Here is a 230686-nt window from a genome sequence, read left to right as displayed (position 1 = left end):
GTGGGGTGTTGCCATCTTGCCAGGGCCTCGACGTGCCGGGTTTGTCCGGTACGTGCGTCGATCAATGGCTGAAAAAAGACAGACAATTGTTGCTGATCGATCGCATCCTGCAGCTGATTGCGTAACTCCACCCGGAAACGCGCTTCCTCATTCAGTTCATGGGAGAACCACTGATAGGTGTTGCGGCCGCTCTGCTTGGCCCTGTACATCGCCAGATCCGCCTGTTGCAACAGTTCCATCGGCTTTGCAATGTTGACGTCTGTGGTGGAAATGCCAACGCTGGCGGTCAGGTGAATAGTTTCACCGTCCAGGCGATAAGGCGCTGCGATTTCACGAATGATGTTCTCCACGACCAGTATGGCGTCATCGGTATGGGCAAGATCCGGCAAAAGCACAATGAATTCATCGCCGCTAAGTCGGGCGATGGTATCGCCGGCGCGTACGATCGACTGAAGGCGGTTACCCACTTCAATCAGTAGTTGGTCACCCAGCCGATGCCCGAGTGAATCGTTAATAAGCTTGAAACCATCGAGGTCGATGAAGAGCAGTGCAACAACCCGCCCGTATCGCTCAGATAACTGGCAGGCCTGGGTGAGCCTGTCCTCAAGCAGAGTGCGGTTTGGCAGCCCTGTCAGAACGTCGTGGCTGATGTTGAATGCCAGTTCATGCTCGGCGCTCTTGCGCTCGGAGATGTCATTCTGAACACCGATGAAGTGCGTGATCTCCCCACGCTCGTCCCGCATGGGAGAGATGTAGAGGTCATTCCAGAAAGGCGTGCCGTCCTTGCGGAAGTTTCTGAGCACAGCTGATACATCAACACCCTTTCTCAAACCGCGCCTGATATCAGCCAGACTTTGCTCGTTGCTGAGGTCGAAATCATCTCCCTGGAGAAAACGGCAGTTGCGGCCAACGATTTCATCGCTGCTGTATCCGGTGATCCTTTCGAAGGCTTTGTTGACATAGATGACGGGCAGGTCGCGTTTCTGTGCGTCGGCAATGACGATGCCATTGGAGCTGGATTCGATACTGCGTTTGAAAAGCTTGAGCTGGCGACTGTTCTCAATCTGCGAGGTTACCTCAGTCAGCATCAAAAGCTGTAACGGGCGGCGATTTAGGGTGATGTCGTTGTTGATAATTTCAACAATCAATGCAGTGTCGTCGCTGCGCCGATGCAATTCCAGCGTCCCGCCCTGACGTAAGATGATATCGTCCGCCGACAAATACGAGGAGGCGTTCCCCGGTGCCCTGAGCCGGTCAAGGGTGAGACCATTAATATTCTCGCTGGTGTACCCATAGAGGCTGCGTGCGGCCGCATTTATAGATACCAGTACCTGCGAATCCGGTTCCATCAGGCACATGGGTGCCGGGTTACTCTCGAAGAGTAACCGGTAATGAGCTTCACTGGTGGCCAGACTTTCCGTTGCCATCGCACGGTCGATGGCGTAGCGAATGCTGCGGATCAGGGTATGTCCGTCAACACTCCCCTTGACGAGATAATCTGCTGCCCCCAATTCCACGGCGCGGGCGTCCAGCTCTTCGTCTCCCTGCCCTGTCAGCAGAATAAAAGGTGTACCGATGCTTCGTTCCCTGGCTTCCTGGATCAGGTCGATCCCCGAGTCAGGGCCCAGCCTAAAGTCCACCAGGGCAACCGCGTAATCACCTGTCTCCAGTGCGGCAATGCCCTCTCTGGTGGAGTCCACCCAGTCCAGCCGGGTGCTCACCGGGCTGCTGTCCTGAAGAAGGTCGCGGGTAATCAGGTAGTCGTCTTCATCGTCCTCAATCAGCAGGATTCGCAGCAAGGGGGCATTCTCAATCATGGTGGTCCAGTCTTGTTGGCAGGGTTACAGTTGTCACCCAGTAGCTTGTCAGCGACGAAACAACGTCGAGCAGTCCGGAATAAGTTGGTGGCTTGACTATGTAGGAGTTGGCACCGGTCTGATAACAGAGTCGAATATCGTCCTCATCGCCAGATGTGGTCATGACAATTGTCGGTATTGTTCGCAGTCTCGGGTCTGACTTGATGTCCACAAGTGCCTCCCGGCCGTCTTTCAATGGCATATTGAGGTCCAGCAGTATCAGATCGGGATGAAAACAGTCACTATCAGAGTCGCCCGGCAGTTGCTCCTCGCCGTTCAGAACCCGAATCAGTTGTACGCCATCGTGAACGAAGCACAGCCGGCAGTCATGACATCGCTCTGCGAACGCCTCTGTCATCAGCAGCCGGTCGTCCGGGTCATCCTCCGCAACCAGAATTATTAGTGGTGACTTCAGATCATTCATTGTTGCTTCCTTTCATCTGATTTCTGGTTGGAAAGTGAATGCGGAAAGTCGTTCCATGATTAATTTCGCTGTCAACGGAGATCACGGCTTCGTGGCGGTCCAGTATTTTTTTCACGATTGCCAGGCCAATGCCGGACCCGGGGAAGGCCTGTTTGTGCAGCCGCTGGAACGGTTGAAAGAGCTTTTCAGTGTAGCGCCGGTCAAACCCGACTCCGTTATCACTGACAACCAGCGTCCAGTGATTATCTGTATTGTATTCAGGGTAGACCAATACCTGGGGACTTTGGTCGGGCTTGTGGAACTTGATCGCATTGCTCAGCAGGTTCTGGAATACCTGGCGGAGCTGGGTTGCGTCACCTTCGATAGTTGGGAGAGGGCTGATGTCGACCACTGCCTGTTCCCGGCCAATAACGGTTTCCATGTCCTGTAAGACCTCCGCCAGAATGCGGTTGGTGTCGCAAATGGTCAGCGGTTGTGCCCGTGTTGTAACTCGAGAGTAGGTCAACAGATCACGAATGAGGGACTGCATACGCCCTGCGGCTGATTGCATCCGCTGCAGATAATCTCGCTCCTGATCATCAAAGCTCCCCGGCCGCATTAGCAGCCGGTCAGAGAATGCCTGGATCTTGCGCAAAGGCTCCTGCAGGTCGTGGGAAGCCACAAACGCAAAGTCCTGGAGCTCGCGGTTACTGCGCTCAAGTTCCGCCATGGTCTGCTCCAGTTGATGTTGCGCCTGTTTGCGCTCGTTTATGCTGCGATAGTAGACGGCCAGGCCTTCATCCGATGGGTAGGCACTGACCTCCAGCCAGTTGCACAGGGGGGCGTAGTAGGCCTCAAAGGATACCGAGTTGCCGGTCTCCATGGCGTGTCGGTATTGCCGTTCGAACTCGCTGTTCTGCGCTGCCGGGAACATCTCCCAGAGAGTGTTGCCAAGAAGCGCATCACGGCCCTTCTTGAGCAACTCTTCCGACCGCTGGTTGACATAGGTGAACCGCCATTCACGATCGAGAGTAAAAAAGGCGTCTGTGATACTCTCGAAGATGATGGCCTGACGCTCCGAAAATCGCCGGATCTGCTCCATGGCCTGATGGGAAGCGGTGACATCCTGGAGGCCACCCTGTATCTCCACGATCCGGCTATCCTCGTTCCTCACCGCCTGTCCAATCGCTCGGACCCATCGTAATCGACCGAGCTGGGTGCGAATCTGAACTTCTTCATCGAATGGGATGCCAGCCTGCATACATATGTTCAGTGCGTTGGTTATGGTATCCCGGCCATACGGGGTGTAGAACCTGAGCGCCTCATCAAGGGCAGGCACTTCACCGATCGGAATCTCGAAAATATCGAACATGACATGGGACCAGCGAATTCGTTTCGTGCCCACGTCCACCACCCACCCGCCAATGCGGGCAGCTTTTTCAGCGATCTTCAGCAGTGTTTCACTTTCCCGGAGTTTTTCCTGGGTGTGACGCATTTCCGTGGTGTCGCGGGCAGCCACGTAAATCAGGTCGTCGGAGCTGAGGGTGGCGCTGAGCTCGAGCCAGTGTTCCGTGTTGTCTTTGTCAATCACTCTGATATGCAGGTCGCTGATAGTATGACCTGCAATCATTGAAGCCACCGCTTCTTCGACTCTGGCCCGGTCATCCTTGTGGATCAGTTGAATGTAGGAGGCGCCCAGCAGTTCTTCACGCTCATAAGCAAGTACGTCCACAAAGGCCTTGTTGAGTTCGAAAAAGTGGCTGTTCAGGTCGACAATGCAGAACATGTCTGGCGACAGTGAAAAGAACTGTTCCCGCTCACGCATCAGTGTTTCGGCTACCAGTTGATCCGTCATGTCGCGGCCCACACAAAATAGCGCCTGATCCTCTTCTGACCATTCGACCGTCCAGGACAGGGTGATGATATGGCCGTCCCGGTGACGAAGATGGTCGCTGAAATCACTACTGACACGGCGTTCTCCGGCAATCAGTTTGCGCAGTTCCTCTGCTGTTGCCTGCCGGTCTACCTCCGGAATCAGAATTTCATACGGTTCGCCGATAAGCTGGTCGGGTCGATAAGCAAGGATGTCCTCCGCAGCAGGATTGATAGACGTGAACCGACCGCTTGAATCAATCGAACACAGGATGTCACGGGAAAACTGCATGATGCGTTCATTGGTGTGTCTGAGCGAACGCTCCCGGGCCAGGTGGGCATTCACGGTGCTGTTGAGTTTTCGCAGGCTGTCTGCGCGGCGTTCGGATTCCCGCCAGAACAGGTGGCTGAGCAGCATCAGGAAACTGAGTATCAGGCCGGTGAACAACACCAGTGGAGGGAGGTACAGAGCGTTGGCCGTAAGGCCGCCTTCCCGGGTGTAAATGTCAACATGCCACTGGCTGTCGTGGTGGGCATCAATAGAATGTGTGGCCAAAGGAATCCGCGGCCCCTGCGAGGGCTCGGGTGAGAGGCCGAAAACCAGGTTATCGCCGTGGTAGACGCCCAGGCCTAGATCGCCATCGTAATGCTTAAGCAGACTGCCATAGGCATCTTCCAGATCGATGATTGCGATCACGAGCCAGGGCTCGTCAACAAGAGCACCTGCAGGTGAGGCAATCATGGCGTACATCCGGCCGGTTTCATCCGGCCGGGGTTGGCTTAGGTGCGGAACCCGGGTCTCGGTGACATGATCCAGCCAACGTGTGTATTCGGGGTCCTGCAGCACGTTGTCCAGCCAGTGTTGGTATTGCTCCGCCTGCGCATTGATACTGACGGGTTCCCGTCGCGGATTAAGGATGCCAATCAGCCGGATTTTACCGAAATCGTTCAGGTAGGTCTGAACCTCCTGTGTCCAGCTGGCCTCCTCGGGCAGACCTTTCAGAAATTGTTGCCGGTCGGCGAGCCGGCGTATCAACGCCAGATCGTCGCCGAATGCGGCAGTACTGGAAGCGCTCAACTGATCCGCCAGGGCCTCTGCGCTGGCCTCCAGGTTATTGCTATTCTGAACACGCATGGCGTGCCAGGTGATGGTAGTGACCGCAATGCCAAACACACCGACCAGTATCAGCGCTGGTGAAAAATCTGGTCGGTCACGGCGATGGATGGTGTGGAAAAATGGCAGAGTCAGACCCACCAAAATAGCAAGTGGACTAACAATAAGGGTTGATTCCGGAATACTGCCAAGTCCCAGCACCACAAATGGTATGTGCCAGTGGGATAACAGCGAAAGCAGCCCCATTGCCACGACAATCGGGCCGGCTGCCAGCCCCACATGATGGCCCTTGCGGAGGCAAAGTGCGCCAAGCAGGGTGAGCTCCGTGAGTATAGTAACCAGCAGGAGAGGCAGGCTGATGGCGAATGCCCGCAGTGATTCAACAGCCGGCATGTTGGGCAATACAACCTGACACAGGGCAAGGATCATGGTCAGCGAAGCTATTGCGGTGGCAGCCCGTGTCTTGCGGAACAGCAGTGCCAGCATCGATACCCCGAGCATGACAGACATCAGCCCGCCACCTGGCATCAGTGGAATGCGTCCGGAGGTATTACCGCTCAGAGAAAAATAATCCAGAAAGATGACCAGCCCGATGGCTATCAGGGCGATGGCCAAGGACAGCACCAGGCAGAATCTGATAATGACCGGGTTGCGCTGCTCGTTCATTCCGTTAACACCTGGGGCCCCAACAACCTGAGGATTTCATCGGCAGTGGTCAGTCCTTCGCGGAGTTTCTCCAGGGCATCGTCCAGCAGCACCCGCATACCCTGCTCTCGGGCAATGGTTTCAATCTGCATGGCACTGGCGCCCTCGGTAATAGCAATCCTCAATGGCTGGTTCATAGTGAGCACTTCGTGGATGGCCACCCGGCCTTTATATCCCTTATGGCACTTGTCGCAACCTTTGCCCCGGTAAAAGGTCAATTCGGGTGCCATGAACTGGGGCCCCAGCTGTCCCAGGATCTCCGTGGGTGCCTCCGTCTGCTCGCAGCAGTGGGGGCAGATGCGCCGCACCAGGCGCTGGGCAATGATGGCTTCCAGCGTTGAGGCCAGCACATAGGGCTTCAGATCCAGATCCAGCAATCGCGCCACGGTGGCTGCTGCCGAGCTGGTGTGCAGGGTGGAGTACACCAGGTGCCCCGTCATGGCGGCATGGAATGCCACATCGGCGGTTTCCTCGTCACGGATTTCGCCCAGCAGGATCACGTCCGGATCCTGGCGCAGAATGGCCCGGAGCACGCTGGCAAAGTTCAGGCCGATGCGGTCTTTCACAGGCACCTGGCCGGCCATATCCACGTGAAACTCAACGGGGTCTTCAATGGTCACATAATTGCGTTCCGGTGATGCATTGTGCTGCAGCAAGGCATACAGAGTGGTGGTTTTGCCGCTGCCAGTAGGGCCGGTGGCCAGAATAATGCCCTGGGGCTTGGCCACTACATGCATCAGGCGTCTGAGGTTGTATTCCGAAAGGCCCATGTCGTCCAGGGATTGTGCCGAGGACTGCCGTTCCAGCACCCGCATAACCACCTTCTCACCGTTGATGGTGGGCAGTGTGGAAATCCGCAGGTCGACGATTTTCATCGGCGTTTTGACGGTAATGCGGCCATCCTGGGGTTTGCGGCGCTCGGTAATGTCCAGCTCGGCCATCACCTTGATGCGGGAGACCACCGACATCAGCAGGTTGGACGGGATATGGATCTTGTCCTGAAGTACCCCGTCAATACGGTACCGAACAACCAGCGACTTGGTGCGGGGGTGAACGTGGATATCACTGGCGCCGAGACGCAGGGCTTCCAGAATGATGGCGTTGACCAGTCTGATGGCGGGCGGTTCTTCCGAACTGCCCAGCAGTTGTTCGAGAGACTCCTGGTCGCTTTCGTCATCCAGAACAATCTCGATGCCCTCGTAAGGATCATCCGTACCCACCTTGGTGGCAATCTCATCCAGCTCACTGGTTTCGCCGAATATCTCTGTCAGCTTGGCCTGCATGTGTGTGGTTTCACATAGCAACGGGTGGATGGTGTACCCGGTCATGAACCCCAGCTCGTCGATCAGGCTCACGTCCATAGGGTCCACCATGGCCAGCCGTAATCGCTGGCCTTGTACTCGCAGCGGCAGTACCAGCTGGCGGGTGCAGATTTTCTGGGGAACCAGTGACATCAAGGCTGTGTCCGGCTGGAATTCGCGCAGGTCGATTTCCTCGAACAGCATGTCGTCCCGCAGCATTTCGAAGACTTTGCGGAAATCCACCCACTCATGCTTGAGCAACTGACGGACCACGGGGGTTTTCCGGCTCTGCATTTCCCGATGGAGTTGCTGGATCTGCTGGGGGTTAAGCCAACCCTTCTTGTGGAGCAGAATGGCAAGCTGGCTGCGATTGGTGGCGGTCAGCTTGCTGATGGTCTCCAGATCTTTATGCTGCTTTTTGGTTTGTTGCTCCAGTGCCCGTGTGCGCTGAATGAGTTCGTACTGCTCCAAAGCCAGGGCAATGGTCAGGCGAATGTCGTCATCGTTCCAGGGTTTGAGGATGAAACGGTAAACGGCGCCTTCTCTGATCGAGCCCATAACGGCATCGGTATTGGCATGGCCGGTAAGCATGATGCGGATGGTCTGCGGCCAGCGTTCCCGCACCTCCTTCAAAAGCTCGCTGCCGTTCATGCCGGGCATCATGAAGTCTGTCATGATCAGCTCAACTGGCTGTTTTTCCATAATTCGCAGGGCTTCGGTGCCATCTTTGGCAAACAGCAGCTCGTAGTTCTCACGCTGGAAAACCCGGCGCAGGGAGGCCAGGATATTCGGTTCGTCGTCTACCAGCAGCAAGCGGTAGGGCGCTTTCTTTTCTTCCGTCACCGTCGGGGACGTGTCGTCGGAGGTCTGGTCGAAAAACAGAGACGCGTAGCGTTTAGCCATGATGAATCCTTAACCGACCGGCAGAAAAAGGGTGACACGGGTACCTGTGCCCTCCCGGCTGTCGATCTGAATGGTGCCCCGGTGAGCGCGAACGGTGTCCCGGGCAACGGTCAGGCCCAGGCCGGTACCCGCGCCTACCGGGCGGCTGGTGAAAAAGGCGTCGAAGACCTGTTCGCGAATGTTTTCTGCAATGCCGCAGCCGTTATCCTGAATCACCACCTGAATAACGTCGTTGTCCACACTGGTTTTCACCAGAATCCGCCCGGCACGGCTCTCAGCCCCAGGCTCCTGTCGCCTTTCCCTTACTGCCTGGGCTGCGTTGTCCAGTAAATTGTAGAAAGTTTGCGATAACCGCGATGGATGACCCGAAATCGTTGGCAATTCGACCGGCTTTTCAATGATCTCCAGATCGCTGCCGTACTCGGTCTGCAGCAGATGCACGGCGCTGGAGAGCAGTTCATTGACGTCGCACTGGGTATAATCCGCCTGATCTATGCTGGAGAAGGTTTTCAGGTCCGATACGATGCTGGCGATGCGGCGGGTGCCATCGGAAGACTCTCCGATCAGGTCGGCGAAGTCATCCAGTAACTCCCGGTTCTGCTCCGTTTGAGGAAGCTGTGCCCGAAGATCATTAACGTATTCACCGGCGACCTTGAGATTGCTGGAGATAAATCCGATCGGATTGTTGATTTCGTGTGCCACGCCAGCGGCCAGTTGCCCCACGGAGCGCAGCCGGGCGCTCTCGTACAGATCCATCTGGGCCTGCTTGATCACTGCCACCTGCTCTTCTACTTTCTCCTGCAGTTGGTCCGACAGAATCCGGTAACGGGCTTCGGAGGCCTTCAGCGCTTCATTCTGTTTCTGTAGTTCGGCGTAACTGGCCTCGGTGGTGTCATGGTGCAGGTTGGCAGCAAGCCGGTACTTGGCAACGAACATCATCAGAAACGACACCAGATCGGCTGCGGCGAGACGTTCCTGATCGGAGCTGCCACCGGACAGCCAGCCCACGGTCTCAAGGTTGAACTCCAGTGCCACCGAGGTGGGCTTTCTGTTGATGCCAATTTCGACCGGCGCCTGGCACAGGGCACTTAGTGTCCGGTTCAGACGCTGGAGCTGGTCACGGGTGAGCAGATCTTCGAGAGTGGGGTCGTCTTCAAAATTACGCACAGCTTTCCTCGCTGGCGGCACTAAGCTGCCGGATAAATGTGTCGCGATCAATGCCGTGTACAGACTGCAGGGCGAACTCACGGTCTACCTCTGTGTAGAGCCGATCAAGCAATACCCGGAAAGTTTCGATAACCCCTTTGCCATTAAGAGCAGAGGCCATCTGCAATGGCGCCCAGGGGGTGTTCGCCCAGCGCTGCTGAAGCTCGGTATCGCCGACAACGCCTGGCAGGTCACGTTTGTTGAACTGCACCGCCATGGGGAGTGTGTCGATATCCAGTCCGACTTTTTCCAGGTTTTCTTCCAGATTTCCGAACGCATTAGCATTGTTGTCCTGCTGGCTGGTCTGGGAGTCCGCCACAAAGACGACAGCGTCGGCACGGGACAAGACTGCCTTGCGGGTGCTGTCGTGCTGAACCTGACCCGGAACCGTGTACAGCTTCAACCGGAGATCGAGTCCGGAATCGCCCTTCAGTCCGATAGGAAGCATGTCGAAGAACAACGTTCGGTCATCACGGGTTTCCAGTACCATCAGCTCGCCCTTGCGTTGAGGGTTCAGCAAGGAATGCAGCTGCATCAGGTTGGTAGTCTTGCCGCTCAGGGCCGGACCATAGAACACCACCTTCAGTGCCAGTCTGTTATTTTCCGCGCTGTGGTCAGCCATCAAAACCTCTTTATTGGTCGCCGATCAGAACAGAGCCGTCGACATCCCGTTGCACGCGGGTGATGCCCGGGTTGTCCTTCTCCAGCCGCAGCAATTCCTGCTCACGAGCCCTGATCATCTGCCGCTGCGCGTGGACTTCATCCAGCAGGCGCTGGTTCTCGGATTTCAATTGGTAGATATCAATTGCGGATTGGATGGCAGCCACCACTTCGTAGTCGTCCCAGGGTTTGGACAGGTAACGGTAGACTTCCGCCTGGTTGATGGCCTTGATCATGGAGTTGCGGTCCCCGTAAGCACTCAATACCAGGCGCATGGCATTGGGCTGGCGCTGCTTGGCAAACTGCAGATAGGTCACACCATCGACAGTGGGCATCTGGTAATCGGATATGATGACCGCATAATTGTGCTCCATCAGCCCGCCCAGTGCCGCCTCTACATTATCGAAGGCATGAATTTCCCAGCCGTGGGGGCGCAGCAGTCGCTTGAGGGCATTGAGAATGTTGGGCTCGTCATCCACCAGCTGGATCTTGATCATGATGCTTTCTCCGTTTCATCTTCGTCCGGGCGGTGCACGTACACCGTATAGCGGGTTCCGTCCGGTTCGCCTTTCTCGAACGCCACCAGTTTGTCGATCAGCATGGATGTGAGTTCCTTGCCTTCGTTGAGCAACAGCATGCCAGAGGCGGCGTACAGGTTGCGGGCCAGAACCATGCCGGCCTTCAGCCGCAGGGTGTCAAGGGCGGCGATATCCGGATCTTCATGCTCTACATCGGGTGCCACTTCAATGCACACTTCCAGGAACAGGTCGGCAATTTCGGGGTCGTAAAGCCGGTCTTTGTAGCGCTTGATCAATTTCAGTGCGTTATCCCTGGAGACCCTGCGCTCAAGAATCAGGCCATACTGAAGTTCCATAAAATCCACTGCGAGCCTCAGGATGCGGGAACCCAGGGGAATGTCGCTGCCTTCAAGCCGTTCCGGTACACCGTAACCGTTCCACTTTTCCTGATGATGGCGGATGATCCGGGCGGTTTCCTTCAGTGGTTCCAGAGCCATCAACAGCTGTTCACTGTTCACCGGGTATTTCAGGTATTCCAGCCGCTGCTGTTTTGTTAGCAGGTCGGAAGGGGCCTTGAACAACTCATCGGGCCAGCTGAGCTTGCCCAGGTTGTAAAGGGCAGCCGCCATATACAGGTCCCGTGAGAGGTCTTCGTCAAGATGGTGGTATTCGGCATAGGCCCTAACCAGGGCAATCACCTTGGCATTGGGCTGGCGATCCGCAGGCAGCCGCTTGTTGATCAGTGTGGAGAACACTTCAGTGGCGGTGACGTAACTGCGTTTCAGCTCTTTATAGGCGACATCCAGCATGTCTGCGGTTTCTTTCAGTTCCTCGGTGCGGGCCTGAACCTTATCTTCCAGGCTGGCGTTGAGTGCCTGTAGCTCCTTGTTCTGTTTACGGGTCAGTTTCTCAAGAGCCAACCGGCGACGTTCCGAATACTGGAATGCCAGCGCCTGGCGAATCACCAGTTTCAGCTCTTCGTCGTCCCAGGGCTTGCTGATGTAGCGGTATATCTGGCCGTCATTGATGGCCTTGATGGTGGAGTTGATGTCGGTGTAACCGGTAAGCAGGATGCGAATACACCAGGGCCACTTTTTCTTGATCTCGGACAGCAGGGTTGGGCCGTCCATACCGGGCATACGGGCATCTGAAATGACCAGGTCGAATTTCTGGTCATTCAGCAATGCCAACGCTTCCTCTCCGGATGCGGCGGTGCGGATGTCGTAGGGCTCCTTGCGGAGTACCCGTTTCAGGCTGCGGAGGATATTTTCTTCGTCATCCACCAGTAGCAGGCTGGCGTTGGAGGGAAGAGACTCTGCCATGGTCAGCCCTGCTCGTTATCCGCTGAAGCCTCTGGCTGTTTCACTGGCAGCGATATGCGGAAACAGGTGCCCTTGCCGCTGGAAGCCTGCTCGGCCGTGATATTGCCGTTGTGCTTCTGAACGATGTTAAAAGACAGGGACAGTCCCAGGCCAGTGCCCTTGCCCACCGGTTTGGTGGTGAAAAAAGGCTCGAAAATCCGGTGCAGGTTTTCCTCGGCGATACCCTTGCCATTGTCCTCTACTTCAACGATCGCCCAATTGCAGTGGCAGCGGGTGCGGATAATGATCTCGCCAAAATCGTCGATGGCGTGGGCAGCGTTGACCAGCAGGTTCATGACCACCTGGTTGATCTGGGAACTAATGCACTCCACTTCTGGCAGGTCGCCAAACTCCCGGACCACAGTGGCTTTGTATTTCAACTCGTTGTTGACCACGTTGAGGGTGGTTTCAATGCCTCGATGCAGATCAGCCGGTTTGAATTCTTCGTCCTCAATGTAGGAGAAATCCTTCATCGCTGAAATGATGGTTTTTACCCGCTCAATTCCTTCCCGGGATTCCGCCAGAAGATCTTTAAGGTCATCTTTCAGAAAGCTGTAATCTATATTCTTTTTAATGGCACTCAGGTCGTCCAACGAAGCTCCACCGCCTACTGCATCCGTTAATCTGAACAGATCTTCCAGGTAGGTACCAAGGCTTTGCAGGTTGGAATAGACATAACCCACGGGGTTGTTGATCTCATGGGCCACCCCTGCGGCCAACTGGCCAATGGCAGCAAGCTTTTCTGACTGCAGCAACTGCCGGTTTGCCTGCTCCAGTCTGGCGTTTAGCCGCTCCTGCTCTGATGGTCTGGCGTTTATGTCCGACATAATGATAGTCCGTTTTGCGGATTGCTCCGGGATTCCGGAAAAGCCAGCTTGAAGTGACATGCAATACGTTTAATCGGGATATAGTTTTAATTTTTTATGCGCGGTTTGAGTATAGTGGTTTTGGTCGCCTTTCAACGTTACGTTTGGTATCCGAAGTATCCATGTTATCCGGTTATTTCTGGAAATATGTTTCTAAAAGTGAGCAAAAAATGGCATGTTTGTTAAATGTTGTTGAGCGCACGTTCACTGATCGGATTTTGAGCTATGATAGTTTGCTAATAAGACTTTGGTCGGAGTACATACACTAATCATGCTCTATCGTCTGAAAACTGACTTCAGGCTCTCCATTATTACCCTGCTGGGTATCAGCGCTATTCTGGGGATCAGCCCATTTGCGGTGATGCGGTTTGTACAGGGCAATATGGTGGCAGGCATCATTGACCTGACGATCATGCTCGCCATCACGGCGGGTATGATTTACGCCTGGGTGACGGGTGATACGGCCCGCACGGGATTTGCCATGGCGGTCGTTGCCTCTGGTGGTGCAGTTGCCGTTGGGGCTGTTGTCGGGGAGCCAGGGCTGTTCTGGCTGTTCCCTTGCCTGGTGACCAGCTTCTTCCTTACCGAGTCGCGGTACGCCATTTTCATAAACCTCGCTGCTGTGGTGGCACTGATCGTTCACGGTGTTGCCTTCAGTTCCACGGTGCAAATGTGGTCATTCGCAGCCACCGCGATTGTCGTCAGCTGTTGCGCTTTCGTCTTCGCTCATCGTAACGAAAACCAGCGTGAACGCCTGGAACACCTGGCGACCGTTGATCCCCTGACCGGCGTAAAGAATCGACGCTCGATGGACGAAGAGCTGGCGATGGCAGCCGCCAGCGCGGCCAGAACGGGGATTTCCTATGCACTGGTGCTGCTGGATATTGATCACTTCAAAAAGGTCAACGATGAGTACGGTCACAGCGTGGGGGATGAAGTGCTGACGGAAATGGTGGCATTGATTGAACGGAATGTTCGTAAATCCGACCAGTTGTTCCGTTTTGGCGGTGAGGAATTCGTGCTGCTGATGAGCGGTGTGGATCAGACCGGGCTCAGGGCGGTGATGCACAACCTGCAACACATTATGCACAAGTTTCTGAAACATCCGGGCGGGCAGGTTACGGCTTCGTTCGGTGTTGCCCTGTTGAACATTGGCGAAGATCCTGACACCTGGCTGGCGAGGGCGGATGCGGCACTTTACGAAGCCAAGGCCAGTGGGCGGGATCAGATTGTCTACGCAGAAGATGCAGTTGCCCTGGAGTCACCGGCAGAGACCGCCTGACGGTTTTACTGTTCCGGTTCCGGCGCGAACAGGAACAGACGTAACCCCAGTAAAATGCTGGCGGATGCCAGACCACCTGTCAGACCCACCCAGAAACCGGCGGCACCCATGCTGGGCAAAAGCCAGTCGGTAAAGGTCAACACCCAGCCCAACGGCAAACCAACCCCCCAGAACGAAAACAGCATGATGAACATGGGAATGCTGGTGTCCTTGTAGCCCCTCAGGGCACTGATGCAGGTTACCTGGATAACATCGGCGATCTGGAAGAAGGCGGCGTACACCAGCAGCGTGACAGTCACGGCCCGCACATCCGCATCACTGGTGTACAGCGCTGCAATGCCGTCGGCAAAGACAAACAGCAGGATGGCAAATGCCAGCGCCACAGCCGACGACAGAATCAGCGAACTGCGAGCAATGAGCCTGGCAGTGTCCGGTGCTCGGGCACCAACGAGAAAACTTACCCGCAAGGTCAGCGCCATACCGATGCTCAGTGGTAGCATGAACAACAGCGAGACCACATTCAGCGCAATCTGATGCCCTGCCACGATCACCGGCCCCAGGGGCGCCAGGAACAGGGCAATTACCGAGAACATGCTGGCTTCCACAAAGATGGTAAAGCCTATGGGAACGCCCAGGCGCAGAATATAGCGTATGCCCTCGGCGTTCGGCTTTGCCCAGTCTGCAAGCAGGTGAAACCGGCGGTAGACAGCGCTGCGGTTGAGGTAAGCCAGCAGGGCAATGGCGGCCACCGCATTGGATATTGACGTAGCCCAGCCACAGCCAATACCGCCCATGGCCGGGAGCCCGAGCTTGCCGTAGATGAGTATGTAGTTCAGTGGCAGGTTGATCAGGGTGCCCAGTACCGAAAATGCCATGATTACCCGGGTATGCCCCAGCCCGTCCGTCAGGCCGCGCAGTGCCATCATCAGCAGCATGGCAGGAATGCCCCAGGCAAACGCATCCAGGTAACCCTGGCTGATCCGGGCGGTATTGGCTTCCAGGTTCAGCGCACTGAGTACCGGATGAACGTTGGTCAGCAGCAGGATCATGATCACCGAGCCGCCCGCCGCAATGTACAGGCCCTGCCAGGTGGCCGGCATGATCTTTTCCAGAGTACGGGCGCCGTTATAGCCGGAAATGATTGGCTGCAGAGCGCCCAGAAGCCCCATGAAGAACAGAAAAACCGGCATCCACAGGCTGCTGCCGATACCCACCGCGGCCAGATCTTCGGCACTGGCGTGGCCGGCCATCACTGTGTCGATAACGCCGTTGGCCATCTGTGCCACCTGGGCGATCAGAATCGGGCCGCCCAGAATGGCCAGCGTGCGCCATTCTGTCAGCGTTCGCTGAACCAGTGGCTGGCGGACTTCTGGTAACGGCTGGTGGACTTCATCCATGGAATCGCGTGCCTGGTTTGAAAATGAAACGGAATTGATCAGGAACGCGCGATGGTACCCTATTCCCGGTTACAGGTGGCATAGGGTGTTTCCGTGGCCGGTGTACATGCCCAGGGAGTACGGAGTAAAGTGCCGCTCCTATCAACCTTAATATCAATCACAACCTCAGGTGCGGTGGCATGGGTCTTCTGATTTTTGTAACGATTCTGTGGGCGTTTTCCTTCAGCCTGATCGGCGAGTTTCTGGCCGGGCATGTAGACAGCGATTTTGCGGTATTGACCCGGGTAGTGCTTGCGGCCCTGGTGTTTCTGCCCCTGACCCGCTGGCGTGGTGTGCCCGGTGGGTTAAAGCTGGGTGTACTGGTGACCGGCATGCTGCAGTTCGGCATCACCTATTTATGCCTTTACCGTTCATTCAGCTACCTGACCGTGCCGGAAGTTCTGCTGTTTACAATCTTCACGCCCCTGTATGTCACCCTGATTGACGATGCACTTTACCGCCGGTTTTCTCCATTTGCCCTGGTGGCTGCAGCGGTTGCCACCCTTGGTGCGGGTATTATCCGCTACGACGGCCTCAGCCAGGGCTTTATCACCGGTTTCCTGTTGCTTCAGGTGGCCAATTTCACCTTTGCAGCGGGCCAGGTAGGTTACAAGCACACCATGATGCGGTTCCCCACCGATGTGCCGGCGTACCGAACCTTCGGCTACTTCTTCTTCGGCGCGTTGATCATCGCTTTGCCATCTTTCCTGATATTCGGCGACGCCAGCCGCCTGCCAACAACGTCCCTGCAGTGGGGCATTCTTGCCTGGCTGGGCCTCGCGGCTTCCGGCGCGGGACTTTTCCTCTGGAACCGGGGTGCATGCCACGTGGACGCCGGCACTCTGGCGATCATGAACAACGTGCTGGTGCCCGCCGGACTGCTGGTCAATCTGTTGATCTGGAACCGGGATGCGGATCTACTGCGGCTGGCTATTGGGGGCGGCGTTATTGCCTTGTCCCTGTGGCTGAACGCCCGCTTTCATCCGCGGGCGCGGCTGGCGGTTTAACTTCAGTTTTACTTAAGCTTGCCGATAGGGTCTAGGCTTACTGTTGCAATATTCGCCATACCGAAATCGGGGATGGCCAGGCCGGGACTTCAGAATTTATGCGTAAAAATCTCCCCGTTACCCAGCGTGAAGTAAAAATGCGCGAAGGTGGACGTCTTATTACCACCACTGATCCTCGCGGCGTGATCACCTACTGCAACGATGAGTTCGTTGATATCAGCGGTTTTTCAAGAGAAGAGCTGATCGGGCAGCCGCACAACGTGATACGTCATCCGGATATGCCCCCGGCGGTTTTCAAGGGCATGTGGGAATATCTCAAGGCGGGAAAGCCTTGGATGGGTGTGGTCAAGAACCGGGCCAAATCCGGAGACCATTACTGGGTAAGCGCTTACGTAACGCCCATTCTCGAAAACGGAAAGATGACCGGTTACGAATCCGTGCGGGTCGCCCCGACTCGTGAACAGGTGGCCCGGGCGGAAAAGCTTTACACCAGGTTGTCCACAGGAGCGAGCGCAGTCGGGTTTCAGAGCCGGCTGATCTCCGTGTTCAGTTCTGGGTGGCCATTTGTTTTCTCCCTGATTCTGAGTCTTGTAGCACTGACCACCCTTGGCAATACCTGGCTGGTCGCCGGCGTTATTGTGGTGGTCCATGCCTTGGCCGCTGGCCTGACGTTCAGATCGGTCACCGGCCGCCTGCAAAAGTTGCTGGACTTGCGCCCGGACGCCTTCCGTGACGCTGTTGTGGCCAGAACTTACAGCGACGAGACCGGTCTGTTTTCGCAACTGGCCATGCTGATTATGAGTGAGAAGGCGCGGATTCGTACCGCTCTTGCGCGTATTGATGACCAGGCGGAATTGCTCTACGAGCAGGCCAGGATCAGCCACGGCTATATCAATGATGGTGCTGACGCAATCGCCAAACAGCAGGCCGAGACGGATCAGACGGCGTCGGCGGTGAATGAGATGACGGCGTCTATTCAGGAGGTTACCGAGACCGTAAACGCGAACGCCCGGGTGGCAGACGAAACCAACCGACTGGCAGCGAGCGGCAGCAAGCGCAGCGGCGAGGCACTGACTGCAATTGAACAGCTGGTTACCCGGGTAAACGGGATCGGTACCGCGATTGAAAAACTCGGAGCTTCCACTGAAAGTATTGGCGAGGCAGCGAGCCTGATTTCAGACATTGCAGAACAGACCAACCTGCTGGCGCTGAATGCGGCTATTGAAGCCGCTCGTGCCGGCGAGCAGGGGCGTGGCTTTGCCGTGGTAGCGGACGAAGTAAGGTCTCTAGCCCGTCGCACCCGGGATTCCACGGTGCGTATTCAGCACGTTATTGACGACTTCCGAGACCAGGTTGCGGAAGCCGTTCAGGCAACCCGTGAGGGAGAGCAGGATGCTGGCAAAGGCCTGACCAAGGTGCGCGAGGCTGAAACGTCACTGCAGGAAATTGTGTCTTCGATACAGGACATTTCCGACAGCTTTATCAGCATGTCAGCGGCGTTCGAGGAACAGAGCCAGGTGTCTGAGGAGATCAACCATCAGATCGTCAATATTGCCGAGCTCGCGGATCACAGTAACCAGAGGGCCGAATCTGCCAAAGAAAGCAGCGACTATCTGAGTAACATGTCCCGGGGCCTGAAAGACCTGGTTTCCCGCTTCGTCAGTAAAAACGGCTAGTTAGTGACACCGGCGCCGGCTGCAGACGTGAGCCGATGCCACTGTCCACTGGCATCCTGTGCCTACTGCTGGCAAAATCCCGCCCCAATAGCTGAAGCACGTCTTCAGCATGCCTCTCGAACTCGATTCATCAGCGACAAGCACAGGATGAAACCATGACTGAGTCAAAATCCAATCCGGTCCATCGTGGCCTGTGGTCCTCCCGGATGGCCTTTATCCTGGCTGCGACCGGTTCGGCCGTCGGGCTGGGCAATATCTGGAAGTTCCCCTATGTAACCGGTGAGAACGGCGGTGGCGCCTTCGTACTGGTTTATCTGCTGTGTATTGCCATTGTGGGTATTCCCATCATGATGGCGGAAGTATTTATCGGCCGTAATGGCCGGCATAATCCCATAACCAGTTTCCGTCTGGTGGCCGAGCGCAACCTGGCTTCGCCAGCGTGGCGAATATCGGCCATTGTGGGTGTGCTGGCCGCATTTATTATTCTGTCCTTTTATTCGGTCATCGGCGGCTGGGCTGCCTCCTATGTCGGCCATGCCGCCATGGGTGATTTTACCGGCCAGAGCGCTGATGCAATTGGTGAGCTTTTTGGTGGTCTGCTGGCGAGCCCGATTACGCTGTTGATCTGGCATTCTATTTTTATGGCGCTTGTCATCTTTGTAGTGGCTCGTGGCCTCAAATCCGGCCTGGAGCGTGCCGTCACCATTCTGATGCCGGCGCTGTTCGTGCTGCTACTCGTCGCGGTTGGCTATGCCACCACCACCGGCCACTTTGGCGAGGCGGTGTCCTTTCTGTTTACCCCTGATTTCAGTGCTCTGACGGTGGACGGTGTGCTGGTTGCCCTTGGCCATGCGTTCTTCACCCTGAGTCTGGGTATGGCCATCATGATGGCCTATGGCTCCTATCTTGGCGATGACGTGTCGATCGGGCGCACCGCGGTCACGGTTTCCATCATGGACACGGTTGTTGCGCTGATGGCAGGCCTTGCGATTTTCCCGGTGGTGTTTGCCAATGGCCTGGAGGCGGGCGCCGGCCCCGGCCTGATCTTCCAGACACTGCCGCTGGCGTTTGGCCAGATGCCTATGGGCAGTGTGTTTGGCGCCCTGTTCTTTGTGCTGCTGCTGTTTGCCGCCTGGACGTCCGCCATTTCCCTACTCGAGCCGGTGGTGGAATGGCTGGAAGACAAGCTGATCTTTGGCCGCGCGGGAAGTACCGTTATAGTGGGGCTTGCCTGCTGGCTGTTGGGTATTGCGTCGATCCTGTCCCTGAATGAGTGGTCCGGCTTCGCGCCTCTGGGAATGTTCGAGCGCTTCGAAGGCAATACCATTTTCGACCTGCTCGACTTCTTCACCGCTAACGTCATGCTGCCTTTGTCTGGCTTGTTGACGGCGATATTTGTCGGCTGGTTTGTGGCTAAGGAGTCACTGCAGAGCAATCTGGCGCTGCAGGGTGGTAGCTTCACCCTGTGGTACAACCTGATTCGCTTTGTAACCCCGATCGCAGTGGCCGTGGTGTTTGTATACAACCTGTTGGCGTAACAGGCCTTTATTGAATTATGGCAGTGAAAAAACCCGGCCCGTGATGATTATCGGCCGGGTTTTTTGTATTTATTGCTCCGCCCCGGTTGCGGCCCGCAAGGCCTCCATATGGGGCTGGACCGCCTGTTTGTCCGCCTCTGGCGCGCTCGCGGCCTGTTCAAAGGCGGACATGGCACCGCCCATCATTTCCCGCATCTGCTGCTTCTGGGCCTCGCTCATGTTGGGGTTGTTGTCGATCTCCTCCATGGCCCTGGCCATCTCCTGGTTCACCTGTCCGGATTGCTGACCCATTTCAAGGGCGCTCCAGGCGTGGAAGATACGGTCTCCGATCTGCCCCCATTGTTCCGGGCTGGAGAAGCCGTGCTGCTGAACAACATCCTCCAGTTGGTTATACATATCGTGCCCCTTCATTTGCTCAACAGACGATGAGAATATCCGCGACATGTCCGGCATTTCTGCCGCTTCTTCCTCCGCGGACAGATCCTCGGTCAGATCTTCAAATTCGTCTTCCATGGTCTGAAGGTCTTCCAGGCTGCTGATGAACGAACGGACCGTCTGGTCAGTCAGGGTCTCGGCATGGACACTCAGAGGGGACAGGGCAAACAGATAAAAAACAGCCAGTACGACAGGATGTAAGCGGATCATGAGAACATCTCCTTATGGTTGGGAACTCCCTGACTCCATCAAATGGGAGTTCCCTTAAGGTAGTTCTCTCTTGCTCAGAAAAGCAAATCCGGCAGGTAGGTCGCAATCTCCGGGAACACCATAAGACAGCCGATACCCACGATCTGGATCAGCACAAAGGGTATAACCGATCGATAGATGTCGCTCATGGTTATCCCCGGCGGCACCACCCCTTTCAGGTAGAAGAGGTTGAAACCGAACGGTGGCGTCATATAGCCGATCTCCATATTGATCACGAACAGTATGCCGAACCAGATCGGGTCAAAGCCCATGGACGATACAATGGGCGTGAACACCGGCAGTGTGATCAGCATGATGCCAACCGGGTCCAGCACCATTCCCAACAGGAAGACAATCAGCATCATGAAGATGATGACTGCCCAGGGCCCACCGGGAATGGACTGGAGCATGCCTTCAATCATCGGCTGGGCGCCCATGCTCTGGTAAGCAGCACTGAAAGCGTGTGCCGCAAACAGGATCCACATGATCATGCCGGTGAGCTTGAACGTCCGCAACGAGGCGTCTTTGATCAACTCGATGTTCAGGGCGCGGTAGACCGCAGCCGAAATCAGCGCCCCCAGTACCCCCATAGCCGCTGCCTCGGTGGGCGTGGTGATGCCTCCAATGATCGAGCCCAGCACCATGAACACGACAAGGATTGGTAACAGCACGGAGCGCAGGGCAGCGAATTTTTCAGGCCAGGTACCTCGCTCTTCCTTGGGCAGGTCCGGTGCCAGATGCGGCTGAAGGTAGCAGCGGATCAGCACGTACGCAGAGGTAAGAACCATCAGCATGATCCCCGGCAGAATACCGGCGGCAAACATCTTGCCGACCGACACGCCGGTAATAAGGGCATAGAGAATCATCAGAATCGAGGGTGGTATGAGCACACCCCAGCCGCCGCCGGTATTGATGACGCCAAGCACCATTTTCTTGTCGTAGCCACGCTCCAGCATGGCCGGCAGGGCGATGGTGCCCATGGCGACAACGGCAGCGCCGCTGATACCGACCATTGCTGCAAAAATTGCACAGATAACAAGCGTGCCGATGGCCAGTCCGCCACGTACGCCGCCGAACCACAGGTGCATCATCCGATAGAGGTCCCGGGCAACCCCGGTTCGCTCCAGAATCATGGCCATGAACACGAACAGCGGGATGGCGACAAGCGTAAAGCTTCCCATGGTGCTCCAGATCTGCGAAGCCACCAGGTAGAAGGAATCAAAGCCCCATGTGAAGTAGAGAAACACCACGGAAACGCCGCCGAGGACGAACGCCAGTGGCAGGCCCAGTATCAGGAAAAACAGCAGGGAACCGAAGAAAAGCAGGGTCAGCGCTTCAATGCTCATGCCTTGTCCTCCGACTGTTCTTCCGGTTCAGGCTGGTAGTAACTGAGGTTGAACGCAATGGCAATGTCCTGCAGCAGTTTCACAACGCCCTGCAGGATCAACAACAGGGTGGCTAAGGGTATAAAAGCTTTCACCGGCCAGATGGGAGGGTTCCAGGCTGAATTCGATGTTTCCCGGCCGCTGTAGGATTCCCATGCCATGTCGAAGGCAAAGTAAAACAGCGCCAGAGTGAACATGAAAAACAGAATCGAGGTAAACAGGTCCAGAAAGGCCCGGTTACGGCGGCTGAACTTTGAGTAGACCAGGTCGACATTCACGTGGCCGTTATGTGACAACAGATAGCCACCGGCCATGAGCCCGTAAATCCCGAACAGCAACTGGGTCAACTCGCCCGTCCAGGACAGCGGCATCTCAAGCAGATATCGGAAAGCCACGCCTGTGATCAATAACAGGAACATGATCATGACCAGATAAGAGAAACACCGTCCGAGCAGGTCGTTGAGCCGGGTCACTCCAGTCATGAATGCGGTTAGAGCACGCATTTTGTCGCTCCGCCGTAAAGGGCTTGGTAAAGAAGAATTTGATCGGCAACGAAAAACCGGGCGGGAGCGCCCGGTTCTGTTATTGCCCGCTTACAGGCGGCCGAGTTGCGCCAGGTATTCCTTGACCATCTCGACGGCCTTGGCGGCGTTGTCGCTGGTCTTGGCTTCTTCATCCCAGAACTTCTGGGCCGCTTCCAGCATGTGGTCCTGAACATCCTGCGGAAGTGTGTTGATCTCAACACCTTCTTCTTTAACGGCCTTCTGCAGGGTTACTTTTTCCTTATGCTCGTACTCGTTGGTACGCACCCAGAACTGCTCCTTGAGAGCGTCTTTGACGGTGGCCTGCATCTCTTTAGGCAGCGCGTCGAGCGCTTTCTGGCTGACGATGATGACGTCGGTACCCGCTACGTTCAGAGCAGGCTTGACGTGGTACTTCGCCACTTCATACAGGGACATGCTGTAAGCGCCTTGAGCAGCACCCCAGTGGGCTCCGTCGACGATGCCGGAATCCAGCGCTGAATAGAGCTCGGCACCGGTAATGTAGGACGTGGCTGCACCGGCTTCATCCAGGAACTTTTCCAGTGCGCCGGAGGAGCGGATTTTCAGTTTCTTCAGGTCCGCAACGCTTTCGATCGGCTCCTTGACCACCATCTCGGTCTGGTAGACCTTGTCAGTGGCCCAGTAGACGTTGTGTTCAGCGGCTTCTTCCCTCAGCATCTCCTCAAAACCCATGTTCATATGGAAATAGGCAGCTTCGGCCGGAGTCTGGAACGCCAGGGGCAAGCCAGAGGCCACACCGGCCAGGCTGATTTTGTTCTGAGCGTAAGCTGGAGAAATGGTGCCCATCTCAAGAATGCCACGGCTCACGGCATTGAAAGTTTCCGTGGGTTTGAACAGGGCGCCAGACTCGTACAGCTCCAGTTTCAGGCGGCCATCGGTGCGCTCTTCCAGCACATCTTTCAGTCGGCCCAGGCTATCCTTGTAGGAAGAGCTGGCGCCTGGCCAGTGGGACTGTACCTTCCAGGTGATGGTTTCTTGTGCGACAGCCGGAGCGCTGGCGAAAGCTGCTGTCAGGCCCAGGGTCAGGGCCGAGGCATAAATCGTAAGGGTTTTTTGGGTAGTGGTTAGCATCTTCATTGCTGGACCTCGATCATTATTGTGTTAGTTGTTCTGCTCCATGTTTCGCTCTGCAGAATTACTGACTGCAGAATGAATCCTATGGTTGAATCTATCACACACTTTGCTTTTTGCAATAGCATAGTCGTTGATATTGCATTACCAAAGTTTAGACCATGGAGAGATTTTCCGTGGCAGTTGCTCAGAATCGGACAGGACGCTGGCTCAACGCCAGTACGGTTCACGAAGCTCTCGCTTGAGCACCTTGCCAATGCTTGAGCGGGGTAGCTCCGGGCGGAATTCAATTGCCGCCAGTCGTTGGGCTTTGCCCAATTGACCATTGGCCCAGTCCAGCAGCTCTGCTTCACCCGCGGTTTCGCCGGGTTCGAGAACCACCAGCCCCAGCGGTGTCTCTCCCCATTGTTCGCTGGGAATGCCGATGACTGCGACATCAGACACTGCGGGATGCGCCAGAAGTACCGTTTCCAGGTCCACCGCATAGATGTTAAAACCGCCGGAAATGATCATGTCCTTGCGGCGGTCGAGGATGTATACAAAACCGTCTTCGTCGACGCGGCCCATGTCACCACTGCGATAGAACGCCAGGCCTTCCGGGCTGGTCCAGAGCATCTCCCGGGTCTGGTCGTCGCGGTTGACGTAACCGCGCATCATGGAAATGGCGCGGCCCACGATTTCCCCGGTTTCTCCTCTTGGCAGTTCGTTGCCCTGTTCGTCGATGACCCGCACCTCGGCACCTTCGGTCGGCACCCCCACGGAATCCCATTTATCGGGGTTGGCGGCGCAGTCCAGGCAGGTGGAAATGCCGCCTTCGGTCAGGCCATAAACCTCACGGATGTTCCCCGGCCAGCGGGCCATGGCCTCGCGTATAACTTCGGCTCGCAGCGGGGCACTGGTACACAGCTTTAGCTGGAAAGACGAAAGATCGAAACGGTCGAATTCCGGGTCCGCCAGAATACGCTGGTACTGTACCGGCACCAGCATGGCATGGGTGACCCGGTGATGCTCGGCCAGCTCCAGAAAGCGCCGTGCGTCGAAGCGGGCCATCAGGATCAGTGTGCCGCCATTGAACAGGGTAGGCAGCACGGACACCAGCGTGGTGTTGGAATACAGCGGTGTTGAAACCAGGTTCACCGCGTTGCCATCAAGCCCGAAGCGGCTCATGCGCACCATCTGGCGCTGGCGGAAGCGGTAATCGTGGAGAATGCCCTTGGGGGCTCCGGTGGTGCCGGAGCTGTAGATGATGTTGAACGGGTGATCGAGGGTTACCTTTGACGGCCCCGCTTCGGAGCCTGAATCGCCAAGCCAGTGGGTCAGGCTGTTCTGTCCCTCTTCGTTGTCTGTGTCCAGTCCGATGCAGCGCGCCGGGGTGAGGTTGTCCAGCTTACCCGCCATGCCGTCCAGCAATGGCAGATGCTTCCGGGAAACAAACAAAAAGCTGGCTGCGCAATCGTTAATCATCAGCGCCAGGCTGTCATCACTGGCCATCCCCGATAACGGCACCATGCAGCCGCCGGCAACCAGAGTACCCAGATACAGCGCCACGGCTTCAATCCGGTTCTCTGACAGCATTGCCACAGTATCCCCTTCCTTCAATCCTTCCGCCCGCAGGCGGTTGGCAATGCGATTGGCGAGGCTCACCAGTTCGCGCCAACTGACACTGCCCTGATCGTCGACCAGCGCGGTCTGGTTGGGGCGTTCCGCAGCCAGGTGCTGAATGCGTTCTCCGATGGCTACCATGGTTTCTTCGGGATACACCGGTGCGTGCACGGGCATTTGCATCAAGCTTTCCATTTTTTGGCCTCTAGGTGTTATTGTGTTTTATCTAGTGAAATTTACTTTCGTTTATATTGACTCAAAACCGTAAGGCGTGACAAATTACCCGAAGTAAATTTTATGACGGCGCGAATAAACCACAACAAGGAGCATCGGCATGGGGCGTTTCGACAACCGGGTTGCCATAGTGACCGGAGCCGGCAGCGGCATTGGCAGGGCTACCGCCGTGCGCCTGGCTCGTGAGGGCGCTCGGGTGATGATGGTGGATCGCTCCGAAGCTGGGCTTCTGGACACCGAAAGCCTGCTGCCCGAGGGTGCACAGACCCTGCGGTGCATTGCTGATGTCGCCGATGAGCCCCAAGTGGAAGCGCTGGTAAATGAAGCGGTAGAGACCTTTGGCAGGATTGATGTGCTCTGCAACATCGCCGGCATCGCCAGTATCGGAAGTGGTCATCCGGACATTACCGGTAACGACCGGGAAGAATGGGAAAAGGTGCTGGCAGTAAACCTGATCGGCACCATGCTACTTATTAAACACGTGGCACCCCACATGCAGGCGCGAAAACTGGGCGCGATTGTGAACACCGCGTCCGTGGCGGGTATCCGTTCCGGTGCCGGTGGTAACGCTTACAGTGCCTCCAAGGCCGGCGTGATCAACCTTACCCAGACCGCTGCCTGCGATCTGGGAGCAGACAACGTACGCGTGAATGCAGTGTGCCCGGGGCTGGTGGAAACCGGCATGACTCAGGCGGTGTTTGACTACGCCCGCGCCCATGAGAAGGCCCACAAGCTGGGCTCCCGCTGCGAGTTACGACGTTATGGCGCACCGGAAGAAATAGCTGCCGCTATCCTGTTTCTGGCCAGTGATGACGCCAGTTACATTACCGGTCAGGCGCTGCCAGTGGATGGGGGCAATACCGCTTCGCTGAATCTGCCCGGGATGAAAGTGTAATGACTGATGATAGCCCGCATATCGGTGGTGGCGGAGACCTGCCCGGATTTCACAGCCTGCTGGGTTACCGCCAGGTATCCTGGGAAGAGAACGAAGCGGTGGTCGAGCTGGAGCTTGCCCCGCAACACCTGAACCTGGGCGGAGTGATCCATGGCGGGGTGTTGACGTCGCTGCTGGACATTGCGATGGCCGAGGCCGGCACCTACTGCCCCTATCCCGGCCGCATGCGCAAGGCTATTACACTGTCAATGGCCACGACCTTCACTGGCCAGTGTTCCGCCGGCACCATCCGGGTGACGGGTCGAAAACGGGCGGGAGGCAACCGCATTTTCAACAGTACCGGCGAAGTCCATGACGATCAGGGCAACCTGTTGGCCATTGCCGAAGGCACCTTTCGTATTCGCTCCGGCAGTGAGAAACCTGAAGGTGTACCCATATGACGATCAATCAACGAGGATCCGGACATGTTTGAGCTGTCTGACAACGCTAAAAAACTGCAGACGCAACTGCACGAATTCATGGATGCCTACATCTATCCCAATGAGCAAAAGCACCATGAACAGGTGGAGCATGCGGAGAACCGCTGGGCGCCGGTACCCATCCTTGAGGAGCTGAAGGTCAAGGCCAAAGCCGCCGGTCTGTGGAACCTGTTCCTGCCGGAAAGCGAATTTGGTGCCGGCCTGACCAACTACGAATACGCCCACCTGTGTGAAGTCATGGGTCGCTCGGCCATGGCGCCGGAAGTGTTCAACTGCTCTGCGCCGGACACCGGCAATATGGAAACCATTGCCCGCTACGGCAATAAAGAGCAGCAGGACAAGTGGCTGAAGCCGTTGCTGGCTGGCGAGATCCGCTCCTGTTTCTCCATGACCGAGCCGGACGTGGCTTCCTCCGATGCCACCAACATCGCCTGTGAAATCCGCCGTGAAGGCGACGAGTATGTGATCAATGGTCGCAAATGGTGGTCCTCCGGCGCCATGACTACCAGCGCCAGAATTGCCATTGTGATGGGCAAGACCGATCCGGATGCGGAGAAGCACAAGCAGCAATCGATGATTCTGGTGCCACTTGATACTCCGGGGGTGAAGATGATTCGCCCGCTGACGGTATTCGGTTATGACCATGCCCCCCACGGCCACGCCGAGATTCATTATGAGAACGTGCGGGTACCGGTGGGTAACCTTCTGTTGGGTGAGGGCCGTGGATTTGAAATTGCCCAGGGTCGCCTGGGGCCTGGCCGTATTCACCATTGTATGCGCACCATCGGTGTTGCTGAGCGCGCGCTGGAGCTGCTGTGCAAGCGGGCAAATGAACGCCAGGCTTTCGGTAAGAAATTGTCGGATTTTGACTCTATCCGCAAGGATATTGCCCGCAGCCGCATTGAGATTGAGCAGGCGCGGCTGTTGACGCTGAAGGCGGCACACATGATGGATACCGTCGGTAATAAGGTGGCCCGTCAGGAAATTGCGATGATCAAGGTGATTGCGCCGAGTATGGCGCTGAATGTGATTGATCGTGCCATTCAGGTGCATGGCGCTGCTGGCGTGTCTCAGGATACGTTCCTGGCGGAAGCCTGGGCCAAGGTGCGTACTTTGCGGCTGGCGGATGGGCCTGATGAGGTGCATCTGGATTCTGTGGCCAAGATTGAGCTTCGTCAGTATCGCTAAAACTATAACCTCTAAATTGGGGGAGAGCGGCCGGGGCGCGGTCCTTCCGGGACACGCCGTGAATACGTCCATGTAGGCTCGTAAAAAACATCCATGTTTTTTACGGTCCCGAAAGGACCCCGCCCCGGCCACTCCCGTGCTTCAGAGCATGAGGATCGAACAATGACTAACCCACTTTTCGATATGACCGGAAAAGTCGCCCTGATCACCGGTTCCACCAAAGGCATCGGCCGTTCCATCGCAGAAGAAATGGCCCGTCTCGGTGCCAAAGTGGTGATTTCCAGCCGCAAGGCCGACGCCTGTGAGCAAGTGGCGAATGAGCTCAAAGAGCAAGGCTACGAGGCCATCGCCATTCCCTGCCACGTTGGTAAGAAAGAGGACCTGCAGAACCTGGTGGACAAGACCAACGAGGCCTGGGGTTCCATCGACGTGCTGGTTTGCAACGCCGCCACCAACCCGGTATACGGCACCACCGCCGAGATGACCGACGATGCCTGGGACAAGATCATGGACACCAATGTCAAAGGCACGTTCTGGCTGACCAATATGGTGCTGCCGCAGATGGCGGAAAAAGGTGAAGGCGCTGTCGTGCTGCTGTCCAGCATCGCCGGTATTCGTGGTAACACCACGATCGGTACCTACGGTGTGTCCAAGGCAGCGGAAGCAGCGTTGGCTCGTAACCTGGCGGTGGAATGGGGGCCAAAGGGCATCCGTGTTAACAGCATTGCTCCCGGTTTGATCAAAACTGATTTTGCAAAAGCACTGTGGGAAGACCCGGTGCGCGTCAAACGCGCTGAAGACAAAACCCCACTGCGCAGAATCGGCGACCCGGTAGATATTGCCGGCTTGGCTGTCTTTTTGTCGACCAAGGCCAGCGCCTACGTAACCGGGCAGGTGATCGTCGCCGACGGCGGCGAAACCATCTGTTAGGAAAGCGGCGCCGAAAGTATGCCAAGGCAGGTGGGTGGGGGTGTCTTTGTGCAGGGAACAAAGGTGTCTGAGCGAAGCGAGTTCTTTTTCCCGGAAGAAAGACACCCCCACCCGCCGGCCGCTGCCCCCATTACCGGACTGCCACGCAATAGATGAAGGCAACAGTAAAGATGAGCATGAACCCTGAACTGGTAGACGTCCTGCCAGCACACAAATTTGACGAGCTCCGTCTTCTGGAATGGCTCCAGAAGGAGCTTCCGGACTTTGGTCACCGTATGGATGTCAAGCAGTTCCAGGGCGGTCAATCCAATCCCACTTTTCTGCTGGACACCGACAGCGGCCAATTCGTGCTGCGCAAAAAGCCACCCGGAAAGACTCTGCCCTCTGCCCATATGGTTGAGCGGGAATACAAGGTGATGCGGGCGCTGTTCGAGCACACTGAGGTGCCTGTGCCTCCCACCCGTGTCTTGTGTGAAGACAGTAGCGTCATCGGAACACCGTTCTATGTGATGGACTACCTTGAAGGCCGCATCGTTAGTCATCCGGCGCTAAGGGCGCTGGATCGCCAGGAGAGGATGCCAGCGCATTACTCGGCTATTGATACCCTGGCGGCACTGCACTCGGTGGATGTAAACGCCATTGGGCTGGGTGATTACGGTCGCCCGGAGGGCTATGTGGCGCGACAAGTATCGCGCTGGACCAAACAGTACCTGGCCTCGAAAACCGACGATCTGCCGGCCATGGACAAGCTGATGGAGTGGCTGCCGGAAAACCTGCCGTCCACCGACGAATGCGCCATCGCTCATGGCGACTACCGGTTTGGCAATCTGATGCTGGCCCCGGACAAGCCTGAGGTTATCGCCATTCTGGATTGGGAGTTGTCCACCCTCGGGCATCCGCTGGCGGATCTGGCCTATTACTGTCTGCCTTACCACTTGCCTTCGGACATGGAGGGAATGCGCGGGTTGCGGGGCGAAGACCTGGAAGCTTTAGGCATTCCGGACGAGCAGGAAACCATTGCCCGTTACTGCCAGCAGACTGGTCGCGACCACATCCCCGACTGGCACGTGTTCCTGGCGTTTTCGCTGTTCCGGCTGGCCTCGATCGTTCAGGGTGTGTACGCCCGCGCACTGCAGGGCAACGCCGCTAACGCCGATGCGTTGCAGGTTGGTAAACGGGCCAGTCTGTTGGCTGAAGCCGGCTGGCGGATTGCGAGTGAGGGTGACCGCTCATGAACGAACCTATTGTTCAGCGCATCCTGATCACCAATGACGACGGTATTAACGCGCCGGGCCTGAAGGTGCTCGAGCAGATTGCCCGCAACCTTGCAGAAGAAGTGTGGGTGGTGGCGCCGGAGCACGATCGCAGTGGTGCCGGCCAGAGTATCTCCATCCATGACCCGCTGCGGGTGTATGAGCAGGGAGACAGGCGCTATGCGGTCTCGGGCACGCCGGCGGATTGCGTGCTGTTTTCGCTGGCCCAGTGGTTCGGGGAAACGCCGCCGGACCTTGTGTTGTCCGGGGTGAACTGTGGTGCCAATATCAGCGACTCGGTGCAGTATTCCGGCACCGTGGGTGCGGTGCTCAGTGCTGAGCACATGGGCATACCGGCCATTGCGTTGAGCCAGGCTTTTCTCAGCCGCGAGGGAGTAGACTGGTCGCCGGTATCCGCTTTCGGTGAAGCGGTGATACGCAAGCTCTGGCAACCAGGGCAGAGCCGGGCGTGGAATGTGAATTTTCCGGCCTGCGATGCAGCCGAAATCACCCGGGCCCGTTGGTGCAGGCAATCCAACGGCTCGATCCAGCGCGCCCGCCTGCTGGCAGGTCAGGATGCCCGCAGCCTGCCGTACTGGTGGCTGGGCTTTGATCGCAGTTCCCGCCATATCGTTGCGCCGGGCGAGGACGTCAGCGTGCTGCGGGACAAGGCTGTTGCCATAACACCATTACGCCATCAGGAATCGCTGCCCGGCGGTACGGACGCTTTTGATCTGGCCGCGAACGCGGTTAACTGAACCGAATAAGGGGATTACAACAATGACATTTACACGCCATTACGCCGTTTGGCCAAGAGAACTGCCCAAAAGCATGGCGCTGCCGCAGACCAGCGTATTTACCAACCTGGAGATTTCGGCCCTGCGTTACCCGGACCGCACCGCCATCATTTTCTATGATGCACCGATGACCTACACCCGACTGTTGCAGGAAGTCGAGGCGATGGCCGGCTACCTGCAGGGTCAGGGCGTCAAGAAAGGCGACCGGGTGTTGCTGTACATGCAGAACTCGCCGCAATATGTGATTTCCTATTACGCCATTCTGCGTGCAGACGCCGTTGTGATTCCCATCAACCCGATGAACCGTGCAGCGGAGCTGGAGCACTATGTGGCCGACACCGGTGCGAGTGTTTGCCTGGCAGGTCAGGAACTGGTCGGCTTTATTGCTCCGTTGCTGGAAACCACCGACCTGGATCAGGTTGTGGTGGCCTCCTACAGCACTTACATCAAGGCAGATACCGATCTGGATCTGCCCGCGGAAGTGGCGGCCCCGGCCTGGTCAGAAAACATGCCTGGCGTGGTGACCTGGGAGCAGGCGCTGGCGGAGAACAGAACCCCCTCTGTCCACACCGCCGGACCGGACGACCTGGCGGTGATTCCCTACAGCTCCGGTACGACTGGCACGCCCAAAGGCTGCATGCACACCCACCGCAGTGTGATGGCTACCGCCGTGCACCGGGCGTTCTGGAACCTGAGCACCGCCAACACCGTGCAACTGGCCACTTTGCCGTTCTTCCACGTCACCGGCATGACCGGCTCCATGAACAGTCCGATTTACAGTGGCTCCACCACGGTGATCATGACCCGTTGGAATCGCACCACGGCGGCGCGGTTGATCGAACGTTACCAGGTCACTGGCTGGACCAACATTGTTACCATGGCGGTGGATTTCCTGTCGAATCCCGACATTGGCCAGTACGACCTGAGCAGCATGAACACAATTGGCGGGGGCGGGGCCGCAATGCCCGAATCCGTTGCTGCCAAGCTCAAGACCATGACCGGGCTGGACTACATCGAAGGCTATGGCCTGTCGGAAACCATGGCCGCCACCCATATCAACCCGCCCAATCACCCCAAGCCCCAATGCCTGGGTATTCCGGTGTTCGATGTGGACAGCCGCATCATTGATGTAGAAACCCTGGAAGAAAAAGGCCCGGGCGAAGTAGGGGAGATTGTTTCTCATGGCCCCCAGGTGACCCAGGGTTACTGGAACCGCCCGGCAGACACCGATGCGGCGTTCGTGGAGCTTGATGGCAAGAACTTCTTCCGCACCGGTGATCTTGCCTACTACGACGAAGAGGGTTACTTCTTCATGGTGGATCGCCTCAAGCGGATGATCAACGCCTCAGGCTTCAAGGTCTGGCCCTCGGAGGTGGAAGGGCTGATGTACCGGCACCCGGGGATTCACGAAGTGTGCATCATCTCCTCGCCGCACCCCAAGCGGGGGGAGACCGTGAAGGCGTGCATCGTACTCACGCCCGAAGCGGAAGGCACCACCACGGAAGCGGACATCGTCAGCTGGTGTAAGGAGCATATGGCCGTTTACAAAGTGCCTGAAATCGTTGAGTTTGTGGATGAATTACCAAAGTCGCCCACGGGCAAGCTGATGTGGCGGGTGCTGCAGGAAGAGGAGTGGGAATCCAAGGCCTGACAGGCCTTTCAAACCACGTACATGACCAGATTTTCTGACACGCACGCCGGCTTGTCTTCACCCTGAATCTCCAGTGTGGTGCGGTAAGTGGCCAGCGTGCGCTGGTCGTCCACCCTGGTCACATCCAACAGCTCCATCCTGCTGCGGATGTCCGACCCGGACTTCACCGCGGCAGGAAAGCGCAGCTTGTTCAGCCCGTAATTGATACTGGCGCTTTTGCCCCGCACATCAATAACCTGCTGGTTCAGCAACGGAATCAGCGACACAGTAAGAAACCCGTGAGCCACCGTGCTTTTCCAGGGTGATTCCCGCTGTGCCCGTTCCACATCCAGATGAATCCACTGATGATCACCGGTAGCGTCGGCAAATGCCTGAATCATTTCCTGGGTGACGGTTTTCCAGGGGCTATAGCCCATCACCGAACCGATATGTTTTTCGAGATCGCTCAATTCAACCGTAAACATGTCTGCGCCCAATAGTTGATGGTCTATAAGAACTTGAAGCAGAAGCCATGGAAGGAGGGGGCCTTACCGGGACCGTCAAAAACATGGATGTTTTTGTCGAGCGTACAGGGACGTATTCACAGCGTGTCCCGGTAAGGCCCCCTCCTTCCATGGCGCACCCGGCACAAGTGTCAGCGAGTCAGACCGCGTACCCAGGATTCTTGCTATCCAACAGCCGAACCAAAGCCGGCCAGGTCAATGCAGAAGCACTCCCCAGCGACTGCGACTGATCCGCTGTCGTCTGAATCGCCTGCTCCGAAGGCAGGTAGGTGGGCCCACAACTCTGGGCCTTCACCTGAATCTCACAGGCCTTCATCAGGAAATACAGATAGGTGAACGTCTCCGGCACATCCTTGCCCGCCGTCAACACCCCGTGATTGCGCAACAGCATCATCGACTTGTCGCCAAGATCGTTAATCAGCCGCTCCCGCTCATCCAGATTCAGGGCCACACCCTCATAATCGTGATAGCTCAGGTGATTCAGGCACAGCATGGCCGTTTGGCTCAGGGGCAGCAGGCCATCCCGATGCGCCGACACCGCCACCCCATCCGGCGCATGCAGGTGCATCACTGCGCCGGCGTCTTCCCGGCCCATGTGCACCGCACTGTGAATCGTGAAACCGGCCGGATTTACCCGGCTGAGGCCACCGCCGGCATCCACCACCTGACCTTCCTTGTCCACCTTCACCAGAGACGACGCCGTGATCTCATGGAACAGCAGACCATAAGGATTGATCAGGAAATGATGTTCCGGCCCCGGCACCCGTGCAGACAGATGAGTGAACACCAGGTCGTCCCAGCCGAACAGCGCCACCAGACGATAGGCGGCGGCAAGCTCGGTGCGGACCTTCCATTCGGCTTTTTTCAAATCCTGCCCGGTTGACTGATCACTTGTTGTTGTCATGTTCATGCCCAATACCTGTTAGCTTGCCTGCAGCAAGGACGCATAATGTTCCAGATGGAAATCGTCATCGCCCAGTTGGTGATTGATACCAATCAGCCGCTTGGCGTAGTGGGCAAAGTTGTATTCCCAGCTCATGCCAATGCCGCCATGCATCTGAATGCCACTTTCGGAGATGAATTGACCGGCCCGGCCAACCACATTCTTGGCAGCAGCCAGCACCCGGCGACGCTCATCACTCTGTTCGCTGTCGGCGACGCTCGCGGCCAGAATGGCCATGGACCGGGCCTGCTCCAGCTCCGACATCATGTCTACCATGCGATGCTGTAGAACCTGGAATTTGCCGATAGGCACGTCAAACTGTTTGCGCTGTTTGAGGTAGTCCAGTGTCAGGTCATTGGATACTTCCATGACGCCGACAGCTTCGGCGCACAGCGCGGCGATGGCCCGTCCGGTCTGGTATTCGATCACATCGGCGGCTTTGCCTTCCTCGCCCAGCAGCGCATCTGCGCCTACATGGACGTTATTCAGGGTAATGTCACAGCCCTTGGCGCCGTCGATGGTAGGGTAGGTGCGTCGTTCAACGCCCGCGGTGTCTGGAGTCAGGGCAAACAGGCTGATGCCGTCAGCATTGCTGGTGTCGCCTGAGGTACGTGCGGAAACCACAATCACGTCGGCGCAATGACCACCGATTACCACCGTCTTGCGACCATTCAGTAAATAGCCCTCGCCATTCTTCTCGGCACGGGTCTCCACGTTGTTCAGGTCGTAGAAGCTCTGGGGCTCCTGCAGGCCGACGGCCGCTTTCAGCTCGCCGCTGGCAATGCCTGCCAGCCATTGCTCTTTCTGATTATCGTTGCCAGCCTGGCCGATCAGCCCACCACCAAAAATCACCGACTGCAGGTAAGGTTCCAGGCAAAGGCCGCGGCCCAGTTCTGTCATCACTGACTGAACATCCACGCCACCGCCGCCGAAACCACCCAGCTCCTCGGAGAAAGGAACTGCGGTCAGGCCCAGCTCACTGAGCTGTCTCCAGAAGTCAGCACTGAAACCCAGCTCGGTTTCGCTGAACTCCAGGCGCTTTTCAAAACTGTATTCACCGCGCACCAGGCGGGCCACGGTGTCCTGCAGCATTTGCTGCTCTTCGTTGAGTTGGAAATCCATGGTTGCCTCCTTAGAGCCCGAGAATCATTTTCGACACGATGTTTTTCTGGATCTCGTTGGATCCGCCGAAAATCGACAGCTTGCGGTTGTTGAAGTAGTAAGCCGACAGTGGCGCGGCATCCGAGTCAGACAGGAACTCGCCTTCGTAATCCAGGTTCATTTCCTCTTCTACAAACGGCAGCGCGTAGGGGCCGATGGCGCGTCGGGCCAGATCGCTGATCGACTGACGGATCTCGGTGCCTTTCACTTTCAGCATCGAGCTTTCCGCGCCCGGCATGCCGCCACCCTCAACCGAGGCAATGATGCGCAAATTGCTGATCGCGGCTGCTGTAAGGTCAATCTCCACTTTCGCGATGCGCTGACTGAAGGTTGGATCTTCCAGAAGCGGCTTGCCATTCTTCAGTCGTCTGCTGGCCAGTCGCTTGAGGTGCGACAGCGCCGCCTTGGACAGGCCAATGCCGGCCAGGCCGGTGCGTTCGTAGGTCAGCAGATACTTGGCGTAGGTCCAGCCCTTGTCTTCTTCGCCGACAAGGTTTTCAACCGGAACCTTCACATCCTGGAAGAACACTTCGTTGACTTCGTGTTCGCCATCGAGGGTGATGATCGGGCGCACTGTAATCCCCGGGGTGTTCATGTCGATCAGCAGGAACGAAATACCTTCCTGTTTTTTGACCTCGGTGTTGGTGCGCACCAGGCAGAAAATCATGTTGGCGTGCTGGCCCAGGGTGGTCCAGGTTTTCTGGCCGTTGACGATGTAGTGATCGCCTTCGCGCACGGCGCGGGTCTTCACTGATGCCAGATCGGAGCCGGCGCCGGGTTCGGAATAGCCCTGGCACCACCAGTCCTCACCACTGAGGATGCGCGGCAGGTATTTCTGTTTCTGCTCTTCGTTACCGAACTTGATGATCACCGGTGCCACCATGTTTACCCCGAACGGGATGGAGCGGGGAACACCGTAGCGGCAGGACTCTTCGTCCCATATGTGCTTCTGCACCGGAGTCCACTTCACGCCGCCGTACTCTTCCGGCCAGTGAGTGGCGTACCAGCCTTTCTCGGCAAGGATTTTCTGCCAGCGTTGGTGGTCTTCCTTGCTTAGCTTTTTGAAGGACTTGACCTTGGTGGCGATGTCTTCAGGCAGCTTTTCATCAAGAAAGGTCCGGACTTCGTCCCGAAACGCCAGTTCGTCGGCGGTATAGTTCATGTCCATGGATAAAACCTCCCGGTCTGTCTCTTTTAACGTATATAACGGAGCACACAGCCGGCAGTGCCGGCTGTGTGGCAACGATGATCAGCCGGCGACGAAGGCAGGAATGCCGGTCTGGCCGCGCCCCAGAATCAGGGCGTGCACATCGTGCGTGCCCTCGTAGGTATTCACCGCTTCCAGGTTCATCACGTGGCGAATCACGTGGTACTCGTCGGAAATGCCGTTACCGCCGTGCATGTCGCGCGCCACCCGGGCAATGTCGAGGGACTTGCCGCAGTTATTGCGCTTCAACAGGGAAATGGCGTCCGGCGAGGCTTCACCCGCGTCCATCATGCGTCCTAGCTGCAGCACACTCTGCAGGCCCAGGGTGATCTCGGTCTGCATGTCCACCAGCTTCTTCTGGATAAGCTGGTTGGCGGCCAGGGGCTTGCCGAATTGCTTGCGCTCCAGGGTATAGTTGCGGGCGGCGTGCCAGCAGAACTCGGCGGCACCGAGTGAGCCCCAGCTGATACCGTAGCGAGCCTTGTTCAGGCAGCTGAACGGACCTTTCAGGCCTTCCACGTCGAGTTTGTTCTCATCGGGACAGAACACCTCGTCCATGAAGATGGAACCGGTTTCCGAGGCGCGCAGCGAGAACTTGCCCTCAATCTTGGGTGCGTCCAGGCCCTTGGCTCCACGCTCCAGCACAAAACCGGTGACGACACCGTCAAGCTTGGCCCAGATCACAAAGACATCGGCAATGGGTGAGTTGGTGATCCAGGTCTTGGAACCGCTGACCAGGTAACCGCCATCGACCTTCTTGGCCCGGGTTTCCATGCCGCTCGGGTCGGAGCCGTGGTTGGGCTCTGTCAGACCGAAGCAGCCCACCAGCTCGCCGGAGGCCAGCTTGGGCAACACCCGCTTTTTCAAAGCTTCCTGGCCAAATGAGTATATCGGATGCATGACCAGCGATGATTGCACTGAGAGGGCCGAGCGATAGGCGGAATCCACCCGTTCCACTTCGCGGGCGATCAGGCCGTAGCACACGTGGTTCAGGCCCGGGCCGCCATACTCCTCCGGCAGTGTGGCGCCGAGCATGCCCAACTCGCCCATGTCGGTGAAGATGGAGCGGTCGAATTTCTCGTGACGGTTCGCTTCGATGATGCCAGGCATCAGGCGTTGGTCACAGAAGGAGCGAATGCTGTCCCGAACCTGACGCTCGGTCTCATCCAGTTGTTTGTCGAAATGCAGCAGGTCATCCCAGGGTGCGGAAGCCATGATGGTTCTCCTCAGAAAATTAGTCGGTTGCTCGTTCGATCACAGCAGCAATGCCTTGGCCGACGCCAATGCACATGCTGATCAATGCGTATCGACCGCCACTGCGCTCAAGTTGGCGTGTGGCCGTCAGTGCGATCCGTGCGCCGGATGCCCCCAATGGGTGGCCAACAGCAATGGCGCCTCCGTTGGGGTTCAACCGGGAATCGGTCGGGTCTATGCCCAGTTTGGTGGTGCAGCCGAGAACCTGGGCGGCGAACGCCTCATTGATCTCGATCACGTCCATATCGTTGATGCCCAGACCAGCGCGGGCGAGGGCTTTTTCGCTGGCCGGCACCGGTCCGTAACCCATAACCCTGGGCGGAACACCGGCAATAGCAGCAGATACGATGCGGGCGCGGGGGCGGATGCCGGCGCGCTCACCTGCTTCACGGGAACCCACAATCAATGCTGCGGCGCCATCATTGATGCCGGAAGCGTTGCCGGCAGTGACCACGCCACTTTCAAACAGCGGGCGCAAGCTGGCCAGTGCTTCTACGGTGGACTGGGGGCGTGGGTGCTCATCATTGCTCACGCTCACCGGAGGCTTTTTCCGACCCTGGGGTACGTCTATCGCGAGAATTTCTTCATTATAGAAGCCATCTTTCAGGGCTGCGTCGTAACGGGCCTGGCTCTGGGCAGCAAACTGGTCCACAGCGTCGCGGCTCAGGTTTAGCTCGCGGGCGATGTTGTTGGCGGTTTCGGGCATGGTGTCCGCGCCGAAGGTCGCTTCAATGCGTGGATTGGGGAAGCGCGCGCCAATGGTGCTATCGAAGGCACGGAAGTCACGGCTGAATGGACTTTCGCTTTTCGCAATGACGAACGGTGCCCGGCTCATGCTTTCGGCGCCGCCTGCCACGAATAGCTCGCCCTCGCCACAACGGACTGCCCTTGCAGCGTCGACGATGGCGGCGAGGCCGGAGCCACAAAGGCGATTGACGGTCAGGCCAGCGGTCTCAACGGGAAGACCAGCGAGCAAGCCAGCGTGGCGGGCCAGGTTGCGGGCGTCTTCGCCGGCCTGATTGGTGCAGCCGGCAATCACGTCTTCGTAGAGTTCCGGGGCGAATGCGTTGCGCTCGACCAGGGCCTTGATGACGTTGGCCAGGAGGTCATCCGGGCGCACCTTCGCCAGTGCTCCGGCATGACGACCGAAGGGGGTTCTCAAGCCGTCGTATATAAACGCGCTCATGGCATCTCCCGTTTCATCAGCAGACAAGTTTTATTGTGGTCTTCCTTTTATCAATAAGAAAGGTTCCGGACTTGTCTTGTCATTAATGTTGATATAGTTTCGTATAGCGGAATTAAGTTTTGTATATTGACTCCTAAAGACTAATCTGGAGCTGTGCGAAATGCAACCGATACCATCTTCGAGGTCGTGAATCTTTTATGAGCCGTTTTCTGGTTCCTGTTGCTGTGTTGCTGGAGCTTGTGGCGCTGTGTTTGGCCAGCCCCCTCCTCAGTGCGTTTGCTGGCCTACTATTTGTGCTGTATTTCGTGCTCACGATGGGGCGTTTGCAGGCTTATTCCCGCTACCTGTTCCTGGTTTCCCTGCTGGTGATTGGCTATCTGGGTTTCGCCGGGCAACTGGATGCCGGCGACCTGATGCGGGCTGCTTCCAATGCCGCCTTTTACGCAGCGTTTCTGGGAAGCCTGGGGATGATGCAGTGCCTGGTTCGCCGGCTTGAGGTGTTGCAGCGCATACACGATGTATTGTTGGGCGGTCGCCCGGCCCTGTTGTATCCCAAATACGCGGTGGTCAGCTGCGGTATCGCGTCGGTGCTGAGCTTCGGCGTGATGAACCTGCTTTGCGGCACGCTGACGGATACCCTGCGCCAGCGGGGCATTACCGGTGCCTCCCGCCTGCGCTGGCTGCGCAGCGTGCTGATCAGTACCTTGCGGGGGTTCGCACTGGTACCGCTGGTGGCGCCGACCAGTGTGGCGGTCGCGATTATTACCCGGGAAGTGCCGACCCTGAGCTGGTCCGGCCTGCTACCCTATGGCATCGGCAGTGCGGTGCTGCTGGTTCTGGTCGGGTGGGTGCTGGAACACAGGCGCTTTCGGCTGGTCAGTAGCGAGCGTGAGCCACTGGATACCTGGCCTGCCGGAAGTGGTCGGTTATTGCTGCTGGTGGTGATTATCTTCACTTCCATGGGCCTGCTGGTGCAGACCACCGTGCTTAAAGTATCCGTCGCGGCCATGCTCACGGTACCGGTGGTGACCTTCCTTTATATGCTCTGGAGCGATCGTTCGCCGGCCATGTCGGTGCGAGAAGCGGCTGACAACATGGTGGGTATGAGCAATGAAATGTCCATCTTTGCCAGCTCCGCCGGCCTGGGTGTGGCCCTGGTGGCAGTAATCCCGGCAGACGTCCTGGCCGGCATGGCTTCCGGTGAAATGGGTGTATTGTTGCTGGCGGTCTGTGGCCTGCTGATGATGCCGATGCTTTCGGCGATCGGCATTATTCCGATTACCGTGCTGAGTGTGCAGGCCGGTTTGATGCCACAACTGGTGGCGGAAGGGGTGAATCCGCTGCCTATTGCCGTGGCCCTGGTAATCGGGTTCTCGCTGGCAATGATGCTGTCGCCGTTTGGTCCGGCGGTAATGTTGCTGTCGCGGTTCGGCCAGGTATCGCGTTGGGTGGTGGCGTTTGGTTGGAACGGGTTGTTTGTGCTGCTGTCCATTCCGTTATTATTGTTGATGCTGTGGGGCGTATTCGTGGTGGCGCCGGCCATGGGCTAACGAAGGTGGCCGGCGCTTGCGGAAGGTTTAGTAGCCGCGGCTGGTGTCTACGATACCGGTGATGGGCTCGCCATTGTGATGGGCGCGGATCTTCCCGGTGATCTGCTCCAGTGTGGCATCCCGCAGGGTGCGAGCGGAGATGTGCGGGGTAATGGTTATTTCCGGGCGCTGCCAGAACGGATGGTCCGCCGGCAGTGGTTCCTGGCGGAACACGTCCAGTGAGGCCCGCGCAACATGGCCATCGTCTATGGCCCTGAGCAGATCGTCCTCAACCAGGTGTTCGCCCCGGCCCACGTTGATCACCACCGCGCCAGGTATCAGCTGGCTGAGGTGGCGGTGGTCGAGGATGTCGCGGGTTTCATCGGTCAATGGCAGTGTGTTCACCAGCACGCGGGTTGAACCCAGAAATGCATCAAGGCTATCGGCGCCGGCAAAGGTGGTGACTTTGTCCAGGCTGTGGTCGCTACGGGCCCAGCCGTTGACCCGGTAATCGAGGTCCGCCAGTGTGCGGGCCACCCGCTTGCCAATATGGCCCAGCCCCATGACCCCGACCGGCCATTCACTGCGCTTGATCGGCCGGTGAATTTTCCAGACGCCTTCCCGTTGTTGCTCGCGGTAGGTTTCCATGCCGCGGCTGGCTTCCAGTAACTGGTGCAGCACGTATTCCGCCATCTGTGCAGACATGCCGGCGTCTTCCAGCCGCACCACGGGAAGGTTCGGAGGCAGGTTGGGTACCGCCAGCAGGCCATCTATACCGGCGCCAAGGTTGAACACTGCTTTCAGCCCGGTTTCGCGCTCGAACAGTTCCTCCGGCGGCTGCCAGACAATGGCGTAATCTGCGTCCACGGCGGGGCCATCTGCGTCCCATACGTGTACTTCGGCTTCCGGAAGCAGTGCCTGTATGGGGACCGTCCAGCGCTCCGGCTTGGGGTCTCCGGCAACAAAAAGAACTTTCATGGACGCTCCCGGGATCGTATGGTGGATAAAATTTCTCTATAATGTTTTGCTTTGCAGAATAATATACCGAAATTCATCCGTAAACCCGGGTTGGAGTGTCGGAAATGCAGTTGGAGGATGTCCGAGTATGAACACAGCAGAGACCACCACACCGGAACTACTGGCGGCGTCCAGTGACGGTGAGCCGGTAAAGCCGGAAAAAGATCGCAAGTTTGTAGAGGCGCTCTCCCGCGGTCTCGATGTACTTCGTGCCTTCAGCCAGGGCTCGGTGATTCTGGGTAACCAGGATATCTCGCGGCTGACCGGTCTGCCGAAACCGACCGTTTCACGCATGACCTACACCCTGACCAAGCTTGGTTACCTCAGCTACAACCCGCAGCTGGAGAAGTACCAGCTCAGTTCCGGCGTTCTGGCCCTGGGTTATGCTTATGTGTCCAATCTCAAGGTGCGTCAGTTGGCCAGGCCGTACATGGACGAGTTCGCACGCCAGACCAACATGTCCGTGGGCCTGACCTGCCGTGACCGCCTGCACATGATCTACGTGGAAAACCGGCTGCCGCCGGAAGCCTCCCTGCTGCGCATGGATATCGGCCTGAAGCTGCCCATGTCCACTACCTCTGCAGGCCGGGCTTATTACTGTGCCATTTCTGAAAAAGGCCGCAAGGTGATCGATGACGCCATGGAAGCCAAATACGGCGACGCCTGGCCGGAAAAGCAGGCGGGCCTTGAGCGTGCGATGGAAGACTACAAAAAGTACGGCTTCTGCCTGTCCCTCGGCGAGTGGGACCGCAACATCAATTCCGCCGGCGTGCCCATTCACCTGCAGGACGGCACCATTATGGCGCTGACCTGTGCGGCGCCCTCCTATCTTGTGCCCGCCGAAAAACTGCGTGCGTCCATCGCCCACCAGCTGGCAATGCTGGCCAGCGATATTGAGTCACTCGGCGTCTGATGTTTTCGGCTAAATAAGGAAGCATGGGTTCGGGCGGGGATCTCCCTCCGAAACCGTGCGGAGCCATGGATGGCGGAGCCGAGCGTACAGGGATGTATTCACAGCGTGTTTCGGAGGGAGATCCCCGCCCGGGCCTTCTGCCAGCTGATAGGCCAGAAAACCCCAGGATTCGTCCTGGGGTTTTTTATGCCTGCATTTTAATTCATGGTTGAAACCTGTCGTAAACTTGTATTAAATCGTACTGATGTTTCGCTTGTTAAAACTATATTCCATAGAAGGTTCGGAGGAATTATGTCTGAGGTCGTAACTTACAACCGGGAAGGCTCCATTGGCGTTATCACTGTGAACTACCCGCCGGTGAACGCCCTCAGCCATGCTGTCCGTTCCGGCCTGGTGGCTGCGCTGGAGCAGGGCCAGAAGGATGACGACGCCAGGGTGCTGTTGCTGGTGTGCGAAGGCCGCACCTTTATTGCCGGTGCCGATATTCGCGAATTCGGCAAGCCGATGCAGGAGCCGAGCCTGCCTTCGCTTACCAATCAGTATGAAAGCAGCGACAAGCCTGTTGTCGCGGCCATTCACGGCACTGCCCTGGGTGGCGGCCTGGAGACTGCCCTTGGCTGTCATTACCGGGTGGCGCTGAGCAGTGCCAGAGTCGGGCTGCCGGAAGTGAAACTGGGCCTGCTGCCCGGCGCTGGTGGTACCCAGCGTTTGCCGCGGCTGACCGGTGCCCAGAAGGCGCTGGAAATGATCACCTCCGGTGAATTTGTAAACGCCAAGGATGCGCTGGCTCTGGGGATTGTTGATTCGGTTGAAGACGGCGACGATATCAAGGCCGTTGGCCTGGCATATGCTCAAAAAGTTGCCGATGAGAGCAGGCCGGTCCGTCGTGTCCGCGACCTGACCGACAAGATCGAAGCAGACAAAGGTAGCGACGTGTTCGAACAGTTCCGTGCCGGCCTGCAAAAGAAAGCCCGCGGCCTGTTCTCGCCATTCAAATGCGTGGATGCGGTGGAAGCAGCCTTTAACCTGCCATTCGATGACGGCATGAAGCGCGAGCGTGAGTTGTTCATGGAGTGCATGGAATCCCCGCAGCGTGCCGGTCTGGTTCACGCCTTCTTTGCCGAGCGTGAAGTATCAAAAGTAAAAGGTTTGTCCAAGGACACGCCGGTCCGCGATATCAGAAAGGTGGGTGTCATCGGCGCCGGTACCATGGGCGGTGGCATCGCCATGAACTTCGCTAACGCTGGTATTCCCGTCATCATCGCGGAATTAAAACAGGAAGCACTGGACAAGGGTCTGGCGGTCATTCGCAAGAACTACGAGAACACCGCCAAGAAAGGCCGTATTACCCAGGCCCAGGTTGAAGAGCGCATGAGCCTGATCAGCGGCACCCTGACCTATGACGATTTCAGCGATGTTGATCTGGTGATTGAGGCGGTCTTCGAAAGCATGGACCTTAAAAAGAAGATCTTCAGCCAGCTGGATGAGTCCTGCAAGCCGGGCACTATTCTGGCTTCAAACACCTCCACCCTGAGCATCGATGAAATCGCCACATCCACCAAACGCCCTGAAGACGTGATTGGCCTGCACTTCTTCAGCCCGGCCAATGTCATGAAGCTGCTGGAGATTGTGCGGGGCGATAAGACCTCCGACGAAGTGAAAGCCACGGCGATGGCGCTGGCGAAGAAGATCAACAAGGTCGGCGTGATGGTGGGCAACTGCTACGGTTTCGTGGGCAACCGCATGCTGCACAAGCGCGGTGCCGAGGCCATGGCACTGGTCAATGAGGGCGCGAGCCCGCAACAGGTGGACAAGGTGCTGACCGATCTGGGCTTCCCGATGGGGCAGTTTGCCATGTCGGACCTTGCCGGTATTGATATTGGATACAGCATTCGCGAGGAGCGCCGCAAGGCCGGTGAGGATGTACCGGCGAGCTGGATGGACAAGCTGGCGGAACAAGGCCGCCTCGGGCAGAAGACTCAGGCGGGCGTGTACAAGTACGAGGAAGGTAACCGCAAGCCGATTCCTGACCCGGAAGTGGATCAGATCATTGCCGAGTTCCGTCAGGAGCAGGGTATTACGTCCCGTGACATCACCGATCAGGAGATTCTGGAGCGGTGCATGTATGTGATGATCAATGAGGGCGCGAAGATTCTGGAAGAGGGCGTCGCGGACCGTTCACTGGATATCGATATTACCTGGATCTACGGCTATGGCTTCCCGGCCTATCGTGGTGGCCCGATGTTCTGGGCCGATCAGATTGGTTTGGACAACATTCTTGGTACCGTTGAACAGTTCTACGATGACCTCGGTGGCGAGCAGTGGAAGCCGGCAGCCCTTTTGCAAAAACTGGTCAGTGAAGGTCGCAAGTTTTCGGATCTTTGATTTCGGGGGCTGGTCCCGGGGTAGGGTGCCTTTTCTTATGGGAAAAGAACTCGCTTTGCTCAGACACCTTTTCCCGGCAGAAAAGGTACCCCACCCCGTGACCGGCTCGACTCCAGGGTTTGGTCTCCTGGAACCGTAGGTCGGATTAGGCGAAGCCGTAATCCGACAATACCGTCGAAACGTTCCACTCTGTGTCGGATTACGCTTAGCTAATCCGACCTACCTGTTTACGAAGGACACTGTTATGTCTGATGCCGTTATTGTCTCAACCGCTCGCACCGGCCTCGGTAAATCCTACCGTGGCGCCCTGAACAACACCCACTCTGTGGACATTGCCGGCCATGTGATCCAGCACGCGGTGCAGCGTGCAGGTATCGATCCGGCGATTGTCGAGGATGTTATCCTCGGTGCCACGTTCCACGAAGGCGCCCAGGGCAAGAACATCGCGCGCCTTGCGGCTATCCGCGCCGGTTTGCCGGTGACGACCGCTGGCCTTTCGATCAACCGGTTCTGCAGTTCCGGCCTTCAGTCCATTGCCATCGCCGCCCAGCGGGTGGTGTCAGAGAAGGTACCGGCCATGGTGGCGGGAGGTGTCGAATCCATTTCCATGGTGCAGAATGACAAGCTCAACAGCTTCCACGCTACCAACGACTGGCTGATGAAGAACAAGCCCGAGCTATATCTGGCGATGATTGAAACCGCGGATATTGTTGCCCAGCGTTATGGTGTCAGCCGTGAGTCCCAGGATGAGTATGCGCTGGTCTCACAGCAGCGCACGGCAGCGGCCCAGGAGGCGGGCAGGTTCGATGATGAAATCGTGCCTTACGATGCCACCATGATGGTGAAGGACAAGGAAACCGGGGACATCAGCCATAAGGATGTCACCCTGACGAAGGATGAGTGCAACCGCCCCAATACCACCCTGGAAGGCCTGCAGGGTCTGAATCCGGTGCGTGGGGATAACCACTTTGTTACCGCCGGCAACGCGTCCCAGCTTTCGGACGGTGCGTCTGTGTGCACGGTGATGAACTCGACTTACGCCGAGAAGCACAACATCGAACCCATGGGTATCTTCCGTGGCTTCGCCGTCGCTGGCTGCGAGCCCGATGAGATGGGCATCGGCCCGGTCTTCGCCATCCCGCGCCTGCTGGAGCGCAACGGTCTGACGATGGATGATATCGACCTGTGGGAACTGAATGAGGCCTTTGCCTCGCAAGTGGTCTACTGCCGCGACCGCCTGGGTATTCCCATGGAAAAACTGAACGTCAACGGCGGCTCCATCTCCATCGGCCACCCCTATGGTGTTACCGGTTCCCGCCTGACGGGCCATGCCCTGATCGAAGGCAAGCGCCGTGGCGCCAAATACGTTGTCGTGACCATGTGCATCGGCGGTGGACAAGGCGCTGCTGGCCTGTTTGAAGTGGTGTAAGCCAGATATAACAGTGCAGTCAGGCCAGTCATGGGGTGGGGGAGCCTTTTCTGACGGGATAAAGGTGTCTGAGCGAAGCGAGTTCTTTTCCCATAAGAAAAGGCTCCCCCACCCCAGGACCAGACTCCAACCCCGCAGGCTACCGTGTTCATTCGTGGCTGATAATCATTGATACACGCCAAGGGTAACAAGGCCATGCAACAAAAAATCATCAACACCCAGGACCTGGCCTTCCAGCTGTTTGAACTCCACGAAGTCGAACAGACCCTGGACTACGACCGCTACTCCGAACACAACCGGGAAACCCTGCAAGCGGCTTTGGACCTGGCCCTGAAAGTAGCCGCTGAAGAGTTTGCCCCTCACGCCCGCCTGGTCGACGAGGAAGAACCCCGGTTCGAAAACGGCCAGGTAGTCATGCGCCCTGAGGTCAAAAAGGCCCTCGACGTACTGCGGGACACAGGTTTGATGGCCGCCGGCCAGGACTACGAGCGCGGCGGCATGCAACTGCCCGCCGCCGTCGCGCAGATGTGTGTGGGCATGCTCAAGGGCGCGAATGTTGGCACCCAGGGCTACGCCGGGCTGACCATTGCGGCTGCGAACCTGATCATGGCCCAGGGTAGCGAGCACCAGCAGCATAAGTATGCCGGGCCAATGATGGCCGGCCGGTTCTTCGGCACTATGTGCCTGACCGAGCCACATGCCGGTTCGTCCCTGGGGGATCTGCGCACCCGCGCGGAGCCGCAGGATGACGGCAGCTATCGCCTTTTCGGTAACAAGATCTACATATCCGGTGGCGACCACGAGCTGAGTGAGAACATCATTCACATGGTGCTTGCCCGTCTGCCGGACGCCCCGGTCGGGGTGAAAGGCATTTCCCTGTTTATTGTGCCCAAGGTGCTGGTCAATGAGGACGGCAGCCTGGGTGATCGCAATGACGTCGCGCTGGCCGGCCTGATCCACAAGATGGGCTATCGAGGCACCACCTCGACCATGCTCAACTTTGGTGAAAAAGACGGTGCTGTGGGTTACCTGGTGGGTGAGCCCAACAACGGCCTGGCAGCGATGTTCCACATGATGAACGAAGCCCGCATCGGCGTTGGTCTGGGCTCGGTCATGCTGGGTTATACTGGTTACCTCCACGCACTGGGATACGCCCGCGAGCGCAAACAGGGGCGTCCCGTTGGCGAGAAGGACCCCGACACGCCGCAGGTACCGCTGATCCGCCACGCCGACATCCGCCGCATGCTGCTGACCCAGAAAGCCTACGTGGAAGGTGGCCTGGCGCTGTGTCTGCAGGGTGCGATGCTGGTGGACGAGAAAAAGCACGGAGCCACCGAAGAGCAACGCCAACTGGCCGCTGGCCTGCTGGATCTGCTGACGCCGATCATCAAATCCTGGCCGTCCCAGTTCTGCCTGGAAGCCAATAGCCTGGCGATCCAGGTGCACGGCGGATACGGCTATACACGGGAATACCCGGTGGAACAGTTCTACCGCGATAACCGGCTCAATCCCATCCATGAAGGCACCCACGGCATCCAGGGCATTGACCTGCTGGGCCGCAAGGTTTCCATGGCCGGCGGCCGGTTCTACCAGGAACTGAGGGACCGTATTGCCGCCACCATTGGCGAAGCCCGGGACATCGAACGTCTGGCAAGCAGCGCTGACCAGCTGGACCGGGCAGTGGAAGCCCTATCCATGTCGACGGAAGCCATCAACGCAGAGAAAGCCGGCGGCAACGTGGAAAAAGCCCTGGCCAACGCCTCGCTCTATCTGGAGGCATTCGGCCACACCGTGGTTGGCTGGCTCTGGTTGAGACAGGCTATCAAGGCCATTGCAGGGTTGAACGGTGAAAGTGAGCAGACAGCGGAATTTTACGAGGGTAAGGTGAAGGCCTGTGAGTATTTCGCCCGATACGAACTGCCGAAAGTGGTCAGCCTGGCGGAATTACTGGCGGCCGTGGATACCACCGCGCTGGGTATGCAGGATTCGGAATTTTAAGGAGCCAACAACAATGGACAGAAAAGCCAAAGCCGTCGTCTGTCGCGAATGGGGCCAACCCGTTCAGGTGGAAACCATTACCGTGGAAGGCCCGAAGCGGGACGAAATCACCATCAAGGTCGCTGCCTGCGGCGTCTGCCATAGCGATCAGTCCGCTACCACCGGCAAAATACCCTACCCCGCACCACTGGTGCTGGGCCACGAAGCCGCTGGTGTGGTCATCGAAGTGGGCGAAGGCGTTACCGCTTTTCAGGAAGGCGACCACGTGGTCAGCTCCTTCATCTCCATGTGTGGCAAATGTCGCCAGTGCGTTCGCGGCCGCCCGGTGCTCTGCGAAAATGCCCGCAAAGCCATGTTCACCCTGCCGGACGGAACCTTACGCACCAAAGGCGCGGATGGCGAAGACCTCAACGTCTTCGGCGCCTGCGGCGTGATGGCGGAATACGCCACCATGCACGTGGACAACTGTGTCAAGGTGGACGACACCATACCCATGCAGAACGCTGCACTGGTCGGCTGCGCCGTTATGACCGGAGTTGGCGCCGTGTTCAACACCGCGAAGGTCGAGCCCGGCTCCCGCACGGCTGTCTTTGGCATTGGCGGCGTAGGCCTGAACGCCATTCAGGGTTGTGTGACCGCCGGCGCGGAAATGATTGTTGCGGTGGATAACAACGAGACAAAACTGCGGATGGCCCGGGACTTCGGTGCCACCCATACCGTCAACATAAACGATGTGGAAGATGGCGCCAAAGCGGTGAAGAAACTCACCGGTGGCGTGGACTACGCCTTTGAGTGCGTTGGTGCCGGCGCCGTGGTGGAGCAGGCCTACAAGTGCCTCGGACGCGGTGGCACGGCCGTGGTGGTGGGTGTTTCCGACCCGAAAGACAAAACCTCAATCACCACCCTGACCCTGCCCGCCGATGAACGGGTCCTGAAGGGTAGCTGGCTGGGTTCTGCCCGCCCGCAGTACGATTTCCCCCGTATTCTGGGGCTGTACAAGGCTGGCAAACTCAAGCTCGATGAGCTGGTAACCTGCACCTATCCCATTGAAGACGCAGCCCAGGCATTCGATGATATGTTGGCTGGCAAGAACGCCCGTGGCGTGATTGTGTTCGACTGATCCAGGAGAGAACCATGAAAGATCTCAGCAAGAATTACATCAACGGCCAGTGGCAGGACTGGGCCGGAGAGACCATCGACGTTCATGAGGCCGCCACTGGCGACGTCATTGCCCGGGTTCCCGCTTCCGGTCGTGGAGAAATGGAACAGGCCATCGCCGCTGCGAGTGCTGCCTTTGAAAGCTGGTCGGAAAGCACCCTGGAGAAACGTCTCCACGTGCTGGAACAGCTCCATGCGGGCTTGAAGGAGCGAGCGCCTGAAATTGCGGAAACCGTATGCCGGGAAGTGGGCATGCCCATCAAGCTGGCGACCGGCATCCAGGCCGGGCTGCCTGCCACCATTACCAAGAGCTACCTGAAACTGCTGCCGGAATTCCCGTTCAGCGAACAGGTGGGCAACTCCGAGGTGCAATACACGCCGGTCGGTGTGGTGGGCTGCATAACCCCCTGGAATTACCCGCTACACCAGGTGATTCTGAAAGTGGTTCCCGCCCTTGCTGCTGGCTGTACCGTGGTGCTCAAGCCGTCTGAAATCGCGCCCCAGAGTGCGTATATCCTGGCGGATATACTGGACAAGACCGACCTACCCAAAGGTGTTTTCAACCTGGTTTGCGGTGAAGGTCAGACCGTGGGCGACACGCTGATCAAACACCCGGGCGTTAACATGGTGTCTTTTACCGGCTCCACCCGCACCGGCAGTCTCATAGCCCACGCAGCAGCCGACGACTTCAAGCGCTTTGCCCTGGAAATGGGGGGTAAGTCCGCCTCAGTCATCCTCGCGGATGCGGACTTGGCAAAAGCGGTGAAGGGCACCGTCAACAACTGCCTGCTGAACTCAGGCCAGACCTGCACCGCGCTCACCCGCATGCTGGTCCCCGCAGAAAAACACGACGAGGCTTGTGAACTGGCGGCTGCAGCAGTGGCAAAAATGACCCCGGGCAACCCGCTGGAAGAAACCACCCGGCTTGGCCCACTGGCTTCGGCTCAGCAGCGGGACAAGGTCATTGATTACATCAAACTCGGCATCGAAGAAGGCGCCACCCTGGTGGCCGGCGGTCCGGAGTCACCGGAAGGCTGCGCCCATGGCTACTTCGTCAAAGCCACCGTATTCGGCAACGTGAAACCCGACAGCCGTATCGCCCAGGAAGAAATCTTCGGCCCGGTTCTGTGTGTGATTCCCTATGAAGACGAAACCGAGGCGATCGAGATTGCCAACGGCACGGCCTATGGCCTGTCTGGCGCCGTTTGGTCCGGCGATGATGCCCATGCGAAGAAAGTGGCTAGCAAGCTGCGCACCGGGCAGGTGTTCGTCAATGGTGGGGATTTCAACCCGTTGGCACCATTCGGCGGATTCGGGCATTCCGGTATCGGTCGCGAGTTCGGCAAGTGGGGGCTGAAGGAGTTTTTGGAGGTACGTTCTCTGCAGCTGTAATCCGAGAGCAACACTCTGAAGTCCGATCGGTCACGGGGTGGGGGTACCTTTTCTGCCGGGAAAAAGATGTCTGAGCGCAGCGAGTTATTTTTCCCAGAAGAAAAGGTACCCCCGCCGCGGGACCAGCCCCAGAGTCTAGGCTTTCCCGCCAAGCAGAATCCGCACTGCCGTACAGGCATCCTCCAGCTCCTCATCCCGGGGCTCTCTCCCACCAATAATATCGGCATAAAGGCAGGACTCTGCGAGGCGCACCATAAAATACGAAAGGCTTTCCAGATTCATAGGCGGGTGGATGAAGCCTGCAGCCACCTGTTCCTCCAGTACTCTGGTATTAGCCTTTACGGTGCGACTGTGCAGGGTGGACTGCGAGGACATCAATATCTTCAGGGCATATTCCGGATCGTCGTGGATAAAACGACGAAGGGGTTCTGAATGCAACAACACCGAATTGATATAGCGAAACACACCCACAACATAATCCACGCCCTGGCCAGGAGTCTGGTTGATCGCGTCCTGGCGCAGGGAATCGTAGAGCGACCACAAGGCCTCACCCATAAGCAGGTCTTTGCTGCCAACCCAACGGAACAGGGTGGCACGGCCGATGTTGAGTTCTTCAGACAACGAGGCCAGGTGAATGCGCTCACCGTTCAGCCAGAGCTGGCGGGTACGCTGGATAACGTCTGCTGGTGTCGCTCTGGTTGTTACTACGTCTGTTGTCATTTAACCCATCCGTGACAGATTTGTGAACTATCCACTATACACTGGTATCAATACACTGTGATTTTGCGAATTGCCAAGAGCCAGTAACCCATGACAAGAAACGTATTGATTGTTGAGGACAATCCGGGCATTGGCGAGCTGGTGCGTATGCACGTGGCCGACCTGGGAATGAACCCGATACTGTGTGACCGGGGTGATACCGGGCTTGAGCGTTTTCGTGAAGGGGATATCGACCTGGTGGTGCTGGACCTGATGTTACCCGGAATGGATGGCCTCGCGGTATGTCGTGAGATTCGCTCCGGCCCGGGGTATGTGCCGGTGCTGATGCTGACGGCAAAAAGCACCGAGCTGGACCGGGTGCTGGGGCTGGAAATGGGCGCGGACGATTACCTCACCAAACCCTTCAGCGTGGCGGAACTGGCGGCAAGGGTGAAAGCGCTGTTTCGTCGTGTGGATGCCATGGCCGCGGCGCCAGCCGGCGCTGCTGATAGCGCAGAGCTGCGAACCGACGGCTTGAGAATCGACCCGGATCGCCGTCGGGTCTTTGTGCGGGAGCAGGAAGTGGAACTGACCGCCCGGGAGTTCGAGCTGCTCTGGCACTTTGCCAGCCATCCCGGCCGGGTGTTCAGCCGCGTTCAGCTGTTGGATAAAGTCTGGGGGTACAACCACGAGGGCTATGAGCACACCGTCAATACTCACATCAATCGCCTGCGCGGCAAGATCGAAACTGACCCGGCCCGGCCGGAGTTCATCGAGACTGTCTGGGGGGTAGGCTATCGTTTCCGGGAATGAGCCATGGTGAAAACACTCTACACCCGGCTGGCGGTTGGCCTGTTCCTGCTGCTACTGGCCGTGGGCCTGCTGTATACCTTTATCAGCCTCTACTCGCTGCGGGAGTACAACGCCTCGGTCAATCAGGAGCTGCACCGGGATCTGGCGAAAAACCTGGTGGCAGACCGGAACCTGGTCAGCGAGGGCCAGCTTGACCGCAGCGCCCTGAAAGAGCTCTTTGCGCTTTATATGACCATCAACCCCAGCATCGAAATCTATCTGCTGGACCTGGACGGCACCATCCTTTCCTATTCGGCCGATCCGGCGAAGATCAAGCGCAAGCAGGTCTCCCTTGAGCCCATACAGCGGCTGATGGACGACATGAGCCGCTATCCGGTGCTGGGCGATGACCCGCGCAGTCATGACCGGCAGAAAGTGTTCTCAGTAACTCCCGTGCCATCAGCGGATAATCCCGAGGGCTATCTTTACGTGGTGCTGCGAGGTGAAGAATACGACGCCGCGGAAACCATGGCGCGGGGCGGCCAGTTGCTGGAACTGAGTGCCTGGGCGCTGCTGGTCAGTCTGGCGGTGGTCATGATTGCGGGGCTGGCGATATTCCGGCTGCTGACCCGCCGGCTGACCTTGCTGACCCGGCTGGTGGAGGACTTCGAGCACAGCGACATGAGCCGCCAGCCCGAGAGCACCTGGCGGGACAGACGACCGGTGGGGCGCGATGAAATCGATTACCTGGGCGCTACCTTTGATGACATGGCCAGCCGGATTGCCTCCCAGATTGAGCAACTGACGGAAAAAGATGCGCAGCGTCGCCAATTGGTGGCCCAGGTATCCCACGACCTGCGTACGCCGCTGGCCTCCATGCAGGGATACATTGAAAGCCTGAAATTGCGGCGCGACCGACTCAGTCCGGAAGAGCAGGACCGCTTTCTCGACATTGCACTGAAGGAAGGGCGACGCCTGAACCGCCTGGTGGACGAGCTTTTCGAGCTGGCGGCGCTGGAGGCCCGGGAAAAGCAGCCAGTGCCGGAGCCCTTCCCACTGGCGGAACTGGTGCACGATGTGGTCCAGAAACACGGGCAAGAGGCCGGCAACAAGCAGCTTGAGCTGAAGGTCAATGGCGACCCGGACCAACCCCTGGCCTACGCGGACCTGGCCATGACCGAGCGGGTTCTGGATAACCTGATCGGCAATGCCATTGCCTATAGTCCCGCCGGGGGGCGTATCGAAGTAGCGACCAGACAAGCCGACGGTCTGCCGGAAGTGTGCGTTCGGGACAGTGGCCCGGGCATTCCGGAGCAGGACCTGCCCCACATCTTTGATCCATTTTATCGCGGGGAGTCTTCCGGTGGGTCTGGCGGCCACGCCGGTCTCGGGTTGGCGATTGCCCGCCGGATCATGACGCTTCAGGGCGGCGATATCCGTGTTGAGAACCCGGCTTCCGGGGGCGCGTGCTTCTGCATCCGGCTTCCGGTCAGATAATCATCCGGAGCTTTCTGCATCCACAATGATCTCACCGGCGTTATACAAACGTAATAAACAGGAGAAGATGCTGTGACGAATCCACTGCAAACTGGTCACAGTATTCAAAAGGCAAGAGGTTAAGGTTATGAAACGGTATCTGTTACTGATGTCCTTGGCGGCAGCCATTGCATTGACCGGCGTTCAGGTTGGTGCCTCCGATGGAAAGGATTCGAAATATGCGCCGGACGACCCTGATCTGGCGGTGGCTACCTTCGCCGGTGGTTGTTTCTGGTGTGTTGAAGAGGCTTACGAGGAAAAAGTTCCGGGTGTTGTCGAGGCAGTGTCCGGATACAGCGGTGGTGATGAGACAGACCCGACCTATCAACAGGTAGCCGGCGGGCGCACTGGCCACACGGAGGCTGTTCAGGTCTATTACGATCCGGATGAAATCACCTATGAGGGCCTGCTGCAGGCACTGTGGCGCACTGCCAATCCGACCGATGTGAATGGACAGTACGTGGACCGGGGCAAACAGTACCGCCCGGCCATTTTCTATCATAACGAAGAACAGAAACGCGCCGCTGAAGCTTCAGTGAAAGCGCTGGAGGAGTCAGGCCGCTATGACAACCCGGTGAAGATTGAGATCGTGCCCTTTGAGGCTTTCTACGACGCCGAGGAATACCATCAGGATTACTACAGTAAGAATCCGGTGCGATACAAGATCTACACCTTCAACTCCGGCCGTTACCAGTTTATCGAGAAGGTCTGGGGCGACGACCAGGAAGTGGATTATGCCCAGTACCGTCCGGAAAAAAATGATAGCGAAAGCGGCAGCGCTTCTGTGCATTCCGGTAGTGAGGCCGGCATGAATCTCGGTCAGGTTGAGGCATTCAACCCAAAGACCTTTGAAAAGCCGGATGACGAAACGCTGAAGGCGCGGCTGACCAAAGAGCAGTATTACGTTACCCAGGAGGACGGCACCGAGCCCGCCTACAAGAACGAGTATTTCGATGAAAAACGGCCGGGCATCTACGTGGATATCGTGTCCGGTGAGCCGCTGTTTTCATCCAGGGACAAGTACAAATCCAACACCGGTTGGCCAAGCTTTACCAAGCCAATCAGTTCGGACATGGTGGTGGAGAAAGAAGACAACTCCTTCTTCATGAAGCGAATCGAGATCCGTAGCCGGTATGCAGACTCCCACCTCGGACACGTTTTTAACGACGGTCCGGCCCCGACCGGCCTGCGCTACTGCATGAATTCCGCGGCTATGAAGTTCATCCCGCTGGAGGACATGGAAGCACAGGGATATGGCGCCCTGATCAGCGAAGTGGAAGAAACTGGCCGAACCGCTTCCAATTAGACAGGCTGTTCGCCGGTCATAGCCAGAGATCCCCGATCGGGGTCTCTGGTGAAAAGTGGTGCTGAACCTGCGCCATCAGCAATTCCGCACTGGCCAACGCGTCTACGAGAGCATTGTGAGGCGGATAATGCGGCAGGCCATATCTAAGCCGGCTGTCTGCCAGGCGTATCGAAATGGCCTGCTGGCCTCTGAACCTCTGCCACCAGTTGGGTTGCCTGCGAGGATGCAGGTGAGACTCAATGGCCATGGTGTCGATGACCGGAAAGCGTATTTCCTGGCCGATGCGCCACTTCAGGGCGACATTCAGGAAGGGGCGCTCGATATTCCGGTAGTGAACGACCGGAATGCGACCGGCGAGGCATCCGAGAAACTCACCAAGGATATCGTCCAGATCCGGAGCCTTGTCGATATCCGTGTGGGTTATGCCGTGAATCGTAATGGATGTCTGATGCAACGGCAGCTGCGGCTTGACCAGCCAGTGCCGGGAACCTCCCAATTGCACCCGGTCTATGGTGAAGGGCACCACGCCGATACTGACAATGGAGTGCTTGTTGGCGTCCAGCCCGGTGGTTTCGAAATCCACGCCCACAAATGGGACGTCTTTCAACGGCGTTTCGGGGGCGACGCAGCCGGCTTCATAGAACGCCTTCAGCTGTTCATCCTCAGCCTGCTTTGCAAGCTCCCGGAACCGTTCTGGCCACGGCAGGTTTGCGACAGGAGTGTCGGTGGTCATGGATTCGTGATCATCAGACATTCCGTGCCACCTGCGCGTGATAGCGGAACTTGAGGAACTTCTGGGCCTGGGTGACCACCTGGAAGGCGTCTTTCAGGTGGCTGCGTTCAAAGGGTGACAGGTCTTCTGGCCGCACGTTGTTGTCCGGCTCGCGGCCGGCTTCGATAGCGAGGGCCTGATGGCGAATCCGCACTATGGCGATGAATTCAAAAGCATCCCGCAGGTTGTCCACTCCGTCCTCCGGAATCAGTTTGGTATCCCCGATTGCTTTGAGGCGGTTGAAGGTATTCTGCGCCTTTGAGGCACAGGCCAGGGAATGCACACGGATCAGGTCCGAGACCGGCGCGGTACCGCGACGTTTCAGGTTAAAGGTTTTGGCCTGCTTGCCACTTTCCTCCATTACAAAGGTGCGGAAAAACCCAAGTGGTGGTGTACGATTGAGAGCGTTGCGTGCCAGCATCGCCAGGAACCGCTGGCTGTTGCTCGCTCTCTCGGCAATGAAGCCTTTCAGCTCTTCGGTGTACTCGGTACGGCCAAAAATGCCGTCCAGGTCGAAGAAAATATTACTGTTCAGCAGGGCTTCTGCCTTGGGGTTTTCAATCCAGTCCGCGAAGTACTCCTTCCATACTCGCAGGGGCTGGCGCCATTTCTGGTTTGTCGCCATGATATCCCCGGTGCAGTAGGTGTAACCACACTCCGCCAGGCCGTCACTGACAAACTTCGCCAGGGCGAGGAAGTACTCGTCGTGCTTCGCAGGGTCAAAGCTGTCGTCCAGCACCATGGCGTTATCCTGGTCGGTCACCACCAGTTGTTCGTCCCGGGCCATGGAGCCGAGCGCCATAAAGCAATAGGGTACCGGTGGTGGCCCGAGCTTTTCCTCTCCCAGTTCCAGCAGCCGCTGGCTGAAGCTGCGGCCGATACCGGCCATGGCGCTGCCGATCATATGCGAATTGGCGTCTTCCCGGACCATGCGAACAAATGTGTTGGGCACTTCCTTGCTGAGGCGCTTCAGGCCTTTTACGTCCTGCTGATGGTATATGTTGCTGACCAGGTAGAGGCTGCTCTGAGACTCGTGCTTGACGATATCCGACAGTGCAATAACGCCGCGGATTTTGTCGCCGTCCATCACCGGCAAGTGGTGCACATTGTTGTGAAGCATGGTCAGCATGGCTTCAAAAATGAAGGAGTTGGAGCTGGTGGTGATCAGACCATCCGTCATGATGTCGCTGATGGGTGTTTCCGACGGCAAGGCCTCACTGAGGGCTCGGGTGCGCAGGTCACGGTCGGTAATAATGCCGGAAAGCTTGGGACTGTCGCCGCTTTCGTCCATGAGAAGCAAGGCTGAGACGCCCTGTTCCGTCATGATGCGGGCAGCCTCCTGCAGGCGAACGGTGTTCGGGGCCGTGACCGGCCCACGTGAAATCAGCCGTGTCACCCGGGCGGTCATGGGCTGGTTGGACTTCTCCCGCCGGGATAGTGCTGAGCGAAGGCGGGAGCGGTCTTCGACTTCCACGAAATCGGTGAAGCTGTCGTCGTTTTCCCACAGATACCGGAATATCTCGTCGGGGATCAGGTAGACCAGTGAATCTTCAATGGCCTTGACCGGAAATCGAACCGTTTTGCTCATCAGCAGGCCATACTGGCCAAAAATCTCGCCTTCGCCGAGCCGGTTGTAGAGCTCGCCCGTGCGGCGATACATTTCAACCGCGCCACTGCGAATGTAATGCAGGTACGCGTTGCGCTCGCCAAGTTTGAGGATGTCTGTGCCTGCGCGGAAATAGGCAACCTCAATGCCAGAGACGATTCGGTCGAGAGTTTCTTCCGGCATGTCATCGAACGGAGGGTGCTGGGCCAGGTGGTTGCGTATTTCGATCAGCTCTGCCTGCATTACTCGCTTCCTTTTCGAACCGCTTCGGCGTGGAGAATTCAGTAGGTAATATAGCAGTGGCGCAGTTTTACAGCCATGATGGGAGGTAAAACATCAGCTCGCCGCCCCAGACACCGTTTTTTCCGTGGCGGGCACCGTCAGCATCAGCAGGAAGCCCACCACCAGGAACACCAGAATGGTGCTCATCCCCCAGCGCTGGCTGTCTGTTATTGCCGTAACCCAGCCTACCAGCAATGGGCCCGCAAATGCCGTAGCCTTGCCGGAAAAGGCGAACAGGCCGAACATCTGCGTTTGCAGATGTAGCGGTGCAACGCGGGCCAGGTGGGAGCGACTGGCGGATTGCAGCGGCCCCACGAAGATACCCAGAATCATGCCCCATACCCAGAAAGCGGTGGCACCGTCCACCACCAGGATAGCCAGGGCACTGCAGCCCAGTCCCACCAGTGACAGCAAAATGGTGTTGCGTCCGCCCAGGGCATCATCAATCCAGGCAAACCCCACGGCACCCAGCCCTGCGGTTACGTTCAGTGCGATGGCGAATTGCAGAACTTCCGTGGTGTTCATATTGAAGGTGCCGGCGGCGTATACACCCCCGAACGTGAAAATAGTGGCCAGGCCATCGGTATAGAGCATGCGGGCAATCAGAAAGCGCACGATGTCCTTGTACTGGCGCACATGGGCAATGGACTCCTTCAATTGTCTGAATCCGGCGCGGGTAGCAGCAGCCATGCCCAGGCCGGTTGAGGGCCGGTCCGGAATAAAGAAGAACGCCGGCAGAGCGAACACCAGGTACCAGACGGCAACCAGAACGAAGGTGGCGCGCACATGCTCGGCCTCGTCACGGTTCAGATTGAATGGGTTGATGTCGGTTTCGATAAAACCGTACAGAGCCACCACCAGGCTCAGCACTCCGCCCGCATAACCTAGCCCCCAGGCCCAGCCGGACCAGCGGCCGGTGCGTTCCTGGCTGGCCAGGTCCGGCAACATGGAGTTATAGAAAATGAACGCGAATTCGGCACCGAGCGTGCCGAGGCCCACCCACAGGGCAGCTTTCCAGAACTGGTCCTGATCCGGCGTTATGGTCCAGAGCATGGCACAAGACGCCACACACAACAGGGTGAACGTTATAAACCAGGGCTTTCGACGGCCCGACTGGTCCGCGATGGCTCCCAGAATGGGTGCCAGGATGGCGATAATTACCCCCGAAATGCCCACGATATTACCCCAGGCCTCGGTACCGGCTACTTCATTCTGCATCACCGACACGCTGAAGTACTGGGCAAAAACAAAGGTCAGGATGATGGTAAAGAAGGCGCTGTTGGCCCAGTCATAAAATGCCCAGGACCATAGTGCCCGTTTGTTTTCGGGCGCACTCTGGGGTTGGGTGAGGGGTATTTGTAATGCCATTTTCGGCTGAACTCCTGTTCCTTGCGAGGGACATCCGTGCCGTGATTGTCGCCGTTAAACCGGTAAATGCCCAGCCCCGCCGGGTTAAACCGCTTTCAGGTTGGCCGCCTCGTGGTTCAGCAGCCAGGCCTTGCGTTCCAGGCCGCCAGCATAGCCGGTGAGGGTGCCATTGGCGCCGATCACCCGGTGGCAGGGAATCAGGATGGCGACCGGGTTCAGGGCATTCGCCCGGGCCACGGCACGGACGGCCTTGGGGTTGCCCAGGGCCTCTGCCAGTGCCCCGTAGGAGCGATGCTCTCCTGCCGGAATCCCAATCAGTCCCTGCCAGACCCGTTGCTGAAAATCAGTGCCGGTCAGCCGGATATGGCTTCGGGGCAGGGGTTGGAGAACACCATCGAAATAGGCTTCCAGCCATTCGGCAATGGCCCTGGGTGCGGAGCCAGGCTGCTCAGACCACTGGATGTGGCGATACCGCCGGTGCTGCAGGGTGCGCATGCGCTCCTCGTTGTCGTCGAAATCAAGATGAACCAGTTGGTTATCCATCGTGGCCAGGCTCAAAGGGCCAATGGGGCTGGGAAATCGGCTGACATGGATCCGTGGTGTCATGATGATGTCTCCTGCAGGGTAGGTTGGGCTGCCAGACTTGCCCACAGGTACTGGGCGGCATAGGCCCGCCACGGGCGCCAGCATTCGGCGTGGTGGGCCAGAGCCTTGGCATTATCCGGTGCGCCGATGAGGGCCGCGGCCTTGAGTATGCCCAGATCCGTGGCCGGAAAAGCGTCCGGGTCGCCCAGGCCACGAAGCGCCAGGTAGTTGAGTGTCCAGGGGCCGATGCCGCGCAGTTTGGCCAGTTGATCCAGCAAGGTACTGCCATCCAGTTCGGTGAAACCGGGTTCGGCAAACCGGGCAACAACACGTGCCAGGGTCTCGGTGCGGCTGCGGGTCAGCCCGATGTGGTCAAGGGGTTGGCCTGCAATCTCCGCCGGTGTCGGGAAGCGATGGGTGATTCCCGTACCAGCGACCAGTTGTTCAGGAAGAGGAGCGCCGTAGCCAGTAACCACGCGCCCGGCAAGTGTCCGGGCGGCGGCAACGGATATCTGCTGGCCCAGAATGGCCCGCACAGCAAATTCAAACCGGTCCCAGCAGCCGGGCACTCTCAGCCCGGGAAACCGTTCGATTACGGGCCGCAGGAGGGGATCCCGGGACAGGTGATCGGTAATGCCTGGCAGGTCGGCATCCAGATCGAACAGGCGGCGTACCCGCGCACTGATATCAAGAATGACGTGCCTGACCGGCCCACGCAGGATGACCTGCATTCCGGGCTTGTCAGCGAGTGGGCGACAGATCACCAGCCCCGGATGGCCCTGCAAGTGTATGGCGCGGGCATAGTACCGATCACCCACTGCCTCCAGCCCGGGAATGGCGCGGGCGTGGAAGAAAGCCAGCAGCGCGTCGCCGTCGAACGGTGGCCGTGCCTGAAGAAACAGTACCAGGTCGTCCCGAGCTGGCTGGAAAGGGTCCTGCGGTAGACGATTGGCTTTGGCTGCCGCCGGCTGCCTGACTCCCCGGCGGAAGGCTGTGGGTGCATCGCCATAGGCTGTTTTCAGGCTGTGATTGAAGCGGCGCAGACTGCCAAAGCCGGCGATAGCGGCAATTTCGGTCATGCTCAGATTGCTGTCTACAATCAGTTGCCGTGCCCGCAACAGGCGACGGGCCTGGGCATGCTGCTGGGGTGTCGCACCGGTATGGCGCTTGTAGAGCCGGCGCAGGTAGCGATCGGTAATACCCAGGCGCTCTGCCAGCTCCGCCACTGAACCCTTGTCCAGAGCACCCTCTTCCACCAAGCGTACCGCCCGGGCCAGGGTGGTGTGCACGCCGGCCGCTGCCGGGCTGCCTGGCGCGGCCTCCGGCCGGCACCGCAGGCAGGGGCGAAAACCGTTGGCCATGGCTGCCTCTGCTGAAGGGTAAAAGTGCACGTTGCCGCGCTTGGGTGTCACCGCAGGGCAGATGGGGCGGCAGAAGATTCCGGTGGTCACCACGGCGGTGTAGAAGCGGCCGTCGAATCGGGCATCCCGGGTTTTCAGTGCCTGGTAGCAAAGGTCATCAGTTAAGGTGTTCATGCAAGTCAGTGTATCAGCATGGTGGGGCAAAACTCGCCGAATTCGGAACTGATGCTGCGCCGCTCAGATCGCAGCCAAAAGGCCTGCCATTCCCGACCCTACACACCGCCTCGCGGCATATGTCTGCGTGCTCTACACTTTGAATAGCCGGGCCCGGGTCGGGCCTTCCAAATCCGTGGTAACAGAGTATCAATTATGCCGCGATTTGATGATGATGGGGCGCAAAGCAGTTTTCCCGATCTGTTTCCGAAGCTGGCCTCAGGCGTGCCAGGGGTGTTGTTTATCTATCAGCAAAGTGCTGATGGACTGCGCTATCGTTACCCTTTTGTGAGTGACCGGGTCCGGACTCTGTTCGGGCTTGAGCCAGAGGATTTGCATCGGGATGGACAGGTGGTGTCCTCGGTAATACACCCCGAGGACATCGGTGGTGTTGCCGCCAGTATCACTGAATCCGCCAGAAAGCTCACACCCTGGCAGCATCAGGCCAGAATGCGCCTTGTTAATGGCGACTATCACTGGTTCGAGTCAGACTCGGTTCCGGAGCTTCAGGCCGATGGCAGTGTGCTCTGGTATGGCCAGTTCAACGATATCCAGCCCTTCAAGGATCTGGAATTCTCTCTGCGGGAGAGCGAGGCTGAATTTTCCTTCCAGGCAGGATTCCAGAAACTGATTGCCAGGTTGTCATCGGACTTTATCACCTGTGGTTTCGGGAACATTGATCAGAGCATTAACAGGGTTCTGGAAGCCATCGGCCAGTTTTTCGGGGTGGATCGTGCCTACCTGTACCGCATTTCCGATCAGCGTACGGAAATGACCAATACCCACGAATGGTCTCGCGATGGTGTGGAGCCGCTGATAGACACTCAACAGCAGGTGCCAATTGATACCTTTACCTGGTGGCATCAGCAAATTGATCAGATGGTCGAAACGAATCGCCTGGTCTTCGTTGAGAATGTAGCAGAGCTTCCGGAGGAGGCCGGGCCGGAAAAGGCCCTACTGACCAAACAGGGCGTTTGTTCCATGTTCTGTGTGCCCGTGCGCACACGGGGTATGGTGTCAGGTTTCTTCGGGGTGGATTCCCTGAGTCCCCGGGAATGGCGGACCGACCAGGCTGATCTGTTGATTATCGTCTCCGGTTTGCTGTCTGGTGTCCTGGAAAGACACCGGCTTGAAGAAGAGCTACTGAATCAGTCGATCAGAGACCCGCTGACAGGGCTTCATAACCGTCGTTATCTGTATCCCCGCCTGGATGAAATGATTGCCCTGTGGAACCGGGAACAGCAGCCATTCGCACTGGCGCTGTTCGACATCGACCACTTCAAGGTGGTCAACGATACCCTTGGCCACCTGGCAGGCGACTATGTGTTGCGAGAGTTTACCGGCATTCTGCTTGAGCATACCCGTGCCATGGATGTTGTGGCACGCTTCGGTGGCGAGGAGTTTGTGGTAGCGTTTTCTGCAACGGATAGTGATGCTGCGGGGGCGCTGGTAAACCGGATTATCAAGAAGGTCAGGCATTACGACTTTGTCGTTGATGGACAGAAAATTCCACTGACCGTTAGCGCTGGTGTTGCAGCTGTCGGAGGCGATGACGCTGCTGATCCGACGCCGGAAATGCTGATTGGCTCGGCGGATAACCGGCTCTATCTTGCCAAAGAAGCCGGCCGCGATTGTTTCGCAAATGCATCAGGCCCATCGCGGCTATAACTAAAGTTCATTTCCCTTGATATTTCATTTTAGTATATGCTTAGAACTAAATTTGAATCACCGGGAGATGAGTAACATGGCCAATCCACTCGTCCAGCACTTTTTTGACGAACCCACCAATACATTCAGTTACGTGGTCAGTGACCCTGACAGCAATGCCTGCGCGATCATCGATTCCGTACTGGATTTTGACTATGCGGCAGGCAAGACGGATGTCCGCTCTGCTGATGAGATCATTAACTACGTCCGAAACCAGAATCTGGAGGTAGCGTGGATCATTGAGACCCACGTTCACGCGGACCACCTTTCGGCAGCGCCTTACCTCCACACGAAGCTTGGTGGAAGAACCGGCATTGGTGCCCACATCATTGAAGTACAGGAGATTTTCGGCAAGGCGTTCAATGCGGGTACCGAATTTGCCCGGGATGGCAGCCAGTTTGATGCCCTGTTTGAAGAGGATGACCGCTTCCAGGTTGGTCATCTCGAGGGGCGTGTCCTGCACACGCCGGGTCACACACCTGCTTGCCTCACTTACGTGATCGGGGATGCGGCCTTTGTGGGAGACACTCTGTTCATGCCGGATTACGGCACTGCACGTTGTGATTTTCCAGGCGGAGATGCGCGGGTGCTTTACCAGTCTATCCAGAAGGTGCTGGCATTGCCGCCGGAGACCCGTATTTTCCTTTGCCACGACTACAAGGCGCCGGACAGGGAAGAATACCAGCACATGACCACCGTAGCGGAACAGCGCCGTCAGAATATTCATGTACATGAGGGTGTTTCCGAGGAAGAGTTCGTGAAAATGCGGACCGAACGTGATGCAACGCTGGACATGCCCCGGCTGATTCTGCCGTCGGTGCAGGTCAACATGCGGGCCGGGCATATGCCCCCTGCCGAGGATAATGGGCAGGTTTACCTTAAAGTACCGGTTAACCTGTTCTGACGTTCCCGATGAATCTGAAACGCTACCTGCCCATCCTCCAGTGGGCGCCACAATACGGCCGTGCTCAGGCCACCAGTGATCTGGTGGCCGCGGTTATTGTGACGGTCATGCTCATTCCGCAGTCACTGGCCTATGCTCTGCTGGCAGGCCTGCCGGCCCAGGTCGGATTGTACGCCAGTATCCTGCCGTTGATGATCTATGCGGTGTTCGGCACCAGTCGCACCCTTTCGGTAGGGCCTGTGGCCGTTGCTTCCCTGATGACCGCAGCCGCCCTTGCGCCACTGGCTGAAGCCGGCACCCCGGAATACGTTGCCGGTGCGGTTCTGCTGGCGGTTATGTCGGGCCTGATGCTGACGCTGATGGGGGTTCTCAGGCTTGGCTTCCTGGCCAATTTTCTCAGCCATCCGGTGATTTCCGGCTTCATCACCGCCTCCGGTATTGTCATTGCCGCCAGTCAGCTCAAGCATATTTTCGGCATTCAGGCGTCCGGTCATAATCTGTTGTCGATTGGCCAGTCACTGATAATGTCAGCAGGAGATATCAACCTGGCGACCCTGGCGGTTGGCGCCGGCGCGCTGTTGTTCCTGGTCCTTGCCCGCAAGCGCCTGAAACCCGCGCTTATGGCCATGGGCCTGGCGCCACGAACGGCCGATATCCTGACCAAAACCGCGCCCATTCTGGCGGTGCTGGTCACCACCCTCGCGGCCTGGTTGTTCCAGCTCGATTCCCAGGGTGTGCGCCTGGTAGGAGATGTGCCCCGGGGATTGCCCGATTTCACCATGCCCAGCCTGGACATGGGGTTGTGGCAGCAACTGGCGGTCAGTGCCTTGTTGATCAGCGTAGTCGGTTTCGTGGAATCGGTGTCCGTGGGTCAGACCCTGGCTGCCAAACGGCGTCAGAGGATCGATCCGGATCAGGAGCTGATTGGCCTGGGTACCGCCAACCTGGGGGCCGGATTTTCCGGTGGTATGCCGGTAACCGGTGGTTTTTCCCGGTCTGTGGTCAATTTCGATGCCGGTGCCGAAACTCCGGCAGCGGGCGCCTATGCTGCGATGGGCATTGCCCTTGCCACCCTGTTCCTGACGCCCGCCATTGCGTATTTGCCCCAGGCGACCCTGGCGGCAACCATTATTGTTGCGGTTGCCACCCTGATTGACCTTCCGGCCCTCGGCCGCACCTGGCGGTATTCCCGGACGGATTTCGGCGCCATGCTCGCCACCATCGTGTTAACGCTGGTACACAGTGTTGAGGCCGGCATTATCGCGGGCGTGGCTTTGTCGATCGGCCTGTTCCTGTACCGGACGAGCCGCCCACACAGCGCGGTGATCGGCCGTGTGCCGGGCACCGAGCATTTCCGTAATGTGCTGCGCCATGATGTGGAGCTTTGCCCGAAAGTGACCTTTCTGCGGGTGGATGAAAGCCTGTATTTCGCCAACGCCCGTTTTCTCGAAGAAACCGTGATGGACCTGGTAACCCAGCAACCGGAGCTGCAGGATCTGGTGTTGGTATGCCCGGCGGTCAATCTGGTGGATGCCTCGGCCCTCGAAAGCCTGGAGGCGATCAGTGAGCGGTTGACGGATGCAGGCGTCCGCCTGCATCTTTCGGACGTAAAAGGACCTGTAATGGACCGCCTCAAGGACACAGAGTTGCTGGCGAATCTTGAAGGCCAGGTCTTTTTGAGTGCTTACGAGGCCTGGCAGGCACTGACCAGGCCCTGCAAAAAGACGGCGCAACGTCCGCAATCGGAGCATCCACAGTATGGGAATGACCGAGAACCTGCTCTCTGCCAGCCAGCTAATCATCACCGGACTGATATTCCTGGCGATACTGGCTAACGCTGCGCGGGGCATCAACTGGGCGGAATTTCGCCGCGACCAGACCTTGCAACATACGTTTTTTGGGGCGGCAGTGGCTTTGGGGTTTGTCTGGCAACTCCGGGCGGGTATTTCTCCAGGGCTTTCCATTCACGTGTTCGGTATCACCCTCATCACCCTGATGATGGGATGGCGGCTGGCGGTATTGTCGGGATTGCTTGCGCTGGTAATCACCGTGATTACGGGCCGGGAACCGCTGATCGCTTTCGCCGCCAATGGCTTGGTCACGGTGATGGTGCCAGCCCTCGTCAGTTATGGAATTATGCTTTGGGAGCGAAAGCGGAATTTCCGTAACTTCTTCGCCTATATCTTCTTTTGCGGTTTTTTTGGTGCCGGTATTTCTGTTGCGGTGGCAGGGATGGTGATGTGCCTGATGCTTTGGTCGGCTGGCGTTTATACCTTTGGTGAGCTGGTCCACGAATACCTGCGGTACCTTCCGTTATTCATGATTCCCGAGGGTTTTGTAAACGGCGCCTTCGTTACCGGGCTTATGGTGTTCCATCCCGAACGGCTGACAACGCTGGATCAGAGGCGTTACCTATAGATGTGAGCTGGCGCATTTTTTGGTGTGCGTCTGTTAACGCCACCGAGAATGTTTCTGCAGTTTCCGTTGCAGGGTCCGGCGGTGCATGTTCAGCGCCCTGGCGGTAGCTGACACGTTACCGTCGTTATCGTTCAGTATCCGCTGAATATGCTCCCACTCCATTTCTTCCACCGACGGTGGCTCGTTGCGAAGATTCGGTGGCGTATCGAGGGACTCGAAACCGGCCAGCAGCTGATTGACTGTCACTGGTTTGCACAAATAGTTTACTGCACCCCGACGCATGGCCTCTACCGCTGTGGCGATGCTGCCGTAACCTGTCAGTACCAGAACTTCCAGTTTCGGGCTCAATCTCAACAGTTCTGGCAACAGCTGCAGGCCGCTTTCGCCGGCGAGGTTGAGATCCAGAACACATCGGTCGATGTTGTCAGTCTCCAGCACGTCTATGGCTTCCTGGTGGCTTTGTGCAAGCCGTGACTCAATGCCATGACGATTGAGAGAGCGCTGGAGCACCTGCAGGAAGGCATTGTCGTCATCAATTAGCAGCCAGACCCGGTGTTCGCTCACGATCCGAACTCCCCTTGTCGGTGTTTATCGGCTGCCACCGGCAGGTCAATAATCATGGTTGTGCCTCCAGATCCTGCCCGTGCCCTCAGGTTGCCCCCGAGGCGCTGGATGGTGGCGTTAGACAGGAACAGGCCAACCCCGAGACCATTCTCTGAACTCACAACCTGTTCGCCGAGGGCGCCTTCCAGTTCAGACTCCAGGCCATCGCCATGGTCCTCGATAATCAATTCCAGCCTGCTTTCATTTTCCTCCCGGGCACTGATACCGACCCAGGTCGGGCTGGCCGTGACCGCGTTGGCGAGCAGGTTTAAAACCGCCTGATCAAGCGTGGCATCCACTGCCACCGGGCAGTGGGGAACCGGCTGGTACCATTCAATCGCTGCACCTGGCCAGAGCAAAGTAGCGGACTCCCGCAGGCGCAGCATCCAGTCACTCGCCGTCAGGGTTTCAAGCTGGGCGGCTTTCGCCTGCATAGCCGCTGCAGACAGTTGTTGCAGGTGATTGCTGCAGAGCCCGAGTTGTTGTTCCATCAATGCAAGGTCATCTGAAAACGGAACGTCGCCGGGCGCGGAGGATTTCATCTCCTCCACCAGCAGGGTCATGGTGTTGAGCGGTGTTCCCAGGCGGTGGGCGACTGCGGCGGCAGACAGCCCCAGAGCTATAATCTGTTCGTCCCGCAGGCGGATTTCCCGTATCTGAGCCAGTTGGGACTGTTGCTGGCGCAGGCGCCGGGAAAGCGCACCGACAACGAGGAGCAGAATTATGGCGGTCGCGGCAAAGGTTACCCACATACCGACCAGGTGCAGCTGGGCCAGGTTGGCGCTGTGGTGGTCGTGGGTGACCGGGGTATGCCAGATGACCAGTGAGGTATAGATTGCGATACCGGCGATGGTAACTGCGATGCTCTGAGCCAAGGGTACCAGAATGATGGCAACGGCAATGGGTAGCAGCAATAGCGAAATAAGGGGATTGGTATAACCGCCGGTCAGAAAAAGCCAGGCGCCGATCAGCAGCAGATCGACAGTCAGAACCAGGCTGACTGTCGCCGTGGAGCGGGGTGGCCGCCGGGTAAACCAGAGCCAGGCCAGAATTGCCACAACAGCATAAACCAGGCAAACAATCAGGGCCTCCGCACGGTGTGCCAGAGTGACCATGGATTCTGCGACAGCGATGGTAACCAGCTGGATCGCAACAAGCGTCAGCCGCATGCCCAACAAATAACGGGCAGTTTGTTGAAAACCGGTCTGTGAGTGGGTTAGCCATTCCATGGGCGGGATTCTATCAGCAGACACCGGGGCCCGGTGGGAAAATGTGCGAATGATTGCCGGGGGTCAATCAGTGAAGTAACAGATCAGTTGCTGGCGGACGATATCGCCTCGCAAATGAAGTGGCCGGTCCGTGAGGTCATGAACCCGGATCGCACTGCCAGGGGATGGTATTTGCGCCGCTGAGGCAGATGTTTTCTCCAGATGTTCCGGAAAATACTGGCAGTGACTGGTTTGCGGAAACAGGGCGGCATAGGCAACGCCGGTTTCCACCAGATCCTGGAAAAAATGCGATCCGTAAGACAGGTCCGGAATCATCTGACCGGCACTTTCTGACACTTCCACCAGCGCGGCTATGCCGGCAATGTCTGAAAAACGGGCGGGAACGCCCAGCTCCGGGCTGCTGGTGCCCCACCGGCCCGGGCCGATCAGCAACGTCGGAGTATTGGAGGATCGAACCTGTTCACCAACCAGCCGGGCGACCTCGTAGCGCTGATTGGAATTAAGCCTGGCGTAGATCGGCCCGTCCACACGGATCACCCGTTGGATAGTCAGGTTGATGTTGCCGCCCATAAAGTGCCCTTTGGTACGGAACAGAATCCTTTCTTCCGGTAGTGAGTCCGGGATGTTCACCGGCCCTGTTTCCCCGACAGTTGCCAGCGGCCGACACTGCACCAGATTGAAGGATGGATCGCCATGGTCATCCAGGTGCAGGGTGAACTCCACATCCACCGGGTGTCGATAGCCCGCTTCCAGAGCCTGCAGCATGGAAGAAAGCCTTGAAATAAAGGCACCCTGTTGCACCAAGGGCCGAAAAGTCAGGCGCCAGACCGGGCCTTCCAGCCCGATCTGTTCAGCGCTCATGGTCGCCGCCCGGTCCACTTCCGCCAGGTGGGCCATGGGCAGGCCGGTGGTGTTTTCCAGTAACTGGCTGAGCGGGCGGGTGCTCAGGGTTCCGTCGTGCAGGTCCAGCAGATCCACCAGGTGCTGTGAGAACTGATAGGATTCGTCCTGGTTTCGAAAAGGCTGCCGCATGGGCTGGTCCAGGGCCATTACGCAGGCGTGATCCCCTTCGATCCGATCCACCGCCCGGGTACCAAGCCCCATGACCAGCCTGACCATTCCGGCTTTCGGGTCCATGGTGTTGTCCCACGCGAAGGTATTGCGGGAGACCCCCACGCCTGCTGCATCCGGCAGGTAGTAACGACCATGAAAACGGCCGTTGACCCTCTGGATCAGCAATGCCATGGGCTCCTCCCGCTGGTCCAGCCCGCGCTGTTGGCGGTAACGCAGGGCATCGTCACTCATGGAGGAGGCATAGACCTGGCGAATAGCATTCTCCAGTGCTGCCAGCCGTTGCTCCGGCGAGCCCTGGTTGACCAGGAATACGCTGTCGTACTTGCCGGCAAAGGCATTTCCGAAACCGTCTTCCTGCAGGCTTGATGAGCGTACCAGTATCGGATACTGGCCGTAGTGATCCAGCAACCGCTCCAGCTCGGTCCGGACTTCGTGGGGGAAGCCGCCGGCGATTATGCCTTCTCGCAATGCCGGAGCTTCCGTCAGATATCCGTCTTCGGACCGCTGGCGCATGATCGATGGCCACAGCCTGTTATGTACCAGGAATGCGTAGTAAGCGTCGGTGCCAAGATAGCTGGAATCGTGGGGCTCCAGATATTGTTGCCACAACTCCGGGCATTCTTTGAGCAGGATGTTCCGGGCAATCAGCATGCCGGTGGCTTTGCCACCGATATAGCCGCTACCGACCATCCGGCTGCGGATGCCCAGCAGATCTTCCAGTGACAGGTAGCGCCGTGCCAGTTCCAGTATCTGCGGATCCCGGCTGATCAGTACCTGCAGCACCTGCTCCTGTAAATCGGTGATGCAGCCCTCATCCTGTTCAGACAGCGCCCGGCTGGCCTCCTGAAACAGCCGGTCCCAGTAATCCAGTAGCGGCTGGCGGTGCAGGTGTTCAAGCTCGAGATCTGCCTGTAGCCGGGTAGCGTCACTGCTGTCGGTAATGGGCCGGAACTGCCCGTCCTGCTCCCGGTGGGGCAGGAACATGGTGGGAGACTGCCGGCGCCAGGCCTTGGTCGGGTGAATCTGCACGTTGTCGCCATGGCGTTGCACGTCGATCATCACCTGGGTGGTCTCGCGGATGCGATCCAGGGTCATGCGGGAATGTCGGTCGGGGTGCAGGGCAAACCAGGCCACGGTGTCCAGTTCGAACAGGAACGGGCACACCACCCGGAAGAAGTTGCCCACCATGGCATCGGTGGCCCAGGCATTGAGCAGCTCACTGAGGCTGTCGCAGACGTAAAACGCACCGCGGCCGTGCTGTTCTATAAGGTGCCAGACCCGGCTGGTAAAGCTCTCGAAGCCGCCCAGTGCGTCGATCCTGATGGTGCGAACGGCAGGATGTTCTTCGATGATGGGCGGGTGTTCGCCAAAGCGGAGATAAATGATTTGCCGGCCGGTGTCGGCGGCGGCATCCAGAAAGGGGAGTACGAACCGACGGTAGTCATTCAGATCCGAGACCCGCCAGACCACGTTGTCACCGATTCGCAGACTGTCCAGAACCTCGTCCAGCCCGGTCAGGCCGGTGGATATCCGGTCATCAGGCTGGAGAAGTTCTTTATCAGTCATGGCTGGATCAGATCACGCCCATGGCGTCCATCGCCCTGGCAACGCGGAGGAAACCGGTGACGTTGGCACCCAGCACATAGTTGCCTTCCGAGCCAAACTCGGCAGCCGTTTCGTAACAATTCTTGTGGATATCAATCATGATTTCCTCAAGGCGTTTCTGGGTGTAGTCGAAGGTCCAGGAATCCCGGCTGGCGTTCTGCTGCATCTCCAGTGCGGACGTGGCAACCCCGCCGGCGTTGGCGGCTTTGCCCGGGCCATAGGCTATGCCGGCTTCCTGGAACAGAACAATGCCTTCCGGTGTCGTCGGCATGTTGGCACCCTCGGCGACGGCGATACAGCCGTTTTCAACCAGGGTTCTGGCGTCTTTGCCATTGAGCTCGTTCTGAGTGGCGCAGGGTAGAGCAACGTCGCAAGGCACGCTCCAGATATTGCCGCCTTCCACATACCTGGCGTCTTGATGGAACTCAGTGTAGGCGCTGATTCGGCGGCGCTCCACTTCCTTGATGCGCCGGAGGGTCGGAAGGTCAATGCCCTTCTCGTGAACAACCATACCCTGGGAGTCGGAACAGGCAATGACCTTTGCTCCCAGTTCGTGGGCTTTTTCAATGGCGTAGATCGCCACGTTGCCGGAACCGGACACCACTATTGTTTTACCTTCCAGAGAGTCGCCACGGGCTTTCAACATTTCGTGGGTAAAGAACACGGTGCCGTAACCGGTCGCTTCGGTACGGGCACGGCTGCCGCCCCAGTCCAGACCTTTACCGGTGAATACACCCAATTCATAGCGGTTAGTGATGCGCTTGTACTGGCCGAACAGGTAGCCGATCTCACGGCCACCCACGCCGATGTCGCCGGCCGGCACATCGGTGTATTCGCCCAGGTGGCGATACAGTTCGGTCATCAGGCTCTGGCAGAAACGCATCACTTCGTTGTCGGATTTGCCTTTCGGGTCAAAGTCACTGCCGCCTTTACCACCGCCGATCGGCAGGCCGGTCAGGGCGTTCTTGAAGATCTGCTCGAAGCCGAGGAACTTGATGATGCCGAGATACACCGACGGATGAAAACGCATGCCGCCCTTGTAGGGCCCCAGGGCACTGTTGAACTCGACACGGAAGGCGCGGTTGATGTGAATCTCGCCCCTGTCGTCCTGCCAGGGCACCCGGAAAATGATCTGGCGCTCGGGTTCGCAGATGCGCTGGATGATTTTCTTGTCGGCAAACTCCGGGTACTTCACCAGAACGGGGCCGAGGGTTTCCAGAACCTCGTGGACTGCCTGGTGGAATTCGCTCTCGCCGGGATTACGATGCAGTACATCCTGGAAGATAGGCTCCAGTTTTTCGTCGAGTTTTGCTGTCATGGGAATGCTTCTCGGAATACGCGTATTGAAGACTGGTTAAAAATACAGTCGGCCAAAAAAGGCCATAGATTGCACCATAGCGGGGCACTTATTGGCAAGTTCGAAAAGAAATATCCTTACCGTATTTTTTGGAGTACTTCGGGGAGTACCCCGAAAGGGGTGCGGCATTGTGTCTCAAGCCATGGAGAGGTTGGCGGCATACACTTCTGCCTGTTCAACAGATCTCGGTAACGACTCGTGCATCCAACAAGGACCACTTTCAGATGGTAATCAGACACCTGGCTCGTTGTATCGGCCTGAGCATGGCCAGCTGTGCCGTTATCCCGTTCGTTCAGGCTGAGCCAGAGCCGGCCGATCCTTTGCTGATAAGGGTAACTGAGGGCCGCTCTCCGGAAATCGCCCGGTTGAATGGGGCTGCAGTGAAACCCGAGCCGGTGGGGCGCCTGTCCGCCAATCCCTCGGTTTCGCTTTCCCGCATGGGTGGTCGGGGACTGGATCCTGTTGTCCGGGGGCAGGGCCAGGAACGGGTAGATGTACTTCTGGATGGAATCCGTGTGGAAGGCGCCTGCCCCAACCGCATGGACCCACCCACCAGCCGCCTGAGTGCAGCGCTGGCGCCCCTGCTGGAGGTGCGCACCAGCAATCAGACGCTGCGTTGGGGGCCGATAACCGGCGGTCAGGTCATTGCGACTACCGCGGCCCCGGCGTTCAATAACGCTGCAACAACCGGACACCTGACGTTGGGAGGCGCCGACAATGGCAATGGCAAACTGGTTAATGGCGGTGCAGCGGTCGGGAGCGAGAGCGGATGGCTGCGTCTGGCTGGTGGCTATGATGAGGCCGACGACTACGAGGACGGCGACGGCAATGAGGTCCGCAGTGCCTACAAGAATGCCGAGGCACGCATGGACACAGCCTGGAGAGCGGACAACGGCTTCTATATCAAGGGACTGGTGAGTCGCCAGGAAGAACGGGATGTGAAGTATGCGGGTTCCGGCATGGACGCGCCGAAAACCGATACGGATATTCTGCGCTTTGAACTTGGCGCACCGGTGGCCAACGGCGACTGGAGCCTGCTGGCCTGGCAGGCCGATGTGGACCACATCATGGATAACTTCAGCCTCCGTGATGCCAATATGAAAATGCTTACCGCGTCCGAGACCCAAACCCGGGGCCTCCGGTTTACCCTGGATCAAAGCCCGGATGCCAGAACCGACTGGGCCATCGGCGCGGATGTTGAAACCAACAACTGGCACGCGGAGCGATTCGGTGGTGCTGATCTCGACATGCTCACTTCTGTGCTCTGGCCCGATGTGGACCGGGACCGGTTCGGTGTTTTTGGTGAACGATTCTACCGGGTAACGCCAACCCTTCAGCTGGGGGGCGGTTTGCGCTATGACCGGGTGGAAATGACCCCGGCAGCGGCGGACCGGGGGTTCGGCAGTGGCATGATGGCCATGTCTGCATCCGATGCCTATCAGGCAATCTATGGCACCTCCAATACCGAAGTGACCGATGATAATTTCAGCGGGTTTGCCAGCAGCGACTGGCGATTCTCATCCGTTCAGTCGATGGCGGTTACTGCGAGCCACAGTGTGCGAAGCCCGGGCGTGACCGAGCGTTACATTGCCAGCTGGAACAATATGGATTCGTCGAAGCGCTGGGTTGGTAATCCTGCCCTTGATACCGAGAAGCACCACAAGCTGGAACTGGCGTTGCCGGGCCGCAGTAACGGCTGGCACTGGCGGCCGGCGGTCTGGGTTGATCAGGTAGATGATTTTGTCCTTCGTACCCGCAATGAGGACCAGGTGAGCGTCTACCGCAATATCGATGCCCGCTTGCTGGGTCTGGAGGCTCAGTTGGGGTGGAGCAATGGTACCTGGAGTACCAACAGCAGCCTGGCCTCGGTTCGCGGTGAAAACCGGGACGACAACAAGGCCCTGCCGCAGATTCCCCCGGTGCAGTTCGTCCAGACCCTGGGCTGGCAATACCAGGGCCATGCGGTTGAGGCAGAGTGGGTGCTGGCCCGCAGGCAGGATCGCATTGACCAGGAATCCGGCCAGGACCCGGGCACCTCACCGGGCTACGGTGTTTTCAATCTCACGGGTAGCCACCCGCTGGCGGATTATCTGAGTGTAAGCTGGGCCGTGGATAACCTGTTTGACAATACCTGGGCGCCGCATGTGAGCAGGGCCAATACTGATCCGTTCAACCCGGAAGCCGTAAGAGTTAATGAGCCTGGCAGGACCCTGCGTGCCGCACTGACAGCCAGGTGGTAAAAATGGCGGTTGCCCGCATCTCATAGCTGGCGGGTGACTTTGTGCCCCGAGTGGAATCAACTATTTCACCCGGGGCTTTTTTGTCCGAGCTCAATGTTAGACGCCTGCCTGCCTGTTAAACTTGTATTATTTCATAGAATAACCATATAACTTATTGTGAGGTTGGCATGTTTTCCCCGCGTCGCCTTTTCGTCACTCTATTGATGTTGTCTCCTGTAATGGCAGCGGCGCAACTTGCCTTCGAAACAGTGGAGCGCCGGTTGTTTCAGGAAACCATCCATCTGGATGGCGTGATTGAAGCAGTTCAGCAGAGTACCGTGTCGGCCCAGACCAGTGGTACTGTCAGGAGCCTGCCCTATGATGTGGACGACTCGGTTGCCGCTGGCGACCTGATCGTGCAGCTGGAGGACAGTGAGCAACGCTCCCGCCTTCGTCAGGCCGAGGCCGGATTGGAAGAGGCTGAAGCATCGCTTTCCGATGCGCAGCAGCAGTTCGGGCGGGTGGAGTCGGTTTACGAACGCGGACTGGTATCCCGCCAGGAGTTTGATCAGGCACGGAATAACCTGGCTGCTGCCCGGGCAAGGGTGGAACGGGCCAGCGGCGCGGTTGCCGAGGCCGAAGAACAGCTGTCCTACACCCGTGTCGTGGCACCCTACGGTGGTATTCTTACTGAGCGTCATGTTGAGGTGGGTGAGTCGGTCAACCCCGGCCAGCCCCTGCTCAGCGGGCTATCCCTGGAACAGCTCCGGGTGGTGGTGGATCTGCCACAGAAGTACGCAGAACTGGCCCGCACCGAGCGCCAGGCCCGGGTTACCCTTGCCGATGGCCGGGTGCTGGAAACCGGTGAGATGACCTTTTATCCCTACGCCAATCCTAAAACCCACACGTTCCGGCTGCGCATGCGGCTGAACGAACCCAACGGCTCCCTGTTCCCCGGCATGCTGGTGAAGGTCGGTGTGCCCGTTGCCCGTCGCGAGGCTCTCTGGGTACCAGCCAGCAGCCTGATTCAGCGCAGCGAACTGAGAGCGGTATTCGTACTGGATGATGAGGATCGGCCCCGGCTCCGCCAGGTACGTGCGGGTGTGCAGGAGGATAGCCAACTGGAAATTCTGTCGGGGCTGAGTGAGGGCGAACGGGTGGTGGCCAACCCCTCCGAACTGGTAGGCAGTGATCGACTGAACCTGGTCAGCGATTCGGTAGAGGAGGCGAATCAGTGAGCCGGGAACTGCCGCCTGTAGGTCCTTCCGGAGCCATTGCCCGGGTTTTCCAGAACAATCATCTTACACCGTTACTCGCCATTCTTGCGATTATCCTCGGTGTTATGGCGGTGGTCGTCACCCCGAAGGAGGAAGAGCCCCAGATTGACGTCACCATGGCGGATATCATGGTGGCCTTCCCCGGCGCCAGTACCCGTGAAGTGGAGAGCGCGATCGCCACGCCCGCCGAGCAGGTGATGAGCGAGATCCAGGGCGTGGAGCATGTCTATTCGGTGTCACGACAGGGCCAGGCAGTGATCACTGTCCAGTTCGAAGTAGGCATTCCGCGCCAGGAGGCACTGGTCCGGCTTTATAACCAGGTTTACTCGAATCAGGACTGGCTGCCAGCCAACCTGGGCGCGACCCAGCCGGTGGTCAAACCCAAGGGCATTGACGATGTTCCGGTCATGACCCTGACTCTTTTTGATCCGGTCAATGGCCACACTGGCGAGGAACTTACCCGCCTCGCCCATATGCTGGAAGTAGCGCTGAAGCGGGTGCCGGGCACCCGGGATGTTTATACCACGGGCGGTATCCCTGACCGGGTGGATATCCGTTTCGATCCTGCCCTGCTGGCGGGCTTCAACCTCACCATTGACGACATTCGCAATGCCCTGTCCGCTGCCAACACCAGCAGCCAGGAAGCCCGGGTAACCCGGGATAATCTTTCCATTCCGGTGCAGGCAGGAACCCTGCTGGAATCGGTCGGTGACGTCCGCCGGCTGGTGGTGGGCATGCACAATGGTGCCGCGGTTTATCTGGAAGATGTGGCGGATATCAGCCGGGGAGGTACCGTGGCTGACCAGAGCGTGATGACCGGTTTCGGGCCGGCCTACGCGGACCGGAAAGCGGACCGTCCCGGAGAAGTATACCCGGCTGTCACTCTCGCTATTGCCAAAAAACCTGGCGAAAACGCCGTCAATATCACCAAAGCCATCGAGGAACGGATTGACCAACTGCGCAATCGCGCCTTGCCGGCGGATGTGGAAGTGCTGGTCACCCGGGACTACGGCGATACCGCTTCCCAGAAAGCTCGCAAACTCATCACCGACCTGATTTCCGCCACACTGTGTGTGGTGTTGCTGGTGCTGGCGGCCATGGGCTGGCGACAGGCCCTGATTGTAGGCCTGGCTGTTCTGATTACTTTGTTGCTGACGCTGGTATTTTCCTGGGCCTGGGGCTTCACCCTGAACCGGGTCTCCCTGTTTGCGCTGATTTTCTCCATCGGGATACTGGTGGACGACGGCATCGTGATCACCGAGAACATCAACCGCCGGATCCGGAACTCCCGGCACGCGGTAAAGGACATTATTCCCGTTGCCGTCGATGAGGTGGGTACCCCCACCATCATGGCCAGCCTGACCATCATGGCGGCGCTGATTCCGATGGCATTTGTCAGCGGCCTGATGGGCCCCTACATGAGCCCCATTCCGATTAACGCCTCGGCGGGCATGGTGCTGTCCCAGATCGTTGCATTCGTGGTAGCACCCTGGCTTGCCTTCCGACTACTGAAACACAAGAAAGGTGAAATGGCGGCGGAAGCGGATGAGGCTTCCAGTTCTGCAGACGGCGTCAGCCCTGTGTCGCTGCGAATTTTCCGTACCGTGTTGGGTCCGTTCCTGGGCGACCATCCCTGGCGGCGTCGTTTTTTGGGCCTGGGTGTGGTGGGCCTGACGCTTGCCGCCGCCTCACTGCCAGTTTTCCTTGCCGTTATCCTGAAAATGCTGCCGTTCGATAACAAGTCCGAACTTCAGGTCGTGGTGGATATGCCTGAACGTACCCCGATGGAACAGACCCAGCGGGTGCTGATGGAGATGGGAAGCCATCTGGAGACGATAGAGGAAGTGGCCAACTGGCAGACCTACGCCGGCACTGCGGCCCCCATCAATTTTAACGGCCTGGTGCGCCAGTATTACCTGCGTGGCGAGCCTTATCATGGCGATATTCAGGTGAACCTGAGCCATGAGGAAAACCGGGATCGCCAGTCCCATGATATCGCCCAGTCCTTGCGCGGGCCGCTGACCGAGATCGGCGACAGGTACGGTGCCAGCGTGAAAATCGTGGAGGTGCCGCCGGGGCCGCCGGTGTTGTCTCCGGTGGTCGCCGAGATCTACGCGGTGGATGAAGAGCGCCGGGCAGAGCTGGCTCGCACAGTGGCAAAGGGAATGGCTGACGTCGACGGGCTGGTGGATATCGACACTACTCTCGAGGCGCCAACCCGGCAATGGGAAGTGGTGGTGGACCGTGACCGCGCAGCAAGGCTCGGAGTCTCTCAGGCGCAGGTGGTTGGTGCCCTCGGGACCGCCCTGGGTGGAAGCAGCGTCAGCTTCCTCCACGATGACCACGCCAAATACCCGGTGCCGATCCGGGTGATTCTGGATGAGGGAGCCAAAGCCCAGCCTTCAGTATTGCTTTCCATCCAGGTGCGCAGTCGCAGCGGAAATCTGGTTCCGCTGGCCAGTATTGCCGATGTCCGCGAGGCCGACTGGATGGGGGCGATCTATCACAAGGATCTGCTGCCGGTGACCTATGTAACAGCCGATATGGCCGGGAACATTGATTCTCCGTTGTATGGCATGTTCGATATGGTCGAGCGTCTCAAACAGCAGGAAGGTGCCCCGGAGCAGTATTTTATTGATCAGCCTACGCTGCCTGAAAAAGGCACCCTGAAATGGGACGGCGAATGGCAGATTACCTATGAAACCTTCCGGGATATGGGGGCCGCCTACAGCGTGGGCGTGTTCATGATCTTCGTACTGCTGGTGGCACAGTTTCGCTCCTACATTCTGCCGCTGGTGATCATGGCGCCCATACCGCTGACGCTGATTGGGATCATGCCCGGCCATGCGTTGTTGGGGCGTGAGTTCACGGCAACCAGCATGATCGGCATGATTGCCCTGGCCGGTATCATCGTGCGCAATTCGATTCTGCTGGTGGTCTTTATCCGCCAGCTGCTTGATGAGGGTGTGGAACTGGGCGAAGCCGTGGTTCTGGCCGGTGCGGTGCGGATCAAGCCTATTGCCCTGACCGCTATTTCAGCGATGGTGGGTGCTTACTTTATTCTTAACGATCCGATATTCAATGGACTGGCAATCTCACTGGTGTTTGGATTGGCCATGTCCACTTTGCTGACCGTGGTTGTTGTGCCCTTGCTTTACTACACCCTGGCGCGCTGCCGGTGGGTCTGATCAGGTCTGGGCTGGTACCACTGATTCAGCAATAGCGTGGATTATCTGGTTGCGGCCGGCATCCTTGGCTGCATAAAGCCGGGTGTCTGCTGCTCGAACCAGCTCACGCAGGGTGTCGCCATCTGGCCCCAGTTCGGCAATCCCGCCACTGAGAGTCAGGCGGATCACGTTGGCATTGATGGTAAGCGGTTCAGATGCGACGGCGATACGGATCTTCTCGGCCACTTCCAGGGCCTGCGCGCTGTTGGTGTTGCTGAGCAGAATGCCGAATTCCTCGCCTCCGAGGCGCGCAGCCAGGTCGGTAGCACGCAGGCAGTTCCGGAAAATGCGGGCGACGTGTTGCAGCGCCAGGTCGCCGGTTTCGTGGCCATGGTCGTCGTTGACGTCCTTGAAGTGGTCCAGGTCGAGAACCAGAACCGACATCGGCGAGCCGTATCGCCTGGACCGGTGCTTTTCGCGCTCGAAAATATCGCTGAGTCGGGCACGGTTGGCCAACCCGGTAAGCGGGTCGGTCTGGGCAATCTTCATGAGTTCGCGCTCGGACGTTTCACGGGTGACTTCGTATACATGGGAAAACACCAGAATGCACAGGGAGATCACGGCGATATTGGTGATTGGCAGAGCCTGCATCATGTCCGGCTGGTGCTGATGCCGAAGGAGGAAGATGACTGCTGCGATCCCCATATAGATAACCGAAATCGCCAGCCCGAGTCGTCGCCCCATTAACAGGTGAGAGATAATCGGTATCAGCAGGACCCAGGCATGCACTGCGGAGGTGGCCCGTGGTGCGGCCATTGCGAACACCATGGCGGTGAAAAATGGAATCAGGTAGGCGATGATCCAGCGTTCCAGGTGACGCGTGTGACGGATCGCCCGGTAAACGATGATGGAATAGACGCCCATCGCAATTTCGACAAAGGCAAGCGGATAACTGCCTTTGAGAAGATTCATCGACGAAAACAATGTGGCGCCAATAACACAGATCACCAACAGTGCCTTCAGGACCGCCTTGCGGTAGGGGCGCGCCAGTTCTTTCAGGGGGTCTTTGTAGCTTTCCATGCGCGGCATCTGTGGCGGTCGGGCGCGGGCTGAACCCGGACCCTGAGATGTGTAGATAATATAAGCACAAGCAAGAAGCGTGAATTAGATCAGATTTCCAACAGGAAGTGGTATTGATTAAGACTAAAGTCTTATGCTTTCTGACAATAACCCGACATGCGCTATATTGGCGCACCGCATAGTGACTGGCCGGAGAACCATGATAAAACGAATCACTCCCCTACTGATACTTGCCATCGGTGTTGCCGGTTTTCTTCTGCTCAAAGCCACCCGGCCCGAGCCGGAAACGGTCAGCGCACGGGAACGCAGCTGGCTGGTCGAGGTGATGACGGTGGCACCGGGTACCCATACGCCGGTATTGCCCCTTTATGGCGAGCTTGTGGCACCGGAGCAGACCAACGTAGCCGCGCCGCTGGCAGGGCGGATTGGAAGCCGGCCGGTGCGGGAGGGGCAGCGAGTGAAAGCGGGGGAGCTGCTGGTCGCCCTGGACAGCGCGGACGTTTCGCCACTGGTCGATCAGGCCGAGGCGGATGTAAAAGACCTTGAGGCCCAGCTGTCGTCGGAACGGGTGCGCCATGCCAATGATCGCGAGGCGCTCGAGGGTGAGAAGGCTATCCTGGAAAACGCCAGACGGCAGTTTGAAAGAACACAGTCTCTGGTGAACCGTAATCTGTCTTCGCGGGAAGCACTGGATGCCGCCTCTGATACGCTGGCACGTGCCCGACTGACGGTCAGCGCCCGGCAGCGGGCGGTCGATGAGCACCCCTCCCGGGTGCAGAGCCTGGAAGCCAGGCTCGACCGGGCTCGGGCAGGCCTGGCTTCCGTGCGCAGGGACGCCGAGAGAGCCACGGTCAAAGCTCCCTTCGATGGCATTGTGACGGATATCCAGGTGGCGGAGGGAGACCGTGTATCCCAGAATGCCCGGTTGCTTTCCGTTTACCCGGACCGTGGGCTGGAGTTGAGAGCCCGGGTTCCGAATGTTTTCCGGCAGGAGCTGTTGGATGCTTTGGATTCGGGTGCTGAGTTGCGAGCGGCAAGCGCAGATGGCCAGCAGCGTTTTACTCTGTCCCGCTTTGCCGGTACCAGTGATCCTTCGGGTACCGAAGCGATCCTGACGCTCAACGGCGATGCCGGTGGCCTGCGCCCGGGTGGGTTACTTCCGGTTACGCTCGAGAGACCGCCAAGACAGGATGCCATTGCTGTTCCCTACAGTGCTCTCTACGGCAGCGATAGTGTTTACCGGATGACCGATGACGGGCGTATGCAGCGCGTAACGGTGAAGCGTCTGGGAGAGGCCAGAGGGTCGAACGGTGAGCGCTATGTGCTGGTGTCGGCTGAAGGGCTTGAGGCCGGCGACTCCCTGATTACCACCCACCTCCCCAATGCCATGACCGGATTGAAGGTGGAACTTGCCGGCGCCGCGCAGGAAGCGGTCGAATGAGGCGTCGCCGCGGTGTCATCGGGTTCTTTGTACACCACCGGGTGGCGGCCAATCTGGTCATGCTGGTGATGCTGCTCGGGGGCACCCTGGCGCTGACCCGGATGAACATCCAGTTCTTTCCCAACTTTGCCCTGGATATTGTCAGCGTGCGAGTGGTGTGGAGTGGCGCCTCTGCTGAAGATGTGGAACAGGGTATCACCAATCCCCTGGAACAGCGTCTTCGCAGCGTTCAGGGGCTGAAGAAGATGACGTCGACCTCCGCCCAGGGAGTGTCGTCCATCACTCTGGAATTCACTGAGAACACCAACTCAATCCAGGCCCTGGATGACGTGCGTCAGCAGGTGGACGAATTCACCAACCTGCCTGCGGAAGCGGAAGAGCCCCAGGTAACCCGCTTTGAGCGATACGAACCCGTGGGCCGGTTGCTGGTATATGGTGATATGGACCGGTCGGAGCTGCGTCAGCTGGCCTACCGGTATGAAGATGAACTGCTGTCTCGGGGCATTGATCGGGTTTCCATTCGTGGTTTGCCGGAGCAACAGATCAGCATTGATGTGCCGGTGGAACGCCTGGAGGCGCTGGGCCTGTCTCTTGACCAGATCGCTGAGCGTGTAGGGTCGGTGTCCCGTGATTTACCGGCAGGGATGATGGGGCAGCAGGACGCCACCCGGGAGCTTCGCTCGGTGGAGCAGCGTCGCAGTCCCCAGGCCTTTGAAACCATACCGGTGCTCAGTGGTGAACGTATTCAGCTGCGCCTGGGCGACATTGCCATCATCCGCCAGGAGGCGCGGGAAAGTCAGGTGACGCTGACGAGGGATGGTCACCCGGCGGTGGAGCTCCAGCTGCAGCGGGCAGAAGACGGTAACTCCCTGAAAGCGGCCGGTGTGCTTGAAGGCTGGCTGGCGGATACCCGACCGGTGCTGCCCCCGTCCGTTGAACTGGAGGTTTACGACGAAACCTGGCAATTGCTGGATGACCGCATATCCCTGTTAATCAAGAATGGCATGGGCGGCCTGGTGCTGGTTATTATCCTGCTGTACCTGTTCCTGCCGGGCCGAGTCGCCCTGTGGGTGGCCATTGGCATACCGACTGCCTTTCTCGCGGCGCTGGCGGTGCTTTGGGGAATCGGTGGCTCTATCAACATGATTTCCCTGTTCGCGCTGATTATGGCACTGGGGGTGATCGTGGACGATGCCATAGTGGTGGGGGAGGATGCTGATGCCCATGCCCGCATGGGGGAGGAGTCCATCTATGCCTCCGAGGGCGCGGCCAAACGGATGGTGTGGCCGGTTCTGGCGTCATCCCTGACCACGGTGGCAGCGTTCATGCCGCTGCTGGTGGTGGGCGGTGTGATCGGCAATATCCTTGGTGATATTCCTCTGGTAATGATCTGCGTGTTGATCGCCTCGTTGCTGGAATGTTTCATCGTGTTGCCGGCTCACTTGCGTCATGCCTTCATTCCCGGCAAACGCAAGCAGAGGGAAGCCGGCCCGGTGGAGCGCCTGCGTAAACGGTTTGAGTCAGGCTTTGATCGTTTCCGTGAAGGGCCCTTCCGGAAGGTGTCCCGCTACACGCTGCAGCATCGTGGCCTTACCCTGTCTTCAGCCCTGGCGGTGGCGCTGCTCACCGTGGGGTTACTCGTTGGCGGTCGGCTGGGGTTCAACTTCTTTCCCACACCGGAGCCCTCGGTGCTCTATGCCAACGCCAGTTTTGTGGCCGGAACCAACCGGGAAACTGTGGACGACTTTGTCGCTGAAATGCAACGGAAACTGAACGAAACCGAGGCGGCGCTGGGTGGTGATCTGATCCTGCACGCTGTTGCCAATCACGGTACCAGCCAGGGCGCCGAGGGCACCACACGCTCTGGCGATGAGCTGGGCTCGATCATGGTGGAGTTGGTGCCATCGGACCGCCGTCCGGTTCGCAACCCGGAATTCATCACTACCTGGCGGGACAGCCTGAACCGCCCCGCCGGTCTGGATAACCTCACTATCTCCGAGCGTCAGTCCGGCCCGCCGGGCAAAGATGTGAACGTGCGGCTGACGGGAGAGAACGCCATTGACCTCAAGAAGGCTGCAGAAACCCTCAATGAGTCATTACGTACCCTGCCTGGCGTGCTGGATACCGAAGACGACATGCCCTGGGGGCGCGAGCAGCTTATCTATCAGGTCAGCGCCCATGGTGAGGCGTTGGGGCTGAGCACCGATGATCTGGGGCGCCAGTTGCGGGCCGCGTTTGACGGCCGTATTGCCCAGATTTATCAGGATGGGCGCGATGAAGTGGAAGTGCGGGTGCAACTGCCCCGTGACCAGCGTGAAAGCATGGCAACCCTGTCGCAGCTGACGGTGCGGATACCCGACGGACGCTTTGTGCCGTTGGCCCAGGTCATGAACCTGGACCATCGTCAGGGCTTTCAGGCTTTGCGGCATGCCGAGGGGGAGCTGTCGGTAGAAGTCACTGCTTCCCTGAACACCCGCATCAGTACCGCTGACCAGATCATTGCCAGCCTGGAAGAGAACGTACTGCCGTCGCTGGCCAGCCAATACAACCTGCGATACAGCTTTGAGGGCCGGGCAGCCGACCAGCGTGAAACCATGGAGGATATGCAAACCGGGCTGATCATCGGTCTGGGGCTGATGTATGTGGTTCTGGCCTGGGTGTTCGCATCCTGGAGTATGCCATTGATTGTGATGGCCATTATTCCTTTTGCTCTGGTTGGGGCACTGATCGGCCACTGGTTGATGGGGCTGCAGCTCACCATTCTTTCGCTGTTCGGCCTGTTCGGTCTTTCCGGCATAGTGGTCAATAACGCGATCATTCTCGTAGCTTTCTATAACCAGCAGCGGGAGAAGGGCCTGGGTATTACTGATGCCCTCAACGAGGCGGCGGTGCAGCGGGTGCGCGCGGTGCTGCTCACTTCCCTGACCACCATTGGCGGTCTGCTGCCGCTGTTGTTTGAAACCTCACTGCAGGCACAGTTCCTGATCCCCATGGCTACCTCTATTGCCTTTGGCCTCGGGCTGTCGACCCTGCTGGTGCTGGCGGTGATCCCGGCGTTACTGTCTTACCTTGAGCAGTTCCGCGAGTGGCGGGCTTACCGCCGGGGTGAAGAGCCTGAACCCACGATTCAGCGGAGCGTGTGATGTCGAGCCCGGTACTGGCCGTTGACGGATTGAGCAAAAAATTTATCAGCGCCGGGCAACGGGTGCCGGTGCTCAGTGGTCTGACGCTGGGTGTTCATTCGGGGGAGTCCCTGGCGATTGTGGGGCGCTCGGGATCTGGCAAGAGTACGCTGCTGAATCTGCTTTGCGGCCTGCAAAAGCCGGACGAGGGAGCCATCACCGTAGTTGGAGAATCGTTCGACAGCTCCGGCAACAGCGACTCCGATGCACGTTGGGCAGAGCTGAGGCGACGCTCCATCGGTGTGGTGTTCCAGGATGCTAACCTGATGCCGGCCCTGTCGTTGTTGGAGAATGTTCGCCTGCGGGCTCACCTGGCCGGCCTCACGGCGGGTGGTGAGCGTGATTGGCTGGAGCGCTTGGGGTTAGGCGCTGAAGCTGACCGTTATCCGGACCAGGTTTCCGGCGGCCAGGCCCAGCGCGCTGCCCTGGCCATGGTATTCGCCATGGCACCGGCTCTGATACTGGCGGATGAGCCGACCGGCAGTCTTGACCGCCACACCGCCGATGAGGTGGCCGAGTGCCTGTTCACGATGCAACGGGACACCGGATGTGCCCTGATTCTTGCTACCCACGACACCGCATTGGCCACCCGTTGCGACCGGTTGCTCGATCTGAGCGCTGTTAAACCGAGTGGGGCTGGGTAACCCATGATGCTGGTACGGGCCTTCGTCAGTCATTACCGCCGGCATCCGATTCAGCTCGCGGCGCTGGCGATGATGATTGTGCTGGCCACCATGCTGTGGACGGGCGTCACCGTATTGACCGATCAGGCCCGCAACAGTCTGTTCCAGAGTGAGGAGGCGGTGGCAGCCCGGGTCCACGTGGTGCGCTCCGATGGTGAGCCAATCGGTGTTAATGACTTTGTCGCGCTACGATTGGCTGGCGCGTGTATCGCGCCCTGGCTAGAGATACAGCGCCCGCCCCCGGAAGGTCGGGTGATCGGTATCGATCTGCTGGCTATGGGCTGCTTTGGCGATGCAGCGCCCGGGGGTGAGGCGGGCACGCTGGACGGTGCGCCTTTTGTTGATATCAGCGAAGCGGTGAGGCTTTCCGGTGAAGAATATGACAGCCGGCTTTACTTACTTGCCGCGAGTGAAAACCCGGCGTTGCCTGACGGCTACGCCCTGCGTGAATTTTCACTGGGCCCCGCCACGGGTGAGCTGGCGGACAGCTTTCTGCTCAATCTGGATGCCCTGAGCCTGCTGGTACTGCTGATCACCGGGCTGCTGGTTCGTAGCGTGCATCGTTTGGGCATTGCCCAGCGCCAGCACAGCTTTGACCTGCTGCATCGATTCGGGGTGCCCCGTCGGCGGGTACGTCAATTGTTGGCGCTGGAGTTGGTGGTGCTGACCGGTGTTTGCGTGCTGCCCGGGCTATGGTTGGGAGCTCAGCTTGCCGGAATGCTGGGCGGCGGGTTCGGGCAGGCTCTCGACAGTCTGTTTGATGTAACCCTCTACGCGGGCTCTACAGAATCCCTGCCCTGGCAGGCTGCCGGCATTATGGTCCTGCTGGTGCTTGCGGTTTGCCTGGTGGACTGGGTCGTGCCGCAGACCTGGCAGGATGCCGCCGTGTCTGGCCGTGGGCAATTGGTTGCTGTCGCGGTTCTGCTTGTGGGGCTGGCGAGCGTTGCGCTGGCCCAGGGCCTCGCCGGGGTTTTTCTGGGTACGGCGCTGGTGTTTGCCGGCACCGGCTGGCTTACGCCCGGATTGCTGGCAATATTGGCTCAAAGGCGGGCTGATGGAGCTGAAGTGTATGGAACCGGCCCGCTGATTCGCTGGCGGCTTCGGGAACTGGCGGTGATGTTCCGGCACCTGGCGCTTCCCGTGGTGGCACTGCAGTTTGCCATGGCCACGGTGCTGGCGGTGCAGGCTCTGGTGACAACCTTTGAAAACACCTTTGAAGACTGGCTGGCCCAGCGGCTGGAGGCGGAGTTTTACGTCCAGGTGCCTCCGGGTGCGGATGCGAGTCTTGCGGCGAAACGGTTGAGCGAGCTTGAAGGCATTGGGCCGTGGCATCGGGTTATCCGAGGTAAAGCGCGGATCACAGCAGGTGATTCCGGCAAAGCTATGGGCGCGGAGGGTGAAAGTGTTTCTGCGGATCTGTTCGCGCTGACGCCCATCGGTGATCTGGTGTCCGACTGGACCCTGCTGGCCAGTGTCGATCAGCCCTGGCAGAACCTCGAACGCGGTGGGGTAATGATCAACGAGCAACTGGCACGCCGCCATCGGATCGAAGTGGGTGATCCCCTCAGGATCCTCCTGGCTGGCACTGAAGCCAGCACCAGCGTGGTGGCCATCTACGCGGATTATGGACGCCCGGCAGGAGAGGTATTGATGTCCGGGGCTGAACTACCAGAAAACTTCAGCGCCCGTTTTGAAAGCTTTTCGGTGAACCCCGGTGAGCTGGCTATGGCAGATATCAGCGAACAGCTGGGGAGTATCTGGAACACGCCTGAAGTAACAGTCAGGGATAACGCCAGTATTCGTGCGCTGGCCTCGCAGGTGTTCAGCCAGACCTTCCTGCTCACCCGTGCCATCAGTATATTGACCCTGGTATTGGCGGCGGTCGCCCTGCTGATCATGGGTTGGGTGTTTTTCACCACCCGGGTCTGGTACTTCCGGCTACTTGGCATCTGGGGGTTGCCAGCCAGCGCCATCCGCAGCCAACTCCGGCGCCTGTCGGTCACTCTGACTCTGACAGTCACCATCGCTGCCCTGCCACTGGGTATCTGGTTGACCTGGGTGTTGGTCAGCCGCATTAACCCGCTGGCTTTTGGCTGGTCACTCCCGATGGACCTGTATCCGTTTTTCTGGCTGGAGCTTGGCGCAATTGCAGTACTGACTGGCCTGGTGATTGCTCAGTTGATGCGCCGGCAGCTGGTTCACCGCGTGAGTGATAAGCAGGTGGAAGCATGAGGCTGTTTTCCCGATTTGTGGCGTTATTGATCGCTGCTGCTGTCGCAGCATGTTCGGATTCTTCAACAGAGACCGGCTTCGCCGGCCTGGCCCAGCAGGTTGGCGAGGTGGAGGAGTCCGGATTTCAGCAGCCGCAGCCAGGGGATACTCTGGTGTTCCCCGACGATTGGGGCCCTCACCCACAGCACCGTATTGAATGGTGGTACCTCACCGCCAACCTTGAAACCAGTGATAATCAGCCATTGGGCCTGCAATGGACCCAGTTCCGCCAGGCACTGAAACCCCGGGCTGTTGAAAGTGAACCCCCGCATCCGCAGACGTGGCCTCTTGAGGCCGCCTGGATGGCCCACGGGGCGGTATCTTATGGCGGCGAGCACTGGTTCGAGGAAAAACTGGCCAGGGGTGATGTCGGCCATGCCGGCGCAACGGTGGAGCCATTCCGGGTATGGCTGGATGACTGGCGGCTGGAGGCGACGGCAGGATCGGATGTGTGGCGCCTCCAGGTCAAAGGAGATGGCTGGAGCTATGACCTGCGGCTGATCAATACCGGCGACGTGGTCGCTCACGGCAACGATGGTTTCAGCGCCAAGTCTGCCAGTGGTGAAGGCTCCATGTATTTCAGCCTGGTGGATTTACAGATTAAGGGAACGGTGACGCTCGGCGATGAAACCCTGAAGGTTTCCGGAGTGGGCTGGTTTGACCGGGAATGGAGCAGCCAGTTTCTCAAGGCCGGCCAGCAGGGCTGGGACTGGTTTGCACTGCATCTGGAGAATGACGAAAAGCTGATGGTGTTTCGCCTGCGTGAAAACGAGGGTGCCTTTGTATCTGGCAGTTTGGTGGGTGCAGAAGGCGAGGTCGAGCCACTGAGTGGTGATGAAATGACTCTGACACCTGCGCAATGGAACGAGTCGGCTCAGGGTAGGGTTCCGGTCACATGGCGCCTGAAGATTCCGGAACAGGGGTTGAATCTGACGATTGCGGCGCCATCGGGCGACTACTGGAACGCTGGGCTGTATCCATACTGGGAAAGCCCGGTGTCCGTGACAGGTTCACACAATGGCGTGGGGTACATGGAGCTGACCGGCTACAGGGATTAAGGGGCGTGGACAGTATCAGCGAATGACCGGCGGCTGCAGCCCGGTAACAAGTTCCTGGATGCCCTGGTGCCATTGCTGGCGGAGCTGATGAAAATAATCGTTGTGCTCGTCCACACGGTCGATGAAGCAGGGTTTCAGTTCATCGTTGCGGTAGATGGCCACGTCCAGGGGCATACCCACCGACAGGTTGCTTTTCATGGTGGAATCGAAGGAGATCAGCGCGCACTGATAGGCCCGGTCCAGAGGGGAGTTGTAGTTCACCACCCGGTCGAGGATCGGCTTGCCATACTTGGATTCGCCAATCTGGAAATAGGGGGTTTCCCTGGTGGCTTCGATGAAGTTGCCTTCCGGGTAGATGTTGAACAGCCGTGCATCTTCACCCCGGATCTGACCGCCCAGGATCAACGAGCAGCTGAAATCCACGTGGTTGACCTTACCCTCCGGGTTATCACGTTGTATGACCTCGCGGATGGTTTTGCCCACGATCTCCGCCGTCTCGAACATGGAGACCGTGGAAAAAACGTTGGGCATTTCGGAACCAGCCCGTTTTTCCAGCAGGCTGATCACACTCTGGCTGGTCGCCAGGTTGCCGGCAGCCAGGACCACCAGTTCCCGTTCTCCCGGCTGTTCAAACACATGCATCTTGCGGAAGGTGGAAATCTGGTCGAAACCCGCGTTGGTGCGGGAATCGGATGCGAATACCAGGCCATCAGCCAGGCGCATCGCCACACAGTAGGTCATGGGGACTACCCTCGGGTTATAGGAATCCGCCCAGTGTAATCCTTTCTGCGAAGAAAGCATGAATTGGCGTGTGTGTTTTCAAAGCTTTTTGTTACTGGCTTTCACCCGCCATGGTTACCCAGGCCCGCGTGCGAAGGGATTCCATGCCACCGCCACTGCGAATACCACGAACCGGAGCCGCATCCCGGTAATCCAGTCCGGTTGCCAGCTTGATATGGCTCTCCGCTACATTGAGCAGATTGACCACATCAAAGGTGTGCCAGTTTCTGCCCAGCCAGGCTTCCGCCCAGGCATGGGTGGCCAGGTGGTGTTCGCTGAAGGTGTGGATGTAGCCGCTGACGTAGCGCACCGGCACGCCGATATGGCGGCAGCAGGAGATGAACACATGGGTGTGGTCCTGGCAAACTCCGGCTTTCTGCTGGAAGGCCTCCGCCGCGGTGTGGGTGACCGTGGTAACGCCGGGCATGAACTCGATATGCTCGAGGATGCGGTTCATCATCCGCACCAGGCTGCGCTTGTTGGGTGAGAACTGGCTGGCGAAGGCCTTGATGGCTTTATCGGCCTCCGTCAGCGGGGTATGGCGCAGAAATACCTCCGGTGGGAAGGGTGAGTCGTCTTTGGTCAGGGGTTTTCCGGTCAGGTCCACCACGCCCTCGGCGGTCAGGGTGATTTCAGTGACAGCCTTGTCCATGGTCATGACGGTCACCAGGTTGCCGAAACCGTCGGTCATCTGGCTGGTTTCGCCGGGGGTGGTGAGGTGCCATTCCTGAATCTTCTGCTGTGGCGTGTTGCGGGGTGTCAGCCGCAGGTACTGGATGCCGCTGTGCATGGGCGTATCGTAGGTATAAGTCGTGTCATGGCGGATGTTCAGTTTCATCATTACCACCCCATGTAGTCTTTCTGGATCTGACCGGTGATGCGCTCGATACGCTCCAGGAAATCGGTCAGATACTCGTTCAGCCCGCGTTCTTCAATGTACTCGCGGTCGCCAAAGCGGATGTTGGCGTAAAGGCTGGAGGCCAGGCGCCGTGCGCGTCGGGCCTCACCGCTCTCAATCTGCTCAAGCAGGTCGGCGATTTCCTGCAGGCAGGCATGGAGTGATCGGGGTACATCCCGCTTGAGGATCAGCAGCTCCGCCACATTCATTGGCTCGATGTTATGTCCGTAGGTGTTCTGGTAAGCCTCGAAGGCAGCCAGTGAATGCAATAGCGCCGTCCACTCAAAGAACGACTGAGTCGGATGGCCTTCCAGGGATTTGGTGGCCATGTGATGGCGAATATCCAGCACCCGTGCGGTGGTATCGGCCCGTTCAATAAAGGTGCCCAGGCGCAGAAAGTTGAAAGCATCATTGCGTAGCAGAGTGCCGTAGGCAGCCCCCCGGAACACGTGGGAGCGTTCGCGGGTCCAGTCGAACACGCGGCTGGCGTTGGACTCGGTGACGCCTTTGTGACGCAGCTCCTTGAGCTCCATCCACGCCAGGTTGATGCTTTCCCACACGTCGGCCGAGAGGTTGCCCCGCACATGCAGTGCGTTATCCCGGGCGCTGCCAATAACACTGAACACGCTGGCAGGGTGGCGGTCGTCCAGAACCAGAAAGTCGATCAGGTTCTGCGGGGTAATCTCCTCATAGAGTTCGTGATACACCTCTTGCGTGCCGGTGACCAGCAAGGGTACCGAAAGCTGCTCTTCCCGGTCTTCGGGAACGTCGATCAGCGCCATGGTCAGGCTGACATCCAGCAGGCGGGCCTGGGTTTCGGCGCGTTCCAGATAACGTGCCATCCAGAACAGACTTGATGCGGCGCGGCTCAGCATTGGTCGTCCTCCAGTACCCAGGTGTCTTTAGTGCCACCGCCCTGGGAGGAGTTCACCACCAGGGACCCCTCTTTGAGCGCCACCCTGGTGAGTCCTCCCGGGACCATCTGCACTTTTTTGCCGGAGAGCACGAACGGTCGCAGGTCCAGATGCCGCGGAGCCACACCCTCATTCACAAAGGTGGGGCAGGTGGAAAGGCTCAGCGTGGGCTGGGCAATGTAATTATCCGGCCTGGCCTTGAGCAGCGAGCGGAAGTGGCTGAGCTCTTTTTTGCTCGCCTTGGGGCCGATGAGCATACCGTAGCCGCCGGCACCCTGGGTTTCCTTGACCACCAGCTCGGGCAGGTTGTCCAGAATATAACTGAGGTCCTTGGGCTTTCTTCCCTGCCACGTAGGCACGTTCTTCAGGATGGGCTCTTCGCCCAGATAGAAGCGAATCATCTCCGGCACGAAGGGGTAAATGGCTTTGTCGTCGGCAACGCCGGTGCCCATGGCGTTGGCGAGCACCACATTGCCGGTGCGGTAAGCCGCATACAACCCCGGAACGCCGAGCATGGAGTCGGGGTTGCCGGCCAGTGGGTCGAGGAAGTCGTCGTCTACCCGACGGTAGATTACATCCACCTGCTGGGGGCCGACGGTGGTTTTCATGTAGACCTTGTTCTGGCGCACAAAAAGGTCGGCGCCCTCCACCAGTTCAATGCCCATTTGCCGGGCCAGGAAAGCGTGCTCGAAGTAGGCGCTATTGAAGCGGCCGGGGGTAAGCACCGTCACCGTGGGGTTTGGTTTCAGGGAGGCGGCGCGCAGGGTTTCACCCAGCAGAGCGGGATAATGTTCCACCGGCGCAACCGGGGCCTGGGCAAACAGCTCCGGGAACAGACGCATCATCATGCGCCGGTTTTCCAGCATGTAGGAGACGCCGCTGGGGCAGCGGAGGTTGTCCTCCAGCACGTAGAAGTCGCCATCGTTGTGGCGGATCAGGTCGATGCCCGCAATGTGGGAATACAGGTTGCGGGGCAGTTTGAGGTTTTGCATGCCGGGCTGGTACTGGGGGTTGGCAAACACCTGCTCGGCACTGATAACCCCAGCGCGGATGATGTCAAAATCGTGGTAGATGTCGAACAGGAACCGGTTCAGGGCATGGACCCGCTGGCGCAGCCCGGCCTGCAAATGATGCCAGTCGCTGGCGGAGATCACCCTTGGAATCAGATCAAAGGGGATCAGGCGGTCAGCGCCCTGGTCCTCGCCATACACATTGAAAGTGATACCCAGGCGCTGGAAAAGCACGTCCGCTTCGCGACGCTTCTCGGCGAGTACGTCCTCATCGGACTTGATCAGCCAGTTTTCCAGCATCCGGCAGCTGGGCCGTACCCGGTTATTTTCGTCGAACAGCTCGTCGTAAATACCCTCGGGCGGGGTTTGAATCAGCATAACCATGACCCTCTCCTGAACATGCCTCCCGCCGGATGCGGAAGGTCTATATCCAGCCGTTCCAATGTCAGAAGGAACAGCAAAAGGCAGGCCACCCTGGCAATGGAAGTCGTTTTTTGGTCAGGGCGGGCTATTTAAGAAAAGGCCAGGAGGGGAGATGTGTCAATACAAACTGGTGTCAGCCGACGGTAAGTCTGCACCAAACTGGCACTGTTTCCTGGTAGCAAAGCAAAACTGTCAGTGAGCCAGGCTCAGAGGGTGCCCCAAAAGTGGGCGATATAATGGGGCATCAATACCGATAGTGCATACTCGTGGTGCGTTATCGAGGGGATTACATCGTTGTGATTTCTGTTTCTTGTATACGCTCTTTCCATGCGGCATACCGCAACAGGTCGGTCTCCACCAGCGCCAGACAGGCTGCGACCACACCGGCGTCGTCCAGGAAGCCAATGCCCAGAAGCAAGTCCGGAATCAAGTCCAGGGGGTTGAGCACGTAGATAAGGGCACCAGCAATAGCCGCTATGCTTTTCCACGGCACTTCCCGGTAGTTTCCCTGCCAGTAGTCCCGCAGCATGGAAAACATAAGCCGGATATCAGTACTGAATCGGCGCAGTTTACCGCTTTTTCTGACCTTGTCCTCTATGGACTTCTGACGGCTGAGCAGGTCGGCCACATCATCTCGGCGTACTCTGTCGGCTTCGGTATTCAACTGTTCGTTTGCACTGCGTTCGCTGAAAGTAGCCATTGGACGTTTCCTGTAGTGAAAAGCCTTTCCCGACCCATGATCCATCAAGGTAGCGACGAAGCCAAGGGGTTTGCGGGGTGCTTTCGGATCGTGGTTATACTGTGTGTATGGCCGAGTTCGTAAAAAACAATTCCACCGCATTTCCCGATGCCCTGTTATCTGAGGCCAGGGGGCTTGAGGTATTGGCAGATACCCTCAAGGCAGCCGGTGTCAGTGGGTTACGGGTGCCAGAAGTGAAATCTGTCTCGGAACGGGAGCTGGTTATCCCCAGGATCAACCCCGGCCCGGCAAGTGAGGCGGCCATGACAACGCTGGGCGAAGGCCTGGCCCGGATGCATGCCGTTCACCACCCACACTACGGATTTGACCGCGACAATATGATCGGCCTGTCACCACAGAAAAATCGCCTGACGGACGACTGGGGCGACTTTTTCCTCAAAGACCGCCTGGGAGTCCAGGTTGAGATGATCCGTAACCCCCAGGTCAAGAGCGAGTTTGAGAGTGTGCTGGGGCAAAACGGCGCTGCATTGACGCAATTCCTGAACGAGCATTGCCAGCACCCCAGCCTGCTTCATGGCGATCTCTGGTCCGGCAATGTACTGTTCGACAAAGCCGGCCCATGGCTGATTGACCCTGCTGTCTACTTTGGCGACCGGGAAGCTGACATCGCCATGACAGAGCTGTTCGGAGGTTTCTCAACGGCCTTCTACCGTGCTTACGATCGCGTTTATCCGAGAACGGGGAGTTACGACACCAAACGGGCGATCTATAACCTTTATCACACCCTTAACCACTACAACCTGTTCGGGACATCGTATCTTGACGCCTGCAGGCGCAATCTGGGAGTAATCGGGCGATTGTGACTTATTGGCGCTTATACTGGGTAGGGCAATAACCTCTCGTGACGCCTGCCGGGCGCAGTGCACGATGCTTGGTTTTTCGCCCGCTGACACGCTTTCGCCAGAGCCGGAAGCTGCCGCGTTTTAACTCCCGTCGCATTATTTTTATAACGTCTTTTTCCTGCAATCCATACAGGCTTTCGATAGCTTCAAACGGCGTGCGGTCCTCCCAGGCCATTTCGATGATGCGGGAACGTTCTGATTCCGTGAAATTCACCACCACGCCTTGTCCCACATTTCCGGATTCGCCCAGTTGTCGGGATTGTTCCAGGCGCGTTTGTGGTTGTAGCTGTCGATGTTGTAGGTGTACAGGGTCAATGGCTGGGTTTCGTCTTCCAGCTCGGCCTGGCGGCGAAAACCCAGCCCGATGAAATCGGTGAACGCCCAGTTCGGATTGTCAGCGACCACGACTGCAATCTGATGGGTGCCATAATTCCGGAGTTGGCCAAGAAGAATCTCTCCCTGATCGTGGTCCAGGTGCTCCAATGTTTCCGTGATCAGAGCCAGGTCCTGTGTGCGGGGTAATGGGAAGGCGTCGTTCGGGGCCCTGGTATCCAGCGTTGTCATGGCGGACTCGCTATGGTGCTGACACCAGTGATCACCCACCTCACCAGCGACTTTGCCACAAACCACCAGGGTGGCGGGTTGGCAGGTGTCGATAATGCGGGCCAGGGCCTGATGGGCTGTGGTCATGGCAGAGCGTGTCCTTTTGAGATTGAGCGGTCAGTATCCCACTGGCCAGTCGGCGGCATCAACCAGGTGCAGGCCAACTGGCTGGGCGGCGTCTCCCCGCCAGTGCTTCACGAATTCCCCATCCGGATCGAACTGTTGCGCCTGTTTTGTCAGATTGAAGTGTCTTGGCCCCTTGGCGTCTGCGCCAACCCCGGCGAGGTACTGCCAGTTACCGTAATTGCTGGCGACATCGTAGTCGACCAGTTGCTCTTCAAACCAGGCCGCACCGTAGCGCCAGTCAAGTTCCAGTTCATTCACCAGACAACTGGCGACAATCTGGCGGCTGCGGTTGCTGATGTAGCCGGTTTCCCGCAGCTGATTCATGGCAGCATTCACCAGGGGATATTCCGTACTGCCCGCGCACCAGGCCTTGAAGCGGTGAGGGTAGAAGGAAGAAGAGCGCTTTTTGTGCTGTACCCCATCACGGCGAAACAGGTCAGAGTTATGCTTCAGGGCGTACCAGTAGAAGTATTCCCGCCACAGCAGCTCGAACCACAGCCAGTAAGTAGACTCGTTTTTAACATGCCTGCTTTCATAGTCGGTGATGCTGTCGGCTACTTCGCGGGCTGACAGTGAGCCATTGGCCAGCCAGGGGGACAAACGGGAAGACGCCTCGGAATCATCCAGCGCGTTGCGGGTTTCCTTGTAGGAATCGATGTGGTGATTCACAAACAGGTAGTCGTTCAGTCGCTCCAGGGCCGCTGACTCGCCACCACTGAACCAGACCGGCTGGCGGGGCTCGGGAATGGCCGGGCATTCCCCGCGATTGTCTTCGGGATAGCCGGGCGCAGGAGGCAGTGCCGTCAGTGTGCGAATGCGTAGCAATTCTGAATGACGTTCGCCGTTTTTCTCAATTTGCTTGCGAAACCCGGAAAAGGTATCCGGCAGGCTATCCAGCTCCATCGGAAGCGAGCCCTCAGTAAACAGGCTAAGCGTTTCGAATTGCTGGAAGACCGTCTGTGGCAACTTCTCCTTGATTGTTCGCCATTGCGTGGCCTCGCGGGTGCCGGGCAGGCGGGAGCGTACTACCCGACCAACCTGGTGATCATGCACCAGTGCCGGTATTACCTCTTCAGGATCGCCGAAAGCGATATGCAACCGTTGCCCCAAGGCCCTGAGGCTGCGTTCCAGCGACATCAGACTTTGCCACAGAAATCGCCACCGGTGTTCACCCATGGTTTTGCATTGGAACGGGCCCGGCGCAAACCAGCGCGGGTTCACCACGTACACACAAAGCAGAATGTCTGACTTCGACGCGGCCAGCAGTGCGGCGTTGTCATGCAGGCGCAGATCCCGCGTGAACCAGTAAAGGGTTTTCATATCGGCAACTTCTTTCAGGGATTTTGCAGGGAATTTTGTCTGATGCCCTGGCCAAGGTATACGCGCGTTACGGGGAAAAGATTGTTGGAGAGAAAATTCGTTCCGGTGTGTGCGTGTCCGCAAGCACCGGAACCTTCCATCTGTGATATTTACAGTTCCTGAGCAGTGGGCCGCAGGATGATTTCGTTGATGTCGACATCGGCCGGTTGCTCGATGGCGTAGACAATAGCCCGGGCCACAGCGTCGGAATCAATGGCAACCTGGTAGAGCTCGTCCGCTGCCTTTTTGGCGTCCGGATCGGTGATGGTGCTGGTGAGCTCGGTCGCCACCGCACCCGGCGAGATGTTGGTGCTGCGGATCTCGTCACCGGCTTCCATGCGCAGCCCTTCAGACAGCGCCTTGACGGCGTATTTGGTGGCACAGTAGACAGCAGCGCCGGGGAACAGTTTATGCCCGGCAACGGACGACAGGTTGATAACATGACCGCTGTGTTGTTCCCGCATGGTAGGCAACACAGCGGCGATGCCGTACATCACGCCTTTGATGTTGACGTCTACCATCTGATCCCATTCATCGACTTTCAGGGCGTCCAGGGGCGCGAGGGGCATCAGACCAGCGTTGTTGACCAGCACATCGATCCTGCCGAAAGCTTCTTTTGCCTTCGCCGCCAGGGATTCGACCTGAGTTCGGTCAGTTACGTCGGTGACCTGCCAGGTTACCTCGGCACCTTTGGCTTTCAGATCTTCCGTCAAGGCTTTCAGCCGGTCTTCCCGACGTGCGGCGAGTACCAGCCGGGCACCGCGATCGGCCAGGCGACGGGCTGTGGCTTCACCGAGACCACTACTGGCGCCGGTAATTATCACGACTTTGCTGTTGATCGGGTCGTTGGTGTTGCTCATTGGGCATTCTCCTTCAAGGTTAACTGAATGTAATTAGACCAGTCTACTAGCCTATAATCGAAAAAAATTTCAGCGGATGGTCAGGCACTGCATGAAAAAGACCCGCACGAATCGCTCCATGGGTTCTGTGGACTTGAGGACTTTCGAGCGCAGGATGGCACCTTCCCAGCCGGACAACAGAAAGCTGGCGGCGTCTGTAGGGTCGATATCGGGGTTGATGTCTCCGGTTTTCTGGGCGTCCCGCAGGCACTGTTCGAAACGTTTTTCCCAACTGGCAAAGACTGTGTCCAACCGCTGCCGGAAAGCCTCGTTCTGCCCCGCCAGTTCCTGCCCGAGATTGCCAATCAGGCAGCCGCGGGTGTACTCGCAGCTGGTCATGGTTTCGAAACCGGTGTCGAAGTAAGCGCGCAGGCGGTCAACGCAGCTGCGGCTGGTGTCGTTGAGGATCCGTTCCAGCTTGGTGTCGTATTCGTCGGCAAAGGTATCGATGACAGCCAGGCCGAATTCGTGCTTACTGCTAAAGTAATGGTAGAACGACCCCTTGGGCACGCCAGCGGCTGTCAGCACGGCATTGATGCCGGTTGCGCCGAAGCCCTTCTGGCCGATCAGATCGGCGCCGGTGTGAATAATGTGAGTGCGGGTGTCGTATGTGCTCATGTTTGGTATATTAGACCGGTCGTCTAGAATCCGTCAAATCACCGGAGTCCGCAATTGCCGAGATTCCCAACCGTTTCAGAGGAGCCTGCCAGTGATTAAATCCCGTGCCGCCGTGGCGTTTGCCCCCAATAAACCGCTGGAAATCGTGGAAGTGGATGTTGCCCCACCACAGAAAGGGGAAGTGCTTGTGCGCATCGTCGCCACTGGCGTTTGTCATACCGATGCCTATACCCTTTCCGGCGCCGATTCCGAAGGTAATTTCCCCGCCATACTTGGCCATGAGGGCGGTGGCATTGTTGAAGCGGTTGGTGAGGGTGTCACCTCTGTGGCAGTGGGCGACCACGTTATCCCCCTCTACACCGCCGAATGTGGCAAGTGCAAATTCTGCACTTCCGGTAAGACCAATCTGTGTGGTTCCGTTCGTGAAACCCAGGGTAAGGGTGTGATGCCGGACGGCACCTCCCGTTTCTCCTACAAGGGCGAGCCCATCTACCACTATATGGGTTGCTCCACTTTCTCTGAGTATACCGTGCTGCCGGAAGTCTCCCTCGCGAAAATTCCCAAGGAGGCGCCGCTGGAGAAAGTCTGTCTGCTCGGTTGCGGCGTCACCACCGGCATCGGTGCCGTGCTGAACACGGCCAAGGTGGAAGAGGGCGCAACGGTGGCCATCTTCGGCCTCGGTGGTATCGGCCTGGCTGCTATCATCGGCGCCACCATGGCCAAAGCCAGCCGCATTATCGCCATCGACATTAACCCCGGTAAATTCGACATCGCCAAACAACTCGGCGCTACCGACGTCGTCAATCCCAAGGACTACGACAAGCCGATCCAGGAAGTCATTGTGGAAATGACCGACGGCGGTGTGGACTACTCTTTCGAATGCATCGGCAATGTGGACGTGATGCGTTCAGCCCTGGAATGCTGTCACAAGGGCTGGGGTGAATCCATCATCATCGGCGTGGCCGGTGCCGGCGAAGAAATCCGCACCCGCCCGTTCCAACTGGTGACGGGTCGGGTCTGGAAAGGGTCAGCGTTCGGCGGCGTGAAAGGCCGTACCGAACTGCCCGGTTACGTGGAAAAGGCCGAAAAAGGGGATATTCCCCTGGATGTGTTCATTACTCACAACATGCCGCTTGAGGACATCAACGAGGCGTTTGAGTTGATGCATGAGGGTAAGAGTATTCGGTCGGTTATTCATTTCTGAAGTTGAGCAGGGCCCCGCGTCAGTGTCGCGGGGCTCAGGAGTAGTCGATGGTTTCAGATAATTCATTCCGCTTCCGTTTCCGCGTCCGCTACGGCGAATGCGACGCCCAGAGTGTGGTGTTCAATGCCCGCTATGCGGATTACGTGGATATCGCCGTCAACGAGTACATCCGCACTCTGTTCGGGGACTACCAGAATTTGCTGGACCAGGATCTCGACATTCAGGTGGTCAGCCTCATGATCAATTACCGCGCACCGGCGCGGTTTGATGATGTGCTGGAAGCCAGGATTAAGGCAGGGCGGATAGGCAATACGTCGTTCACGGTGCACCTGGAGTTCTATCACCACGGCGAAGAGGCGCAGGTTGCCGAAGCGGATATAACCTACGTGTTAATTCAGCCTTCACAGATGGCAAAAACGCCTGTCCCGGATGCCATCCGGGAAAAGCTTGAGGTGGGAGCAACCGGCGTGCTGATCAGCCACGCCGGGGAATAGCGGCAATATTCAGGGAAGCAGTTCAGCGTTCCTGAAGCGCTTGCACAACGGCCTTGGCCGTGCCTTCAGAAGAAGCCGGGTTCTGGCCAGTGATCAGTTTGCCGTCCACCACAATGTGCGGGCCCCAGTCGTCACCCTTGGTATAGGTGGCGGTGTTTTCCTTCAGCATGTCTTCCAGAAGGAAGGGCACAATACCGCTGAGCCCTACGGCTTCTTCTTCACTGTTGCTGAAGCCGGTGACTTTGCGACCACCCACGATGTTTTGTCCCGGTTTGATTTCCACATTCTTGAACACGGCCGGGGCATGACAGACGGCACCGATGACCTTGTCCTGCTCGAAAGCGGTCTTGATCAGCGCCATGCTTTTCTCATTGTTGACCAAGTCCCACAACGGGCCGTGGCCGCCAGGATAGAAAATGGCGTCGTACTCGTTCATGTCCACATCCGCCAATTTCTTGGTGCTGGCCAGGGATTCCTTGGCGTGGGCATCCTGCTGGAATCGGCGCGTGGTTTCAGTCAGGGCATCGTCTGTTTCGCTGTTGGGGTCAACCGGTGGTTGGCCACCTTTCGGCGAGGCAATGGTGATGTCGGCGCCGGCATCGCTGAACACGTAATACGGTGCGGTGAACTCTTCCAGCCAGAAACCGGTTTTGTGGCCAGTGTCTCCCATCTGATCGTGCGAGGTGAGAACCATCAGTACTTTCATCAAGGTTGTCCTTTCTGATTCGGAAAATGAATTCAGTTCTACTGCCCTATACAAACTGTGTTGCGGCGACAGCGTGGTAAATCAACCGTGGACTTCAAGTTATATCCGAAGATGGCAAACAGATGCTGTGGGTATCGTCTACTGTCTATCGTCTATACTTTACGTGATTATGGACAAAAGACTGAACCGAAGTTCCGGGTTCCTGTCTTCATAATAACTTCATCGAAGGGTTTGTACGTTGCGTCACCTTGTTTCTTGCTTCATGGCCATCATAGTTCTGGCCTCTCCGCTGGTGTCAGCTGAAAATGGGGGGCATTCCGTAACTGTTGGGATTAATCATGCCCCACCCTATCGAGTGGTGGGCGATGAAGGCGTCACAGGCCTCTACGTCGACATTTTCAACGAAATCGCCGAAAGGGTTGGCTGGGACGTGCGCTACGTTGAAGCGCCGTTTCGCCGGATTTTGCTGGTGATGGAAGAAGGCGTGGTGGATGTCATGCTCGGCCCTCTTAAAACTGACGAGCGAGAGCGGATGATGGCCTTCGTGGCGCCAGTTTTTCCACCGGAACGAAAACTGTTTTTCTATTATCGTGATGAATACCGGATCAACGAATACGACGACCTGTACGGAAAGAAGATTGGCGTGCTCGACGGTGCCAGCTATTTCGAAACATTCGATAGCGATGAAAAACTCACAAAAGAGCCCATTGCACGTTATGAAAACCTGATGCGAATGCTGGAGCTTGGTCGGGTGGATGTGGTGGTTGCCCCCGAGCTGGTCGGGCGTCATACCGTCAGGCAGCTCGATATCGATGTCTCTGTATCGCCCTACCAGGTGCCTGGTGAACATTCATACATCGCCATTTCCCGGACCTCGCCCGTGTTTTCCCGGCAAGAGGAGATAAACCAGGTGTTTGATGAGATCCGGCAGGATGGTACTTACGACAAGCTTGTTATGGGCTATCGGGATCACGCCAGCAAATGACGCCGGACCGGAGTGATTTGTGGTTCCTGCCCTTGGGCGGAACTGGAGAGATCGGCATGAACCTCAACCTGTATGGTCACGACGGCCACTGGTTGATGGTGGATTGTGGTGTCACTTTTCCGAAACCAGGCCGGATTGCCGCCGATGGCACCGTTCACCATCGTGGTGAACCGCCGGTGCAGATGGCAGACCCTGCCTTTATCGCGGATCGCCGCGACCAGTTGGCCGGCCTGTTAATCACCCACGCTCATGAAGACCACATTGGCGCGGTTCCCTACCTGTGGCCGTTGTTGCAATGCCCCATTTACACCAGCCGCTTCACCGCCGAAATTCTGCGCCGCAAGCTGGCGGAGTTCGACCTGCTTCACCGAGTGCCGATTCACGTTGTCGATGTCGGCGACCGCAGGGCGATCGGGCCATTTGAAGTGCAATGGCTCGCACTGACTCACTCTATTCCTGACCCCAACGCCCTGATGATCCGCACTGCCGCCGGCCGGATTTTCCACAGCGGAGACTGGAAGCTGGATGACCATCCCCTGGTTGGTCACGGCTATTCCAGAACCACTTTTACAGACCTGGCGAATGAAGGGGTGGACGCCATGGTGTGTGATTCCACCAATGCCACCGTTTCCGGCCACTCCACGTCGGAGGCGGTGCTGTACGACGGGCTGCTGAACGTCATCAAACCTGCCGCCGGACGTGTTGTCGTCACCTGTTTTGGCAGTAACATCGCGCGGCTGCATACCCTGGCCATGATTGCTCGGGCAACGGGGCGCTACATGGGCCTGATCGGGCGTTCACTCATCAATATGAGTGGAGCCGCCAAGGCATCGGGGCTGTGGGACACTGCCGACACATTGATCAATGCCTCCCACTTTGGCTATCTGCCACGGGAAGAGGTTCTGGCGGTTGCCACCGGTAGTCAGGGCGAGCCACGCACTGCCCTGCGCAGGTTGGCAGCCGGTAACCATCCCGACTTCGAGCTTGAGGCCGGTGATACGGTCATCTTCAGCGCGCGAGCCATTCCCGGTAATGAAGAGGCTATTGACGCACTTATCGGCAGGCTCAAAGCTCTGGGTGTGTCAGTGATCACTGCGGAAGACGCAGATTTACCCATTCATGCGTCAGGTCATCCCGCCCGGGAAGAGCTAGACTTAATGTATCAATGGGTAAAGCCTGCTATTGCCATTCCGGTTCATGGCGAGGCCCTGCATATGGAGACCCACGCGGGTATTGCCAAGGCAAACGGAGTACCCCGGGCCATGGTTGGCCGAAACGGCGATTTGTTCATGATCCGGCCTGTGCCGGGGATTCGCCGCCAGATTACCGAAACCGGGCGCCTGGGCTGGGAAGGGCAGGTGCTCGTCAGGGTTGAGTAAACCGATGTTGAAAACGTTCTACAATCTTTGTGCTCTGGTTTTGACACTTTTTTTTGTGGTTCCCGCCGGTGCGTCTCCGAAGCCTCCTTGCAAGATCCTCACAGCGAGTGGTAACCCGGAATACCCGCCTCTGCTGTGGCGGGATTCGCCGGATGACGGCCGACTTACCGGAGCCATACCGGCACTGTTGCAGGAAATCGTGGAACCAATGGGGCTGGAGATTATCGTGAGGGACCTTGGCTCCTGGGCGCGGGTTCAGCACGTAGCAAGTCGGGGTGAAATCGACATGGTCGCAGGTGCGTTCTACACCTCCGAACGTATTGATTACATGGATTACCTGCTCCCTCCGATCACTCACCTCCCAACTGTTGTCTGGGTGCCCAAAGGTGGCGAATTTGTCTACCGCCACTGGCCGGATCTACTGGGAAAGCGTGGCAGCACCCTGATCAATAACAGCTTCGGGCAGAATTTTGACCGTTACGCAGATCAAAATCTGCGCATCGAAGGCGTGCGGTCCATTGAACAATCCTTCCAGATGGCATTGGCTGACCGTGTCGATTACGTTCTTTATGAGTTGCTGCAAGGTCAGGTGAAGCTGGAAAAACTGGGAATTGCAGAGGATTTTGTGGCGCTGGAGACGCCGGTCAGCCGGGAGGGGTTGTTTTTTACTTTCTCGAAGAAGTCAGCGTGCAATACGTTCGAATTGAGAGAGCGTATTGCGGCACGTGTGTCGAGCCTCGTGGATTCAGGCCGCGTCGACCAGTTGATAGCTGAATTTACCAGGGTCTATACCGGAAAAAACTGAGGTACCAGTGGTCGTGTGAACCCACCTTGGCGCTCCGTCGTATTTGTCTACAGTCATGGATAGAAGAACAGCAAAGCCGCAGCTATATGATTGAGCAGGACAGGAGTCCGTAAAAATGGTCGGAAACGTGCGACAGTTGGAGAGTCTATTCAGCACTTTTTCGCTGGAGCTGGCCAGTGCAAGCGTCGAACAGCTTGAAGATACCATTCAGACCTTTATCGCCCAGGTAGGAAGCGAGCTCGAGGCGGATCGCTGTTATCTGCTTTTGATCGATGAAGCTACACAAACTCTGTCCACCTCCCACGAATATTGCGCCCCTGACATCAGCCCCCAGAGTGATGCCATTCAGGATGTGCCAATGGCACGTTTCTCCTGGCTGGCGGAACAGCTCGCGTCTGAATCGGTGGTGGCAATACCCGATGTGGAAAAACTCACCCCGGCCGCTGCAGAAGAGCAGCGTGAATTCCGGAGGCAAGGTATAGGCAGCCTCGTATTGGTGGGGCTGAGGCTGGATGGAGACATCGCGGGTGCCTTGGGCTTCGATTATGTCGGCCGGTCGGTGTCGCTGGAAAATTCGGAAAAACAGGCCCTTGAGAAACTTGCTGCGATACTGGGTGCCTCTGTTCATCGACGGCTCCTGTCCGCCAGAAATCAGCGCTTTGAAAGCAGCTTGTATCGCTATTCCGAACAGTTCCCCGGGGTTGTCTTCCAGTTTCGTGCCTACCCATCCGGCAGAATGACCCTTCCTTTTATCAGTGGAAGGGTCGAAGACATGTTCGGTCTGACCCATGCCACGGTAAAGCCTGACGCCACTCCTTTACTTGACCGCATTGTGCCTGAGGATCGAAAAGCTGTTTTCGCAGGCATTGAGAAATCAGCGCAGACGTTAACGCCTTTTGAAATCCAGTTCCGAGCAGAGAAAGTTAACGGGGAGATCGCATGGATCGAGGCACGTTCGGTGCCGGCAATGTTGGCGGATCAGAGCGTCGTCTGGCATGGATACTTCTTCGATATAACCCAGAAGAAAACAGCAGAATCCGAGATAGAGCAGCTCGCTTTCTATGACCCACTCACCAAGCTGCCTAACCGCCGCTTGCTGCGAGATCGCCTGGCCCAGGCTCTCGCCGGCAGCACCAGAGATCATCATCATGGCGCGCTGGTTTTCATCGACCTGGATCATTTCAAGAATATCAATGACTCGGCAGGGCACGTTGTCGGAGATGAACTGCTGATACAGGTTGGTCACCGGTTACAGCAGTCCGTTCGTGAGTGGGATACGGTTGCCCGGATTGGCGGCGATGAATTTGTTCTCATTCTGAAGGGTTTTTCCGCCGGTTCAGCCAGCGCTGCGACCAAGGTTGAAAAAGTCTGCGAAAAAGTTCGCGATGCCCTGAACGAGCCATACAGCCTTCAGGGTGTCGAATACAACGGCTCACCCAGCATTGGTGTCACCCTGTTCTATGATCATGACGCCTCCCTGGAAGATTTGCTGAGCCAGGCCGATATGGCGATGTTCAGGGCCAAGGAAGATGGTCGTAACTGCATTCGCTTCTTCGACAGTAAAATGCAGAGTGACGTGTCTGAGCGCCTGGCAATGGAATCGGATTTGCGCGCAGCGGTACGAAGGGAACAGTTTTCTGTTCATTACCAGCTGCAGGTCGACGAGAGTGGCAGCCCGATAGGTGCGGAAGCCCTGTTGCGCTGGCAATGCCCCGGTCGCGGAATGGTCTCACCCGCCGAGTTCATTCCCCTGGCGGAAGAGAGTGGGCTGATTGAACAGGTGGGCTATTGGGTTCTGGAGGAAGTTCTCTCGCAGGTTGCCGATTGGCAGCGCAGGGGCGATCGGTTGTCGAAGCTTCCGGTTGCGGTAAACGTGAGTGCAAAGCAGTTTCGGCTGCCGTCATTCTGCACAACGGTGATGGCTTTACTGAGAAAGACCCGCGCCTCGCCCCGAAATCTGAAAATTGAGATTACCGAGAGTGCGCTCGCTTATGATCTGGAGATGGTTGAGGAAACGCTCCGTACACTGAGAAGCATGGGAATCCGCGTCTCTCTGGATGACTTTGGTACAGGGTATTCGTCGCTGGGATACCTGAAGAGACTTTCGCTGGATGAGCTCAAGATTGATCAGGGCTTTGTCAGGGACATCCTTGATGACCCCAATGATGCTGCAATCGCAGAGACCATCCTTGCCCTGGCTTCTGCGCTTCGGTTATCGGCAGTGGCAGAAGGCGTAGAAACCAGAGGGCAGTTGGAGCGGCTGATTCAAATGGGCTGTAAGCGTTTCCAGGGGTATTTTTTTAGCAGGCCTCTGCCTTCTGCCGAGTTTGAAAGGTTGGTTGAACAGCCTGATGATGGCCGTTCAAAGATGACGCGTTAATCCCGGCCGTCATGGCGAATCCGTTTTCTGGCATCCGCGAAAAGCCGTTCCCAGTGCGGGCTCTCTGAAAACCAGCATTGCCAGCAGGCAGCTACCGAGCACCGATACCACAATGGCCGGACCAGCCGGTATGTCATAGCTCGCTGACAGCCAGAGCCCGATGCCATGGCCGGTAAAACAGACCGCGGACGCCATCACCAGACCATATCCCCTCAGGCAGCAAAGCATGAGTGGTGCCGCAATCAGGGTCGCGAACACCACATAGACCCCCGCCGTTTCCACGGTCATGGTGACTGCCACCGCAAACAGCGGCAGGAACAGCCGTGCACGAAAATGTTCGGAGCCGGTGTTACGCCACAGCAAAACGGCCAGGGTGATCACAGCCATTGGAATCAGCGAAAAACTGGTGACCCAGAGCAGGTCGCCGTTGAGGGTTTTTGCCAGCTGCTGGGCACCGTGGGGGTCCTGGCTGACCACCAGGGTAGCCAGGCTGGCCCCCAGCACATACAGGGTTCCGATCATCGCTTCGCGATAGTCGGGCACCAGCTTCAGGATCAGGTGCACCATTGCCACCGCCAACAGGGCAAACAAAAGCCCGCTGGCCGGTATGCCGGCAATGGTGTGGTTCGGCATCAGGGACAGGCCAGTCAGGGAGCCAAGTGCCGCCCACTGGGCAATAGCAAGGTCTGCAAACACCACGCCCCGCTCAAGAACCCGGTGGCCCAGCGGAACCAGACACAGGGCCATCAAGAGGCTCGCCGCCAGTGGGGTCAAAAGCCAGAACCAGCTAGCCATGATCGGCGCTCTCCGGGGCCGCCTTGTCATTGTATTGCTGGAGGCGCTCGATAATATGGCTGATCAGTTCGGCAAGGCTGTTGGTTTTCGGCTCCTCCGTCACGGTGCCGGGTAAAACTTCAACCGGTAGCCCGGCCTTTTCCGATAGCCACTGCGCCGGGCGATCATTCTGGTAGCTTGCAATCAGCACCACTTTAACCTCGTCAAGCGCCGGATCGGACAGTACTTTGCCCAGATGAGCTGCGCTGGGTGGCAAACCCGGCTTGGGTTCCAGATCGATGGCTGCCTCCACCCCAAGCCAGCGCAGAAGGTAACCAAATGTGGAGTGCTGAACCACAATCGGCATACCCTCCAGGCTGGTTGCGGCCTCGCGCCATCGTGCGGTGTTGAGTTTCCAGCCCACGTGCCATTGCCGCTGGCGCAGACGGATCGCGTTCTCACGGTCGGGTGCGAGCTCGGTGAGTCGATCCGCGAGCGCTTCCACGATATCGGGCAGCCTGTCAGGGTCGAGGTGGATATGGGGGTCACCCTCCGGGTGCACATCGCCCATACTGCGATCCACGTGGTCGTGGGGTTGATGCAGCTCGACCTGCTCGGCAGCGAAGAATAACCCCGGCTTACCCGGCTGGACGCCGCGGTTGGATGCGCGGCTGATCAGCGCAGGTAGCCAACCTGATTCCAGCGAAGCACCGGTGCAGACGGCAATATCCGCACGACCCATGGCTGCAATCAGGCTGGGCCGTGCCTCGATGTAATGCGGATCCTGCCAGGCGGTGGTTGCGGTTCGAATCTCCGCATCCGGCACCAGAATCCTGGTCAGGTCTGCCCATTCCGGCTCGCAGGCGAAGACATTGAGAGCTGCCTGGGCGGGCATCATGGCCAGCCCGAGCATCACGCCGGTAACGAGTTGTTTAAAAACCATGGGCACCGTGCGCTCCGAAACTCATGACGTACTGCAGCATTACGGTGTTGTCGGCTTTCTCGAATCCGTGGGCTTCCTGATGGGTATACTGCAGACGCACCGTCGAGAAGTGGGAGTGAGACCAGGCCAGCATGACATCCGTTTCTTTCAGTTCCTGGTCGTGGAAGTGGTCGCCATGGGCTTCCCTGAGTTCGACCTGGCCATAGCGGGCACCGGCCGACCATTGTGGCGCGAACTGGTAAACCGCGGACGCATACCAGCCTTCGTGAACGTCATCCGATGTCGCATGCTCATTCAGGTCGTCGACATAAAGGTATTCGCCGCTGAGGGTCAGCTGTTGCTGGCGGTTGTTGCCACCCGGCGCCCATTTCCACACCAGATCCGCCATGTAGAGATTCTCGCCGGTGTACTGGGCGCCGTGGGAATGGCCGCCATGATCATGGTCGTCGCCGTGATCGCCGTGATCGCCGTGATCGCCGTGGTCGCCGTGGTCACCATGGCCGCCATGGACCTGACGGTTATTCAGGTACGACAGGCCGGCCTGCCAGCTTTGCGAAGGGGTGAGGTCGCCGCCGAGTCGGGTATTGACGGTGTACACGCCGATGTCTTCCTCGCCTTCGGACAGCTGGTTACCATCAAACGCTTCGGCGCCGATCTGCCAGTAGAAGGGTGTGGGCAAAAGCAGGTTCACACGCAACCCATCGTCGAAATAATGGCTGCCCAGCAATGCCCGGTATGCGGCGGGCCGCTCCACAAAGTCATCCTCATGGAGGTGACGGCTGTTCAGGTAGCCTACCTGAGAAAGAAAGCGGCCACCGCGAACGCTGAGGTTGTAGGGCATACCAGTGGTCTGCAGGAAGGCTTCTTCCAGGCCCAGTTCGGTTTCGCCTTCGTGATCCTCCAGTACGGCTGTCAGTCGGCCTTCGAATAGGTCGTCAATAGGAGAGGAGAGAGACAGCTCGGTATGGCCGAGCCCAAAGCCCTCGTCACGGTGTGACAGGGCGGTGTGGTTCTGCTTGTAATAGCCATCCAGCACCACGCTGACATCCGGGTTCATTTCGTTGGCCTGAATTGCGGTAAACGGGAGAATGGCCAGCGCGAGAGCGCCGGCTTGAGTGTTCAGGAGTTTCATAGTGTTCCTCTGACTTCAGGAAAAATTGTGACAAACCCTGAATCAGGATTCGTCATCTTCGTGGTCGTGATCATCGTCGTGATCATGTTCATGGTCGTCGTGAGAATGATCACTGTCCGGCAGGCCCAGCCAGACCAGTCCGGAAGCGGAGAAGCCCAGGTCCATGGTGCGGACAACCTCGCCATCGTGAGTATCGATTTCGGTGATGGTTTGGTTGTTGGGATTCAACACGAACAGGCGGTCATCGGCAGCCGATTGGGCGATGGCTGGTGAGGCGCTGTCTTCTCCGAGTGGGTCGGTCACGTCTATCGTCGTAGCCAGGGTCCAGGCGTTTTCAGGCTGGAAAAGCCGGAGCTTGCCGTCGTCTCCCATTACATAGAAGACTTCGCCGTGAGCATCGAAGCCCTGAGCGATAGGACCCACGCCGTCATCAAGAACCAATTCACTGTAGTTGTCCGTGGCGGCTTCGGCATCAATTACAAAGACCTGATCGCCCGCGATCCCTACGAGCTCCTCGACATCCGGGTGACCGGCCAGGGTGCCTATCCGGCTGTCATCGGCCAGCGAATCGGGGTTGCCGAGTTTGATGACGGGATAGTTGGCATCATGAAGATCGATGGCCAGTACACCATCGCTGCATCCGAAGGCGACAACATGGGCATTGGCAGCGGCGCCATGTAGGCGAGGGCAGGTTTCGTCATAACGATCTTCGAAGCTGAATCCACCGTCTGTAAAGCCGTATCTCTCTATCTGGGAAGGTAGAGTCGTGTCGGTTACTGACGACGGGCGATAGGTAACAAACAGCTTGCCGTCGGCCAGCTTGGCGACGCCGTGCATATTGTTATCGAGATCCAGAGACGCTTCGGCGTCTCCGTTGCCGAGAGATTCGTCGGTAAAAACGGTGACCTTGGAGCTGGCAGAAGCAGACCCATCAAAAAAAACGATGCCCCGGTCATTACCCAATGAGTAATGGGTCGGGCGGTTGTCGTTCAACGACAGGTTGAGCATGGTCGGCGTTTCTGCGTAGTCATGCATGTGGTCGCCGTGGTCTTCGGTGTAAAGGCCGCTGTCAAAAAAGGAAACCAGGTCGTCGGCCCGCTGAATGGCTACGGCGTAGCGGCGGTCGGGGCTGCTGTACAACCTTGGCGCTTCGCCGTCTACCGCAAACGAAGCCAGCGTCTCGCCATTGTCATCGATTTCCAGGATCTTGATGGCACCGGCATCGGTGTCGAACAGGGCCAGGCGTCCAGAGGTATCGATATCGGTATGCTCATGGGCTTCGTCGTCATCTGAACTGCTACCGCCACATCCGGCAATCAGAGCGGCGGAAAGTGCAACAGCCAGGGGAGCGCGATGGGCGTGAACCCAGATCCTTCTGGTGTGTGAGTTGTTTTTGGTGATCATTCTGAAACTCCTTGTTGTAAAACGTTATAACGTTACTTTTTTGGATAAAATCAAAGCCAATCCAGCGCCAGGACCAGGCGAGGATGGTTGCCGGGTGAGGGCGATCTGTGGACAAGGCCTCTGCCTTCGTTGCCCTCCCAGGCCTCACCTTTAAGCAGCCCCACTGCACCTGTCGCCAGGCGTCCCACGCTGCCGGGGTCAACCAACTGATCCGGCAGCGGGCCCGGCGTGTCGGGTCGGGTTACCGACCCTTCCGGTAACCATTCGGTACCGACTCCCCGGTACGTACATAGCAAACGCACCGGTACCCGGTCGACGTGAAAGCGTGGGCACATGGTGCCCTTGAGGACATGGAGCCGAAGGCCGACGGTTTCGGGCTCGAACAGGCATCGGTACATCTCGATAAGCTCATTGGCGTCATCTATCCATGCCTCCGCGCCTTTGATCGTCATGGCCCAATTCGGAAGGGCCGTTTCCGCGCTATCGCCCTTCGAGAGACTGACGAAACGTTCCAGTCGCCCCTCCCAGGCCGTCAGTTCTTCCACAAATGGCGCAATCCGTGGGTGTAAAGCCCGGTTCCAGACAGCGAGGTTGACTTCATCCCGAAAGATTTCGGTCAGGCATTCTGGCTGATCGCCCGTGATGGCAATTGGCTTTTCCAGCGCTGATGGTTGCAGGGTCATGGCGTCGTCCTGGTGCAGGGAGATATGAGTGATTAACCCGTTGTCATCGATTTCAAGGCAAATGTTATGTTATAACATCCTAAATGTGAACCCCCGCCGTTGCATTATTCCGTGCACAGTTCAGCGAAAGGCTTGTGAAAGGGAGTAGCAGCCGGAATTCGCAGGCCATTGGAGTCGGGCAGGAGGGATTGCAGGCGCCTGACCGAAAGACGCAAAACGGCCAGGACCTGCAGAGTTGGTTGCCTTCCTGGCGGCTGGCGCACAACCTGATTTGATGCGGCAGCGAGAGAGACTCCATGGGTCCACCAACCGTGGAAAGAGTAGCATCTCGGTCCACAAATACAAATGATTCCTATTAAAATTTATAACCACGGCCCAGATTGGTCAGTGATCATCGGAAATCTCAACTGCCGTCAGACATCTGCCAGGTGGCTGTTCCGCATCGGGAGGCTGAGTTTTCGTGCCTTTGCTGACGATTAGAAGAAGTCGCCTCTTTGTGAGCCATGCGGCGCTGGTTGGCGCTGGTATGTTGTTTCAAATCCAGCCATGCCTGAAAAATGCTGCTGGTATTGCCGGCCAGTTGGATCGCTGTTCTGCTCATCACGCCGTCTCCTAGTTGCTTCTGTGCCACTGTTCTTTTGAGATTAGCAGCAAAAAACGCGAATGAAAATAATTCGTATTAATAAAACTCACATTGCGTTTGGAAATGATAATCGTTAACGTTTGTTCCCAGTGACTATTTGGCAATCGAGTTCACCAGCGAGCATTTCATGGGTAGTTCACAAACCAGCATCATCACTCTGTATCGGGAGCACCACGGTTGGTTGCACCACTGGCTGTGTGGAAAACTCGAGTGCTCTCACAGTGCGGCCGACCTGGCACAGGATACCTTTGTAAGGCTATTGCGGCGTAAACGGGGGATGTCGGTCTCGGAAGTTGAGCAGCCTCGGGCCTATCTGCGGGTGATTGCAAATGGACTGGTGATCGATTATTACCGCCGTCGGTCGCTGGAGCGGGCCTACCTGGAGGCGCTGGCGCAAATGCCGGAACCCGAGTCTGTGTCGCCTGAGGAACGGGAAGCTCTACTGGAAACCCTGGATCGCATTGACGCTATGCTGGACCGCTTGCCAGAGCGCATACGACAGGCTTTTCTGATGTCGCAACTGGAGGGCGTTTCCTACTCCGATATCGCCTTGCTCCTGAGGGTTTCTGTACGGACGGTGAAGCGGGATATGAAACACGCCTTCACCCGGTGTCTGGCATTAATGGTGGAGGAGTGAATCGGGTTATGAAACATGCTGCTGAGCGCGTTCTGGAGGAAGCGGCGGACTGGCTCGTCAAGTCGGATGAAAACGCACTGGATGAAGACTCCGAGCGGGAGCTGACTGCCTGGCGACGCCAAAGCCCGGACAACGAGCGAGCCTGGCAGGCTGCCTGCCGGCTCAGGTCAATGTTGGGTGCTGTGCCCTCTGAAATGGGAGCTTCTACCCTGGGCCGCCGACGAATGGACCGTCGCACGTTGCTAAAATCGCTTGCAGCCCTTGCCGTTTTGCCGGCCACTGGCTGGCTTGGTTATGCCAAACTGCCCTGGGAGATCTGGCAGGCTGACATGCGCACGGCCAAAGGCGAGCAAAGAATTGTAACCCTGCCCGACAGTGGTGAACTGGTCGTCAACACTGACACCGCCGTGGACGTCGCCTACAGCGAGAATGCCCGCGCCCTCAAACTGCATCGTGGCGAGATCCGGGTCACCACCGCGCCGGACCCCGCCGCCTCACCCAGGCCATTTACGGTGACAACGGAACAGGGTCGGATTCGGGCAATGGGTACGCAGTTTATCGTTCGCACCAATGCGCCGGGCTATCCCGGGACCAGGCCTCACACAGAAGTTACCGTCACCCGTCACGCCGTAGCGATTGCCCCAAATGAAGAGCGGGAAGAGACGGTTGTTCGAGCAGATTTCAGAGCCGCTTTCTCGGAGCAGCGTGTGCATCCGCCAGAATCGGCATCCAATCAATCACAAGCCTGGGTAAAAGGGCAACTGATTGCGGACAACCAGCGCCTGGATCAGTTTCTGATGGAACTGGCGCGCTATCGCCCCGGGGTTCTGCGAGTGGACCCGGCGGTGGCCAACCTGCGTATTTCCGGAGTCTTCCAATTGAATAACACCGATCAGGTACTGGAGATTCTCGCCAACACGCTGCCCGTGAGGGTCAGCCGCGTAACAGGCTACTGGGTGACGGTGGTTCCGGTCTGAATACCCCGCCAAGCTTGCTGGTTTTGCATAATATTTTCCGAATTCTGTCCCTCTTTTCCTGGTTACACGGCATACCTCCTAGAAACCTTAATGATTTTTGTTTGCCAAGCAGTGGAGATTTAAACGATGCCGTCGTTCCCTACTACACGGGTCAGGTTGGCTGACCAATGCCCCAATCCGTTTCGCCTGAAGCCTTTGACGTTTGCTTTGCGGGCCAGTCTGTTCGGGGTGGGGCTGGCACTGGCCTGGACACCGATGAACCTGGCGCAGGCGCAGGTTGAGGAACAGAAAAGCTACACCATCCCTGCGGGCCCATTGGCGCAATCGTTGAACCAGTTTGCCAGTGAAGCGGGAATAACCCTGTCGTTTGATCCCGCCATGGTTGAAGGCAAGCGCGCCCTGGCTCTTCTAGGCCGTTATGGGGTGGATCAGGGGCTTGAGAAGCTGCTTGCAGGAACGGGACTGAGCGCGCGGTTTGCTGACGCTAACACGGTCATTCTTCACAACGGCGAGAACAAAGGAGCGTTGACAACTCTGCCGGAATTAACGATCAGCGGTGACAGCGTGCCCGGCTCCGCCGGTGCCGCCTATCGTTCGGAGGCCGCATCAGTTGGCGTGCTGGGAAATAAAAGTCTGCAGAATACCCCCTATAGCGTTGATGTCTACTCCCGGGAATTGATGGACAATCTTCAGGCCCGATCCCTTTCCGACGTGACCAAGCTGGATGCATCTGTGACTTCATCTGCCGGTGATCTGGTTGCGGAAAACAACACTTTGGCTATCAGGGGCCTTTCTCCGGATTTTGATACAGGTCAAAAACTGGACGGTATGAATTTTCGCAGCAGGGCAAAGGATCTGCCGCTGGAACACGTTGAGACTGTGGAAATTCTCAAGGGCGCTGGTGGTTTCCTGTATGGATTTGGTGCTCCGGGTGGCATCATTAATTACACCCTGAAGCGCCCCACGGAGGCGCCAACCCGTACTCTTAACCTTCAGCTAATGGACAGTGGTCTGGCTTTGATTCATGGCGATCTAGGCGGCCGATTCGGCACTGAAGACCAGTTTGGCTATCGAATAAACGCCGTACACGAATCCGGCGATACCTATATCAATGATGGAGAATCTCGAAGAAATTCGGCGTCCGTAGCGCTGGACTGGCGCATTACTCCAGATCTTTTCTGGCAGGTTGATGCGCTCAAAGCCAACCATAATCGCGTAGGCGGCCATTATTCAGTGACGCCTAACGCCGACGGCCAGAGCGGTAACTTTACCCCTGCCGAGCCCCTTGATCCCATCGGTGGTGACGAGCGCCTGGCACCGGAATGGGCCAGCTACGAATCCATTCAGGAAACCTGGGGTACCACACTGAACTGGCAGTGGTCCCAGACGTGGGGTATGCAGATCGCCCATCGCCAATCCGATAACTATCGACTGTTCCATATGCCCGGCATTGTTGCCAACGTTGACGGCGATTACACGGCGACTTTGTATAGCTATAACAACCTGTTCGAAAGTGAGCAGACCCAGTTGATGGTTTCAGGTGAGGCAAACACAGGATTCGTTCGCCACGAACTGGTAGCAGGTGCTTCTTACAACGAGACCGTAGCGTCCAACAGTGGGCCGTTGAATCTGTTTGTAGATCTGGGGTCGGGTAATCTGTCAGACCCTGAGGAGTTTATGGAGCCTCGCCAACGTCTGCCCAAGAGCGCTGCTAAAAAGCAGGAGTATTCGCGAGTCAAACGCCAGGAACTGTTTCTCTCAGATACCTTGAGGGTGGGTCAAAGCTGGGACTTCATTGCAGGCTTGCGCCACGGAAATCTGAAAGACGAGTTCGGCGATTATGACGAGTCCGAAATCACGCCAAGCCTAGCCGTTATTCACCGCCCCGCTGAATGGTTGTCTGTCTATGCTAGTTACATTGAGGCGTTTGAGCAGGGCAATGTTGCGCCGGAAAGAGCCGCAAATGCGGGGGAAGTGTTTGACCCTCTTGTTAGTGAACAACTGGAGCTGGGGGTCAAGATTGGCAGAGATGACTGGTCAGCAAACGCGGCGGTCTTCCGGTTGCAGCGCGGTTTGACTTATACCAATTCTGACAACATTTTCACCCAGAATGGCGAAGCTCGTTACGAGGGGTTAGAACTGTCGACCAAAGCTCGCATTGGTTCGCAATGGCTGCTGTCGGCGAGTGCGTTGTGGCTGGATGCCCGCAATGAGAAAACCGGTGACCCCAGCCTTGATGGTGAACGAGTCCAGGGCGTTGCCCGCGAGCAGGTCAAGTTATACGGAGAGTATCGGGTTGCGGGTATCCCATTAACGCTCAGTGCTGGCGCGCAGTATGTGGGTGAGCGCCCCGTGGACCCCCAGGGCAGGTGGAACGTTGATCCAGTAACGCTTTTCGATGCTGGCGCACGGTATGACGTGCAGGCCGGAGGAACACCCGTGACCTTGCGGCTGAACGTTGAGAATCTCACTGATGAAGCCTTCTGGTATTCGCAATCTGGCCGCTCGTCCCTGGAGCAGGGCAGCCCGCGTACGATTAAGCTGGGCGCACAGATTGATTTTTGAGAGGCACTGAACCATGGGCCTGCACGGATGGCGCCTGGTCTCGCTGATCGGCGCCGCGTTGATTGGCGGCTACGCCCTGGCTGCGGCGGCGGGTATTTTTCTCGGGGGCGTGCTTCCTGATTCCAGGGGAGGCGCCGCTCTGACGGGTACCATGGCCAGCTTTGTCTTTTATGTAGGCGCGATCCTATGGGTATTTATCCTGCGTCGGCCTTTGCTCGCCTGGCTGGGTCTTCTCCTGGCCAGCGCCTTATTAGCCATGTCTGGATTAATGCTTCGGGAGTGGCATCCGTGATCCGATCCAGCTCGCAAAGCGCGGGGCCTAATGATGGCCCGAAAGGAGGTTTCCGCCAGGCGATGGCGTGGCTTCATACCTGGGCCGGGCTGACCCTGGGGTGGGTCCTGTTTTTGATGTTTGTCACTGGCACTGCCGGCTACTTTGACACCGAGATTGACCGCTGGATGCAGCCAGAGCTACCACCTCCCCAGACTAGACTGGAAGCTGCAGATACTGCGCAAACGTTGTTGGCCCGGCTGAGGAAAGAAGCCCCCCAGGCCGAGCGTTGGTTTTTAAGCCTCCCGACTGATCGTAATCAGCTGTATCCGGAAGTTTTCTGGCAGGGAGCGTCTGTCGACGCCGGCGCAAGCGCTACCAGCGGCAGCCTGAAACTGAACGGCGAAAACGGCAGAGACTTTCAGGCGCGGGACACCGGTGGCGGGCAGCTTCTTTATCAGATGCACTGGCGGCTGCATTACCTGAGCCGAAACCAGGCAGACGTTATCGTAGGGTTTGCGACGCTGTTTATGCTGGTTGGGTTGGTCAGCGGGATTATCATTCACAAGAAGATCTTCAAGGACTTCTTTACCTTCCGGCCAAAGAAAGGCCAACGTTCCTGGCTGGACGCCCATAATGTTCTGAGTGTGCTGGGCTTGCCGTTTCACCTGATGATTACTTATTCAGGCCTTATCTTTATGGCATTCGCTTACATGCCACTGGTTGTGGTGGCGCACTACGGTGCTGATGCTGAAGATCGCAGTCAGTTCATAGCTGAGGTTTTCGACCCGCCCGGCATGGTTGATCCGGCCAATAAGCCAGGGGAGTTGGTATCGCTCACCACGCCAATTGCATCGACGGAAGCTCGCTGGGGCGAAGGCCGGATTCGTAGTATGGATATCCGTCACCCGGGAGATCGCAATGCCCGTATCATTTTTCGCGAAAACATCGATCGGTCTGTGAGCAACAGCGCCAGGCAATTGGTATTTGACGGAATTACTGGCGAGCTGCTGCATTCAGTCGCACCAGCGCTGTCCTCTTCAAAGAATATCCGAAGCGTGTTCATCGGTTTGCATGAGGGGTTGTTTGCCGGGCCATTGTTGCGCTGGTTGTATTTTTTCTCCGGGTTGCTGGGCACTGGCATGGTTGCGACCGGACTGGTGCTGTGGGCAGCAAAACGGCGAGAGCGATCAGAACGAAAGGGCAATACGGTAAATGCAGGGTTACGCCTTGTAGAGAAACTGAACGTTGGAACCATCGTGGGTCTTCCCGTCGGGATTGCCGCATATTTCTGGGCAAACCGTCTGTTGCCCGTTGATTTCGAGGCCCGTGCCGCCTGGGAGGTTCACGTTCTTTTTATTACCTGGGGCCTGACGCTCCTATACGGTGCTTTGCGTCCGATCAGAAAGGCCTGGCTTGAGCTGATGTTATGTGCGTCGGTGGCTTTTGCCTTACTTCCGCTATTGAATGCGTTGACAGCTGACCAACACTTGGGGAGGACGCTGATTCAGGGCGATTGGGCACTGGCGGGTTTTGATCTCACGATGTTTTCCATTGGGGGTACATGGGCGATGGTCACGCGACATCTGATGCGGAAATGGTCGCGCGAACCGGCTGATGAAACAGCGCTGCATTGGTCAGAATTATCCGATCCGGCAGAATCCGCTAAATGATCCTCTTACTGTCTACCGTCCTTACTTTCGCTGGGTTGTTTGCCTTGTCACTGTCCATGGACCGGCATCACCGGAAGGTGTTCCACCGCCCCATATCTGCTCGGGCACGTGTCCTGTGGAGGTGTGGAGGCTGGCTAGGTCTGGGCGCTGCACTGGTTGCCAGCATTGCTCTCTCAGGTTGGGCTGTCGGCGTGTTGTTCTGGTTGGGTCTTGTAAGCCTGGCCGGACTTGCTGTGATTCTGATATTGGCGTTTCGGTGAGCTAATTGGCACACGAAACCCGGATTAATCTCACGCTGCGTTTGAGAAACGCGGTAGGGTTGGCCACCCGGTCGCGCAGGTATTGACTTAAGAGGTTGGGTCTTTAGCAGTTCACGGGCGCCGTTACGTTTATTGTCCCCTATGGTCGTTCGCTACCTATCTGTATAAACTCGGGAATTCTAGGCTCGCGGCTGTCCGTGGGCTCCCCAAACCAGGAGGTAGCAGTCAATGGCAATCTGGACCCGAAGTATTCCCACCCTTGAGCAAATGGCCGAAGGGAGCAAAAATACCGCTGTCGCCACTATGGGCATTGAATTTGTGGAAATTGGTGACGACTACCTGATCGGCCGTATTCCTGTGGATGAACGCACAGTGCAGCCTTTCGGTATTCTGCATGGTGGCTCGTCAGTGGTGCTGGCGGAAACGCTGGGCAGCATGGCCGCCAACTACTGCCTGCGCAAGGAAAACCAGATAGCAGTGGGGCTGGACATCAATGCCAACCATATTCGCTCAGCCAGCAAAGGCTGGGTTTATGGTACTGCGCGTCCCGTCCATATTGGCGGTACAACACAGGTGTGGGAGATAAGGCTGGAAAACGAGGAAGGTAAACTGACCTGTATCTCAAGGCTTACCATGGCCGTCATTGACCGGGGCTGATATCTCGGGGGCCTTGTGGTTGAGAATGCCCTGCTCGATAAACTCCTTCATCACAATGCCGTAACTCTCATCCGGCACTTCCCGGGCAATCTTGTAGGGTTGCCCGGCGCTGTCCAGCGTACCTTTCAGGAGGTCCACTTCGCGGAAGGTGGCAAGCGCGTGCTTGTTGGCATCCCGCACCAGCAGTACGCGAGGTTTAAGTTTGCTGGTGGGGTGGCTGGCCACCACGATGCCTACTTCGTCATTGGCCATTTCCACGATGGAGCCGGGCGGGTAAACGCCGATCATGCGGATAAATTCCACTGCCAGCTCCGCATCGAACTGCGCGCCCTTGTTGCGGTGGATGATCTGCAGCGCCTCCATTGACGCCCGGCCTTTATCGTAAACCCGGGAACTGGTGATGGCATCGTAGGTGTCCACCAGTCCCACAATTTTGGCGAACAGCGGAATCTGATGTCCTGCCAGGCCTCGCGGATAGCCTTTGCCATCCATTCGCTCGTGATGGGAGTAAGCAACGTCGACCGCCGAATGGGCGAGACGGGGCAGGGCGGCCAAAACATCGCGACCGAACGTGGTGTGGTTTTTCATCACCGCGAATTCTTCAGGGGTTAGAGCGCCGGGTTTGTTCAGTATTTCGTCGTCGATGCGCATCTTGCCTACATCATGTAGCAGTCCACACAGGGCGACTGTTCGAATCTCTCCTTCCAGCAGTCCCAGATGCTTTGCAAATGCTGCCGATAGAATAGACACGTTGATGCAGTGTTCAGCAGTGTATTCGTCTTTGTTCTTGATCTTGGTAAGCAGCAGCAGGGCGTTGTCATTCCGCAGCACACTGTCTACGCAACTACCCACTACCTGGTGAATCTGGTTCATCTCCAGGGTGCGTCCAAGCCGCAGGCTGGACATGATGTTCTTTGCTGTGGCCTTGGCCTCGGTATAACTCATCCGCGCCGTGGTCATTTCACGGCTGGCGTCGACCTTGTTGATGTAGGTGACTTTGCGTTTGGGAATGGAAGATTGGTGTCTCGATGGGCCAGAAGAAACCGGTTTGTCGACGGTTTTCCGTTTGCTTACAGAGGATCTTTCCAAGGGTTCCGGCGAGACGTTAACCCGGCCCTCGACGAACACCGTATGACACTGTTGCTGAACGGCGAGAACGTCGTCTTCAGTCTGAAGGATAAAACCCTGAAGCAGGAAGTCGGTATCTTTCCACGGGCGGTCCAGACGAACCACATGCATCCCGATTTGCAGCTGGGATACAGGAACTTCTGTTTCTATAATGTCCTGACGGGCCGTGGGCATACTGCATACTCTGTTGAATCGACAATGGCACGCTGACTGGTTTGCACTCTGGCCATACCCTGATCACCACGACCAAAGTATGAGTGAATGTGACTTCATTGTATCGTGTGCTATCTAAAATATTGTCAAATGCTGTAACCAAAAGTGGCATATTGATATCTTTGAGCCTAGCACACACTCGCTAACATTCAGATTGAAGGTCTGATTTCCAGCGAATCGGGAACAGCGCCATGAACAGTGCACGAATCGGCGTACCGTTGTGGTGGCTGGCTATGGCCGCCGCATTGACTCCGCTGGTAACCATCCACATTACTTTCGCGGTGTCGGTACTGGAAGGCCACATCTCCTGGTGCGTGCCCTACTGGGACAGTTGCACCAGCATAAGTCGCACCGGCCGCTACGGCACTGCCTACTTCATTTTCAAAGGCACCATGCTACCGGCGGCGATTCTGGGCATGTTGTTCTGGTTCCTCAACGGCCGCTGGCTGTTGCAGTTGGGGGCTACCAGTCGAGGGCGCCCCTGGATTCCCTGGCTGGGCTTTGTTGCCTGCGCATCGCTGGCGGCCTACACCCTGGCGCTGGGCCATGAGGGGGACGGTTTCAACCTGACCCGCCGCATTGGTGTGGTGTTCTACTTTTCCCTGACTTACATCGCGCAGCTATTGATAAGTTCCGCGCTCAAAGGGCATCCGCGCTGGCACAGGAATGGAAAACATCTTTTATGGCTGTGCGAACTGGCCCTCGCGGTGGGTATTCTTTCCGTTATTCTCACGGCTGTGGTGCCGGAGATATACAGCGAGATGGATGATGCCTTTGAATGGATACTGGCGCTGTTGATCAACGTGCATGCCATCTGGGTCGCGGTACTGTGGAAACAGAGCCGCTTTCGTGCGCGTTTGTGGGCAGAGTGAGCGCTGGATTACAGCGACATCAGTCCACGCACCAGCGCTGCCATACCGGCGATGGCGGCAATTCCCAGAATCACCGGCCTCAGACCTTCGAATGGCATGCGATTGACCAGCTTGCCGGAGAGCCAGAAGCCAATCAGCACGCCCGGAAAAGTCACCGCAAAGAGTTGCAGCTCTCTCAGCCCCAGATAGTCCGATGCAACCAGGGCCGCGATACTGAAGAAACTTGCCACCAGAAAGAATGCTGACATATTGGCCCGCACCAGTGGCCCCTTCTGGTTCTGGTAGATCAGTGCAATCGGTGGTCCGCCTACGGCAGTGATGGTGCCCATGTAGGTTGAGGCGGCTCCTGCCAGAATGCTGTTGCGGGCGTTCAGTGCTGGCCGCAGGCCAGCTACGCTGAGCATTACCCCGATCAGGATCAGAATGCCGAATACAAGCTCGAAGCCTTTGGGTGAGATCAGCAGCAGCGTTATGCCCGCTAAAAACATACCCACAACACCGCCGCCAATGGCAAAGCGTACCTCGCGAATCTGCAATGCCCCCCGGTTCCTCAGTAACATAAAAACGGTTAACACCACGGCGTTGAGAACCAGTGGAGCGGGCACCAGCATCGGGCTGATCAGAAACAGTAGCGGTGCTGCCAATGTGCCTATGCCATAGCCTGCGATGCCCTGCAAACAGGAACCGGCCAGCAGGGCCAGATTGGCGAGGATTATCTGTAGCAGGGGAAGATCGGTCACAAGCAGGTTACTCGAACGACGGTAACTCCGGCTTGGCTATGGGTTTGCCCGCTTCCTGCCAGGCATCAAAACCACCCGCGATAGACTGTACGTGCATGTAACCCATCTCCTTGAGTGACCGGGCGCTCAGAGCGGCGCGGCCTGAGGTCTTGCAGTAGCAAACGATATTCAGATCGCGGTTCTCGAATGCCGGATCGTTGGTAAATTTGAACTCCAGAAGCCCCCGGGAAATGTTCACCGCCCCCGGAATATGGCCTGACCGGTATTCGTCGGCGTCGCGCACATCAAGCAGTAAATCGGCTTTCTTGATGGCATCATCCGCCTGCTCCAGTGGCACTTCGCGAATATCCTGTTTGGCTTCGGCAACTAGATCATGGGCAGTTTTCATGGTGGCTCCTCAACATAATGAACAATTACACAGAGAGTAAGGCATTGATTGGGCAGGCGTCATCAGTGGTGTGTTAAATTGTCGCATCAGACAATGAGGAAGCTATGAAAACTGCTACACCAGAAGCGACCAAAGGAGTCTTATTCGGCCTGTCAGCCTATACCATCTGGGGCTGTTTTCCGTTGTATTTCGCTCTGTTCGCTGGAGTGCCTTCTTACGAAGTGCTGATTCATCGGGTTATCTGGTCCTGCGTTTTTCTGGCTATCGTGGTGACTCTTCTTAAACGCTGGCAGCCTGTAAGAATGGCGCTGGTTCGCCCTGGAAAGCTTGGCTTTGTCTTCGGTTGTGCGGTATTCATTGCCATTAACTGGGGCGTCTATATCTATGCCGTAGAAACCCGCCACGTGCTTCAGGCCAGCCTGGGTTATTTCCTGACCCCTCTGGTAAACGTCGCTTTGGGCATGTTGGTGCTTAAAGAGACTATCTCCCGGATGCAGGTTGTGGCGGTCGCATTGGCCACCATTGCGATTCTGTATCAGCTGTTCCTGCTGGGCCTGGTGCCCTGGATAACACTGGTGCTGGCTTTCAGTTTCGGCACTTACGGCCTGCTGCGGAAACAGGTAGAACTGGATGGCCTGTCCGGCCTTTTCGTGGAAACCCTTCTGCTACTGCCGGTAGGATTGCTCGCTCTTGCCTGGCTGGGCTCCACCGGCCACGCCCATTTCAGCGACAGCAACAGCATCACGTTACTACTGGTCTCCAGCGGTATTGTCACGGCTATTCCGCTGCTGCTCTTTGCCGGCGCTGCCCGCCGGTTGCGACTGGCTACCGTGGGCTTTCTGATGTACATCAATCCCACTCTCCAGTTCTTTATCGCGCTGTATGTATTTGACGAGCCTATGAGCGGTGAAAAGCTGTTGAGCTTTGCGATGATCTGGGTGGCACTGGGGCTTTATTCCTGGTCGGCCTGGGCCGGCCGGCCCCGCCTGGCTTAAAACTAAACCTCACAGGTACCGCAAGCATATTTCTTGTCGTAACGCTTGTCAGCCCAGTTCTCGTAGATTCGAGATGCCACGGGATAAACGGCAGGCCACAGCAGTGGCTTGAAGAGAAACCCGAAGCGGGTGTGGGACCAGGCGCGCACGTTGGCGGGCAGGCCGACTACCCAGTCACCTTCTCCAGTGAGCAGGTGCAGCCGGCGCAGAAGTGCTTCACGATCCGGCAGCATGCCTTTGCGATTCTGTTGAACATGGATGTCGGCAAAAACCAGGTCGCCCCGCTGAAGTTTTCTGAGGGTAGCGATTTCCTTTGCGCACAAAGGACATTGGCCGTCATAGAACAGGGTGTCCATCAATGTCTCCAAGGTTTAGGATGTCATCTCGTACGCCGGATTTATCCGACTCAAGGCGTCCTATCAGGCTGTTCAACCCCGCAACGGATTCCAGCATATCGGGTTCAGTGGCAATGCTGTCGCGGAAACCTGTCAGCAGACTGATCTGCACGTGCAGGTCCTGAAAATCACCGAATCGTTGCTGACGGTATTTCAGCTGTCTGAGCATTTCACGGAATACAGGTTTGTCCAGCTCGGCCAGGTAACGTATGCGTTTCAGCAGTTTTCTCAGGCGATGATAGTCTTCGTCTGGCGCCTGACTGCCTAACTGACGCGTCTGCTTGCTGTACTGGGTCATACGCTTGCTCAGTGCTTTCTGGATGTCTTTCGTCGTCAGCCTCCGGGTTATTTTTTCAAAGTGGCGAGAGGTGATGAGCCGATGCCAGCCATCCATATCTTTTCGATATTTCTTGCTGGCTATTCGCCTGGCGAGTGCCTGGTGCTCAATGTCTGCCTGGTTGGCAAAATAGCTTCTCGCGCCAGAGCAGGTCAGTGCTGCGTGTGTGCCCCCATCAAGCTGCCACTGCTCCAGGTCTGCAAGAAAAACGTGAAGGTCGCGCAGTTGGCTGGTGGCCTGGGCATGTTTTTTTAACGGCTTTATCTGCTTGCGCAGTTCAGTGTCACCGCGGATCTCGCTGACGGATTCCGCGATAGCGCGGCTGCGCCGGATGGCAATGCGATACTGGTGCAGGAACTCGTCGTCAAAGCCCTGAACCACCCCGGTTTCAAGATCCCGCATGCGCTGATACTGGTGCTGGAGTGCTTCGGGGATATATCGGGCCAAAGGAGCGTCTGCGTCGCCGGGGACCTTTTTGCGTTTGCGGTTGAAATGCCCGTAGCTGACATCTTTGGGTGTCAGGAATTGCTCCAGCTGACCCTTTCCCGGTGCGAGCTTGTGCCAGTGCTTTATGGGCAACGAGATTTGCATGAAAGCGCAGGTCGGAAAGCTTTCTGGTGCCTGTTTCAAAAGATAGTCTGCCAGTTCTTGCAAGGCAGGGTTGTGGCCAATCAGGGTGATGCTGTCCTCGTCCCGCCTCTGGCGCAACCAGTCGATCAGCACCTTGTAGTTGAAGGTATAGAGCTCGGGCTCGGTATGAGTGTTCTGGCGCAGATCGTCCGGTATCAGGCCGGCCAGGGTTTGCTGCGCGCGGGTCGCATTACTGCAGAATATCGGGCCATCCAGAACACCTGCAGCCCGCAAAGCTCCGCTTATGGGGCCAAGCTGTTTCTGGCCGCGGCTGTTCAGAGGGCGCTGGTGGTCACGAAGGCTGTCGTCGGTCCAGCTGGATTTGGCGTGTCGGATCAGATACAGGTATTTCATCTGCGTCTCTGGGCCGGCGTTTCAGGGGCTTGTTTTGTCATTCGGTAGTCACGTCCTGAATCTTTAGTCTAAACCCGGTTCAAGCACTGTAATTTTCAGCCGATAACCCCTTCACCAATAAACATCAGGGCGTTAAGGAGTTACGGCTAGGGGCTACACGGATCCAGTCTGCCTGTTTACGTGCGTTTTACAAACTGGAACACACCCTGGCGCGCCATTGTGGATAATTGCGCCGAGTATCCAACATCTTACGGAGTAATAACCAATGACCTTTCTGAGCCGGCTACGCATTCGCTCCCGTCTTTTGCTGGGCGTTCTTATACCAGTAGTTGTTACGGCGGCCACGCTCGCCTGGATTACAGTGGGCCAGATCAAAAGCGGTGGTGAGGCTGAGCTTGAACGCCTGGAAGCAAGCTTGCTGGAGGCGCGTAAAGAAGGGTTGAAAAACCTGGTGGATACGGCCCGTTCCGTGGTTCTTGAAGCCAAGAATAACCCGGAATTCTCGGCCGCCGAAGCCCGTGAAGAGGCCAGGAATCGACTGCGTTCCATCAGCTTTGAGGGTGGCAACTATGTTTTTGCCTATGCCCGTGATCTGGAGAATCTGGCTTATGCACCGGATCCCTCGCGAGAGGGGCCCACGACCAATCCGGACGTTCAGAAGCTGGTGCGCTCGCTGTTTGACGCGGCCGAAGAAGGAGGCTTTTTCGGATACGACTGGCCAAATCCCGAATCCGGAAACGTTGAGCCCAAAGTGTCCTATTCCACCATCATTCCTGACTGGGACTGGATGATTGGTGCCGGCGTTTATGTCACCGATGTTGAACGAGTGGTCGCTGCAGCCCGGGCAGATATTGAAGAAGAGATTGCACAGACACTGGTCTTTTTTGTTCTGGTTTCTGCAGTTGTGGTGATTATTGCGCTGATTATCGGCGTTTTTGTCGGGCGCACGGTTACCAACCCTCTGAACAAAGTCATTGCCATGATGAAAGACATTGCCGAGGGTGAGGGTGACCTCCGCCATCGCCTGCCGGATGAGGGTAACGACGAACTGGCGGAACTGGGCCGTCGATTCAATGCCTTCGTAGTGAAAATTCAGGACACCATTCGGGAAGTCGGGGCCACGACCGATCAGGTCGCCTCTGCGGCTGAAGAGCTCAGCCGTGTCGCCACTGAAACCCGTGCATCGGTGCAGGAACAAGGCTCGGAGACAGACCAGATTGCGTCGGCAATCAACGAAATGGCGGCTACTATTCAGCAGATCTCCGGCAATGCCAACGAAGTGGAAAGCGCGGCTTCCGATGCTGACAAGCTGGCACGGGATGGTGGCGAAACGATTGCCAATGCGCAGTCCTCGGTCAATCAGCTGTCGGAAGAAATCGACGCAAGTTCCACCCGTATCAGTAATCTGGCCGAGAAAACCGATGAAATCACCCAGGTGCTGGACGTGATTCACGCGGTCACGGACCAGACTAATCTACTGGCCCTGAACGCCGCCATCGAAGCTGCTCGTGCCGGCGAGCATGGCCGAGGTTTCTCGGTTGTAGCAGACGAAGTGCGTCAACTGGCCAAGCGCAGTGCGGAATCGGCAGACCAGATTCGCGGTATGATTGATGGTTTTGTGACTGAGTCCCGCGCGGCCGTAGAACGGATGGACGCCTCCCGCACACGCTCCACCGAAACGGTTGAGCGTATCAACCATGCCACTGATGCCCTGCGCACGATTGAAAAGTCAGTAGGCCACATTCACGATCAGGTCACCCAGATTGCCACCGCCGCAGAGCAGCAAAGCCAGGTGGCCGAGGAAATTAACCAGAACGTGGTGCGTATTGTTGATGCGGCACAGCGCAGCGACACCGGTGTCACACAGACCAACGAAGCCAGCCATGAACTGGCGCGGCTGGGTGAGAGCCTGCGGGACCTGGTAGGGCAGTTCAAGGTATAGGCCTCACATTGTTGCTGACAGGCTGCGTTTGGCGCCAGCCCGTCAGCAGGCTATGATGAAGTCGATCTGATCGACCACAACAAAAACGGAAGATGAACTAGCCATGACACTAAAAAAACCATTCAGAACTGCGTTTGCCCTGGTACTTGCCCTTGCGAGTTCCTCGCTGGCTGCTCAGGAAACCTACACTATCCGCCTGGCGGAAACCTGGGGACCCAACTCCCCGATCCTGGGTGAAACACCCCGCAACATGGCAGCCATGGCAGAGAAAATGTCCGATGGCCGGCTGCAATTCCGCATTGATTCCTCCAACAAGCACAAGGCACCTTTCGGTATCTTCGACATGGTGAAAGCGGGCCAGTACGACATGGGTCACACCGCGTCCTATTACTACAAAGGCTCAATTCCCAACGCCATGTACTTCACCACCGTGCCTTTCGGGATGATCGCGCCCGAGCAGTACGCCTGGTTCTACTACGGCGATGGCATGGAATTGATGCAAAAGGTTTACCGTCCCCACGGCCTTCTCTCGTTCCCCGGAGGCAATACCGGTAACCAGATGGGTGGCTGGTTCCGCGAGGAAATTGAAAGCGTGGAAGATCTGGACGGACTGAAAATGCGCACCCCCGGTTTTGCTGGTGAAGTCATGTCCGAGCTAGGTGTAGCGGTTACCAATATTCCGCCCGGTGAACTTTACAGTGCGCTGGAGCGGGGCACCATTGACGCTCTGGAATGGGTAGGGCCGGCACTTGACTTCAATATGGGCTTCCACCAGATTGCAAAATACTACTACTCGGGCTGGCAGGAGCCGGGTGCGGAAGTACAGTTCCTGATCAACCAGAAAACCTGGGACAAGCTGCCGGCCGATCTGCAGGAAATTCTGCGTGTTTCCATGCGCACCGCCGCCTATGACATGTATATGCAAAGCACCCATGAAAGCGGTATCGCCTGGGACCGCATGAAGGAAGACTATCCGGATGTAACCCACAAGACATTCCCGCCGGAAGTCATTGAAGCCCTGCGTGAGGCAACGGAAAAGTTGCTGGCCGAGGAAGCCGAGAAAGACGAACTGGCGAACGAAATCATCACCTCCCAGCGTGATTACCTGAAGCAGGTTCGCCAGTGGACCAACATCTCCGACAAGGCGTATTTGAACAGCGTTTCGGGTGAATGAAAGAGACCCTGCTATCATTGAAGAACGTCTCCAAGGCGTTCGACGGCAAAACCGTGTTGGATTCGCTGGACCTGAATATTCTGGACGGCGAGTTCATCACATTGCTGGGCCCATCCGGCTGCGGTAAAACCACGCTTCTGCGGCTGGTGGCGGGTTTCGAGCAGCCGGACACCGGGTCGGTGACCCTGTCCGGTCACGATATTACCCACGCGGTTCCCGAGCACCGCCCGCTGAATACTGTGTTCCAGAACTATGCGCTGTTTCCCCACATGTCGGTTTACGACAACGTGGCCTATGGCCTGAAAATGGAGAGGCGGCCCAAGGACGAGATTCGCCAGCGGGTGGACGACGTACTGGCGATGGTACAGTTGCAGAACTTTGCCCGTCGTAAGCCCCACCAGTTGTCCGGCGGCCAGCAGCAGCGTGTGGCCATTGCCCGTGCCGTGGTCAAGCGGCCACAACTCCTGTTATTGGACGAACCCCTTTCTGCACTTGACTACAAGCTGCGCCGCACCATGCAGGTAGAGCTGAAACGTCTGCAGCGGGAATTGGGTATCACCTTTGTGTTTGTCACTCACGACCAGGAAGAGGCCCTGTCGATGTCGGACCGGGTGGTGGTGCTCAAAGATGGCGCTGTTCAGCAACTGGGGACGCCCCGGGAAATCTATGAGCGGCCCGCCAACCTCTTCACGGCGCGCTTCGTGGGCGAGACCAATCTGTTTCCCGGTTACCTTGCCTCGGTTGGAGATGAGGCCATCACGGTGGACATTCTGGGCCTTCGGAGAACCCTTCAGAAACCGGCTTTTGATGTACGCAAAGGTGAGCAGGTCAGTGTGTTGCTGCGCCCGGAGGATATTCGCGTACTGGCACCGGAGGATGAGCAGGGTCTGGCCGGCAAGATTGTTGAGCGAAACTACAAGGGCAGCACGCTGGATTCGGTAATTCACCTTGAGGATGGCACCGAGGTGCTGGCCAGTGAATTCTTCGATGAAGACGATCCCACCTTTGATTACAAACTCGGCGAACTAGTGCGGGTCAGTTGGGTGGATGGTTGGGAGTGGTTGCTGCCAGTGGAACTGGAGCCAGTTAATGAAGAGGCGGAAGGGCTGGCCACGGATGCATAGAGTGTTTCAGCAGCCCTTCAAAACCGCTGTGCTGTTGCTGGTCTGGGGCTGGCTGCTGCTTCTGGTATTGACGCCAAACCTGTTGGTGGTGGGTGCCAGTGTGATGACCCGGGACCCGGGCAGCTTCCTCTCGCTGCCACTGACCCTGGACAGCTACCGGCAACTGTTTGACCCCCTGTATCTGGACGTCTTCCTGAATTCCCTCTATATGGCGGGGGTAACCACTTTTTTCTGTCTACTGATTGGCTATCCTTTTGCCTGGGCGTTATCCGGGCTGGGCAAGCAACGCCAGACTCTGCTGATTTTCCTGCTGATCGTGCCGTTCTGGACCAACTCCCTGGTGCGCACCTATGCTCTCAAACTGCTATTAGCCACAAACGGGCTGACCAATAACACGCTGATGGGCCTCGGGCTCATTAATGAGCCCCTGAAAATGCTCTACACCGAAGGCGCTGTGATTATCGGGCTGGTGTATCTCTTGCTGCCGTTCATGATCCTGCCGCTGTACTCCGTATTTGATGATCTTAAGCGGGAATTACTGATGGCATCCCATGATCTGGGAGCCGGTAAACTTTCGACATTCCTGCACGTCACCGTGCCATTGACCCTGCCCGGCGTGCTGGCGGGCGTGATGCTGGTTCTGCTGCCGGCCATGGGGCTTTTTTTCGTGGCCGATATCCTGGGTGGCTCCCGCAACCTGTTGGTGGGCAATGTCATCAAGAACCAGTTCCTGGATGCCCGGAACTGGCCTTTCGGTGCCGCTGCCAGCGTTCTGCTCACTTTGGCCATGGCGGTATTGCTGTTTGCCCACAGGCTTAGCCAGCGACGGCTGGGTGAGGAGGCGCAAACGTGAGCCGCTGGCTGCCGAAAACTTATCTGACTCTGGTTTACATCCTGTTGTACCTGCCGATCCTGGTGCTGGTGGTCTTCTCCTTCAACAGTTCCCGTACCGGCTATCGGTGGGGTGGGCTGAGCCTGGAATGGTATCAGTCACTGTTCAATAACCATGCCATGGTGCAGGCCATGTGGAATTCACTCTGGCTTGCGCTGGTGGCGGCAACGGTTTCTACCATTATCGGGGCACTGACGGCTCTGGCTCTCCACCGATACCGGTTCAGGGGCAAGCGAATGCTGAGGGGCATGCTGTTTGTGGTGATGATGTCGCCGGAAATCGTATTGGCGATTTCCCTGCTGGCGCTGTTTCTGCTGGTGGGGATTCAGCTCGGGTTCATATCCCTGCTTCTGGCCCATGTGACCTTTTGCCTGCCATTCGTGGTGATAACGGTGATGGCCAGGCTGAGCGGGTTTGATGAAAGCCTGCCTGAAGCCGCGCGGGATCTGGGAGCCAATGATTTCACCATGACCCGGACAGTGCTTATCCCGGTCATCATGCCGGCTCTTCTGGCAGGGTGGCTGCTGGGCTTTACCCTGTCACTGGATGATGTGGTGGTGAGCACATTCGTAAGCGGCCCCAGCTATGAAATCCTGCCGTTGCGCATCTACTCGATGGTGCGTGTGGGCCTGAAACCCGAAGTGAATGCCCTGGGCACTCTTTTACTGGTGTTTTCCCTGACGATGTTGATGCTGTCCCAATGGATACTGACAAGGAGCAAACGATGAAAAAACTGGCGCTGGCTGGCCTGGTGGCTGCAACCCTGACCGGATGCAGTTCTCAGGAAGAACCCCAAGTACTGAACCTGTACAACTGGTCCGAATACATGCCCCAGGAAGTCCTCGACCGCTTCGAGGAAGAAACCGGCATCCAGGTGGTCTACACCACCTACGACAGTAACGAGGCCATGTACGCGCGGCTGAAACTGCTGGACGAAAGCGGGGATTACGACCTGGCGCTGCCCTCGACCTATTACGTGAGCAAGATGCGCCAGGAGGGACTGCTGGAGAAAATCGATCATAGCCAGATCGAAGGTTTTGAAAAGCTGGATCCGGAACTGATCAATCTGGATATTGATCCGGATAACGAATACAGCATTCCCTACCTCTGGGGCACGACTGGCCTGGCCTATGATGCCAGCGACGTTGACGGTGACGAGGTAACAGCCTGGGAGGATCTCTGGGACGAGGAATACCAAGGTCGCGTTATGCTGACCAACGACATGCGCGAAGTGTTCCATATCGGCCTCAGGGTGCTGGGTTACTCCGGTAACACCACTGACCCGGATGAGATCGAGGAGGCCTATGAAAAGCTGACGGAGCTGATGCCTTCGGTGCGCACTTTCAACTCGGACGCACCGCGTATGCCTTACCTGGAAGGTGAAACCGACATCGGCATGATCTGGAATGGTGAAGCGGTGATGGGCAAGGAAGACATGGCGTCTCTGGAATACGTTTACCCGGAAGAGGGCATCATTGTCTGGCTGGACAGCTTTGTGATTCCCAAGAATGCCGGCAATCCGGACGCCGCCCACCAGTTCATCAGCTTCGTGATGCAACCGGAAATCTCGGCGCTGATCAGCGAGGAAATCGGCTATGCCACGCCCAATCTTGCCGCCCGCGAATTGTTGAGTGACGAAGTGGCCAACGACCGCACCAGCTACCCGGCGCCGGCAGATCTCACCAACGCCGAATTCCAGGAAGACGTGGGTGACGACGCCATGCAGGTGTACACCAAATACTGGGAAATGCTGAAGTCGGGCCAGTAAACCAGAAAACCGGAACAGGGGAGAAATTCTCCTGCTCCGGTTTTGGCTTGTTGCCGGTGAGATCAGGGATTAACTGGAATCAGGCGCTCATTGACGTCCACAGGAACGTTGTAAGCGTTGGCTGCATCAGGATGAAATACCTTCAGGTATTCTGAAAACGCGTCCTGTTCTCCTCCCGTGTTAGAGAAGTCCGTCAAGCCCGGGTCATTTTCGGCCAGATCCGGATCTGCCAACTCAACGTACCGCGGGTCTGTAAGTCCGTTAAATGGCCAGCCGCTGCCACAGTTTGCGCTGCCATCGGTAACTTCAGCGCAGGATGCCAGGAAGTCCAGGGCGATAACGCGGAAGGACCGGCTGGGTTCGCCGACCAGGGTTCCGTTTTCCACCACCAGGTCCCAGCGGTCGGCTTCGTCTGCTGCATCCGGGTCAACCAGTACCTCCAGTTTCAGTACCCTCTTACCGTCTGTACCCAGACCCAGGTTCTCGTCTCCATCGGAGCGGGCGTTAGCCTCTGGATCAAACTCAACCCTCAGGCCACCAGTGTGGGTGAAGTTTCCCTTGATCATCTCCTCAACCAGGTCATGTAACTCCGCTGCGGTCATGTTGACCAGAGCCAGGCCGTTATTGAAGGCGAAGGCCGTCTGTATATCCAACTGGGAAATGCCGCCCTGGGGTTTGCCAAACTCGTTGGATTCAGGCGGTAACAGCTGGACATCATCCGCGGACGTGGAGCCGGCAGGGCTGACGATCTGACCGATTGGCGCACGAATGCCACCGCCGTTTTTCACCGAGATGACGGGCGGGTTATCAGTGCCTACCATCACCTGGCCGTACCAGAGATTGGCATCCGCAGACAGGTTGCCCAGATTGGTTTCCCGGCTGCGTACAAATTCCCGGCGACCATCAAGGAAGACCTCGGTGATACCGAAGGCTGAACCGTCAAGTTCGCCAAGAATTTCGCGGATCACATCAGCGACTTCTACAACACCAGCGATGGGCGCTGTCATCAGAGGGTCGACAACGGCATCAATGGCGGCATAAGCGCCGCTGGTAGCCGGGTCGATGCTGTCAGTGATCACCCGGCCCTGATCGTCAAAATCGACGAGCAAACGTCCGAGATACTTGTAATCGGCGTCGGTGTTGACCAGAAGCACTGGCTCATCTGCCGGGCTGGTGAATATCTCCGGATAGTCTCCCTGTGCGCTGTCGCCGTCCCTGAGTGTGTCGTTGGCATCGGCAAGCAGGGTATTGGAGCCTCCGCCCACGATGATGTCCACACCTTCTAACCTTGTAGCCAGGCCCCTCTCGATATCCAGTACCTGCATGTGGGAAAGCAGTACGATCTTGTTGATACCGTCATCAAGCAACGCGTCTATTTCCGGTTGCAGGCTGGCTGCCAGCGTCTCCAATCCGGCATCGTCTCTGGTGTAGTCGGAAGGCAAAACTTCAAGCGTGCCGGTGGAAGTAATCTGCGGCAGGGTCGGAGTCACGGCTCCGACGAAACCGATGCGTTCACCATCAACGGTGATGACTGCAGATGGGGCGATCCTTCCGGGTATGTCGCTCGCTTCCTGTCCGCCGTCTTCAACCAGGCTGGCTGTGTCCGGGTCTGCAGTGAAGTCGACATTGGCCGAGATATACGGGTAGAGTGCTCCCGGGTAGTTCCCGTCCGCGCTGATGATTCCCGCAAATCCGGACGGCCCGGTATCAAGGTCATGGTTGCCAACTGCCGAGACCTGAATACCCATACGGTTCTGTATCTGGGTCTCGCCGCGGCCTTCGCCGGCAGCTCCAACAACGGCATCCATGCGAGTATCCTGGCTGGCCTGAAAAATAGGCCCGGGGATATAGTTGTCACCCGAGCTGGCAACAACAGTGTTATCCGGCATCTCAGAGCGGAAATGGTCGACCAGGGCAGAAAACTCGTCCACGTTGAACATGGCGGCAGTGCCGCCGCCATCCACATCGGCAAGATGGAGCAATTGCAGGGTGAACCGGTCGTCCTGTTCCGTTTCAGGGGAATCGTTGTCGGAGCTGTTGCAGCCCGCCAACAACAGCGTGCCGGAGATTCCGGCAGTGATCAGAATTGAGCGCATGGTAGATCCTCTGTTTTGCATTATTCGTGCATATAGAATCTCCCACAACGCATGACGGCCTGTTTACGCTTTGTTGACGTTTAAATGACCGGTGCCACGAAGTCTGGTGCAATACCTGACGCTGCAATACATTCGCTGATATTCATTCCCTGCAGCGAGCCCTCTGCGGTAATCAGCAGCGTTTTCATGCCCGCATTCTGGCCGCCAAGGATGTCGGTATGTAAGGTGTCTCCCACCATCAGGATGCGTTCCGGTGGCACTGCGCTGAAACGGTCCAATACCGCGCTAAAGGCAGGTGCGTAGGGCTTGCCGTAAAACGTGGGTGCGATGCTGCAAAGCTCTGCGGCTTTGTGGGCAAAGAAGCCGGGCTCAAGGGTCAGGCAATCGCCACGCGGGGCAACCAGGTCCGGATTGGCAATTTCCAGTGGGCGGGGGCGTCGCAGCAGGCTGCTTTCGAGGGCCGCCTGCATGGGTTCGTTCCAGTCTTCGCTGCTGAGCATGATGAGCCCGTCGCAGCTGTCCAGTGCATTGATGAGTTTGGGGGTGACGGGTGGTCTTATCGGAACCCAGTCGACAGGGAGTGTAGCCGGGTCGGATTTATCCGGCGCGATCACACCCCACCGGCCTTTCCGAGGCCAGTGCGCCAGGGATTGCTCCAGCAGCCAGCGGCTTGATATCAACTGCTCCTGTTCGATTACGTAACCCATGCCCCGGTATTTCTCCACCAGTCGCGGGTGGGTGGCGGTTGCTGCATTGGAAAGAATCTGCACCTCCTTGCCGAGAGATTGCAGTTCACGAAACCGCGCAATGGCCCCGGTAAATGCCCTTGGCCCGGCATTGAGAACGCCAAAGGCGTCGAACACGAACACATCGAAAGAGCTGATCAGCGGGGCCAGATTGTCCAGCCATTGCGAGCCTGGTTGTTGTTGCGCGGGCAAACCAGCGGGCAGCCTTTCCCCCAGTCTCAGCTGTTCGTAATGCCTGAACGCCCAGTCGGGTGTGGGCGTGATGCCGTTGAACGAAGTTGGGTGCGTGTCGATCATCCAGCTAGAGTACCGCCTGTCGTACTCTCGCGGAAACCCATTCCGAGGCGACGACGGTGATCAGTATCACCACAAAGATCATGGTGACCTGGTTCCATGCCAGGGTGCTCAGGGAAGCCTGTAGCTGAAGCCCAAGCCCGCCAGCACCAACCAGACCCAGAATAGTGGATTCGCGGATATTGATGTCCCAGCGGAACACGCTGATACCCCAGAATGCCGGCAGGATCTGTGGCACCACGGCGTAGTCAATAATCTGTGCGCCGGATGCACCGGTGGCGCGAACCGCCTCCACCTGCCTGACGTCGATCTCCTCTATGGCTTCATACAACAGCTTCGCCACAAAGCCGATCGAGCGCAGCCCGATGGCGACAATACCGGACAACAGTCCCGGGCCGATAATGGCCACCAGCAACAACGCCCAGATCAGCGAGTTGATGGAACGGGAAGTGACAATGATCAGCAGGGCTACCGGCCGGACGAAGCGGCGGCTGGGTGTGGTGTTGCTGGCGGCCAGAAAAGCCACCGGAATGGCGATAACAACGCCTATTATGGTGCCCAGCGTGGCAATGTTAAGGGTGTCCCAGAGCGGGCCCCAGAGCTCGTTCACATAGCCCCAGGCAGGTGGGAACATGCGATCGCCAATATCGGCAGCCTGGTCAGGAGCGTCCGCGACGAAAGCCCAGATGGTGTCGCGGTTCATCAGTTCCCAGCAGAACACCGTCAGGGCTACCAGCCAGAACCAGCCGGCCCAGCGCAGCAGCTGTTGTTTGCCGGAGCGAAACTGCCAGGTCGGACCGGTTTGAGTCTGCGCCTGCGTCACTGGACCCACCTGCGGATATGGGAGGATGAATACTCAACCACCAGTACAATGGCGATGATGATAATAAGGATGGCGCCGGCTGAGTCGTATTCATAGCGGTCGATGGCGGTATTGAGCGTGGCTCCTATGCCGCCGGCGCCCACGATGCCAATCACCGCGGATTCGCGGAAATTAATGTCCATGCGATACAGGGACAACCCCACCAGTCTTGGCATCACCTGGGGTTGGACCGCGTAGTTGACGACTTGCCACCAGCTTGCCCCGGTTGCCCGGATGGCTTCTATCTGATTGTGGTCACAGGCTTCGATGTCTTCTGCCAGCAATTTCGAGAGAAAACCGATGGAGGCGAAAGCCAGGGTCAGAAAACCGGCAAAGGGCCCGAATCCGAACATGGCCACCAGCAGGATGGCGATGATGACCTCCTGGAACGACCGTGACAGGGTAATAATGCTGCGGCAGAAGAGATAGACCGGTGCGGGCGCCAGGTTTCTGGCGGCACCAATGCCGATAGGCACGGAGACAAGTACGCCGGCCACGGTAGAGGTGACTGTCATGGTCAGGCTTTCAATCAATCCTGCACGGATGTCTGTCCAGCGGGTGGTGAAATCCGGTAGCAGGAAGCCCTCGATAAAACGCCAGCCGCGTTCCAGGCCCTCGTAGACCCGTGTCCAGTTGACATCGACCGTTTGCAGCGCAAGTACCAGGTAGACAAGTACACCCAGGTAGAACACTCGCCGCCAGAACGGGTTTTTCAGCACAACCGGGGGGCGCTTCCAGGTGGTGGGCATGGTGTTGGACAAACCTAGACCCCCTCCGCCACATCAATGGCGGGCGATCGTTTTTCAGTATCGGTGCCCGACTGGTCCTGCCGTACCTGGGCCCAGTCTTCCTGGCCGTAGATTCTGGTCAGAACGTCGTCTGTCAGGCCTTCCGGCTTGCCGTCGAACACTACTTCGCCTGCCCGCAGGCCGATGATGCGGTCTGAAAACTGCTGGGCCAGCATTACGTCGTGAATGTTGATGATAGCCGGCAGGTTACGTTCCCGACATACGGTCTGGATAAGTCGCATAATCTGGCGCGAAGTCTTCGGGTCGAGGGAAGCGGTGGGTTCATCCACCAGCAACAGTTCCGGGTTCTGCTCCAGCGCCCTGGCAATGCCGACACGCTGCCGCTGGCCGCCAGACAGTGCATCCGCACGCTTGTTATGGTGCTCTCCGAGCCCGACCTTCTCCAGCAGTGAAAAGGCCAGAGCGATGTCATCACCGTTGAAGCGGCGGAGAAATGAGCGCCAGACGGGCACATAGCCCAGTCGGCCCGACAGCACGTTCTCCATCACCGTGAGCCGCTCCACCAGGGCGTATTCCTGGAAGATCATGCCAATCCGCCTGCGGGCCTTGCGCAAAGCCCGGCCCCGCAGCGAGGTAAGCTCGGTGTTAGCGAGAGAAATGCTGCCTCCGGAAGGCTCAACCAGACGATTGATACAACGGATCAACGTTGACTTGCCGGCGCCGGAGGGCCCTATCAGCCCCACTACCTGGCCCGCCGGCACCGTAAAGCTGATGTCGGTCAGGGCCCGGTCGCCGGTGTGATAGGTTTTCGAGAGCTGTTTCAGTTCAAGCACAGTGAGTTGCCATGGTCAGGTTAACGACAGTTGTATTCCACGCCATTGGCATCGTCGATCTTGCGGATAACCTCCCAGTGTTCCTTGAAAGTGATGGGAATGAACTGGGCCTCGCCAGATTTGGAGAACTCCTCTTCCAGCGCAGAGCCTTCCCAGTCAAACGAGAAGAAGGCTTCCTGTATCTGCTCCTGCAGTTCCGGCTTCAGATCGTGGGCGATGCCATAGCCGGTGGTTGGGAAAGTCTGCGACTTGTAGACGCTGGTAATCTGGTCTTCGCTCACCACGTCCCGGCGCAGCATCCGGTCGAGGACTGAGTTGGCGATGGCGGCGGCCTGGTAGTCCCTGTTGGCGACACCCAGAATGGAGTTGTCGTGTTTGCCGGAAAACTTAGGCTCAAAGTCCACTTCCGGGACCATGTCGTAGTCCGCTTTGAGAATGGCCGAAGGCGCCTTGAAGCCCGAGTTGGATGTCTGGGACGTAAAAGCCAGTTCGCCACCGCGGATATCCTCCACTTCTTCAACACCGGAGCCCGGGTAGGTGATGATTTCCATTTCATAACCGAAAGAGCCGTCGGCGGCTGCCATCATGGTGAACGGACGAAAACCGGCGCAGGCCACGGCAAGGGGATTGGAGCCCGTGTTGAAGCCGGCAATGTGCAGGCGGCCTGCACGCATGGCTTCGATCTGGGCTGCGTTGGACTGCACAGGGAAGAACTGTACTTTTTTGCCAGTCACCTCGGAGAGGTGATCCAGAAAGCCTGACCAGACTTCCCGGTACACGGCGGGGTCTTCAACCGGCGTGTAAGCAAATACCAGGGTGGATGGGTCTTGCTGGTTTTCGGCCTCAGAGGGGATATCGGCAACAAGGTCGCCGTCAGTGTCCTGGTATCGGGAATCCAGTTTGAAAGCGCCATGGGCGACTATAGGCAGCATTGCAGATGCAAAGGCGACAGCGGTCATTGTTCGGTTCATGGGGCAGTTCCTTGTGTCCGGTTGGTGACGTGAATATGACACTACGGAAACTGTGTGATGGTTTTGTGACAAATCGGAAGTGCAAAGGTGAAGTGGCTCGTCAGGCAGATGAAAGAAACACTTGTGTTTATTAGCGGCTCCGGCGAGCTTACCTCTATGAGTGTTGTATAATGTTGAGACTGTACTCTAAAGCGACAGGCGAATTTACTGTATGCAGATGCTGTACCTCCCAAGAGTCACAAGCCTGATTTTCCTGTTCGCCTTGAGCTTTTTTGCTCCGCAGGCTGCCGTTGCTGCCGTTGACCTGGATGAGGGCTGGGAGTATCGCTGGGGGGATTCTCCGTTTACGGACGACGGAGTACCGCAATGGACTCAGACCGATGAGCCGGGCCAATGGCAAAGTATTGGTTTTCCCTCGAATCCTCCCGGGCGTGACGGGCGCGAGCATGCCTGGTATCGCGTGACACTGCCGGACACCGAGTGGCAGGAGCCAGTGCTGTACATCTTCAGTGTGGATTTGATTGTCCAGGTCTGGCTGGACGGCGAACAGATCTATCAGTACGGAACCTTTGATGATCAGGGCAGGGGGCGCTTCGAGGGCTGGCCCTGGCACGCGATTCCCCTGCCTGAGGGTTTTGGCGGCAAAAAGGCTTATTTCCGGGTATTTTCCGATTACACGGATATCGGTCTGTGGGGTGAAGTCTCCATTATGAACCGGCCCGACCTTACCCTCTTTATCCTGAAAAATTCCCTGGAAGCACTGGTGATCGCAGGTTTCTCGGCCCTGATTGCTCTGCTTGCGATGATTTTTGCCCTGCTGCAGGCGGAAAAGAAAAGCTTCGGCAGTATTGCGCTGTTCTCCCTTGCCTCGGCAATTTTACTGCTCTCAGAGAGTCAGGCCAGTCAGTTGCTCTGGAATGCGCCACTGTTGTGGGACTACCTGGCTGCCGGCTCCTATTATCTGTTGCCAGTGGCGATGGGGCTCCTGCTGGAACAGTGGTTCAGTGATAACCGGCCCTGGCTGATCAACCTGGTCTGGAAGTTTCATCTGGTCTACGCCGTGGCGGCTCTCGGGCTGGCACTGGCGGGTGCAGTGGATCTGTCAGCGACATTCCCTGTGTTCGATGCCCTGTTGCTGGCCTCTCTTGCAGCAATCACGGTTGTGGTGGCAAGACGCTTCCGCCACCTGAAAATCGAGCAGCAGGTGATACTCGGCGCTTACGGCATATTCTGCAGCCTACTGGTGTTGGATATGGCGGTTGCCCATGGATTCCTTCCCTGGTGGCGGGTACCCGTCAGTTGGGGCACGCTGATTTTTTCCCTCGCGGTGGTGATGATCTCGCTATGGCATTATGGCCGCACACAACAGGCACTGTATCGGCTGAACCTGTCCCTCGAGCAACAGGTTGCCGAACGCACTGAAAAGGCGGAAGCGCTGGCCCGCCGGGAGCAGGCCAGGGTACGCATGCTGACCTTCGAGAATGAGAAAACCCGCGTGCTAAATGACATTATTGCCGAGTTGCAGGATTGCATCAGCCTGAATCAGACATTCCATATACTGGCGCGCCGACTTCCTGACCTCTGTAGCCCTCTGAGAGGCATGCTTTACCAACGAGTGGAACAGGGTAGAGCCTTCGAGTTGCTGACTCGCTGGGGATACGCCGGAGAGCCGGAGTCGCTTCCCCGTATCGAGACTCCGGACGGTCCGCCATCCCACAGCCAGGTGCCGACTCCTTACGATGTGGATTCAGGCCTCTCCCAGTCTGAGTGGCAGGATGGCGTGGAGGATTCGTTGTGTTTGTGGATCAATCTGCAGTCGGCAACCGAGGGACCGGTGACCATGGCTCTGCTGTTTGTCGAAGTCCCGGAGGAATTTACGGCAGACGGCACGGATTACGGATCAGCCCGACTGTTTCAGGCACTCAGCCAGGGTGTCCAGAAGATAGGGATAGTGCTGTCCAGTATCAGCTTGCGGGAAGAATTGCAGAAATATTCCTACGAAGATGCGCTGACCGGGCTCAAAAACCGACGTTATTTCGATCAGTTGTTCGAGCATGAATCCGCTGTTGCCGTGCGTAGTGAACAACCCCTTTCGCTGTTGATGGTGGACATTGACCATTTCAAACAGTTTAACGACACCCACGGCCATGAAGCCGGTGATGCTGCCCTCAAGGCGGTGGCGAATATACTGGCGCGGCACTTCCGGGACAGCGATGTGGTTTGCCGCTTCGGAGGAGAAGAGTTTGTTATCACTATGGCGGGCTCCAGCGCCATGGCCGCCTGTGACAAGGCCCGGGAACTTGCCAGAGCTGTTCGTACGGTGTCGGTGAAGCACGGAGACAATGACCTGGGTCACGTCACCATATCGGTGGGTGTATCCAGTTGGCCTGAGTACAGCGATTCCCCGGACAGCCTGCTGGGCCTTGCCGACCGGGCATTATACCGGGCCAAGGAGGCAGGCCGGGATCGGGTGGAAATCTTGTAGCCAGCAGCAATTCGCTAGTGCCAGATATTGCTGTCAATTTTTTCGTGCAGTTCCGGGTACTCCTTCGACTTGAAGTGCGGCACCTCGCCCTGTTTACGTTGCGCCAGATAGTCTTTGGTCAGCTTCACCACCGTGCCGGAAAGCATCACAATGGCAATCAGATTAATTGTAGCCATCAGGCCCATGGACGCGTCAGCCGCGTTGAAGACGGTTATCACGGCTTCGTAGCTGCCCCAGATCACCATCCCGAGAACCGCGGAGCGAAGCACCGTAATAGCAATATTGTTATCACCACCCAGATGAATCAGGGCGTTTTCCGCGTAGGTGTAGTTGGCAACAATGGAGGTGAAGGCAAAGAACAGGATTGCGATGGCAATGAAGTAGGCGCCGGAAATCCCGATATGGCTTTGCATGGCATCCTGGGTCAGCTGGGTGCCGGTGACGCCGGAACCGGGCTCCATCACCCCGGATAGAAGGATCATGACCGCTGTGGCGGTACAGATGATAATGGTGTCAATAAATACCCCGAATGCCTGAACCAGGCCCTGGGAAGAGGGGTGATGGGGCGCGGGTGTCGCGGTCGCCGCGATATTGGGGGCAGAGCCCATGCCCGCTTCGTTGGAGAAAAGGCCGCGTTTGATACCGTTCAGCATGGCGGCGGTAATGGAGCCCGCCGCGCCACCGGCGGCTTCTTCCAGACCGAACGCGCTCTTCACAATGGTAATCAGCACGCCCGGCACTTCGGTGATATTGATGGCCATGATCACCAGTGCTATCAGCACATAGATGCCCGCCATCAACGGTACTACCAGTTCCGCAAAGCGCACGATGGAGCGCAGGCCGCCAAAGATAACAACGCCCGCCAGTACCGCAATCAGGATACCGACCCAGAGCTTGGGGATACCAAACGCACCTTCCATGGCATCGGCAATGGAATTGGCCTGTACCGCATTGAATACCAGTCCAAAGGAGAGAATCAGACACACCGCAAAGATGCTGCCCGCCCAGGGAGCCTTGAGGCCTTTGGTGATATAAACCGCCGGGCCGCCACGGTATTGCCCTTTGCCGTCACGCACCTTGTAGAGCTGCGCCAATGTGCTCTCCGCGTAGCCGGTTGCCATACCCACCAGCGCCACCATCCACATCCAGAAAATGGCACCGGCGCCACCAAGGTAGAGCGCAACTGCAACACCGGCCAGGTTACCCGTACCTACTCGGGATGCGAGACTGGTACACAGGGCCTGGAAGGGCGAGATACCATGGACATCGCTTTCCCGCGAGCCACGGATGGCACGGATCATCTCACCGAAATTCAGGAATTGCAGGAAGCCCAGGCGTACGGTGAAGAAAATACCAACACCCAACAGGCCATAAACCAGTACGTAACCCCAGAGAATCGAGTTAAGAAAATCCACGATAGCGGTCATTGTTCTTCCTTAAACGGCTGCTCTTACAAGAAACGGTTGCTCTTAAACGACCAGCACCGGACATTTCGCCTTGGACGCGACGCGGTGCGACACGCTGCCAAGTAGCATGCCATCCTTGTCACTGTGAGTACCCCTGGTGCCGACCACAATCAGATCCACATCTTTATCCTGGGCAAACTTGACGATAACACTGGAGGGGCGTCCGGCCTTGACGAATCCCCGGACCTTAACAGCGCCCTTTTCTTTTGCCTTTTCCTTGGCGTGGTTGACTATATCCTTGGCGTACTCTGACAACACCTTGTCGGGGATATCCATGGCTTCAGGGCGCCCGATCGATAGCGAAGCTTCGAACAGGCTGTGGTGTTTGTAGACGCATAGCAGATAGATCTCGGTATCCATGAGTTTCTGCAGTTCAATGGCCTTGTCCATGGCCTTGAAGGATGACTTGGAACCGTCAACAGCCACCAGGATTCTTTTGAACATATTCTTCTCCCTGAAATTGGTCTCTTCAGCCCTTAGCGAAATGCCAGGTCACGCAGGAACAGCGCAATTTGCGGGAAGGCGATAATCAGGCCCGCTGCTGCCACCAGCATAAAGACAAATGGTGGCGTACCGCGGATCACTTCCCAGTATGGGCGTTTGAATATGGCTATGGCGGTGAATATGTCACAACCGAAGGGTGGCGTAGCAGAACCTATGGCCACCTGAAGCGTGATCAGAACCCCGACAAGCACCGGGTCCAGGCCAGTGGCTTCAATGGCCGGTGCAAAGATTGGTGTCAGCACCAGGATCACCACGATCGGGTCGACGAACATGCAGGCCACAAAGAAGGCGATACAGATCGCAATCAGAACGCCGACCGGTCCGGCTTCATTGACGCCAACCGCTTCCAGTATTGTTTGCGGGATCTGTGCAAAGGAGATGATCCAGGAGAAGCCGTTGCCCACGGCAACCAGTATGAAAACCACGGCCGTTATCAAGCCAGTGGATTTGGCGATCCGATAGATGTCCGGCAACTTCAGCGAGCGGAAAACCGCGAATTCCAGCAAGAAGGCATAAAGCACACAGACAGCGGCTGCCTCTGTGGGGCTGAATATGCCGCCATAAATACCGCCCACAATAATAACCGGGAAGAACAGCGGCCATAGCGCTTCACGAACAGCAACTCCCCGCTCTCTCCAGCCGGCTCTTTCCTCGGTGGGGACCTTGTTGATATATGCATAGATCAGGCAATAAATGGAAAACATGATCAGAATCATGACGCCGGGGCCGATGCCGGCAATGAACAGTTCGGCAATGGAGGTTCCGGAAATAACACCGTAAATGATGAAGCCGATACTGGGAGGAATCAGAAAAGCGATATCGCTGGAATTGATTATCAGAGCCAGTGAAAACGAGTCGGAATAACCCGCCTTGAGCAGTTTTGGCCGCAGCGGTGAGCCAACAGCCACAACGGTGGCCTGGGTCGAGCCGGAAACCGCACCGAAGAGCGTACATGAAGTGGCTGTACTGATTGCCAGCCCGCCCTTTATGTGTCCGATAAACGCCATCACCATGTGGATCAGGCGGTCGGCTGACTGGCCGCGGGTCATTATATCCGCCGCCAGAATGAACATGGGTACGGCAATCAGCGATGCGGGGCGGATGCCGCCCATCATCTGCTGAATGAAGGTACCCATCTGGCCGAAGCCATCAAACATCATTACAAAGCCGACTACCGCACCGGCAATCAGCGGAACCATCATCGGGAAGCCCAGCAGTAGCAGCCCGATCATGATCACCATCATTATAGTCGCCATGAGTTTCTATCCTTCGTCAGAGCAGCTGCAGGGGTCAGACTTCCGATTCACTATCTGCGTAACCATCAATCACACCGGTGGACAGGTAAACATCCTTGCTGGTGAGGTTTTTGATGGCGGTGAGGAAGTACTGGATGCCAGTAATCGCAAAGCCCACTGGGGCCCAGATGTAAATCCACCAGATTTCAAAACCCAGCGCCGGCAGAATTCGTCCGCGGCTTTGCATGGTTTCTACGAATCCATAAGAGTGATAACAGAGGAAGAACATCACCACTGATGTAAACAGGGCTATGAAAATCATCAGTACCTTGCGCCCTTTCGGGGGGATAGCATCGTAAACCGCAGACATCCGGATATGACGGCCATGGCGGGCCGCATAGCCAATACCTGCAAAGGTAATCAGGATAATAAGAATCCGGTTGATCTCACCGGAGAAAAACATGCCTTCACCGAAGACAAAGCGCGCAATAACGTTGGCGCATGTATTAACGGCCATGAGGATCACGCCAACCGCGAGCATTACGGCTTCGGTCTTGGCAATGAGTTCGTCAATGGTTCCCAGAAACCCGGGCAGGCCGGACTCATAGGTGCCGGTATCGTCTTCTAGATCCGGGGAGTTCTCGGACATGGGTTCCGCTCCAGAACAAATCGCTCCCGGCCGGTAGGAGTCCCCGGCGGGGCGGGGTTAATACAGCTTCCCGCCGGGCATTGCCGGCGGGAACGGTTCCTTCAGGTTCAGTTGTTCTGAACCGCCTTGAGATCTTCCTTGAACTGGTTCAGCAGCTCTTCGCCGCCTTCGCCAGTCATTTCGATGAATTTATCTTCGACTTGCGGTGCACGGGCCTTGAAGGCCTCGATCTGCTCGTCGTTCAGGCGGGTAACGGTTACTTCGTCGCTGGCTTCCTGAATTTTAGCAAGCGCTTCGTCAGCGAGGCCGTCGATGTGATCGATGATTTCTTCGAAGGCATGGTCTGCAGCATCCTGCACAAGCTTCTTGTCTTCGTCAGACAGGCCATCGTAGAAGTTCTTGTTCGCCATCATTGCGGTAGTGAACCAGCCATGGCTGGTGAAGACCAGGTTAGGTGATACCTCGTAAAGACCGCCAGACTCGATCCAGAAAATCGGGTTTTCCTGGCCCTGGATCATGTTGGTCTGCAGTGCACCGTAAACCTCACCCCAGGGCAGAGGCGTAGGCGTTGCACCGAATGCCGCATAGGTCTCTGACAACAGCGGGTTGGTCATTACGCGGATTTTTTTGTTGTCGAAGTCTTCCGGCTTGGTTACGGGTTCGTCTACCGTCACAACCATTTCGCCTTCCGGATACATCTTCAGCAACTCAAGGCCGTTCTGGGCATAAAGCTCGGGAAAGTCCTCGTTGATCGCCTTACTTTCACGGAAGAACTTGATCACCGTGTCCATGTCGGTTGGCATCAGGTAAGGAATGAAGAAAATCTGTGCTTCCGGGATCAACGAGCCGGTAAAGCCCGGAGACTGGTTGACGAAGTTGAGAATGCCAGCCTGGGTCTGTTCCATGATGTCGTCGGATTCGCCAAGCTCACCAAAACGGTACACCTGAACGGTGTGGTCGGAATTGTCTTCAATGTATTCCTTGAAGTCATAGGCAAATACGTCCTGGACATCACCTTCATATTCTTCGTGCGCATAGCGCCAATTAGCGGCGTTTACCGAATTTGCCGCTGTCATTGCGGCAAAGGCAAACGCAGAAAATCCTGCGAGTTTCTTGAACTTGCTTATGTTGCTCATCGCGTGTTCTCCGCTTATTTTTCTGCTGAAATGAACTGTTACATTTATTTAGACTGGCAAAACAATGCTGTTTTCGCAAGAAATTGGCTGAATAGATTTTTCAAACGCCGGCTATCTGGCGCTATGTTTGGTAAATATTCGCAATTGAAGAAGTCTTGGGTGAAGTGCGCGCCGGAATGGGGCGTTTTTTGGATTGAGGCTACGCCAGAAGTATAGACGCCTCGGCGTAGCCTATATGCAGCGCGATCAGTCTAGCCCTTGGGTACCCAGGTGTTGCACCAACCTTTGGCATTGACCAGCACGTCACTGAATTCGGGGTGGCGGCATTTGCCCCAGCCGTCGGATTCTTCACCCGCCCAGAATGCACAGCCGTCGCATTGGCGGCCTTCCTGATATTTGCTGTGATCCGAATCGGCCCCATTGTTGACGTAGTCCAGGGCGTGACCATCTTCGGCCTTGGGCATGTCGGCCCGCACATTGGGCGAATGAGTAGCGAACCGTGCCAGCGGGATAGCCGCTACACCCAGGGCTGCAGTGCGCAGGAACACGCGGCGGCTTTCATTGATTTTGCTCATGGTGATTTCCTCTCTCTCATTTCATTTTGTGTTTTACTGTTTCTTCGGTGTTTTTTTGCTTTCACCGTATAAAGTTGTTCGGGGTGTGGGCAAGATCGGATGACTTTGAGCTGATCTGCGTCAATCCCACGTGGCCTGAACTGAATTCGTAAGCAGTTGTGGTAGGCTTCCTGTGTCAACCGGACAACCACACAGAGCAGGTATGCCAGCAACACCAATCATTGAACCCGGCTTTCATGCCATCCACGCGAACCACCTGGAAGACCTGCGCCGGGCAGTGGTCTGGATCTGTCAGAACAGTCCCCTTCCTCCCCTGGAAAGCGAAACTTTCCTGGTGCAGAGCAACGGCATTGCCCAGTGGCTGAAGCTTGCACTGGCGGAAGATCCGTCCAATGCCAGGAACGGTAATGACAACGGCGGCATGGGTATCGCAGCAGGAATGGATTTCCTGTTTCCTGCGCGTTTTATCTGGCAGGCCTATCGTGCGGTGTTGCCCTCTGCGGAGGTGCCGGAACAGTCCGCTTTCGACAAATCCCGCCTGGTCTGGCGCCTGTTCCGGTTACTGCCGGATCTGATTGCGGAAGACGAGGTATTTGCTCCGCTGCAGAGGTTTATGGCGGGGTCCGATACGGAAACCCGCCGGTATCAGTTGGCTGGCAAGATTGCCGATTTGTTCGACCAGTACCAGGTATTCCGTGCTGACTGGTTGGCGGACTGGGAAGCCGGGCATGATCGCCTGCAAATGGCCCGGGGCGAATACAAGGAACTGGGTGAAGATTTGCGTTGGCAGCCTGTGCTGTGGCGCAGATTGGTGGAGGATGTCGGTGAGCTTGCCGGCACCAGCCGCTCCCGCATCCACACCCGTTTCATGGATGAGGGACAAAATCTGACAGCGGTGGACAGGCCATCTGACCTGCCACGGCGCATTGTGGTTTTTGGTGTTTCCTCGCTGCCGAAGCAGGCACTGGAGGCGCTCTCGATCCTCAGCCGGGTCAGCCAGGTGGTGCTCTGTGTCCATAACCCCAGTGAATACTACTGGGCCGACATTATCAGTGATCGCGATCTGCTCAATGCTGACCGCAAACGGGGCCTGGCTCACCCGAAACTGACAACACTGACCAACCCGGACGATCTGCACCAGCACGCCAATCCACTCCTGGCGGCGTGGGGCAAGCAGGGGCGGGACTACATCCGCCTGCTGGATGAATTCGACAACCCCGAGGGTTATCAGGGCCGTATTGCCACCCCGGACGGCCGGATCGATATATTCACGCCTCACGGAGTGTCGGAACAGGCGGCAATACTGCACCAGATCCAGAACGACATTCGCACTCTTGCATCGCAACAGGAAATGCTCGAACAGGGGCGCGCACTGGATCCGTTCCGCGACGATTCGGTGGTATTCCACAATGCTCACAGTCCTCAGCGGGAAGTGGAAATTCTCCACGACCAGCTGCTGGCAGCGTTCAACAGCAACCCGGAGCTGCGCCCCCGGGACGTGATCGTCATGGTGCCGGATGTGGATACCTATGCGCCCCACATCCAGGCTGTATTCGGCCGTTACTCCGCGTTATCCCGCCGCTATATTCCGTTTACCATTTCCGACCAGGGCCAGCGCCACCGCCAACCGGTGTTGATTGCGCTGGATACCCTGATGGCGCTGCCGGAAAGCCGGTTTGGCGTCAGCGAGATCATCAGCTTGCTGGAAGTGCCGGCGGTCCGAAACCGGTTCGGTATTGCCGAAGGCGATCTGCCTCTGGTGCGCCAATGGGTGGAAGGCGCCAATATTCGCTGGGGTTTGCACGGCGATCACCGCAGCAGCCTCGACCTGCCAGGCGGGCTGGAGCGTAACACCTGGCAGGCGGGCCTGCGGCGGATGTTGCTGGGCTATGGTACTGGCCGCGACGAACCCTGGCAGGGCGTCGAGCCCTACGAGGAAATTGGCGGCTTGCAGGCCAGTGTGGCGGGCAACCTCTGCCGTTTTATCGACCGGCTGGAAGTGCTCTGGCACGAACTCAGGGCCACCGCGACACCGTCAGGGTGGCTGGACCTCCTGCAATCGATACTGGAGCGTTTCTTTGATGACCTTTCCGACGATGAACTGCTGTTGGTAAATCGCCTGCGCCGGCAGGCCGAGCAGTGGTTGCAGGACTGTGACAGCGCCGGAATGGAGCAGGTGGAGCTGCCCCTGAACATTGTTCGCGAAATCCTGCTGGAGGGACTGGAAGAGGGTGGGCTCAATCAGCGTTTCCTGGCGGGAAAGGTCAATTTCGCCACCCTGATGCCGATGCGGGCCATCCCCTTCCGTCGGGTCTGCCTGCTGGGCATGAACGATGGTGACTACCCGCGCTCTCGGCCACCGGTGGATTTTGACCTGATGGCGCTGGATTACCGCCCCGGGGACCGTTCCCGCCGGGAAGACGACCGCTACCTGTTTCTTGAGGCCTTGCTGTCGGCGCGGGAGCAGCTTTATATCAGTTGGGTGGGGCGCAGCATCCGTGATGACTCAGAGCGGCCGCCATCGGTGCTGGTAAGCCAGTTACGGGATCATCTGGATGCGGTGTGGCAGGTGTCGGAATCAGATCAGTCGGCGTCGGCCGCGCTTACTACTGAACACCCATTGCAACCGTTCAGCCGGGAGTATTTTCCGCTTGCGAATCGCGGAGTAGGGCAGGACGGCTCCCCAAAAGCCAACGACGTGGTGTCGGCCCGGCGCCTGTTTACTTACGACAGTGAATGGCTCAGCGCCCACCAATCCCTGCAAGTCGAGGCTGAACATGCCCCGCTGCCGTACCTGCCGCCGGCAGATCCGCTCACTCTTGCGGATATTGGCGCTTTCCTCAAACGGCCAGTGGAAAGCTTTTTCCAGCGTCGCCTGCAGGTGCGGTTTACCGATGTGGAAAGTCTGGATACCGATAATGAAGCGTTTGCCATGGATGGTTTACACCACTGGCGACTGGAGGATGAGCTGATTCGCCAGGCGGTGATGAAAGCCGATACCGAAGAGGAGTTGCAGCAACGCATCGAAACCTCTCTGGCCAGTATGGCCCGCCGGGGCGAATTGGGTATGGGGCTGACTGAATTTGCTCTGACCCGGCAACTGGAAAACCGCATGCCGGACCTGCACAAGCGTTACCGGGAGGCCCTGGCGCTCTGGCCTGAGGCCATTGAGGAAGTGATTGGGTTTGAGTACCAGCACCAGCGAGGCGAAGATTCCGTGGCTGTCAGCGACCGCCTTGGCAATCTGCGCACCCGTGCGGATGGAGAGATATGCAGGGTAGTGATTGCCAGTAGTAACCTTCTGGAAGGAGCCGGGGGCTATCGCCAGCTGCGATTCCCGGCTCTGCTTGACCATTGGGTGGCGCATCTGGCGGGCAACCTGCGCTTTGAAGCTTTCCATACCCTGGTTATCGCCAAGGAGGAACAGCGGGTGGTCAACCTGCTGCCCATGGGCAGTACCGCCGCCGGCGAATGCCTGGCCACGGTGCTGGACATCTGGATACAGGGCCAGACTCAACCGTTGCCGATCGAGTCCGGCGCTGCCTTCGCCTATCTTCGGGGTCTGTATCCCTCCCGGGGTGAGGGCAGCGAAGACAAGGCGTTACTCAAAGCAGAGGAGGCGTTCAACAAGGCCCTGGCCCGGGACAGCGGCTACCTGCGCAGGGTTTACCCGGAATTCGGGCAGCTGCTTGCCGGCGAACAATTCCCGCAGCTGGTACGGTCGTTATATGAACCGCTCTGGCACGCCGAGCAGGCGGGCCGGTCGAAGCCTGGCGGCGCTAAAAGGGAAACCGCGTAATGACCGAAAATGTTCGCACACTGGATCCTTTAACACTGCCACTGCGCGGCAGTCAGCTGATTGAGGCCAGCGCCGGCACCGGAAAAACCTTTACTCTGGCCCTGCTGTATGTGCGTCTGGTAATCGGACACCGCGCCGCCGAGGAACCGCTTGGAGAAGGCATACTGCCACCCAACCTGCTGGTGGTGACTTTTACCGAAGCCGCCACCAAGGAACTCCGGGACCGTATCCGCTCCCGCCTGACCGAAGCCGCAGCCCTGTTTGCCATGCCGTCGGATACCGTTGATGCCAACGCTGATGCAAAAGACCCACTGGTCAACCTGCGTAATGCCTGCCCTCCGGAAGACTGGCCGGTCTGTCGCCGCAAACTGTTGTTGGCGGCCGAATGGATGGATGAAGCCGCCGTCTCCACCATTCATGGCTGGTGTAATCGAATGCTCAGTGAACACGCCTTCGACAGCGGCAGCCTGTTCCGCCAGACCCTGGAAACCAGCCAGACGGATCTGCTGGACAATGTGGTCCGGGACTACTGGCGCACATACGTGTACCCGTTACCGCCGGAATTGATGAACGAGGTGCTGGATAACTGGAAAACCCCCGAGAGCCTGCGCCAGTCCGTTCGCAATCTTCTGCCCCATGTTGATGCCCTGCCGGTGCCCAGCCGCAAACCGGTGGCCGCGGCGGAAAACGCAAAAAGCCGCCGCGAGTCGAGGCTTCAGGAACTCAAGGCCCCCTGGCTGGCCTGGTGTGATGAGCTGGATGAATTGCTGGCGGAAACCGCCAAACGGAAGCCCAAGCCTTTGCACGGAACCACGAAAAACTCCATTAAGAAGGCCGTGGACTACCTGAGAGAATGGGCCACCACAGACGCCATTGAACCCCATGAATTTCTCTCCAGCAAGCGTACCAAGGGTTTCGATACCCTGGAAGCAGACGCCTTTGCAGAAAAGTGGACTGGCGATGACGATCCGCCCCACCACCCCGCCATGGATGCGATTGCCGAGCTCAAACCGGCGCTGAAAGCCATGCCGGTGGCAAAGCCGGACATCCTCAACCACGCTGCCTGCTGGATTGCCCGGCGAATGGACAGTGAAAAACAGCGTCTTGCGAGCATGGGTTTTGACGACCTGCTGACCCGGTTGGATGATGCTCTGGGCGGCCCCCAGGGCGATAGACTGGCCGAGACCATCCGCCGCCAGTTCCCGGTGGCGATGATCGATGAGTTCCAGGACACCGACCCGGTCCAGTACCGGATCTTTGACCGCGTCTACCGGGTAGCTGGCAACCACCAGGATACCAGCCTGCTGATGATCGGCGACCCCAAGCAGGCCATCTACGGTTTCCGGGGTGCCGACATCTATACCTACCTGGACGCGCGCCTTGCGGTCAGCAGCCGCACCTACACGCTGGCTACCAACTTCCGTTCCGCCGTTACCATGGTGGATGGGGTCAACCGGGTGTTCGCCCATGCCGATCAGGAGCTGTCCGAAGGAGCCTTCCTGTTCCGGGCCGGTAGTCACAACCCGCTGCCATTCAATCCGGTGAATGCCAAGGGTACGGACCGTCAGTGGTGCGTGCAGGGTCAGCCGCAGCCGCCACTGACCTTCTGGACCCTGGCGGACGACCGTCCTGTCGCCAAGGAAGCCGGTCGAGAGGCCATGGCGGACGTCTGCTCAGCGGAGATTGCCCGCCTGCTGAATCTCGGTCAGGCCGGTGAGGCCGGTTTTGCCGCCGAGGGTCAGCCCCTCGAGCAGCTGCGGCCGGAGCACTTTGCCATACTGGTGAACAAGCGTGATGAGGCGGATGCCGTCAGGCGAGCCCTGAGTGCCCGGGGTATCCGCAGCGTGTATCTGTCGGACCGTAACTCCGTGTTGCAGTCGGCGCAGGCGATGCAGCTGCTGCAGTGGCTTCAGGCCTGTGCCGAGCCCGGTCAGCTTTCGCTGATTCGCGCCGCACTGGCCACACCCACCATGGGCCTGGCCTACCAGGACCTGGACCGGCTGCTCAGCGACGAAAATGCCCTGGATCGGCAAATCAACCGTTTCCAGGGCTACCGGGAACTCTGGCAACAACAGGGCGTGCTGCCAATGTTACGTCGCCTGCTCATGGACTACGACGTGCCCGCAAAACTTCTGGCGGGGCCGGATGGTGAGCGTGGCCTGACCGATATCCTGCACATTGCCGAACTGCTGCAGCAGGACAGCCAGCAACTGGATGGCGAACACGCCCTGATTCATCATTTTACCGAGATGCTGCGGGAATCCGACGACGAGGACGAACACCGGACCATGCGCCTGGAAAGCGACGCCGGATTGGTCAAGGTAGTTACCGTGCACAAGTCCAAAGGCCTGGAGTACCCGTTGGTGTTCCTGCCGTTTGCCACCGAGGTTCGCGAGGAAAAACCGAACCAGGCCTTTATCAAGTACCACGATGACGAGGGCAAACTGCAGATTTCCCTGGAGCCGGACGACGACACGCTCGCCCGGGCTGATCATGAACGGTTGGGTGAGGACATCCGCAAATTCTATGTGGCGTTGACCCGTTCCCGCCATGCAACCTGGGTAGGCGCGGCCGGCATCAAGGGCTGGCGCCAGAGTGGCCTGGGGTACCTGGTCGGCCTTGACGCCAGTGAGGACGATACGGATCTGATGCCTTTCCTGCAGGCCATGGCCGCTGGTGAGCCTGCAATAGCGGTGGCGCCAGTTCCCGAGCCAGGGGAAGATGTTTACGTTGGCGAGATGGAACCGGAGCTTGGCATGGCGCTGGAACCGGTGCGTGAGGCGAAGGAAAACTGGTGGATTGCCAGTTACTCGGCCATCACCTATGGCGCCCGTAGTGGCTTCAATGACGGCTTCGCCCCCGCCAGTGAAGACGCGGAACAGGAAAACTTGCGGGAGGAAGAGGAGGATTCGGGCACCGATACCGCCACCGGCGCAGCCTCCAGAGCGCCGCAACCCTTCAATCAGCACAGCTTTCCCAAGGGCGCCGGACCCGGCACCTTCCTCCACGATCTTCTGGAGTGGTGTGCCACCCGGGGGTTCCGTACGGTGGCCGAAGCGCCAGACGAGCTCTATGAACTGGTGGAACGCCGTTGCAAACTGCGCAACTGGAGCGACTGGGCGGACACCCTGAAAACCTTCATCCACACACTGGTCACCGTGAACATGCCCCTGCCAGATAACGGTGGAACCTGCTCACTCGCCGGCCTTGAAACCTTTCGCGCGGAGCTGGAGTTCTGGTTCGAAAGCCATCAGGTAAACACCCGGGCCATGGACACACTGGTTCGCCGACAAACCCTGAACGGTGAAGACCGGCCTGAAGCCCATGAAACCACCTTTAACGGCATGCTCAAGGGTTTTATCGATCTGGTGTTCGAGCACAACGGCCGCTACTACGTCCTGGACTACAAGTCGAATTACCTCGGTGAAGATGATCAGGCCTATACGACCGGCACCATGAGAGCAAAAATCCTGGAAAACCGGTACGACCTGCAGTACGTCATCTATCTGCTGGCGTTACACCGTCTGCTGAAGTCGCGACTGCCAGACTATGATTATGACACCCATGTTGGCGGTGCGGTCTACCTGTTTCTGCGCGGGTGTGACTCGCCGGGGGCTGGCGTCTTTACCGAGCGACCGGGACGGGCACTGATCGAAGAACTGGACCAGCTGTTCAGTGGCCAGCGGGAGAATGCAGCATGATCGGGGAGAGCGGAACCATGCAGGACCTGTTCGACACTGTTCCGGAGGAGCCGGCGTCATTACCCGGAAACGCCCAGCAAGCGCTGGCCCTTCTGGACGACTGGGTAGAACGGAGCTGGATTCGCGCCCTGGATCATGCCTTTGCAGCCTTTGTCTGCAACATGGTCGGTGACAATGGCGAGAAGCCGTCAACCATGCTGGCGTTGCTGGCTGCCATGGTTTCCCATCAGGTGGGGCGGGGGCACGTCTGCCTCGATATCAGGCAGCTTTGTATCGATACCGAACCCACGCTGGTGCTGCCACCGGAAGGGGGGGGTGCACTCCCGGCTGACAGTCCGCGACCGTCAGACCTGTTTGCCGGAATCGGCCCGGACGAAATTCTCGCCAATCTCATGCAAAGCTGCGCGGTCAGTGACGGCGAGCAGGCGACCCCGCTGGTTCTGGACGGGTCGAGGCTGTATTTGCGGCGGTTCTGGCGCTACGAACAGGCCATTGCCGCCGGTATCCGGGCCCGCCTTGAAAGTCCTGCAGAGCGGGTGGATTCGGGGCTGCTGACACGAACGCTGGATGTCCTGTTCGGGGCGACTGCGAAACCGGATAGTCAGCCTGACTATCAGAAAGCAGCCTGCGCTCTGGCGGCAAGGAACCGTTTCAGCGTGATCACCGGTGGTCCCGGTACTGGCAAAACCACTACGGTTGTAAACCTGCTCGCGGCCCTGCAGTCGGTGGCCTGCGAATCAGTCGGAAGCAATGAAACCAATGCATATTTGCGTATCCGTCTTTCAGCCCCCACCGGGAAAGCCGCCGCAAGACTGAGCGAGTCGATTGGTGGTGCGGTTGACCGCCTGCCTCTGGCAAAGCTGCCTGGCAGCCCGAACAAATCCGCCATTCCAACGCAGGTGACCACCCTGCACCGGTTGCTGGGCAGCCGACCCGGTTCGCGGAGCTTCCGGCACAATGAAGACAACCCACTACCACTGGATATCCTGGTGATCGACGAAGCCTCCATGGTGGATGTCGACCTGATGGCCTCGGTTTTTGCGGCGATGCCCGACCGGGCACGTCTGATCATGCTGGGGGATAAAGATCAGTTGGCTTCAGTGGACGCCGGCGCCGTGCTGGGTGAGCTATGCCAGCGTGCCGAGGGAGCCCATTACCTGCCGGAGACAGCCCAATGGCTGGAGTCAGTGACGGGTTGCCCATTGCCAGCGCACCTGACCGATACCGAGGGCCTGCCGCTGGACCAGGCGGTTGCCATGCTTCGCAAGAGCTATCGTTTCGACGAACACAGCGGTATCGGTGTTTTGGCATCGGCCACTAACGCCGGTCGCTTGGATAAACCGCTCATTCGCCAATGCCGTGAGCAGGCGTTTGAAGACGTGGCCTGGCTCACACCGGACAGTCACTCGGCGCGCCCCGGCATCAACGAGCCAGGGGTCGCGCTACTGGCGGATCATGCCCTTACCGGCACCCCGGAAGGTTTCTGCAACAACGGGCAGGGGCGTCTGGTCAACGAAGAGCCTGTCGCTCCGCCGGTAGGTTATGGCCACTACCTGGGTATCATCCGGGACCAGAAGCCTTCCGCCGGCGGTGAAAGGGAGGCCCGTGATCAATGGGATACCTGGGCAATCGAGGTACTCAACGCCTTCAACCATTTCAAGATTTTGTGCGCCCTGCGACAGGGGCCATTCGGGGTGGAAGGGCTTAACCGGGAAATCTCCGAGCGCCTGCGCTGGGCCGGACTGATTGATCGTACGGAGGGCTGGTATGCTGGTCGCCCGGTACTGATCACCGGAAACGACTATAATCTGGGCCTGATGAACGGTGATATCGGCGTTACCCTGAGCGTGCCCTGGGAACGTGATGAAGCGGGCGAGCCGGTCGATACCCTGCGGGTGGCGTTTCCGTCAAACGATGGCAGTGACACCATCCGGTGGATCTCCCCCAGCCGGTTGCAGTCACTGGAGACCGTCTACGCCATGACCGTGCACAAATCCCAGGGCTCGGAATTCACCCATGCCTGCCTGGTGCTTCCGGACCGGCTGACCCCGGTGCTGACCCGGGAACTGGTTTATACCGGCATCACCCGGGCCCGTCACTGGCTGAGCCTGGTGGTGAGCCAGGAGGGTGTGCTGAGAGAGGCAGTGGGCCGCGGCGTGGTCAGAGCATCGGGGCTGGCCAGATTGTTGTCTTGAGTTCTCGGCCATGACTTATTCCCAGCGGAGGAATCGAATGAAAGGGACAATACGGATACCGCAGTGTGTGGTAGCTCTGTTCGCTGTGCTGTTGCTGGCGGGTTGCGCAGGCTCTCCGGCTACGGATAGCTCGCGCCGCGATGTTGTGGCGATGCCGCTGACGAACACTTACTGGCAGCTGGTGAGCGTAGCCGGCCAACCTGTGCCGGAAACCGACCGTGAGCAGAAGGCTCATGTCCTGTTCCTGGACGATGGCCGGGTGAGTGGTTTCAGTGGCTGCAATCAGTACATGGGTAACTATCGCGTCGAGGGCGAAAATCTGCTATTCGATTCAATGAGCAGCACCCGTATGGCTTGCCCTGACAGCCAGACGGAAGGCCAGCTGTTCGCCGCACTGGCCAAGACGGTGGGCGTCAACCTGGAAGGCATCGAGCTCCGGCTTCTGGGCGAGGCCGGCGAAGAGCTGGCGGTGTTCGAGGCCTCGCGGATGAAATAGGGGCGTGCCTGTCAGTTTGTGGGCAGGCAGCGGGTCATGAAATCCCTGAACTCACTCACCAGCCGTTCCAGGCTGTTTTCCAGTCGGTGCCCGTCCGGCAGCATCAGCAATGGCAGCTTCTGTTCCCGCGCCAGTTCGATTACCGGCATGGGCAGCACCACATCATCGTCCCAGCCGTGAATGATCTGGGTCTTTCGGGCCTGAATCCGCGGGCTGGACTGTGGATAGGCAGACATCGCCAGTGCCGGCGCCAGCAGGAAACACCCCAATACCGGGGTTTCCGCACTGGTACGGGCGCACACCCAGCCCCCCATACTGGAGCCGGCCAGTATGGTGCGTTCCGGGCTGGCGCCTGTCTCTGCCATGGCCTCCTTCATCTGCTGCAGGCGTTCCATGGGCACTTTCGTGCTGCGATGGTCCAGGGCGATGGCGGTCACACCGGGAAATCTTTCCGCTTCCGCTTTCAGGGCCTGAACCTTGGTGCCGCCGGGGCCGCTTTCCAGACCGTGTGACAGGAATACGTGAATGTCGGATGTCGCCATGATCACCTCCGATGAGCGGGTTCAGAGTCGGGTTGCAGAAAGAATATCCAGCGCGTGCCGGCGTTTTTCCGGGTCGTACAGGTCCACGGTGAACATCAGTTCGTCCACCTCCACGGTTTGCAGTAATCGCTCCAATTGCTGGCGGATGCTTGCTTCACTGCCCAGAAGCTGCAGCGACAGGAAGTCCTTCACGCCGGCGCGCTCGCCGCTGTTCCACAGGCCTTCCATGGATTCCACCGGTGGCCGCATCCACAGTGGCTGGCCACGGAACAGTGACAGAATGCGCTGATAACTGGTGGTGGCCAGGAACCGTGCCTCTTCATCGGTATCCGCAGGGACAGCAGGCACGGCCAGTATCACGTAAGGTTTGTCCAGCTGTTCGGAGGGCTGGAAATTGTCCCGGTATACCTGGATGGCTTCGCGGTAGAGGCGGGGCGCGAAGTGGCCGGCAAAGGCGTAGGGCAGACCCCGCATGGCAGCGAGCTGGGCACTGTAAAGGCTGGAACCCAGCAGCCAGATGGGCACATTGGTTCCGGCGCCGGGAATCGCCTTTACCTGCTGGCCGGGTTGCAGCGGACCGAGCAGCGTCTGCAGGCGGGCCACATCTTCGGGAAACTGCTCCGCCCCCAGGCCGTCCCTGCGCAAGGCGCGGCTGGTAATCGGGTCGGTACCCGGAGCCCGGCCAAGGCCAAGGTCGATTCGACCGGGGTAGAGACTCTCCAGTGTGCCGAACTGCTCTGCAATCACCAGCGGCGGGTGGTTGGGTAGCATGATGCCGCCGGAGCCCACACGCAGGGTTGTCGTGGCACCGGCAATATGGCCGACCAGAACCGCCGTCGCGGAACTGCTGATGCCTTCCATGTTGTGGTGTTCAGCCAGCCAGAAGCGCTGGAAACCGAGGTTTTCCGCATGCCTGGCATAGGCAACGCTGTTGGCAAGAGTCTGGCCCACGGAATCACCTTCGCGGACCGAGGCCAGCTCCAGTAGGGAAAAAGAAGGGAATTGGGCGCTGGAATACTGCGACATTGAATGCTCCGGTTTTGAACTATCCCGCAGCATAACAAAAACCGGCGTACGTGCCGCTATAGGGAGTGCCCGGTATTGCAGTCCGCCATCCACCATCGCGGAAACAACTGTTGGATGTCAGGCTTCAGAAAGCGGTCGTCGATCAGCCAGATTACGCCACGGTCCTCTGGTGTGCGGATCACCCTGCCAGCGGCCTGGGCCACTTTCTGTAGGCCGGGGATCAAATAGGTGTAGGCCTGGCCTGCGCCGAATCGCTGTTCCAGTCGCTGGCGCAGGATCTCATGCCAGGCGTCGAAAGGTGGCAGGCCGAGGGTGGCTACGAAGGCGCCGATCAGACGGTCGCCGGGCAGGTCGATGCCTTCGCTGAACACGCCACCGAGCACGGCAAAGGCAACGCCGGAATTGCCTTCCTGAAAGTCTTCCAGAAAGGCTGTGCGTGCCTCGCCGGACATGCCTGGTTGCTGGCTGCGCAGTGGAATATCCGGAGCCAGACTGGCCAGGGTATCCCGCACGCGGTTGAGGTAGGCAAAACTGCTGAAAAAAGCCAGGTAGTTGCCGGGCCGTTCGCGGTACTGCCGTGCGATGATTTCGGCAATGGGAGCCAGGGAGCGCTCGCGGTCCGCCTGGCGGGTGCTGATCTGTGGGGTGAAGTGCACGCTTAGCTGTTCAGCCGAAAATGGACCAGGCAGCGACTGGAAACAGGTGTCTTCGGGCATGCCCAGCAGGTCTCGGTAGTAGATGCCAGGTGAGAGCGTGGCTGAAAACAGCAGCGTGCTGTCAGCGGCGTTGAAGCGCGGGCCGAGAAAATCCGCCGGAATCAGGTTGCGGATGGCCAGCTGCGCCTTGCCGCGGCCAGGCCTGACCAGTTCGCACAGGGAATGGTCGCCAAACACGTCCGCCAGCTTGGTAAAAGCCAGGCTCTCGAACATCAGTTCCTGCAGGGCCAGATCTGGCGGGTAGTCGGCCAGGTAATCGGTAATGGCAGAGACCAGGCGGTTCAGAGCACCGGTCAGTGAACCGGGCAGGTTGTCCAGAATGACCGGTTCGCGGCTGATATCGGGGGCATGGTCGCGGATCAGCGATTGCCAGGCCCGGGATACTCCGTCGAGTCTGGATTTCAACGCTTTAGGTGCCGACTTTCGAACCCTCAGAAGACGGGCCTGGCTTAACTCGACCGAGTACATGCCCCGAGCCCGGTCCACCAGGTTGTGGGCTTCGTCGATCAGCAGGCTGGCTTTCCAGTCGTTCTGCCGGATCAGGGCATGGAGCAGGGCGGACTGGTCAAACATCCGGTTCACATCAGCCACCACCACGTCGCTCCAGCGAGCCATTTCCTGGGCCAGGAAATAGGGGCAGATGCCATGCCGGCCGGCGATACTGGCAAGCACCGGTTGTGTCAGCGCGCCGGTGGTGTTTGCAGCGTCTGCCCGGGCCTCCGGCAGGCGGTCGAAAAAGCCCCTGGCCAACGGGCATGCATCCCCGTGGCAGGCTTTGTCCGGGTGTTCGCAGGCATGGTCCTTCGCTACCAGTTCCAGGGTTCGCAGTGGCAGGGCGCCGGGTTGCTTCTCCCGTAACAGGTGAACGGCGTCCACTGCCAGTTGCCGGGCGGTGTTGCGACTGGTCAGGTAGAACAGCCGGTCCTGTCCGGCCGCAGGCATGGCCATGAGGGCCGGGAACAGAGTGCCCAGTGTTTTGCCCAGGCCAGTGGGCGCTTCCAGCAGCAGTGTTCGGTTGCGAATGGTGTTTTTATAAACGGTCTCTGCCAGAGCGCGTTGCCGGGGGCGGAATTCAGGGAAGGGAAACGTTAGCCGCGACAGGGCCTGGTCCCTGTCTTGCCGGTGTGTGGCCTCCTGTTTCGCCCAGCCACTGTATATCGCACAGAGCTGCTCAAGTTCGTGCCAGAGTTCGTCAGCGCTGGCGGTTTCGGTGATGGCAGTCTCCTTGTCCTTGCCGACATCGTAGTAGATCAGCGCCAGGTCGAGCGTGTTCAGTTTCTCCTGACGACACAACAGCGCCCCGTATACCCGCAACTGCGCCCTGTGGAGGTTGCGCTGGGCTTCCCGCACCTGTGACAGGTCGCCCCTGTGGGTCTTGATTTCTTCCAGCCTGCCGGCGACCGGGTCGTAACCATCGGCTCTGCCACTGACCATTAGCTTGCCGCACTGGCCGGCCAGGGCAATTTCGCTCTGATACCTTGGCCCGCGTCGGGCCTGCACAGCACCGTGGCCGGCGATGCCTTCTTCCGACGTCGGCGCCGGCGTGTAGCGTAAATCCAGGTCACCTTTGCGGGCGGCAAACTCGCAGAGGGTTCGCACCGCAACCTTGAGTTCACTCATTCGGCAGCTCCGCCCCAACGCACGTAGCAGACGGATACCGGGATGCCGTGGCTGACACAGAACTCCAGCCAACGGGTCTGATGGTCCTGCAGGCGATCGCCGGGGCCTTTTATTTCGATCATTTCATAGCGTCGGTCCGGATCCGGATGATCAGGTTGAAAGCGGATCAGGTCGGGGAAACCGCTTCGGTGTTCCCGCAGATTGTCCAGCAGGCGCAGGAATATCAACTCAAGGTGACGCGCGGGAATGGATTCCAGCGCCAGATCCAGGAGATCGTCGGAAAGCACGGGCCAGATCACGAACGGAGAGGCAATGCCCCGTTTCCGACGCCAGTTATTGCGAATCCGCGCTTTGTAGTCGTCGGTGGCCAGGGCGCTCAGGCAGTCGCCAAACAGTGTTTGCCTGCGTTCCACGAAATCCTCCCGGTACAGGTCCACCGGACCGGTGTGGAATGGATGGAAGAATGCACCGGGCACCGGGGCAAACAGGGCAGGCCAGCACAGCAGTCCAAACAGACCGTTGATCAGGGTGTTTTCCACATAGGCAACCGGGGCTTCAGGTTCCGTGAGGTGTTGCAGGGCCGCCCATTCCACCGAGTTACCCTGCGGATTGTCCACCTCAATGGTAAAAGCGGTGAGCGCCGGGCGTGCGGATGGCTGAGGCGGGGCTTCTCCCAGTTTTTTCGCCAGTCGTGACAGGATGCGCTCCAGCCCTCTTTCTTCCGTACCGGTTCTGGTTTTGGCGCCGGCGGTAATGGCCAGCGACCAGGCTTCGCGGTGCCGCTTCAGCCGTTCCAGTAGTCGTAGTTGCCGCAGGCGCGCTTCGCGGTGGCCGCTGCGTTGGTAGGCGGCCAAGGCAAGCTCTGTATTGCCGCCGCGCTCCGCCCGTTTGCCCAGCTCGAACAACAGGCGGCCGCGCCGACTCTCAAGCCAGGGGTTCTCGTTGGCCGGGGGAATGTCCTGCCATACTGCTTCCGGCGGCTCATTTTCCTCGAGGCGTTCACGGCAGCGGTGCATGATGAGATAGCGGTCAACGTCGTCGCGCTCGTCAAAGGCACGGGATGCAGCGTTAAGCGGTACCTGTTCGTATTGCTGGTGCCCCAGCTCCACCAGCACGAAATCGGACCAGCTTTGTCGGAGGTTGCCGAAGAACATTAACCTCAGGCGATCAAAAAGCGCCATATGCTTCAGGCGGATCACTTGCGTGGGGATGTCCGGCAGCCACTGCTTCACGGGAGCGGGTTCGGGATAAAGCGGAATCAGGGTGTCTTTCAACAGCCCCTTGGCTGCCGTGCCGGGCAAACCGGCAGCAGAAATCTGTTCAGCCAGGGCAGGGCGAAGTTCGGCGAGGGTAAAAAGGCGAAAGAGTTCGGCCAGGGGCACGTCCGGACTGTCTTCAATCCAGCCGCTACGCGAGAGCTTTTTCGCTACCTCAGCCGCCGGTAAGACCAGCTCCGGATAGTTGAGTTTTTCCATCCGGAACAGGTCGCCAGAGCGCATCACCAGCCGGGCCAGCAGGGCCCGCTCCGGCTGATGCAATGCCAGCAGGCTGTCAATGTGCCCGGTTTCCTCGGTGGTCAGCAGATCGCTGTGGTGCTGACGAACCCAGCGCACTACCGTCTCGAAGTTTTCGAGATAGTACAGCGGATTGTCCAGGTCGGCAGTGCCGGGAACGGAGGAATGTCTGGTTGATGCGGGCGTCATAGAAACTGTTTTGCTGGCCAGAGCGTAAGCATAGAATGATCACTGATGATGCCCTATGGAGAATCCGATATGCGAGTCCTTATTGCTCTCATTGCGCTGATTGCCCCGATTTCGATGCTGGCCCCGGCGTCGGCGGTGGCCGCGGAGTGTCCGGCCTTCCTCAACCATGACCTGCGCAAGCTGCACTCTTCGGATTCCGTCAATCTGTGCGATGTGGCTTCCGGAAAGCCCATGCTGGTTGTGAACACCGCCAGCCGCTGTGGTTACACCGGGCAGTTTGAGGGCCTGGAGGCCCTGCACCGGGAGTACAGTGACAAGGGCCTGGTGGTGGTTGGCTTTGCCAGCGATGATTTTCGTCAGGAGGCAGCAACCGAGGAGGAGGCGGCCAACGTTTGCTTCAAGAACTTTGGCGTAACCTTCACCATGATCGCCCCGACAGCGGTGACTGGAAACGACGCCAACCCTGTGTTTAAGGCGATCAACAGCCAGAGCAGTCAGCCAAACTGGAACTTTCACAAGTATGTGTTGAATGCCCGGGGTGAAGTTGTCGAGGCTTTTCCCAGCCGTGTAAAACCGGATGCATCCGAGCTCCGCAGTGCGGTTGAGCGGGTGGTTGCTGACCGCTGAAACCGCGGACTCAAAGGTCCACAACAATTGGCGGATTCAGCGGTTTGAAACTTCCGTTGCAGGTGCTGGCGTTGACGAAGAGGCGGTCATCCAGGCTTTGCTTGCCATGGCTCTCGTGAATATGTCCGAATACGTGCATCTTTAACTGTAAACGTTCCAGTTCGTGGGTCAGGTCGTCGCAGCCGACGGACAGGGAGTGGGTATCCGTGATCACCTGGTCGAGAATGCCTGCCGGTGGCCCGTGAGTCACCAGAACGTCAGTATCGGCGGGGATTTGTGCCCAGCGCTCGGCAATCGCCGGGCCGCGCGCAAGGTTGAAGGCCCAGTCGAAGAACACTGGTGTCCAGGGGCTGCCCCAGAACCTCAGGCCCTCGATCTCGGTTCCACTATCCCGCAGGTAAATGGCATTCCTGATCAGTGCCTCGGCGTCTGCCGGCTCATCCTGCAGGCACCAGTCGTGGTTGCCGGCAATCAGGATCTTATAGCGGTGCGGCTGTTCGGAAAACCAGTTGTCCAGGTCTTCCAGCTCTTCGAGGGTGCCCACCCCCAGGCAGTCACCGGCGTGGATCAGGATGTCGCCATCCGGCACCGTTATCTGGCGGTGCATGCTGTGAGTATCCGATATACAGACCAGTCTCATGATGTCTCACTGGGTTTGTTGAAAGCTCCGTGACGTCCGGCGCCACCGGCAAACCGGCCGGCACCCTCAATCGCTTCTTCGAAGACCACAGGATAGCCTCCGGCGCCTTCCGCAGCCAATGCCTCGGCCAATTCCCTGTCCCACTGATGAATGGCGGAATTGATCTCGGTGTAAACGGACGGGCGGGTCACAAGGGCCTCCTGGTGGTTATTATTATCGGGCCGTGTCAGGGAATCTCCGGTGTCAGCTGTTGGAATTCTGCCCGGTTGCGGCCTTTGTTTTTGGCATTGTATAGCGCGGAGTCCGCTTCGTTCATCATGTCGGCAAAGGTTTTATGTCGGTCCGCTTTCTCAACGCCGCCAATACTGGCGGAGAGTGACACCGGTAAACCCTGCATTTCCTCGCCATTGGTGACGATGGCGTCGAGTAGCCGGCGGGTTATCAGGCGAATATCATCCTCGGCGGTAATGTTCAGAATGATCGCAAACTCCTCGCCACCGATCCGACCGACAATGTCGTCATCCCGCAATTCCTGTTTCAGAATCCGGGCGACAAGGCATAAAGCGGCGTCACCCGTGGCATGTCCCCATCGGTCATTGATTTGCTTGAAGTAATCCAGGTCCATCATCAGAACCGCCAGCGGCACTTGTTTCTGTTCTGCTTTTTTAAAGGCTTGGATGCCGTCCCGGAACAGTGAACGCCGGTTGTAGAGTCCTGTGAGGCCATCCCGTTCCGCCATGATTCGCAGTCGCTGTTCAGATTGGGTAAATGCCAGTAGCGGTAAGGCGAGTACGGTAGCGGTGGCCAGCAGAATGTGGTTGATAAGGATTATTCGTAGAACGAAACCGGTTTCGTGCTGGTTTATGCCGATCCAACCTGCGCAGATAACCAGGGCCTGGATCATCATCAGCACACCATGGGCGGTGAACAGCACCTGCAGAATCCTGCGGGGCAGGGAAGGCGTGCTGTCCAGCCTCGACAGGTGATAAACCGCAAAACTGAATATGGCTGCGGAATACAGGGCTGTCAGAAAGCGGGCATTCAGGGGGGTGTCATGGAATGTGAACAGCAGGATCAGGCAATAACCGACTGCGGACGCCCGCAGGGCGTAACGGAATCGTCGGGAGTTTCCTGGCGCCTGGCCCGAAAAACGTTGGAGGCCTGCCAGAACCAGCAATGGCGACAGGCCAAGGAAGCCATGTGCCAGGAAAACAGTGATCCACTGAGAATCGAGAAACGCTCTTGCTCCAGCTAACAGGCTACCCGCAGCGAATGCCCCGCAGGCCAGCGCCCAAAGCCGGAAACAATCCTGGCGGGAACGCAACCGGAAAATCGCCCACAACAATGCACCGATCATGAGATTGATCGCGACAGACAATAGCAGCAGTGTCGGCAGGTGTACTTCGAATTCCATGGTCTTCCGTGAAGATAGGCTTTCTCGCCAATATTCTAGCGCTTGTACCGGTTACACTCAGTGAACATTCTGTATCAATTCTTCAGTGGTGCATGAGTAGGTATTAGCTTCGGGTTTGAATCAGTTTTTCAACCGTAAGTTGTTTTCGTTAAAAGAATATCATGAGTCATTAATGGCGATGCGTGTGTCGGTAGTCGGTGGGAGACTGACCCATGACTTTTTTGAACAGCCGAGAGAAATAATAATTGTCGTCGTAGCCCAGCATGTTGCTGATCCGGGTAAACGAGTTGTCGGTAGTGTCCAGCAACTGACATGCCTGCTCCACTTTCAGGTGCAGAAAATGCTGAATGGGCGATACCCCGGTCAGGGCCCGGTAGCGGGTGGCAAAATGGGCGGGGGAGAGGCCAGTCAGGTCTGCCAGTTGGGCAAGGGAAATGCGCTCGTCCAGATGTTCCCGCATGAAGCTGTGGATGATGTCCAGGTCCGGTTGCTGAGCTTCACCGGCTTCGACCACGCTCAGTGGGACCGCCGCCAGTAACTGCCGCAATCGGTTGGCCACGTGCACCAGGCCAGGGGTACGGAATCCGGTCTGCCGTACCGAGAGCAGGCCGTTGAAATCCACCAGCAATCTGGGCTGCCGCCCGATGTGCTGAATGCGGATGTCATCGGTAAACCCCATGTGCTCGCGGAAGTTTTCCGCCAGTGGGCCGGCATAGTGCACCCAATGGATTGTCCATGGGTTCTCCGGCGAGGCGGTGTACCGGTGGGCAGCCCCGGCGGGGATCAGCGCCAGGTCGCCGGCCCGGACCACGCAGGGTTCGTCTTCGACACTGAGGTAGGCTTCTCCCTCGGTGCAGTGGATCAAAAGATCGTCATTATGGTGTTCCCGGTGCATATGGTGGCCTGCGGCGCGGCGGTAGTGGCCAAAAGCCAGCGGGTAGAGGTCTCGGGTCAGGGGGTGCCGCGACAGGCTTCGTATTACCGGGTCAGGGATCACGTAACGGATGCTGTCAGGTGGTACCGGCCACTGGGAAGTTCTGGTCATAATCGATAGCTGCATTGTTCATGTAACGAAAGATAATCCATCATGGTCGAAACTTAGTCAATCATGATGCGGCAGATGGCTGTGCTAGGCTTGATGACAACCTGAGGGCATCGACCCCAATACCTAAAACAATGACAGGGAACATTGCTATGAAAAACGTACCCCTTTATATCGCTGGTGAATTCGTAGAAAGCCAGACTGACCAGTGGATTGATGTTACCGATCCAGCCACCAACGAAGTGATTGCGCGGGCCCCGTGCACCACGGACGCTGAAATGCGTCGCGCCATCGACAATGCCGGTGAGGTGTTCAAGGCCTGGAAGGAAACCCCGGTTTCCGAGCGTGCCAGGGTTATGATGCGCTACCAGGCTCTGCTGAAAGAACACCATGACGAAATTGCCGAGATCCTTTCCAGTGAAACCGGCAAGACCTTTGAAGATGCCAAGGGCGATGTCTGGCGCGGTATCGAGGTTGTGGAGCATGCAGCGAACATCCCGTCCCTGATGATGGGTGAAACCGTTGAGAACGTGGCTCGTGAAGTCGATACCTATTCCTACACCCAGCCCCTGGGCGTCTGTGCCGGTATCACCCCGTTCAACTTTCCGGCCATGATCCCGCTGTGGATGTTCCCCATGGCCATCGCCTGCGGTAACACCTTTATCCTAAAGCCGTCCGAGCAGGATCCGCTGACTCCGATGAAACTGGCCGAGTTGTTCGAGCAGGCCGGTGCACCCAAGGGTGTGTTGCAGGTTGTCCACGGTGCCAAGGAACAGGTGGACGTGCTGCTGACCGATCCCGCCATCAAGGCAGTGTCTTTTGTCGGTTCCGTGCCGGTAGGCCGCTACATCTACGAAACCGGCACCCGCAACATGAAGCGTGTACAGAGCTTTGCCGGTGCCAAGAACCACATGGTCGTGCTGCCCGACGCAGACAAGGATCAGGTGGTCAGGGCACTGGTAGGTGCGTCTGTGGGCGCCGCCGGACAGCGTTGCATGGCTATTTCCGTGGCGGTTTTCGTGGGCGAGGCCCAGAAGTGGATTCCGGAAGTGAAGGAAGCACTGGCCACGGCCAAGCCGGGCGCCTGGAACGACAAGTCGGCCAGCTTTGGCCCGATCATCAGCCAGAAAGCGAAGGAGCGGGTAGAATCGCTGATCACCCGCGGTGAAGAGGAAGGTGCCAACCTGCTACTGGACGGACGCAACTGCACTGTTGACGGTCTGCCGAATGGCAACTGGGTTGGCCCCACACTGTTCTCTGGCGTCAAGACGGACATGGATATCTACAAGGAAGAAATCTTTGGCCCGGTGCTTGCCTGCATGGAAGTGGATACGCTGGCTGACGCTATCGCCCTGGTGAACGACAGCCCCTACGGTAACGGCACGTCCATCTTTACCAACTCCGGTGGGGCAGCTCGCCGCTACCAGCATGAAATTGACGTGGGACAGGTAGGTATTAACGTACCCATTCCGGTACCCCTGCCATTCTTCTCCTTCACCGGCTGGAAGGGCTCCTTCTACGGTGACCAGCATGCCTACGGCAAGCAAGCGGTGAAGTTCTATACCGAAACCAAGACCATCACTGCGCGATGGTTCAGCAGCGATGCGGTTGCGGAAACCAACTTCTCCATCCGCATGCGGTAAGGAGAACCCATGAACTTTGATCTGACGGAAGATCAACTGGCCTTCCGCGAGGCCGCCAGGGCGTTCGCGGAAAAGGCCATGGCGCCCCACGCTGCGAAATGGGACGCCGAGCATGTGTTTCCGGTGGAAGTGATCCGCGAAGCTGGTGACATGGGCTTTTGCGGAATCTATACCCCGGAGGCCCAGGGTGGTATGGGGTTGTCGCGGCTGGATACCAGCGTGATCGTGGAGGAGCTGGCGGCTGCCTGCCCTTCCACAGCCGCCTACATCACCATCCATAACATGGCAACCTGGATGGTGGCGAAATTCGGCAATGCCGACATCCAGCAACAGATTGCCCCGAAGATGGCCAGTGGCGAATGGCTGGGTTCCTACTGCCTTACCGAACCGGGTGCTGGCTCTGATGCCGGCAGCCTGCGAACCAAGGCGTCCCGTGACGGCGACAGCTATCTGCTCAACGGCAGCAAGGTGTTTATCTCCGGCGCGGGCGCCACGCAGATGCTGGTGGTCATGGCTCGTACCGGTGAGCCGGACAGTGGAGCTAAAGGCATCAGTGCCTTTGTGGTGCCGGCTGACAGCGATGGCATCCACTATGGCAAGGCCGAAGAAAAGATGGGCTGGAACAGCCAGCCCACCCGCCAGATCACCTTCGAAAATGTCCGTGTGCCGGCCAATAACCGTCTGGGTGAAGAGGGCGAGGGCTTCAAGATTGCCATGAAAGGCCTCGACGGTGGCCGCCTGAATATCGCCACCTGTTCTATCGGCGGTGCCCAGGCTGCACTGCTCAGGGCTCGCAATTACATGCATGAGCGCGAGCAGTTCGGTCAGTCTCTGGGCAGCTTTCAGGCCCTGCAGTTCAAGCTTGCGGATATGGCCACCAAACTGGTGGCTGCCCGGCAGATGGTTCGCCTGGCCGCCTACCGAGTGGATCAGGGTGATGGCGAAGCCACGCTCCAATGTGCCATGGCCAAGCGCTTTGCCACCGATGCCTGCTTTGACGTTTGCAACGAGGCGCTGCAACTCCACGGTGGTTACGGCTATATCCGCGAATACCCGCTGGAACGCTATGTGCGTGATCTTCGGGTACACCAGATTTTGGAAGGCACCAACGAAATCATGCGGCTCATCGTGGCCCGCAGGCTTCTGGAGCCGGGTGTCGCCGAAGCTATTCAATAACAAGGAAAAACCCCATGAGTGATCTGATTCAGCTGGAAAAGCGCGGTCATACCGCAATCATCACCATCAATAATCCACCGGCGAATACCTGGACGCTGGCATCCCTGAAGGCGCTGGAGGAAACCATCGAGGCGCTGAACGAGGACCGCAATATCTTTGCGTTGGTGGTAACCGGCCAGGGCGAGAAGTTTTTCTCAGCCGGTGCCGACCTTAAAAGTTTTGCCGACGGCGATATCGCCAACGCCGAATTAATGGGGAAGGCCTTCGGCCGGGCATTCAGTGCCCTGAGCCGCTTCCGTGGTGTGTCCATCGCTGCTGTAAACGGTTATGCCATGGGCGGTGGCCTGGAATGCGCCATGGCCTGCGATATTCGCATCGCTGAGGAGCACGCTCAGATGGCACTGCCGGAGGCAACCGTAGGGCTTTTGCCCTGCGCCGGCGGAACCCAGAACCTGCCCTGGCTGGTGGGTGAAGGCTGGGCCAAGCGCATAATTCTCTGTGGCGAGCGCATCAAGGCGGACAAGGCGCTGAGCATAGGGCTGGTGGAAGAGGTGGTGCCTGCGGGCGCGGCCCTGGACAAAGCCCTGGAGCTGGCGGAGATGGCCGGCAAACAGAGCCCGTCTTCCGTTGCCCGTTGCAAAACCCTGGTGATGAGCGCCCGCGATGGCCGCAGCCACGATGACGGCTGGCGGATGGAACGGGAACTGTTTGTCGACCTGTTCAGAACAGAAGATCAGCGTGAAGGGGTGAATGCGTTTCTTGAGAAGCGTACGCCTGAATGGAAGAACCGATAAAACGGGCCGGATGACTGAGTTAATGGTATGAGCAACCAAGCAGTGATTTTTGAAGAACTGGAAGCCGCTGGCGGTAAGCGCATCGGTGTTGTACGGCTGAATACGCCTCGTTCCATGAATGCCCTGTCGCTGGAAATGATCCACCTTATAAAGCCCAGACTCGACCAGTGGGCAGCAGATGACGCTATTGGTGCAGTGTGGTTGGAAGGCGAGGGTGATAAGGCCCTGTGCGCAGGTGGTGACATTGTGGCGTTGTATCGGGATATGACCGAACCCCGCTCCGACAGCCGTACTGCAAGTGAAGGAGATGCCTTCTTCACCGACGAGTACGAGCTGGATTACCAGATACACACCTACCCCAAGCCATTCGTTGTCTGGGGTAACGGTCTTGTGATGGGTGGCGGCCTGGGTCTCATGTCAGGTGGTTCTCACCGGGTGGTAACAGAGCATACCCGCGTGGCAATGCCGGAGGTGAGCATAGGCCTGTATCCGGATGTGGGCGCGGGCTGGTTCCTGAACAAAATGCCGGGGCGCACCGGACTGTTCCTCGGGTTGACCGGCGCACGCATGAACGCTGCGGATGCCATTTTCACCGGGCTGGCAGACCGGTTCATTCGGCACGATATGCGTAATGAAGTGAAGCAGGCCTTGCGGCAGTCCGGTTTTGGTGACGAAGCCCATGCTGCCGTGAGCAAAGTATTGCGGCGGTTCGAGGCAGGCTCTCGTGAGGCAATGCCCCAGGCCGTGGTGCGTGAGCATTTTGACGTGATACAGGCCCTCACCGACGGCGACTCGCTGATGGACGTGGTGGATAACCTGGGGCAGTACGCCGGTGAAGACCCCTGGCTGATGAAAGCCGTCAAAACCGTTGCGGCGGCTTCACCGGTGGCGCTGACGGTGCATTGGCGACACTTTCACGACACCCTGCACGACAGCCTGTCCCAGGTTTTGGACAAGGAGCTGCAACTATCAAAACGCAGCCTGAGAATGGGCGAATTTGCTGAAGGTGTCCGGGCTCTGCTTATCGATAAGGATCTGAAGCCACGCTGGCATTTCCCGACCCTGGACAGCGTCGACCCGGAATGGATCGAGCGGTTCTTTATACAAACCTGATCAAAAAAACGGAGAACAATAATATGGCGACTATCACGTTTATCGGTCTTGGCAACATGGGTGGCCCCATGGCCACCAATCTCATCAAGGCAGGCCACAATCTGACAGTGTTTGACCTGTCTTCCGAGGCCGTCAAGGCGCTTACCAACGAAGGCGCAAAATCCGCGGCGACGATTCAGGAATCCGTCGAAGGTGCGGAGGTGGTGATTTCCATGTTGCCTGCGGGCCCGCATGTGGAGTCGGTTTACCTGGGTGATAATGGTCTGCTGAAAATCCTGCCATCCAGCACTCTGGTAATCGATTCCTCGACTATTGCTCCGGAAACAGCCAAAGGGGTAGCGGAAGCCGCCGTCGCAGCCGGCATTTCCTTTATGGATGCGCCGGTCTCCGGCGGTGTAGGTGGCGCCAAAGCCGGCACATTGACCTTCATCTGTGGTGGCGAAGCGGACGCTTTCGAGCGTGCCAAACCCATTCTCGATGGCATGGCCAAGAACATTTTCCATGCCGGTCCCCATGGCGCCGGGCAGATTGCCAAAATCTGCAACAACATGCTGCTGGCCATCCTGATGAGTGGCACCAGCGAGGCTCTGGCCCTGGGCGTAAAAAACGGTCTGGACCCTGCCGTACTTTCGGAAATCATGAAGCAGAGCTCTGGCGGCAACTGGGCACTGAATGTCTACAACCCCTGGCCGGGGGTGATGGATGGTGTGCCGGCATCACGCAACTATGAGGGTGGCTTCCTGGTCGACCTGATGAACAAGGATCTGGGGCTGGCCTTCGACAATGCTGTCAAGAATCACGCGCCCATTCCCATGGGGTCACTGGCTCGCAACCTGTTCGAGCTGCATGCCAGCGAGGGCAACGGCGGGTTGGACTTCTCCAGTATCCAGAAATTCTATTACCGCGGGCAAAGCTGAGCAGGCGGCGCCTTCCGGGCTCTTTGGCGGGGTTTTCCACCATGCCGATGGCTTCTGAAGGCGTTTATTTTTAGCTTAAAGTTTACCTTTACGTAAACTACAGCCTGTGCTAAACATTGAGAACAGAATTCGTCCACAACAATAAAAGGACTGGACTATGAGCCTCCCGGAATACCAAACAGTCTATGACAATTTCGATCCTGCCAGCCTCGAAGCCGAGGTCCTGGACGGTAGCCTGGATGCGGGCCTGAACGTCTGCACGGAGATCTGTGACAAGTGGGCGGACGATCCTGAGCGGGTCGCCCTGTATTACGAGAAAGCGGAAGGTGGCTCTGGCAAGCTGACCTTTGCCGAGCTGAAAGATAAATCTGCGCGCTTTGCGAACTACCTGATATCCCGGGGCATTGGAAAAGGCGATCGGGTTGCCGCCCTGCTGCCACGCAGCCCAGAGCTGCTTATCGTTATCGCCGGCACTCTGAGGGCGGGCGCTGTCTACCAACCTTTGTTTACAGCCTTTGGCCCTGGCGCCATTGAATACCGCTTTGAACGCGCAGATACCAAGCTGGTGGTCACGGACCCGGTCAACTATCCCAAGCTCATCGAGGTGAAGGACTGTGCACCGGTTGTGTGTGTGAACGCCGCCGAAGTGAGTGGCGACATACCGGACTTCGACAAGACCCTGGCGGGCCAGTCAGGCGAGTTCGAGCCGGTGTTGATAAAAGGCAGCGACCCGTTCCTGCAGATGTTTACCTCCGGCACTGTGGGCAAGTCCAAAGGGGTTGCGGTGCCAACCAAGGCTCTGCTGGCATTCTATGTCTACATGAAATACGCCATCGACCTGCGGGACGATGATGTATTCTGGAACGTGGCTGATCCTGGCTGGGCTTATGGGCTCTACTATGCCGTGGTTGGCCCGTTGCTGATGGGGCATGCGACCCACTTCAATCCGGGTGCATTTACCCCGGAAACCACCTACGACATGATCCGCAAGTACAAGATCACCAATCTGGCGGCAGCTCCCACGGCTTATCGCCTGTTAAAGGCAAATGACCATGTGCTGCCGGAAGGCGAAAACCTCGGTTTGCGGGTTGCCAGTAGCGCCGGCGAACCACTGAATCCGGAGGTCGTGAGCTGGATCGAAAAGCGCCATTACTGCCCGGTAAAGGACCACTACGGCCAGACAGAAACCGGCATGACCTGCTGTAACTTTCATGGCCTTGAGCACCCGGTACGCCAGGGTTCCATGGGCTATTCCTCTCCCGGCCACAAGGTGGTTGCCCTGAACGAAAAGAATGAGTTGGTGGGCGAGGGCGAAATAGGCCAGCTGGCGGTGGATGTGAAGGCGTCCCCCCTGTTCCACTTTGATGGCTACACCTGGGGCGAGAAAGATCCGTTCGTGAACGGGTACTACCTCACTGGTGATATGGTGGTGAATCACGGCGATGGGTGCTTTTCCTTCAGCGGCCGCGACGACGACATCATTACCACCGCCGGCTATCGCGTGGGCCCTGCTGACGTCGAAAGCACCCTGCTGGAGCATAAAGCCGTCGCTGAATCCGGAGTGGTGGCCAAGCCTGACGAAAAGCGGGGCTCCATCATCAAGGCCTATGTGGTGATCAAGGGCGACCAAGAGCCGGAGAGTGAAGACGCGCTGAAAGACGAACTGCAGGAACTGGTGCGCCATCGTTTGTCTGCCCACGCCTACCCGCGTGAAATCGAATTCGTGGATGAACTACCGAAAACTCCGAGCGGAAAGATTCAGCGCTTTGTGTTGCGCAACCAGGCGAAGGAAGAGAAACAGGGATGATCGTCACCTTCGAAGAGTTGCAGGCTTTCCTCGCTGACCAGTTTCCCCAGGGTGACCGCTACGGCACCCTGGAGAAGCTGGGCGACGGTTGGGCCGAAATGAAGCTGGATGTTGACGAAGAGCATCTGCGCCCCGGTGGCACGGTTGCCGGCCCCGCGATGATGGGCCTGGCGGATGTGGCTCTTTACGCTGCGCTGCTGGGCAAAATTGGCCTGGTACCATTGGCCGTGACCAGCAACCTGAACATCAACTTCCTCCGTAAGCCGGTGTCCCACAGCCCTATTCGGGCGCAGGCCAGGATGCTGAGAATTGGCAAGGCCAGCGCCGTGGGCGAGGTTCATATCTATTCAGATGGCCTGGAAGACCCGGTTGCCCATGCCACCATTACCTATGCCATTCCGGCGAAGCGGTGATGGTATGCATGTAAGTGACCTTGCTGTGCCGTTGGGGGATGGGGTCACAATTCAGGCGCAGCAACTACGCCACCTCGATGATGGTGGGCCGGTGCTGGTTTTCCTGCATGAATCACTGGGCAATATAGCGCTCTGGAAACAGTTTCCCCGCCGATTGGCTGAAGCCACAGGCCTGGACGTGCTGGTTTATGAGCGTCGGGGTTATGGCGCGTCCAGTGATGAGCCTCTGCCGCGGCCCTACGACTACCTGGAACAGGAGGGCCGAACGTGGCTGCCCCGGCTGTTGGACGCGCTGGAGATCGACGACGTCATACTGGTCGGCCACAGCGACGGCGGTTCCATTGCCCTGATCACAGCTGCAGTCCTGGAGAAGCGTGTAAAAGGACTGATTACCATGGCCGCTCATACCTGGGCTGATCACCTGACCCTGGCCGGCATCCGGGACATGGGGCGGCGCTATACAGAACAGGGTATTCGCGAAAAACTGATACGACATCATGGCGAGCGCACTGACGTGCTATTCAATGCCTGGCAGGGGGTATGGCTGGATGAGGGCTTTCAGCGGTCGCTGAATTTCGCGTCCTGGCTGGACGCCATCCAATGCCCGGCTATGATAATTCAGGGGGAAGACGACGAATACGGCGTTCCGGAACAGGTGACCCGTATTGTGGAGGGTATTGGCAGCAACGCGATTCCCGTTTTTATGCCCGAAACCGGCCATGCGCCGCATTTGCAGCAGCCCGACCGGGTGCTGGAGTTGATGGGTGATTTTTTGCGAATGGAGATCGATCAAAAAAGTGTGAATTTAGGTTGACGTTTACGTAGACGTCAATCTACTCTGTGAGTAGTTCAAATGCACAACAATAACAAAAGGTAGGATGGCTCATGAGTGACCCGTTCGTTCTGGAGACCCAAAACCTCGTCAAAGAGTTCAAGGGCTTTGTGGCGGTCGACGACGTCAACCTTAAGGTGCAGCGTGGCCACATTCATGCCCTGATCGGCCCCAACGGCGCGGGCAAGACCACGGTCTTCAACCTGCTCACCAAATTCCTGATTCCTACCCGGGGCAAGATCCTGTTCAAGGGTATGGACATCACGTCCATGAAGTCCGCAGCCATTGCCCGCGAGGGCGTGGTGCGTTCCTTCCAGATTTCCGCCGTGTTCCCCCACATGACCGCGCTGGAAAATATCCGTGTGGCCCTGCAAAGCTTCGAAGGCAACTCATTCAAATTCTGGAAATCCGGCCAATCCCTGAACAGGTTGAACGATCGCTGCATGGAACTTCTGGACAGCGTGGGCCTGACCGAGTTTGCCAATACCACTACCGTAGAATTGGCCTATGGCCGCAAGCGCGCGCTGGAACTGGCCACAACTCTGGCTATGGAACCGGAATTGATGCTGCTGGACGAGCCCACTCAGGGCATGGGCAGCGAGGACGTGGAACAGGTAGTGGAATTGGTGCGCAAGGCTGCCCAGGGCCGCACAGTACTGATGGTAGAGCACAACCTGGGCGTGGTCAGCAAACTCTGTGACCGGGTCACAGTGCTGGCCCAGGGTTCGGTGCTGACCGAGGGTGACTACCAGGAAGTTTCCGACGATCCCAGGGTGCGCGAGGTGTACATGGGTGGCAGCGCGACCAAGAAGCAGGAGACAGCGGAATGAGCCAGGCCTCCCATAAGGAATATGAACAGCTTCGTATCAAGGGGCTTCACGCGTTTTACGGTGAGTCGCACATTCTCCATGGCATTGATTTGGAGGTTAAGCGCGGCGAGCTGGTTACCCTTCTGGGCCGTAACGGTGCCGGCCGTAGCACAACCCTGAAAGCCATTATGAATATGGTGGGCCGCCGTACGGGCTCGATCATGATCAACGGTGAGGAGACCATGTCCTGTGCACCTCACCATATTGCAAGGTTGGGAGTCGGGTATTGCCCCGAACACCGGGGCATTTTTTCCGGGCTCAATGTCATGGAAAACCTGACTCTTCCACCGATAGTAAGAAGTGGCGGCCTGGGGCTGGAAGAAATCTTCTCCATGTTCCCTAACCTGTATGAGCGGCGCACCAGCCAGGGTTCCAAGCTCTCGGGAGGCGAGCAGCAGATGTTGGCCATGGCCCGGATACTGAGAACCGGTGCCAACATGCTGCTGCTTGATGAAATCACCGAGGGCCTGGCACCAGTGATTGTTGAGAAATTGGCCGAGGTGCTGATCCATCTCAAGGAAAAGGGCCTCACTATCGTCCTGGTAGAGCAGAATTTCCATTTCGCCGCACCACTGGCGGACCGTCATTACGTGATGGAACACGGCCAGATTGTGGAGGAAATCCGTTCCGATGAGCTTGAAGCCAAGCAATCGTTACTGGATAGCTACCTGGGTGTATAGCGCTCGGGTCATGAAGTAGGAAGTGCAACAAAAGCAACAAGAATGAAACCCGAAAACCAACGCAAAGACAGTAGCGGAGAAACAACAATGACAATTACCAAAAAGCTCCTTACAACAGCGATTGCCTCAGCCATGATGGTGGGCGGCGCACAGGCTGAAATATCCAATGAAACGGTCAAGATCGGGTACCTGGCGGACATGTCAGGTACCTACCGTGACCTGGCGGGTCCCAATGGCCTGACAGCGCTTGAAATGGCCATTTCTGATTTTGGTGGCACTGTGAACGGGGCGAAGATCGAGGTTGTCAGCGCCGACGACCGCAACAGCCCGGACTCATCTTCAAGCACGGTCCGCCGCTGGGTTGAGAACGAAGACGTAGATCTGGTGGCAGGCCTGGTTGCTTCCTCGGTCACCATCGCCGTGAGCAATATCCTGGAAGAAAACGACAAGCTGGGTATTGTCTCTGGCTCCGCCGCTTCCAGTATAACCAACGAGCACTGTACCCCTAACCACATTCACTATGTCTATGACACCTACCCGCTGGCCAACGGCACAGCCAGTGCTGTGGTAAAAGAGGGCGGTAAAACCTGGTTTATCCTCACCGCTGATTACGCGTTCGGCCACGCTCTGGAAGGTGACGTCACCCGTGTTGTGGAAGAAAACGGTGGTGAAATACTCGACGCGGTGCGTCATCCTTTCCCGACCTCTGACTTCTCGTCCTTCATTCTGCAGGCACAGTCCTCAGGTGCTGATGTCGTTGCCCTGGCCAACGCTGGTGCAGACACCACTAACGCCATCACGACGGCCGGTGAATTCGGCCTGACTCAGTCTGGCCAGACTCTGGCAGCCCTATTGCTGTTCCTGACCGATGTTCACGCATTGGGTGTGAATTCCGCCCAGGGTATCCAGTTGACCACTGGCTGGTACTGGGACATGAACGATGAAACCCGCGCCTGGTCTGATCGTTTCATGGAAGAAACCGGCGTTCGCCCCACCATGGTTCATGCCGGCATCTACTCCAGCACCATGCAGTACCTGAACGCCGTCAAGGCAACCGGATCCGATGATGCCCAGACTGTGCGCAAGCAGATGATGGACACGCCCATCAACGACATGTTTGCCAAGAACGGCATCATCCGCGAGGACGGTCGCATGGTGCACGACATGTACCTGGCGGAAGTCAAGACGCCTGAAGAGTCCAAGAACGAGTGGGACCTGTACGAGATCGTGCGCACTATTCCGGGAGAGGAAGCCTACCGCCCGTTGTCCGAGAGCAAGTGCAAGCTCGTAACCCAAAACTGATGTTCTGACCGACCGGGCCGCTCCGCCCCATCCTGCAGTTCGGGCGGGGCGGCCACTGACCTGCAGACACGCAGTTCGCCTCTGTAAGTTGAACGTTGTGCTGCTTTTGGAGTTTGTAACATGACCGAGATTCTGGGAGTCCCTGTAGCTGTGCTTTCTGGCCAGCTAATGCTCGGGATTATCAATGGTGCCTTTTACGCCCTCTTGAGTCTGGGGCTGGCGGTCATATTCGGCCTGCTCAAAATCATTAACTTTGCCCATGGCGCCATGTACATGCTCGGTGCAATGTGCACCGTTCTGATGTTTGACGCCTTCGGAATCAACTACTGGGTGGCTCTTTTTCTGGCCCCGTTGGTAGTAGGTTGTTTTGGCATTGTGCTGGAGTATTTCCTGTTGCGCCGCATTGCGGGACAGGACCATATTTACAGCCTGCTTCTGACATTTGGTATTGCCCTTATTCTCCAGGGTGTACTGACCAATATTTATGGCGTTTCCGGCCTGCGTTATTCCATGCCGGAAGTGTTCAGGGGTGGCATGAACCTGGGGTTCATGTTCCTTCCATATTATCGCGCCTGGGTTATCGTGGCGGCTTTGCTGGTATGTTTCGGCACCTGGTTCATGATTGAAAAAACCCGGCTTGGCTCCTACCTGCGGGCCGGTACGGAAGACTCCCAGCTGATGCAGGGGTTCGGTATCAACGTGCCACTGCTGATCAGCCTGACCTACGGTTTCGGCGTCATGCTGGCTGCGTTTGCGGGCGCCCTTGCTGCGCCCATCTACTCGGTGTCCCCGGTGATGGGATCCAACATACTCATTGTTGTGTTCGCCGTGGTGGTGATCGGCGGCATGGGTTCCATAGCGGGTGCCGTGATTACCGGCCTGATGATGGGAGTTGTGGAAGGGTTCACCAAAGTATTCTACCCGGAAGGGTCGGCAGCCGTGATCTTCCTGGTGATGGTGGTTGTTCTGTTGATTCGGCCATCCGGCCTGTTCGGTAAGGAGGCGTAACCATGGCGACGACAACCACACAGACTGATATCCATCAAAGTATCGTCAAACAGCAGAAAGCAGAGCAACGTAAAAAGCAGATCCTCAACCTGGTGTTGCTGGCCCTGCTACTGCTGGCACCAGCGGTGTTCTACCCCGTGTTCCTGATGAAAATCCTGTGTTTTGCCCTGTTCGCGGTGGCATTGAACCTTCTTCTTGGCTACACCGGCCTGCTGTCTTTCGGGCATGCCGCTTTCCTGGCGGCTGGTTCCTATACGACTGGCTACCTGCTATCGAGCTTCCCCGGGCTGACCACGGAAATGGGCATTATCGTGGGCACAGCGGCATCACTGGTACTTGGCCTGGGTTTTGGCCTTGTGGCGATACGTCGACAGGGCATCTACTTCGCGATGATTACCCTGGCGCTGGCACAGCTGGTCTATTTCTTCTTCGTGCAGGCGCCGTTTACCGGTGGCGAGGACGGCATGCACGGCGTGCCCCGGGGTTACCTGCTTGGCGTGATAGACCTGAATGACAACAACGCCATGTACTACTTTGTGCTGGCGGTGTTTCTGGCCGGTTACCTGCTGGTGCAGCGCATTGTGGGGTCACCGTTTGGCCAGGTGCTCAAAGCGATCAAGCAGAACGAACCAAGAGCGGTATCCCTGGGTTACAACGTGGACCGCTACAAACTGATGGCTTTCATACTCTCTGCCGGCCTGGCTGGCCTGGCCGGCTCGGTGAAAACCGTGGTGTTCCAGTTGGCCTCCCTTAACGACGCCCACTGGCACATGTCCGGTGAAGTCATCCTCATGACTCTGCTGGGCGGCACCGGCACCCTCCTGGGCCCCGTGGTGGGCGCCGGTTTCGTGGTGACCCTGGAATACCAGCTTTCACAGGGGCCGTTGGGTGACTGGGTGGATCCCATCCTTGGCGCTATCTTCGTGCTGACAGTGATGGCCTTCCGTTCGGGCATCGTGGGTGAGATCCAGAACTTCATGCGGAAGAATATGAGTTAGCGTGTGAGTCAGTTATCTCAGTTTGACAGAGGCCGCCTAACGAGGCGGCCTTTTGGTAATGGTGATGTCAGAAAGCCCGTGCCGGGCTTCCAATGTAGAGATAAACCGACCGGCGCGAGCGATCCTCAACGTTGTGCACAGAAACCGCCGGCTTTGTGGAATCGGGATGACGGAAACGGGTGGCCAGGCCGTCTGCCTGACCGTCTCTTTCTCGCTCTTCTTCCTTCAATGCCCATTCTGGCCCGAGACAGCCTGAAACCTGCTCCACTGCCCGACGGTAAAGCGCACTTGCCACCTCTGGGTCAGGTGCACCCACGGTACAGACATAGGCCGAATCCGCGTTGCCCCAGGCCCAGACTTCGCAATGCCCCCTGATCAGCTCCTGTTTTGCCCGGTAGATCGTCACCGAACGGTAATCGGTTCCGCCTCTCCGAAACGAAGCGAACTCCGCTGGGTAATCTTCCACGATTTCTTTCAGGGTTGCGCAAGGGTTGTCAGTGCCGCTTTTCAGGGTTTCCTGGAACGCACAGCCACTGAGCGAAATTGCCAGCAAGGCGATTGGAATGGTCACTCGAGTTGTCATCGTGGTATCCGTCAGACGATTGGTGTTTAGTATATTAGACTGGTTGTGCGATTAATTAATAGCCAGCTTCGGGGGCGTTGGCTATTATTGAGTTCCAACCCAGTCGTGCATTTCGGGCCCCTTGTTTCAAGGACGATATGAAATGTTCAGATCCCGATCCCTCCGCGGGCTTGCCCGGAATCAATCTGCGGCTGTCCTCGCTTTGTGTTTTTCGCTGTCCTTCATCGCAGGCTGCTCTGAGTCCACGGAATCGCCACAGGCGGCGCCGGTATCCGTGTCTGTGGTGGTGCTGGACAACGCTGAGGTGCGGCCATCCCGGGAATTTGTTGCCAGAACCGCCGCTTCAGCAAAAGCCGGGATTTCAGCACGAATTGAAGCGGAGATTCAGGAGGTTCATTTCAGGGAAGGTTCGCGGGTTGAACAGGGGCAACTGCTGGTGCGCCTGGAAAGCACCAGCACCGGTGCCGATTTGAGACAAGCCGAAGCAGAACTGGAGGCCTCTCGAGCAGAGCTTCTGTCAGCCACCAGAAATCTCCAGCGGGGAGAAGACGTCGCGAATAAGGGATACCTCTCGGATGCGGACCTGGACAAGCTTAAAGATCGGCTCAACGCGGCGGAAGGTCGCTTGCAGGCGGCGGAAGCGGCGGTGCAGAAAGCCGCCAATAACCTGAGCTATACCGAAATCCGGGCACCCTTCGGCGGATGGGTGGGCAAACTCAATTTCGATGTCGGTTCTGTAGTCAGTCCTGCCAGCGGCGCGATTACAGAAATTATGGTGACGGACCCCATTTACGTAGAGTTTCAGCTTAACGAAGCTGACTATGTCGCTTTTCGGCGGTTGAGACGGGATTCAGCGGATGACATTGTCCGTAATCTGTCCCTGTACCTTACGTTGCCGGGCGGACAACGTTATTCACAGGGTGGCGCGCTCGATTTTGCCGATGTCAGCACGGATGCCAGTACCGGGACCGTTGCCATGCGGGCCGTCTTTCCCAATTCTGAGGCCATTCTGCTGCCAGGGCTTTACGTGACACTGCACGTAGAAGGCCAGGCCGGCGAATCACAGATTCAGGTGCCGCAGGTGGCCGTGCAGGAAACCATTGAGGGAATGTTTGTTCTGGTAGTAGACGACCAACAGCAGGTAGTGCAGCGTTTTATCAAAACCGGGCCTCGCCAGGGTGCGATGGTGGTGGCGCAGAGCGGGCTTGAGACCGGCGAACGGGTGATTGTGGAAGGGCTGCAGAAAGTCCGTTCCGGAGCAACGGTTAACCCGGTAACAAAGCGCATGGATCCCGATACCGGAGCGCTTGAGGATGCGGGCGAGGTTGGTCAATGATCAGCGGCGTTTTTATCCAGCGGCCAAAATTTGCATTCGTCATTTCCATCCTGATTACCCTCGCGGGGCTGCTCGCCCTCAGGGCTTTGCCAGTCAATATGTATCCCGATATGGCTCCTCCTCAGATTCAGGTGACTGCATCGTTGCCTGGCGCCAGTTCCCAGGTGGTTGAGGAGGCGGTCGTCAGGCCTGTTGAGCAACAGCTTAACGGTGTCGAGGGTATGATCTATATCGAGTCGACGGCCTCCAGTGATGGTACCGCCAAGATTACCCTCACGTTTGAGAGCGGCATCGATACCGACATTGCCCAGGTGAATGTACAGAATCGGGTCGCCCTGGCTGAGCCTTTCCTGCCGGACGAAGTACGTCGACAGGGTGTAGTTGTCAGCAAGCAGTCTGGCAATATGTTGATGGGTATCAACCTCACTTCTGAACGCCCTGACCTGGATGGTGTTTTCCTGAGTAATTACGCCTCCAACAATCTGGTGGAGGCTCTGGGACGGGTACCGGGTGTTGGCTCCGCAGAGGTAATGGGGGCAAAAGACTACAGCATGCGGATCTGGCTGGACCCGCAACGCATGTCTTCCCTCGATATCACCGTTGCAGAAGTGGCTGCAGCCTTGCGGGAGCAAAATCAGATTGTTGCCGCCGGCAAGCTTGGGCAACCCCCTGTGCCCGCCGGGCAGCAATTTGTATATAGCATCCAGAGCCGTGAGCGGCTGTCTGATCCCGACGAGTTCGCCCAGACCATTCTTCGGGCAAAATCTGATGGTGGTTTTGTGCGGCTGAGGGATATCGGTCGAATTGAGTTGGGCTCCCGCTCGTATGCGTCCACCGCCAAACTGAACAATCAGGACACCGCGTTCGTGGTTATTTATCAACTGCCTACTGCCAATGCGCTTGAGGTGGCAGAACGGGTAAAAGGGGTAGTTGACGAAGCCTCGGCCAGTTTCCCGGACGGTGTTGATTACAGCATTCTCTACGACACCACCGAATTTATCAGCCGTTCGATCGACGAAGTGATTGTTACCCTGTTCCAGGCAGTCGGGCTGGTAATCCTGGTGGTTTTTCTGTTTTTGCAGAACTGGCGCGCCACACTCATTCCCAGTATCGCCATTCCAGTCTCACTGATTGGTACCTTTGCCGTCATGGCGATGCTTGGGTATTCCATTAACACCATCACCCTGTTTGGCCTGGTTCTCGCCATTGGCATTGTGGTGGATGATGCCATTGTGGTGATCGAAAACGTTGAACGTATTCTGCAGGAAGAAAAGCTTCCCATCCGCGAGGCTGTGACCAAGGCCATGGCGGAGGTTACCGGTCCGGTAATTGCCACCACTCTGGTGTTGCTCGCTGTGTTCGTCCCGGTAGGGTTCATGCCCGGCATTACCGGAGAGCTTTATAAACAGTTTTCCGTCACTATTTCGGTAGCAGTGATCATTTCCTCCATCAATGCGCTGACGCTGGGTCCGGCGCTTTGCGTTTCTCTGCTGGGACGGGAAAGCAATCAATCGATTCGTTGGCTACGACCGTTCGAGCGGTTGATTGTCGGTGGAACCAGGGGGTACGACGGCCTGGTAACGCGGCTGCTTCGCAAGGGTGCGCTGGTCGGTGTAGGGCTGGTAGCGATTCTGGTTGTCAGCGCCGGCCTGTTCAGGGCAGTGCCGACGGCGTTTGTGCCACCAGAAGATCAGGGTTTTCTTTTTGTGGATGTGCAGCTGCCAGATGCCGCTTCACTCGAACGAACCGATGCGGTGCTCAATAAAGTGACCGGTATGGTGCTGGAAGACCCTGCCGTGACGGACTTTATTACGGTATCGGGTTTTTCGCTGTTGGGGGGTGCCAATTCCAATAACGGCCTGGGTATCGTGATGCTCAAGGACTGGGAAGATCGGGAAGATGACTCTCTGGGCCTGCAGCAGCTTATACCCCGGTTGTCTTCGCGCCTCTGGACGGTGGCTGAAGCGCAGGTCATGGTGTTCAACCCGCCACCGATTCCCGGGCTTGGCACCTCGGCAGGGTTCGATTTCAGGCTTCAGGACAATTTGGGCCGCGACGTCTCCGAGCTTTCCCAAGTCATGAACGGACTGATTTTCGAGGCCAACCAGCAGGCATCCCTTTCCCGGGTATACAGTACCTATCGCGCCAATATTCCTCAGTTCCTTCTGCAGGTGGATCGCAACAAGGCCAAGGCATTGGGCATACAGCTTTCTGATATCTTCTCTACACTACAGACCCAGCTCGGTTCGCTTTACGTCAATGACTTTACCCGTTTTGGTAAGAACTACAGGGTATTACTGCAGGCTGAGGGAAACTACCGGCAAAGTCCTGAAGATCTTTCCTACTACTACGTGCGCAACCAGCAAGGTGACATGGTGCCCTTGACCACTCTGGCATCACTGGAGCCAGTGTTGGGGCCTTCGAGCATCCAGCATTTCAATCTCAAACGCTCGGTGACCATATCCGGTGAGGCTGCCGCCGGCTTTGCCAGTGGGGATGCCCTTGCCACCATGGCAAACCTGGCAGAAAAGCTGCCCCAGGGCTATGAGTTCAGCTGGGCGGGGCAGAGCCTGCAGGAAATACAGGCAGGCAGCCTGGCGACTTTGATCTTTCTGTTGGCTATCGTGTTCGTTTATCTGTTTCTCGTCGCTCAGTACGAAAGCTGGAGCCTCCCGATAGCGGTAATCGGTGCGGTTCCATTAGCCATGTTTGGCGCCATGGGCGGGCTTTGGCTATTCGGCCTGGCCAACAATATATACGCACAGGTAGGGTTGGTGCTGCTGATCGGTCTGTCGACCAAAACGGCCATTCTCATTGTGGAATTTGCAATGCAGCTTCGGCAATCCGGCCTTTCCACTGGAGAAGCAGCCAGGAAAGCGGCCGTACTCCGATTCCGCGCGGTTCTGATGACGGCGCTTTCGTTTGTGCTCGGTGTGCTTCCCCTGGTATTTGCCAGTGGTGCCGGTGCAGCCAGCCGGGTGAGTCTCGGTATAACCGTGCTGAGCGGAATGGTTGCGGCGACCATACTGGGTACGTTGTTGGTGCCGGTGTTCTACCAATGGATTCAATCGGTAAGGGACAGGTTTATTGTCTCGCGAGAGCCGCCATCGCGGCCACAATCACCTGCTTCATAAGCCAGAGAACGGTTTCAACCCTGGTATTCTATTCCTCAGGCGCCGCCCAGCTGCCGTACCCCAGCTCCATAACCCTGGCCACCTCGTCTTCGGGGATAGCAGTGAGGTCACCCAGTTCCAGCGTGTCGTAATGGAAGGCATAAAGGCGGGAGGCAAACTCCGCGATGGGCAGGGAAGCCTCTCCACGAATCTCGCCATTTCCGCGCGTCGAGCAGTTGATACCCTGGCCCCAATCCTGGCCGCTGTCGTTGTTGGGGTTGAAGAAATATACCCGCATCTCGTTGGTTGGGCTCAGGGCTACTCGCTGGATGGTGATGGCGTGGCGGCCAACCAGTCGCGCAGCACTGTCGGTAACGACGATGCCGGCCGGCTGCGGATGTATCAGAGGCATATTATCGTTGTAGAAGGGGTGGTAGCTGGCGTAGAAGTGCCGCACAAAATCCTCGTAGTTCTCTAGTTCTCCCGTGTGTATATCTGCCACCACCCGAAAACCATGGCTGACCCACCAGCCATAGAACTCCGGGTTGATCCAGCGGTGGGCGTCATCGTCCCGGTCTTCACAGCGGCGCCACATCTCGGCGTAGATGCGGTCCAGGTGCGGAATCAGAATCAGTGATACCGGGTCTACATCCACTGGGGCTTCCTTGACCAGGCCAGGCTCAAGGTTCCTGGATGACACTTCCCAACCTTCAAAGCGACTTAACACTTCATTGTCCCTCGCTGCCCAGGCAAGCACCTGGAGCAGGTAATCCGCTTCGTTGGACGCCCACATGGACAGCCCGATGGCCGACTGGCAACTGGGATTGTTGCCCTGGCCCACGCCCAATGGCTGCCCAAGCAGGTTCAGCACTCCGGCCAGCAGGAATACCCGGGGAGGCACGGCCTTGCCGAACACGTCTGTAAGGGCCTGCTGGGTTTCCGCCGAGAGTTTAAGCTTGATCTGTCGCCAGAGTGCCTGGGCAACTGCCGGCGTAAACAGCGAACCACGTTCCAGCATCATGGTGAGGCCGTAGACCGCCTGACAGGTCTCCGGAAAGATGGCTTCGTCGATCAGGGAATAAACCAGCTGGTTGTAACAGTAGAAGTCATCCAGGCCGGTCATGGTCAGCCCCAGAGCTTTGGGGATCAGTTCGTCTTCATTGCTGGTGCGAAGGAAGCGGAGGAAGATCGCGTGATAAGGCGATGCAAGACCGGTGTCGTGCATGTTGCGGGCAAATTCCGTGGCCTCTGCAGACAGTGCAGTGCGGTCCATTTTCGCCAGGCGCAACTGGTAAACATCCAGGCCGGGGTCTTCCTTGCTGCCGGGGGTAGGGGCGAAAAGGGCGCGTACCAGGCGGGTGGCATCCGCGGTACCATTGGTCTCCAGGTCTGGATCGTACAGGCATTTGGCGATTTGTCCGATCATGTCGCAAATGCTGTCCACTTGCACCGGACCCTGTTCCAGCAGTCGCCAGACCTCTGCGACCAGGCTGTCCAGCAGGCTGTCGTAGCCGAGGTGGGAAATCAGGTATTGGTACAGCCCCTCAACAATCATACCCAGCTGCTTGGGGCGTTCCCGGTCCGCTTCCGTGAGCGAGCCGGAAAGCAGGTCCAGGTTCAGGGCCATAACCTGTGTGAGGAAGTTGCGGGCCTGCTCCGAGGAGATGCCGCGGTGGAAGTAGTCGCCACGAACCACCGCTAAAAGGCGGATTTCGCTGATAGCCTCCACCACCGTGGTGACGGCACCTGCCTCACGCAGGGAGTGCTTTGCCAGGGCAGGCTGCAGGATAGCTGGTGTGGACCAGTCGCTGGTGCCAAAGATGCCCGCCGACTCCAGCGCACGAACCCGGCGGTATAACACGTCAAAGCCGCCTGGCATCGTCATCAGCAAGCGTGCACGCTCAAGTAAGCTGAGGCTGGAAGCCTGAGGCGACGTGCTACGGGCGCGGGCAAATTCTGCCAGGGCGGCGTCAAATTGCATTGATGCCTGGGCGATATCCAATGGTCAGCTCCTTTTACGTTTTTCCTCGTTTCTCCGCATCATGTACCAGGCAATAAACGCAATGAGAGATACGGTAAGAATAATAATCGTGGCCAGCGCATTGATTTTGGGAGAGACCCCCATGCGCACAGACGAGAAAACCACCATTGGCAGTGTAGTCGCACCCGGGCCGGAGACAAAGCTGGCAATTACCAGATCATCCAGTGACAGCGTAAACGCCAGCAGCCAGCCAGACACCAGCGCCGGCAAAATTACTGGCAGGGTGATCGCGAAGAAAGCCTTGAAGGGCGTGCAACCCAGATCCATCGCCGCTTCCTCGATGGAACGGTCCACTTCCCGCAGGCGGGCGCTAACCACCACGGCCACATAAGCGCTGCAGAAGGTGGTGTGGGCAATCCAGATGGTCGCCATGCCCCGGTCAGCCGGCCAGCCTATCGTCTGGGCCATCTGCACGAACAGCAGCAACAGCGACAGGCCAGTGATCACTTCCGGCATTACCAGCGGTGCACTGATCATGCTGGAGAACAGGGTGCGCCCGCGAATACGCCTGAAACGGGTCATCACGAACGCACACAGGGTACCGAGGCACGCCGCCATGGTTGCAGAGTAGAAGGCAATCCTCAGGCTCATCCACACTGCCGACAGGATCTGCTGGTCGCGGAACAGCTCGCCGTACCAATGGGTGGAAAACCCCGCCCAAACTGACACCAGTCTTGATGCGTTGAAAGAATAGACGATCAGCACCAGCATCGGCAGGTACAAAAACAGAAGGCCCAACACCAGCATCACTTTGGAAAAACTGAATGGCTGCGACTTAATCATGTTTTTCCATCTCCCGCGCCTGGAAGCGGTGGAACAGGATGATGGGAATCAGCAGCAGTGCCAGCATTACGATGGCCAGGGAAGACGCTACCGGCCAGTCGCGGTTGTTGAAGAATTCCTCCCACAGCACCTTGCCGATCATCAGCGTGTCTGGCCCGCCGAGAAGCTCGGGAATCACGAATTCGCCCACCGCCGGAATGAACACCAGCATGGAGCCGGCAATAATGCCTGCTTTGGACAGCGGCAGGGTGATGGCCCAGAAGGTGGTCAGGCTGCGGCAGCCCAGGTCCGAGGCGGCTTCCAGCAGCCGCACATCCAGCTTCACCAGGTTGGTGTAGATGGGTAGCACCATGAACGGTAAATAGGCATAGGCGATGCCCAGCACCACCGCAAAGTTGGTGTTCAGCATCTTCAGCGGGGAGTCGATCGCGCCCAGCCACATCAGCAGGTTGTTCAGCAGGCCCTGGTTGCCGAGGATGCCCATCCAGGCATAAACGCGGATCAGGAAAGAAGTCCACGACGGCAGCATGACCATCAGCAATAGCACCATCTGCATGCTCGCCGAGGCCCGGGCCATGGCGTAGGCCATGGGATAGCCGATCAGCAGGCACACCAGCGTCGAGACCAGGGCGATCTTGACCGAGCCCCAGTAGGCGGCGATGTACAGGCTGTCGGACAGCAGGAACAGGTAGTTGCTGAAATTCACCACCACCGAGAAGGTGTTGTCCACGAAATTGAACACCGGCTGGTAGGGCGGAATCGCCATCACCGCCGAGGAAAAGCTGATTTTCAGTACCAGCGCGAAAGGCAGGAGGAAAAACAGCAGCAACCACAGGAACGGAATGCCGAATACCACCCGGCGGTGAAATACCACTGCGCGCACCCGCTCCATCAGCGGACTGGACATCAGTTTATTGGCCACGGCGTTAGTTCCACAGCAGAATGGGGCTGGAGGCTTCCCAGGACACGAACACGGTGTCGCCCCAGGTGGGCCGCTCGCCACGGCGCTCCACGTTGGCCATGGTGGCCTGTACCCGTTTGCCGCTGGCCAGCCGGACATAGTAACAACTGATATCTCCGAGGTAGGCGATGTTATCAACCATGCCCCTGCTCCAGTTGGTTTCGCCTTCCGGCTTTTCGCTGGAGATGTAGACCTTCTCCGGGCGCAGGGCAACCAGGGTGGCTGTACTTTCCGCTGGTGTACTGACACCGCGGTCGATAAATACCGGAGCGTCGAGCACGGCACTTTCCAGGGTAATACTGTCGGACTCATCAGCCAGAATCCTGGCCTCGAAAATATTCACCGAGCCGATGAACTCAGCCGTCATGCGGCTGTTTGGGCTTTCGTAGATATCAATGGGCGAGCCCACCTGGGCAATCCGGCCCTGGGCCATGATGGCGATGCGGCTGGCCATGGTCATGGCTTCTTCCTGGTCGTGGGTGACCATCAGGCAGGTGGCGCCTACGTTCTCCAGGATCTCCACCAGCTCCAGTTGCATCTCGGAGCGCAATTTCTTGTCCAGCGCGCCCATGGGCTCGTCCAGCAACAGCAGTTTCGGGCGTTTGGCCAGTGAGCGGGCCAGGGCCACGCGTTGCTGCTGGCCGCCGGAGAGCTGGTAGGGCTTGCGCTTGCCAAAGGTTTCCATTTTCACGAGCTTGAGCATGGCGTCGACCCGCTCGCGTATCTCGCCCTTCGGCAGTTTGTCCTGTTTCAGGCCCAGGGCAATGTTCTGTTCCACCGTCATGTGGGGGAACAGGGCGTAGGACTGGAACATCATGTTGGTAGGTCGGAGATACGGGGGCAGGGCGGTAATGTCCTGGCCGTCCAGCACAACGCGACCGGTGTTGGGCGCCTCAAAACCCGCCAGCATGCGCAGCAAGGTAGACTTGCCGGAACCGGAACCGCCCAATAGCGCGAAGATCTCGCCCTTGTGGATGTCCAGGCTCACATTGTCCACGGCCAGCGTGCCGTCAAAGCGCTTGGTGATGCCTTCGATGTGGAGTAGTACCTCCGCTTGCGCGGAGGTACTGTTGCCGTTTTCCACCCCTTAACGACCGGACTTAACGTTGGTCCAGGTACGGGTCATCAGGCGCTGGGCGTCCTGGGGCCGGCCTTCCATGATGTACAGCTTCTTCATCACTTCATCGGTTGGGTAGATGCTGGTGTCGCCGAGGATATCCGGATCCACGAACTCATTGGCCGGTTTGTTGGGGTTGGCGTACCACACATAGTTGGTCACGTCCGCGATGATCTCCGGGCGCATCAGGAAGTTCATCAGCGTGTGGGCGTTTTCCACGTTCGGGGCGCCTGCCGGAATGGTCATCATGTCGAACCACAGCACCGCGCCTTCCTTGGGGATGGTGTAGCGGATGACGTTGCCATTCTCTGCTTCCTCGGCACGGGCAGCGGCCTGCAGGATATCGCCGGAATAGCCGGCGGCCACGCACAGGTCACCGTTGGCCAGGTCGCTGATGTAGCGGGAAGAATGGAAATAGGTAACGTTCGGACGAATGGCCTTGATCACCTCGCCGCCTTTTTTGATGTCATCTGCGTTGATGCTATTCGGGTCCAGACCTTTGTAGGCCATGGCCGCACGCACCATTTCTTCCCCCGAATCCAGCATCGCAATGCCGCAGCCGCCGGCGGCCAGTTTGCCGGTCACTTCCGGGTCAAACACCAGGGCCCAGGAGTCGGTTGGAGCATCATTCCCCAGAATTTCCCGGATACGGCCTTCGTTATAGCCGTAGCCATTGGTGCCCCACAGGTAGGGCAGGGAGAACTGGCTTCCCGGGTCAACCTTCTCCAGGTCATCCATCAGGTCCGGATTCAGGTTGGCCATGTTCGGCAGTTTGGCATGGTCCAGCTTCTCGAACGCTTTGGCGGAGATCTGCTTGGCGACGTAATGGTTAGATGGCACCACGAGGTCATAACCGGAACGCCCGGAGAGCAGCGCTGCTTCCAGGATCTCGTTACTGTCGTAGACGTCGTAGATCACCTTGATGCCGGTTTCGGCGGTGAATTTCTCCAGCGTGTCCTCGGCAATGTAATCGGACCAGTTGTAAACACGCACTTCTTCCGCTGCGAAGGCAGAAGACGCACCCAATGACACAGCAATAGCGACGGCAAGGGCCGCTGGCTTACACAACTTCAACATGGGTGTTTTCCCTCACTAAAAAGGGATGGATACAAAGCGTGCAGAGCGCACGCAGTAAATTGCAGGTCTTTCGCGCGATATTTATCACGAGAATGGGGAGCGCGCTATGAAAATTTTCCGTGCGGGGATCGGGGGTTGTGCCTATCTAAAGGTTCACGATCACCGATGATCGTTTATAGTGGGATGAGAATGGAATCCTGCGCCGAGGAGAACTGGTTGACAACTTATATCCTGCTCATCCTGGCTGTCGCCCTGCTGGTAGTAACCCTGCTCGGTAAAGTTCGCCTTCACGACTGGTGGATACGGGCCTGTGAGTTTCCCCGGGTACAGATTGCTGTCCTCACCGCCCTGGTTGCCGTCGTATCGTTCTGGCTGGCAGACGAGGGCCTGCGGGGCTGGGTGCTTGGCCTATGCGCCATAGTGCTTGTGCTGCAGTTGCATCGCATCCTCCCGTGGACACGCCTCTGGCCCCTGCAGGTGCGTCCCGCTGAATCGGGACAGGAAGAGCGCTGCGTAACACTGATGATTGCCAACGTGCTGACATCCAATCGCCACAGTGAAGGCTTGATTCGTCAGGTCCGGGAACGGAAGCCGGATCTGTTGCTGACATTGGAATCAGACCAGTGGTGGGGTGACCAGCTTGATGCGGCGTTTGGCGACTGGCCCACAATCATTCGGGTGCCGCTGGATAACCTTTACGGTATGCACCTTTATTCCCGGCTGCCGCTGGAGGAGGCAGAGGTGAAGTATCTGATCCAGGACGACATCCCCTCCATTCACGGCTGGCTGAAACTGCCTTGTGGGGACCGGGTGAAGCTTCACGCCCTGCACCCGCGTCCACCATCTCCCAGCGAAAGTGAGGAATCCCTTTGGCGGGATGCTGAACTTCTGCTGGTCGGCAAGCAGATCCATGAGGGCGGCTACCCCGCCATTGTTGCGGGAGATCTGAACGACGTGGCCTGGTCCCGCACCACTCGGCTGTTCTGCAACGTCAGCGGCATGCTGGACCCGCGACGGGGTCGCGGCATGTTCAACTCCTTCCACGCGGAACACTGGTTCCTGCGCTGGCCTCTGGACCACGCGTTCATTACCGAGCATTTCACGCTGGGCCATATCGAGCGGCTGGCGCCATTTGGCTCCGATCACTTTCCGATATTGGTGACCTTCTGTTTCCGACCATCAAGGGCGGATGAGCACGATGCGCCAGAGGCAGATCGCGATGAGCATCAGGAGGCCCGGGAGAATATTCGCGAAGGCAAGGTGAGGGAGCAGGGCGAGTAGCGTTATCCTTGAAACAGGGTTAGCATCAAGACACCCGAGAGAATCAGCAATCCGCCGGTCAGACGCCCCCATTCCTGCATTCGAGGCATGAGCTTTTCCGCCATTACATACAGAGTAATGGCTGCCATCCAGAGCAGGTTCATGACCCCGCCCACGAACATCAGCAGCATTAGCATCCAGCAACAGCCGATACAGAATGCGCCGTGGTGAAGGCCCATGACCAGAGCGCCACGCTCGCCGTCCCTCCATGAATTAAGCAGAAAATCGAGGGGTGAGCGGCACTGGGTCATGCAGGCATCTTTCAGGGGGCTCCACTGGAAAAGGCCGGCTCCAATCAGGAAGGCTCCGGCCAGCCGAGTATCAGTCTGGCCCATGGCCGAGGACATCAGCCCGAGGCTAAACAGTACCCACTGGGCAAAAGCGGCAGCCAGGCTGAACACAGTCCAGGCACCCAGGTAACCCATAATAAACAGCCAGGTCAGCCGCACGGCTTTTTCCCGCGGCCGGCGTTGGTGTTGTACCCGGGTAAAACCCAGGATCATGGGTGTGGCGCTGGGGAGCATCATGGTAATCATCATGATGCTCCACATGGCCGAAATACCCACCAGCAGGCCACCATCCCAGGCCGGGAAGGCAGGCATGGCAGCATGGTGACCCATTGCCCTTGCTGAATCGAACAGATAACCCCAGGTCAGCAGAATGACAACCACCATGCCACTGATGATCAGCCACCGGTCACGCTGGTAGGCTTTGGCGATCGTCCAGTTCACGATATCTTCTCCGCTTATGGTCCGGCGTAGCTGAACGGCGAGTAGGCGGCCGTGCGTTTGGCAGTATCAAGGTCAATACCGTAGGCCTGATGCTGCAACGATTCCGACGTACCTAACACCGCCGGATTGCCGGGCGCCACCGCAAATGGATGGTTGTGCAGGGTTACCGGCTGACCATCCGGCCCTTCGTTGGCGTGTACCACCGCGCCGCCGATTCGGCCCAACTTGAGACGTACTTCGCCCGCGTTGTATTGATAATCAATGGGCACATGCTCGACCCCCAATACTTCTCCGATGAAGGATGCCAGCACTTCCGGGTGGCCGCCGGCCTGACCGCCGAAGATCTGGCCCAGGGCTTCCCGCTGGGACTCGCTGGCGCTCTCGTCCAGATAGAGCACGACCTTCCAGTTACCGTCGGCCATATGCCCCGGCGAGTTCAGGGCCACCACGACGTTCAGGCCATCCAGGGATGTGTCGGCATGGTGGCCCTGGTTGATATGCCAGGCCACCAGACCGGTGCAGTCACCTTCCGTGGGGTGGCCCAGATGCAGGCAGGGGCATGCTTCCCGGCAGGTACAGCTTTCCAGGTAGTGGCCCTCCAGTTTCCATGTTGTGTCAGTCATGATTTGTCCTCCTTTGCGTTGTTCTGCATTGTTCACTATAGGTGCAGTTGACAGCTGTGGAGTGATGAGATCATGAGGATATTGTGAGGATTGCAGCCGTGGAGGCAGGGCCGGACTGCACTGCTACGGGTACTGGCGTATTATGGAAGTCACGGAGGTACTGGTTATGCAATCGCACGACACACCTGAACCGCCGGCTCCCCATGTAGCCCCGGGTTTTGTCGGCCGTCGCGAGGAACTGGCAACTCTGCATACACTGCTCGATGCGGATGGCCCCAGGGTCATGCATATCTACGGCATTGCCGGTATCGGCAAGAGTCGCCTGCTGGATGTGTTTGTCAGCCTGGCCAGGTCGCAAGGCGCGACTATCGTAAAGCTCGATTGTCGCAGCGTAGAGCCCACCATTGAAGGCTTCATGAGGGAGCTGTGCAAGGCCCTCGGCGGGCGTATCGGCAATCTGGATAAAGCCACTGCCCGCCTGGGTGAGCTTGGGGCCCGGGTGATCCTGGTGCTCGATACCTACGAAGTATACCGATTGATGGACACCTGGCTGCGCCAGACATGGGTGCCGGCACTGCCGGATAATGTCCGTCTGTTATGCCTGGGCCGCGAGAGGCCGTTGGCCGCCTGGCGGACTTCGCCAGAGGGAAGGTTTTGCGCCATGGCGGTTGGTCCTCTGGTTGAGGCTGAGGCCAGTAGTCTGCTGATCCGCGCTGGCGTGCCGGCCAAGGCGGCCGCACGCGTTGCCCATGCCACCCACGGCCATCCTCTGGCCCTGCAGTTGGCGGCTTCGGCCTATGCCGAACGGCCGGATCTGTCCTTCGAAGAAGTCAGTTTGCAACAGGTCCTTGAAGAACTCACTGACATGTTCCTGGCTGACGCCGGGGACCCGGTTACCCGACGCGCTCTGGAAGCAAGCACCGTAGTGCGGCGGGTTACCGTTTCCCTGCTCCGGGCTTTACTGCCGGATCTGGCTCCGCGCGATGTCTATGATCGCCTCCGTGGCCTGCCCTTCGTAGATCAGGCCGAAGACGGGCTGCTGATTCATGACGCCGTGCGCGAAGCCATTGCCCACTCTCTGCGGGCCCGGGATCCAAGTGCTTTCATTGGTCACCAGAAGGCCGCCTGGCAACAGCTTATCGAGGAAGCCCACGCTGCCGGACGGGCCGAACTCTGGCGCTACACCGCCGACATGCTCTACCTGATCGAAAACCCGGTCGTACGGGAGGCCTTCTTTCCCACCGGTACGCAAAGACTCGCCGTCGAACCGGCGACAGCGGACGATGATGCAGCCATTGTCAGTATTATCGAATGCAGGGAAAAGTCTGGTGCGGCGGCTCACCTGTGCAGGTGGTGGCGCCGGCGTCCCGATACCTTTGTTGTGGTCCGTGGTCGTGACGAACGGGTTCTGGGGCTGTGTTGCAGGTTTGTCGGTGCACGGGTGGAACCCGGCTGGCTAGGGGACGACCCCATTACCGCAGAATGGTGTTCCCATCAGGAAAAGAACCCCATTCCCGAGGGACAACAGGCGCTGTTCTGCCGGCGCTGGCTGAGCCTGGCTGAAGGCGAGGCCCCCTCGGAGGTTCAGGCGGCCATCTGGCTGGATCTGAAACGCACCTACATGGAGTTACGCCCTGCACTGCGGCGGGTTTATCTGACGGTCAATGATCTGGCCACCTACGCGCCCGTGGCCACGCGCCTGGGGTTTGAGGTGCTGGAAGGTCAAGAGCAGGTGCTGGACGGGATCACATTCTATAGCGCCGTACTGGATTTCGGACCAGGGTCGGTGGATGGCTGGCTGGCGGGGTTGGCGGCCGAAGAGCTGGGAATAGAGCGGGCCCCCGTGCTGGATGCCGAGGCTCGCGAATTAGTAGTGGACGGTTCCCGGATTGCGCTTACGCCCCTGGAATTCGGGGTCATCAAATACATGAGCGACCGAAGGGGCAAAGCGGTATCGAGAACCGACCTGCTGCGCAACGTATGGGATACCAATTACTTTGGCGGTAGCAACGTGGTGGATACGGTGGTCCGCAGCCTGAGGCGCAAGCTTGGTCCTTGCGCCAAACAGATGGAGACCGTAGCCGGGATCGGCTACCGTTTGCGGTAGCAGTATGGCATTTACGTCAGGTCATCAAGTATTTCCTGCACGTGCTCTGCCGGTTTGACCTTGCCGTAATGGCGCATAATCACACCCTTTTCATCAATCAGGAATGACTCCCGGTTCACGGACATCACCTGTTTACCGTACATGTTTTTCTGCTTGAGTACTTCGTACTGGTTGACCACCTCTTCTTCCGGGTCCGCCAGAATCGGGAAGTTCAACGATTCTTTCCGGGCGAATTTTTCGTGCGAACGAACTGTGTCGCGACTCACACCCAGCACCTGCACGCCATGGTTTTTCAGCTCGTCCAGCCGGTCCCGGAATTGCTGAGCCTCGATGGTACAGCCCGGGGTATCGTCACGTGGGTAAAAGTAGAGCAGGACTTTCTGTCCCTGATAATCCGACAGAGTGTGCTCTTTGCTTTCCTGGTCTTGCAGCGTGAAATCGGGCGCGGTTTTACCTTCCCAGCTCATGGGTTATTGCCTCCTTCAATGGTTTCAGTGACTTTCATTAAAGCACGAGCGCCGTTGCCAGGAAAATGCTGCTGGCGGTGGCCGGGTAATCCCGCAACTGCCCGAGTGTCATTCCGCGAAGGGTAATAGCCAGGGCGACAATCCGGGTAATGGTATCTTCGAACGCGCCCACCACAAAGGCTGCGGCAAAAGCCGTTATCAGGTTAACCAGTAATCAGGGGTGGCGCATACGGAAGGAGCTCAGCACGGAAGTACTGACCTGTTCTTCCTTATCAACACCGTACTGGGCGCCAGCCTGACCACTCAGCTCCGAGGCGATGCGTTCATAGAGCTTCCAGCCATGGACAACACCGACCACATGATGGGTGTCGTCAACAACCGGGTATAGCGGATAGTGGCGGTAGAGCACCTCTCCCACCGCCTCCTGTATCGATGTATCGGCGCCGGTGTCATCAGCTCCCCGATGGTTTCTTCGACGCCGGAGAGCACGGCCTTGGTGGCAAGATCCTCTGCCCCCACAGACTCCGCCAAGTGGGATGCTACATCCATCGCCTGCTCATGAGGCAGGCGTGAAAGCACAAACTGGATCTCGTCCGGTGCCAGCTTTGCCAACGATTCAGCTGCGTCAACCGGTGACTTTTCCCTGATTTCCTCCACTCGTTCAGTAATTCCGAGGTTATTTGGCACGGCGCGCTCCTGACAATGAGGGACAGTCTCGATAACAGTTTATACGTTTGTTATCGATAGTACGCAGTAACGGTGTCGGTGATCAGGGTGCGTCCACAAGAAAAAGCCTCTGGTGTGGTATGTGCCTATCTTGCAAAACGCCCCGGAAAGCTGGATAAAGAAGCGTTGAAAATCCCTGTGCCGGCTCCTCGCCACAGGCCTGTTTGAGTTCTGGAAGGCTTTCCCTATGGGTTCTGGTTTTGCGAGCGCTGACGCATTCCTCAAAGCGCACCCCGAACTGCAGTTTGTTGATCTGCTGATTCCGGATATTAACGGTATTGTCCGCGGCAAACGGGTGGACCCGTCGACCCTGGCCAAGGTGTTCAGGCGCGGCATTGCCCTGCCGGCGTCAATCTTTGCGCTGAACATTCAGGGCACGACTGTGGAAGAAACCGGCCTGGGGCTCGACATCGGCGAGGCGGACAGAGTGTGCCTGCCTATCGACGGCACCCTGACCATGGAACCCTGGCAAAAGCGACCTACCGGTCAACTGCTGCTGACCATGTACGAGCTGGACCGCAAGACACCCTTCTTCGCAGACCCGCGTGTGGTACTGCAGAACATCGTCAAACGTTTCGATGAGTTGGGCCTGACCCCGGTGGCCGCCTATGAGCTGGAGTTCTACCTGATCGACCAGGAAAACCTGGCGGGCAGGCCCCGGCCGCCCAAGTCGCCTATTTCCGGTAAGCGTCCCGCCGGTACCCAGGCCTATTCCATTGACGACCTGGATGAATACGCGGAATTCCTGGCGGATGTGTTGGATGCGGCCCACGAGCAGGAGCTGCCGGCGGATGCCCTGGTGGCGGAATCCGCGCCCGGCCAGTTCGAAGTAAACCTGCATTACGTGGATGATGCCGTGCGTGCTTGCGACCATGCCACCCTGCTCAAGCGGCTGATCAAGAACGTGGCCTACGACCACGAAATGGACACCACCTTCATGGCCAAGCCCTACCATGACCAGGCGGGCAGTGGCATGCACTTGCATGTGAGCCTGGTGGACAGGGAAGGGCATAACGTGTTTGCCGGCAATGCCGAGCAACCCAACGAGATGCTGCTTTGGGCTGTTGGCGGGTTGGTGGCTACCATGAACGATGCCATGGCGCTGTTCTGCCCCAACATAAATTCCTATCGCCGCTTCAGCCCGGAGTATTACGTGCCCAGTGCTGCGACCTGGGGCGTGGATAACCGCACCGCGTCCTTGCGCCTGCCTGGCGGCGATCCGGAGGCATTGCGTATCGAGCACCGGGTAGCGGGCTCTGATGCGAATCCCTATCTGCTAATGGCGGCGGTTCTGGCGGGTATCCATCACGGCATTACCAACAGGATCGAGCCACCACCGGTTACGGTGGGCAACGCCCACGAGCAGCACGAAGCCAGCCTGGTAAATAACCTGCGCGATGCACTGCGGGAATTGGGCCAGTCATCGGTGATGGAGGATTATCTGGGGCGGGATTTCATGGACGTGTTTGTGGCCTGCAAGGAGCACGAACTGGCTGAATTCGAGATGACGATCTCGGATCTTGAATACCTGTGGTACCTGCACACTGTCTGAGACTTTGACCACACCTGAATAACGGCGCCCAAGTGGCGCCGTTTCGCATTTACTGCACTAATCAAGCATAAGCCAGGTCGATTTGATCTCGGTGTACTTGTCGAACGCATGGAGGGACTTGTCCCGGCCATTGCCGGACTGTTTGAAGCCACCGAAAGGCGCGGTCATGTCGCCGCCATCATAATGGTTAATCCACACGCTGCCGGCCCGCAAGGCCTTGGCCACTTTGTACGCGGTGTTGATGTTGGAGGTCCAAACCGCTGCTGCCAGGCCGTAAATAGAGTCGTTGGCAATGTTTATGGCCTCCTCCGCGGTGGTGAAGCCGATCACCGACAGTACCGGTCCGAAAATTTCTTCCGAGGCGATACGCATGCGGTTGTTCACCCCGGCGAATACCGTGGGTTGAACGAACAGGCCGCCGGTGTCTTCCATCACCCGTTTCCCGCCTTCCACCAGAGTTGCCCCTTCGGACTGGCCGATGCCGATGTACTCGATGATGCGGTCCAGTTGGGCCTGATCGACGATGGCGCCGCAGGTGGTGGCCGGGTCCAGGGGATGGCCAGGGTGCCAGGTTTTCAGGGCCTCACGGATCAGTCCGATAAACTCTGCCCGAATACTCTCTTCCACCAGCAATCGGCTGCCGGCGGTGCACACTTCACCCTGGTTGAAGGCAATGGCGCTGGCGGATTCAGCGGCTGCTTTTTTCAGGTCCGGGGCGTCGGCAAAGACGATGTTGGGGCTCTTGCCGCCGGCCTCCAGCCACACCCGTTTCATGTTGGACTGGCCGGCGTAGATCATCAGTTGCTTGGCGACATTGGTGGAACCGGTGAACACCAGGCAGTCCACATCCATATGCAGCGCCAGAGCCTTGCCCACGGTATGGCCGTAGCCGGGCAGCACATTGAACACACCAGCGGGAATGCCGGCTTCCTTCGCGAGGACCGCCAACCGAATAGCGGTAAGCGGGGATTTTTCGGACGGTTTGAGGATGACAGAATTGCCGGTGGCCAGTGCCGGCGCAATCTTCCAGGCCGCCATGATCATCGGGAAATTCCAGGGCACGATGGCTGCCACCACGCCAATAGGTTCCCGGGAAATCATACCGATCTGGTCGTGGGGTGTGGCGGCCAGCTCGCCATATACCTTGTCGATGCCTTCGGCGGTCCAGCGGATGGCCCGGGCGGTTGCCGGCACATCCACACGGCGGGCATGGGCGATGGGCTTGCCCATGTCCAGGGTTTCCAGCAGGGCCAGTTCGTCACCATGGGCCTCGATCAGTTCCGCGAAACGAACGAGAACAGCATTGCGTTTGGCAGGTGCCACTTGGCTCCAGACACCGCTTTCGAAGGCTTTCCTGGCGGCGGTCACCGCAAGGTCGGCATCGGCCTGGTCGCAACTGGCAATCCGGGTCAGCTCACGCCCGTCCACCGGGCTGGTGCAGGAAAAGGTCTCGCCACTCACAGCCCATTGATAGTCGCCATTCACGTAGGCGCGGCTTTCAAAGGTGAGCTTATCTGCCATGGCTTGCCAGCCGGACCGGTCGGTGGGTGTGGTGGAAGGTTCTGGATGACTCATGGCAGGCTCTCAGGCAGGGGAATTCGCCAATCATAGCAGCACTTTCACGGCCAATCCCGGCTTCTGGTATAGGTAGAAGAACCTGTCTTCCCGAATGCCGGGTCCTGGAATACACTTGCCTCGGTGGCCCCTTTTTCTAGCCGCTTCCGGATTGTTCCTTGATCAACCCCCTGATCAGCCCGTCACCCTGTATGGCGCCCCTTATGATCCAGTATTCCCCAGTTCCTTCCTGTTACGCAGCCTCTGCCAACAAGGCACCCCGACGCCCGGCGTTGCAGGGCCAATGCGAGGCAGATGTGTGCGTCGTGGGTGCCGGTTATACCGGTTTGTCGGCGGCGCTTTTTCTGGCTGAATCCGGGTATCGGGTCGTGGTGCTTGAAGCGGCAACGGTGGGTTGGGGTGCCTCCGGTCGCAATGGTGGTCAGATTGTAAACAGTTTCAGCCGGGACCTGGACAATATCGAGCGCCAGACGACACCAGACCATGTGCGCCTGCTGGCAGACATGGCCTTCGAAGGTAGCCAGATTATCCGGCAGCGGGTGCGGGATTACCGGATCCGTTGTGATCTGAAGGAGGGTGGAATCTTCGCGGCCCTGAATCCGCGTCAGCTTCGTCACCTGGAATCCCAGCAGGCCCTGTGGCACCGCTTCGGCTACGACAAGCTGGAACTGCTGGACCAGGAAGCCATCCGCGCCCGCATAGGCACCGATCGTTACGTAGGAGGTGCCATCGACCACACCGGTGGGCATATCCATCCGCTCAATCTGGCTCTGGGTGAAGCGGCCGCGCTGGAATCCAGGGGTGGGGTAATCCATGAACATTCTGAAGTCATTCAGATTCTTCCCGGAGAACCTGCAACGCTAAAAACCAGGGAAGGGGAGGTGAAAGCTCAGTTTGTCGTTCTGGCCGGTAACGCTTACCTGGGCGGCCTGGTACCGGCGCTGGGCGCCAAGTCCATGCCCTGCGGCTCGCAGATCATTGCCACCGAGCCTCTGGATGAAGACACCGCAAAGCGGTTATTGCCGCAAGATAATTGCGTGGAAGACTGCAACTACCTGCTGGACTACTTCCGTCTCTCCGGCGACAAGCGCCTGATCTATGGTGGCGGCGTGGTCTATGGCGCCCGCGATCCGGCCAACATAGAACGGCTGATCCGCCCGCACATGATCAGGACATTCCCGGAGCTGGCGGATGTAAAGATTGATTACGCCTGGAGCGGCAACTTCCTGCTTACCCTGTCACGGCTGCCACAATTGGGTCGCCTGCAGGATAATGTGTTCTATTCCCAGGGCTGCTCCGGCCACGGTGTTACCTTCACCCATGTGGCGGGCAAGGCACTGGCCCTGGCTATCGAGGGCCAGTCCGAACGCTTCGACGCCTTCGCCAGCCTGCCCCACTACCCGTTTCCCGGTGGACGGGCATTCCGGGTGCCATTGACCGCAATGGGTGCCTGGTATTATGCGTTGCGGGATCGGTTGGGGGTGTGACTAACCCCGGGTACGCCCGAAAAGGCGTGTTAAGGGACGCCTATTCTGAAATCATCGTCCAACGCTTGCCAATGCGCTCTCAAGATATGTTTGTGGGCGTTCGCCATGGGTAGCTCCTGAAGGGCCTTTGGCCACAAGATTCGGGCTTTTTCCAGTGTGTCGTCCAGGTGCGGCTTGATGGCCCGCCAGGGTACCCCGGATTTCTCTGCCCACAACTGGAAGTGATTCATGGTCGTGCTGTACCACCGCTTGTTTTTCCCCAGATTGAGCGCAAACTCACTCTCATTCTCGATGTAAACGCGGGTTGTGACGATGTCGTAGGCCGGTGAAAGCCGGGGCGCAACCTGGTCAGGATAGATCAGGCTCCAGTTTTTCAGGTGGGCATCCCCATTGGCCAGCAGGATGTTCACCAGCAGTCTGCGTGCAAATTGCTGGGCATCTGCGAGGCCATCGCCGGAATAGTCGTAAACCACCCTGCCAATCTGCTCGTAGTTCGCCGGACTGTATTTTTCGTGGGGGTACTTCACCAGGACCTGTGCAAAGTCCTCCATGTGAATGCGTTTTTGCCCGTCCCGGTCAAACCGCCTGATCGCAAATGCCTGCTTTTCCTCCGGTAGATTAATAGGCGGAAGGTTGTCGAGTTTGTCCAGGGCTACGAGCTTTATATCCGGAATATTGATTCCCGCCAGGGATGCCAAGCTCATTGCTGTGTATTCGTTGAGGGGCACGTGGCTGTGCTTTGTAGATGGGGTTTTGATAATCCAGTCGCCCAGTTCGTCCCCCTTCGTCAGATTGTAGCGTCCTTCCTTTTCCTTCATGGAAAATTTCATCTGGACGCCCGCCAGCGAGAACCTGTTTTCGAGGCTAGGCTTCTCGAACTTCACAGCCTTCGCCTTTGCGTGGGTGGATAAAACGCTGTCCGGAACGTCTTCGGGTTCCATGGGAGTGGCAATCAATGCGCCTGGCAGGTCCTCCCCAAGATAGGAAAACAGGTGAAATTCGTTGTCGACATGAACTTTCAGACTCTGCGCAATCAGTTCCCTGAGCGACCCTTCCGGTAAGAGGTTGGATAGCGAAGGATGGAGCCTTTGGTTACGAGCCCAGGACTCTGCAACAAGCTTTTTGGAGTTCGGGAAATGGGGGTGAGTGATCAGGCTGAATGTCGGGCGGTTTATATCGTTTCTGAACTCATCCGCAAAACTCAGAACATTGCGGCCATTCCTGAAGCCGGCCAGATAGCCAACCCGTCTTCCGTGCAGCGTTAATTGGAGTACATTGACGTCCCCGGATGTGGTCTCACTCACTCATTGTCCTCCAGCAAATCCCGCCAGGGGTCATCCGAGAGCGGCTTTTCTGTTTCGGAGGGAGAGCTATCGTGAGTGGAGTGGTTGGTTGTTGTGCCCTCCAGGACGGCCATGACCGCTTCCAGCTTTTCCTGAGGAACCAGCATCAGTTCGCTTTTCAGTCCCAAGGCTATCAGTTCAAGCGTATCGAGCCTGGGGTTACCCTTGGACTCCAGGCGCTGATATTGCTGGCGGGACATGCCGACACGCATCATCATGTCGTGCTGTTTCAGTCCCATGTCCAGCCTGCGCTGTTTGATTTGGTCCAGTAGTGAAGTCATACAGAAACTTATTAGTTGCTTTTATGAGTAATAGAAGCATACTAGTTTCTTTATGATTTTTCAGCAACTAATAAGTTGCTTGTTGTTGGTGGTGGGTCCGCAGAAAAGAAAAAGCGGCTTATGTGTCGCCGTATATGGACAGCTCTTGGTTGTGTCGTTCGGGCTTGGGATCGTGAACGGACTCCACGGTTTCAATCTGCGCAATATACTCAGCCGGCAGGCCGTTCTCCCGGGCGCCGATAAGCACGTGGTCCCTATACCAGTGGAAGGGCTTAAGCGAGTTGTTGATGCGCGTGGCGTAATACATCCACGCTTTGAGGTAGCCCTTCCCGGTTTTCAGCTCTATCTGCTTCTCATCGTAGCCAAACCCCAACGCCTCATGTCGATCCAGGTCCGGCTTTTCTGCATCGGCAATTTCGAAAACCACTCCCATAACCCGGTCATCCTGGTTGCCGGTTTCTTCTGCGTTGCATTTGGCGGAGCCGTCCATGGCGGATTTATGGAATCTGAGCCGGTAGCCGGGGAGTTCTGTGACAGTGACAAAGCGAGCTGACGGGACTCTTGCCCGGAGCCTGCGTTGTGACATATTTGAGCCGTAACAGAAGCAGAGCATTGGACCTCCTGATATTTACCCAACAAACATCTTCTTCGCCAACGGCAACCCCTTCAGCCCGCTTACGGCCACAGTCGTCAATAAACCGCCAATCATCGCCCCGGCCACGCCACAGGTCATCACATCCTGGCCGGTGAGGTACAGGCCGGGGATGCGGGTTTTTGGCTTCAGCCAGTCCTGCTCGAATCGGCTTGGCGTGTGGTTCAGGCCGTAGATTTCGCCCCTGCTGTAGCGGCAGAAGTGGTCAGTGGACAGCGGCGTGGACAGCTCGTAATAATCCACCTTGTCTTCCAGGTGCGGGAACTTTTCGTACAGCTTGGCCAGTAACCGCTGGGCGTAGGCTTCCTTCTTTACCTCGTAGTCTTCGCCGCGCTTGCCCCAGGTTTCATCCGCCCAGTCTGCGTACCAGTCGTAGGGCCCGGGGGCGACGATCTCGATGGTAGCGCGGCCAGGGTAGCGTTCTGCAAAGCTTGGGTCCTTGGCGGAAGGGAAGGAAATGTAGGTCAGCGGAATATCCGTCTCCTCCGGCGACGCCAGGAAGTCGCTGACGTGTTTTTCGTAGTCCGGGCCAGGGTATATCCAGTAGTTGGTTTTCGGTAGCTTCAGGTTCTCCGCGGTGTCCTGCAGGCCAATGTACAGACAGTTGCTGGCCATGGAGCGTTCCACGGTTTTCAGCTTCTGCTGGTAATAGTCCCAATGCGGCGCAGTTTCCGGCAGCAGCTTGTCGAAGGTATTGAAGACACCCGCGTTGCTGATCACCAACGGGGCGCGGACTTCTTCTCCGTCCGCCATCCGCACGCCGACCGTCTTGCCTTTTTCAATCAGTATGTCCGTCACGTCGGCGTAGGTGAACACCTCGCCTCCGCTCTGCTGTATGACCGGGATGATGGTTCTCGCCATTTCCGAGGCGCCGCCGATGGGGTAGTAGCCACCGTAAAGATAATGGCGGGCAATCAGGGCATGGATGATAAAGCTGGATTCCGCTGGCGGCAGGCCGTTGTCGCCCCACTGGCCGGTGAGCACGGCAATCAGTTCCTGGTTGCTGGTCAGGCTCTCAAGCACGTCCCGGGTTGGCTTGTTGAGATAGGATGGCGCGGCCCGGTCAACAAGTTTGCGCAGCGGGCCAGCCGCAAGGTCGGGAAGAACCTTGCCAATCACCAGCCCCGGCATGGCCTTGGCCACTTTGCGCAGATAATCCAGGTAGGTATCGATGGCATGCTCTTCGCCCGGGAACGCTTTCTTCAGCTCGGCTTTGAAGTTGTCCGGCCCGGCCACCAGGTCGACATGGCGGTCGCCTATGAAGATGCGGTCAAAATGGTTGTCCATGGGGGCCCACTTCAATTGGCCGTCGGTAATGTGGTCGAAAAGGCGCTTGGTCAGGGTGTGGTCGGCGCCCACGTCACCTATGTAATGCACACCTACGTCCCACTCGTAGCCGTTGCGGTCGTAGCTGTGGGTGAACCCGCCGGCCGTGTAATGCTGTTCGAACACCACGACTTTCTTGCCGAGCTTGCTCATGCAGGCGGCGGTAGTAAGCCCACCAATGCCGGAGCCGATAACAATGGCGTCGTAAGGTCCGTCCAGTCGATTGGCGCGGTAACGACGACCGACACGAATGGTGCTTGGTTTGGGGCTGCTCATGATGGGGTGTCCTTGTTGTCATCAGAGAGCTGAGGCTTTTTGCTGGCGAAATCGGTTTCTGCAAACACCTCTGACAGAATAGCTTGCTCGATGTAACTGCGTTGCCCGGATTTGGCGGGCAGCCTGACAGTCAGATGAATTTCGTTGGCCACGGGGGCCTGGATGGTCACCCTTGGGTCCACGGACGGCACTTCCAGGCCCCGCAAAACACCAACCTTGTTCATGTGTTTGCGAACCGCCTCAAGATAGGGCTCGCAATGGCGATTGGCGGCGTCCAGCAGGGCTTTCTGGGCGGCATGCCAGTCATCTTCCCGTTTAAAGGGCACGGTGAAAACATGGAAGTCCCAGTGGTCAGTAAAACTTTCATTGATCACCGGTTCAGACACGAACAGAGCGTTGGGAACCACGATCATCCGCCCGGTGCGCTGGTGACCTGTTTTGCCGGGCCCAACTTCAAGGATGGTGGTTGCCAGCAAGGTCTGGTCGATGACATCACCTCGAAAATCCTTTACCTGTATACGGTCTCCCAGATTGAAAGAGCCGGCGCCGCTTTTCAGGATTGCGCCGGACACACACAGGATCAATTCTTTGGTGGCAACCACAAAGGCAACTGCAATGGCGACGATGGACAGCGCCAGGGAGCGGATCTGGTCACCCCAGATCAACGCCAGGCCCAGTATCCCCAAAAGCAGAAAGCCGTTGCGGAAGTTCACCAGTAACCGGCCCCGCAACTCCGATGAAGTCACGTTTCGTCGTATAAAGCGCGCAGTCAGAGTCCGCAGGATGATGATAGCCAGAATCAGCAGCCCGGTACTGATCAGCAGCCTCATCATAGAGTCCGGCAATGTTAAATTTTCAGGGGCCAGGGCCAAACTCTCCAGCATGTTTCAGTTCCGCGACAGGTAAATGTGACAGTGCATTGTCGGGGGAAAGATGGCATGTAACAAGTCAAAAAGGATGTCGTACCAACGTGTTCAGCTTCGCTTTTTGCGCCAACGCACCGGCGGCGAACCTGTCCAGCGCTTAAAGGCTCGATAGAAAGTACTTACTTCCGCAATACCCAGCGACTCGGCAATTTCCGGCAAGGACGCATCAGTGTCCGCCACCGCCTGGTATCCTTGTAATGGCCCAAGCCGGGGCTGGCTGAACTGCACTCGCGCCGGATGCGTGAAAGAGCTTTTGCTGGCCAACCTGCACAACGCCCGCAAGGGCAAGGTTCCGGTTGTGAATATTGTTGGCGATCACGCCACCTATCACGTCAAATACGATGCCACCATTCAAGTGATTGCCTCAGTCATTCGCTCTGGCAAGAAAACGGCCCTCCTTATGGGCGGGCATTCGCTGCGGGCCCCCACCTGATCGAGGCGATGATTCCGGAGTCACTCAGTGTGAAGCGGAAGCTGGCGCCGTAGTATAAGGGACAAGTCGTCTAACGAATGGCCGCCTGGCCGGAAATTATTCGGGCCAGATGGGCGGCCACTCCCCGTTGCGCTCTGCATACCGCTCGATCGGCTCGCTCTGGTATCCGCTGTTGTAGCGCGCTCTTACGCTGGCATGCACCCAGGTTTTGATCTCGTTCAGTGGGGGTATCTCCCGCACCAGTTTCCCCAGTAACCGGTATTTGCCCTTGTATTCGTTGTGCTGCTCGGCGGTGGTGTGGGTGGTGGTTGGCAGGGTATCGTTGAACACCAGCTTCTGCTTTGTCGCTTCTTTTGCCATCCACAGCAGAGGAATATCGGCCAGGATGCGGCCTTGTTTGTCCGGGCCATAGCCGCCACCAACATCGGAATGCGCACCGGCGAACCAGACCTGCTCAATGTCTGTCCCGGCGCGGGGTTCCCAGAGAGTAGGCTCGAAATCCTCCCGATGTTCATCCAGCGACAGGGCGTGCCGAGCCGTCCCGATGTTGCTGCCGATCTCGCGGTCGTAGAACAGGTCCTGGTCTTTGATCAGGCCGAAGAAGGTAAACGGTAGGCCAAGGGCGCCAACGGTGTCCCACACGCCGACGAATTTGATGGGGGTACGTTCTTCAACAGAGAATTGGCGTTTCCATGCCATGGCGTGGTCGCTGTTGGCCTTGTGCTTTTTGACTTTGTAGAGCTTGAAGGCGTTCTGGATCAGATAAGCGTTTTCTTTGCGCAGAATACTGCAGTTGTTGATCATCCCGCACAGGCTGCGGGCGGTGTAGGCGCCCCGGCTGAAGCCGAAAAGAAAGATGTCGTCGCCGGGCTCGTAGTTGTGAACCAGGAAGCGATAGCCGTCCATCACGTTCTTTTCAAGGCCGTGGCCGGTGGCGCCGGCGAGGATCTCATCGTGGTATGAGCCGATGCCCCAATCGTAGAAAACCACCTGTTCAACGCCGTTACCATCCGATGGACGAATGGCGCGGGCGAACTGCAGTACGTTGGTGGGGAAGTCCTCGCCGATATTTACTTCCGGGCGGTTCCATGTGCCGTCAAAGCAGATGGCGATGCGTTTCATGACGCCGACCTCCCCTCGCTGATGTTTCCTCGTATTATTATAGCCAGGTCAGACCAATGCTGATAATGACGCCGGTGATAATCAGCAGCATCAGGCAGTATCCCATGATGTCCTTGGCCTTCAGGCCGGCAATGGCCAGCACTGGCAGGGCCCAGAACGGTTGCAGCAGGTTGGTCCAGGCATCGCCCCAGGCAACGGCCATGGCTACCCGAGGTATGTCGGCACCCAACTCTTGCGCCGCCGGCAACATGACAGGGGCCTGCACGGCCCACTGGCCGCCGCCGGAGGGCACGAAGATATTGACCAGGCCCGCACTGATAAAGCTCCAGAAGGGCAGGCTTTGAGCGCTTGCCATGGATACAAAGCCCTGGGATATGCTGGCCGCCAGGCCGGAGGCCGTCATCACCCCCATAATCCCGGCATAGAAGGGGAACTGGATGACAATACCGGAGCCCCCTTTGACCGCCTCGTTCAGGCTGGTCAGCAGGCGTTTCGGCGTCTGGTGCAGAATAATGGCAAGGAACAGGAACATGAAGTTCACGATGTTCAGGTTCAGGCCGCCACCGTCGATGAAATACTGGAAGATGAACGCGATACCGCTGAACCCGATCAACCAAGCAAGCGTTCTGCTGTTCTCGATGTGGTCCGCTGGGCGATTGATAACAACAGCCGTATCGGGTTCGTCGTCCAGGATGTTCGGGTCCGCGTACACGCTCTCCCGTTCTTCAGGCAGCATAAGACGGTTTACCAGTGGCACGACGATGAAAAGAGCGACCACGATGGCCAGGTTAAAGAACGCGAAAATAGTGTCGCCGGTACCTATGACACCGATGACGTCTTCCGTGAAGTGGCCTTCGGTGGCAATGACCAGTGGAATGGAGCCTGCAAGTCCGCCGTGCCAGACGATAAACCCGGAATAGGCACTGGCGATCAACAACGGATAGTGAACGCGAATCTGGCGCGCCAGAGCCTTGGCAAACAGTGCACCCACCACCAGGCCAAAACCCCAGTTAATCCAACTGGCAATCAGAGCCACGAAGGTAACCAGAATAATCGCCTGCCCCGGTGTGCTGGCGAGCGAGGCAATCCGGTTAAGAATGCCGCGTACCAGCGGAGTGCTCGCCAGCATGAAGCCGGTTACCAGCACCAGCAGCATCTGCATGGAAAAGGTCAACAGGTTCCAGAAGCCATCCCCCCACATCTCAATGACGGCCATCGGGCCATGGCCTTCGAATACCATGGCCGCGATGAACGACAGCAGGGTAAGGATGATCACGAACAGGTAAGGGTCTGGCAGATACTTGTCCACCATACTCACCAGCGGTCTGGACGCACGATCTAACATAGTGTTCTCCTTTGTTATTTTTGGCTCTTACCTAGCGTAGCAAGCAAATCGGAAAACGCATTGTTGGCCGGTCGTTCGTGACCGAAAATCCAGCTCCGTCGAACCAGATCAGTTTTGCAGGCGGATGTCATCTTTCCATCGAAATCCCACGCCCCCGGCCTGCCAGACACCATCTTTATTGAACGGATGAGGCCCGTTGATATTGATGTATTGTGGCAATCCAAAATGGGGCGACAGGTCCCGTTTTGATTTGATCGTGACACGATCCATGATCCTCAATCCCTGCTTTTCAGCCGGCATGTGAGCTTCAGGTGCTGCTCTGTGGGCCAGTGCCCAGTTATCGATGTAGAGCAGGTCACCCGTGTCGTAGTGATAGCGTATCCCGTATCCCTTTTCGAACGACGCATTCATCAGATCGTTATAGTCATTGAAAAGCTCCTTCATTTCGTCTTCGGTCAACAAACGAAATTTGTCGGCGGTCGCAGGCTGCTTTTTCAGCTCATCAATAGCGACACCATCCTCCGGCAGCCGCTCGATAATGGCGCCGGTCATTCCCAGGTGAAGCCATACGCTCTTCTTTCCGGAAACGGGATGAGTGTGGACCACGGGATGAGTCACACTGGAAGCGGAATTCACGGAGACGAGGCGCTCCCAGAACGCCTGCTTTTCCTTCGGAAGAACATCGAAGGCCGCGCCCTGGTGAGCGAAGTGCGTGCCGCCTCCCTGTTCCGGCGCTCGAGCCATGTAGTACGCGGAGTGCGAAAACGTGGCTGCTTCAAAACTGCCATCGTTGTGCCACTGAGGACCGACACCAAGGATGCCGTGGCGGCTGTCGTTGGAGCAGCGGAAGATGTGCCTGTTTCTTCCGGGCGTTGCAGGATGGACCCCGTGCGTTGAATGGATTTCGTGAGCGCCCCACCATTTGCTGACATCGACCAGTTCGTCAGCCGAGAGATCGGTTTGCTGTTTGAAGACGATGAACCCCCGATTCGCCATTTCCACTTCCAGGGCCTCAATAACAGGCTCGGGGAGCCTGGAGCGAACATCGGCCCCGTAGACCTCAACGCCAAGAGGTTCCAGCTGTTTGACCGTTAACCCCGCTTTCTCGATCAGCGATACGCGCTCAGGGTCTAGTGAAGGAATGGTCGGAATGATATTGCTGAATTTTTCGGATGGTTGTCCCATAGTTGCGAGCTGCCTCACTGGGTGAATTCCGACCAGCTTAACTGAGTGTATTGCAGTGACAAGCCCTTGGGCTTTAACCGAAATTCTCGCGGGGTTCTTTTGCGTCTCTCACCTGGCAGCCGTTATCCACCTTCGCGGAAACGCTTGATAAAGGCCTCGGACTCTGCAACTGACTGTTCCATATTGCGAATCAGTTCATCCACATCCTGGCGAATTTCCACCAGCTCGTTCTCCAGGGCGCCTATCGCCTGGGCGTTCAGGTTGTGCTTGAGATACAGCACCTGATCCTGAAATGCCTGCAAGACCGGGTCCATGCGTTCTTCGGCCGCGTGCATACGGCTGATCAGTTGACTGTACTGAACTCGAGTCTCATCAAGCTGCTGTTCGCTGCTCCGCCTGAGAGAGGCGCTCTCGTATTTATCAAGTTCGTCCTCCCACTCTTCAAACAGGTCTTCTGCAACCTCTTCCACTTTTTCAATACGGTCGCGGACTTTTTCCGCACTTGATTTGCTGTCTTCGTAGGCATCGCTGATCTCGGCGTACCGACCTTTGAGCTCGGTATCCGGCGTATCCACGACGCTCTGGAAGCGCTCCAGAGACGAACGGAAGGTTTCCTGGGCGTCGTTCTGGCTGTCCCGCGCGTTTTCCACCCGGTTTACCAGGATGTCGCGCTTTTCATACCCGAACTTCTCCATGGTGTCGTAGTACAGGGAGGAGCACCCGCCCAGAAGCGCGACACTGAGCAGCGACAGCCACAGCCGCCGGGCACCGGTTGGCGTGATTGAACTGATATTGAAAGCGGTGGACATTATGTAGTCTCTGTTTGGGAGTGGGTTCGGGAAGTGAACCATGGCAACGGGGTGCTGACAACCCGTTGTCATCGCCCCGCCTATCAATTCATGCCGCGGGCACCCGTGGAATACGAAAACGCCGCCGATAGACACTTGGGGTAACCCCGGTGCTGCGTTTGAAAAGCCGCCGGAAGAAAGCCGCATCTTCGTACCCGACCCGCCAGCTAATCTCGTCGATCGGCATGTCCGTTCGCTCCAGGCGGCGTTTGGCGTCCTCCACACGCAGGCGCTGGATGTAGGCAATGGGAGTGAGGCCGGTGGCGCTCGCGAAACGGCGTTTGAAGGTGCGTTCAGTGAGCATGGATCGGTTGATCATTTCCTCGACCGGGTGAGCGACTGAGAAATGATCCGCCAACCAGCGCTGGGCGCCCTCGATGTCTCCGTCTCCGTGGTCCATCCGGCCTTCAAAAATGATATAGGGTGAGAGTCCGTCCTGGTGCCATTGCAGGGCAAAACGGCGGGCGATTTCCTGGGCGCTTACCGCTCCGGCGTAACGGGTCACGAGATACAAGGCCAGGTCATGCCAGCTCATGGAGGCACCGGAGCTGACCAGATCCTCCCGTAAACCGGAAACCATCAAGGCCCGTTCAGGATGGATCGGTATCGCGGGGAATGCCTGCTGGAACGCTTTCGCATACCCGAAGTGGACGGTGGCATCCTTACCATCGAAAAGCCCCGTCTCGGCCAACAGAAAAATGCCTGAACACGCCGAACAGAGTATGGCGCCCCGCTGATGCATCTGCTTTAACCACGCCACCAGCCGCGGATAACGGCCAGGTTGCCAGCCGTCGGTACCCGGCAGCACTGACGGTACGATCACCACGTCACTGTACTCAATGCTATCGATGGCGCGTTGCACGTGAATTGGCATCTGGCTTGCCAGGCCCAGCGCACCCTCGGCCTCACCGACAATCTCGACATGAAACGGAACCCGGGCTCCCTCTGCCGCCATACCACTCAGGCTGACACCGTTCATCACATCAAACAGCCCGGCGATGGTGGATACCACGGCATCAGGCAGGGCTACCAGGCTGACGTGGCGAACCACAGACATCGAAAAGGCGGCTTGAGTGGGCATGGCGTCGTCCTCGAATCCCCTGTTGTGGGGACGTGGCAGAAACGAACCGTTTCTGGATGGTTCGCCTCTTAAGAATACACCCTAACTGCAGCGATGATGGCTATGGCATCTGCCAATCACACAAAGGAACCGCACATCATGAATACCGCCACGATTGACCAGAACAAACTGGAATCTTTTGTCGCACGCGCCGTCAGTGACCTGTCTTCCGCCTATGGCGGTGTGATGGTCAGCATCGGCAATAAACTGGGCCTTTATAAGGCCATGGCCGGCGCCGGCCCCATCACGGCTCAGGAGCTTGCCGCAAGCACGGGTTGCGCCGAGCGCTATCTCCAGGAGTGGCTGAACGCCCAGGCAGCGGGCGGCTACGTTGACTATCACTCAGCAAGCAACACCTATGAGCTCTCGCCGGAACAGGCCATGGTGCTGGCTGATGAAAGCAGCCCGGTGTTCATACCACCTGCATGGCAGACTCCGGCGTCCATGTGGTTCGACGAGGATAAAACCCTGGAAGCGTTCCGCACCGGCAAGGGCGTGGCCTGGGGCGAGCACAGCAGCGGCCTGCATTGTGGGTCCGCGGCCTTCTACCGTAACGGCTACCGGGCCAGCCTGGTGCCCGAATGGCTGCCCGCGCTCGAAGGCGTTGTCGGGCAGCTCGACCGAGGCATTAACGTGGCTGATGTAGGTTGCGGCCACGGCTACTCCACCGTGCTAATGGCCCGGGCATTCCCCCAGTCCAGCTTTTACGGATTTGACGTACACGAGCCTTCACTCAGCGAAGCGCGAGAGAATGCAACAACAGAAGGCGTAACCGATCGCGTTGCTTTCGACAAAGCCAGGGCAACCGACTATCCGGACCGGCAGTACGGGCTGATCTGCTTCTTCGACTGCCTGCATGACCTGGGCGACCCGGTCGCGTCGGTACGCCACGCCGCCCGGACACTCGCCCCTGGCGGCACCGTGATGCTGGTCGAGCCGTTTGCCGAAGACCACGTGGGGGATAACCTGTCGACCGTCTCACGGCTATTCTATTCGGCTTCGTCCACCATTTGTTGTGCCCACTCCATCTCGGAGGGTGGCACCTTGGTACTGGGGGCACAGGCAGGGCAAGCACGCCTGGAGAGGGTTTTCCGTGAGGCCGGCTTCAGCCATTTCCGGCTGGTAGCAAAAACGCCGTTCAACCTGATCCTGGAGGCGCGCCTCTGAGGTGGTCGGCTGTATAACTGCTATGTTTCCACAGTGATAGTGTCGATTCCGGGCGGGGTCGCCCGACATAGCAGTATCACCGGCCATTCAGAAGGAAAGCGCTATGCCACGGATCAAACAACGGATCGTTCCCCATCTCTGGTACGACACTGAAGCGCGGGAAGCGGCGCAACTATACGCCTCGCTGCTTCCGGAATCGGAGGTGACCAACATTACCACGCTTCGCAACACACCTTCGGGTGATTGCGATGTGGTGTCCATGAAGCTTTGGAGGCAGCCGGTCATGGCTATCAGCGCCGGGCCGTTCTTCCGAATAAACCCCTCCATTTCCTTAATGGTTAACTTTGACCCCGCACGGTTCGGGACATCGTCACCAACTCAGGCCGCGAGGGAAGCGCTGGATCATGCCTGGGACCAGCTCTCACGTGACGCCACAGTGTTGATGCCGCTGGACGAATACCCGTTCAGCAAACGGTATGGCTGGGTTCAGGACCGGTACGGCCTCTCCTGGCAACTGATACTCACCGATCCCGGCGGTGAACCCCGGCCCCCGATCATTCCCGCCATGCTGTTCGTCGGAGAGAACTGTGGCAGGGCGGAGGAAGCCATTCTGTTTTATCTGTCCGTATTCCGGAACTCGCAGCAAGGGCAGCTCCACCGCTACGAAGCCGGCCCAGGGCCGGACCGGGAAGGCACGGTGATGTTCGCCGACTTCATGCTGGAGAACACCTGGTTCGCAGCCATGGACAGCGCCCATGCGCATGATTTTGCCTTCAATGAGGCGCTGTCATTCCGGGTTAACTGCGACAGCCAGGAAGAGATTGATTACTACTGGGAACGGCTATCGGCCGTGCCCGAGGCGGAACAGTGCGGCTGGATCAAGGACAGGTTTGGGGTGTCCTGGCAGATTGTACCGGCGGAGCTGGATGACATGATGAGCCACGGCTCGCAGGCGCAGGTTGATCGGGTGACGCAGGCGTTTCTCAAGATGAAGAAGTTTGATCTTGCGGCTGTCAGGGCGGCTTATGACGGGGAGTGAGGTTGTTCGCGCTGGGTCTTCTCGGTGACCAGATCGATCGCGCAGCCGAGTAGATATTCCAGATAGAACTGCGGGCCAAAATAACGCTTGGAGGTTGCCGGGCCGTCGAACTCCACCAGCACATCAATATCACTGCCACTAGTTGCTGTATCGCGGGCGGTGAATCCAAATAGCGCCATACCTGCCAGTCGATCAAAAAGCCACTCCCGTGGTCGGGTTAAATCCCGTATTCGCGCTCAACCTTCGCGATCCGCACCCGAAAACTGGAATACCATTGCTCATGGCCGAGCTGCTGGGCTTCCCGGTGCTCGGCGTTCTGCTTCCAATTGCGGATGGCTTCCAGGCTTTCCCAGTAGGATACTGTAATGCCCAAACCCTCCCGGGCGGATTCCATGCCCAGATAGCCGGGTTGCTGGGCTGCTAGTTCCGCCATTCGGGCGGCCATTTCGGCGTAGCCGTTGTCGCCGTCAGTGCGATGGCTGCTGAAAATGACGGCGTAATAGGGAGCTTTGGGGGTGTTAGCGATGTCTGACATAGATCACTCTGGGTGAAGTACATTGAAATGAGGTCGTGCCCAAGACAGTGATTCAATCCACTGCTGCCTGGATATTACCATGACGCATGCCGGCCAGTGCCAACAGCCCCGCAGTGACAGCTTAGCTTTCCATGGCCGCAAACGCTTCTGCGATGGTTATCGGAGCCGTAGGGCGGGCATACATCGACTTCAGGTATTCCCGCAACCTTGGTGCATTGTCGAGCATCTTCTCTTCGTTCGCCCAGTCCAGCGTATACGCTGCATTGAAGTCAGCCACGCTGAGCCCTTCGCCAACAATGAACTCGCGTTCCGCCATGTGTCGTTCGAGCACCGCCACCATCTCCTTGCCGTCCTGCATCGCGAGTTCAATATCCTGAGGCAACCGCTTCTCTTCCGGGTAAAGGAACGTGTGACGCGCAATACGCCACAGGGGTTGTTCCAACTCAGTCACCAGGAAGAAAATCCAGCGGTACATCTGGGCTCTGTCCGCCATCGCCTCCGGGATAAAACCCGCTTGGGGATGTTTCTCGGCGAGGTAAAGCTGGATCGCGGCCGATTCGGTTACCACGAGGCTGCCGTCGACCAATACCGGCACTTTGGCGGCGGGGTTGAGAGAAAGAAAGTCTTGCCGATGTTGCTCTCCTTGCAGGAGATCCATGGGGTATAGTTCGTACTCCAGGCCCAGTTCATTGAGCAACCAGATAACTCGCAGGGCTCGGGTTGGGGGTGTTCCGTACAGTTTCAGCATTTTCCGCTCCTCCGGTGTGCAGACACCGTTTGTTCGATGAGTTCCTTATCCAGTCGCACGGGAGCACGCGAAATCGACATCGCATTAAAAATCGCTGTTTGAGTTGTGATTGAGGGAAGGGGTCACTTGCGGGCGACAAGAAAAATGGACCCCTTATCCAGCCGCCACTCATGGTCGATACTGAAACCGGCACTGGTCAGCATCGACACCAGCGACTCCGGGGTAATCCCGCCCTGTAAACGCTCTCAGTCCGTATGCAGCTCCCGAATGGCCTGTGCAAACAGGCCGGCAACCGGAATGGTGGTAACCCGGCCCTGGGCCTCCGGTTCCTGCTGGGGTGTCACGCTGTCTGTAATGAAAAGCTGATCAATAGCCCCCGCACTGTAAAGTTGCTCTGCACCCGGACCGAACAGAGCGTGGGTGATCACCCCGAAAACCTTAGTGGCACCCTTTTCCCTGCAGGCCTTGGCGGCGCGCAGCAGGGTGGTGCCGCTGGCGACCATATCATCGACGATGATGGCAACCTTGCCCGTCATATCCCCAACCACGGCATCGCCGGTTACCTTGCCGTCTCTGCGGTGCTTTTCCAGGAACGCGGTGGGTGGCTGTTCGCCGGCGGCATCCGCCCAGGCGTCCCGGAACCGGTCCACACGTTTTGTGCCACCGGCGTCGGGGGAAACGATTACCACCGGCTCTTTACCCACACGGTCTTTGAGTGCATTGAGGAATAGGTCATGGGCTTCCAGGTGCACCGTCTGGCAGCGGAAGGCGTTGTCGAACGCACCCTGGTTGTGAACTTCCAGTGCCACCATGCAGTCCACCCCCATGGCTTCGAACAGTTGCGCCACGTAGCGTGTGGTGACCGGGTCCTGGTTTTTGCCACGGCGATCCTTACGAGCATAGGCCAGATACGGCAGCAACGCGGTGACGCGCTTCGCACCGGCATCTTTTGCCGTGGCGACAAAAAACAGCAGGCGCATCAGCTTGTCGTTCACGCTCGACGTTCCTTCGCCAAACAGGGAGAGGAGAATGTAGACGTCCCGGCTCCGTAAACTGTCCAGTGGCCGGGATTTGTGTTCGCCATCGTCAAAGTTGCGGTCTTCATTGGCAGCCAGGCAAATACCAAGCTGCGAGGCCACGGCGTGACCAAACGCCCGGCTACCTTCCAGTGCAAACAGAACCGGCTCACTGCTCATATTATTTCCTTGATGGTATCTGTTGCGGCTCAGAAAACTGCTGCTCCGTCCGCATCTGTCCTTCCATAATAGGCACACCTTGAACAGTCAACAAAGAGCCGGGTGATGAAACGCCTTAATCAACACAGGAAGGACGAACTAAACCCCTGACCTGGGGCCTCCGGTCCTTTGTAAGCAAGGTTTTGCTTGGGGCAAATACGCTTCGCCCCAGCCACCGCCATAAGTCTCGGGCATCCTGCCCCCTGCTAGGCATTGGCCTGCTCGGAACCACAGAACTCCTGAGAGCGGGGATCATTGTGGTATGTCTCAAAAGCGGCAGTATTACCATCACCGAAATCGCGAAGAATAGACCTTTTCGTCACCATCCCCATTGTACAAGCTCACTTCCTTACGGCCAGCAAAGGTGATGTGGCTAAAGCCGCAAAAACCAATAACCTCTCCTTGGCCGGTGGAATTGTTATGGCCTATTCGCCGATTCCAGTTCCTCGATAATGGGAATATCCCGGAAAGGCTCCTGGAAGTAGGGTATCGACTCCAGAGCTTTCCTCATGGTTTCCGGCAACTGAAAGTATCGCTCTTTGAGAGCCCAGGTCTCTTTCCCGTACATCAGCGGCTTGACGCTGGATATTAAATCCTCGACTTCAGCGTAAGCGGTAGATGCTTCCAGCATGCCAATGGTGTAAGCCAGTTCAGTCAGGTGCGGTTTTTGGCACTCCTCCGACATCGCCGCGTTCCGGGTAATAAGAAAGACGCGCACGTCTTCATACTCATACTGCCTGAGCAATTGAAAGATCTCTGGACTGGGCATGGCTTTATTGGCAGCTATTTCATCACACCTGACGATCGCCGCTTCCAATTGCTTGATATCTGACTGGATGTACCGCTGTGCATCAGAATCGCCTCCTCCGGCCTGGCACGCTGCTGCCAGCAAGCCCAAGCAAAGTAGGATGGCAGACTTACGGATTCTCATGGCTGACACCCCGCTTCCACTGCACGCCAGAATTGAGTCTGTTCGTAGGATAGGCCGGCGCGCAGGCGCTGCATCTGGGAGATGGTCACAATTCTCATTTTGACCATCGGTGAAATGTGGGTCATTGCTTCTGCAAACTGAGCCCAGTCCATGGAGTGGATGTTGTACGCAGCCTGCGCGGAATTATTGCCAAGGAAGATCGTTGTCAGCACACCCGCCGGCAACATGATTTCCAGCATGTTTCCATTACGCTGGGCTTTTCGGATCGCTTCAATAGCTTCCAGATCTTCATAATCCAGCCGAAGTCCGGAAATAGTTGGACATTCCATTTGTCCTAGTCTCCTTTCCTTGAGTTCCTAGAGGACACCAGATACTAACCTAAAGCCAGAATCGGCTCAAAAGCAGTATGTCGCCACGAACGGTGCGGACTGCTAATCGCTGAGAACGGGACCAAAATCTGCGAGTGAAAATGAATATATCCCACTTTGTACTTGTGGCGGCCTTGTGGCTGGGAGGCCCAGACCGAACTGGAACTACTGTTTAGATTGAAACAACCTCCCCCGATAGAGCTTCGATCTCTAGACCAACGGTTTCAAGCCGAATCTGGCTCGGTTCACCCGACCAACTACTGATCCGCCCGACATTGAGAACATTTCTCCCGGCATTTTCAATGTGACGAACGATCCCCGCCTCGTAACGACACCTGAGTATCTTGTCGGCCTGTTTATCGCCGGTTCTGGGAACCTCCGCGAAAAAGAGACACATCTCATCAACAAACTCGTTGTTAAATTTGTCGCGATCAATGTGGGCAAAACGAGGAATCATTCCGTCGCCCGGTCGGTGCATTAAAATGCTCTGGTTGTCACGAAGCCCCTCCAGGCAGTGAGCCTGATAGTTACCTCTTAGGCAATCCCTGAGGTGTGACTTATGCCTCGATGCTATGTCCACAGCCTCGCCTACATAGTAGGCTCGATAGCGTGAATCTTTGATGTGGACGCACCAAATATAAAAACCGTTCACCCAGGCTTTGGAGTGACCGAAAATTGAATTATCCCCTCGAAAACTGAACGGGCCATGAACTTCCACCGTATCTATCCGCTTCTCCATATCAAGTGCTCTGATAGGCTTTGTTCGCCCTCACTACTGTCTGCTTTTTGCGACAGAAAATAATTCTGTCTCGGTTTTGTTTAAATCGGAACTGTTCCGAAAATCGGAAGCGTTTACATATCTCATGTTTGTTCGTCTCTATTTTTGAGTTTATTCGTAACGCTGGCTTCTTTTTTGGCTTAATCACTGAAATCACTCGACGTCAGCAAAAACTTAAATCTTATTTTGAGTTTTCGTGAAAACGAGAAAATAAGTCACCAAAGTTGGCTGGCTCTATCTCCGTTATATTACTCCCGTGCCGAACATAGTATTTGTCATCGTAAACCGCTGGCGAGTCGCCCGATTCAATCTTAAGTATGATGACGCTTTTGCCAAAGTATCGGACCGTGGTGATATTCCTGGAGATATTATCTTTATCACGCTGAGCAAGCGGTTCTTTATCAATAAATTGAACTAGTTTCGTGAAATATTTGTCAATGTCATTGTGGTACCGATTGGCTTCTCCATCCACGCCTGTAACATAGAATGATGAATACTTTATAGGTTCGGAGCCATAGGTCTCTTTATGAATTTCTGACGATTCCTTCGAGTCGGACACTCCTAAAATACAATATCCGGTTGATCTTGGGAAAGTGTTTGCCATTGCAGTTAGAGTTTTTATTATTTTTGAGAATGTTCTTCTGTTTATTGAGTTTGAATTTTCTTTTAAATCATGTAGCCCAATTTTGAAATCATAAAGATTCTGCTCAGTCGAAGACTGCATAAGAATGTTTTCAAATCGCGTTATCCACTGATTTCGAGCCGGATCATTTGATTTTGGCCGTCCAAAACAATTCCTTATGACGCCATACAAAGCGTCGACCTGAGTTTGCTTTTCTTTAGCTGACCAGTTCCCACCGCCTGCTGACAGTTTTATGGTCTTGTCACCCGCCCCATCCAAGTGCTGAATAAGCATTTTTTCGTCAACTATCTCACATCCATCGTCAATAAGAAGTGAATAGATAGCCAAGTACACTATTTGAAAGTATCTTGATATCTTGGCTTGTTGGTTCCTAAATAAAAGAGAGTTAAAAGATTTTCCTGAGTTACCAACGACTCTTATAAGTTCATCAAGAACAAATTGAACATTTGTTAAGACCACATCTTCATTGATTTTCTGTATCTGCATTTCCAGTGTGGATGAGAGACTGGACTCACTATCGCCATTCGTGGATTCCTTGAAGCCATATAGTTGGTCCAAGATGTCTGAACTTGATCGAATACCTTTATCCATTGCGACCCAAGCGACGATGTCAGCAATTACTTCTTCATCTTGAGATTGTCTAAGTGCTTCTTTTGTTATTATGCTATTTTTAACCCAAAATATTTCTTCTACTGGGATTCCATAATTTAAATTTTTATTTGTAATGCTTATATTTTTCATTGCACTTAAATTCAAAGTGTCTGATGCGCTGGAGTCTCCGCGAATATTGCTAGATATTTTTCTCACAATCGATGCAAATTTACTTGTGGTTCCTGCTTGGCGGAGCTCTTGCTTTGAAAGTTTTCTGCCGCCGGAATTTAATCGTCTAAAGACTTCATCAACATGACTGTTGCCCGTTTCTTGAAAAATAGAAAGCGGTACCTGATATCTGACGATGCTGGCACATTTACTTCGGTCAAGCACTGGTTGTTTTTGGGTAAGTTTATTTTGATCTTTCAATAATTTTGTGTCGGCCATAGTATCAAGATCGAAATAGCTACCTTCGAGGTCGAATTCCTGACCAATGAAAGACATAATTGCATTCATTCGTTGCATTCCGTCGATGATCTCAAGCCTCCTTCCAAGATCGGTGCCAACTTCAGCGAGAAGGATCAACGGGACCGGATAGTCTTTTGCAATTGAATCCAAAAAAGATCGCTTTTCTTCTACGGTCCATATGAGTTTTCTCTGATATCGTCTGTTTACCAGAAAAGTTCCTGAAAGATATGATCCGTAAAGGCTTTGAATGCTTTCGCCTTTGATCGATAGGCCGGTCGTAGATTTCTCCATTATAATACCTCAGTAACGTTTTCATTTGAGAGCTAACGGCGATTCGATAGCTTTTAAGTTGGTGAAAAAATTTATCGATTGTTTGTTCTAATATTTTTGAATCCGCAAACAGTTAATTAATCTATGGAGCACGAAGCTTCGCGGATTGAATACTCTATAATTCTTAATGACTAGGAGCTACGGTTAGTTTGAGATCAAAGTTATTGTTAGCGTATACGGTAAGACCAAAAAGAACAAACCCCAGCACATAGCTGGGGTTTGAGGTAGGAACGTAAAGAACGGGGGGAAGGCCTACTTCTTCAACCCCATCTCCTCAATTGAAATCTCCCGCATCTTGAACTTCTGGATCTTCCCGGTGACGGTCATCGGGAATTCATCCACGAACTTGTAGTTGCGGGGGATCTTGAAGTGAGCGATCTTGCCCTTGCAAAATTCCCTCAGTTCGTCGCCGGTCACCGGGTCGGCATCCGGGGCCAGTTTTACCCAGGCGATCAGTTCTTCGCCGTACTTGTCATCGGGGATACCGGTAACCTGTACTTCCTCGATGGCCGGGTGGGTGTAGAGGAATTCTTCGATTTCTTTCGGGTAGATGTTTTCGCCACCGCGGATGACCATGTCTTTGATACGGCCGACGATCTGAATGTAGCCTTCCTCGTCCATGGTGGCCAGGTCGCCGGTGTGCATCCAGCCGGCTTCGTCGATGGCTTCGGCGGTTTTTTCCTGGTTGTTCCAGTATCTCAGCATCACGCTGTAGCCGCGGGTGCAGAGTTCGCCGGTTTCGCCCCGTGGCAGAATGTTGCCATTGGCGGGGTCGACGATTTTGGTTTCCAGGTGCGGCTGGGTGCGGCCCACGGTGGTGACCTGCTTCTCGAACGGGTCGAGGGAGCTGGTCTGGGTGGATACCGGGCTGGTTTCGGTCATGCCGTAGGCAATCTGGACCTCCTTCATGTTCATCTTGCCGTTGACCTTTTTCATCACTTCCGCCGGGCAGATGGAGCCGGCCATGATGCCGGTGCGCAGGCTGGACAGGTCGTAGCTTTCAAATTCCGGCTCGGCCAGTTCGGCGATGAACATGGTGGGCACGCCGTACAGGGCGGTGGCTTTTTCCTGATGCACGGCCTGCAGCACGGATTTGGGCTCGAAGCCTTCGCCCGGGTAGATCATGGTGGAGCCGTGGGTGATGCAGCCCAGGTTGCCCATCACCATGCCGAAGCAGTGGTACAGGGGCACCGGTATCACCAGGCGGTCTTTCTCGGTCAGGCGCTGGCTCTCGCCCACAAAGTATCCGTTGTTGAGGATGTTGTGGTGGGTGAGGGTGGCGCCCTTGGGGTTGCCGGTGGTGCCGGAGGTGAACTGGATGTTGATGGGGTCATCAAACTGCAGCACGCTCTGGCGTTTGTCCAGTTGTTGTTGGGTCACGTCGCCAGCCAGGCTGACGAATTCGCTCCAGCTCCACATGCCGTCGTGGCTTCGCTTGTCGAGGTTGATCACACCTTCGAGTTGTTCCAGCCGCCGGGACTTTAGCTGGCCGGGTTGGCTGGTGTTCAGTTCCGGGGCCAGCTCATAGATCATCTTGCGGTAGTCGGAGGTCTTGAAGCTGTCTGCGGTTACCAGGAAGCGCATGCCGGACAGGTTGAGTGCGTATTCCAGTTCGTGCACGCCGTAGGCTGGGTTGATGTTCACCAGGATGGCACCCACCTTGGCGGTGGCGAACTGGGTGACCGTCCACTCGTAGCGGTTGGGGGACCAGATGCCCACCCGGTCACCACGCTCAACGCCGATGGCCAGGAAGGCACGGGCGGCTTCGTTGACCTTCTGCTGGAACTCTTTGTAGGTCCAGCGAATATCCTGGTGCAGGGCGACCAGGGCTTCTGTGTCCGGGTATTTCTCGGCGGTGCGGTCGAGCATTTCGCCGATGGTCATGCCCAGTAGGGGCACTTCGGAGGTACCGCTGGTGTAACTTGGGAGAGTCGTGCTCATTGTGTCTGCCTCCATTGTTTTTGTCGTCGAGGGCGAGCAGTGTCGAACCTGCTAGCGACTCTGGCTGTGATACTCGTGGTTTGGTTGCATATCGCTGGCGATGGCCACGCGATTGGACATGTTGTAAAAGCCAATCAGGTTGCTCAGGTCCCAGATGGCGCTGTCATTGAGGCCGGCGTCCCGCAGGACCTGGATGTTCTCCTCGGTGACAAGGGCTGGTGTTCGCGTGAGCAGGGATGCGAAATCGAGCATGGCACGCTGGCGTTTGTCGAGTTTGGCGGTGCGGTAGTTCATCATCATGTGTTCGCCCAGAGTGGGGTCGCCGCTCAGTACCCGTACGGCGGCGCCGTGGGCGACCAGGCAGTAGTAGCATTTGTTTTCTGATGAGACGACAACGGCGACCATTTCCCGCTCGAGTTTGCTCAGTTCGCCTTCGCCGAGCATGAGTTCGTTGTAGAGGCGGGTGAAGCCTTCGAGTTGTTTCAGATTCTGGCTGTAGGCGGTCAGTACGTTCGGGATCATGCCGAGTTTTTCCTGACAGATCTGGAAGTACTTACGGGTGTCTTCTGGCATGTCGTTGATCTCCGGGATAGGGAGATCCAGGGCTATTACGTTTTTGTTCTGGCTCATTTGCAGTTTCCTCCGAGCGCCTGGCCTACTTTGGAGCCGTTGTGGCGTTTTAACTGTCCGCTAATCCATTCGCCGGTTGCGACCAACTTGTTGAGGTCGACGCCGGTTTCGATGCCTAAACCATCAAGCAGGTATAGCACGTCTTCGGTGGCGACGTTGCCGGAGGCGCCTTTGGCGTAGGGGCATCCGCCGAGGCCGGCGACCGAGGCGTCGATAACCGACACGCCTTCTTCCAGTACGGCGTACAGGTTTGCCAGGGCCTGGCCGTAGGTGTCGTGGAAGTGCGCTGCTAAGAGTTCGACAGGCACTTCGGCAGTGACCGCTTCGAGCATGCGTTTGGCTTTCAGCGGTGTGCCTACGCCGATGGTGTCGCCCAGGGAGATTTCGTAGCAGCCCATGTCGTAGAGGGCCTTTGCGACTTTGGCGACCTGTTCGGGGGCGATGTCGCCTTCGTAGGGGCAGCCCAGTACCGTGGACACATAGCCGCGTACCGGGATGTTGTGTTGTTTGGCCGCTTCCATCACTGGCAGGAAGCGCTCCAGGCTTTCGGCGATGGAGCAGTTGATGTTTTTCTGGCTAAACGACTCGGACGCGGCACCGAAGACGGCGACTTCGTCTGCACCGGCCGCCAGGGCGTTTTCGAAGCCCTTGAGGTTGGGGGTGAGTACGGAGTAGCGCACGCCGGGTTTGCGGTTGATGCGGGCCATTACTTCGGCTGCGTCGCCCATTTGTGGCACCCATTTCGGGGACACGAAGCTGGCGGATTCGATGTGGTTGAGGCCGCAGTCGGCAAGCCGGTCGATCAGGCCGGTTTTGATGCGGGTTTTGATGACCGGGCCGGGCTCGTTCTGCAGGCCGTCCCGGGGGCTCATTTCAACCAGTCGTACTTGTTGGGGAAAGGCCATCAGCCTGCCTCCTCTTCCGCGTCTGCGGTCACTTCAATGGCAATCAGCTCGGCGCCTTCGGAGACCTGGTCGCCTTCGGCGAAGAAGATGTCGGTGACCACGCCGTCGGCCGGGGCCTTGATGGCGTGTTCCATTTTCATGGCTTCCATGATCACCAGGCTCTGGCCGGCGGTCACCCTGTCGCCTACCTTTGCCTGTACCGCCACGATGGCGCCGTTCATGGGGGCAGCGAGGCTGCCGTCACCGGCCATTTCTTCAAAGCCATAGGTTTCACGATAAACGGTGCACTGGAAGGTGTCACCTTCGTAGAAGAGCACCAGCTTGTCGTTGTGCAGGTTGCCGTGGATGCTGATGCGGTGGCCATTGATAACGGCTTGCAGGTAGTCGTCGTCCAGTTTGGCCGTGAGGTTGTAGACACTGCCGCCGACGAATACCTGATAGCGATCGTCGCGCTCCAGAACCTTCAGCTCATGAATTTCCTCACCCACCTGCAGTTGCAGGGGCTGGGCGTATTCGGAATTTATGCGCCAGCTGTTCTGGCGGCCGAAGGGCGACCAGGGGTCGGTGCTGATCACTTCCCGGGATTTACGCTGTTCCAGTACGAAGCCTGCGGCCAGTACCAGGGCCTTGTGGGTGTCGAGTCTGGATTTTGGAAACAGCAGCTCGCGATGGTCTTCAATGAAGCCGGTAGTCAGGTCTGCTTCGCGGAACGGCTGCGCGTCGGCCAGGGCGTGCAGGAAGCGGATGTTGGTTTTCACGCCGGCGATGCGGTAGTGCTCCAGTGCCTGGACCATGCGGTTGATGGCCTGGCCCCGGGTTTCGTCCCATACGATCAGTTTGGCGATCATCGGGTCGTAGTGAATGCTGATCTCATCGCCCTCGGTGACGCCCGTATCCACTCGCACATGCGCGCTCTCATCAGGAGTACTCAGGTAGCGCAGGTTGCCGGTGGCGGGCAGGAAGTCCTGGTCCGGGTCTTCGGCGTAGATGCGTGCCTCCAGGGCGTGGCCCCGGGTTTTCACCTGGCACTGTTCCAGTGGCAGCGGGTCGCCCCAGGCCACTTTCAGTTGCCATTCCACCAGGTCCTGGCCGGTGACCATTTCGGTAACCGGGTGCTCCACCTGCAGGCGGGTGTTCATCTCCATGAAGAAGAATGAGCCGTCCACGTCGTAGAGGAATTCCACGGTGCCTGCACCGACGTAGTTGATGGCTTGGGCGGCTTTGACCGCCGCTTCGCCCATGGCTTTGCGGGTGTCGTCACTCAGGCCCGGGGCCGGGGCTTCTTCCAGCACTTTCTGGTGGCGGCGCTGCACGGAGCAGTCGCGCTCAGCCAGGTACACGCCTTTGCCATCCTGATCACAGAACACCTGGATTTCCACGTGGCGCGGCTGGGTCAGGTAACGTTCAATGAGCATGTCGGGGTTGCCGAAGGCGTTCTTGGATTCCCGTTTGGCGGCGGCCAGGGCGTCGTCGAACTCTTCCATGCGCTCTACGACCCGCATGCCTTTACCACCACCACCGGCGACGGCTTTCAGCAATAGCGGGAAGCCGCATTTCTGGGCTTCTTTGCGCAGGGTGTCCGGGGACTGGTCGTCACCATGGTAGCCCGGCACCAGCGGTACGCCGGCTTTTTCCATGATGGATTTGGCGGCGGACTTGGAACCCATGGCGGCAATGGCCGATGAGGGCGGACCAATAAAGACAATGTTGTTGGCTTCGCAGGCTTCGGCGAACTGGGTGTTCTCAGAGAGAAAACCGTAACCCGGATGGATGGCCTGGGCGCCGCTCTGTTTTGCGACCTCGATAATTTTGTCGGCTTTCAGGTAGCTTTCCGAGCTGGGCGCCGGGCCGATGTTGAAGGCCTCGTCCGCCATGGCTACGTGCCGTGCATCGGCGTCGGCATCTGAGTAGACGGCGACGACACGAATACCCATTCGATGGGCGGTCTGTATGATCCGACAGGCGATTTCGCCGCGGTTGGCGATGAGAATTTTGCTGAACATGGTTATTCCTCCGGAATCCAGTTGGCTCTGCGCTTGTTCAGGAAGGCACTGAGCCCCTCCTGACCCTCGGCACCCACCCGGATGTCCGCGATGCGTTGTGCGGTGTCGTCGATAACGTCTTTGCCGATAACTTTTTGGCTAACGGCGAACACCAGGTCTTTGGCGGCTTTCATGGCCTCGGGGCCGTTCAAGGCAAGCTGCAGTAGCAGCTCGCCGCAGCGGCGTTCCATGGCGGCCACGTCTTCACATACCTCATGCACCAGGCCAAAGTGTTCGGCTTGCCAAGCGGTGAAGACTTCGGCGGTAATGAAGTAACGGCGGGACTGGCGTTCGCCGATGGCGCGCACGACATAAGGGCTGATGACGGCAGGGATCAGGCCGAGTTTGACTTCGCTAAGGCAGAAACTGGATTTCTCGGTAGCCAGTACGATGTCGCAACAGGCCGCCAGGCCGACGGCGCCACCGAAGGCGGCACCCTGCACCAGGCCGATGACTGGCTTGGACAGGTGATTGAGGACGTTCATCAGCCGCGCCAGTTCCCGCGAGTCGTCCAGGTTTTCCTGGCGGCTGTTGTCGGCCATGCGGCGCATCCAACCCAGGTCTGCGCCGGCGGAGAAATGTTTGCCTTCGGAGCGCAGTATTACAACATTGGTGCTGTCGTCCGCGTCCACTTCTTCCAGCGCCTTGATCAGTTGCTGGATGATGACGTCATCAAAAGCGTTGCGTTTGTCCGGGCGGTTCAGCACGACTTCGGCAACGCCGTCGCTGCGGCGTTTGAGCAGAACTGCTGATTCCTGATCGGTCATGGCGTTCTCCTCCGTCACATGCGGAACACGCCGAAGCGTGTTGGCTTGGCAGGGCGATTGAGAGTGGCGGACAGGCTCAGTGCAACCACTTCGCGAGTCTGCGCCGGGTCGATCACGCCGTCGTCCCACAGGCGGGCGCTGGCATAATAGGGATGGCCCTGATGCTCGTAGGAGTCGACGATGGGCCTCTTGAACTCGGCCTCTTCCTCGGTGCTCCAGTCCTGGCCTTTACGCTCCATGCCTTCGCGCTTGACGGTCGCCAGCACGCCGGCGGCCTGTTCGCCGCCCATCACCGAGATGCGGGCGTTGGGCCACATCCACAGGAAGTCGGGGCTGTAGGCGCGGCCGCACATGCCGTAGTTGCCGGCACCAAAGCTGCCGCCGATCAGTACGGTGATCTTGGGCACGTTGGCGCAGGCCACGGCCATCACCATCTTGGCGCCGTGCTTGGCGATGCCTTCGGCCTCGTGTTTCTGGCCCACCATGAAGCCGGTGATGTTCTGCAGGAACAGCAGCGGGATGTTGCGCTGGCAGCAGAGTTCGATGAAGTGTGCACCTTTCTGGGCGGACTCGCTGAACAGGATGCCGTTGTTGGCGATGATGCCGACCGGGTAGCCGTGGATGTGGGCAAAGCCGGTGACCAGGGTCTGGCCGTAGTAGCGTTTGAATTCGTCAAACTCGGAGCCGTCGACGGTGCGGGCAATGACGTCGCGAACGTCGAACTGTTTGCGCAGATCGGTGCCGACGATGCCGTAGATTTCTTCGGGGTTGTACAGCGGTGCCTTGGGCTTGCGGATCTCCACGTCCGTCGGTTTGCGACGGTTGAGGTTGGAAATGCAGCGCCTGGCGATTTCCAGGGCGTGGGCGTCGTTTTCGGCATAATGGTCAGCCACGCCAGAGATTTTGCAGTGTACGTCGGCGCCGCCCAGGTCTTCGGCGCTGACCACTTCACCGGTGGCGGCTTTTACCAGCGGCGGGCCGGCCAGGAAGATGGTGCCCTGATTGCGCACGATGATGGATTCGTCGGCCATGGCGGGCACGTAGGCGCCGCCGGCGGTGCACAGGCCCATCACCACCGCGATCTGGGGGATGTCGTCGGCAGACATTCTGGCCTGGTTGTAGAAGATGCGGCCGAAGTGGTCGCGGTCCGGGAAGACTTCGTCCTGTCTTGGCAGGTTGGCGCCGCCGGAGTCTACGAGGTAGATGCAGGGCAGGCGGTTCTGCAGGGCGATTTCCTGGGCGCGGAGGTGTTTTTTCACTGTCAGCGGGTAGTAGCTGCCGCCTTTTACGGTTGCGTCGTTGGCGATGATCATGCACTCAGTGCCGGAGACGCGGCCCACGCCGGCGACGACGCCAGCGGCCGGGACTTCTTCGTCGTAGACGTTGTAGGCGGCGAACTGGCCCACTTCCAGGAAGGGGGAGCCGTCGTCCAGTAGGCGGTTGATGCGCTCTCTGGGGAGGAGTTTGCCTCTTGCCAGGTGGCGTTCCTGGTAGGTGGGGCCGCCGCCCTGCTGGATGGTGGCTACTTTGTCCCGCAGGTCTGCCACGGCTTTTGCCATGGTTTCCTGGTTGGCCTGGAACTCTTCCGACCTGGGATTGATCTTGCTTTGGAGTATCGTCATAGCTTCATCGTCCGTGCCTCGGCGCTGGTGGGTGGGGCTTCCGGAACACGCCGTGAATACGTCCCTGTAGGCTCGTAAAAAACATCCGTGTTTTTTACGGTTCCGGAAGCCCCACCCACCAGCGCCTTGTCATACAAAGGTGCTGGCTTTCCGGAGTTCTGCTGCGCCAGATGTATTGTTATAAAACCGTTCTGGCGGCTGGCTTCCCGGGGCTGATTTCTATTTGTTCAGGTACAGCTCGCGACCAATAAGCATCCGGCGGATTTCGGATGTTCCGGCACCGATTTCGTACAGCTTGGCGTCTCGCAACAGGCGGCCTGTGGGGTATTCGTTGATGTAGCCGTTGCCGCCCAACAGCTGGATGGCGTCCAGGGCCAGTTTTGTGGCCATTTCCGCTGAATAGAGAATCGCGCCGGCAGCGTCTTTTCTCGTGGTGTTGCCGCGGTCGGCGGACATGGCGACCATGTAAACGTAGGACTTGGCGGTGTTCATCCAGGTGTACATGTCAGCCACTTTGCCCTGCACCAGTTCGAACTCGCCGATGGCCTGGCCGAACTGTTTGCGTTCGCGGATGTAGGGAACGACTACGTCCATGGCTGCCTGCATGATGCCCAATGGACCGCCTGAGAGGACGAGGCGCTCGTAGTCGAGGCCGCTCATCAGGACTTTGGCGCCGTTGCCGAGTCCGCCCATGATGTTTTCCTTGGGGACTTTGGCGTCTTCGAATACCAGTTCACAGGTGTTGGAGCCGCGCATGCCTAGTTTGTCGAGTTTCTGGGCCTGGCTGAATCCCGGGGTGCCGCGTTCGACGATAAAGGCGGTGATGCCACGGGGGCCGGCAGCCGGGTCGGTCTTGGCGTAGATCACGTATACGTTGGCGTCGGGGCCGTTGGTGATCCACATTTTGCTGCCGTTGAGCACGTAGTGGTCGCCGGCGTCTTTGGCGCTGAGTTTCATGGAGACGACGTCGGAACCGGCGTTGGGTTCGGACATGGCCAGGGCGCCGATGTGTTCACCGCTGATGAGCTTGGGCAGGTATTTTTCTTTCTGCTCGTCGGTGCCGTTGCGGTTGATCTGGTTAACGCACAGGTTGGAATGTGCGCCGTAGGACAGACCCACGGAGGCGGACGCACGGCTGATTTCTTCCATGGCAACCACGTGTGCCAGGTAGCCCATTCCGGAGCCGCCGTAGGCTTCATCGGCGGTAATACCCAGCAGGCCCATATCGCCGAACTTTTTCCACAGGTCGTTGGGAAACAGGTTTTCCCGGTCAATATCTTCAGCACGGGGTGCGATGTCTTTGGCGGCGAATCCGTTGATCTGCTCGCGGAGCATATCGATGGTCTCACCAAGGCCGAAGTTGAACTCTGAGTATTGTGATTTCATTGTTGGCTACCTTTTGATCTTCGCAGAGAGTTGGCTGACGAGGTAAGCGGACAGGGCTTCCGAAACCGTGCGGAGCCATGGATGGCGGAGCCGAGCGTACAGGGACGTATTTACAGCGTGTTTCGGAAGCCCTGTCCGCTTACCTTGTCATTCCCGTTATTTCTGTTCCATGGATTCAGGCTCTTCTTTCTTAGCCTTTTCCTGTTGACGCTTTTTCTTCTGAAGCTCGGCCAGGGCTTCCCGGCACCGGGCTTCAGCGGTATCCATTTCCATTTCCGCCTGAGCGATGTCGTTTTTCTGCTGCTCCAGCTGTTCCCGCTTGTTGGCCAGGGTGTTCAACATCAATAGAAGCTGCTTCTCGTTGCCGCTGAGGGTTTCGTCCCACAGGTCGAACAGCTCTTTGGTTTCCGACAGTGAGAAACCCATGCGCTTGCCTCGCAGGATCAGCTTCAGGCGCACCCGGTCTTTCGAGCTGAAGATCCGGGTCTGGCCGCGCCTGGTGGGGTGGAGCAGACCCTGATCTTCGTAGAATCTTACGCTCCGGGTCGTCACGTCGAACTCTTTGGCGAGTTCGCTGATGCTGTAGGTTTTCTTGATATCCATGGCAAGATTCCTTTTTAGACTTAGGTTAGATAAAGTTTACGTAAACGTAAAGTTTTTTAAGGTTCAATTTCGGATGGTAGTCAGAAAAAATTTTCGGCGTATGGTGGAAGTGTCAAAACCGGTCCGTTGCCCTATAGTCATGGGAACAGGATACCAATCCAGAACAACAACATCAGGAGACCTGTATGGCTTCGATCTTTGATCAGGGCCTTGAGCCCACCGATGCAAACCACGCGACCCTGACACCGCTGGATTTCCTGGTTCGTACTGCCAGCGTGTATCCGGAATACCCGGCAGTGATTCATGGCAAAACACGCCGCAACTGGCAGGAAACCTATGAACGCTGCCGTCGCCTCTCGTCTGCCCTGTCTTCGAAGGGGGTCGGCAAGGGGGATACAGTGGCGGCGATGTTACCGAATATCCCCGAGATGCTCGAATGCCATTTCGGCGTTCCCATGCTGGGCGCGGTGCTGAATGCATTGAATACGCGCCTGGACGCGAAAACCATTGCCTTTATGCTTGAGCATGGCGAGGCCAAGGTGCTGATCGCCGACCGGGAGTTTGGCGAAGTTATTAATGAAGCGGTTGGCCTGCTGGATAATCCGCCGCAGGTGATTGATGTCAACGATCCCGAACTAGTGCCCATCCAGAAACTCATAATTCATTGATTTCTGGTTAATATTATTGATCAGGCATAAAAAAATCCTCTTGGATCTGGTATGTTTTAAGCGCGAACCAAAACCACCAACCCAAGAGGATTCCGCA

General features: G+C 57.6%; 197 protein-coding genes and 1 pseudogene (1 of these 198 cut by a window edge). 84 read left to right on the top strand and 114 right to left on the bottom strand.

Going from position 1 to position 230686, the window contains the following annotated elements:
• The 9 genes in view from M8010_RS00980 to M8010_RS00940 are tightly spaced (at most 10 nt apart) and all read right to left on the bottom strand, a layout consistent with a single transcriptional unit that may run on beyond the window.
• Positions 1-1817: the 5' portion of an EAL domain-containing protein gene (locus M8010_RS00980; protein WP_250086938.1), read on the bottom strand. It extends 1057 nt beyond the left edge of the window; only the first 1817 of its 2874 coding nucleotides appear in the window; it begins with the start codon at positions 1815-1817; its stop codon lies off the left edge, out of view.
• A complete protein-coding gene (locus tag M8010_RS00975; protein WP_250086936.1) occupies positions 1810-2280 on the bottom strand; it encodes a response regulator in 471 nt (156 codons plus the stop codon). Before M8010_RS00975 ends, M8010_RS00980 begins: the two co-directional genes overlap by 8 nt.
• Positions 2273-5911, bottom strand: coding sequence for a PAS domain-containing protein (locus M8010_RS00970; protein ID WP_250086934.1), 3639 nt, complete (start codon positions 5909-5911; stop codon positions 2273-2275). Before M8010_RS00970 ends, M8010_RS00975 begins: the two co-directional genes overlap by 8 nt.
• Entirely contained in the window at positions 5908-8154 is a 2247-nt protein-coding gene (locus M8010_RS00965) for an ATPase, T2SS/T4P/T4SS family (RefSeq protein WP_250086932.1), read from the bottom strand. Before M8010_RS00965 ends, M8010_RS00970 begins: the two co-directional genes overlap by 4 nt.
• A 9-nt stretch (positions 8155-8163) precedes the next feature.
• Entirely contained in the window at positions 8164-9321 is a 1158-nt protein-coding gene (locus M8010_RS00960; RefSeq protein WP_250086930.1) for a sensor histidine kinase, read from the bottom strand.
• On the bottom strand, positions 9314-9982 hold the full coding sequence (locus tag M8010_RS00955) for a GTP-binding protein (protein ID WP_250086929.1): 669 nt from the start codon (positions 9980-9982) through the stop codon (positions 9314-9316). Before M8010_RS00955 ends, M8010_RS00960 begins: the two co-directional genes overlap by 8 nt.
• A 10-nt stretch (positions 9983-9992) precedes the next feature.
• Entirely contained in the window at positions 9993-10517 is a 525-nt protein-coding gene (locus M8010_RS00950; protein ID WP_250086927.1) for a response regulator, read from the bottom strand.
• Positions 10514-11860: a response regulator c-di-GMP phosphodiesterase, NosR family gene (nosR, locus tag M8010_RS00945; RefSeq protein WP_250086924.1), complete on the bottom strand. Its 1347-nt coding sequence runs from the start codon at positions 11858-11860 to the stop codon at positions 10514-10516. The genes M8010_RS00950 and nosR overlap by 4 nt, the downstream gene beginning before the upstream one ends.
• A 2-nt stretch (positions 11861-11862) precedes the next feature.
• The gene (locus tag M8010_RS00940) at positions 11863-12726 is read right to left on the bottom strand and encodes a sensor histidine kinase (protein ID WP_250086922.1); all 864 of its coding nucleotides are present in this window, start codon (positions 12724-12726) and stop codon (positions 11863-11865) included.
• A 310-nt stretch (positions 12727-13036) separates the two neighbouring features.
• Between M8010_RS00940 and M8010_RS00935 the strand changes: the two genes are divergently transcribed.
• The gene (locus M8010_RS00935) at positions 13037-14047 is read left to right on the top strand and encodes a GGDEF domain-containing protein (protein ID WP_250086920.1); all 1011 of its coding nucleotides are present in this window, start codon (positions 13037-13039) and stop codon (positions 14045-14047) included.
• Positions 14048-14052: 5 nt separating this feature from the next.
• Here the strand turns inward: M8010_RS00935 and M8010_RS00930 are convergent, their stop codons facing one another.
• Complete coding sequence (locus M8010_RS00930; RefSeq protein ID WP_250086918.1) at positions 14053-15444, bottom strand: MATE family efflux transporter; 1392 nt, start codon at positions 15442-15444, stop codon at positions 14053-14055.
• 179 nt (positions 15445-15623) lie between these two features.
• Here M8010_RS00930 and M8010_RS00925 point away from each other — a divergent pair, with 179 nt between their 5' ends.
• From M8010_RS00925 to M8010_RS00915, 3 genes are all read left to right on the top strand, one after another.
• Positions 15624-16490: an EamA family transporter gene (locus M8010_RS00925; RefSeq protein WP_250086917.1), complete on the top strand. Its 867-nt coding sequence runs from the start codon at positions 15624-15626 to the stop codon at positions 16488-16490.
• Between the two features lie 98 nt (positions 16491-16588).
• The gene (locus tag M8010_RS00920) at positions 16589-18166 is read left to right on the top strand and encodes a methyl-accepting chemotaxis protein (protein WP_250086915.1); all 1578 of its coding nucleotides are present in this window, start codon (positions 16589-16591) and stop codon (positions 18164-18166) included.
• 155 nt (positions 18167-18321) lie between these two features.
• The gene (locus M8010_RS00915) at positions 18322-19704 is read left to right on the top strand and encodes a sodium-dependent transporter (RefSeq protein ID WP_250086913.1); all 1383 of its coding nucleotides are present in this window, start codon (positions 18322-18324) and stop codon (positions 19702-19704) included.
• 69 nt (positions 19705-19773) lie between these two features.
• Here M8010_RS00915 and M8010_RS00910 read toward each other — a convergent pair whose 3' ends face one another.
• The 5 genes from M8010_RS00910 to M8010_RS00890 form a co-directional block, all read right to left on the bottom strand.
• The gene (locus M8010_RS00910; RefSeq protein ID WP_250086912.1) at positions 19774-20349 is read right to left on the bottom strand and encodes a hypothetical protein; all 576 of its coding nucleotides are present in this window, start codon (positions 20347-20349) and stop codon (positions 19774-19776) included.
• Between the two features lie 74 nt (positions 20350-20423).
• Positions 20424-21734 (bottom strand): TRAP transporter large permease, encoded by a 1311-nt coding sequence (locus tag M8010_RS00905; protein ID WP_250086909.1) that lies wholly within the window; start codon positions 21732-21734, stop codon positions 20424-20426.
• Positions 21731-22276 carry a TRAP transporter small permease subunit gene (locus M8010_RS00900; protein ID WP_250086906.1) on the bottom strand — a complete coding sequence of 182 codons (546 nt, stop codon included), beginning with the start codon at positions 22274-22276 and terminating at the stop codon, positions 21731-21733. Before M8010_RS00900 ends, M8010_RS00905 begins: the two co-directional genes overlap by 4 nt.
• 90 nt (positions 22277-22366) lie before the next feature.
• Entirely contained in the window at positions 22367-23413 is a 1047-nt protein-coding gene (dctP, locus tag M8010_RS00895) for a TRAP transporter substrate-binding protein DctP (protein WP_250086904.1), read from the bottom strand.
• A gap of 204 nt (positions 23414-23617) precedes the next feature.
• Positions 23618-25192: a class I adenylate-forming enzyme family protein gene (locus M8010_RS00890; RefSeq protein ID WP_250086902.1), complete on the bottom strand. Its 1575-nt coding sequence runs from the start codon at positions 25190-25192 to the stop codon at positions 23618-23620.
• A gap of 151 nt (positions 25193-25343) precedes the next feature.
• Here M8010_RS00890 and M8010_RS00885 point away from each other — a divergent pair, with 151 nt between their 5' ends.
• The 7 genes from M8010_RS00885 (at position 25344) to M8010_RS00855 (ending at position 32436) form a co-directional block, all read left to right on the top strand.
• Complete coding sequence (locus M8010_RS00885; RefSeq protein WP_250086900.1) at positions 25344-26138, top strand: SDR family NAD(P)-dependent oxidoreductase; 795 nt, start codon at positions 25344-25346, stop codon at positions 26136-26138.
• Positions 26138-26578, top strand: coding sequence for a PaaI family thioesterase (locus tag M8010_RS00880; protein ID WP_250086897.1), 441 nt, complete (start codon positions 26138-26140; stop codon positions 26576-26578). Before M8010_RS00885 ends, M8010_RS00880 begins: the two co-directional genes overlap by 1 nt.
• A 24-nt stretch (positions 26579-26602) precedes the next feature.
• A complete protein-coding gene (locus tag M8010_RS00875; protein ID WP_250086895.1) occupies positions 26603-27805 on the top strand; it encodes an acyl-CoA dehydrogenase family protein in 1203 nt (400 codons plus the stop codon).
• 162 nt (positions 27806-27967) lie between these two features.
• On the top strand, positions 27968-28735 hold the full coding sequence (locus M8010_RS00870) for an SDR family NAD(P)-dependent oxidoreductase (RefSeq protein ID WP_250086894.1): 768 nt from the start codon (positions 27968-27970) through the stop codon (positions 28733-28735).
• A 170-nt stretch (positions 28736-28905) separates the two neighbouring features.
• Positions 28906-29970, top strand: coding sequence for a phosphotransferase (locus M8010_RS00865; RefSeq protein ID WP_250086893.1), 1065 nt, complete (start codon positions 28906-28908; stop codon positions 29968-29970).
• Complete coding sequence (gene surE, locus M8010_RS00860) at positions 29967-30746, top strand: 5'/3'-nucleotidase SurE (protein WP_250086892.1); 780 nt, start codon at positions 29967-29969, stop codon at positions 30744-30746. The genes M8010_RS00865 and surE overlap by 4 nt, the downstream gene beginning before the upstream one ends.
• Positions 30747-30768: 22 nt before the next feature.
• Complete coding sequence (locus M8010_RS00855; RefSeq protein ID WP_250086891.1) at positions 30769-32436, top strand: long-chain fatty acid--CoA ligase; 1668 nt, start codon at positions 30769-30771, stop codon at positions 32434-32436.
• A gap of 8 nt (positions 32437-32444) precedes the next feature.
• Here M8010_RS00855 and M8010_RS00850 read toward each other — a convergent pair whose 3' ends face one another.
• The 6 genes from M8010_RS00850 to M8010_RS00825 form a co-directional block, all read right to left on the bottom strand.
• Complete coding sequence (locus M8010_RS00850) at positions 32445-32900, bottom strand: MaoC family dehydratase (RefSeq protein ID WP_250086890.1); 456 nt, start codon at positions 32898-32900, stop codon at positions 32445-32447.
• Positions 32901-33078: 178 nt separating this feature from the next.
• Entirely contained in the window at positions 33079-33843 is a 765-nt protein-coding gene (locus M8010_RS00845) for a class II aldolase/adducin family protein (RefSeq protein ID WP_250086889.1), read from the bottom strand.
• A gap of 18 nt (positions 33844-33861) precedes the next feature.
• Positions 33862-35004 (bottom strand): acyl-CoA dehydrogenase family protein, encoded by a 1143-nt coding sequence (locus M8010_RS00840; protein ID WP_250086888.1) that lies wholly within the window; start codon positions 35002-35004, stop codon positions 33862-33864.
• A gap of 10 nt (positions 35005-35014) precedes the next feature.
• Positions 35015-36211: an acyl-CoA dehydrogenase family protein gene (locus M8010_RS00835; RefSeq protein ID WP_250086887.1), complete on the bottom strand. Its 1197-nt coding sequence runs from the start codon at positions 36209-36211 to the stop codon at positions 35015-35017.
• Between the two features lie 81 nt (positions 36212-36292).
• Positions 36293-37465 (bottom strand): acyl-CoA dehydrogenase, encoded by a 1173-nt coding sequence (locus M8010_RS00830; RefSeq protein WP_250086886.1) that lies wholly within the window; start codon positions 37463-37465, stop codon positions 36293-36295.
• 19 nt (positions 37466-37484) lie between these two features.
• Positions 37485-38690 carry a 3-oxoadipyl-CoA thiolase gene (locus tag M8010_RS00825; protein ID WP_250086885.1) on the bottom strand — a complete coding sequence of 402 codons (1206 nt, stop codon included), beginning with the start codon at positions 38688-38690 and terminating at the stop codon, positions 37485-37487.
• 197 nt (positions 38691-38887) lie between these two features.
• Between M8010_RS00825 and M8010_RS00820 the strand changes: the two genes are divergently transcribed.
• Positions 38888-40240: a hypothetical protein gene (locus M8010_RS00820; RefSeq protein ID WP_250086884.1), complete on the top strand. Its 1353-nt coding sequence runs from the start codon at positions 38888-38890 to the stop codon at positions 40238-40240.
• Positions 40241-40267: 27 nt separating this feature from the next.
• Here the strand turns inward: M8010_RS00820 and M8010_RS00815 are convergent, their stop codons facing one another.
• The gene (locus M8010_RS00815) at positions 40268-41197 is read right to left on the bottom strand and encodes a 2-hydroxyacid dehydrogenase (protein ID WP_250086883.1); all 930 of its coding nucleotides are present in this window, start codon (positions 41195-41197) and stop codon (positions 40268-40270) included.
• Positions 41198-41324: 127 nt separating this feature from the next.
• Here M8010_RS00815 and M8010_RS00810 point away from each other — a divergent pair, with 127 nt between their 5' ends.
• The 6 genes from M8010_RS00810 to M8010_RS00785 all read left to right on the top strand — a co-directional run bounded on the left by M8010_RS00810 (position 41325) and on the right by M8010_RS00785 (position 50511).
• Entirely contained in the window at positions 41325-42149 is an 825-nt protein-coding gene (locus M8010_RS00810) for an IclR family transcriptional regulator (RefSeq protein ID WP_250086882.1), read from the top strand.
• A gap of 291 nt (positions 42150-42440) precedes the next feature.
• Positions 42441-44534, top strand: coding sequence for a 3-hydroxyacyl-CoA dehydrogenase NAD-binding domain-containing protein (locus tag M8010_RS00805; protein WP_250086881.1), 2094 nt, complete (start codon positions 42441-42443; stop codon positions 44532-44534).
• Positions 44535-44778: 244 nt separating this feature from the next.
• Positions 44779-45963, top strand: a complete 1185-nt coding sequence (locus tag M8010_RS00800; RefSeq protein ID WP_250086880.1) for an acetyl-CoA C-acyltransferase — start codon at positions 44779-44781, stop codon at positions 45961-45963.
• Between the two features lie 195 nt (positions 45964-46158).
• A complete protein-coding gene (locus M8010_RS00795; protein WP_250086878.1) occupies positions 46159-47961 on the top strand; it encodes an acyl-CoA dehydrogenase family protein in 1803 nt (600 codons plus the stop codon).
• A 13-nt stretch (positions 47962-47974) separates the two neighbouring features.
• On the top strand, positions 47975-49081 hold the full coding sequence (locus tag M8010_RS00790; RefSeq protein WP_250086876.1) for a zinc-binding dehydrogenase: 1107 nt from the start codon (positions 47975-47977) through the stop codon (positions 49079-49081).
• 14 nt (positions 49082-49095) lie between these two features.
• Complete coding sequence (locus M8010_RS00785; protein ID WP_250086874.1) at positions 49096-50511, top strand: aldehyde dehydrogenase family protein; 1416 nt, start codon at positions 49096-49098, stop codon at positions 50509-50511.
• A 135-nt stretch (positions 50512-50646) separates the two neighbouring features.
• On the opposite strand, the gene M8010_RS00780 is transcribed toward M8010_RS00785, so the two are convergent.
• On the bottom strand, positions 50647-51231 hold the full coding sequence (locus M8010_RS00780) for a QsdR family transcriptional regulator (RefSeq protein ID WP_250086871.1): 585 nt from the start codon (positions 51229-51231) through the stop codon (positions 50647-50649).
• 90 nt (positions 51232-51321) lie between these two features.
• Here M8010_RS00780 and M8010_RS00775 point away from each other — a divergent pair, with 90 nt between their 5' ends.
• From M8010_RS00775 to msrB, 3 genes are all read left to right on the top strand, one after another.
• A complete protein-coding gene (locus M8010_RS00775; RefSeq protein ID WP_250086868.1) occupies positions 51322-52023 on the top strand; it encodes a response regulator transcription factor in 702 nt (233 codons plus the stop codon).
• A 3-nt stretch (positions 52024-52026) separates the two neighbouring features.
• Positions 52027-53499 carry a sensor histidine kinase gene (locus M8010_RS00770; RefSeq protein ID WP_250086866.1) on the top strand — a complete coding sequence of 491 codons (1473 nt, stop codon included), beginning with the start codon at positions 52027-52029 and terminating at the stop codon, positions 53497-53499.
• A gap of 127 nt (positions 53500-53626) precedes the next feature.
• Positions 53627-54844, top strand: coding sequence for a peptide-methionine (R)-S-oxide reductase MsrB (gene msrB / locus M8010_RS00765; RefSeq protein WP_250086865.1), 1218 nt, complete (start codon positions 53627-53629; stop codon positions 54842-54844).
• A gap of 16 nt (positions 54845-54860) precedes the next feature.
• Here msrB and M8010_RS00760 read toward each other — a convergent pair whose 3' ends face one another.
• From M8010_RS00760 to M8010_RS00740, 5 genes are all read right to left on the bottom strand, one after another.
• Positions 54861-55598: a 3'-5' exonuclease gene (locus tag M8010_RS00760; RefSeq protein WP_250086863.1), complete on the bottom strand. Its 738-nt coding sequence runs from the start codon at positions 55596-55598 to the stop codon at positions 54861-54863.
• Positions 55591-57465 (bottom strand): putative nucleotidyltransferase substrate binding domain-containing protein, encoded by a 1875-nt coding sequence (locus tag M8010_RS00755; protein WP_250086861.1) that lies wholly within the window; start codon positions 57463-57465, stop codon positions 55591-55593. Before M8010_RS00755 ends, M8010_RS00760 begins: the two co-directional genes overlap by 8 nt.
• Positions 57466-57558: 93 nt before the next feature.
• Positions 57559-58872: an MFS transporter gene (locus tag M8010_RS00750; RefSeq protein ID WP_250086859.1), complete on the bottom strand. Its 1314-nt coding sequence runs from the start codon at positions 58870-58872 to the stop codon at positions 57559-57561.
• 84 nt (positions 58873-58956) lie between these two features.
• Positions 58957-59478 carry a methylated-DNA--[protein]-cysteine S-methyltransferase gene (locus M8010_RS19905; protein WP_284047929.1) on the bottom strand — a complete coding sequence of 174 codons (522 nt, stop codon included), beginning with the start codon at positions 59476-59478 and terminating at the stop codon, positions 58957-58959.
• Positions 59475-60992 carry a DNA-3-methyladenine glycosylase 2 family protein gene (locus tag M8010_RS00740; protein WP_250086857.1) on the bottom strand — a complete coding sequence of 506 codons (1518 nt, stop codon included), beginning with the start codon at positions 60990-60992 and terminating at the stop codon, positions 59475-59477. The genes M8010_RS19905 and M8010_RS00740 overlap by 4 nt, the downstream gene beginning before the upstream one ends.
• A 195-nt stretch (positions 60993-61187) precedes the next feature.
• Here M8010_RS00740 and M8010_RS00735 point away from each other — a divergent pair, with 195 nt between their 5' ends.
• The 4 genes from M8010_RS00735 to M8010_RS00720 all read left to right on the top strand — a co-directional run bounded on the left by M8010_RS00735 (position 61188) and on the right by M8010_RS00720 (position 66060).
• Positions 61188-62699 (top strand): sensor domain-containing diguanylate cyclase, encoded by a 1512-nt coding sequence (locus tag M8010_RS00735; RefSeq protein ID WP_250086855.1) that lies wholly within the window; start codon positions 61188-61190, stop codon positions 62697-62699.
• A 76-nt stretch (positions 62700-62775) separates the two neighbouring features.
• Entirely contained in the window at positions 62776-63642 is an 867-nt protein-coding gene (locus M8010_RS00730) for an MBL fold metallo-hydrolase (RefSeq protein WP_250086854.1), read from the top strand.
• A gap of 8 nt (positions 63643-63650) precedes the next feature.
• Positions 63651-65477 (top strand): SulP family inorganic anion transporter, encoded by a 1827-nt coding sequence (locus tag M8010_RS00725; RefSeq protein ID WP_250086852.1) that lies wholly within the window; start codon positions 63651-63653, stop codon positions 65475-65477.
• Complete coding sequence (locus M8010_RS00720) at positions 65401-66060, top strand: energy-coupling factor ABC transporter permease (protein WP_250086850.1); 660 nt, start codon at positions 65401-65403, stop codon at positions 66058-66060. Before M8010_RS00725 ends, M8010_RS00720 begins: the two co-directional genes overlap by 77 nt.
• A 33-nt stretch (positions 66061-66093) precedes the next feature.
• Here the strand turns inward: M8010_RS00720 and M8010_RS00715 are convergent, their stop codons facing one another.
• From M8010_RS00715 to gdhA, 4 genes are all read right to left on the bottom strand, one after another.
• A complete protein-coding gene (locus tag M8010_RS00715; protein WP_250086847.1) occupies positions 66094-66624 on the bottom strand; it encodes a response regulator transcription factor in 531 nt (176 codons plus the stop codon).
• On the bottom strand, positions 66621-67892 hold the full coding sequence (locus tag M8010_RS00710) for a sensor histidine kinase (RefSeq protein WP_250086845.1): 1272 nt from the start codon (positions 67890-67892) through the stop codon (positions 66621-66623). The genes M8010_RS00715 and M8010_RS00710 overlap by 4 nt, the downstream gene beginning before the upstream one ends.
• A 63-nt stretch (positions 67893-67955) precedes the next feature.
• Complete coding sequence (locus M8010_RS00705; RefSeq protein WP_250086844.1) at positions 67956-70532, bottom strand: PEP/pyruvate-binding domain-containing protein; 2577 nt, start codon at positions 70530-70532, stop codon at positions 67956-67958.
• A 7-nt stretch (positions 70533-70539) separates the two neighbouring features.
• Entirely contained in the window at positions 70540-71889 is a 1350-nt protein-coding gene (gene gdhA / locus M8010_RS00700; RefSeq protein ID WP_250086842.1) for an NADP-specific glutamate dehydrogenase, read from the bottom strand.
• A 263-nt stretch (positions 71890-72152) separates the two neighbouring features.
• Here gdhA and M8010_RS00695 point away from each other — a divergent pair, with 263 nt between their 5' ends.
• From M8010_RS00695 to M8010_RS00685, 3 genes are all read left to right on the top strand, one after another.
• Positions 72153-74168 (top strand): TonB-dependent receptor domain-containing protein, encoded by a 2016-nt coding sequence (locus tag M8010_RS00695; RefSeq protein ID WP_250086840.1) that lies wholly within the window; start codon positions 72153-72155, stop codon positions 74166-74168.
• A 167-nt stretch (positions 74169-74335) separates the two neighbouring features.
• Entirely contained in the window at positions 74336-75385 is a 1050-nt protein-coding gene (locus tag M8010_RS00690; protein ID WP_250086837.1) for an efflux RND transporter periplasmic adaptor subunit, read from the top strand.
• Positions 75382-78612: an efflux RND transporter permease subunit gene (locus M8010_RS00685; RefSeq protein ID WP_250086834.1), complete on the top strand. Its 3231-nt coding sequence runs from the start codon at positions 75382-75384 to the stop codon at positions 78610-78612. The genes M8010_RS00690 and M8010_RS00685 overlap by 4 nt, the downstream gene beginning before the upstream one ends.
• Here the strand turns inward: M8010_RS00685 and M8010_RS00680 are convergent, their stop codons facing one another.
• Complete coding sequence (locus tag M8010_RS00680) at positions 78613-79671, bottom strand: GGDEF domain-containing protein (protein ID WP_250086832.1); 1059 nt, start codon at positions 79669-79671, stop codon at positions 78613-78615.
• A 199-nt stretch (positions 79672-79870) separates the two neighbouring features.
• Here M8010_RS00680 and M8010_RS00675 point away from each other — a divergent pair, with 199 nt between their 5' ends.
• The 5 genes from M8010_RS00675 to M8010_RS00655 are packed head-to-tail and all read left to right on the top strand — an operon-like array spanning position 79871 to position 88306.
• Positions 79871-81112, top strand: a complete 1242-nt coding sequence (locus M8010_RS00675; RefSeq protein ID WP_250086829.1) for an efflux RND transporter periplasmic adaptor subunit — start codon at positions 79871-79873, stop codon at positions 81110-81112.
• Positions 81109-84255 (top strand): efflux RND transporter permease subunit, encoded by a 3147-nt coding sequence (locus M8010_RS00670; protein WP_250086827.1) that lies wholly within the window; start codon positions 81109-81111, stop codon positions 84253-84255. The genes M8010_RS00675 and M8010_RS00670 overlap by 4 nt, the downstream gene beginning before the upstream one ends.
• The gene (locus M8010_RS00665; protein WP_250086824.1) at positions 84255-84938 is read left to right on the top strand and encodes an ABC transporter ATP-binding protein; all 684 of its coding nucleotides are present in this window, start codon (positions 84255-84257) and stop codon (positions 84936-84938) included. The genes M8010_RS00670 and M8010_RS00665 overlap by 1 nt, the downstream gene beginning before the upstream one ends.
• A 3-nt stretch (positions 84939-84941) precedes the next feature.
• A complete protein-coding gene (locus M8010_RS00660; protein ID WP_349666078.1) occupies positions 84942-87209 on the top strand; it encodes an FtsX-like permease family protein in 2268 nt (755 codons plus the stop codon).
• The gene (locus tag M8010_RS00655; protein ID WP_250086822.1) at positions 87206-88306 is read left to right on the top strand and encodes a lipocalin-like domain-containing protein; all 1101 of its coding nucleotides are present in this window, start codon (positions 87206-87208) and stop codon (positions 88304-88306) included. The genes M8010_RS00660 and M8010_RS00655 overlap by 4 nt, the downstream gene beginning before the upstream one ends.
• Before the next feature lie 15 nt (positions 88307-88321).
• Here the strand turns inward: M8010_RS00655 and M8010_RS00650 are convergent, their stop codons facing one another.
• The 5 genes from M8010_RS00650 to M8010_RS00630 all read right to left on the bottom strand — a co-directional run bounded on the left by M8010_RS00650 (position 88322) and on the right by M8010_RS00630 (position 93031).
• Complete coding sequence (locus M8010_RS00650) at positions 88322-89047, bottom strand: proteasome-type protease (RefSeq protein ID WP_250086820.1); 726 nt, start codon at positions 89045-89047, stop codon at positions 88322-88324.
• 91 nt (positions 89048-89138) lie between these two features.
• Positions 89139-89927, bottom strand: coding sequence for a transglutaminase family protein (locus M8010_RS00645; protein WP_250086818.1), 789 nt, complete (start codon positions 89925-89927; stop codon positions 89139-89141).
• A complete protein-coding gene (locus M8010_RS00640) occupies positions 89927-90859 on the bottom strand; it encodes an alpha-E domain-containing protein (protein ID WP_250086815.1) in 933 nt (310 codons plus the stop codon). The genes M8010_RS00645 and M8010_RS00640 overlap by 1 nt, the downstream gene beginning before the upstream one ends.
• Positions 90853-92286, bottom strand: a complete 1434-nt coding sequence (locus M8010_RS00635; RefSeq protein WP_250086813.1) for a circularly permuted type 2 ATP-grasp protein — start codon at positions 92284-92286, stop codon at positions 90853-90855. Before M8010_RS00635 ends, M8010_RS00640 begins: the two co-directional genes overlap by 7 nt.
• A 331-nt stretch (positions 92287-92617) precedes the next feature.
• Positions 92618-93031, bottom strand: coding sequence for a YkvA family protein (locus M8010_RS00630; RefSeq protein WP_250086811.1), 414 nt, complete (start codon positions 93029-93031; stop codon positions 92618-92620).
• Positions 93032-93138: 107 nt separating this feature from the next.
• Here M8010_RS00630 and M8010_RS00625 point away from each other — a divergent pair, with 107 nt between their 5' ends.
• Positions 93139-93894, top strand: coding sequence for a fructosamine kinase family protein (locus M8010_RS00625; RefSeq protein WP_250086809.1), 756 nt, complete (start codon positions 93139-93141; stop codon positions 93892-93894).
• Position 93895: 1 nt separating this feature from the next.
• Here the strand turns inward: M8010_RS00625 and M8010_RS00620 are convergent, their stop codons facing one another.
• The 5 genes from M8010_RS00620 to M8010_RS00600 all read right to left on the bottom strand — a co-directional run bounded on the left by M8010_RS00620 (position 93896) and on the right by M8010_RS00600 (position 97538).
• Positions 93896-94147 carry a TIGR03643 family protein gene (locus M8010_RS00620; protein ID WP_349666077.1) on the bottom strand — a complete coding sequence of 84 codons (252 nt, stop codon included), beginning with the start codon at positions 94145-94147 and terminating at the stop codon, positions 93896-93898.
• Entirely contained in the window at positions 94144-94623 is a 480-nt protein-coding gene (locus M8010_RS00615) for a DUF6231 family protein (protein WP_250086808.1), read from the bottom strand. Before M8010_RS00615 ends, M8010_RS00620 begins: the two co-directional genes overlap by 4 nt.
• A 30-nt stretch (positions 94624-94653) precedes the next feature.
• On the bottom strand, positions 94654-95982 hold the full coding sequence (locus tag M8010_RS00610) for a DASH family cryptochrome (protein ID WP_250086806.1): 1329 nt from the start codon (positions 95980-95982) through the stop codon (positions 94654-94656).
• A gap of 149 nt (positions 95983-96131) precedes the next feature.
• Entirely contained in the window at positions 96132-96881 is a 750-nt protein-coding gene (locus M8010_RS00605) for an SDR family oxidoreductase (RefSeq protein ID WP_250086803.1), read from the bottom strand.
• A gap of 69 nt (positions 96882-96950) precedes the next feature.
• Complete coding sequence (locus M8010_RS00600; protein ID WP_250086801.1) at positions 96951-97538, bottom strand: TetR/AcrR family transcriptional regulator; 588 nt, start codon at positions 97536-97538, stop codon at positions 96951-96953.
• A gap of 91 nt (positions 97539-97629) precedes the next feature.
• On the opposite strand from M8010_RS00600, the gene M8010_RS00595 reads away from it, so the two are divergent.
• Together M8010_RS00595 and M8010_RS00590 are read left to right on the top strand one after the other, a co-directional pair.
• Complete coding sequence (locus tag M8010_RS00595; RefSeq protein ID WP_250086799.1) at positions 97630-98742, top strand: S-(hydroxymethyl)glutathione dehydrogenase/class III alcohol dehydrogenase; 1113 nt, start codon at positions 97630-97632, stop codon at positions 98740-98742.
• Positions 98743-98789: 47 nt separating this feature from the next.
• Entirely contained in the window at positions 98790-99236 is a 447-nt protein-coding gene (locus tag M8010_RS00590; protein WP_250086797.1) for an acyl-CoA thioesterase, read from the top strand.
• A gap of 22 nt (positions 99237-99258) precedes the next feature.
• Here M8010_RS00590 and M8010_RS00585 read toward each other — a convergent pair whose 3' ends face one another.
• Positions 99259-99942 carry a type 1 glutamine amidotransferase domain-containing protein gene (locus tag M8010_RS00585; protein WP_250086795.1) on the bottom strand — a complete coding sequence of 228 codons (684 nt, stop codon included), beginning with the start codon at positions 99940-99942 and terminating at the stop codon, positions 99259-99261.
• A gap of 262 nt (positions 99943-100204) precedes the next feature.
• Between M8010_RS00585 and M8010_RS00580 the strand changes: the two genes are divergently transcribed.
• The 4 genes from M8010_RS00580 to M8010_RS00565 all read left to right on the top strand — a co-directional run bounded on the left by M8010_RS00580 (position 100205) and on the right by M8010_RS00565 (position 105491).
• Entirely contained in the window at positions 100205-100927 is a 723-nt protein-coding gene (locus M8010_RS00580) for a substrate-binding periplasmic protein (RefSeq protein WP_250086793.1), read from the top strand.
• Between the two features lie 56 nt (positions 100928-100983).
• Positions 100984-102306 carry a ribonuclease J gene (locus M8010_RS00575; protein ID WP_250086791.1) on the top strand — a complete coding sequence of 441 codons (1323 nt, stop codon included), beginning with the start codon at positions 100984-100986 and terminating at the stop codon, positions 102304-102306.
• 40 nt (positions 102307-102346) lie between these two features.
• Positions 102347-103111 carry a substrate-binding periplasmic protein gene (locus tag M8010_RS00570; protein WP_250086790.1) on the top strand — a complete coding sequence of 255 codons (765 nt, stop codon included), beginning with the start codon at positions 102347-102349 and terminating at the stop codon, positions 103109-103111.
• 115 nt (positions 103112-103226) lie between these two features.
• Entirely contained in the window at positions 103227-105491 is a 2265-nt protein-coding gene (locus tag M8010_RS00565; protein ID WP_250086787.1) for a putative bifunctional diguanylate cyclase/phosphodiesterase, read from the top strand.
• Between the two features lie 9 nt (positions 105492-105500).
• On the opposite strand, the gene M8010_RS00560 is transcribed toward M8010_RS00565, so the two are convergent.
• From M8010_RS00560 to M8010_RS00535, 6 genes are all read right to left on the bottom strand, one after another.
• A complete protein-coding gene (locus M8010_RS00560) occupies positions 105501-106286 on the bottom strand; it encodes a metal ABC transporter permease (RefSeq protein ID WP_250086786.1) in 786 nt (261 codons plus the stop codon).
• On the bottom strand, positions 106279-107208 hold the full coding sequence (locus M8010_RS00555) for a metal ABC transporter substrate-binding protein (protein ID WP_250086784.1): 930 nt from the start codon (positions 107206-107208) through the stop codon (positions 106279-106281). Before M8010_RS00555 ends, M8010_RS00560 begins: the two co-directional genes overlap by 8 nt.
• The gene (locus M8010_RS00550) at positions 107198-108340 is read right to left on the bottom strand and encodes a hypothetical protein (protein ID WP_250086782.1); all 1143 of its coding nucleotides are present in this window, start codon (positions 108338-108340) and stop codon (positions 107198-107200) included. Before M8010_RS00550 ends, M8010_RS00555 begins: the two co-directional genes overlap by 11 nt.
• A 42-nt stretch (positions 108341-108382) precedes the next feature.
• Positions 108383-109744, bottom strand: a complete 1362-nt coding sequence (locus M8010_RS00545; RefSeq protein WP_250086780.1) for a YncE family protein — start codon at positions 109742-109744, stop codon at positions 108383-108385.
• Between the two features lie 50 nt (positions 109745-109794).
• Positions 109795-110427 (bottom strand): DUF1826 domain-containing protein, encoded by a 633-nt coding sequence (locus tag M8010_RS00540; protein WP_250086778.1) that lies wholly within the window; start codon positions 110425-110427, stop codon positions 109795-109797.
• Between the two features lie 403 nt (positions 110428-110830).
• Positions 110831-111031 carry a hypothetical protein gene (locus tag M8010_RS00535; protein ID WP_250086776.1) on the bottom strand — a complete coding sequence of 67 codons (201 nt, stop codon included), beginning with the start codon at positions 111029-111031 and terminating at the stop codon, positions 110831-110833.
• Positions 111032-111197: 166 nt separating this feature from the next.
• Between M8010_RS00535 and M8010_RS00530 the strand changes: the two genes are divergently transcribed.
• The 7 genes from M8010_RS00530 (at position 111198) to M8010_RS00505 (ending at position 118110) form a co-directional block, all read left to right on the top strand.
• On the top strand, positions 111198-111707 hold the full coding sequence (locus M8010_RS00530) for a sigma-70 family RNA polymerase sigma factor (RefSeq protein WP_250086774.1): 510 nt from the start codon (positions 111198-111200) through the stop codon (positions 111705-111707).
• 8 nt (positions 111708-111715) lie between these two features.
• Positions 111716-112684: a FecR domain-containing protein gene (locus M8010_RS00525; protein WP_250086772.1), complete on the top strand. Its 969-nt coding sequence runs from the start codon at positions 111716-111718 to the stop codon at positions 112682-112684.
• Between the two features lie 126 nt (positions 112685-112810).
• Positions 112811-115249: a TonB-dependent siderophore receptor gene (locus M8010_RS00520; RefSeq protein WP_250086770.1), complete on the top strand. Its 2439-nt coding sequence runs from the start codon at positions 112811-112813 to the stop codon at positions 115247-115249.
• Positions 115250-115262: 13 nt separating this feature from the next.
• Complete coding sequence (locus M8010_RS00515) at positions 115263-115541, top strand: hypothetical protein (RefSeq protein WP_250086768.1); 279 nt, start codon at positions 115263-115265, stop codon at positions 115539-115541.
• Complete coding sequence (locus M8010_RS00510; RefSeq protein WP_250086766.1) at positions 115538-117193, top strand: PepSY-associated TM helix domain-containing protein; 1656 nt, start codon at positions 115538-115540, stop codon at positions 117191-117193. Before M8010_RS00515 ends, M8010_RS00510 begins: the two co-directional genes overlap by 4 nt.
• Entirely contained in the window at positions 117190-117453 is a 264-nt protein-coding gene (locus M8010_RS20070; RefSeq protein WP_502846186.1) for a DUF3325 domain-containing protein, read from the top strand. The genes M8010_RS00510 and M8010_RS20070 overlap by 4 nt, the downstream gene beginning before the upstream one ends.
• 228 nt (positions 117454-117681) lie before the next feature.
• On the top strand, positions 117682-118110 hold the full coding sequence (locus tag M8010_RS00505) for a hotdog fold thioesterase (protein WP_250086763.1): 429 nt from the start codon (positions 117682-117684) through the stop codon (positions 118108-118110).
• Here the strand turns inward: M8010_RS00505 and M8010_RS00500 are convergent.
• A complete protein-coding gene (locus M8010_RS00500) occupies positions 118075-119412 on the bottom strand; it encodes a cyclic di-GMP phosphodiesterase (protein ID WP_250086762.1) in 1338 nt (445 codons plus the stop codon). The two genes, M8010_RS00505 and M8010_RS00500, sit on opposite strands and share 36 nt — an antisense overlap.
• A gap of 230 nt (positions 119413-119642) precedes the next feature.
• On the opposite strand from M8010_RS00500, the gene M8010_RS00495 reads away from it, so the two are divergent.
• A complete protein-coding gene (locus M8010_RS00495; RefSeq protein ID WP_250086760.1) occupies positions 119643-120323 on the top strand; it encodes a hypothetical protein in 681 nt (226 codons plus the stop codon).
• Positions 120324-120331: 8 nt separating this feature from the next.
• Here the strand turns inward: M8010_RS00495 and M8010_RS00490 are convergent, their stop codons facing one another.
• Both M8010_RS00490 and M8010_RS00485 read right to left on the bottom strand, forming a co-directional pair.
• Positions 120332-121063, bottom strand: coding sequence for a sulfite exporter TauE/SafE family protein (locus M8010_RS00490; protein ID WP_250086758.1), 732 nt, complete (start codon positions 121061-121063; stop codon positions 120332-120334).
• A gap of 7 nt (positions 121064-121070) precedes the next feature.
• Positions 121071-121451, bottom strand: coding sequence for a rhodanese-like domain-containing protein (locus tag M8010_RS00485; protein ID WP_250086757.1), 381 nt, complete (start codon positions 121449-121451; stop codon positions 121071-121073).
• A 104-nt stretch (positions 121452-121555) separates the two neighbouring features.
• Between M8010_RS00485 and rarD the strand changes: the two genes are divergently transcribed.
• Entirely contained in the window at positions 121556-122446 is an 891-nt protein-coding gene (gene rarD / locus M8010_RS00480; protein WP_250086754.1) for an EamA family transporter RarD, read from the top strand.
• 2 nt (positions 122447-122448) lie between these two features.
• On the opposite strand, the gene M8010_RS00475 is transcribed toward rarD, so the two are convergent.
• Positions 122449-122802 (bottom strand): thiol-disulfide oxidoreductase DCC family protein, encoded by a 354-nt coding sequence (locus tag M8010_RS00475; RefSeq protein ID WP_250086753.1) that lies wholly within the window; start codon positions 122800-122802, stop codon positions 122449-122451.
• On the bottom strand, positions 122783-124162 hold the full coding sequence (locus M8010_RS00470; protein ID WP_250086751.1) for a CHAD domain-containing protein: 1380 nt from the start codon (positions 124160-124162) through the stop codon (positions 122783-122785). Before M8010_RS00470 ends, M8010_RS00475 begins: the two co-directional genes overlap by 20 nt.
• A gap of 265 nt (positions 124163-124427) precedes the next feature.
• On the opposite strand from M8010_RS00470, the gene M8010_RS00465 reads away from it, so the two are divergent.
• The 6 genes from M8010_RS00465 (at position 124428) to M8010_RS00440 (ending at position 131062) form a co-directional block, all read left to right on the top strand.
• Entirely contained in the window at positions 124428-126104 is a 1677-nt protein-coding gene (locus M8010_RS00465) for a methyl-accepting chemotaxis protein (RefSeq protein WP_250086749.1), read from the top strand.
• A gap of 103 nt (positions 126105-126207) precedes the next feature.
• Positions 126208-127278, top strand: coding sequence for a TRAP transporter substrate-binding protein (locus M8010_RS00460; RefSeq protein ID WP_250086747.1), 1071 nt, complete (start codon positions 126208-126210; stop codon positions 127276-127278).
• Positions 127275-128402: a spermidine/putrescine ABC transporter ATP-binding protein PotA gene (potA, locus tag M8010_RS00455; RefSeq protein WP_250086746.1), complete on the top strand. Its 1128-nt coding sequence runs from the start codon at positions 127275-127277 to the stop codon at positions 128400-128402. Before M8010_RS00460 ends, potA (M8010_RS00455) begins: the two co-directional genes overlap by 4 nt.
• Entirely contained in the window at positions 128395-129255 is an 861-nt protein-coding gene (gene potB, locus M8010_RS00450) for a spermidine/putrescine ABC transporter permease PotB (protein ID WP_250086744.1), read from the top strand. Before potA (M8010_RS00455) ends, potB begins: the two co-directional genes overlap by 8 nt.
• Positions 129252-130022, top strand: a complete 771-nt coding sequence (gene potC, locus M8010_RS00445) for a spermidine/putrescine ABC transporter permease PotC (protein WP_250086741.1) — start codon at positions 129252-129254, stop codon at positions 130020-130022. Before potB ends, potC begins: the two co-directional genes overlap by 4 nt.
• A complete protein-coding gene (locus M8010_RS00440; RefSeq protein WP_250086739.1) occupies positions 130019-131062 on the top strand; it encodes an extracellular solute-binding protein in 1044 nt (347 codons plus the stop codon). The genes potC and M8010_RS00440 overlap by 4 nt, the downstream gene beginning before the upstream one ends.
• Before the next feature lie 62 nt (positions 131063-131124).
• Here M8010_RS00440 and M8010_RS00435 read toward each other — a convergent pair whose 3' ends face one another.
• The 6 genes from M8010_RS00435 to phnD form a co-directional block, all read right to left on the bottom strand.
• Positions 131125-133158 carry a bifunctional metallophosphatase/5'-nucleotidase gene (locus M8010_RS00435; RefSeq protein ID WP_250086737.1) on the bottom strand — a complete coding sequence of 678 codons (2034 nt, stop codon included), beginning with the start codon at positions 133156-133158 and terminating at the stop codon, positions 131125-131127.
• A gap of 80 nt (positions 133159-133238) precedes the next feature.
• Complete coding sequence (locus tag M8010_RS00430) at positions 133239-134201, bottom strand: HAD-IIA family hydrolase (RefSeq protein ID WP_250086735.1); 963 nt, start codon at positions 134199-134201, stop codon at positions 133239-133241.
• A 4-nt stretch (positions 134202-134205) separates the two neighbouring features.
• Positions 134206-135021: a phosphonate ABC transporter, permease protein PhnE gene (phnE, locus tag M8010_RS00425; protein WP_250086734.1), complete on the bottom strand. Its 816-nt coding sequence runs from the start codon at positions 135019-135021 to the stop codon at positions 134206-134208.
• Positions 135018-135821 (bottom strand): phosphonate ABC transporter, permease protein PhnE, encoded by an 804-nt coding sequence (phnE, locus tag M8010_RS00420; protein ID WP_250086732.1) that lies wholly within the window; start codon positions 135819-135821, stop codon positions 135018-135020. The genes phnE (M8010_RS00425) and phnE (M8010_RS00420) overlap by 4 nt, the downstream gene beginning before the upstream one ends.
• A 2-nt stretch (positions 135822-135823) precedes the next feature.
• Positions 135824-136642, bottom strand: coding sequence for a phosphonate ABC transporter ATP-binding protein (gene phnC / locus M8010_RS00415; protein WP_250086729.1), 819 nt, complete (start codon positions 136640-136642; stop codon positions 135824-135826).
• 20 nt (positions 136643-136662) lie between these two features.
• Positions 136663-137613, bottom strand: coding sequence for a phosphate/phosphite/phosphonate ABC transporter substrate-binding protein (gene phnD / locus M8010_RS00410; protein ID WP_250086727.1), 951 nt, complete (start codon positions 137611-137613; stop codon positions 136663-136665).
• Positions 137614-137824: 211 nt separating this feature from the next.
• Here phnD and M8010_RS00405 point away from each other — a divergent pair, with 211 nt between their 5' ends.
• Positions 137825-140098, top strand: a complete 2274-nt coding sequence (locus M8010_RS00405; RefSeq protein WP_250086725.1) for a sensor domain-containing diguanylate cyclase — start codon at positions 137825-137827, stop codon at positions 140096-140098.
• Between the two features lie 14 nt (positions 140099-140112).
• Here the strand turns inward: M8010_RS00405 and M8010_RS00400 are convergent, their stop codons facing one another.
• The 6 genes from M8010_RS00400 to M8010_RS00375 form a co-directional block, all read right to left on the bottom strand.
• Positions 140113-141525: an alanine/glycine:cation symporter family protein gene (locus M8010_RS00400; RefSeq protein ID WP_250086723.1), complete on the bottom strand. Its 1413-nt coding sequence runs from the start codon at positions 141523-141525 to the stop codon at positions 140113-140115.
• 42 nt (positions 141526-141567) lie between these two features.
• On the bottom strand, positions 141568-142008 hold the full coding sequence (locus tag M8010_RS00395) for a universal stress protein (protein ID WP_250086721.1): 441 nt from the start codon (positions 142006-142008) through the stop codon (positions 141568-141570).
• A 32-nt stretch (positions 142009-142040) separates the two neighbouring features.
• Positions 142041-143324, bottom strand: a complete 1284-nt coding sequence (locus M8010_RS00390; protein WP_250086720.1) for a TRAP transporter large permease — start codon at positions 143322-143324, stop codon at positions 142041-142043.
• Between the two features lie 34 nt (positions 143325-143358).
• Positions 143359-143952: a TRAP transporter small permease gene (locus M8010_RS00385; RefSeq protein WP_250086718.1), complete on the bottom strand. Its 594-nt coding sequence runs from the start codon at positions 143950-143952 to the stop codon at positions 143359-143361.
• A gap of 107 nt (positions 143953-144059) precedes the next feature.
• On the bottom strand, positions 144060-145088 hold the full coding sequence (locus M8010_RS00380; protein ID WP_250086715.1) for a TRAP transporter substrate-binding protein: 1029 nt from the start codon (positions 145086-145088) through the stop codon (positions 144060-144062).
• 251 nt (positions 145089-145339) lie between these two features.
• Entirely contained in the window at positions 145340-145663 is a 324-nt protein-coding gene (locus M8010_RS00375; RefSeq protein WP_250086713.1) for a high-potential iron-sulfur protein, read from the bottom strand.
• Between the two features lie 202 nt (positions 145664-145865).
• On the opposite strand from M8010_RS00375, the gene recC reads away from it, so the two are divergent.
• The 4 genes from recC to M8010_RS00355 are packed head-to-tail and all read left to right on the top strand — an operon-like array spanning position 145866 to position 155854.
• Positions 145866-149462: an exodeoxyribonuclease V subunit gamma gene (gene recC / locus M8010_RS00370; protein WP_250086711.1), complete on the top strand. Its 3597-nt coding sequence runs from the start codon at positions 145866-145868 to the stop codon at positions 149460-149462.
• Entirely contained in the window at positions 149462-153163 is a 3702-nt protein-coding gene (recB, locus tag M8010_RS00365) for an exodeoxyribonuclease V subunit beta (RefSeq protein WP_250086709.1), read from the top strand. Before recC ends, recB begins: the two co-directional genes overlap by 1 nt.
• Positions 153160-155358 carry an exodeoxyribonuclease V subunit alpha gene (gene recD, locus M8010_RS00360; protein WP_250086706.1) on the top strand — a complete coding sequence of 733 codons (2199 nt, stop codon included), beginning with the start codon at positions 153160-153162 and terminating at the stop codon, positions 155356-155358. The genes recB and recD overlap by 4 nt, the downstream gene beginning before the upstream one ends.
• 37 nt (positions 155359-155395) lie before the next feature.
• Positions 155396-155854 carry an META domain-containing protein gene (locus M8010_RS00355; protein ID WP_250086704.1) on the top strand — a complete coding sequence of 153 codons (459 nt, stop codon included), beginning with the start codon at positions 155396-155398 and terminating at the stop codon, positions 155852-155854.
• 11 nt (positions 155855-155865) lie between these two features.
• On the opposite strand, the gene M8010_RS00350 is transcribed toward M8010_RS00355, so the two are convergent.
• Genes M8010_RS00350 through M8010_RS00335 form a run of 4 tightly spaced genes read right to left on the bottom strand, consistent with a single transcriptional unit; the run spans position 155866 to position 161461 of the window.
• The gene (locus tag M8010_RS00350) at positions 155866-156396 is read right to left on the bottom strand and encodes a YqiA/YcfP family alpha/beta fold hydrolase (RefSeq protein WP_250086702.1); all 531 of its coding nucleotides are present in this window, start codon (positions 156394-156396) and stop codon (positions 155866-155868) included.
• 21 nt (positions 156397-156417) lie between these two features.
• Positions 156418-157422, bottom strand: coding sequence for an LLM class flavin-dependent oxidoreductase (locus M8010_RS00345; RefSeq protein WP_250086700.1), 1005 nt, complete (start codon positions 157420-157422; stop codon positions 156418-156420).
• Positions 157423-157478: 56 nt separating this feature from the next.
• Positions 157479-159758: an ATP-dependent DNA helicase gene (locus tag M8010_RS00340; RefSeq protein WP_250086698.1), complete on the bottom strand. Its 2280-nt coding sequence runs from the start codon at positions 159756-159758 to the stop codon at positions 157479-157481.
• Positions 159755-161461 carry a VRR-NUC domain-containing protein gene (locus M8010_RS00335; protein WP_250086696.1) on the bottom strand — a complete coding sequence of 569 codons (1707 nt, stop codon included), beginning with the start codon at positions 161459-161461 and terminating at the stop codon, positions 159755-159757. Before M8010_RS00335 ends, M8010_RS00340 begins: the two co-directional genes overlap by 4 nt.
• 114 nt (positions 161462-161575) lie before the next feature.
• On the opposite strand from M8010_RS00335, the gene M8010_RS00330 reads away from it, so the two are divergent.
• Positions 161576-162088 carry a glutathione peroxidase gene (locus M8010_RS00330; protein ID WP_250090067.1) on the top strand — a complete coding sequence of 171 codons (513 nt, stop codon included), beginning with the start codon at positions 161576-161578 and terminating at the stop codon, positions 162086-162088.
• Positions 162089-162098: 10 nt separating this feature from the next.
• On the opposite strand, the gene M8010_RS00325 is transcribed toward M8010_RS00330, so the two are convergent.
• The 4 genes from M8010_RS00325 to M8010_RS00310 all read right to left on the bottom strand — a co-directional run bounded on the left by M8010_RS00325 (position 162099) and on the right by M8010_RS00310 (position 165187).
• On the bottom strand, positions 162099-162728 hold the full coding sequence (locus M8010_RS00325) for a metallophosphatase domain-containing protein (RefSeq protein WP_250086695.1): 630 nt from the start codon (positions 162726-162728) through the stop codon (positions 162099-162101).
• A complete protein-coding gene (locus M8010_RS00320; RefSeq protein ID WP_250086693.1) occupies positions 162725-162919 on the bottom strand; it encodes a hypothetical protein in 195 nt (64 codons plus the stop codon). Before M8010_RS00320 ends, M8010_RS00325 begins: the two co-directional genes overlap by 4 nt.
• Positions 162920-162954: 35 nt before the next feature.
• Positions 162955-164142: a GGDEF domain-containing protein gene (locus M8010_RS00315; RefSeq protein WP_250086691.1), complete on the bottom strand. Its 1188-nt coding sequence runs from the start codon at positions 164140-164142 to the stop codon at positions 162955-162957.
• A 169-nt stretch (positions 164143-164311) separates the two neighbouring features.
• Positions 164312-165187: an AraC family transcriptional regulator gene (locus M8010_RS00310; protein WP_250086690.1), complete on the bottom strand. Its 876-nt coding sequence runs from the start codon at positions 165185-165187 to the stop codon at positions 164312-164314.
• A gap of 149 nt (positions 165188-165336) precedes the next feature.
• On the opposite strand from M8010_RS00310, the gene M8010_RS00305 reads away from it, so the two are divergent.
• The 13 genes from M8010_RS00305 (at position 165337) to M8010_RS00245 (ending at position 178736) form a co-directional block, all read left to right on the top strand.
• Positions 165337-166827, top strand: coding sequence for a CoA-acylating methylmalonate-semialdehyde dehydrogenase (locus tag M8010_RS00305; protein WP_250086687.1), 1491 nt, complete (start codon positions 165337-165339; stop codon positions 166825-166827).
• A gap of 9 nt (positions 166828-166836) precedes the next feature.
• Entirely contained in the window at positions 166837-168003 is a 1167-nt protein-coding gene (locus M8010_RS00300) for an acyl-CoA dehydrogenase family protein (protein WP_250086686.1), read from the top strand.
• 14 nt (positions 168004-168017) lie between these two features.
• The gene (locus M8010_RS00295) at positions 168018-168797 is read left to right on the top strand and encodes an enoyl-CoA hydratase (protein WP_250086684.1); all 780 of its coding nucleotides are present in this window, start codon (positions 168018-168020) and stop codon (positions 168795-168797) included.
• Between the two features lie 27 nt (positions 168798-168824).
• Positions 168825-169910 carry an enoyl-CoA hydratase/isomerase family protein gene (locus tag M8010_RS00290; RefSeq protein ID WP_250086682.1) on the top strand — a complete coding sequence of 362 codons (1086 nt, stop codon included), beginning with the start codon at positions 168825-168827 and terminating at the stop codon, positions 169908-169910.
• A 23-nt stretch (positions 169911-169933) separates the two neighbouring features.
• Positions 169934-170827: a 3-hydroxyisobutyrate dehydrogenase gene (gene mmsB, locus M8010_RS00285; protein WP_250086680.1), complete on the top strand. Its 894-nt coding sequence runs from the start codon at positions 169934-169936 to the stop codon at positions 170825-170827.
• Positions 170828-170984: 157 nt separating this feature from the next.
• The gene (locus M8010_RS00280) at positions 170985-172634 is read left to right on the top strand and encodes an AMP-binding protein (protein ID WP_250086678.1); all 1650 of its coding nucleotides are present in this window, start codon (positions 170985-170987) and stop codon (positions 172632-172634) included.
• Entirely contained in the window at positions 172631-173047 is a 417-nt protein-coding gene (locus tag M8010_RS00275; protein ID WP_250086677.1) for a PaaI family thioesterase, read from the top strand. Before M8010_RS00280 ends, M8010_RS00275 begins: the two co-directional genes overlap by 4 nt.
• A 4-nt stretch (positions 173048-173051) precedes the next feature.
• Positions 173052-173861 carry an alpha/beta fold hydrolase gene (locus tag M8010_RS00270; protein WP_250086675.1) on the top strand — a complete coding sequence of 270 codons (810 nt, stop codon included), beginning with the start codon at positions 173052-173054 and terminating at the stop codon, positions 173859-173861.
• A 71-nt stretch (positions 173862-173932) separates the two neighbouring features.
• Entirely contained in the window at positions 173933-174709 is a 777-nt protein-coding gene (locus tag M8010_RS00265) for an ABC transporter ATP-binding protein (RefSeq protein ID WP_250086673.1), read from the top strand.
• Positions 174706-175428, top strand: a complete 723-nt coding sequence (locus tag M8010_RS00260) for an ABC transporter ATP-binding protein (protein WP_250086671.1) — start codon at positions 174706-174708, stop codon at positions 175426-175428. Before M8010_RS00265 ends, M8010_RS00260 begins: the two co-directional genes overlap by 4 nt.
• A gap of 87 nt (positions 175429-175515) precedes the next feature.
• Positions 175516-176730 carry an ABC transporter substrate-binding protein gene (locus M8010_RS00255; RefSeq protein ID WP_250086669.1) on the top strand — a complete coding sequence of 405 codons (1215 nt, stop codon included), beginning with the start codon at positions 175516-175518 and terminating at the stop codon, positions 176728-176730.
• A 120-nt stretch (positions 176731-176850) separates the two neighbouring features.
• Positions 176851-177738, top strand: coding sequence for a branched-chain amino acid ABC transporter permease (locus tag M8010_RS00250; RefSeq protein ID WP_250086667.1), 888 nt, complete (start codon positions 176851-176853; stop codon positions 177736-177738).
• A gap of 2 nt (positions 177739-177740) precedes the next feature.
• Positions 177741-178736 (top strand): branched-chain amino acid ABC transporter permease, encoded by a 996-nt coding sequence (locus M8010_RS00245; RefSeq protein ID WP_250086665.1) that lies wholly within the window; start codon positions 177741-177743, stop codon positions 178734-178736.
• Between the two features lie 67 nt (positions 178737-178803).
• On the opposite strand, the gene M8010_RS00240 is transcribed toward M8010_RS00245, so the two are convergent.
• Complete coding sequence (locus M8010_RS00240) at positions 178804-179319, bottom strand: hypothetical protein (RefSeq protein ID WP_250086663.1); 516 nt, start codon at positions 179317-179319, stop codon at positions 178804-178806.
• A 142-nt stretch (positions 179320-179461) separates the two neighbouring features.
• On the opposite strand from M8010_RS00240, the gene M8010_RS00235 reads away from it, so the two are divergent.
• Together M8010_RS00235 and M8010_RS00230 are read left to right on the top strand one after the other, a co-directional pair.
• Positions 179462-180655, top strand: a complete 1194-nt coding sequence (locus tag M8010_RS00235) for an efflux RND transporter periplasmic adaptor subunit (RefSeq protein WP_250086661.1) — start codon at positions 179462-179464, stop codon at positions 180653-180655.
• Positions 180652-183789: an efflux RND transporter permease subunit gene (locus M8010_RS00230; protein ID WP_250086659.1), complete on the top strand. Its 3138-nt coding sequence runs from the start codon at positions 180652-180654 to the stop codon at positions 183787-183789. The genes M8010_RS00235 and M8010_RS00230 overlap by 4 nt, the downstream gene beginning before the upstream one ends.
• Before the next feature lie 28 nt (positions 183790-183817).
• Here the strand turns inward: M8010_RS00230 and M8010_RS00225 are convergent, their stop codons facing one another.
• The 5 genes from M8010_RS00225 to M8010_RS00205 are packed head-to-tail and all read right to left on the bottom strand — an operon-like array spanning position 183818 to position 189747.
• Positions 183818-185749 (bottom strand): hypothetical protein, encoded by a 1932-nt coding sequence (locus M8010_RS00225; protein WP_502846196.1) that lies wholly within the window; start codon positions 185747-185749, stop codon positions 183818-183820.
• A gap of 24 nt (positions 185750-185773) precedes the next feature.
• Positions 185774-186592 (bottom strand): ABC transporter permease subunit, encoded by an 819-nt coding sequence (locus M8010_RS00220; RefSeq protein WP_250086655.1) that lies wholly within the window; start codon positions 186590-186592, stop codon positions 185774-185776.
• On the bottom strand, positions 186585-187484 hold the full coding sequence (locus M8010_RS00215) for an ABC transporter permease subunit (RefSeq protein ID WP_250090066.1): 900 nt from the start codon (positions 187482-187484) through the stop codon (positions 186585-186587). Before M8010_RS00215 ends, M8010_RS00220 begins: the two co-directional genes overlap by 8 nt.
• A 34-nt stretch (positions 187485-187518) precedes the next feature.
• Entirely contained in the window at positions 187519-188637 is a 1119-nt protein-coding gene (potA, locus tag M8010_RS00210; RefSeq protein ID WP_250086653.1) for a polyamine ABC transporter ATP-binding protein, read from the bottom strand.
• Positions 188638-188640: 3 nt separating this feature from the next.
• A complete protein-coding gene (locus tag M8010_RS00205; RefSeq protein ID WP_250086651.1) occupies positions 188641-189747 on the bottom strand; it encodes a polyamine ABC transporter substrate-binding protein in 1107 nt (368 codons plus the stop codon).
• A gap of 216 nt (positions 189748-189963) precedes the next feature.
• On the opposite strand from M8010_RS00205, the gene M8010_RS00200 reads away from it, so the two are divergent.
• The gene (locus M8010_RS00200; RefSeq protein ID WP_250086649.1) at positions 189964-191028 is read left to right on the top strand and encodes an endonuclease/exonuclease/phosphatase family protein; all 1065 of its coding nucleotides are present in this window, start codon (positions 189964-189966) and stop codon (positions 191026-191028) included.
• Between the two features lie 2 nt (positions 191029-191030).
• Here M8010_RS00200 and M8010_RS00195 read toward each other — a convergent pair whose 3' ends face one another.
• Both M8010_RS00195 and M8010_RS00190 read right to left on the bottom strand, forming a co-directional pair.
• Positions 191031-191798, bottom strand: coding sequence for a DUF2182 domain-containing protein (locus M8010_RS00195; RefSeq protein ID WP_250086647.1), 768 nt, complete (start codon positions 191796-191798; stop codon positions 191031-191033).
• 14 nt (positions 191799-191812) lie between these two features.
• Entirely contained in the window at positions 191813-192421 is a 609-nt protein-coding gene (locus M8010_RS00190; protein ID WP_250086646.1) for a DUF1326 domain-containing protein, read from the bottom strand.
• A 166-nt stretch (positions 192422-192587) separates the two neighbouring features.
• Between M8010_RS00190 and M8010_RS00185 the strand changes: the two genes are divergently transcribed.
• Entirely contained in the window at positions 192588-194528 is a 1941-nt protein-coding gene (locus tag M8010_RS00185; RefSeq protein WP_250086644.1) for a winged helix-turn-helix domain-containing protein, read from the top strand.
• 11 nt (positions 194529-194539) lie between these two features.
• Here the strand turns inward: M8010_RS00185 and bcp are convergent, their stop codons facing one another.
• The 3 genes from bcp to M8010_RS00175 form a co-directional block, all read right to left on the bottom strand.
• Positions 194540-194995 carry a thioredoxin-dependent thiol peroxidase gene (gene bcp, locus M8010_RS00180; RefSeq protein WP_250086641.1) on the bottom strand — a complete coding sequence of 152 codons (456 nt, stop codon included), beginning with the start codon at positions 194993-194995 and terminating at the stop codon, positions 194540-194542.
• A gap of 37 nt (positions 194996-195032) precedes the next feature.
• Entirely contained in the window at positions 195033-195167 is a 135-nt protein-coding gene (locus tag M8010_RS19900) for a hypothetical protein (RefSeq protein ID WP_284047928.1), read from the bottom strand.
• Positions 195168-195298: 131 nt separating this feature from the next.
• Complete coding sequence (locus tag M8010_RS00175; protein WP_250086639.1) at positions 195299-195682, bottom strand: hypothetical protein; 384 nt, start codon at positions 195680-195682, stop codon at positions 195299-195301.
• 226 nt (positions 195683-195908) lie between these two features.
• On the opposite strand from M8010_RS00175, the gene M8010_RS00170 reads away from it, so the two are divergent.
• A complete protein-coding gene (locus M8010_RS00170; protein WP_250086638.1) occupies positions 195909-197273 on the top strand; it encodes a glutamine synthetase family protein in 1365 nt (454 codons plus the stop codon).
• 57 nt (positions 197274-197330) lie between these two features.
• Here M8010_RS00170 and M8010_RS00165 read toward each other — a convergent pair whose 3' ends face one another.
• Positions 197331-198794: an aldehyde dehydrogenase gene (locus M8010_RS00165; RefSeq protein ID WP_250090064.1), complete on the bottom strand. Its 1464-nt coding sequence runs from the start codon at positions 198792-198794 to the stop codon at positions 197331-197333.
• A 257-nt stretch (positions 198795-199051) separates the two neighbouring features.
• Here M8010_RS00165 and M8010_RS00160 point away from each other — a divergent pair, with 257 nt between their 5' ends.
• Positions 199052-200335 (top strand): NAD(P)/FAD-dependent oxidoreductase, encoded by a 1284-nt coding sequence (locus M8010_RS00160; protein WP_250090063.1) that lies wholly within the window; start codon positions 199052-199054, stop codon positions 200333-200335.
• A gap of 29 nt (positions 200336-200364) precedes the next feature.
• Here the strand turns inward: M8010_RS00160 and M8010_RS00155 are convergent, their stop codons facing one another.
• The 6 genes from M8010_RS00155 to M8010_RS00130 all read right to left on the bottom strand — a co-directional run bounded on the left by M8010_RS00155 (position 200365) and on the right by M8010_RS00130 (position 205319).
• Positions 200365-201639, bottom strand: a complete 1275-nt coding sequence (locus M8010_RS00155; RefSeq protein WP_250086637.1) for a type II toxin-antitoxin system HipA family toxin — start codon at positions 201637-201639, stop codon at positions 200365-200367.
• Positions 201636-201959 (bottom strand): helix-turn-helix transcriptional regulator, encoded by a 324-nt coding sequence (locus M8010_RS00150; RefSeq protein WP_250086636.1) that lies wholly within the window; start codon positions 201957-201959, stop codon positions 201636-201638. Before M8010_RS00150 ends, M8010_RS00155 begins: the two co-directional genes overlap by 4 nt.
• A 118-nt stretch (positions 201960-202077) precedes the next feature.
• Entirely contained in the window at positions 202078-202572 is a 495-nt protein-coding gene (locus M8010_RS00145) for a gamma-glutamylcyclotransferase family protein (protein ID WP_250086634.1), read from the bottom strand.
• Between the two features lie 15 nt (positions 202573-202587).
• Positions 202588-204213, bottom strand: a complete 1626-nt coding sequence (locus M8010_RS00140) for a phytoene desaturase family protein (protein ID WP_250086633.1) — start codon at positions 204211-204213, stop codon at positions 202588-202590.
• Positions 204210-205097: a mechanosensitive ion channel domain-containing protein gene (locus M8010_RS00135; RefSeq protein ID WP_250086631.1), complete on the bottom strand. Its 888-nt coding sequence runs from the start codon at positions 205095-205097 to the stop codon at positions 204210-204212. The genes M8010_RS00140 and M8010_RS00135 overlap by 4 nt, the downstream gene beginning before the upstream one ends.
• Before the next feature lie 90 nt (positions 205098-205187).
• The gene (locus tag M8010_RS00130; RefSeq protein WP_250086629.1) at positions 205188-205319 is read right to left on the bottom strand and encodes a helix-turn-helix domain-containing protein; all 132 of its coding nucleotides are present in this window, start codon (positions 205317-205319) and stop codon (positions 205188-205190) included.
• On the opposite strand from M8010_RS00130, the gene M8010_RS00125 reads away from it, so the two are divergent.
• Positions 205309-205572, top strand: a complete 264-nt coding sequence (locus tag M8010_RS00125; protein ID WP_250086627.1) for a hypothetical protein — start codon at positions 205309-205311, stop codon at positions 205570-205572. The genes M8010_RS00130 and M8010_RS00125 overlap by 11 nt on opposite strands.
• Before the next feature lie 96 nt (positions 205573-205668).
• Here M8010_RS00125 and M8010_RS00120 read toward each other — a convergent pair whose 3' ends face one another.
• The 5 genes from M8010_RS00120 to M8010_RS00100 all read right to left on the bottom strand — a co-directional run bounded on the left by M8010_RS00120 (position 205669) and on the right by M8010_RS00100 (position 211153).
• Positions 205669-206694 carry a T6SS phospholipase effector Tle1-like catalytic domain-containing protein gene (locus tag M8010_RS00120; RefSeq protein ID WP_250086625.1) on the bottom strand — a complete coding sequence of 342 codons (1026 nt, stop codon included), beginning with the start codon at positions 206692-206694 and terminating at the stop codon, positions 205669-205671.
• A gap of 37 nt (positions 206695-206731) precedes the next feature.
• Positions 206732-208039 (bottom strand): short-chain fatty acid transporter, encoded by a 1308-nt coding sequence (locus M8010_RS00115; RefSeq protein ID WP_250086623.1) that lies wholly within the window; start codon positions 208037-208039, stop codon positions 206732-206734.
• A gap of 108 nt (positions 208040-208147) precedes the next feature.
• Positions 208148-209224 carry a TauD/TfdA dioxygenase family protein gene (locus M8010_RS00110; RefSeq protein WP_250086620.1) on the bottom strand — a complete coding sequence of 359 codons (1077 nt, stop codon included), beginning with the start codon at positions 209222-209224 and terminating at the stop codon, positions 208148-208150.
• Positions 209225-209346: 122 nt separating this feature from the next.
• The gene (locus M8010_RS00105; RefSeq protein ID WP_250086619.1) at positions 209347-210033 is read right to left on the bottom strand and encodes a DUF2959 domain-containing protein; all 687 of its coding nucleotides are present in this window, start codon (positions 210031-210033) and stop codon (positions 209347-209349) included.
• A gap of 88 nt (positions 210034-210121) precedes the next feature.
• The gene (locus tag M8010_RS00100; protein WP_250086617.1) at positions 210122-211153 is read right to left on the bottom strand and encodes a GlxA family transcriptional regulator; all 1032 of its coding nucleotides are present in this window, start codon (positions 211151-211153) and stop codon (positions 210122-210124) included.
• 153 nt (positions 211154-211306) lie between these two features.
• Here M8010_RS00100 and M8010_RS00095 point away from each other — a divergent pair, with 153 nt between their 5' ends.
• Both M8010_RS00095 and M8010_RS00090 read left to right on the top strand, forming a co-directional pair.
• Entirely contained in the window at positions 211307-212359 is a 1053-nt protein-coding gene (locus M8010_RS00095) for a class I SAM-dependent methyltransferase (RefSeq protein WP_250090061.1), read from the top strand.
• Positions 212360-212462: 103 nt separating this feature from the next.
• Positions 212463-213398: a VOC family protein gene (locus tag M8010_RS00090; RefSeq protein WP_250086616.1), complete on the top strand. Its 936-nt coding sequence runs from the start codon at positions 212463-212465 to the stop codon at positions 213396-213398.
• Here M8010_RS00090 and M8010_RS00085 read toward each other — a convergent pair.
• The 16 genes from M8010_RS00085 to M8010_RS00010 form a co-directional block, all read right to left on the bottom strand.
• Entirely contained in the window at positions 213383-213586 is a 204-nt protein-coding gene (locus M8010_RS00085) for a nucleotidyltransferase family protein (protein ID WP_349666090.1), read from the bottom strand. The genes M8010_RS00090 and M8010_RS00085 overlap by 16 nt on opposite strands.
• 29 nt (positions 213587-213615) lie before the next feature.
• On the bottom strand, positions 213616-213933 hold the full coding sequence (locus M8010_RS00080; protein WP_250086612.1) for an antibiotic biosynthesis monooxygenase family protein: 318 nt from the start codon (positions 213931-213933) through the stop codon (positions 213616-213618).
• A 121-nt stretch (positions 213934-214054) separates the two neighbouring features.
• Positions 214055-214681, bottom strand: a complete 627-nt coding sequence (locus tag M8010_RS00075; RefSeq protein WP_250086610.1) for a glutathione S-transferase family protein — start codon at positions 214679-214681, stop codon at positions 214055-214057.
• Between the two features lie 245 nt (positions 214682-214926).
• Positions 214927-215877, bottom strand: a complete 951-nt coding sequence (locus M8010_RS00070) for a ribose-phosphate diphosphokinase (protein WP_250086608.1) — start codon at positions 215875-215877, stop codon at positions 214927-214929.
• A gap of 457 nt (positions 215878-216334) precedes the next feature.
• The gene (locus M8010_RS00065) at positions 216335-216847 is read right to left on the bottom strand and encodes a hypothetical protein (RefSeq protein WP_250086606.1); all 513 of its coding nucleotides are present in this window, start codon (positions 216845-216847) and stop codon (positions 216335-216337) included.
• Positions 216844-217176 carry a hypothetical protein gene (locus M8010_RS00060; RefSeq protein ID WP_250086603.1) on the bottom strand — a complete coding sequence of 111 codons (333 nt, stop codon included), beginning with the start codon at positions 217174-217176 and terminating at the stop codon, positions 216844-216846. The genes M8010_RS00065 and M8010_RS00060 overlap by 4 nt, the downstream gene beginning before the upstream one ends.
• A 211-nt stretch (positions 217177-217387) precedes the next feature.
• A complete protein-coding gene (locus tag M8010_RS00055) occupies positions 217388-217954 on the bottom strand; it encodes a hypothetical protein (protein WP_250086601.1) in 567 nt (188 codons plus the stop codon).
• A 220-nt stretch (positions 217955-218174) separates the two neighbouring features.
• Positions 218175-219986, bottom strand: a complete 1812-nt coding sequence (locus tag M8010_RS00050) for a GmrSD restriction endonuclease domain-containing protein (protein ID WP_250086599.1) — start codon at positions 219984-219986, stop codon at positions 218175-218177.
• Between the two features lie 291 nt (positions 219987-220277).
• On the bottom strand, positions 220278-221966 hold the full coding sequence (locus M8010_RS00045; protein ID WP_250086598.1) for an AMP-binding protein: 1689 nt from the start codon (positions 221964-221966) through the stop codon (positions 220278-220280).
• Positions 221967-222017: 51 nt separating this feature from the next.
• Positions 222018-222596, bottom strand: coding sequence for a peroxidase-related enzyme (locus M8010_RS00040; protein WP_250086595.1), 579 nt, complete (start codon positions 222594-222596; stop codon positions 222018-222020).
• Positions 222593-223501 (bottom strand): hydroxymethylglutaryl-CoA lyase, encoded by a 909-nt coding sequence (locus M8010_RS00035; RefSeq protein ID WP_250086592.1) that lies wholly within the window; start codon positions 223499-223501, stop codon positions 222593-222595. Before M8010_RS00035 ends, M8010_RS00040 begins: the two co-directional genes overlap by 4 nt.
• Positions 223501-225504 carry an acetyl/propionyl/methylcrotonyl-CoA carboxylase subunit alpha gene (locus M8010_RS00030; RefSeq protein WP_250086591.1) on the bottom strand — a complete coding sequence of 668 codons (2004 nt, stop codon included), beginning with the start codon at positions 225502-225504 and terminating at the stop codon, positions 223501-223503. The genes M8010_RS00035 and M8010_RS00030 overlap by 1 nt, the downstream gene beginning before the upstream one ends.
• Before the next feature lie 2 nt (positions 225505-225506).
• Entirely contained in the window at positions 225507-226310 is an 804-nt protein-coding gene (locus M8010_RS00025; RefSeq protein WP_250086588.1) for an enoyl-CoA hydratase-related protein, read from the bottom strand.
• A 14-nt stretch (positions 226311-226324) separates the two neighbouring features.
• Positions 226325-227932 (bottom strand): carboxyl transferase domain-containing protein, encoded by a 1608-nt coding sequence (locus M8010_RS00020; protein WP_250086587.1) that lies wholly within the window; start codon positions 227930-227932, stop codon positions 226325-226327.
• Between the two features lie 219 nt (positions 227933-228151).
• Complete coding sequence (locus tag M8010_RS00015) at positions 228152-229318, bottom strand: isovaleryl-CoA dehydrogenase (RefSeq protein WP_250086585.1); 1167 nt, start codon at positions 229316-229318, stop codon at positions 228152-228154.
• A gap of 156 nt (positions 229319-229474) precedes the next feature.
• A complete protein-coding gene (locus tag M8010_RS00010; RefSeq protein WP_284047926.1) occupies positions 229475-229921 on the bottom strand; it encodes a MerR family transcriptional regulator in 447 nt (148 codons plus the stop codon).
• A gap of 185 nt (positions 229922-230106) precedes the next feature.
• Here M8010_RS00010 and M8010_RS00005 point away from each other — a divergent pair.
• Positions 230107-230556, top strand: a pseudogene (locus tag M8010_RS00005) (AMP-binding protein); the annotation flags it as partial.
• Positions 230557-230686: the final 130 nt, after the last annotated feature.

It is taken from the genome of Marinobacter sp. ATCH36 (assembly GCF_023555055.1).
In the GTDB taxonomy this organism is placed as follows: Bacteria; Pseudomonadota; Gammaproteobacteria; order Pseudomonadales; family Oleiphilaceae; genus Marinobacter.
The sequence above is the reverse complement of the archived record's forward strand: the minus strand, read 5'-3'. Positions and strand labels throughout refer to the sequence as shown.

Bases quoted from the DNA above. Each gene is read 5' to 3' on its own strand.
- M8010_RS00975 (WP_250086936.1), bottom strand. From the start codon at position 2,280: ATGAATGATCTGAAGTCACCACTAATAATTCTGGTTGCGGAGGATGAC.
- M8010_RS00970 (WP_250086934.1), bottom strand. From the start codon at position 5,911: ATGAACGAGCAGCGCAACCCGGTCATTATCAGATTCTGCCTGGTGCTG.
- M8010_RS00965 (WP_250086932.1), bottom strand. From the start codon at position 8,154: ATGGCTAAACGCTACGCGTCTCTGTTTTTCGACCAGACCTCCGACGAC.
- M8010_RS00955 (WP_250086929.1), bottom strand. From the start codon at position 9,982: ATGGCTGACCACAGCGCGGAAAATAACAGACTGGCACTGAAGGTGGTG.
- M8010_RS00950 (WP_250086927.1), bottom strand. From the start codon at position 10,517: ATGATCAAGATCCAGCTGGTGGATGACGAGCCCAACATTCTCAATGCC.
- nosR (WP_250086924.1), bottom strand. From the start codon at position 11,860: ATGGCAGAGTCTCTTCCCTCCAACGCCAGCCTGCTACTGGTGGATGAC.
- M8010_RS00940 (WP_250086922.1), bottom strand. From the start codon at position 12,726: ATGTCGGACATAAACGCCAGACCATCAGAGCAGGAGCGGCTAAACGCC.
- M8010_RS00935 (WP_250086920.1), top strand. From the start codon at position 13,037: ATGCTCTATCGTCTGAAAACTGACTTCAGGCTCTCCATTATTACCCTG.
- M8010_RS00930 (WP_250086918.1), bottom strand. From the start codon at position 15,444: ATGGATGAAGTCCACCAGCCGTTACCAGAAGTCCGCCAGCCACTGGTT.
- M8010_RS00925 (WP_250086917.1), top strand. From the start codon at position 15,624: ATGGGTCTTCTGATTTTTGTAACGATTCTGTGGGCGTTTTCCTTCAGC.
- M8010_RS00920 (WP_250086915.1), top strand. From the start codon at position 16,589: ATGCGTAAAAATCTCCCCGTTACCCAGCGTGAAGTAAAAATGCGCGAA.
- M8010_RS00915 (WP_250086913.1), top strand. From the start codon at position 18,322: ATGACTGAGTCAAAATCCAATCCGGTCCATCGTGGCCTGTGGTCCTCC.
- M8010_RS00910 (WP_250086912.1), bottom strand. From the start codon at position 20,349: ATGATCCGCTTACATCCTGTCGTACTGGCTGTTTTTTATCTGTTTGCC.
- M8010_RS00905 (WP_250086909.1), bottom strand. From the start codon at position 21,734: ATGAGCATTGAAGCGCTGACCCTGCTTTTCTTCGGTTCCCTGCTGTTT.
- M8010_RS00900 (WP_250086906.1), bottom strand. From the start codon at position 22,276: ATGCGTGCTCTAACCGCATTCATGACTGGAGTGACCCGGCTCAACGAC.
- dctP (WP_250086904.1), bottom strand. From the start codon at position 23,413: ATGAAGATGCTAACCACTACCCAAAAAACCCTTACGATTTATGCCTCG.
- M8010_RS00890 (WP_250086902.1), bottom strand. From the start codon at position 25,192: ATGCAAATGCCCGTGCACGCACCGGTGTATCCCGAAGAAACCATGGTA.
- M8010_RS00885 (WP_250086900.1), top strand. From the start codon at position 25,344: ATGGGGCGTTTCGACAACCGGGTTGCCATAGTGACCGGAGCCGGCAGC.
- M8010_RS00880 (WP_250086897.1), top strand. From the start codon at position 26,138: ATGACTGATGATAGCCCGCATATCGGTGGTGGCGGAGACCTGCCCGGA.
- M8010_RS00875 (WP_250086895.1), top strand. From the start codon at position 26,603: ATGTTTGAGCTGTCTGACAACGCTAAAAAACTGCAGACGCAACTGCAC.
- M8010_RS00870 (WP_250086894.1), top strand. From the start codon at position 27,968: ATGACTAACCCACTTTTCGATATGACCGGAAAAGTCGCCCTGATCACC.
- M8010_RS00865 (WP_250086893.1), top strand. From the start codon at position 28,906: ATGAGCATGAACCCTGAACTGGTAGACGTCCTGCCAGCACACAAATTT.
- surE (WP_250086892.1), top strand. From the start codon at position 29,967: ATGAACGAACCTATTGTTCAGCGCATCCTGATCACCAATGACGACGGT.
- M8010_RS00855 (WP_250086891.1), top strand. From the start codon at position 30,769: ATGACATTTACACGCCATTACGCCGTTTGGCCAAGAGAACTGCCCAAA.
- M8010_RS00850 (WP_250086890.1), bottom strand. From the start codon at position 32,900: ATGTTTACGGTTGAATTGAGCGATCTCGAAAAACATATCGGTTCGGTG.
- M8010_RS00845 (WP_250086889.1), bottom strand. From the start codon at position 33,843: ATGACAACAACAAGTGATCAGTCAACCGGGCAGGATTTGAAAAAAGCC.
- M8010_RS00840 (WP_250086888.1), bottom strand. From the start codon at position 35,004: ATGGATTTCCAACTCAACGAAGAGCAGCAAATGCTGCAGGACACCGTG.
- M8010_RS00835 (WP_250086887.1), bottom strand. From the start codon at position 36,211: ATGGACATGAACTATACCGCCGACGAACTGGCGTTTCGGGACGAAGTC.
- M8010_RS00830 (WP_250086886.1), bottom strand. From the start codon at position 37,465: ATGGCTTCCGCACCCTGGGATGACCTGCTGCATTTCGACAAACAACTG.
- M8010_RS00825 (WP_250086885.1), bottom strand. From the start codon at position 38,690: ATGAGCGCGTTTATATACGACGGCTTGAGAACCCCCTTCGGTCGTCAT.
- M8010_RS00820 (WP_250086884.1), top strand. From the start codon at position 38,888: ATGAGCCGTTTTCTGGTTCCTGTTGCTGTGTTGCTGGAGCTTGTGGCG.
- M8010_RS00815 (WP_250086883.1), bottom strand. From the start codon at position 41,197: ATGAAAGTTCTTTTTGTTGCCGGAGACCCCAAGCCGGAGCGCTGGACG.
- M8010_RS00810 (WP_250086882.1), top strand. From the start codon at position 41,325: ATGAACACAGCAGAGACCACCACACCGGAACTACTGGCGGCGTCCAGT.
- M8010_RS00805 (WP_250086881.1), top strand. From the start codon at position 42,441: ATGTCTGAGGTCGTAACTTACAACCGGGAAGGCTCCATTGGCGTTATC.
- M8010_RS00800 (WP_250086880.1), top strand. From the start codon at position 44,779: ATGTCTGATGCCGTTATTGTCTCAACCGCTCGCACCGGCCTCGGTAAA.
- M8010_RS00795 (WP_250086878.1), top strand. From the start codon at position 46,159: ATGCAACAAAAAATCATCAACACCCAGGACCTGGCCTTCCAGCTGTTT.
- M8010_RS00790 (WP_250086876.1), top strand. From the start codon at position 47,975: ATGGACAGAAAAGCCAAAGCCGTCGTCTGTCGCGAATGGGGCCAACCC.
- M8010_RS00785 (WP_250086874.1), top strand. From the start codon at position 49,096: ATGAAAGATCTCAGCAAGAATTACATCAACGGCCAGTGGCAGGACTGG.
- M8010_RS00780 (WP_250086871.1), bottom strand. From the start codon at position 51,231: ATGACAACAGACGTAGTAACAACCAGAGCGACACCAGCAGACGTTATC.
- M8010_RS00775 (WP_250086868.1), top strand. From the start codon at position 51,322: ATGACAAGAAACGTATTGATTGTTGAGGACAATCCGGGCATTGGCGAG.
- M8010_RS00770 (WP_250086866.1), top strand. From the start codon at position 52,027: ATGGTGAAAACACTCTACACCCGGCTGGCGGTTGGCCTGTTCCTGCTG.
- msrB (WP_250086865.1), top strand. From the start codon at position 53,627: ATGAAACGGTATCTGTTACTGATGTCCTTGGCGGCAGCCATTGCATTG.
- M8010_RS00760 (WP_250086863.1), bottom strand. From the start codon at position 55,598: ATGTCTGATGATCACGAATCCATGACCACCGACACTCCTGTCGCAAAC.
- M8010_RS00755 (WP_250086861.1), bottom strand. From the start codon at position 57,465: ATGCAGGCAGAGCTGATCGAAATACGCAACCACCTGGCCCAGCACCCT.
- M8010_RS00750 (WP_250086859.1), bottom strand. From the start codon at position 58,872: ATGGCATTACAAATACCCCTCACCCAACCCCAGAGTGCGCCCGAAAAC.
- M8010_RS19905 (WP_284047929.1), bottom strand. From the start codon at position 59,478: ATGACACCACGGATCCATGTCAGCCGATTTCCCAGCCCCATTGGCCCT.
- M8010_RS00740 (WP_250086857.1), bottom strand. From the start codon at position 60,992: ATGAACACCTTAACTGATGACCTTTGCTACCAGGCACTGAAAACCCGG.
- M8010_RS00735 (WP_250086855.1), top strand. From the start codon at position 61,188: ATGCCGCGATTTGATGATGATGGGGCGCAAAGCAGTTTTCCCGATCTG.
- M8010_RS00730 (WP_250086854.1), top strand. From the start codon at position 62,776: ATGGCCAATCCACTCGTCCAGCACTTTTTTGACGAACCCACCAATACA.
- M8010_RS00725 (WP_250086852.1), top strand. From the start codon at position 63,651: ATGAATCTGAAACGCTACCTGCCCATCCTCCAGTGGGCGCCACAATAC.
- M8010_RS00720 (WP_250086850.1), top strand. From the start codon at position 65,401: ATGGGAATGACCGAGAACCTGCTCTCTGCCAGCCAGCTAATCATCACC.
- M8010_RS00710 (WP_250086845.1), bottom strand. From the start codon at position 67,892: ATGGAATGGCTAACCCACTCACAGACCGGTTTTCAACAAACTGCCCGT.
- M8010_RS00705 (WP_250086844.1), bottom strand. From the start codon at position 70,532: ATGACTGATAAAGAACTTCTCCAGCCTGATGACCGGATATCCACCGGC.
- gdhA (WP_250086842.1), bottom strand. From the start codon at position 71,889: ATGACAGCAAAACTCGACGAAAAACTGGAGCCTATCTTCCAGGATGTA.
- M8010_RS00695 (WP_250086840.1), top strand. From the start codon at position 72,153: ATGGTAATCAGACACCTGGCTCGTTGTATCGGCCTGAGCATGGCCAGC.
- M8010_RS00690 (WP_250086837.1), top strand. From the start codon at position 74,336: ATGTTTTCCCCGCGTCGCCTTTTCGTCACTCTATTGATGTTGTCTCCT.
- M8010_RS00680 (WP_250086832.1), bottom strand. From the start codon at position 79,671: ATGGAAAGCTACAAAGACCCCCTGAAAGAACTGGCGCGCCCCTACCGC.
- M8010_RS00675 (WP_250086829.1), top strand. From the start codon at position 79,871: ATGATAAAACGAATCACTCCCCTACTGATACTTGCCATCGGTGTTGCC.
- M8010_RS00670 (WP_250086827.1), top strand. From the start codon at position 81,109: ATGAGGCGTCGCCGCGGTGTCATCGGGTTCTTTGTACACCACCGGGTG.
- M8010_RS00665 (WP_250086824.1), top strand. From the start codon at position 84,255: ATGTCGAGCCCGGTACTGGCCGTTGACGGATTGAGCAAAAAATTTATC.
- M8010_RS00660 (WP_349666078.1), top strand. From the start codon at position 84,942: ATGATGCTGGTACGGGCCTTCGTCAGTCATTACCGCCGGCATCCGATT.
- M8010_RS00655 (WP_250086822.1), top strand. From the start codon at position 87,206: ATGAGGCTGTTTTCCCGATTTGTGGCGTTATTGATCGCTGCTGCTGTC.
- M8010_RS00650 (WP_250086820.1), bottom strand. From the start codon at position 89,047: ATGACCTACTGTGTGGCGATGCGCCTGGCTGATGGCCTGGTATTCGCA.
- M8010_RS00645 (WP_250086818.1), bottom strand. From the start codon at position 89,927: ATGATGAAACTGAACATCCGCCATGACACGACTTATACCTACGATACG.
- M8010_RS00640 (WP_250086815.1), bottom strand. From the start codon at position 90,859: ATGCTGAGCCGCGCCGCATCAAGTCTGTTCTGGATGGCACGTTATCTG.
- M8010_RS00635 (WP_250086813.1), bottom strand. From the start codon at position 92,286: ATGCTGATTCAAACCCCGCCCGAGGGTATTTACGACGAGCTGTTCGAC.
- M8010_RS00630 (WP_250086811.1), bottom strand. From the start codon at position 93,031: ATGGCTACTTTCAGCGAACGCAGTGCAAACGAACAGTTGAATACCGAA.
- M8010_RS00625 (WP_250086809.1), top strand. From the start codon at position 93,139: ATGGCCGAGTTCGTAAAAAACAATTCCACCGCATTTCCCGATGCCCTG.
- M8010_RS00615 (WP_250086808.1), bottom strand. From the start codon at position 94,623: ATGACCACAGCCCATCAGGCCCTGGCCCGCATTATCGACACCTGCCAA.
- M8010_RS00610 (WP_250086806.1), bottom strand. From the start codon at position 95,982: ATGAAAACCCTTTACTGGTTCACGCGGGATCTGCGCCTGCATGACAAC.
- M8010_RS00605 (WP_250086803.1), bottom strand. From the start codon at position 96,881: ATGAGCAACACCAACGACCCGATCAACAGCAAAGTCGTGATAATTACC.
- M8010_RS00600 (WP_250086801.1), bottom strand. From the start codon at position 97,538: ATGAGCACATACGACACCCGCACTCACATTATTCACACCGGCGCCGAT.
- M8010_RS00590 (WP_250086797.1), top strand. From the start codon at position 98,790: ATGGTTTCAGATAATTCATTCCGCTTCCGTTTCCGCGTCCGCTACGGC.
- M8010_RS00585 (WP_250086795.1), bottom strand. From the start codon at position 99,942: ATGAAAGTACTGATGGTTCTCACCTCGCACGATCAGATGGGAGACACT.
- M8010_RS00580 (WP_250086793.1), top strand. From the start codon at position 100,205: ATGGCCATCATAGTTCTGGCCTCTCCGCTGGTGTCAGCTGAAAATGGG.
- M8010_RS00575 (WP_250086791.1), top strand. From the start codon at position 100,984: ATGAACCTCAACCTGTATGGTCACGACGGCCACTGGTTGATGGTGGAT.
- M8010_RS00565 (WP_250086787.1), top strand. From the start codon at position 103,227: ATGGTCGGAAACGTGCGACAGTTGGAGAGTCTATTCAGCACTTTTTCG.
- M8010_RS00560 (WP_250086786.1), bottom strand. From the start codon at position 106,286: ATGGCTAGCTGGTTCTGGCTTTTGACCCCACTGGCGGCGAGCCTCTTG.
- M8010_RS00555 (WP_250086784.1), bottom strand. From the start codon at position 107,208: ATGGTTTTTAAACAACTCGTTACCGGCGTGATGCTCGGGCTGGCCATG.
- M8010_RS00550 (WP_250086782.1), bottom strand. From the start codon at position 108,340: ATGAAACTCCTGAACACTCAAGCCGGCGCTCTCGCGCTGGCCATTCTC.
- M8010_RS00545 (WP_250086780.1), bottom strand. From the start codon at position 109,744: ATGATCACCAAAAACAACTCACACACCAGAAGGATCTGGGTTCACGCC.
- M8010_RS00540 (WP_250086778.1), bottom strand. From the start codon at position 110,427: ATGACCCTGCAACCATCAGCGCTGGAAAAGCCAATTGCCATCACGGGC.
- M8010_RS00530 (WP_250086774.1), top strand. From the start codon at position 111,198: ATGGGTAGTTCACAAACCAGCATCATCACTCTGTATCGGGAGCACCAC.
- M8010_RS00525 (WP_250086772.1), top strand. From the start codon at position 111,716: ATGAAACATGCTGCTGAGCGCGTTCTGGAGGAAGCGGCGGACTGGCTC.
- M8010_RS00520 (WP_250086770.1), top strand. From the start codon at position 112,811: ATGCCGTCGTTCCCTACTACACGGGTCAGGTTGGCTGACCAATGCCCC.
- M8010_RS00515 (WP_250086768.1), top strand. From the start codon at position 115,263: ATGGGCCTGCACGGATGGCGCCTGGTCTCGCTGATCGGCGCCGCGTTG.
- M8010_RS20070 (WP_502846186.1), top strand. From the start codon at position 117,190: ATGATCCTCTTACTGTCTACCGTCCTTACTTTCGCTGGGTTGTTTGCC.
- M8010_RS00505 (WP_250086763.1), top strand. From the start codon at position 117,682: ATGGCAATCTGGACCCGAAGTATTCCCACCCTTGAGCAAATGGCCGAA.
- M8010_RS00500 (WP_250086762.1), bottom strand. From the start codon at position 119,412: ATGCCCACGGCCCGTCAGGACATTATAGAAACAGAAGTTCCTGTATCC.
- M8010_RS00495 (WP_250086760.1), top strand. From the start codon at position 119,643: ATGAACAGTGCACGAATCGGCGTACCGTTGTGGTGGCTGGCTATGGCC.
- M8010_RS00485 (WP_250086757.1), bottom strand. From the start codon at position 121,451: ATGAAAACTGCCCATGATCTAGTTGCCGAAGCCAAACAGGATATTCGC.
- rarD (WP_250086754.1), top strand. From the start codon at position 121,556: ATGAAAACTGCTACACCAGAAGCGACCAAAGGAGTCTTATTCGGCCTG.
- M8010_RS00475 (WP_250086753.1), bottom strand. From the start codon at position 122,802: ATGGACACCCTGTTCTATGACGGCCAATGTCCTTTGTGCGCAAAGGAA.
- M8010_RS00470 (WP_250086751.1), bottom strand. From the start codon at position 124,162: ATGAAATACCTGTATCTGATCCGACACGCCAAATCCAGCTGGACCGAC.
- M8010_RS00465 (WP_250086749.1), top strand. From the start codon at position 124,428: ATGACCTTTCTGAGCCGGCTACGCATTCGCTCCCGTCTTTTGCTGGGC.
- M8010_RS00460 (WP_250086747.1), top strand. From the start codon at position 126,208: ATGACACTAAAAAAACCATTCAGAACTGCGTTTGCCCTGGTACTTGCC.
- potA (WP_250086746.1), top strand. From the start codon at position 127,275: ATGAAAGAGACCCTGCTATCATTGAAGAACGTCTCCAAGGCGTTCGAC.
- potB (WP_250086744.1), top strand. From the start codon at position 128,395: ATGCATAGAGTGTTTCAGCAGCCCTTCAAAACCGCTGTGCTGTTGCTG.
- M8010_RS00440 (WP_250086739.1), top strand. From the start codon at position 130,019: ATGAAAAAACTGGCGCTGGCTGGCCTGGTGGCTGCAACCCTGACCGGA.
- M8010_RS00435 (WP_250086737.1), bottom strand. From the start codon at position 133,158: ATGCGCTCAATTCTGATCACTGCCGGAATCTCCGGCACGCTGTTGTTG.
- M8010_RS00430 (WP_250086735.1), bottom strand. From the start codon at position 134,201: ATGATCGACACGCACCCAACTTCGTTCAACGGCATCACGCCCACACCC.
- phnD (WP_250086727.1), bottom strand. From the start codon at position 137,613: ATGAACCGAACAATGACCGCTGTCGCCTTTGCATCTGCAATGCTGCCT.
- M8010_RS00405 (WP_250086725.1), top strand. From the start codon at position 137,825: ATGCAGATGCTGTACCTCCCAAGAGTCACAAGCCTGATTTTCCTGTTC.
- M8010_RS00400 (WP_250086723.1), bottom strand. From the start codon at position 141,525: ATGACCGCTATCGTGGATTTTCTTAACTCGATTCTCTGGGGTTACGTA.
- M8010_RS00395 (WP_250086721.1), bottom strand. From the start codon at position 142,008: ATGTTCAAAAGAATCCTGGTGGCTGTTGACGGTTCCAAGTCATCCTTC.
- M8010_RS00390 (WP_250086720.1), bottom strand. From the start codon at position 143,324: ATGGCGACTATAATGATGGTGATCATGATCGGGCTGCTACTGCTGGGC.
- M8010_RS00385 (WP_250086718.1), bottom strand. From the start codon at position 143,952: ATGTCCGAGAACTCCCCGGATCTAGAAGACGATACCGGCACCTATGAG.
- M8010_RS00380 (WP_250086715.1), bottom strand. From the start codon at position 145,088: ATGAGCAACATAAGCAAGTTCAAGAAACTCGCAGGATTTTCTGCGTTT.
- M8010_RS00375 (WP_250086713.1), bottom strand. From the start codon at position 145,663: ATGAGCAAAATCAATGAAAGCCGCCGCGTGTTCCTGCGCACTGCAGCC.
- recC (WP_250086711.1), top strand. From the start codon at position 145,866: ATGCCAGCAACACCAATCATTGAACCCGGCTTTCATGCCATCCACGCG.
- recB (WP_250086709.1), top strand. From the start codon at position 149,462: ATGACCGAAAATGTTCGCACACTGGATCCTTTAACACTGCCACTGCGC.
- recD (WP_250086706.1), top strand. From the start codon at position 153,160: ATGATCGGGGAGAGCGGAACCATGCAGGACCTGTTCGACACTGTTCCG.
- M8010_RS00355 (WP_250086704.1), top strand. From the start codon at position 155,396: ATGAAAGGGACAATACGGATACCGCAGTGTGTGGTAGCTCTGTTCGCT.
- M8010_RS00350 (WP_250086702.1), bottom strand. From the start codon at position 156,396: ATGGCGACATCCGACATTCACGTATTCCTGTCACACGGTCTGGAAAGC.
- M8010_RS00345 (WP_250086700.1), bottom strand. From the start codon at position 157,422: ATGTCGCAGTATTCCAGCGCCCAATTCCCTTCTTTTTCCCTACTGGAG.
- M8010_RS00340 (WP_250086698.1), bottom strand. From the start codon at position 159,758: ATGAGTGAACTCAAGGTTGCGGTGCGAACCCTCTGCGAGTTTGCCGCC.
- M8010_RS00335 (WP_250086696.1), bottom strand. From the start codon at position 161,461: ATGACGCCCGCATCAACCAGACATTCCTCCGTTCCCGGCACTGCCGAC.
- M8010_RS00330 (WP_250090067.1), top strand. From the start codon at position 161,576: ATGCTGGCCCCGGCGTCGGCGGTGGCCGCGGAGTGTCCGGCCTTCCTC.
- M8010_RS00325 (WP_250086695.1), bottom strand. From the start codon at position 162,728: ATGAGACTGGTCTGTATATCGGATACTCACAGCATGCACCGCCAGATA.
- M8010_RS00315 (WP_250086691.1), bottom strand. From the start codon at position 164,142: ATGGAATTCGAAGTACACCTGCCGACACTGCTGCTATTGTCTGTCGCG.
- M8010_RS00310 (WP_250086690.1), bottom strand. From the start codon at position 165,187: ATGACCAGAACTTCCCAGTGGCCGGTACCACCTGACAGCATCCGTTAC.
- M8010_RS00305 (WP_250086687.1), top strand. From the start codon at position 165,337: ATGAAAAACGTACCCCTTTATATCGCTGGTGAATTCGTAGAAAGCCAG.
- M8010_RS00300 (WP_250086686.1), top strand. From the start codon at position 166,837: ATGAACTTTGATCTGACGGAAGATCAACTGGCCTTCCGCGAGGCCGCC.
- M8010_RS00295 (WP_250086684.1), top strand. From the start codon at position 168,018: ATGAGTGATCTGATTCAGCTGGAAAAGCGCGGTCATACCGCAATCATC.
- M8010_RS00290 (WP_250086682.1), top strand. From the start codon at position 168,825: ATGAGCAACCAAGCAGTGATTTTTGAAGAACTGGAAGCCGCTGGCGGT.
- mmsB (WP_250086680.1), top strand. From the start codon at position 169,934: ATGGCGACTATCACGTTTATCGGTCTTGGCAACATGGGTGGCCCCATG.
- M8010_RS00280 (WP_250086678.1), top strand. From the start codon at position 170,985: ATGAGCCTCCCGGAATACCAAACAGTCTATGACAATTTCGATCCTGCC.
- M8010_RS00275 (WP_250086677.1), top strand. From the start codon at position 172,631: ATGATCGTCACCTTCGAAGAGTTGCAGGCTTTCCTCGCTGACCAGTTT.
- M8010_RS00270 (WP_250086675.1), top strand. From the start codon at position 173,052: ATGCATGTAAGTGACCTTGCTGTGCCGTTGGGGGATGGGGTCACAATT.
- M8010_RS00265 (WP_250086673.1), top strand. From the start codon at position 173,933: ATGAGTGACCCGTTCGTTCTGGAGACCCAAAACCTCGTCAAAGAGTTC.
- M8010_RS00260 (WP_250086671.1), top strand. From the start codon at position 174,706: ATGAGCCAGGCCTCCCATAAGGAATATGAACAGCTTCGTATCAAGGGG.
- M8010_RS00255 (WP_250086669.1), top strand. From the start codon at position 175,516: ATGACAATTACCAAAAAGCTCCTTACAACAGCGATTGCCTCAGCCATG.
- M8010_RS00250 (WP_250086667.1), top strand. From the start codon at position 176,851: ATGACCGAGATTCTGGGAGTCCCTGTAGCTGTGCTTTCTGGCCAGCTA.
- M8010_RS00245 (WP_250086665.1), top strand. From the start codon at position 177,741: ATGGCGACGACAACCACACAGACTGATATCCATCAAAGTATCGTCAAA.
- M8010_RS00240 (WP_250086663.1), bottom strand. From the start codon at position 179,319: ATGACAACTCGAGTGACCATTCCAATCGCCTTGCTGGCAATTTCGCTC.
- M8010_RS00235 (WP_250086661.1), top strand. From the start codon at position 179,462: ATGTTCAGATCCCGATCCCTCCGCGGGCTTGCCCGGAATCAATCTGCG.
- M8010_RS00230 (WP_250086659.1), top strand. From the start codon at position 180,652: ATGATCAGCGGCGTTTTTATCCAGCGGCCAAAATTTGCATTCGTCATT.
- M8010_RS00225 (WP_502846196.1), bottom strand. From the start codon at position 185,749: ATGCAATTTGACGCCGCCCTGGCAGAATTTGCCCGCGCCCGTAGCACG.
- M8010_RS00220 (WP_250086655.1), bottom strand. From the start codon at position 186,592: ATGATTAAGTCGCAGCCATTCAGTTTTTCCAAAGTGATGCTGGTGTTG.
- M8010_RS00215 (WP_250090066.1), bottom strand. From the start codon at position 187,484: ATGGAGCGGGTGCGCGCAGTGGTATTTCACCGCCGGGTGGTATTCGGC.
- M8010_RS00205 (WP_250086651.1), bottom strand. From the start codon at position 189,747: ATGTTGAAGTTGTGTAAGCCAGCGGCCCTTGCCGTCGCTATTGCTGTG.
- M8010_RS00190 (WP_250086646.1), bottom strand. From the start codon at position 192,421: ATGACTGACACAACATGGAAACTGGAGGGCCACTACCTGGAAAGCTGT.
- M8010_RS00185 (WP_250086644.1), top strand. From the start codon at position 192,588: ATGCAATCGCACGACACACCTGAACCGCCGGCTCCCCATGTAGCCCCG.
- bcp (WP_250086641.1), bottom strand. From the start codon at position 194,995: ATGAGCTGGGAAGGTAAAACCGCGCCCGATTTCACGCTGCAAGACCAG.
- M8010_RS00170 (WP_250086638.1), top strand. From the start codon at position 195,909: ATGGGTTCTGGTTTTGCGAGCGCTGACGCATTCCTCAAAGCGCACCCC.
- M8010_RS00165 (WP_250090064.1), bottom strand. From the start codon at position 198,794: ATGGCAGATAAGCTCACCTTTGAAAGCCGCGCCTACGTGAATGGCGAC.
- M8010_RS00160 (WP_250090063.1), top strand. From the start codon at position 199,052: ATGATCCAGTATTCCCCAGTTCCTTCCTGTTACGCAGCCTCTGCCAAC.
- M8010_RS00150 (WP_250086636.1), bottom strand. From the start codon at position 201,959: ATGACTTCACTACTGGACCAAATCAAACAGCGCAGGCTGGACATGGGA.
- M8010_RS00145 (WP_250086634.1), bottom strand. From the start codon at position 202,572: ATGCTCTGCTTCTGTTACGGCTCAAATATGTCACAACGCAGGCTCCGG.
- M8010_RS00140 (WP_250086633.1), bottom strand. From the start codon at position 204,213: ATGAGCAGCCCCAAACCAAGCACCATTCGTGTCGGTCGTCGTTACCGC.
- M8010_RS00135 (WP_250086631.1), bottom strand. From the start codon at position 205,097: ATGCTGGAGAGTTTGGCCCTGGCCCCTGAAAATTTAACATTGCCGGAC.
- M8010_RS00120 (WP_250086625.1), bottom strand. From the start codon at position 206,694: ATGAAACGCATCGCCATCTGCTTTGACGGCACATGGAACCGCCCGGAA.
- M8010_RS00115 (WP_250086623.1), bottom strand. From the start codon at position 208,039: ATGTTAGATCGTGCGTCCAGACCGCTGGTGAGTATGGTGGACAAGTAT.
- M8010_RS00110 (WP_250086620.1), bottom strand. From the start codon at position 209,224: ATGGGACAACCATCCGAAAAATTCAGCAATATCATTCCGACCATTCCT.
- M8010_RS00105 (WP_250086619.1), bottom strand. From the start codon at position 210,033: ATGTCCACCGCTTTCAATATCAGTTCAATCACGCCAACCGGTGCCCGG.
- M8010_RS00100 (WP_250086617.1), bottom strand. From the start codon at position 211,153: ATGCCCACTCAAGCCGCCTTTTCGATGTCTGTGGTTCGCCACGTCAGC.
- M8010_RS00090 (WP_250086616.1), top strand. From the start codon at position 212,463: ATGCCACGGATCAAACAACGGATCGTTCCCCATCTCTGGTACGACACT.
- M8010_RS00080 (WP_250086612.1), bottom strand. From the start codon at position 213,933: ATGTCAGACATCGCTAACACCCCCAAAGCTCCCTATTACGCCGTCATT.
- M8010_RS00075 (WP_250086610.1), bottom strand. From the start codon at position 214,681: ATGCTGAAACTGTACGGAACACCCCCAACCCGAGCCCTGCGAGTTATC.
- M8010_RS00070 (WP_250086608.1), bottom strand. From the start codon at position 215,877: ATGAGCAGTGAGCCGGTTCTGTTTGCACTGGAAGGTAGCCGGGCGTTT.
- M8010_RS00065 (WP_250086606.1), bottom strand. From the start codon at position 216,847: ATGAGAATCCGTAAGTCTGCCATCCTACTTTGCTTGGGCTTGCTGGCA.
- M8010_RS00060 (WP_250086603.1), bottom strand. From the start codon at position 217,176: ATGGAATGTCCAACTATTTCCGGACTTCGGCTGGATTATGAAGATCTG.
- M8010_RS00055 (WP_250086601.1), bottom strand. From the start codon at position 217,954: ATGGAGAAGCGGATAGATACGGTGGAAGTTCATGGCCCGTTCAGTTTT.
- M8010_RS00050 (WP_250086599.1), bottom strand. From the start codon at position 219,986: ATGGAGAAATCTACGACCGGCCTATCGATCAAAGGCGAAAGCATTCAA.
- M8010_RS00045 (WP_250086598.1), bottom strand. From the start codon at position 221,966: ATGAGCACGACTCTCCCAAGTTACACCAGCGGTACCTCCGAAGTGCCC.
- M8010_RS00040 (WP_250086595.1), bottom strand. From the start codon at position 222,596: ATGAGCCAGAACAAAAACGTAATAGCCCTGGATCTCCCTATCCCGGAG.
- M8010_RS00035 (WP_250086592.1), bottom strand. From the start codon at position 223,501: ATGGCCTTTCCCCAACAAGTACGACTGGTTGAAATGAGCCCCCGGGAC.
- M8010_RS00030 (WP_250086591.1), bottom strand. From the start codon at position 225,504: ATGTTCAGCAAAATTCTCATCGCCAACCGCGGCGAAATCGCCTGTCGG.
- M8010_RS00025 (WP_250086588.1), bottom strand. From the start codon at position 226,310: ATGACCGATCAGGAATCAGCAGTTCTGCTCAAACGCCGCAGCGACGGC.
- M8010_RS00020 (WP_250086587.1), bottom strand. From the start codon at position 227,932: ATGACGATACTCCAAAGCAAGATCAATCCCAGGTCGGAAGAGTTCCAG.
- M8010_RS00015 (WP_250086585.1), bottom strand. From the start codon at position 229,318: ATGAAATCACAATACTCAGAGTTCAACTTCGGCCTTGGTGAGACCATC.
- M8010_RS00010 (WP_284047926.1), bottom strand. From the start codon at position 229,921: ATGGATATCAAGAAAACCTACAGCATCAGCGAACTCGCCAAAGAGTTC.